General features: G+C 34.7%; 195 protein-coding genes, 11 pseudogenes and 2 other annotated features (1 of these 208 cut by a window edge). Of the genes and pseudogenes, 54 read left to right on the forward strand and 152 right to left on the reverse strand.

What is annotated here, in order from left to right:
- The 4 genes from ACM6HU_RS18950 to ACM6HU_RS18965 form a co-directional block, all read right to left on the reverse strand.
- Nucleotides 1-295 carry the 5' portion of a thiol-disulfide oxidoreductase DCC family protein gene (locus ACM6HU_RS18950; protein ID WP_016114662.1) on the reverse strand. 89 nt of this gene lie to the left of the window's left edge, so 295 of the gene's 384 nt are visible here — the first part of the coding sequence; the start codon lies at nt 293-295; its stop codon lies off the left edge, out of view.
- 4 nt (nt 296-299) lie between these two features.
- Complete coding sequence (locus ACM6HU_RS18955; RefSeq protein ID WP_016114661.1) at nt 300-1,427, reverse strand: conserved virulence factor C family protein; 1,128 nt, start codon at nt 1,425-1,427, stop codon at nt 300-302.
- Between the two features lie 354 nt (nt 1,428-1,781).
- The gene (locus ACM6HU_RS18960; protein ID WP_016114660.1) at nt 1,782-2,432 is read right to left on the reverse strand and encodes a PspA/IM30 family protein; all 651 of its coding nucleotides are present in this window, start codon (nt 2,430-2,432) and stop codon (nt 1,782-1,784) included.
- 44 nt (nt 2,433-2,476) lie between these two features.
- Nucleotides 2,477-2,833 carry a hypothetical protein gene (locus ACM6HU_RS18965; protein ID WP_003197275.1) on the reverse strand — a complete coding sequence of 119 codons (357 nt, stop codon included), beginning with the start codon at nt 2,831-2,833 and terminating at the stop codon, nt 2,477-2,479.
- 423 nt (nt 2,834-3,256) lie between these two features.
- Here ACM6HU_RS18965 and ACM6HU_RS18970 point away from each other — a divergent pair, with 423 nt between their 5' ends.
- Complete coding sequence (locus tag ACM6HU_RS18970) at nt 3,257-3,622, forward strand: TetR/AcrR family transcriptional regulator (protein ID WP_016114659.1); 366 nt, start codon at nt 3,257-3,259, stop codon at nt 3,620-3,622.
- Nucleotides 3,623-3,822: 200 nt separating this feature from the next.
- On the opposite strand, the gene ACM6HU_RS18975 is transcribed toward ACM6HU_RS18970, so the two are convergent.
- The 4 genes from ACM6HU_RS18975 to ACM6HU_RS18990 form a co-directional block, all read right to left on the reverse strand.
- On the reverse strand, nt 3,823-4,161 hold the full coding sequence (locus tag ACM6HU_RS18975) for a single-stranded DNA-binding protein (RefSeq protein ID WP_016114658.1): 339 nt from the start codon (nt 4,159-4,161) through the stop codon (nt 3,823-3,825).
- A 157-nt stretch (nt 4,162-4,318) separates the two neighbouring features.
- Entirely contained in the window at nt 4,319-5,050 is a 732-nt protein-coding gene (locus ACM6HU_RS18980) for a Bax inhibitor-1/YccA family membrane protein (RefSeq protein ID WP_016114657.1), read from the reverse strand.
- Nucleotides 5,051-5,125: 75 nt separating this feature from the next.
- On the reverse strand, nt 5,126-7,018 hold the full coding sequence (locus tag ACM6HU_RS18985; protein ID WP_016114656.1) for an ABC-F family ATP-binding cassette domain-containing protein: 1,893 nt from the start codon (nt 7,016-7,018) through the stop codon (nt 5,126-5,128).
- The gene (locus ACM6HU_RS18990) at nt 7,015-7,662 is read right to left on the reverse strand and encodes an HD domain-containing protein (RefSeq protein ID WP_016114655.1); all 648 of its coding nucleotides are present in this window, start codon (nt 7,660-7,662) and stop codon (nt 7,015-7,017) included. Before ACM6HU_RS18990 ends, ACM6HU_RS18985 begins: the two co-directional genes overlap by 4 nt.
- 109 nt (nt 7,663-7,771) lie before the next feature.
- Between ACM6HU_RS18990 and ACM6HU_RS18995 the strand changes: the two genes are divergently transcribed.
- Both ACM6HU_RS18995 and ACM6HU_RS19000 read left to right on the forward strand, forming a co-directional pair.
- Nucleotides 7,772-8,416 (forward strand): hypothetical protein, encoded by a 645-nt coding sequence (locus ACM6HU_RS18995; protein ID WP_016114654.1) that lies wholly within the window; start codon nt 7,772-7,774, stop codon nt 8,414-8,416.
- A gap of 463 nt (nt 8,417-8,879) precedes the next feature.
- Entirely contained in the window at nt 8,880-9,884 is a 1,005-nt protein-coding gene (locus ACM6HU_RS19000) for a cell envelope integrity/translocation protein TolA (RefSeq protein ID WP_016114653.1), read from the forward strand.
- 100 nt (nt 9,885-9,984) lie between these two features.
- Here ACM6HU_RS19000 and ACM6HU_RS19005 read toward each other — a convergent pair whose 3' ends face one another.
- Nucleotides 9,985-10,461, reverse strand: coding sequence for a glutathione peroxidase (locus ACM6HU_RS19005; RefSeq protein ID WP_016114652.1), 477 nt, complete (start codon nt 10,459-10,461; stop codon nt 9,985-9,987).
- A gap of 224 nt (nt 10,462-10,685) precedes the next feature.
- On the opposite strand from ACM6HU_RS19005, the gene ACM6HU_RS19010 reads away from it, so the two are divergent.
- The 3 genes from ACM6HU_RS19010 (at nt 10,686) to ACM6HU_RS19020 (ending at nt 12,481) form a co-directional block, all read left to right on the forward strand.
- Nucleotides 10,686-10,895, forward strand: a complete 210-nt coding sequence (locus ACM6HU_RS19010) for a DUF3925 family protein (RefSeq protein ID WP_006094670.1) — start codon at nt 10,686-10,688, stop codon at nt 10,893-10,895.
- Between the two features lie 88 nt (nt 10,896-10,983).
- On the forward strand, nt 10,984-11,955 hold the full coding sequence (locus ACM6HU_RS19015) for an MBL fold metallo-hydrolase (RefSeq protein WP_016114651.1): 972 nt from the start codon (nt 10,984-10,986) through the stop codon (nt 11,953-11,955).
- Between the two features lie 103 nt (nt 11,956-12,058).
- Entirely contained in the window at nt 12,059-12,481 is a 423-nt protein-coding gene (locus tag ACM6HU_RS19020; protein WP_016114650.1) for a hypothetical protein, read from the forward strand.
- 423 nt (nt 12,482-12,904) lie between these two features.
- Here the strand turns inward: ACM6HU_RS19020 and ACM6HU_RS19025 are convergent.
- Nucleotides 12,905-13,132 (reverse strand): annotated as a pseudogene (locus tag ACM6HU_RS19025) (DUF3600 domain-containing protein); the annotation flags it as partial.
- A gap of 197 nt (nt 13,133-13,329) precedes the next feature.
- On the opposite strand from ACM6HU_RS19025, the gene ACM6HU_RS19030 reads away from it, so the two are divergent.
- Both ACM6HU_RS19030 and ACM6HU_RS19035 read left to right on the forward strand, forming a co-directional pair.
- Nucleotides 13,330-14,307 (forward strand): quinone oxidoreductase family protein, encoded by a 978-nt coding sequence (locus tag ACM6HU_RS19030; protein WP_016114648.1) that lies wholly within the window; start codon nt 13,330-13,332, stop codon nt 14,305-14,307.
- An 11-nt stretch (nt 14,308-14,318) separates the two neighbouring features.
- Nucleotides 14,319-14,930: a zinc dependent phospholipase C family protein gene (locus ACM6HU_RS19035; RefSeq protein WP_016114647.1), complete on the forward strand. Its 612-nt coding sequence runs from the start codon at nt 14,319-14,321 to the stop codon at nt 14,928-14,930.
- A 102-nt stretch (nt 14,931-15,032) separates the two neighbouring features.
- Here the strand turns inward: ACM6HU_RS19035 and ACM6HU_RS19040 are convergent, their stop codons facing one another.
- The 4 genes from ACM6HU_RS19040 to ACM6HU_RS19055 form a co-directional block, all read right to left on the reverse strand.
- Nucleotides 15,033-16,202: a DEAD/DEAH box helicase gene (locus tag ACM6HU_RS19040; RefSeq protein WP_016114646.1), complete on the reverse strand. Its 1,170-nt coding sequence runs from the start codon at nt 16,200-16,202 to the stop codon at nt 15,033-15,035.
- Between the two features lie 19 nt (nt 16,203-16,221).
- Nucleotides 16,222-16,749: a hypothetical protein gene (locus ACM6HU_RS19045; RefSeq protein ID WP_016114645.1), complete on the reverse strand. Its 528-nt coding sequence runs from the start codon at nt 16,747-16,749 to the stop codon at nt 16,222-16,224.
- A gap of 90 nt (nt 16,750-16,839) precedes the next feature.
- The gene (locus ACM6HU_RS19050; protein WP_033671148.1) at nt 16,840-18,528 is read right to left on the reverse strand and encodes a formate--tetrahydrofolate ligase; all 1,689 of its coding nucleotides are present in this window, start codon (nt 18,526-18,528) and stop codon (nt 16,840-16,842) included.
- 99 nt (nt 18,529-18,627) lie between these two features.
- The gene (locus tag ACM6HU_RS19055) at nt 18,628-19,305 is read right to left on the reverse strand and encodes a class I SAM-dependent methyltransferase (RefSeq protein ID WP_016114643.1); all 678 of its coding nucleotides are present in this window, start codon (nt 19,303-19,305) and stop codon (nt 18,628-18,630) included.
- A 205-nt stretch (nt 19,306-19,510) separates the two neighbouring features.
- On the opposite strand from ACM6HU_RS19055, the gene ACM6HU_RS19060 reads away from it, so the two are divergent.
- Nucleotides 19,511-19,849, forward strand: a complete 339-nt coding sequence (locus ACM6HU_RS19060; protein WP_016114642.1) for a hypothetical protein — start codon at nt 19,511-19,513, stop codon at nt 19,847-19,849.
- A 27-nt stretch (nt 19,850-19,876) separates the two neighbouring features.
- Here the strand turns inward: ACM6HU_RS19060 and ACM6HU_RS19065 are convergent, their stop codons facing one another.
- From ACM6HU_RS19065 to ytfJ, 4 genes are all read right to left on the reverse strand, one after another.
- The gene (locus ACM6HU_RS19065; RefSeq protein ID WP_016114641.1) at nt 19,877-20,089 is read right to left on the reverse strand and encodes a hypothetical protein; all 213 of its coding nucleotides are present in this window, start codon (nt 20,087-20,089) and stop codon (nt 19,877-19,879) included.
- A gap of 69 nt (nt 20,090-20,158) precedes the next feature.
- Complete coding sequence (locus tag ACM6HU_RS19070; protein ID WP_016114640.1) at nt 20,159-20,479, reverse strand: hypothetical protein; 321 nt, start codon at nt 20,477-20,479, stop codon at nt 20,159-20,161.
- 51 nt (nt 20,480-20,530) lie between these two features.
- The gene (locus tag ACM6HU_RS19075) at nt 20,531-21,307 is read right to left on the reverse strand and encodes a hypothetical protein (protein WP_016114639.1); all 777 of its coding nucleotides are present in this window, start codon (nt 21,305-21,307) and stop codon (nt 20,531-20,533) included.
- A 160-nt stretch (nt 21,308-21,467) separates the two neighbouring features.
- Nucleotides 21,468-21,893 (reverse strand): GerW family sporulation protein, encoded by a 426-nt coding sequence (gene ytfJ / locus ACM6HU_RS19080; RefSeq protein WP_000349994.1) that lies wholly within the window; start codon nt 21,891-21,893, stop codon nt 21,468-21,470.
- 132 nt (nt 21,894-22,025) lie between these two features.
- Between ytfJ and ACM6HU_RS19085 the strand changes: the two genes are divergently transcribed.
- The gene (locus tag ACM6HU_RS19085; RefSeq protein WP_016114638.1) at nt 22,026-22,148 is read left to right on the forward strand and encodes a hypothetical protein; all 123 of its coding nucleotides are present in this window, start codon (nt 22,026-22,028) and stop codon (nt 22,146-22,148) included.
- Nucleotides 22,149-22,210: 62 nt separating this feature from the next.
- Nucleotides 22,211-22,723: pseudogene (locus tag ACM6HU_RS19090) on the forward strand (GNAT family N-acetyltransferase); the annotation flags it as partial.
- A 107-nt stretch (nt 22,724-22,830) separates the two neighbouring features.
- On the opposite strand, the gene ACM6HU_RS19095 reads toward ACM6HU_RS19090, so the two are convergent.
- Together ACM6HU_RS19095 and ACM6HU_RS19100 are read right to left on the reverse strand one after the other, a co-directional pair.
- Nucleotides 22,831-23,172: a YolD-like family protein gene (locus ACM6HU_RS19095; protein WP_016114636.1), complete on the reverse strand. Its 342-nt coding sequence runs from the start codon at nt 23,170-23,172 to the stop codon at nt 22,831-22,833.
- 171 nt (nt 23,173-23,343) lie between these two features.
- Nucleotides 23,344-23,520, reverse strand: a pseudogene (locus ACM6HU_RS19100) (DNA repair protein MucB); the annotation flags it as partial.
- 236 nt (nt 23,521-23,756) lie between these two features.
- On the opposite strand from ACM6HU_RS19100, the gene ACM6HU_RS19105 reads away from it, so the two are divergent.
- Complete coding sequence (locus ACM6HU_RS19105; RefSeq protein WP_016114635.1) at nt 23,757-24,395, forward strand: hypothetical protein; 639 nt, start codon at nt 23,757-23,759, stop codon at nt 24,393-24,395.
- A gap of 488 nt (nt 24,396-24,883) precedes the next feature.
- Here the strand turns inward: ACM6HU_RS19105 and ACM6HU_RS19110 are convergent, their stop codons facing one another.
- The 5 genes from ACM6HU_RS19110 to ACM6HU_RS19130 are packed head-to-tail and all read right to left on the reverse strand — an operon-like array spanning nt 24,884 to nt 27,333.
- The gene (locus tag ACM6HU_RS19110; protein WP_016114634.1) at nt 24,884-25,321 is read right to left on the reverse strand and encodes a GNAT family N-acetyltransferase; all 438 of its coding nucleotides are present in this window, start codon (nt 25,319-25,321) and stop codon (nt 24,884-24,886) included.
- Nucleotides 25,322-25,325: 4 nt separating this feature from the next.
- Nucleotides 25,326-25,706: a hypothetical protein gene (locus ACM6HU_RS19115; RefSeq protein WP_016114633.1), complete on the reverse strand. Its 381-nt coding sequence runs from the start codon at nt 25,704-25,706 to the stop codon at nt 25,326-25,328.
- A 23-nt stretch (nt 25,707-25,729) separates the two neighbouring features.
- Nucleotides 25,730-26,215: a GNAT family N-acetyltransferase gene (locus ACM6HU_RS19120; protein ID WP_016114632.1), complete on the reverse strand. Its 486-nt coding sequence runs from the start codon at nt 26,213-26,215 to the stop codon at nt 25,730-25,732.
- Nucleotides 26,212-26,760 carry a 2'-5' RNA ligase family protein gene (locus ACM6HU_RS19125; protein WP_016114631.1) on the reverse strand — a complete coding sequence of 183 codons (549 nt, stop codon included), beginning with the start codon at nt 26,758-26,760 and terminating at the stop codon, nt 26,212-26,214. The genes ACM6HU_RS19120 and ACM6HU_RS19125 overlap by 4 nt, the downstream gene beginning before the upstream one ends.
- Nucleotides 26,761-26,766: 6 nt before the next feature.
- On the reverse strand, nt 26,767-27,333 hold the full coding sequence (locus ACM6HU_RS19130) for a GNAT family N-acetyltransferase (RefSeq protein WP_016114630.1): 567 nt from the start codon (nt 27,331-27,333) through the stop codon (nt 26,767-26,769).
- Nucleotides 27,334-27,472: 139 nt separating this feature from the next.
- On the opposite strand from ACM6HU_RS19130, the gene ACM6HU_RS19135 reads away from it, so the two are divergent.
- Nucleotides 27,473-28,375 carry an ABC transporter permease subunit gene (locus ACM6HU_RS19135; RefSeq protein ID WP_016114629.1) on the forward strand — a complete coding sequence of 301 codons (903 nt, stop codon included), beginning with the start codon at nt 27,473-27,475 and terminating at the stop codon, nt 28,373-28,375.
- The gene (locus ACM6HU_RS19140; RefSeq protein WP_016114628.1) at nt 28,372-29,412 is read left to right on the forward strand and encodes an ABC transporter permease; all 1,041 of its coding nucleotides are present in this window, start codon (nt 28,372-28,374) and stop codon (nt 29,410-29,412) included. The genes ACM6HU_RS19135 and ACM6HU_RS19140 overlap by 4 nt, the downstream gene beginning before the upstream one ends.
- A 657-nt stretch (nt 29,413-30,069) precedes the next feature.
- Here the strand turns inward: ACM6HU_RS19140 and ACM6HU_RS19145 are convergent.
- Nucleotides 30,070-30,495 (reverse strand): GNAT family N-acetyltransferase, encoded by a 426-nt coding sequence (locus ACM6HU_RS19145; protein WP_016114627.1) that lies wholly within the window; start codon nt 30,493-30,495, stop codon nt 30,070-30,072.
- Nucleotides 30,496-30,625: 130 nt separating this feature from the next.
- Between ACM6HU_RS19145 and ACM6HU_RS19150 the strand changes: the two genes are divergently transcribed.
- Nucleotides 30,626-32,047 carry a PLP-dependent aminotransferase family protein gene (locus tag ACM6HU_RS19150; protein WP_016114626.1) on the forward strand — a complete coding sequence of 474 codons (1,422 nt, stop codon included), beginning with the start codon at nt 30,626-30,628 and terminating at the stop codon, nt 32,045-32,047.
- A 26-nt stretch (nt 32,048-32,073) separates the two neighbouring features.
- On the opposite strand, the gene ACM6HU_RS19155 is transcribed toward ACM6HU_RS19150, so the two are convergent.
- Nucleotides 32,074-32,931, reverse strand: coding sequence for a YitT family protein (locus tag ACM6HU_RS19155; protein WP_003197206.1), 858 nt, complete (start codon nt 32,929-32,931; stop codon nt 32,074-32,076).
- Nucleotides 32,932-33,349: 418 nt separating this feature from the next.
- On the opposite strand from ACM6HU_RS19155, the gene ACM6HU_RS19160 reads away from it, so the two are divergent.
- Complete coding sequence (locus ACM6HU_RS19160; RefSeq protein ID WP_016114624.1) at nt 33,350-34,219, forward strand: GNAT family N-acetyltransferase; 870 nt, start codon at nt 33,350-33,352, stop codon at nt 34,217-34,219.
- Between the two features lie 38 nt (nt 34,220-34,257).
- Here the strand turns inward: ACM6HU_RS19160 and alr are convergent, their stop codons facing one another.
- The gene (alr, locus tag ACM6HU_RS19165; RefSeq protein WP_016114623.1) at nt 34,258-35,433 is read right to left on the reverse strand and encodes an alanine racemase; all 1,176 of its coding nucleotides are present in this window, start codon (nt 35,431-35,433) and stop codon (nt 34,258-34,260) included.
- 472 nt (nt 35,434-35,905) lie between these two features.
- On the opposite strand from alr, the gene ACM6HU_RS19170 reads away from it, so the two are divergent.
- Nucleotides 35,906-37,368, forward strand: a protein-coding gene (locus tag ACM6HU_RS19170; RefSeq protein ID WP_229161606.1) for an IS1182 family transposase whose coding sequence is annotated in 2 segments (ribosomal slippage) — nt 35,906-36,473 and nt 36,473-37,368 — 1,464 coding nt in all. Because the reading frame shifts where the segments join, the coding sequence is not laid out codon by codon here.
- Nucleotides 37,369-37,415: 47 nt separating this feature from the next.
- Here ACM6HU_RS19170 and ACM6HU_RS19175 read toward each other — a convergent pair.
- The 15 genes from ACM6HU_RS19175 to ACM6HU_RS19245 all read right to left on the reverse strand — a co-directional run bounded on the left by ACM6HU_RS19175 (nt 37,416) and on the right by ACM6HU_RS19245 (nt 50,926).
- The gene (locus ACM6HU_RS19175; protein ID WP_255255003.1) at nt 37,416-37,616 is read right to left on the reverse strand and encodes a 4-oxalocrotonate tautomerase; all 201 of its coding nucleotides are present in this window, start codon (nt 37,614-37,616) and stop codon (nt 37,416-37,418) included.
- 15 nt (nt 37,617-37,631) lie between these two features.
- On the reverse strand, nt 37,632-38,420 hold the full coding sequence (locus ACM6HU_RS19180; RefSeq protein WP_016114619.1) for a 2-keto-4-pentenoate hydratase: 789 nt from the start codon (nt 38,418-38,420) through the stop codon (nt 37,632-37,634).
- Between the two features lie 3 nt (nt 38,421-38,423).
- The gene (dmpG, locus tag ACM6HU_RS19185; RefSeq protein ID WP_016114618.1) at nt 38,424-39,449 is read right to left on the reverse strand and encodes a 4-hydroxy-2-oxovalerate aldolase; all 1,026 of its coding nucleotides are present in this window, start codon (nt 39,447-39,449) and stop codon (nt 38,424-38,426) included.
- The gene (locus ACM6HU_RS19190; protein WP_016114617.1) at nt 39,436-40,335 is read right to left on the reverse strand and encodes an acetaldehyde dehydrogenase (acetylating); all 900 of its coding nucleotides are present in this window, start codon (nt 40,333-40,335) and stop codon (nt 39,436-39,438) included. The genes dmpG and ACM6HU_RS19190 overlap by 14 nt, the downstream gene beginning before the upstream one ends.
- A 32-nt stretch (nt 40,336-40,367) precedes the next feature.
- The gene (locus ACM6HU_RS19195) at nt 40,368-41,147 is read right to left on the reverse strand and encodes a 2-keto-4-pentenoate hydratase (RefSeq protein ID WP_016114616.1); all 780 of its coding nucleotides are present in this window, start codon (nt 41,145-41,147) and stop codon (nt 40,368-40,370) included.
- Between the two features lie 202 nt (nt 41,148-41,349).
- Nucleotides 41,350-42,819, reverse strand: coding sequence for an aldehyde dehydrogenase (locus ACM6HU_RS19200; RefSeq protein ID WP_414848395.1), 1,470 nt, complete (start codon nt 42,817-42,819; stop codon nt 41,350-41,352).
- Nucleotides 42,820-42,831: 12 nt separating this feature from the next.
- A complete protein-coding gene (locus tag ACM6HU_RS19205; RefSeq protein WP_016114614.1) occupies nt 42,832-43,290 on the reverse strand; it encodes a RidA family protein in 459 nt (152 codons plus the stop codon).
- Nucleotides 43,262-44,305 carry an amidohydrolase family protein gene (locus tag ACM6HU_RS19210; protein WP_016114613.1) on the reverse strand — a complete coding sequence of 348 codons (1,044 nt, stop codon included), beginning with the start codon at nt 44,303-44,305 and terminating at the stop codon, nt 43,262-43,264. Before ACM6HU_RS19210 ends, ACM6HU_RS19205 begins: the two co-directional genes overlap by 29 nt.
- Entirely contained in the window at nt 44,290-44,829 is a 540-nt protein-coding gene (gene nbaC / locus ACM6HU_RS19215) for a 3-hydroxyanthranilate 3,4-dioxygenase (protein ID WP_006094629.1), read from the reverse strand. Before nbaC ends, ACM6HU_RS19210 begins: the two co-directional genes overlap by 16 nt.
- Nucleotides 44,830-44,856: 27 nt before the next feature.
- Complete coding sequence (locus tag ACM6HU_RS19220; protein WP_016114612.1) at nt 44,857-45,405, reverse strand: FAD synthetase family protein; 549 nt, start codon at nt 45,403-45,405, stop codon at nt 44,857-44,859.
- A 19-nt stretch (nt 45,406-45,424) separates the two neighbouring features.
- Nucleotides 45,425-46,171 carry an IclR family transcriptional regulator gene (locus ACM6HU_RS19225; RefSeq protein ID WP_016114611.1) on the reverse strand — a complete coding sequence of 249 codons (747 nt, stop codon included), beginning with the start codon at nt 46,169-46,171 and terminating at the stop codon, nt 45,425-45,427.
- Between the two features lie 153 nt (nt 46,172-46,324).
- Nucleotides 46,325-47,797: a 4-hydroxyphenylacetate 3-hydroxylase family protein gene (locus ACM6HU_RS19230; RefSeq protein ID WP_016114610.1), complete on the reverse strand. Its 1,473-nt coding sequence runs from the start codon at nt 47,795-47,797 to the stop codon at nt 46,325-46,327.
- 200 nt (nt 47,798-47,997) lie between these two features.
- Nucleotides 47,998-49,128: a stage II sporulation protein P gene (gene spoIIP / locus ACM6HU_RS19235; RefSeq protein ID WP_016114609.1), complete on the reverse strand. Its 1,131-nt coding sequence runs from the start codon at nt 49,126-49,128 to the stop codon at nt 47,998-48,000.
- A 398-nt stretch (nt 49,129-49,526) separates the two neighbouring features.
- A complete protein-coding gene (locus ACM6HU_RS19240; RefSeq protein ID WP_006094625.1) occupies nt 49,527-50,495 on the reverse strand; it encodes an SPFH domain-containing protein in 969 nt (322 codons plus the stop codon).
- A gap of 2 nt (nt 50,496-50,497) precedes the next feature.
- Nucleotides 50,498-50,926 carry an NfeD family protein gene (locus ACM6HU_RS19245; protein ID WP_003197168.1) on the reverse strand — a complete coding sequence of 143 codons (429 nt, stop codon included), beginning with the start codon at nt 50,924-50,926 and terminating at the stop codon, nt 50,498-50,500.
- A 318-nt stretch (nt 50,927-51,244) separates the two neighbouring features.
- Here ACM6HU_RS19245 and ACM6HU_RS19250 point away from each other — a divergent pair, with 318 nt between their 5' ends.
- Nucleotides 51,245-52,423 carry an MFS transporter gene (locus ACM6HU_RS19250; RefSeq protein WP_078211714.1) on the forward strand — a complete coding sequence of 393 codons (1,179 nt, stop codon included), beginning with the start codon at nt 51,245-51,247 and terminating at the stop codon, nt 52,421-52,423.
- 50 nt (nt 52,424-52,473) lie between these two features.
- Here ACM6HU_RS19250 and ACM6HU_RS19255 read toward each other — a convergent pair whose 3' ends face one another.
- From ACM6HU_RS19255 to spoIIP (ACM6HU_RS19275), 5 genes are all read right to left on the reverse strand, one after another.
- Nucleotides 52,474-53,949: an amidase family protein gene (locus ACM6HU_RS19255; protein ID WP_006094623.1), complete on the reverse strand. Its 1,476-nt coding sequence runs from the start codon at nt 53,947-53,949 to the stop codon at nt 52,474-52,476.
- 229 nt (nt 53,950-54,178) lie between these two features.
- A complete protein-coding gene (locus ACM6HU_RS19260; protein ID WP_003197163.1) occupies nt 54,179-54,625 on the reverse strand; it encodes an NUDIX hydrolase in 447 nt (148 codons plus the stop codon).
- 23 nt (nt 54,626-54,648) lie between these two features.
- A complete protein-coding gene (locus ACM6HU_RS19265) occupies nt 54,649-55,389 on the reverse strand; it encodes a D-alanyl-D-alanine carboxypeptidase family protein (RefSeq protein WP_006094622.1) in 741 nt (246 codons plus the stop codon).
- Nucleotides 55,390-55,400: 11 nt separating this feature from the next.
- Nucleotides 55,401-55,898 carry a GNAT family N-acetyltransferase gene (locus ACM6HU_RS19270; protein WP_016114607.1) on the reverse strand — a complete coding sequence of 166 codons (498 nt, stop codon included), beginning with the start codon at nt 55,896-55,898 and terminating at the stop codon, nt 55,401-55,403.
- Between the two features lie 312 nt (nt 55,899-56,210).
- Nucleotides 56,211-57,365: a stage II sporulation protein P gene (spoIIP, locus tag ACM6HU_RS19275; protein WP_003206948.1), complete on the reverse strand. Its 1,155-nt coding sequence runs from the start codon at nt 57,363-57,365 to the stop codon at nt 56,211-56,213.
- Between the two features lie 89 nt (nt 57,366-57,454).
- Between spoIIP (ACM6HU_RS19275) and ACM6HU_RS19280 the strand changes: the two genes are divergently transcribed.
- Complete coding sequence (locus ACM6HU_RS19280) at nt 57,455-57,748, forward strand: hypothetical protein (RefSeq protein ID WP_016114606.1); 294 nt, start codon at nt 57,455-57,457, stop codon at nt 57,746-57,748.
- A 101-nt stretch (nt 57,749-57,849) separates the two neighbouring features.
- Here the strand turns inward: ACM6HU_RS19280 and iscB are convergent, their stop codons facing one another.
- Entirely contained in the window at nt 57,850-59,097 is a 1,248-nt protein-coding gene (gene iscB, locus ACM6HU_RS19285) for an RNA-guided endonuclease IscB (protein WP_016114605.1), read from the reverse strand.
- Between the two features lie 271 nt (nt 59,098-59,368).
- On the opposite strand from iscB, the gene ACM6HU_RS19290 reads away from it, so the two are divergent.
- The gene (locus ACM6HU_RS19290) at nt 59,369-59,665 is read left to right on the forward strand and encodes a permease (RefSeq protein WP_229161603.1); all 297 of its coding nucleotides are present in this window, start codon (nt 59,369-59,371) and stop codon (nt 59,663-59,665) included.
- On the opposite strand, the gene ACM6HU_RS19295 is transcribed toward ACM6HU_RS19290, so the two are convergent.
- The 4 genes from ACM6HU_RS19295 to cbpA all read right to left on the reverse strand — a co-directional run bounded on the left by ACM6HU_RS19295 (nt 59,656) and on the right by cbpA (nt 63,035).
- A complete protein-coding gene (locus ACM6HU_RS19295; RefSeq protein ID WP_006094618.1) occupies nt 59,656-60,171 on the reverse strand; it encodes a DUF1572 family protein in 516 nt (171 codons plus the stop codon). The two genes, ACM6HU_RS19290 and ACM6HU_RS19295, sit on opposite strands and share 10 nt — an antisense overlap.
- 18 nt (nt 60,172-60,189) lie before the next feature.
- Complete coding sequence (gene csaA / locus ACM6HU_RS19300) at nt 60,190-60,519, reverse strand: chaperone CsaA (protein WP_003197150.1); 330 nt, start codon at nt 60,517-60,519, stop codon at nt 60,190-60,192.
- 67 nt (nt 60,520-60,586) lie between these two features.
- Nucleotides 60,587-61,924, reverse strand: a complete 1,338-nt coding sequence (gene brnQ4 / locus ACM6HU_RS19305; RefSeq protein WP_033671128.1) for a branched-chain amino acid transport system II carrier protein BrnQ4 — start codon at nt 61,922-61,924, stop codon at nt 60,587-60,589.
- 463 nt (nt 61,925-62,387) lie between these two features.
- The gene (gene cbpA / locus ACM6HU_RS19310) at nt 62,388-63,035 is read right to left on the reverse strand and encodes a cyclic di-AMP binding protein CbpA (protein WP_003197146.1); all 648 of its coding nucleotides are present in this window, start codon (nt 63,033-63,035) and stop codon (nt 62,388-62,390) included.
- Between the two features lie 348 nt (nt 63,036-63,383).
- On the opposite strand from cbpA, the gene ACM6HU_RS19315 reads away from it, so the two are divergent.
- The 3 genes from ACM6HU_RS19315 to ACM6HU_RS19325 all read left to right on the forward strand — a co-directional run bounded on the left by ACM6HU_RS19315 (nt 63,384) and on the right by ACM6HU_RS19325 (nt 66,275).
- Entirely contained in the window at nt 63,384-64,271 is an 888-nt protein-coding gene (locus ACM6HU_RS19315) for a hypothetical protein (protein ID WP_016114603.1), read from the forward strand.
- A gap of 212 nt (nt 64,272-64,483) precedes the next feature.
- Nucleotides 64,484-65,791: a hemolysin family protein gene (locus ACM6HU_RS19320; protein WP_016114602.1), complete on the forward strand. Its 1,308-nt coding sequence runs from the start codon at nt 64,484-64,486 to the stop codon at nt 65,789-65,791.
- A gap of 1 nt (nt 65,792) precedes the next feature.
- On the forward strand, nt 65,793-66,275 hold the full coding sequence (locus ACM6HU_RS19325) for a DUF456 domain-containing protein (protein ID WP_003197140.1): 483 nt from the start codon (nt 65,793-65,795) through the stop codon (nt 66,273-66,275).
- 25 nt (nt 66,276-66,300) lie between these two features.
- On the opposite strand, the gene ACM6HU_RS19330 is transcribed toward ACM6HU_RS19325, so the two are convergent.
- Both ACM6HU_RS19330 and ACM6HU_RS19335 read right to left on the reverse strand, forming a co-directional pair.
- A complete protein-coding gene (locus ACM6HU_RS19330) occupies nt 66,301-66,921 on the reverse strand; it encodes an NAD(P)-dependent oxidoreductase (RefSeq protein ID WP_016114601.1) in 621 nt (206 codons plus the stop codon).
- Between the two features lie 299 nt (nt 66,922-67,220).
- Nucleotides 67,221-67,400: a hypothetical protein gene (locus ACM6HU_RS19335; RefSeq protein ID WP_016114600.1), complete on the reverse strand. Its 180-nt coding sequence runs from the start codon at nt 67,398-67,400 to the stop codon at nt 67,221-67,223.
- A 187-nt stretch (nt 67,401-67,587) separates the two neighbouring features.
- Here ACM6HU_RS19335 and ACM6HU_RS19340 point away from each other — a divergent pair, with 187 nt between their 5' ends.
- Nucleotides 67,588-68,373 (forward strand): SDR family oxidoreductase, encoded by a 786-nt coding sequence (locus ACM6HU_RS19340; RefSeq protein WP_003197135.1) that lies wholly within the window; start codon nt 67,588-67,590, stop codon nt 68,371-68,373.
- A gap of 49 nt (nt 68,374-68,422) precedes the next feature.
- Here the strand turns inward: ACM6HU_RS19340 and ACM6HU_RS19345 are convergent, their stop codons facing one another.
- Nucleotides 68,423-68,881 carry a spore coat protein gene (locus tag ACM6HU_RS19345; protein WP_016114599.1) on the reverse strand — a complete coding sequence of 153 codons (459 nt, stop codon included), beginning with the start codon at nt 68,879-68,881 and terminating at the stop codon, nt 68,423-68,425.
- A gap of 32 nt (nt 68,882-68,913) precedes the next feature.
- Nucleotides 68,914-70,098 carry a cardiolipin synthase gene (gene cls, locus ACM6HU_RS19350; RefSeq protein ID WP_016114598.1) on the reverse strand — a complete coding sequence of 395 codons (1,185 nt, stop codon included), beginning with the start codon at nt 70,096-70,098 and terminating at the stop codon, nt 68,914-68,916.
- Nucleotides 70,099-70,258: 160 nt separating this feature from the next.
- Between cls and ACM6HU_RS19355 the strand changes: the two genes are divergently transcribed.
- Nucleotides 70,259-70,345 carry a YjcZ family sporulation protein gene (locus tag ACM6HU_RS19355; RefSeq protein WP_000505094.1) on the forward strand — a complete coding sequence of 29 codons (87 nt, stop codon included), beginning with the start codon at nt 70,259-70,261 and terminating at the stop codon, nt 70,343-70,345.
- A gap of 85 nt (nt 70,346-70,430) precedes the next feature.
- Here ACM6HU_RS19355 and ACM6HU_RS19360 read toward each other — a convergent pair whose 3' ends face one another.
- From ACM6HU_RS19360 to cotH, 8 genes are all read right to left on the reverse strand, one after another.
- A complete protein-coding gene (locus tag ACM6HU_RS19360) occupies nt 70,431-70,937 on the reverse strand; it encodes an acyl-CoA thioesterase (RefSeq protein ID WP_414848396.1) in 507 nt (168 codons plus the stop codon).
- 233 nt (nt 70,938-71,170) lie between these two features.
- Complete coding sequence (locus ACM6HU_RS19365) at nt 71,171-72,040, reverse strand: TIGR03943 family putative permease subunit (protein ID WP_016114596.1); 870 nt, start codon at nt 72,038-72,040, stop codon at nt 71,171-71,173.
- Nucleotides 72,041-72,043: 3 nt separating this feature from the next.
- The gene (locus tag ACM6HU_RS19370) at nt 72,044-72,940 is read right to left on the reverse strand and encodes a permease (protein ID WP_016114595.1); all 897 of its coding nucleotides are present in this window, start codon (nt 72,938-72,940) and stop codon (nt 72,044-72,046) included.
- Nucleotides 72,941-73,140: 200 nt separating this feature from the next.
- The gene (locus tag ACM6HU_RS19375) at nt 73,141-74,082 is read right to left on the reverse strand and encodes a magnesium transporter CorA family protein (protein WP_016114594.1); all 942 of its coding nucleotides are present in this window, start codon (nt 74,080-74,082) and stop codon (nt 73,141-73,143) included.
- A 184-nt stretch (nt 74,083-74,266) separates the two neighbouring features.
- A complete protein-coding gene (locus tag ACM6HU_RS19380) occupies nt 74,267-75,646 on the reverse strand; it encodes a polysaccharide biosynthesis protein (protein ID WP_016114593.1) in 1,380 nt (459 codons plus the stop codon).
- A gap of 96 nt (nt 75,647-75,742) precedes the next feature.
- A complete protein-coding gene (locus ACM6HU_RS19385; RefSeq protein ID WP_016114592.1) occupies nt 75,743-76,345 on the reverse strand; it encodes a DedA family protein in 603 nt (200 codons plus the stop codon).
- Nucleotides 76,346-76,596: 251 nt separating this feature from the next.
- Complete coding sequence (locus ACM6HU_RS19390; RefSeq protein ID WP_016114591.1) at nt 76,597-77,214, reverse strand: NUDIX hydrolase; 618 nt, start codon at nt 77,212-77,214, stop codon at nt 76,597-76,599.
- A gap of 888 nt (nt 77,215-78,102) precedes the next feature.
- Nucleotides 78,103-79,179: a spore coat protein CotH gene (gene cotH, locus ACM6HU_RS19395; protein ID WP_016114589.1), complete on the reverse strand. Its 1,077-nt coding sequence runs from the start codon at nt 79,177-79,179 to the stop codon at nt 78,103-78,105.
- Nucleotides 79,180-79,369: 190 nt separating this feature from the next.
- Between cotH and ACM6HU_RS19400 the strand changes: the two genes are divergently transcribed.
- A complete protein-coding gene (locus ACM6HU_RS19400) occupies nt 79,370-79,963 on the forward strand; it encodes a CotG/ExsB N-terminal domain-containing protein (protein ID WP_016114588.1) in 594 nt (197 codons plus the stop codon).
- A 57-nt stretch (nt 79,964-80,020) separates the two neighbouring features.
- On the opposite strand, the gene ACM6HU_RS19405 is transcribed toward ACM6HU_RS19400, so the two are convergent.
- The 6 genes from ACM6HU_RS19405 to ACM6HU_RS19430 all read right to left on the reverse strand — a co-directional run bounded on the left by ACM6HU_RS19405 (nt 80,021) and on the right by ACM6HU_RS19430 (nt 85,123).
- Complete coding sequence (locus tag ACM6HU_RS19405) at nt 80,021-80,638, reverse strand: phosphoserine phosphatase 1 (RefSeq protein WP_033671835.1); 618 nt, start codon at nt 80,636-80,638, stop codon at nt 80,021-80,023.
- A 17-nt stretch (nt 80,639-80,655) separates the two neighbouring features.
- Nucleotides 80,656-81,198 carry a short-chain dehydrogenase gene (locus ACM6HU_RS19410; RefSeq protein ID WP_016114586.1) on the reverse strand — a complete coding sequence of 181 codons (543 nt, stop codon included), beginning with the start codon at nt 81,196-81,198 and terminating at the stop codon, nt 80,656-80,658.
- A 25-nt stretch (nt 81,199-81,223) separates the two neighbouring features.
- A complete protein-coding gene (gene fosB, locus ACM6HU_RS19415; RefSeq protein ID WP_033671126.1) occupies nt 81,224-81,640 on the reverse strand; it encodes a metallothiol transferase FosB in 417 nt (138 codons plus the stop codon).
- A gap of 57 nt (nt 81,641-81,697) precedes the next feature.
- Entirely contained in the window at nt 81,698-83,359 is a 1,662-nt protein-coding gene (locus ACM6HU_RS19420; RefSeq protein WP_016114584.1) for a peptide ABC transporter substrate-binding protein, read from the reverse strand.
- A gap of 147 nt (nt 83,360-83,506) precedes the next feature.
- Nucleotides 83,507-84,451, reverse strand: a complete 945-nt coding sequence (locus ACM6HU_RS19425; protein ID WP_016131334.1) for a DUF2628 domain-containing protein — start codon at nt 84,449-84,451, stop codon at nt 83,507-83,509.
- Nucleotides 84,452-84,670: 219 nt separating this feature from the next.
- Nucleotides 84,671-85,123, reverse strand: coding sequence for a methylated-DNA--[protein]-cysteine S-methyltransferase (locus tag ACM6HU_RS19430; RefSeq protein ID WP_016114582.1), 453 nt, complete (start codon nt 85,121-85,123; stop codon nt 84,671-84,673).
- Nucleotides 85,124-85,256: 133 nt separating this feature from the next.
- Between ACM6HU_RS19430 and namA the strand changes: the two genes are divergently transcribed.
- Nucleotides 85,257-86,297 (forward strand): NADPH dehydrogenase NamA, encoded by a 1,041-nt coding sequence (gene namA / locus ACM6HU_RS19435; RefSeq protein ID WP_016114581.1) that lies wholly within the window; start codon nt 85,257-85,259, stop codon nt 86,295-86,297.
- 43 nt (nt 86,298-86,340) lie between these two features.
- Here the strand turns inward: namA and ACM6HU_RS19440 are convergent, their stop codons facing one another.
- Entirely contained in the window at nt 86,341-87,000 is a 660-nt protein-coding gene (locus ACM6HU_RS19440) for an oxidoreductase (RefSeq protein WP_016114580.1), read from the reverse strand.
- A gap of 546 nt (nt 87,001-87,546) precedes the next feature.
- Here ACM6HU_RS19440 and ACM6HU_RS19445 point away from each other — a divergent pair.
- The 3 genes from ACM6HU_RS19445 to ACM6HU_RS19455 all read left to right on the forward strand — a co-directional run bounded on the left by ACM6HU_RS19445 (nt 87,547) and on the right by ACM6HU_RS19455 (nt 90,236).
- Nucleotides 87,547-88,497, forward strand: a complete 951-nt coding sequence (locus ACM6HU_RS19445; protein WP_016114578.1) for a metal ABC transporter substrate-binding protein — start codon at nt 87,547-87,549, stop codon at nt 88,495-88,497.
- A gap of 140 nt (nt 88,498-88,637) precedes the next feature.
- A complete protein-coding gene (locus ACM6HU_RS19450) occupies nt 88,638-89,108 on the forward strand; it encodes a GNAT family N-acetyltransferase (RefSeq protein WP_016114577.1) in 471 nt (156 codons plus the stop codon).
- 273 nt (nt 89,109-89,381) lie between these two features.
- The gene (locus ACM6HU_RS19455; protein WP_016114576.1) at nt 89,382-90,236 is read left to right on the forward strand and encodes an alpha/beta hydrolase; all 855 of its coding nucleotides are present in this window, start codon (nt 89,382-89,384) and stop codon (nt 90,234-90,236) included.
- Nucleotides 90,237-90,267: 31 nt separating this feature from the next.
- Here the strand turns inward: ACM6HU_RS19455 and ACM6HU_RS19460 are convergent, their stop codons facing one another.
- On the reverse strand, nt 90,268-91,218 hold the full coding sequence (locus ACM6HU_RS19460; protein WP_016114575.1) for a CobW family GTP-binding protein: 951 nt from the start codon (nt 91,216-91,218) through the stop codon (nt 90,268-90,270).
- 320 nt (nt 91,219-91,538) lie between these two features.
- Between ACM6HU_RS19460 and ACM6HU_RS19465 the strand changes: the two genes are divergently transcribed.
- The gene (locus tag ACM6HU_RS19465; protein ID WP_016114574.1) at nt 91,539-92,441 is read left to right on the forward strand and encodes an aldo/keto reductase; all 903 of its coding nucleotides are present in this window, start codon (nt 91,539-91,541) and stop codon (nt 92,439-92,441) included.
- Between the two features lie 33 nt (nt 92,442-92,474).
- On the opposite strand, the gene ACM6HU_RS19470 is transcribed toward ACM6HU_RS19465, so the two are convergent.
- Both ACM6HU_RS19470 and ACM6HU_RS19475 read right to left on the reverse strand, forming a co-directional pair.
- The gene (locus ACM6HU_RS19470) at nt 92,475-93,059 is read right to left on the reverse strand and encodes a GNAT family N-acetyltransferase (RefSeq protein ID WP_016114573.1); all 585 of its coding nucleotides are present in this window, start codon (nt 93,057-93,059) and stop codon (nt 92,475-92,477) included.
- Nucleotides 93,060-93,380: 321 nt separating this feature from the next.
- Nucleotides 93,381-94,853: a flavin monoamine oxidase family protein gene (locus ACM6HU_RS19475; RefSeq protein WP_033671834.1), complete on the reverse strand. Its 1,473-nt coding sequence runs from the start codon at nt 94,851-94,853 to the stop codon at nt 93,381-93,383.
- Between the two features lie 183 nt (nt 94,854-95,036).
- On the opposite strand from ACM6HU_RS19475, the gene ACM6HU_RS19480 reads away from it, so the two are divergent.
- Both ACM6HU_RS19480 and ACM6HU_RS19485 read left to right on the forward strand, forming a co-directional pair.
- Nucleotides 95,037-95,240 carry a DUF3896 family protein gene (locus ACM6HU_RS19480; RefSeq protein WP_016114571.1) on the forward strand — a complete coding sequence of 68 codons (204 nt, stop codon included), beginning with the start codon at nt 95,037-95,039 and terminating at the stop codon, nt 95,238-95,240.
- Between the two features lie 92 nt (nt 95,241-95,332).
- Nucleotides 95,333-96,334 (forward strand): LLM class flavin-dependent oxidoreductase, encoded by a 1,002-nt coding sequence (locus tag ACM6HU_RS19485; protein ID WP_016114570.1) that lies wholly within the window; start codon nt 95,333-95,335, stop codon nt 96,332-96,334.
- A gap of 54 nt (nt 96,335-96,388) precedes the next feature.
- Here ACM6HU_RS19485 and ACM6HU_RS19490 read toward each other — a convergent pair whose 3' ends face one another.
- The 3 genes from ACM6HU_RS19490 to ACM6HU_RS19500 all read right to left on the reverse strand — a co-directional run bounded on the left by ACM6HU_RS19490 (nt 96,389) and on the right by ACM6HU_RS19500 (nt 98,637).
- The gene (locus ACM6HU_RS19490) at nt 96,389-97,339 is read right to left on the reverse strand and encodes an alpha/beta hydrolase (protein WP_016114569.1); all 951 of its coding nucleotides are present in this window, start codon (nt 97,337-97,339) and stop codon (nt 96,389-96,391) included.
- A 302-nt stretch (nt 97,340-97,641) separates the two neighbouring features.
- Nucleotides 97,642-98,097 carry a DUF3939 domain-containing protein gene (locus ACM6HU_RS19495; RefSeq protein ID WP_016114568.1) on the reverse strand — a complete coding sequence of 152 codons (456 nt, stop codon included), beginning with the start codon at nt 98,095-98,097 and terminating at the stop codon, nt 97,642-97,644.
- 96 nt (nt 98,098-98,193) lie between these two features.
- A complete protein-coding gene (locus ACM6HU_RS19500; protein WP_016114567.1) occupies nt 98,194-98,637 on the reverse strand; it encodes a Dps family protein in 444 nt (147 codons plus the stop codon).
- 240 nt (nt 98,638-98,877) lie between these two features.
- On the opposite strand from ACM6HU_RS19500, the gene ACM6HU_RS19505 reads away from it, so the two are divergent.
- On the forward strand, nt 98,878-99,918 hold the full coding sequence (locus ACM6HU_RS19505; protein WP_016114566.1) for a hypothetical protein: 1,041 nt from the start codon (nt 98,878-98,880) through the stop codon (nt 99,916-99,918).
- Between the two features lie 32 nt (nt 99,919-99,950).
- Here the strand turns inward: ACM6HU_RS19505 and ACM6HU_RS19510 are convergent, their stop codons facing one another.
- The 4 genes and pseudogenes from ACM6HU_RS19510 to ACM6HU_RS19525 all read right to left on the reverse strand — a co-directional run bounded on the left by ACM6HU_RS19510 (nt 99,951) and on the right by ACM6HU_RS19525 (nt 102,871).
- The gene (locus ACM6HU_RS19510; RefSeq protein ID WP_016114565.1) at nt 99,951-100,319 is read right to left on the reverse strand and encodes a DUF3979 family protein; all 369 of its coding nucleotides are present in this window, start codon (nt 100,317-100,319) and stop codon (nt 99,951-99,953) included.
- A 332-nt stretch (nt 100,320-100,651) separates the two neighbouring features.
- Entirely contained in the window at nt 100,652-100,966 is a 315-nt protein-coding gene (locus tag ACM6HU_RS19515) for a hypothetical protein (RefSeq protein ID WP_016114564.1), read from the reverse strand.
- A gap of 149 nt (nt 100,967-101,115) precedes the next feature.
- Complete coding sequence (gene rsgA, locus ACM6HU_RS19520) at nt 101,116-102,165, reverse strand: ribosome small subunit-dependent GTPase A (protein WP_016114563.1); 1,050 nt, start codon at nt 102,163-102,165, stop codon at nt 101,116-101,118.
- 179 nt (nt 102,166-102,344) lie between these two features.
- Nucleotides 102,345-102,871: pseudogene (locus ACM6HU_RS19525) on the reverse strand (DinB family protein).
- Nucleotides 102,872-103,070: 199 nt separating this feature from the next.
- Between ACM6HU_RS19525 and ACM6HU_RS19530 the strand changes: the two are divergent.
- Both ACM6HU_RS19530 and ACM6HU_RS19535 read left to right on the forward strand, forming a co-directional pair.
- Nucleotides 103,071-103,418, forward strand: coding sequence for a DUF4257 domain-containing protein (locus ACM6HU_RS19530; protein ID WP_016114561.1), 348 nt, complete (start codon nt 103,071-103,073; stop codon nt 103,416-103,418).
- 85 nt (nt 103,419-103,503) lie between these two features.
- Complete coding sequence (locus ACM6HU_RS19535; RefSeq protein ID WP_016114560.1) at nt 103,504-103,728, forward strand: hypothetical protein; 225 nt, start codon at nt 103,504-103,506, stop codon at nt 103,726-103,728.
- Between the two features lie 61 nt (nt 103,729-103,789).
- On the opposite strand, the pseudogene ACM6HU_RS19540 reads toward ACM6HU_RS19535, so the two are convergent.
- A pseudogene (locus tag ACM6HU_RS19540) lies at nt 103,790-104,074 on the reverse strand (MFS transporter); the annotation flags it as partial.
- 577 nt (nt 104,075-104,651) lie between these two features.
- On the opposite strand from ACM6HU_RS19540, the gene ACM6HU_RS19545 reads away from it, so the two are divergent.
- Entirely contained in the window at nt 104,652-106,130 is a 1,479-nt protein-coding gene (locus tag ACM6HU_RS19545; protein ID WP_016114558.1) for an Lsa family ABC-F type ribosomal protection protein, read from the forward strand.
- Nucleotides 106,131-106,694: 564 nt separating this feature from the next.
- On the opposite strand, the gene ACM6HU_RS19550 is transcribed toward ACM6HU_RS19545, so the two are convergent.
- The 3 genes from ACM6HU_RS19550 to ACM6HU_RS19560 all read right to left on the reverse strand — a co-directional run bounded on the left by ACM6HU_RS19550 (nt 106,695) and on the right by ACM6HU_RS19560 (nt 112,098).
- On the reverse strand, nt 106,695-107,645 hold the full coding sequence (locus ACM6HU_RS19550) for a S8 family peptidase (protein ID WP_033671119.1): 951 nt from the start codon (nt 107,643-107,645) through the stop codon (nt 106,695-106,697).
- A gap of 165 nt (nt 107,646-107,810) precedes the next feature.
- Nucleotides 107,811-109,952, reverse strand: a complete 2,142-nt coding sequence (locus ACM6HU_RS19555; RefSeq protein ID WP_414848397.1) for an MMPL family transporter — start codon at nt 109,950-109,952, stop codon at nt 107,811-107,813.
- Between the two features lie 265 nt (nt 109,953-110,217).
- Complete coding sequence (locus ACM6HU_RS19560; RefSeq protein WP_016114555.1) at nt 110,218-112,098, reverse strand: FtsX-like permease family protein; 1,881 nt, start codon at nt 112,096-112,098, stop codon at nt 110,218-110,220.
- A gap of 269 nt (nt 112,099-112,367) precedes the next feature.
- Here ACM6HU_RS19560 and nadE point away from each other — a divergent pair, with 269 nt between their 5' ends.
- A complete protein-coding gene (gene nadE / locus ACM6HU_RS19565; RefSeq protein WP_016114554.1) occupies nt 112,368-113,186 on the forward strand; it encodes an ammonia-dependent NAD(+) synthetase in 819 nt (272 codons plus the stop codon).
- A gap of 70 nt (nt 113,187-113,256) precedes the next feature.
- Here the strand turns inward: nadE and ACM6HU_RS19570 are convergent, their stop codons facing one another.
- From ACM6HU_RS19570 to ACM6HU_RS19585, 4 genes are all read right to left on the reverse strand, one after another.
- Complete coding sequence (locus tag ACM6HU_RS19570) at nt 113,257-113,718, reverse strand: NUDIX hydrolase (RefSeq protein WP_414848398.1); 462 nt, start codon at nt 113,716-113,718, stop codon at nt 113,257-113,259.
- Nucleotides 113,719-113,758: 40 nt separating this feature from the next.
- Entirely contained in the window at nt 113,759-113,956 is a 198-nt protein-coding gene (locus ACM6HU_RS19575) for a DUF4083 domain-containing protein (RefSeq protein WP_077294406.1), read from the reverse strand.
- A 315-nt stretch (nt 113,957-114,271) separates the two neighbouring features.
- Nucleotides 114,272-115,432 (reverse strand): transglutaminase domain-containing protein, encoded by a 1,161-nt coding sequence (locus ACM6HU_RS19580; protein ID WP_016114552.1) that lies wholly within the window; start codon nt 115,430-115,432, stop codon nt 114,272-114,274.
- Between the two features lie 206 nt (nt 115,433-115,638).
- Entirely contained in the window at nt 115,639-116,376 is a 738-nt protein-coding gene (locus tag ACM6HU_RS19585) for a YwqG family protein (RefSeq protein WP_414848399.1), read from the reverse strand.
- A 239-nt stretch (nt 116,377-116,615) separates the two neighbouring features.
- Here ACM6HU_RS19585 and ACM6HU_RS19590 point away from each other — a divergent pair, with 239 nt between their 5' ends.
- Together ACM6HU_RS19590 and ACM6HU_RS19595 are read left to right on the forward strand one after the other, a co-directional pair.
- Nucleotides 116,616-116,798, forward strand: coding sequence for a YjcZ family sporulation protein (locus tag ACM6HU_RS19590; RefSeq protein ID WP_016114550.1), 183 nt, complete (start codon nt 116,616-116,618; stop codon nt 116,796-116,798).
- Nucleotides 116,799-116,886: 88 nt separating this feature from the next.
- Entirely contained in the window at nt 116,887-117,816 is a 930-nt protein-coding gene (locus ACM6HU_RS19595) for a patatin-like phospholipase family protein (protein ID WP_016114549.1), read from the forward strand.
- A gap of 272 nt (nt 117,817-118,088) precedes the next feature.
- Here the strand turns inward: ACM6HU_RS19595 and ACM6HU_RS19600 are convergent, their stop codons facing one another.
- Entirely contained in the window at nt 118,089-118,922 is an 834-nt protein-coding gene (locus ACM6HU_RS19600; protein ID WP_016114548.1) for a VanW family protein, read from the reverse strand.
- 226 nt (nt 118,923-119,148) lie between these two features.
- A complete protein-coding gene (locus ACM6HU_RS19605; protein ID WP_003197025.1) occupies nt 119,149-119,316 on the reverse strand; it encodes a DUF3933 family protein in 168 nt (55 codons plus the stop codon).
- 305 nt (nt 119,317-119,621) lie between these two features.
- Between ACM6HU_RS19605 and ACM6HU_RS19610 the strand changes: the two genes are divergently transcribed.
- A complete protein-coding gene (locus ACM6HU_RS19610; RefSeq protein ID WP_016114547.1) occupies nt 119,622-120,233 on the forward strand; it encodes a LysE/ArgO family amino acid transporter in 612 nt (203 codons plus the stop codon).
- 299 nt (nt 120,234-120,532) lie between these two features.
- On the opposite strand, the gene ACM6HU_RS19615 is transcribed toward ACM6HU_RS19610, so the two are convergent.
- From ACM6HU_RS19615 to ACM6HU_RS19670, 12 genes are all read right to left on the reverse strand, one after another.
- A complete protein-coding gene (locus ACM6HU_RS19615; RefSeq protein WP_016114546.1) occupies nt 120,533-121,762 on the reverse strand; it encodes an MFS transporter in 1,230 nt (409 codons plus the stop codon).
- Between the two features lie 268 nt (nt 121,763-122,030).
- Nucleotides 122,031-122,237: an alpha/beta-type small acid-soluble spore protein gene (locus tag ACM6HU_RS19620; protein ID WP_016114545.1), complete on the reverse strand. Its 207-nt coding sequence runs from the start codon at nt 122,235-122,237 to the stop codon at nt 122,031-122,033.
- Between the two features lie 224 nt (nt 122,238-122,461).
- A complete protein-coding gene (locus tag ACM6HU_RS19625; protein WP_016114544.1) occupies nt 122,462-122,992 on the reverse strand; it encodes a GNAT family N-acetyltransferase in 531 nt (176 codons plus the stop codon).
- Nucleotides 122,993-123,464: 472 nt separating this feature from the next.
- Nucleotides 123,465-124,142, reverse strand: a complete 678-nt coding sequence (locus ACM6HU_RS19630) for an MgtC/SapB family protein (protein ID WP_003197014.1) — start codon at nt 124,140-124,142, stop codon at nt 123,465-123,467.
- Between the two features lie 450 nt (nt 124,143-124,592).
- Nucleotides 124,593-125,249 (reverse strand): YkyA family protein, encoded by a 657-nt coding sequence (locus tag ACM6HU_RS19635; RefSeq protein ID WP_016114543.1) that lies wholly within the window; start codon nt 125,247-125,249, stop codon nt 124,593-124,595.
- A 17-nt stretch (nt 125,250-125,266) separates the two neighbouring features.
- Nucleotides 125,267-126,088: a peptidoglycan-N-acetylglucosamine deacetylase gene (locus ACM6HU_RS19640; RefSeq protein ID WP_016114542.1), complete on the reverse strand. Its 822-nt coding sequence runs from the start codon at nt 126,086-126,088 to the stop codon at nt 125,267-125,269.
- 273 nt (nt 126,089-126,361) lie between these two features.
- On the reverse strand, nt 126,362-127,360 hold the full coding sequence (locus ACM6HU_RS19645) for an LCP family protein (protein WP_016114541.1): 999 nt from the start codon (nt 127,358-127,360) through the stop codon (nt 126,362-126,364).
- Nucleotides 127,361-127,634: 274 nt separating this feature from the next.
- Entirely contained in the window at nt 127,635-129,938 is a 2,304-nt protein-coding gene (locus ACM6HU_RS19650; RefSeq protein WP_016114540.1) for a glycoside hydrolase, read from the reverse strand.
- A gap of 183 nt (nt 129,939-130,121) precedes the next feature.
- On the reverse strand, nt 130,122-131,036 hold the full coding sequence (gene thrB / locus ACM6HU_RS19655; protein ID WP_016114539.1) for a homoserine kinase: 915 nt from the start codon (nt 131,034-131,036) through the stop codon (nt 130,122-130,124).
- The gene (gene thrC / locus ACM6HU_RS19660) at nt 131,033-132,091 is read right to left on the reverse strand and encodes a threonine synthase (RefSeq protein ID WP_016114538.1); all 1,059 of its coding nucleotides are present in this window, start codon (nt 132,089-132,091) and stop codon (nt 131,033-131,035) included. Before thrC ends, thrB begins: the two co-directional genes overlap by 4 nt.
- A complete protein-coding gene (locus ACM6HU_RS19665) occupies nt 132,084-133,379 on the reverse strand; it encodes a homoserine dehydrogenase (RefSeq protein ID WP_016114537.1) in 1,296 nt (431 codons plus the stop codon). The genes thrC and ACM6HU_RS19665 overlap by 8 nt, the downstream gene beginning before the upstream one ends.
- Before the next feature lie 156 nt (nt 133,380-133,535).
- Nucleotides 133,536-133,769: a binding site (T-box leader), on the reverse strand.
- A 115-nt stretch (nt 133,770-133,884) separates the two neighbouring features.
- Nucleotides 133,885-134,118: a binding site (T-box leader), on the reverse strand.
- A 473-nt stretch (nt 134,119-134,591) separates the two neighbouring features.
- The gene (locus tag ACM6HU_RS19670) at nt 134,592-135,230 is read right to left on the reverse strand and encodes a pyridoxamine 5'-phosphate oxidase family protein (RefSeq protein ID WP_003196998.1); all 639 of its coding nucleotides are present in this window, start codon (nt 135,228-135,230) and stop codon (nt 134,592-134,594) included.
- A gap of 89 nt (nt 135,231-135,319) precedes the next feature.
- Between ACM6HU_RS19670 and ACM6HU_RS19675 the strand changes: the two genes are divergently transcribed.
- Nucleotides 135,320-135,934 (forward strand): NUDIX hydrolase, encoded by a 615-nt coding sequence (locus tag ACM6HU_RS19675; RefSeq protein ID WP_003196996.1) that lies wholly within the window; start codon nt 135,320-135,322, stop codon nt 135,932-135,934.
- Between the two features lie 89 nt (nt 135,935-136,023).
- Here the strand turns inward: ACM6HU_RS19675 and ACM6HU_RS19680 are convergent.
- The 15 genes and pseudogenes from ACM6HU_RS19680 to ACM6HU_RS19750 all read right to left on the reverse strand — a co-directional run bounded on the left by ACM6HU_RS19680 (nt 136,024) and on the right by ACM6HU_RS19750 (nt 146,847).
- Nucleotides 136,024-136,340, reverse strand: a pseudogene (locus ACM6HU_RS19680) (SdpI family protein).
- A 181-nt stretch (nt 136,341-136,521) separates the two neighbouring features.
- Nucleotides 136,522-137,367: a peptidoglycan-N-acetylglucosamine deacetylase gene (locus tag ACM6HU_RS19685; protein WP_003196991.1), complete on the reverse strand. Its 846-nt coding sequence runs from the start codon at nt 137,365-137,367 to the stop codon at nt 136,522-136,524.
- 125 nt (nt 137,368-137,492) lie between these two features.
- A complete protein-coding gene (locus ACM6HU_RS19690; RefSeq protein ID WP_016114535.1) occupies nt 137,493-138,365 on the reverse strand; it encodes an aminoglycoside 6-adenylyltransferase in 873 nt (290 codons plus the stop codon).
- Nucleotides 138,366-138,520: 155 nt separating this feature from the next.
- Nucleotides 138,521-138,616 (reverse strand): annotated as a pseudogene (locus tag ACM6HU_RS19695) (methyltransferase); the annotation flags it as partial.
- A complete protein-coding gene (locus tag ACM6HU_RS19700; protein WP_016114534.1) occupies nt 138,606-138,887 on the reverse strand; it encodes a HesB/IscA family protein in 282 nt (93 codons plus the stop codon). The pseudogene ACM6HU_RS19695 and the gene ACM6HU_RS19700, both read right to left, overlap by 11 nt.
- 37 nt (nt 138,888-138,924) lie before the next feature.
- Complete coding sequence (gene arsA, locus ACM6HU_RS19705) at nt 138,925-140,685, reverse strand: arsenical pump-driving ATPase (protein ID WP_016114533.1); 1,761 nt, start codon at nt 140,683-140,685, stop codon at nt 138,925-138,927.
- Nucleotides 140,686-140,703: 18 nt separating this feature from the next.
- Nucleotides 140,704-141,063: an arsenite efflux transporter metallochaperone ArsD gene (arsD, locus tag ACM6HU_RS19710; protein ID WP_016114532.1), complete on the reverse strand. Its 360-nt coding sequence runs from the start codon at nt 141,061-141,063 to the stop codon at nt 140,704-140,706.
- Between the two features lie 65 nt (nt 141,064-141,128).
- Nucleotides 141,129-141,533, reverse strand: coding sequence for an arsenate reductase (thioredoxin) (gene arsC / locus ACM6HU_RS19715; protein WP_016114531.1), 405 nt, complete (start codon nt 141,531-141,533; stop codon nt 141,129-141,131).
- A gap of 25 nt (nt 141,534-141,558) precedes the next feature.
- Nucleotides 141,559-142,614 carry an ACR3 family arsenite efflux transporter gene (gene arsB, locus ACM6HU_RS19720; RefSeq protein ID WP_016114530.1) on the reverse strand — a complete coding sequence of 352 codons (1,056 nt, stop codon included), beginning with the start codon at nt 142,612-142,614 and terminating at the stop codon, nt 141,559-141,561.
- 28 nt (nt 142,615-142,642) lie between these two features.
- On the reverse strand, nt 142,643-142,990 hold the full coding sequence (locus ACM6HU_RS19725) for an ArsR/SmtB family transcription factor (RefSeq protein WP_016114529.1): 348 nt from the start codon (nt 142,988-142,990) through the stop codon (nt 142,643-142,645).
- Nucleotides 142,991-143,479: 489 nt separating this feature from the next.
- Nucleotides 143,480-144,061 (reverse strand): SCO family protein, encoded by a 582-nt coding sequence (locus tag ACM6HU_RS19730; RefSeq protein WP_016114528.1) that lies wholly within the window; start codon nt 144,059-144,061, stop codon nt 143,480-143,482.
- Between the two features lie 259 nt (nt 144,062-144,320).
- Nucleotides 144,321-144,545: a hypothetical protein gene (locus tag ACM6HU_RS19735; protein ID WP_016114527.1), complete on the reverse strand. Its 225-nt coding sequence runs from the start codon at nt 144,543-144,545 to the stop codon at nt 144,321-144,323.
- A 93-nt stretch (nt 144,546-144,638) separates the two neighbouring features.
- Nucleotides 144,639-145,481, reverse strand: a complete 843-nt coding sequence (locus tag ACM6HU_RS19740; RefSeq protein ID WP_016131327.1) for a M56 family metallopeptidase — start codon at nt 145,479-145,481, stop codon at nt 144,639-144,641.
- The gene (locus ACM6HU_RS19745) at nt 145,481-145,882 is read right to left on the reverse strand and encodes a BlaI/MecI/CopY family transcriptional regulator (RefSeq protein ID WP_016114525.1); all 402 of its coding nucleotides are present in this window, start codon (nt 145,880-145,882) and stop codon (nt 145,481-145,483) included. The genes ACM6HU_RS19740 and ACM6HU_RS19745 overlap by 1 nt, the downstream gene beginning before the upstream one ends.
- A 27-nt stretch (nt 145,883-145,909) precedes the next feature.
- A pseudogene (locus ACM6HU_RS19750) lies at nt 145,910-146,847 on the reverse strand (flavin-containing monooxygenase).
- 264 nt (nt 146,848-147,111) lie between these two features.
- Between ACM6HU_RS19750 and ACM6HU_RS19755 the strand changes: the two are divergent.
- The 4 genes from ACM6HU_RS19755 (at nt 147,112) to ACM6HU_RS19770 (ending at nt 151,120) form a co-directional block, all read left to right on the forward strand.
- The gene (locus ACM6HU_RS19755) at nt 147,112-147,468 is read left to right on the forward strand and encodes an ArsR/SmtB family transcription factor (protein ID WP_016114521.1); all 357 of its coding nucleotides are present in this window, start codon (nt 147,112-147,114) and stop codon (nt 147,466-147,468) included.
- Nucleotides 147,461-149,905, forward strand: a complete 2,445-nt coding sequence (locus ACM6HU_RS19760; RefSeq protein WP_033671117.1) for a heavy metal translocating P-type ATPase — start codon at nt 147,461-147,463, stop codon at nt 149,903-149,905. Before ACM6HU_RS19755 ends, ACM6HU_RS19760 begins: the two co-directional genes overlap by 8 nt.
- Nucleotides 149,906-149,966: 61 nt before the next feature.
- Complete coding sequence (locus tag ACM6HU_RS19765) at nt 149,967-150,551, forward strand: SCO family protein (protein WP_016114519.1); 585 nt, start codon at nt 149,967-149,969, stop codon at nt 150,549-150,551.
- Nucleotides 150,552-150,583: 32 nt separating this feature from the next.
- On the forward strand, nt 150,584-151,120 hold the full coding sequence (locus ACM6HU_RS19770) for a PCYCGC motif-containing (lipo)protein (RefSeq protein ID WP_016114518.1): 537 nt from the start codon (nt 150,584-150,586) through the stop codon (nt 151,118-151,120).
- Nucleotides 151,121-151,389: 269 nt separating this feature from the next.
- Here the strand turns inward: ACM6HU_RS19770 and ACM6HU_RS19775 are convergent.
- The 4 genes and pseudogenes from ACM6HU_RS19775 to ACM6HU_RS19790 form a co-directional block, all read right to left on the reverse strand.
- A pseudogene (locus tag ACM6HU_RS19775) lies at nt 151,390-151,710 on the reverse strand (DUF2935 domain-containing protein); the annotation flags it as partial.
- A gap of 148 nt (nt 151,711-151,858) precedes the next feature.
- Nucleotides 151,859-152,032, reverse strand: coding sequence for a hypothetical protein (locus tag ACM6HU_RS19780; RefSeq protein ID WP_018781363.1), 174 nt, complete (start codon nt 152,030-152,032; stop codon nt 151,859-151,861).
- 107 nt (nt 152,033-152,139) lie between these two features.
- On the reverse strand, nt 152,140-152,859 hold the full coding sequence (locus tag ACM6HU_RS19785) for a 3-ketoacyl-ACP reductase (protein ID WP_016114516.1): 720 nt from the start codon (nt 152,857-152,859) through the stop codon (nt 152,140-152,142).
- A gap of 189 nt (nt 152,860-153,048) precedes the next feature.
- Nucleotides 153,049-153,633, reverse strand: a pseudogene (locus ACM6HU_RS19790) (ATP-binding protein); the annotation flags it as partial.
- Between the two features lie 282 nt (nt 153,634-153,915).
- On the opposite strand from ACM6HU_RS19790, the gene ACM6HU_RS19795 reads away from it, so the two are divergent.
- On the forward strand, nt 153,916-154,674 hold the full coding sequence (locus tag ACM6HU_RS19795; RefSeq protein ID WP_016114514.1) for an alpha/beta fold hydrolase: 759 nt from the start codon (nt 153,916-153,918) through the stop codon (nt 154,672-154,674).
- Nucleotides 154,675-154,749: 75 nt separating this feature from the next.
- On the opposite strand, the gene entFM is transcribed toward ACM6HU_RS19795, so the two are convergent.
- On the reverse strand, nt 154,750-156,081 hold the full coding sequence (gene entFM, locus ACM6HU_RS19800) for an enterotoxin EntFM (protein WP_414848400.1): 1,332 nt from the start codon (nt 156,079-156,081) through the stop codon (nt 154,750-154,752).
- A gap of 409 nt (nt 156,082-156,490) precedes the next feature.
- Nucleotides 156,491-157,273 carry a TrmB family transcriptional regulator gene (locus ACM6HU_RS19805; protein ID WP_016114512.1) on the reverse strand — a complete coding sequence of 261 codons (783 nt, stop codon included), beginning with the start codon at nt 157,271-157,273 and terminating at the stop codon, nt 156,491-156,493.
- An 85-nt stretch (nt 157,274-157,358) separates the two neighbouring features.
- Between ACM6HU_RS19805 and ACM6HU_RS19810 the strand changes: the two genes are divergently transcribed.
- A complete protein-coding gene (locus ACM6HU_RS19810; RefSeq protein ID WP_016114511.1) occupies nt 157,359-157,541 on the forward strand; it encodes a hypothetical protein in 183 nt (60 codons plus the stop codon).
- A gap of 243 nt (nt 157,542-157,784) precedes the next feature.
- Here the strand turns inward: ACM6HU_RS19810 and ACM6HU_RS19815 are convergent, their stop codons facing one another.
- On the reverse strand, nt 157,785-158,384 hold the full coding sequence (locus tag ACM6HU_RS19815) for a nitroreductase family protein (RefSeq protein WP_016114510.1): 600 nt from the start codon (nt 158,382-158,384) through the stop codon (nt 157,785-157,787).
- 250 nt (nt 158,385-158,634) lie between these two features.
- Nucleotides 158,635-159,618 (reverse strand): D-alanyl-D-alanine carboxypeptidase family protein, encoded by a 984-nt coding sequence (locus ACM6HU_RS19820; RefSeq protein ID WP_016114509.1) that lies wholly within the window; start codon nt 159,616-159,618, stop codon nt 158,635-158,637.
- Nucleotides 159,619-159,842: 224 nt separating this feature from the next.
- Here ACM6HU_RS19820 and ACM6HU_RS19825 point away from each other — a divergent pair, with 224 nt between their 5' ends.
- Entirely contained in the window at nt 159,843-160,844 is a 1,002-nt protein-coding gene (locus ACM6HU_RS19825) for a S66 family peptidase (protein WP_414848401.1), read from the forward strand.
- 89 nt (nt 160,845-160,933) lie between these two features.
- Here the strand turns inward: ACM6HU_RS19825 and ACM6HU_RS19830 are convergent, their stop codons facing one another.
- The 9 genes from ACM6HU_RS19830 to ACM6HU_RS19870 form a co-directional block, all read right to left on the reverse strand.
- A complete protein-coding gene (locus tag ACM6HU_RS19830) occupies nt 160,934-161,383 on the reverse strand; it encodes a DUF6376 family protein (RefSeq protein WP_016114507.1) in 450 nt (149 codons plus the stop codon).
- A 237-nt stretch (nt 161,384-161,620) separates the two neighbouring features.
- Nucleotides 161,621-161,797, reverse strand: a complete 177-nt coding sequence (locus tag ACM6HU_RS19835; protein ID WP_003196961.1) for a spore germination protein — start codon at nt 161,795-161,797, stop codon at nt 161,621-161,623.
- Nucleotides 161,798-161,895: 98 nt separating this feature from the next.
- Complete coding sequence (locus ACM6HU_RS19840; protein WP_016114505.1) at nt 161,896-162,117, reverse strand: hypothetical protein; 222 nt, start codon at nt 162,115-162,117, stop codon at nt 161,896-161,898.
- Between the two features lie 475 nt (nt 162,118-162,592).
- On the reverse strand, nt 162,593-163,594 hold the full coding sequence (locus ACM6HU_RS19845) for a branched-chain amino acid ABC transporter permease (RefSeq protein ID WP_016114504.1): 1,002 nt from the start codon (nt 163,592-163,594) through the stop codon (nt 162,593-162,595).
- Between the two features lie 4 nt (nt 163,595-163,598).
- Nucleotides 163,599-164,459 (reverse strand): branched-chain amino acid ABC transporter permease, encoded by an 861-nt coding sequence (locus tag ACM6HU_RS19850; RefSeq protein ID WP_016114503.1) that lies wholly within the window; start codon nt 164,457-164,459, stop codon nt 163,599-163,601.
- A gap of 25 nt (nt 164,460-164,484) precedes the next feature.
- Complete coding sequence (locus tag ACM6HU_RS19855) at nt 164,485-165,189, reverse strand: ABC transporter ATP-binding protein (protein WP_016114502.1); 705 nt, start codon at nt 165,187-165,189, stop codon at nt 164,485-164,487.
- Entirely contained in the window at nt 165,167-165,940 is a 774-nt protein-coding gene (locus tag ACM6HU_RS19860; protein ID WP_016114501.1) for an ABC transporter ATP-binding protein, read from the reverse strand. Before ACM6HU_RS19860 ends, ACM6HU_RS19855 begins: the two co-directional genes overlap by 23 nt.
- 106 nt (nt 165,941-166,046) lie before the next feature.
- Nucleotides 166,047-167,264, reverse strand: a complete 1,218-nt coding sequence (locus ACM6HU_RS19865; protein ID WP_016114500.1) for a substrate-binding domain-containing protein — start codon at nt 167,262-167,264, stop codon at nt 166,047-166,049.
- Nucleotides 167,265-167,576: 312 nt separating this feature from the next.
- Nucleotides 167,577-168,800: a serine hydrolase domain-containing protein gene (locus tag ACM6HU_RS19870; RefSeq protein ID WP_016114499.1), complete on the reverse strand. Its 1,224-nt coding sequence runs from the start codon at nt 168,798-168,800 to the stop codon at nt 167,577-167,579.
- Nucleotides 168,801-169,019: 219 nt separating this feature from the next.
- Here ACM6HU_RS19870 and ACM6HU_RS19875 point away from each other — a divergent pair, with 219 nt between their 5' ends.
- Complete coding sequence (locus tag ACM6HU_RS19875; protein ID WP_229161591.1) at nt 169,020-169,262, forward strand: hypothetical protein; 243 nt, start codon at nt 169,020-169,022, stop codon at nt 169,260-169,262.
- An 88-nt stretch (nt 169,263-169,350) separates the two neighbouring features.
- Here ACM6HU_RS19875 and ACM6HU_RS19880 read toward each other — a convergent pair whose 3' ends face one another.
- A complete protein-coding gene (locus ACM6HU_RS19880) occupies nt 169,351-170,277 on the reverse strand; it encodes a CobW family GTP-binding protein (protein ID WP_016114497.1) in 927 nt (308 codons plus the stop codon).
- Between the two features lie 411 nt (nt 170,278-170,688).
- Between ACM6HU_RS19880 and ACM6HU_RS19885 the strand changes: the two genes are divergently transcribed.
- The gene (locus ACM6HU_RS19885) at nt 170,689-171,633 is read left to right on the forward strand and encodes an L-lactate dehydrogenase (RefSeq protein ID WP_016131323.1); all 945 of its coding nucleotides are present in this window, start codon (nt 170,689-170,691) and stop codon (nt 171,631-171,633) included.
- Between the two features lie 74 nt (nt 171,634-171,707).
- On the opposite strand, the gene ACM6HU_RS19890 is transcribed toward ACM6HU_RS19885, so the two are convergent.
- The 6 genes from ACM6HU_RS19890 to ACM6HU_RS19915 form a co-directional block, all read right to left on the reverse strand.
- Nucleotides 171,708-172,742, reverse strand: coding sequence for an AI-2E family transporter (locus tag ACM6HU_RS19890; RefSeq protein ID WP_016114495.1), 1,035 nt, complete (start codon nt 172,740-172,742; stop codon nt 171,708-171,710).
- A 407-nt stretch (nt 172,743-173,149) separates the two neighbouring features.
- Nucleotides 173,150-173,278, reverse strand: coding sequence for a hypothetical protein (locus ACM6HU_RS19895; RefSeq protein ID WP_016114494.1), 129 nt, complete (start codon nt 173,276-173,278; stop codon nt 173,150-173,152).
- Nucleotides 173,279-173,449: 171 nt separating this feature from the next.
- Nucleotides 173,450-174,052 carry a nitroreductase family protein gene (locus tag ACM6HU_RS19900; RefSeq protein WP_016114493.1) on the reverse strand — a complete coding sequence of 201 codons (603 nt, stop codon included), beginning with the start codon at nt 174,050-174,052 and terminating at the stop codon, nt 173,450-173,452.
- Nucleotides 174,053-174,127: 75 nt separating this feature from the next.
- On the reverse strand, nt 174,128-174,778 hold the full coding sequence (locus tag ACM6HU_RS19905; protein WP_016114492.1) for a DsbA family protein: 651 nt from the start codon (nt 174,776-174,778) through the stop codon (nt 174,128-174,130).
- Nucleotides 174,779-174,880: 102 nt separating this feature from the next.
- Nucleotides 174,881-175,312: an Rrf2 family transcriptional regulator gene (locus ACM6HU_RS19910; protein WP_016114491.1), complete on the reverse strand. Its 432-nt coding sequence runs from the start codon at nt 175,310-175,312 to the stop codon at nt 174,881-174,883.
- Between the two features lie 134 nt (nt 175,313-175,446).
- A complete protein-coding gene (locus ACM6HU_RS19915) occupies nt 175,447-176,316 on the reverse strand; it encodes a LysR family transcriptional regulator (protein ID WP_016114490.1) in 870 nt (289 codons plus the stop codon).
- 97 nt (nt 176,317-176,413) lie between these two features.
- Between ACM6HU_RS19915 and ACM6HU_RS19920 the strand changes: the two genes are divergently transcribed.
- Nucleotides 176,414-177,316 (forward strand): DMT family transporter, encoded by a 903-nt coding sequence (locus ACM6HU_RS19920; RefSeq protein WP_016114489.1) that lies wholly within the window; start codon nt 176,414-176,416, stop codon nt 177,314-177,316.
- A gap of 259 nt (nt 177,317-177,575) precedes the next feature.
- On the opposite strand, the gene ACM6HU_RS19925 is transcribed toward ACM6HU_RS19920, so the two are convergent.
- Nucleotides 177,576-177,926 (reverse strand): DUF4064 domain-containing protein, encoded by a 351-nt coding sequence (locus tag ACM6HU_RS19925; RefSeq protein WP_016114488.1) that lies wholly within the window; start codon nt 177,924-177,926, stop codon nt 177,576-177,578.
- Nucleotides 177,927-178,006: 80 nt separating this feature from the next.
- A complete protein-coding gene (locus ACM6HU_RS19930) occupies nt 178,007-178,342 on the reverse strand; it encodes a DUF4064 domain-containing protein (RefSeq protein ID WP_016114487.1) in 336 nt (111 codons plus the stop codon).
- Between the two features lie 318 nt (nt 178,343-178,660).
- On the opposite strand from ACM6HU_RS19930, the gene ACM6HU_RS19935 reads away from it, so the two are divergent.
- Nucleotides 178,661-178,927: a hypothetical protein gene (locus ACM6HU_RS19935; protein ID WP_016114486.1), complete on the forward strand. Its 267-nt coding sequence runs from the start codon at nt 178,661-178,663 to the stop codon at nt 178,925-178,927.
- 135 nt (nt 178,928-179,062) lie between these two features.
- Here the strand turns inward: ACM6HU_RS19935 and ACM6HU_RS19940 are convergent, their stop codons facing one another.
- The 7 genes from ACM6HU_RS19940 to ACM6HU_RS19970 form a co-directional block, all read right to left on the reverse strand.
- The gene (locus ACM6HU_RS19940) at nt 179,063-179,482 is read right to left on the reverse strand and encodes a VOC family protein (RefSeq protein ID WP_016114485.1); all 420 of its coding nucleotides are present in this window, start codon (nt 179,480-179,482) and stop codon (nt 179,063-179,065) included.
- A gap of 186 nt (nt 179,483-179,668) precedes the next feature.
- On the reverse strand, nt 179,669-181,021 hold the full coding sequence (gene brnQ, locus ACM6HU_RS19945; protein ID WP_414848402.1) for a branched-chain amino acid transport system II carrier protein: 1,353 nt from the start codon (nt 181,019-181,021) through the stop codon (nt 179,669-179,671).
- Between the two features lie 348 nt (nt 181,022-181,369).
- The gene (locus ACM6HU_RS19950) at nt 181,370-181,729 is read right to left on the reverse strand and encodes a zinc ribbon domain-containing protein YjdM (protein WP_016114482.1); all 360 of its coding nucleotides are present in this window, start codon (nt 181,727-181,729) and stop codon (nt 181,370-181,372) included.
- Nucleotides 181,730-181,856: 127 nt separating this feature from the next.
- Complete coding sequence (dltC, locus tag ACM6HU_RS19955) at nt 181,857-182,096, reverse strand: D-alanine--poly(phosphoribitol) ligase subunit DltC (RefSeq protein WP_016114481.1); 240 nt, start codon at nt 182,094-182,096, stop codon at nt 181,857-181,859.
- Between the two features lie 43 nt (nt 182,097-182,139).
- Nucleotides 182,140-183,903, reverse strand: coding sequence for a SulP family inorganic anion transporter (locus ACM6HU_RS19960; protein ID WP_016114480.1), 1,764 nt, complete (start codon nt 183,901-183,903; stop codon nt 182,140-182,142).
- Nucleotides 183,904-184,045: 142 nt separating this feature from the next.
- Nucleotides 184,046-184,486: a hypothetical protein gene (locus tag ACM6HU_RS19965; RefSeq protein ID WP_003196901.1), complete on the reverse strand. Its 441-nt coding sequence runs from the start codon at nt 184,484-184,486 to the stop codon at nt 184,046-184,048.
- 1 nt (nt 184,487) lies between these two features.
- Nucleotides 184,488-184,841 carry an ArsR/SmtB family transcription factor gene (locus ACM6HU_RS19970; protein ID WP_003196899.1) on the reverse strand — a complete coding sequence of 118 codons (354 nt, stop codon included), beginning with the start codon at nt 184,839-184,841 and terminating at the stop codon, nt 184,488-184,490.
- A 365-nt stretch (nt 184,842-185,206) separates the two neighbouring features.
- On the opposite strand from ACM6HU_RS19970, the pseudogene ACM6HU_RS19975 reads away from it, so the two are divergent.
- Nucleotides 185,207-185,566 (forward strand): annotated as a pseudogene (locus ACM6HU_RS19975) (helix-turn-helix domain-containing protein); the annotation flags it as partial.
- Nucleotides 185,567-185,927: the final 361 nt, after the last annotated feature.

Genomic DNA, 185,927 nt, shown 5'->3' on the forward strand with positions numbered 1-185,927 from the left:
TATTTCCAAATCCAAGCAAAATAGATAACTTGATAAAAGGAACCACAAACCAGTATGACGGCACAGCTTTTGCTAAAACATATACGCTACCAATCCCGTCATACCATTTGTTATTTTTTAAAATGTAAAGCCTTTGTTCCATCTTCTCTTGTAACTCTGTAGAAAGTTGATACTCCTCTACAACATCTTTATCACGAAAAGAGGCAAACTTCATCGTATCTTTTTTATCAAGCTTCTTTGTACGCTCTGCGACTGCCGTGCACATCGGACACCTACTATCATAGAAAACGATCATATGATTATTCTCCTTTGCGAGACTCCGTCATTTGTTTCCAAACAGATCCTTTCGCTTCTTCTCCGCCTTCAATACGTTCTAATGCTAGACGAGATTGCATTGCTACTTCGAACTCTGGATCATCTTGCGCTACGCGTAGTGCTGGAATTGCACTTTCATCACCAAGTTCAAATAAGAACATCGCCGCACGCCAACGCACCAATTTACTTGGATCTTTAAGTGCTTTAATCATAACAAACATCGCTGCTGGATCTCCTACATCTGATAAGCAATCACCCGCAGTGCGGCGTACACTTACAGAACGATCTAGTAAAGCTTTATACAGTAATGGTAATACTTCATCACCTTTTACCATACCTAAGTACGCTGTTGCTAAACGACGGATAGATACTTTCTCATCTTCTAGCGCTTTCTTCAATACAGGAATATCTTCTTCTGTTGGATCCATTTGCTCAAGCGCTGCATAACGATTTTTCCAATCAGGATCCACCATCATTTCCTCCGTTACTTTATATGGTTCACGCTTTGCAATCGTTACTTCTTTAGCGCCCGCTTGATCTAATAATTCTTTTACAGTTTTTTCAACGCGTTCCTCTGGATAAGCAGCTACAATTTCTTCCACAACTTCTTTTCCGATTTCTTCAAAATTGCCATAACGTGTACTTTGTTCCACCCATTTACGCTCTTTGACAACGTTAGGTGCAGACATTTGTACTTTCATAATCGCTTCTTTAAAATGGTCTGGTAATCCCACTCGTTCTTCCGTTATTCCATCTGTTAATTTCACCTGCATTGGAATTGTAAAGAACATTTGAATGAATACTTTCACTTCACCAAAATGCGAAAGTTGTTCCCTCTCATCTTCTTCAGTAACTTCTTCTCCAAATACAGCGCGAACTTGTTGCAAAAGTACTTTCCAGTCATACTTCGCATTTCGCTCTACCGCTAAAAAGTCCGCAACATGGTATACACCTTTAATACCTTCGATTTTTAAAATGTGTTGCACTTGCTCTGGTGCTTGTTCTGCATTTTCGTTTGTATAATTATTACGTGCTCCTGATGGTAACACTTCATTTAAGATAACTTTCATCGTATTTGGACTTGGCGTCGGTTCAATTGCTTTAATCTTCACGTAAATAAACTCTCCTTTATTGCTTGTTCTTAGCTGTATTGTAACATGTTCTATCGCTATACTCCTACTGAGACGCTTGCTTTTTCTAATCACAATTATAGTCTTAATAGAATTGGTGAATATCATGTAACAACTGCCCCTATTGATATACCCCTTTTTAGTATCATGTTCCTTCTCTCTTCCGCTCAAAAAAGGTAGATTGATAATAACTTTAATCAGCCCCTACCTTTCTTGCTTTCGCTGAATTTTAGGATGAGGGTCTTACTGCCCGTTAATACGGGATAAATAAAAAAAGGTATTGCTTTGCAACACCTTTTTTCTACCACCATAAACTCATTTTATGATGTACTACAATTATTTTGTTAAAGATACTTCATCCTTTTCTTTCATGTCGCGCTCAAGTTTTGCAATTTTCATATCAAATGTATCACGTTCATGATCTTCATTCATGCGAAGCTCTAAATCACGAATGTGATCTTCAATTTCTTCAAATCGTAAGAACGGATTATTCTCATCCATTTTATGAAGAGCCGTATTCATACGACGGTTCACATGGGCCATATTTTCACGTGCCATCAATTCCATACGCTTTGCATTCATTTCTTTTAGCTTATTTTTCATTTCAGAAAGACGGCGTTCTAACTCATCAATTTGCTCCACTACACCTGCATACATCTCTTCTAAACGTGATACTTGCCCTTCATAGTATGCTACTTCTTCTAATGCACGTTCATGCAATTGCATTTCTCCTGCTTCTTGTGCAATGATCGCCTGCTTTGATCGCTTATTTACGAAATAACGAGCCTGCTCAAGTTCACGAGCAAAGTTAGATTTTAATGTTTTATGACGCTCGATTAATTTCTCAATTTTTGTTACTTCACGCTCGCTATCGCGTAAATATTGGTTTAACATAGCGATTGGATTTTTTCTTCCCTTCTCATCTAATACATTATGAAAATCTGCTAAAATTGCATCGCGTACACGTCTGAATAAAGATTGTTTCATTCTAATCTTCCTCTCTTCTACTTTATGATTTCAGTTATTTTATATTAGTTTTTCATTAACTTGTTCCACTCATCTTCAAAGTTGCTATATCGTTTAGAACTTTCTGAAGCAGAATCAACTACTACATCTTTTTCTTTTTTCCACTCACGGTATCCGTAGTATAGTACTACTACTGCTACAATACCGATCAATGCTGGGGAATGAGAAAGGGCGATTGACAAGCCGATTAAACCGAAAATACCCCAAGCTAACTTTCCAAAAAATGATTGTGCTCGCACAAATGATTTATAGCTCCAGTACGCAATCCCTGCTCCAATTGCGAATCCTACAATACCAGCAAGACTACCAAGAGCAATTAAAGCCAAAATACCGGCTGCGATAAACGTTAGAAATTGTTTCATCTTGTGCTTGCCTCCCTTCGATTTGATACTCTTATCTTAACTATTTTTTTAGTTTTCCATAACGAGCTTAAGAACCGTTTTCAAATCAGACTTAAGACCTATTCCAGGTTAGACCCACATTACGATGTATATAAAACGAAGTGAAGAGCTAAAATTTTAATGCAATATTGTTTCTTCTTAGAATGCACTCTTTTTATATTTAAGAAACCGTACCCTTCGACACCATATAAATAACAACAATACGGGCAGATGCCATTCGCCTCCTAACATCCTTTCCCCTTCTTTTAAAGTTTTTCCTAATTAGATTGAATATAAATCTTTAAAATTATTTGTTTAGATATCAAAATAGAATTTCCGCTTACATACATTTATTTAATTCGCTAACATAACTGACGAATGTCCGTAAAATTTGAGGTGATTTTATTGAACAGTAATAAAATTAAGGGTGCAGCTCTAAAATATTTCACAATTCATGGTTATGAAGGAACACCCCTTTCTTTAATAGCTGAAAAAGCCGGCATGAAAAAGCAATCCATTTACACACATTTTAAAGGAAAAGATGACCTTTTTCTTCATGTGTTACGTGATACAAAAGAAACTGAACTAGCTTCAAAACTTCAATACTTAAGTAAAATTGATTCACAAAATCCTGAAAAAGATTTATACAGGCTACTACAATTGAAAGTCGATTTTTTTCAAAAAAATGAACAATTAAAGTTTTGGCTACGTATGTCATTTTTTCCGCCAGTACATCTTGCAAAAGCAATCGAAAAGTTATACTTTCTTTAAACAAAAACCCCCTTGTCCATATTGAACAAGGGGGTTAGATTTTCTCTACTAGGAATCATCTCATATGCCCACTAATCTCAGGTTTTGAAGCATCCCAAAAACGATATTTTTATCTCTCGACAGTTACTTATAGGAAGGGATTAATGAAAAATAATAGTTATCTGGTAATTACACCAAGTTTTTGTTTATACCTCCTTTCTCTACCGTGAAGCTTCCTCTTTCTTCCGCTCCAAAAACGTAATTCTTTCAATCACAACTTCTGTTTTATACACTCTCTTCCCCTGTTCATTATCGTAATTACTCGTGTGAATACGGCCTGTAATCCCAACTAGCGATCCCTTTTGACAATAATCTGATACATTCTCAGCCGATTTTCTCCAGACGACGCAGTAAATGTAATCTGCTTGCTGCTCTCCTAGGCTATTTCGAAACCCTCTATTTACCGCAACGCATATACGTGCATAAGCAATCCCTTGCTTTGTGTAGTATAGTTCTGGATCTTTTGTCAATCTTCCGATTAATACAACTCGATTCATCATATTTATACCACCTCACATTTTTTCTTTATTGTAGAAAAAAATAGAAGATAGGTAAAAAATGCAAAATAATATATTTCTAAAAAGAAATCATCACTTTAAATCTAAAAAAATACAAAAAGAAATCCTGCATGTTTCAATCATGCAGGATTTCTTTCAATTAGTCATTTTTCGCAAAGTAAGAAACGAAACGAAGAATTTCTAAGTACAACCATACTAATGTCATCATTAGACCCATCGCACTGTACCACTCCATATATTTTGGAGCTCCACTACGTGCGCCATTTTCGATTAAATCGAAGTCTAGTAATAGATTTAATGCAGCAACGATAATCACAACTGCACTAATGATGATGCCAATTGTTCCACCTTGGTGAATATACGGAACAGTAACACCAAACATGTTTAATAGAAAAACGATCAAGTACATAACCAAAATCCCAAGCGTTGCGGCCATTATGCCTGTACGGAACTTATCCGTTACCTTTACAACACGAGTTGCGTATAAAACTAACATTGCAAATAAAATTGAAATTGTTAGTAATACAGCATTTAAAATAATAGAGTTGTCAAAACGAATCGCATATACCGCTGAAATGCTTCCCAAGACAATCCCTTCAACAGCTGCATAAATAGGTGCTGTAATAGGTGCCATTTTCGGGAAGAAGATAGCCGCAAATGCGATAATTGCAGCCACAATTAATGCTCCAATTAAAACTGGCATTTGCATTTTCCCCGTATACATCTGTATGTATGAATAGACAGACGTTGCAAGAAGCAAGACAAGCATAATAAATGTTTTGCCTACAGCTCCGCCAATTGTCATCGCAGACGTACTTGCTCCTTGTTTACGAAAGTTTTCTTTTTTCAACATTGGATTAGATGTTCTCATTTTTTCCCTCCTAAAATATGTTCTACCAATAGTGTAAAGTTTTTCTCTTTACATTTCAATATATGCAGCTTGTTTTTATTTTAAACCTTCAACGATGTCAGACAGTTCGCTCCAGCGTTCCATTGCTTTTTCCAGTTCTTCTTCTGTTTGCTGCTGCGCTTCAGAAAGCTCCTGTGCTTTTGTAAAATCAGAACCTACATTCGCAAGTTCTTCTCCAATCGTTTCAAGCTTCTCTTCAAGCCCTGCAATCGTATCTTCAATGGTTTCCCATTCACGTTGTTCGTGATAGGAAAGTTTACGTTTACGTTGTTGCTTTGGAGCTTCTTCCACTTTCTTTTCTTTCTGTACTTCTACTTTTTCTAATAGTTCTTGCGCCTTTTGTATATCTAGGTAATCACTATAGCTTCCTAGGAATTCACGAACTTCTCCGCCACCAGTAAAGATAAATAATTCATCTACTACTTTATCTAAGAAGTAGCGATCATGCGATACCGTAAGAACGACACCTGGGAAATCTTCTAAATAGTCTTCTAGTACTGTTAACGTTTGTGTATCTAAATCGTTGGTCGGCTCATCTAATAGAAGTACATTCGGCTCTCCCATTAAAAGACGTAATAAATACAGACGTCTTCTTTCACCACCAGATAGTTTACCAAGTGGTGTTCCATGTGAATGCGGTTGGAATAAGAAACGCTCAAGCATTTGGGATACTCCAATGACTTTACCATCTGTTGTATGAATGACTTCTGCAATTTCTTTAATATATTCAATCATACGTTGATTTAAATTCATCTCTTCATTTTCTTGCGTATAATAAGCAACTTTCACAGTTTGTCCAACTTCAATTTCACCACTGTCAGGTGATAATTTGCCTGCAAGCATATTTAATAAAGATGATTTCCCGCTACCATTAGCCCCAATAATACCAATTCGATCGCCTGGTTTCACAATATGATTAAAATTATGTAATACCGTTTTTTCACCAAATTTCTTCGTTACATCTTTTAACTCAAGCACTTTCTTTCCTAAGCGACTCCCGCTGAGTGAAATATCAACAGATTGCTTCGCTGCTGGACCTTCTTGTTCTTTCAACTCTTCGAACCGCTGAATACGTGCTTTTTGTTTTGTAGAACGAGCTTTCGCACCGCGGCGAATCCAAGCAAGTTCACGGCGATATAGATTTTGGCGCTTTGATTCTTGTGCTAACTCTTGTTCCTCACGAAGTGCCTTCGCTTCTAAAAATGTACTATAGTTTCCTTCATAGCTATACAAATTACCATTATCTAGCTCAAAAATACGATTTGTAACACGGTCTAAAAAATAACGATCATGTGTTACAAGTAAAACTGCTCCAGTATACCGTGCTAAATATTCTTCTAACCATTCGACTGTTTCATGATCAAGATGGTTTGTTGGCTCATCTAAAATTAATAAATCAGGTGTTTCAATAAAGCACTGTGCCATTGCAATACGTTTTTTTTGTCCACCAGATAAGTTCCCCACAGTTGCAGTGAAATCTGTAATTCCGAGTTTCGTTAAAAGCGACTTCGCATTCGCATTTGCTTCCCATGCATTCATCGCATCCATACGTTGCTGCACTGCAAATAATTGTTCTTGCACTTTTTCATTACTCGGGTCTTTTTCTATGTTTAATAACGCTTGTTCGTATTCACGAAGAAGGCGAATTAGCGGCGTATCACCGTGGAATATTTGCTCAAGCACTGTTAAATTTTCATTAAAATCCGGTTGCTGTGATAAATAGCTAATTGTATACCCACGCGTATGCGTCATATCACCTGTATCAGGAATCTCTATCCCCGCAATAATTTTTAATAATGTAGATTTCCCTGTACCGTTTACACCAATAATCCCTGCACGTTGTCCCTCTGCAATACTAAATGATAATCCATCAAATAATGGTTTATCCCCATATGATTTTGATACGTTTTCTACTGTTAGCATTTTCATATTTGTGCATTCCACTCTTTCATAAATTGTTCGATAAACTCTTCCATATAGCGATGACGAACTTCAGCCTCTTTTTTTGCAGCCTCTGTATTCATCAAATCTTTCAACTTCAAAAGCTTTTCATAGAAATGATTTAACGATGGATCATTATTTTTTCGATACTCTTCTTTCGTCATTACTTCACGGGGTGGAATATTTGGGTCATACATTAAACGACCTTTTGCACCGCCGTAAGCAAACGTACGAGCAATACCAATTGCACCAAGTGCATCTAATCGATCCGCATCTTGAACAACCTTTCCTTCCAAAGTTTCTATATTACCACCATGTCCACCTTTATATGACATATTCGTAATAATATGAAGGATATGTTCATTTTCTTCTTCAGTAACATTCAATCCTTCTAGCCAATCAGAAACTTTTTTCATACCAGCTTCTTCACTTTCATTTAACTTCTCATCCGCTACATCATGAAGTAAAGCTGCCATCTCAATTACAAAACGATCCCCACCTTCTTTTTCAGACAAAGAAATCGCCAATTTATGTACACGTTCAATATGATACCAATCATGTCCACTAGCATCTGTTTCTAAAATATTCCTTACAAAAGCAACTGTTTTTTGTATTTTTTCTTGTTTTTTCATTTATCTTCACCCAATTTCTTATTGTAACACGCTCTCATTTTTTCATCACATATTTTCTTGTCCGCCCATAGACTGTTTTGTACGTACGATCATGAAGGAGGAAATAAAAATGTTCTACAATAATAAATACTCTTATCCAGAGCAACCATACTATCCTCAAAATCAAGAACAACGATATCAAGAGCAGCATTTTGAAGAACAAGAACCACAACAACAAGAATTTCAATATCAACAGAATTCATACTTAGCACAACAAACTCAAGAAGCTCAATACCATCAAAATCCATATACAGCTCAGCAACCTCATGAAACTCAACACCATCAAAATCCATACGTAACACAACCAGGTCAGGAAACTCAGTACCAACAGAATCCTTACGTAGCTCCACAAGCTCCATATCAGCAACCACAAATGTATCAACCATACCAGGATACACGCGTTTCACCACCAACACCAACATTAGATCCAACCCAACCACAAATCTTGCCACCAGCTCCTACTACAGCTATTCCTACTGAGCCAACACAACAACAAATCCAACAAGTTGTCGGTACACAATTTTTATCTTTAAAGAAACCTGTGTTAGACTTCGTAAAACCATGGGTAGAGTATGGAATGAATGAGGCGAAACATACATCAGCAAAACATGCTATGACAGAGGTTGCTGCAATTATGTTCTTAGTTGGAAAAGGATTTAATCCGACAATTGCTCATTATATTGTGGAATCTTGGGAGAAGAATGAACAGTTTTAAAGGTGTTTGATAAAACATACAAAAGTGCCACCCTTTATCAAGTACGAGGTGGCACTTTTTATTTCTCTATATGAAACAATATCCTTATACTAACTTTTCTCTTTTCTACATTTGGTATATCTGCTGGGGCCCACGGAAATTCTTCTAGGTTGTAAAATACTCTAATTTTATCAAATTTATCACTCACCTGCATATTAGTTACATATTTGATTACCGAATATTCTAACTCATTATTATAAATGAGTTAGAAAGACCGATACTAAATCCTTTAGTGTCTATTATTAAATGACTTTATTATCACCTTACAATTGTAATTTCATTTATCCTCCCTTTAGATAATCTACGAATTTACTACACATCCCTGGAAATTAATTTAATTTTCTTATTTTAAATGAAAATCATATAATTTCTACTAAGTTCCTATATAATCAATAAAGAAAATCTTACAAACGGAGGGATAAAAATGACATTTTGGAGTAATATCGGTACAATTTTATTTTTAATAGCTCTTATTCTACTGACCTTATGCATTATTTCATTCTTTAAGAAAGATGGTAAAGCAATGACATATGGTAGACCTGCGGTTATTTGTTTTATTATTTCATTTTTAGTCATGATAACAAGCACTGAAAAAACAGATCATCCTATTATTAACTTTTTCGCTAATGTATGTTTAATCCTATTTATTTTCTTTCTTGTCTTAGCAATCTTATCTATCATTAAGAAAACTGGTATGGCGAAGAAACAGTTTTTAATTACAGCTGTTTTATTTATAGCTTTTGGGGTATTTACAAGTATCGCAACTCCTTCTGCTGAGAAAGTAACAGCAAAAGATAAAAAAATTGCAACTGAAAAAGAAGATAAAAAAGATGCAGAAAAGAAAGAAGCAGACGAGAAGACTCGTAAGCAAGAAGGTGAAAAGCGTCAAGCTGAGGAACAAGCTCAAAAGCAACAGGAAGAACAAAAGCGTCAAGCTGAAGAACAAGCTCTAAAACAACAAGAAGAGCAAAAGCGCCAAGCTGAGGAACAAGCTCAAAAGCAACAAGAAGAGCAAAAGCGCCAAGCTGAGGAACAAGCTCAAAAGCAACAGGAAGAACAAAAGCGTCAAGCTGAGGAACAAGCTCAAAAGCAACAGGAAGAGCAAAAGCGTCAAGCTGAGGAACAAGCTCGTAAACAGCAGGAAGAGCAACAACGTCAAGCTGCTGAGCAAGCTTCACAAAAGAAAAGTACTGTAGCGTCCTCAGCTACTAGCAATCATGGTGGATCTAATGGTCAACCTTTCCAAAACAATCCTAGTGATGATAAAGAAACAAATACTTCTTGTAAAGGTCAAATTAAAGGAAATGCTAATTCTAAAAAATATCATGTTCCTGGAGGTCAATATTATGATTCTACAAAAGATAATATCGTTTGGTTCTGTTCAGAAGCTGATGCTCAAGCAGCTGGTTATGTAAAATCAAAAAAGTAAACGTTTTTCTTTATTTCAAATACTTTTTCTAGGAAGGTGAAAAAACAAAACATGCTATTTTCGAACAAACTCCTTCCCACTCTTTATAGAAAATAGTAACTTATAATACCTTTTCAATCTCCTTCTCTAACTCTTCCGGCTTCGTCTGCGGCGCAAAACGATCAATTACTTTCCCATCACGCCCTATTAAAAATTTCGTAAAGTTCCACTTTACTGCCTTCATACCAAGTATGCCCGGTGCCTGCTCCGTCATATATGTATATAGTGGATGCGTGTTATCACCTTTTACATCAACTTTAGTGAACATCGGAAAGGATACACCGTAATTTAATTCACAAAAACTTGTAATCTCCTCTTCTGTACCTGGTTCTTGTCCTCCAAATTGGTTACATGGGAAACCTAAGATTTCGAATCCTTGCTCTTTATACTTTTCATAAATGGCTTGTAACCCTTTATATTGCGGTGTAAATCCACATTTACTTGCAACATTTACAATGAGAAGAACTTTACCTTCATACTCTCGTAACGATTTTTCTTCCCCTGTAATTGTTTTTGCAGAAAAATCATAAACTTTCATATATATCTGCCCCTCTCTATTATTTCATACTTATTCTCATCATATATGTATTTAACTTCCTCGTCTAATGAGAGCGCTTTATTTTTGTTCAAAAATTCGACACAAACTACTAGACAAATAGCTTGGAAAGTTTTACAATTAAATTGTGAACAAAATGTGACAGTTTATCTTCTAAATTGTGACATTTTCAATTCCATTATAATGAATAAAGGATGGTGTTGATAATGAAAACTGCACAACGTGAAATGATTTCAAATCGCGAGTTTTACTTCGTATTATACATGATGTTACTATTTGTTGCTGGTTGGTTTATGGATGTAAATGGACTATTTTTAAGCAAGTACTTTACACTTGCAGGAATGATTTCTCTTCCACTAGTTGGTGGTCTTGTCGGATTCTTTATTATGTCAATTAGTAAAGAACAAACAAAATAATAACATTACATAAAGGCAGAAAACGATTTTTCGTTTTCTGCCTTTTCTTTTATAATAAAAGAATATAAGACTACAAGGAGTGATTAGTATGAAAAAGGTAGAACAATTATCCTCTCAGTTATATATCATTGATGATTACGATTTACAACATGAAGAGCGAACTGGTACATATGTCTTACTTGGTGATGAAATTACTTTAATTGAAACTTGCGCTGCTCCTTCCCTTCCACATCTTCTAAATGGCTTACAACAATTACGGATTAACTTAGCAGATGTTAAAAATATCATTGTTACACATGTTCATCTTGATCACGCTGGCGGTGCTGGTTTAATGATGGAAAAATGTCCAAATGCAACTTTATTCGTCCATTCGCGTGGTGCTCGTCATATGATTAATCCTACGAAATTAATTCAAGGTGCCAAAGCTGTATATGGTGATTCTTTTGATGAACTCTTCAATCCAATTCTTCCTATTCCAGAGAAACAAGTCCATATCGTACAAGATGGTGAGACATTGCAAATCTCAGAAAAGCGGGTACTAACATTTTACGATACACCAGGGCACGCCAAACATCATATAAGTATCCATGACTCCTTAACAAATGGCATTTTCACGGGTGACACAATTGGTATTTATTATCGAGAACTAGCTGAACTTGGTGTTGAACTATATTTACCGACCACATCTCCTTCACAGTTTCAACCAAATGCGATGATTGCTGCAAAAGACCGCATTCGAAATATGAATGTTGACTCAATCTACTTTGGACATTATGGTGCATCTTCCCATGTTTCTGAAGTATATAAACAGCTTGAATATTGGCTCCCTATCTTTGTTGAAGCTGGAAAACAAGTATTTGAAAAAAATCAAGATTTTGAAACATCAAGTCATGAATTGTATAGTTTATTATTGGAAACAGTATCCTCACATCTTACAAAACAAGGTGTAACACCGACCCATTCTATTTACGATGTTATCAAACTCGATATGGAGATCAGTGCGATGGGAATTATTGATTATCTTACAAAGCAAGAAAAGGCGGAAGCAACTACTAACTAAATAGAAAGACAATTCGAGGATATTATGCTACATTTCAAGCATATATCCTCTTTTTTTGAATATGTTTTTTCAATAATAAACATACAAAAAAAGGAGTGATACAATGAAAAAGGTTAGCAAATACTTATGTTTCACTTTATTCATTGTTATATTGCTATTTACAGGAGGGAAAATTCAATTTTATTTAGATCAACAAGCTGAACTATCCTTTCATATGTATCCTCGAATATTTTCCTTTGTATTTTTCCCCTTTTTCATTGGTGGCGTACTGCGCTTCTGTCAACTTATCAATAACAAGAAAAATCAACATGTATGGAAATTTCAACTAGAGAAATTTATAGGCATTGCGTTACCTTCAGCATTGATTGGCTTTTCACCTATTCTATTATTCTCACCTATCGGACAATTTTTTCCTTACTTAGCTTACTTAGCTATCCTAACTCTTTTAAATACAACATTTCCCGTAATAATAAATATAATAGCTGGTTACTCATTATTAGATAGTTTCATACGAAAAGAAAACTAACATGATACGAACCTCACACCAATAAAAAACCCTATCGGTATACCTCTACTCCTGTGACTTTAAACATATAAAGGAAACTTGACGATTTAAGTTCAAAATTAGAGAACGGTGAACTATCCCTAAAAGTCGGATTTTTCTCAGATCCAACAAATGCTTCTTTTGTCACCACATTTATCTCTCAACTCCTTATCGCTCTTATAGGAACAGCATTTGGCGGTATTTCAATTGATGTCTTATATTTAGCAAACAATGCAAAAGAACCAAACGATCAATTTTTAAGCGTAGTTGGTTACGGTGGCTTATTTATTAGTGCAATTCTCCTTGTGAGAGTGGCTATACATGCGGTAAGAAAATTCAAATAATAACTTGCATACACTACAAAGAAGAGCCTTTTTATAAACATCGGCTCTTCTTTTCATATATTTAATTTATTTGTTGTACTTTTCCATTTACATACTCCATAAACCGATCCGCTTGTACAAATTCTTGTACAAATTCTTCTTTATACGCTTCGGGGACTTCTTCTACCGTTACATGTCCGCTTGATTTAATGTTCACCAGCACTTTCTCATATGTCATTAATGCTTCTATATACTGCTCGTACTCTTTAGATGTTAATACTTCTTTACTAGATTTATCCCCATTCAATTGTCTTACACTATATATTGGCAAGTTAAAAACATTTCGTTCGTTTTTTAAAATTATTTTCGATATAAATTAATATAATGATTTAAAACTTATAACTTTATAACATTAACTTATAATCCGCTATAACAATTATATAATTTTCCATTTTATGATAGGTGTTTAAAATAATATATATAATATATTTTTAGGAGGACATCTAAATGAAAGCAATTGTTGTAACTGCATTTGGCGGACCTGAAACAATGAAGTATACAGAAGTCGATATGCCAACTTTTAATGAGAAACAAGTGTTAATTCGCGTTATCGCGACAAGCGTCAATTTTGCCGATATTAAATCGCGCTATGGCAAAAAAGGGAATGGAAAACTCCCATTTATTCCAGGTATAGATGCGGCAGGAATTGTAGAACAAGTAGGTTCAGATGTGAGAAATATTCGCGCTGGACAGCGTGTAATCGCCTTTCCTCTTACTGGTTCGTATGCTGAATATGTTGTCGCAAATGAAAACCTTACCTTTGTATTACCTGATGAAATTGACTTCACAACTGCAGCCGCTTGTCCTATCGTATCTTTTACGAGTTATAACTTGCTTGCAAATGTCGCAAGATTACAACAAGGTGAAACCGTTCTTATTCATGCTGCGGCTGGTGGTATCGGAACAACATCGATTCAATTAGCAAAAATATTAGGGGCTGGAAAAATTATTGGAACAGTCGGAAATAAAGCGAAAAAGAAAGTTGCTTTAGAAGCTGGGGCTGATCATGTTATTTGTTATCAAGATGAGGATTTTAGTAAAAAGGCAAATGAACTTACGGGTGGTAAAGGTGCCGATGTTATTTTGGATTCCATTTCCGGAGCAGTGTCAGAAAAAAGCTTGGAGTGTTTGGCTTACTATGGTCGCCTTGTCCATTTTGGTAATGCTAGCGGGGAAATTGGAACATTTCGGACAAAGGATTTACATGCAAGCTGTCGTTCTATTCTTGGCTTTAGCTTTGGAACGACTCGTAAGAAACGTCCTTACTTACTTCGTCATACCGCTAACCAAGTTTTTCAGTATTTACGTGATGGAAGCCTACAAATTGCAATTGGTAAACGTTTTACACTTCAAGATGCAGGGAAAGCGCATGAATGGATCGAAAGTAGACAGAGTACAGGAAAAATCATTCTGACTGTTAAATAGAGGTGTCATTCATGGGGTCACGAGTTATGCATTTGATTATCGCAAATGGTATTGCAGAGAAATTATCCATCCCTGATAAAACATCTTTCTTGCTTGGGGGAGTAGCTCCTGATGCAGTTCGTTCAAAAGAGGAAAAAAACGTATCACATTTTTATGCTGGTACAACAAAGAACTATACCAGAAGAATTGATTACGGTACATTTCTTCAAAAATATAAAAAGCACATAGATTCCTCTTTCATTTTAGGGTATTATACACACCTTATTGCTGATGATAATTGGCTCAACGGTTTTTTTCTTCCTTGGCTCAAAAATAGAATCGAGCATGATCAAACAATTTTATCTATGTATCATAACGATTTTAAATTATTGAATGCAAAACTATTACATCATTACGATAAAGAGCAGGAATTCCTTTCTATTCTTAATCAAGAAGCAAACATACCAAATGTTGAGGAAGTAACAGAAGAAAACGTTCTAGCTTTTAAAAAGCTTATTTTTAATGATATGGTATTTCCACAGCAAGATCTGCATGCTGAATTACAAGTGTTTACGTTTAACCAAATTGTCGGTTATGTAGAAACTGCTATTGAGAAAGGTGTTTTCTTTTTAGAAAGGCTCTAACATAGTTATTTAACCTTTTAAACACTAAAAAGGCGTGACTACTTTATACATGTAGACACGCCTTCTCACTTTCATTATTCTCCCATTAAGGGAAGTCTCCTATTATCTAGGCTTCTTCTTCCCAGTAAATGCAGGTTTCGTTTTCTTTGGTGCTTTCGGTTTAGACTCTACAAATGTTCCTTTAAACATCTCGTGTTTCTTGAACTGAATGCCTAACTTTTTCGCAAATTGAAGTAGTTTACGCTCTTCTTGCGGAGTAACAAGGGAAACAACTGTCCCCTCTTTCCCCATACGTCCTGTACGGCCTGAACGGTGAATGTATTGATCTAATGTATCTGGTAACTCTAGGTGAATTACATGTGTTAAATCATCGATATCTAACCCACGCGCAGCGATATCTGTCGCTAATAAGATTTCTAAATTCCCATGACGGAATGCGCGCATCGTTGCTTCACGTTCTTGCTTATTCGCTTCCGCATGAAGAGCTGCTGCTTTCATTTTACGGAATTTCAGTTTCTCAGTAATTTCATCTAAGCGGAAGGGATCATTTAAAAAGGCAACTGCTTTTACATTCCCCATATGCATAATTCTTCTAATATAATCATTTTTTTCACGGCGTTCACAAACGATATACGTATGCTCAACTAAACTCTTTGTTTCTGTACGTGTGATGCGAACTAATTGTGGATCAACTGCAAAATCGCGTGCTACTTCTTCTGCAGCTTTTGTCATTGTTGCCGAGAAGAATACTAATTGACGATCACGCATTGTTGATTTAATTACATCAAACACAGCTTCCATCATCTTTTGTTTTACAATTTGATCAAATTCATCAAATACAATTGTCTTCACTTCATGCATTTTTAACTTTTTCATACGAATTAATTCTAAAATACGTCCTGGTGAACCAACAATGACTCTTGGATGCTTCTTTAACTTTTCGACTTGGCGCTTAATATCCGCACCACCAATTAAAGATGCACCTGAAATGTCAGTTCCGATTGTAAACTTTTGAACTTCTTCATGAATTTGCATAACAAGTTCACGCGTTGGCGCTAGAATTACAACTTGTGGTTGTTTCACTTCAGGATTAATTTTATGTAAAAGTGGTAATAAGTACGCTAATGTTTTCCCTGTCCCAGTTGGTGATTCAGCTATAACGTCTTGTCCTTCTAAAATGGTTGGAATCGCTTGTTTTTGAACTTCAGTAAACTCTTTAAAACCAGCCTTCTCCCAAGCTTGTTGCAAAAATGGTTGCATATCTTTTATCATTTGTTTTTCTCCTTTATCTCTATTTTTGAAGAAAATGTTGTATTGTTCGCACTGTTTCTATCATGTGAGAAATAACAGTTATTAAATCATCAACATGGTCTTCTGTAATCGCTTTTTGAAATAGAACCTCTACCTTATTATGATATGAAATCGCTTGCTTATTATATTCGTATGAAATTTCCTGCGTAATCATTCGCTCTTTTCCCCAAATAGATTGTACTAACGATTCGATCTCTTGACAATCTGTTTCTGGGTGCTGTAACGGAAATGCAAATTGCAGTTTCAGTTCACAACCTGGTATAAACTGCGGCACTTCTAAAATCTCACCTGATAAATTTTTCGCATCTACTGACAGTGAGAATGTCGCTTCTACTAACGGTTTAAACTGTTCAGTTAATTGAAATGAAATATGATATATACGGCTTAGCGATGCAAGGTCCATCATATCTTTTCGATCCGTTACAAGAATATCACCATGTAAATCAAAATCATAGACAGCTCCTTCAACGATTACTTTTAAATTTTCAAAAGCAGTTGGATCAAACATAATTTCCTCCAAAAAACAGGCGCCTTTCGATGGAAAGGCGCCACTTGATGTATATATAGTTTACAGATAAACGTGATGAATTACAACCTTTTAGAATAAACCTACTGCTTTTCCATCTGCATTTACGTCCATTTGAAGTGCCGCAGGCTGTTTTGGAAGACCTGGCATTGTTAACATTGTTCCTGTTAACGCTACAATAAACCCTGCACCAATCGATGGTTTCAATTCACGAATTGTAACAATAAAGTCAGATGGTCGACCTAATTTTGTTGCATCATCAGAAAGAGAATATTGTGTTTTCGCCATACATACTGGCAGGTTGCTCCAACCTTCTCCTGCAAATTGAGCCAATTGCTTACGAGCTTTTGGAGCAAATTCGATATCTTTTGCACCGTATACTTTTTGAGCAATTGTACGGATTTTTTCTTCTAATGGCAATTCTAATTCGTAAAGTGGTGCGTATTTGTTGTCACCTTTTTCAATTACTTTTAATACTTTCTCAGCAAGGTCTACACCACCTTGGCCGCCTTTTTCCCAAACTTCTGTTAAGGATACTTCGTAGCCACGCTCATTGCACCATTCTTGTAAGTATGCAACTTCCGCATCTGTATCTGTAATGAATTTATTAATTGCGATTACGAATGGAACACCGAACGCTTGAATTGTTTCAACATGTTTTTGTAAGTTTTCCATTCCTTTTGCTAGCGCATCTATATTTTCTTCTTTCAGCTGATCTCTCGCCACACCGCCGTGCATTTTAAGCGCACGAATTGTCGCAACGATAACGACTGCTTCTGGTTTAATACCAGCTGCACGCGCTTTAATATCTAAGAATTTTTCAGCACCTAAGTCCGCACCGAAACCAGCTTCCGTGATTACATAATCGCCTAATTTTGCTGCCATTGTTGTAGCGATAACACTGTTACAACCGTGAGCGATATTAGCGAATGGTCCGCCATGAATGATTGCTGGTGTATTTTCTAATGTTTGTACTAAGTTTGGTTTTAACGCATCTTTTAATAGAAGTGTTAACGCTCCTTCTACGCCTAAATCTTTAACTGTTACAGGCTCGTTGTCCATATTATAAGCAACGACAATGCGAGATAAACGTGCTTTTAAATCTTGAATATCTGTCGCAAGGCAGAATACAGCCATAATTTCAGATGCTACTGTAATATCAAAACCGTCTTCACGCGGTACACCTTGAACCGGCCCACCAAGACCAATTACTACATTACGCAGTGCACGGTCATTTAAATCGACACAACGCTTCCATACGATTTTTCGCGTATCAATCTTAAGTGTATTTCCTTGTTGAATATGGTTATCGATAAACGCTGCTAATGCGTTATTTGCAGTTGTAATGGCATGAATATCACCAGTAAAGTGAAGATTGATATCTTCCATTGGTACAACTTGTGAATAACCTCCACCTGCTGCACCACCCTTTAGTCCCATTGTTGGTCCAAGTGATGGTTCACGAAGTGCAATTACTGCTTTTTTACCAATTTTATTAAAAGCTTGACCTAGACCAACTGTTACTGTTGATTTACCTTCTCCTGCTGGAGTCGGGTTAATCGCTGTTACTAAAACAACTTTTCCGTCTTTCTCAGTTTGTAAGCGCTTAAAAATATCAAGAGATAATTTTCCTTTATAATGACCATAAGGCTCTAGTTCTTCTTCTAAAATGTTTAACTCCGCTGCAATCTCTTGAATTTTCTTCATACTTGCTTCTTGTGCAATTTCAATATCGGATTTAACTGTTGTAGTAGTTGTCATATACCCTAGTCCCCCTTTAATTGGTTCTGCCCATATTGTATCAGTTTTTTGTATTTTCTGCACTTATTTACCTCCTAAATTTGCGCATTTCGTTGTACTTTATTTTTTCAACATAAATACCCATAAAAATGTTAGTGCTTGCTGCAGTTCTACCGATAATTGTCCAAGCATCTTTTCATTTACTCCTCGTTTATATACGCCTATACCATTCACTACTTGGAACCCTTGCTCCTCTGCAAGCTTTTCAAATTCCCAAGGCATCATCGTATTACAAACGACATCTTTTCCATATAAACGAGGATAGCTATTTTCACGCGGTTTTGCTGTCGGTCCTAAAATAGCAATACACGCATATCCATCTGGTTTCAAAACACGCTTTATCTCGTTTAACGCCTGTAGTGGCTGTTCTGTCCATTCTAACGAGTTCACTGCTAATATGGCTGGAAATTGCTCATTTTCAAAGGGCAATGAAGAAAGATCTCCCTTTACAAATGACAAATTAGGCCCTTCTCCGCGTTCCTTTCCCTTTTGAATCATTTGTTCGGATAAATCTATACCACACGCCTTATATCCTGCGAGACTTAATTTATATGTACCATATCCATCACCACATCCGACATCTAAAACTGCCACACCATTTTCTACATACTTTTCAAAAAACGGGATGATTGTACTCCGACTCCCATGATCCCACATTTCTTGACTATTTTGATTCCAAGATTCCGCATTGTTGTCCCACTTTTTTTCTGCTGATTTATGCCAATTAAACTTTGTCATGTTTCCCCCTACTTTCACTTGTTTTCATTCATTTCATTCTACATCATTTTCCTATATTCCTGTTTATTCTCATGGAGAGATGGATAAGATAGCAACAGACTCATGCATTCTCCAAATTTTGCTTAACTTGGATATAACTCATACTCATATTCTCTTCTTTATGAAAAATAATAAAGATACACCCAATTGAAAGAGAGGGATGTACATGCCTAAAAAGCGAACACATCATTTTAAGAGTGGTGAAAAAAACGAAGAATATGCAGCTGAAATCTCGCCAGGGCGTCTTCCAATTAGACATAGACGGAAAGAAATTGCACATGAAATAGAAGGTACAAACACTGGTACACTTATCGGTTATGTAGCACTGTTTCTTTCTTTATTCTCGATTGCCTTTTATCCAGTTACCCTTGGTTCCCTTTCCATTTTAATTGGCTTATTGGCTGTTAATTTTGGAGCAAAAACACTCGGATATACAGCCATTGGGTTTGGTAGTTTTTCTGTTTTATTTACATTATTGTATCCACTTGCTTTATCAGCATTATAAAAACACACCAAGTATTACTTGGTGTGTTCACTCATGATACAACATAATATGTCCACATCCGCAGCAATGTTTTGCTGTAATTTCTTGAAACACTGGATAATTCTCTTCATTCCGATGTTCAATAAATACCTTTTCAAAACGATACATGTTAGGTGCATATGCCCAGTCTTGTTTCGTACGTGCATATAATGTAGATGAAAAAAATTCTTCTCCACCACAAACTACACATATTTTTTTCATTCTCATCCCTCCTATGCTTGTCTTACTTCATCTATATGAACATATGCATAAAAAAAAGACCTTCTATAATTAGAAAGTCTTTTCCGTAACAAAAAGAAATGTACCAAATATGCCTATTCCGCTATACTCTTTCTGTTTACCATTTTCCATTTCAAAAGTTTGTTTCACTGTTATAAAAAATACACCGTTTCGTGTATTCGTACTTACAAACTTCATCTTTTGTTCTTTCTCATCTACATTTTGTGTACATTCAAAGCTATCTTGATTACAAATCAATGCATACTTATCCTCTAAGTAAGACCTGAAATCAGATTCTTTCGGACAAGTTAAAAGTAGTACTGCAACAAGGATAATGCTGACAATACCTACCGCTATATAATATTTCTTCATTTTTTCTCCTTTCAAAAAACAAGAAAACTTGACCTAAATCGTCAAGTTCTCTTAGTCCACAACCCATTGCCACTCTTGTTCTTTCTTATCAAAAATAAGCCAGCCAGTTTCGGTTGCACCTTCTTTTAATTCCTCTATGTTATCTAGTACTTCATCCGTACTTTCATACGAACCAACTACATATACAGGAATCTCTAAACCTCTTCTTGACTCAATTTTCCCCGCTAAATCAATATACAGCCCGTCTTCCATTAATGGAACAAGCCCAAGAATAACTTCTTTTGAAATTGCTGGGAATATTTTCGATTTTTGAAAGAAAGAAAATCGTTTTTTTCCAAATGAACCTAGTTTGTACGGAATTACTTTGCTAAGCATTCCTACAAAATCAGCGATTCTACGGTAATACACTTTGTTGTACCAACCGTCATCATGTGAAAAATAGACAAATCTATTTTTCAAAAGTGGGAAAAACGCTCTCCCAAGTGGTTCTTTTTTGTGAGCCAAATATAACAATTCTGCAATTTCCTTTGGCTCCAATTCATCTAAATCGCTTGCGTCATCAAAATCCACCCAACAAAACTCATCAAATTCATCAATCTCTGCTTTAATTAATTTATGTATGTTTTCTTCTTCGACATATTCAAATAAAGTATGATAGTGAAAATCAGTCCACTCAAAATTATGTTTCAAAAGCAACACTTGATGAAGCGGTGATGGGATATTACTTGCAAACTCTTCAAATGTAATTCCAGATGTAATAAAACAATGACCCCGACGATTACCATTAATATATATCATATTTTTTACTTGGTCAGATCCTCCAGACAAAGCACCTAGCCACCTTCGTTTTATATGTTTCAATTCTATAGCATATTTTAACATGAAAAATTTTAGAAACATAGAAAAAACTTCAAAAACTATTTACAATTTCATGAGTTTTATTACATACTGATTACAAGAAAAAAAGCCTGTTGAAAAACAGGCTTTTTTACGCGATTTCGTCTGGATTTTGCGGATGATGATTTTCAGTATGCTTTTCGTTTTTTTGAAAAATGGATTGAATCTTATCAATTGTTTGTGGCGCTAACTCAATCATTTTTTCAGCTAGGTGTGTGGCATTTTGTAAGTGAAGAATATTTACTCCATCTTTATTCACTACAAGAAAGGCTACTGGAGTAATGGAAACACCACCTGCGCTCCCTCCGCCAAATGCCGGATTACCTTGTGCTCTTTGACCATCATTTGTTTGAAAATCCGATCCACCTGCTCCAAATCCAAACGCTACTTTGGAAACAGTTAACACTACACCGCCGTCAGCCGTCTGAACAGGCTCTCCAACAATCGTATTAACATCGACCATTTCCTTTAAATTTTCCATTGCTGCTTTCATTAATCCTTGAATTGGATGATCCACCGTTCATAACCTCCTTTGTCATATCTTTCCTAGTTTTTCCGAAACCTTGTGAACTAAACATAAAATTTTATATTGATTTCAAAAATGATAAGTAATAATATTTAGAAAAAACAAACTAAAGAGGGGATTATAATGATACGGAAGCTAACAAAGAGTGATCATGAACAAGTACTGGCCTTTTTAACGCTTTATCCGAAAGAATTCTCCTTCCTCAAGCGTGTGCAGGGCGATAGCTCAACGGTAGGTGGGAGATGACTTTCGGTTTGGCGTTAGCCAAAAAGTACTTGCTATTATTTTTATTTTCGCTCTGATATAATCAGTCTTATATTGTAGAAAAATTTGAAGACATACAAGACATACAACTTGGCACAAAAAATAAAATGTACTTTTGTGAATGTAAAGATGATACTGCACTACCTAAAACAATGCTTCATACTGCAATCACACTAGCAACCATAGATGATGTTGAGCAAATTATGAAGCTCCGAAGCAACATTGAAGAATTCCCTCAAACAGGACAATCAGAAAAGATTTTGCGGCAATCACTCGAAGCAAATACAGGACGCACTTACTACATTGAAAAGAAAGGAGAAATCATCTCTTCCGCTTCCACATCAGCTGAAAATTCCTTATCTGCAATGGTCGTTGGAGTATGTACTCATTCAAATTATCGTGTCAAGGGATATGCTTCACTCATATTACAAAAAATGATTCAGGATTTTATTAAAGAAGGAAGAACTCTTTGCTTATTTTATAACAACCCAGCTGCTGGATGGATTTATAAGCGGTTAGGTTTTAAGGATATTGGAATGTGGACGATGTATCGGTAAATTTGGATATTTATTAATAAAGTGAAACTTTAATCAGTGGGATCCCCCACTGATTATTAGCTCTCACCAATTGGACTACATAATGAAATTTATCCTGTTATTCCATTCTATTCAACAGCAATTATATCGATAAAATTAAAAGTGCTCTTGTGATAAAATGCATCCGTACATATTACATTCTTTCTTTTAGGATCGATATCAATAACCGTCATATAACTAGTAAGGACATAACCATCTTCATAATATGTAATTAATATTTCCTCTTCGGATAACAACGAGAATAATAACTTATTCTCGTTCATTTCTTTCGCATCTTGAGTCAGTATTGGTCGTGGTACTTTCGTTTTTTCTTCAATAATCTTTCGTATACCAGCAAATTGTTCCGGCATAGATACAAATGGTGTCCACTTTACCATCCCTCTTCCTTTTGACATGTTTGCGTTATTCATGATTTATGTCCCCCTATAATAAAGTATTTCTATATCTTGCTGTCGCGATACTTGTATAAGATACGTCACGCAAAATACTATTTTTACCGAAACGATTGCGTATTTCATCCATCACTTTTGTTAGTTTCATTTCTTTTTCGCGCTATATTACATTATCAAAAAGAGAAATTTCTTAAGTAGTGGCGTCGCTGCCAGAACAATTGAACCATTACGATTTACGTCCTCTACTACCGCTAGCTTCGTACGCAAAGGGTCCAGACCCATTTTGATACATGATACACCTGCATAAAAACTACGAAGATCTACACACAAAATAATTCGATTAGGTAAAAGAGAATAATCATACAAGATAATCGTTCTTTTAGAAGTCTTTTTTAAGAAAATATTGGTTAAAACAAAAAAGCGCTGACTCTCAATTGATGATTTTCATCTGAGTCAAACTTCATTTTATATTCAAAAATTCGAATGTAAAGCTTATCAATCCCCTCTAAACGTATGAAAAAAAATGATTTGGACATGAGCACATAGTAATAGATGTTCTCATACCGTGATATATATGTGTTCAAAAAAGGAGTGTATTCATTATGTACCCTTATTGGCAATCCTATTATTTCACACACGATGCCCCTTATTTAAATTGGAATCCAACAGCTACATTTTCACCCGTACGGAATTACCGTGTCAGTAAAAATGAAGTTGATTTAAAAAGTTATATGCGTTCACTATGGGAACAACATGTTGCTTGGACCAGATTGGCTATCATTAGCATTATTTTCAATTTACCTGATGTTAACTTTACGATTACACGCCTCCTTCAAAACGCTCCAGATATGGGAAATTCTCTTAAACCTTTCTACGGTGACAATGCAGCAAAAAAATACAGTGATTTGATAAAAGATCACTTAGTGATTGCTGCCGATCTTGTCAAAGTAGCAAAAACTGGTAATCAAAACGCCGCATCAATTGCAGAGAAAAAATGGTACGCCAATGCAGACGACATTGTTGAATTTTTAAGTAGTGTAAATCCGCATATACCTAAAGAAGAATTTAGGAAAATGTTTTATGAACACCTAGCATTGACTAAAGCGGAAGCAGTAGCCATTCTAAGTAAAGATTATCAAGCAGGTGTTCAATTGTATGACAAAATTGAGAAAGAAGCTTTAGAAATGGCGGATGCACTTACTGAAGGAATAATAAAGCAATTTCCTCAACTATTTCAATAAAGTGAAACTTTAATCAGCGGGAATTTTCTTCTTTCCCCATCTTACTTCTTTTTTTGCTGAATTTTGAAGTGGGTGTCTTACTACCCTCGAATAGCTAAATAAAAAAGGGACCGATTCTTTCAAAAGAATGGTATTATCCCCTTTAGGTAGACAGTGTAAAAAAGACCATGTGCACACATGGATGTTACACTATTACTTGGAGGGGATTTTTCATGACTAAAAAAGGCTCAACTTTTAATACATATTCAGAAGAATTAAAGTTATCAGCTGTTCAAAGTTATTTAAACGGAGAAGGAAGAGTGTATTGAACTCTCGTATTCTCTCTAACAACTGCGTTTCTATACGGAGCTTTCCAACCTCTTTACCATATTTTCATTTACGATTAATACATCATTATTCTGACCAATTTCATTCAAATAATCGGATTGGAACTGTAATTCAGAATATACTTCTTATAAACAACATATTCCTTTTCTTCCCCCTTCAAGCTACTTTTCTTGCTTCAAGGTCATAACTACTTGCCTCTCAACAAATCCAAATTCTTTATACATCTCTTTGGCGAAATTCCCAGCGAATACATTTAAACGTATTTCTTTATACTTTTCTTGCAATCTATCAATTCCTACTTTCATTAGTTTTCGGGATAATCCTTTTTCTCTATACGTTGGAAAAATATATAATTCATAAATGAATCCCATTTTTTCTCCTGAAAAATAATCTGTATTCTCTCCAATTAAAATCCATCCTGCTAGCACATTCTCTTGTTTTACAACTAAATAATACGCTCCTTTTTCTAATAGAGGCTGTGTAATCTCAATCGCTTTTTCTTGGCTTAACTGGCACGTTTCTTTTGTTCCTTCAAAGAGTGATTGTGCTGCAAAATTTAATATTTGCTGAACTTCCTCTTCATTCGCCTTTTGAATCATCCCTTCATCCTCCTATTCCTTCGTCTTCTCTTTCTACAATCGGCATTCGGATATTACTTTCTAGATTCTCTGACTCAATTACAATTGCCATAAGTCCAGTTTCAGTAGTTGTTTCATGGAATTCCCCTCTACTCCAGAAAACAGCTTGACCAGGTTGCACTTTCTTTTTCTTTTTATCTGCGCCACAAACAAAACCATCCCCTTGCACAATAAGAAGCAACTGAGAAACAACTGCTTCATGATACCCGATTATTCCTTTTGGTTGTAAATGCATACAACCAATATGTATATCTTCTTGATGTTTTACTATTTTTGACATAATAAAGTTAGAATGAACCACTGATATGTGATTCCCTACCTTTTCACTGAAATCGAATATTTTCATCTTTTCTCCTCCTAAAACATTCCCTACACATGTAACACCATTCTTACCGTTTGCATCATGCACCCCTCAAAGTCTTCTTCAAACTGTTCTAAAACGGCAAAACCTTTCGCTTTATAAAACGTTTTTCCTTTTTCGTTTGCCGCTTCTACACAAATATAAATCTTCTTAACACCATCTAAAATTGCGATACCTCTTTGCAATAAAGCTGTCCCAATTCCTTTTCCTTGATGCTCCGGTAATAAATAAATAGCCCCTAATTCTGCTTCGTTTTGATGTTTTACAGGTGAAAAATTAGCAAATCCAACAATTTGGTCTTCTACTTCTGCTACGAGTAAGTATGAATGTTCTAAACGTCGTTTCATCATTTCATTTGAATATGCTTGCTTTAAAAATTTATCTTGAATTTCCTGTGGAATGATTCCTTTATATGTATCATGCCAAGCTATTTTTGCCACTTCTTGTACAGCTGTAATGTCCTCTACATTCATTTCTCTAACTACATACGTCATATCGATGTCTCCACTCCTTTTAAATTGTATTCTGCTACTATGCTACAAGAAGCTGAATTCCGATTTTCATAGTTCACTTTAATTAACTTTAAACTTTCTACAACTGCCGTTTGTGCACGAAAACCTTTATATACAAAATCCATTACACGAACAAATTGCTCCTGCTCTAAACGATTGGTAATTGTACAATGTGGTACCCACTTCTCAGGTACATAATACGACTGTGGCTGATCATGAAAATCCGTAAAATGATTATGAAACGATTGATGCAACTCTAGTAATCTTCTTGTTATTGTTGGTGCCAAAAAGATTGTTCCATTTGTAGGGAAGGTACCAACAGAAGAGAATTCAACTAGAAAACACTCTACACTCTCTGTAAACTTTTTAAATTCATGTCTATATGTTTCCAAATCCAAAGTATGATAATCAGCTAATGTAATATGAAGCTCTAAGCCCTCATTATGTACAATGTCCGTTAGTCCTTCCCGAATCTCTTTCACGTGCTTTGAAAACTTCTTATCAAATGTAGCAATAACGGCATACATCTTTCTTCACTCCTTCGCTTCTCTTAATGTTTCCCACTCTTCACGAATCATTCCCATTCGAATAGAATCATAATATGTCCCATTATAGTAACGACAGTTTCGCATTCTACCTTCTAACTTCATCCCAATTTTTTCTGCAACTTTCATCATTCGTTCATTTCCAGACCAAGTCGTTAATCCAACCCTACCAATCTCCATATTTTCGAATAATAAATCTCTATATAGTTGCAAAGCTTCTGTTCCATAACCGCCATTCCAATATGCTGGGTCATAAATGGTGATCCCTATTTCTAACCAGCGTGACGCCTTATATTCCCAATAGAAACCAACTGTTCCAATTATTTCGCCATCAACCTCAATAATAAGTTGAGACAAGGGTTCCTCTCTTAACTTAGATTGTAAATTCTCCTTGTACACCGGGTATTCCTGAATAGAAAATGGAAAGTATGGTGCATCCCACCTTTTCCACTCAGGATTTTCTTCCTTATATATTTGTGAATATAAAGAATGTATATCTTTCTCTTCTATTTTTCTTCCTATCACTTTTTTACCTTGTAAATATATCTGTTCCATATTGCCTCCTATGCTATCAAGTAGAATATTAGAATTTAATGTATCACTAATAATAAAAATAATATACATTCTTCTGAAAAATCAAACAATAAATCCCACTTTGTTGTATAATATTGTAAAAAGATGACGGAGGGATTTGATGTTACACAAAACATCTCAATTTATGATAAAACTTTCATCAATTGTTTTATCACTTTTACTACTATTAAATCTACCTTATTTATTTATCACTCAAGGTGGATTCACCTTTCAACCAATTCAATTTTTCAAACAGATCTTTACTATGTTAAAACAGGTTTTCTCTCCCGAGTCTCTTGTAGTTCTATCATCAGAAGCGAAGTTCGGTAATTTCAAAAAAACACCATTATTTCCAACCGTATTAGAACCTTACATATATTCATTTACTGTTTTGTTTGTAGCTTTCGTTCTTGCACTCTTTATTTCATCTAGCATGGCGTTTTTCTATTTTTTAGCAAAGGATTCTATCAAAAAGTGGATTAACAGATTTATTTTTGTATTAGAAGCTATCCCTGATATGATGATGATGATTTGTTTACAAATGTTTTTCATTTGGTTCCTTCAGAAATTCGGGGAATCTCCTGTCACAATTATTTCTTTTAATGAAAATCGAGCTTATTTACTCCCTATTTTATCTTTAGCAGTCTTACCTACATTACAAATGTTTCGCATGATGATTTTATATATAAAAGAAGAACATGGAAAACAATATGTAGAGGTTGCTTACGGAAAGGGCCTTTCATCAAGTTATATACTATGTATCCATTTATTCAAAAATATATCCATTCACTTCTTCCACCATTTAAAAACAATTTTTGTTTTCTTACTTTCTAACTTGTTCATTTTAGAATTTATTTTTAATATGCAAGGTATCATTCAATTTTTATTTAAGAAGGCTTTTATTTCACCTCCCTCTACATTTATCATACTTATCATGATTATCTTACCGTTTTATATTATTTTTCAAATCACTTCTTTTATGATAAATAGGTGGCAAAAACAAATGAAAGGAGAAACTCTATGAGGTCTATTTGGAAATCAAAACGCTTTTTAATCGGATTCATTTATCTTTTTGTACTACTTACAGCTAGCTTTATTTATAGTTGGTTCTTTAAAGATAGCATACCAGAAGCACCTCTATTGCTTTACAATGACAAGAATGAATTAATTGGCAAGGCACCCTTTTCACCATCTTTAATGCCACCTTTTGGCTCTGACCGTTTTGGAGAATCTATTTTCTTACAAATTTTAGACGGGGCAAAATTCACAATTTTATTTGCTGTCGGAATTAGCTTATTACGTATTTTATTTGGAACATGTGTAGGTATCCTATTAAGTTTATACGCTGCAAAATGCAAAAGATTTTTCCAAGCATGTTCAGAAGTATTTTATTATATTCCCACTTTATTTATCGCATTTATACTCATCACACCGGCTAATATTGTAATCACATCAAATGCGGATCGGCTAAGTCCAAATATTCCATTTACACTTTATCAAGCTATCATACTCATTTTCATTGCTCTACCTACAATTTCTTTATATATTTCATCAGAAGTTGATGAGTTTATGAAGCAAGATTATATAATGAGCTCACAATTAATGGGGGCAAGCCGTTTTCATATTATAAAGAAACATTTGCGTGTCTTATTATTAGACCGAGCATTTGTTTTATTTATGGAGCATATTGTCCAAACACTTATACTTATGATCCATCTAGCATTACTTAACATTATAATCGGTGGAATACAACTGAAAGAAATGGATCTAGGTGAGTTCAAACCTGTTTCACTCTCAAATGATTGGGCAGGCCTTATTGGATTAAATCGTTATGAAATGAATCTTTCATTATGGATTATCTTTTATACACTCGTCACATTCTTTATTACTATACTTTTCATTAAACTCATGACTATTGGAATTCAAGATGCCCTAAAAACAAGAAGTTCACAAGCAGTAATGGTGCAACCTGTTCAAGACCAAAAAATATATGTAAAAAAGAAGGATTCTTTTTCATTTGCTTCTTTAGAGGAAAGAAAACGTTCTTCGTTACATTTGTAAAAAATGATTGAACTTATACAAGAGAAAAACTATTTGTTAATCTATGCCTTTTATATTAATGCATCAATAGTTCCAAGAAGAAATAGGCTGGAGTCGTAACGATAAGAGAGACGTATTTCAAGCAAGCTAATAATGTCTCTTATACACCCATCTATTATTGACAACAGATGTAGCGAATGTGATCAAGGAATTTCCCACGCTTTTTTCTAAAACTGAACGGCTAAAAAAGACAAGGTTCCTAAATTTGAAGCCTACCTTCAAGCAAAAACAGAAATACGCGAAAATCTCGGTAAAGAGTTTGCAGATTGTTTAGCTTATCTATGCAAACTAGCTAATTTTTTTGAGTTCAACTTAAAAGATGAGCTTCACAAATAATTAACCGAAATACAAATTCGCTCTCAAAGCCTACAACATAAAGTGAAACTTTAATCAGTGGGGGTTTTCTTCATCCCCCACTGATTATTAGTTGAACGAATCGGGCTTTTACGGGCAGTTTATCCCCCACCTAACTTCTTTGCTTTTTCTGAATTTTGAGGTGGGGGTATTACTGCTCGTTAATGCGGGATAAAAAATAGGGGGATAAGTTCCCCCTATTTTCTTTCATTAGCTAAATGTCTTAATCTTCTTATCACATTTAGAATCTACTATTTTTCTTCTCTATTGTAACTCTTTACGAAAAGAATAACTTACCTTATCATATCCTTCTCTTTCATAAAATCTATGTGCATCACTTCTTGGAAACGCTGATGTAAGAACGATAGAACTGCAGCCCTTTTCTATCCCCCATTCCTCTATATACGACAGAAGAACCTTTCCATATCCTTCTGATCGATGAACCTCTGCCGTTACAAGATCATATACAAAAACATGTTTCTTATTATAGAAATTCGTACATACCGCTACCCCTGCAAGGCTTACCACCTCATTCTCTTCATTATACAAAGAAAATAATTGATAACGTTCCTCTTTCATCTGATGAAATAAAGACTGTGCTTCCTCTTTTGTAAGTGCAGTTCGTAATTGGTGTAAAACGGGTAATACCTCATCTAATTGCTCTTCTGTTTTTATTTCCTTAACATTCATCACGAATCTCCCCTAACTATTTATAAAATTTTCTAAATGTTATATTATTAGTATAAATAGAGACTGCCCTTTCCTTAAGTGGCAGTTCATTTCTTTTTTATAAGGTCAGCTTTAAAGGAGAGCGCATGCAATGGATTTAACCATTCCTTTACAATTAGAAAGTAAAACACCCATCTATATACAAATTTACGACTACATAAAACAAGAAATCTTAAAGGGAACGCTCCCTGCCAGAACACGTCTCCCTTCTCACCGAAATTTAGCATTACAACTTGGTGTTAGCCGCATTACAGTCGAATCAGCTTATCAGCAATTATCCGCGGAAGGCTATGTGGACAGTAAACCGAAGCGTGGCATATTTGTTACGGAAGTAGATGTAGATGTTATACCAAATAAACAACATGCTCCATCTTACCAATTTGAAAAAAAACAAACAGAACCGCTCTTTTTTGATTGTAGTCAAGGAAACATCGATCAAACAGCCTTTCCACTCTCAAATTGGAAAAGAGCACTACAAGAATGTTTACTCCAATATGAAAACGAATTATTTACAAAAGAAGATCCACAAGGAGAATATATACTTCGTACTCACATTGCAAAATATTTGTATCATGCTCGCGGGGTTCATTGCACACCTAACCAAATTATTATTGGAGCTGGTACACAGCCGCTTCTTTGGTTACTTGTTCAATTACTTGGGAAGCAAAAATCATACGCAATCGAAAATCCTGGATTTCACCGCGTAAAAGCTATTATTCAAAGCTGCGGCATTCCTTTTCATCCTGTTCCATTAGATGAGCAAGGAATGAACATTTCATCTCTCAATAATTGCAATGCGGACGTTGCTTATGTTACACCTTCTCATCAATTTCCATATGGCATGATTATGCCTTTATCAAGGCGGCTTGAGTTATTAAAATGGGCTAATGATCGCTCTGGTTATATTATTGAAGACGATTATGACGGGGAATTTCGCTACGTTGGAAAACCTATTCCCTCACTGCAAGGGCTTGATACAAATGAACGTGTTATTTACATGGGAACTTTTTCAAAATCATTTTTACCTTCCTTAAGAATGGGTTATATTGTTCTTCCAAATCATCTTTTGGATGCTTATAAAAACTTAGGTGGTATCTTCAAACAAACTGTTTCTAAAATACAACAGCTTGCTCTTGCTAACTTCATCCAAAAAGGAGATTGGGATCGGCACTTAAACCGCGTTCGTACATTATATAAGAAAAAACATCATAAACTAGTCAAATCACTTGTGAATCAAATGGGCACTGGTGTTAATATACTTGGGGATCAATCTGGACTTCACATTGTACTACATGTTCATAACGGCATGAATGAACAAGAACTCATTCAATCAGCTGCTGAAAAACATGTAAAACTTTACCCGTTATCCATATACGATTCAGTAAATAACTTACAAAAAGAAGCTCATGTATTATTAGGTTTCGGAGGGATACCGATTGATGCAATCGAAACTGTTGTAACATTATTAAAAGAAGCTTGGTTTACAAAAAAAAGCTGTTCCCTGCAAAAATAATTGCAAGGAACAGCTTTTTCACATGCCTAATCATTTGATGTTTGCCCTGAACGTGATGAGATACCTGGGCGTTTTACGCCAGTTGTTTCCGTTGAATAAGAAGCTTCAATGATGGCACTTGAATCTACAGAGAGAACGAGATCTTTCATCTTCGGATAAATAAAACGGTTTGTAATACAGTAGATAATTCTCTGGTGCTCTCCTAAAAAACCACCTTCTCCATGTAGATACGTAACTGAAAGTTGTAACTCCTTCATAAGAAGTTCACCAATTTCTTTATTCTTACTCGAAATAATCATGACACTCTTGCCTTGATTAATGCCATCTAATATGAAATCAATCATCTTCGTAACAATATAGAAAATTGCAAGTGAGAACATCGCTTGCTCGATTGAAAACAAAATAGCGACAAATACAAAAATAACAGCATTTACAGCAAGTAAAAATGTACTAATCGGCACTTTAAAATGTTTGTTCATCCAGACCGCTAACATTTCTGACCCGTCAATTGCACCGCCCATCTTCACAACAATTCCAACACCAATTCCAAATAATACTCCACCATACAATACAATTAGTAATTCAGACGTTGTGATAGCCGGAAATGGCTTCAAATAAATTAAACCGAGAGTTGTTACAACATTTGCATAGGACGTACGAATAAAGAACTTTTTCCCCATTACTTTTGCAGTAAATAATAAGATAGGAATGTTAAGTCCTAAAAACACACCATAAAGCGGTAATCCAGCAACTTTATTCGCCATAATAGAAATGGCTGTTACCCCACCATCTACCAGTCCATTTGGTGCCAAAATCAACTCCAATGAGCCAGCTACAATAATCGATCCAATTGTTAATAAAACATATTCAAATATTTTTTTCATTGATTACCCCCAAAACAGATATATTTTCTTAGTATTATCATACCGAAAATTCTCTATTTTTTCAAAGAAATGGCTTTATTTACACAAATTCGACACTAATTTGGAAATTTTTATATATTCTATGTCTAAATAATATATAATGATTTTATTGAATTTTTAGAGAAAAGGAGTTTTCTTATGTTACAAGCCCTATTTACCTCCCCTATCCTATCTATAGACACATTACACCCAGGTTATGAAGATCATGCTTTCCGAAAAGGTTACGAAACAATTATGCCTCTTCCTAATTTAGAACAATGTAGGGCACCGTACCGATATTTAATTTATATCGATTATTATCCGTTCAAGGAAATGTGGATTTAGAGGAATGGCTACAACACCCCGCCTTTTTCTAAAATACTCTTAAGGAGATTACAATATGCAGATTCGAAAAAAGAAACGGTTATCAATGACTGAAATTCAGCACATTATAGATTTAGCTCATATTTGTAAACGAAAAGATGGCGTCGATTATCCATCAGACTTGCACGTCAATATTCTTAAGAATCGAAAAGAAAACCAGCTAAACGATTTTCTTTTTTATAACAATGAACAATTAATCGGTGTGTTAAGTATGTATGAATTTGAAAGACCGACGAAACTTGAATTAACAGGATTTGTCCACCCTCATTTCAGAAAACATAAAGTAGGAACTACTCTTTTGCAAACGGCCATGGAAGAAATACAACAACGAGATGTTGATGAAGTCTTACTCATTATAAACGGGGCATCAACCTCTGGAAAAGATTTTGCCAAACAGGCCCACTTACCATACTTATACAGCGAGTACGGTATGGAGTTTCAGTTAGACACACAACAAACAACTATACAAAAAAATACGATTGAGCTTATCCCAGCATCTACTGAACTATTTCCTACTCTTTTAGAAATCTCTAGCAGAGCTTTTGGTGATTCATTGACAAACACATCCTCCTGGTTACAAAAAATAATGTCTTCACCTACTCACCAAGTATATATTTCTCTCATTCATAAACAGCCAATCGGGACCATTACAGTAAATAAACAAAACGGATTTACTTCCTTATCCGGATTTGCTGTTCATCCTTCTTATCAAGGAAAAGGATATGGAAAAAGCATTTTGCAGTACATCATACATCAGCTATTAACTGAGGGAAGAACGAAGATTGAATTAGAAGTTGAAACTAAAAACGATAGTGCTCTAAAACTTTATAAACAGTGTGGTTTTGAGATTACAACAAGGTATGATTATTATAATTTACTAAAATAGAAAAGGACTGAATCTTAGCGATTCAGTCCTTTTCTATTTCATTTGTTTCTTAATATATTCACAACAGTAGTCGTTTCATCATTTTCTTTATATACACGTGGGATTCTTCGATCTAGCATACAAGTCACTTCATAATTAATGGTACCTAATATATCCGCGATTTCTTCTACAGAAATTTCTTCCTCACCTTGTCTACCGTAGAAAACAACTTCATCTCCTACTTGTACAGGCATTGCTTTTGTAACATCTAACATTAACTGGTCCATACAAACGCGCCCAAGAACTGGTACACGAATTCCATTAATTAACGCATGCCCCTTATTCGACAGCTGACGGTTATACCCATCTGCATAACCAATTGGAACAGTCGCAATCCATTCTTCTCCTGTTGTTACATACGTATTCCCATAACTTACACCACGATTTTTTTTCGCGTGCTTAATATGAGCCACTTTCGACTTCAATGATAGTGCTGGCTGTAAAGAAACAACTGTATGATCTACTTCTTTCGAAGGATACATACCATAAATCCCGATTCCAACACGAACCATATTTTGAAATGTATTGCTTAGCTCCATTGATCCAGCACTGTTTGAACTATGGATATACGGAAGATGAATACCCATTTCCTTCGCTGTATTTACAGCTTTCTCAAATAAACTGGTTTGCATATTTGTGTATGTTTTATTAATTTCATCAGCTGTAGAGTAATGTGTAAACATACCTTCTACTTCTATATATTTCATATTTTTTAGTTCTTCTAAAAATGGCGCAACCTCTTCTTCTTGTAAACCAATGCGACTCATTCCTGTATCTATTTTCACTTGAATATGCGCTTTCTTTTCAAGTTGCTTAGCAATTTCATTGATACCTTTTAGATCCTCTATTCTATATACCGTCATCATAATATCATACCCAATAGCATCTTTAGCAGCTTCCACTGGTGTATAACCTAAAACTAAAATCGGCACCGTAACTCCTGCTTCGCGTAGTTCGATTCCTTCATCTACAAAAGCAACTGCAAGTTGATTCACTCCTGCCTCAATTGCCGCTTTTGCAACTTCAACCGCCCCGTGTCCATACCCATTTGCTTTTACCGCTGCCATCATTGCAATATTTTTATCATTCACACGTTTTTTAAATTCTCTTACATTATGTTTTACAGCATCTAAGTTAATTTCAACAATTGTATCTCTTCCATATCTCGAACTCATGGGTCTAAACTCCTAACTCAATAATTGCTTTCCATTCTATTTCTCGTTTAATTATGACCTTTTACAATATAATACTTTTCATTTTCCTAGTCAAACTACTAGAATTTTCGGAATTTTGAATATGATTTAATACTCCTAAGACACTATTATATACGGAGATGAGGAGAATTACAATGTTTGCTCAAGCTACATTAATCGACTTTAAGCCTCATCAAAAATAGATTCATTGTTAATGAAAAGAGAAGAAATCAGTCCTACAAAGAGTATTAAGCCTATTAAAATAAAAGTTAGATGGAGCGTATCACCATCTAACTCTCTTACTTTCGCTCTACAAACAAAAAAGTAATTCTTATTTTTAATAAGAATTACTTTTACAGGCTGTGGAGAAAGTCTTCTCCACGGCCTTTTTTTGTGTCTGAGCCTCTTTTAATCTGTCAACACTGATAAAAAGAGGAAAAGGAGCGATTTTATTATGATGGGTGCATTGAAAAATCATCGCAATGAGTGCGTATCAGTTTCTGTTGAAGAGTTAGTTCCTCAAGATCATTTTCTTCGTGCAATTGAGGCAACAATTAATTTTGATTTTATTGAGGAAAAGTTACGTCCCTATTATTGTGAAAATAATGGACGTCCTTCTATTCATCCTATCGTTTTATTCAAAATGATGTTTATTGGCTATTTTTACGGTATTCGTTCTGAGCGTCAATTAGAAAAAGAGATTAAGATGAATATTGCATACCGGTGGTTTTTAGGGTTTTCTTTATCAGATCCTGTTCCTGATCATTCAACAATTAGCTGGAATCGTCGTACTCGTTTTCTTCATACAAATATTTTTGAAGAAATCTTCGAGGGAATTGTACGTCAAGCGATGGAACATCGCATGGTAGGAGGACGTGCGTTGATGACAGATTCCACACACGTAAAAGCAAACGCAAATAAAAACAAATTTGTAAAAAAAGTAAAAGAAGAACGCCCGAAAGCTTATATAGAAGAGTTAGAAGCAGCAATAACGGAAGATCGAGAAAAACATGGAAAAAAGGATTAAAACCTAGAAAGGAACGTGATACCCCAATCAAAGAAACACGTGTAAGTACAACGGATCCTGATAGTGGCTTTTTAATGAGAGATGGAAAACCAAATGGTTTTCATTTCTTAGACCATAGAACAACTGACGCAAAATATAATATTATTACAGACACTTTTATTACGGCTGGAAATGTAGTGGATTCCGAGCCGTATTTAGCACGCCTGCAAGTGCAAATTGATAAATTTGGATTTGAAGTAGAAGCGGTAGCGCTTGATGCAGGATATTTTACAAGCTACATTTGTAAAAAATTATCGGAACAGAATATATTTATGGTGATGGGGTATCGCCGATTTGGAAAACGAAATAAAGACGTACCAAAAAGCCAGTTTAAATATGAAAAAGAAACAGATGTATTTGCCTGTCCAATGGGATGTATTTTAGAATATGCGACAACTGATCGAGAAGGATATCGCCAATATAAGTCTAATCCAACAGACTGTGTAGTTTGTCCGTTGCGTGACAAATGTTGTTCAGTGAAACAAAAGCAGAAAGTTCTTACTCATCATATTTGGGAAGAGTATAAAGATATCGCCAGAAAAAATAAGTTAACCCGTACAGGAAAAAAATTATATAAAGTACGGTGTTCTACGATTGGACGAAGCTTTGCGGATGCCAAAGAATTACATGGCTATCGATACGCTCGGTTCAGGGGGCTAAAGTCTGTCCAAATGCAGGCTTATCTCACTGCAGCCTGCCAAAATATGAAAAAAATAGCCCTTCATCTGACCAAAAAGGGTCAGGTGAAGGGCTATTTTTTGTATTTCTATCATTTTTTACTGTTTTCGTTCACTAAAATACTAAAAAACTTCAGAGTGTCGGAAACCCTAAAGGGTTTCCCAACACTCTGAAAAAAGTAATTCTTATTTTTAATAAGAATTACTTTTACTCAACAACACTATTTTTCTTCTACATTACCTTTTACCTTTCCTCCGACACCCCAATGCGAACCCGGAATCTCATTTACTAGTACACGTACACGTTCAGTCTCCACGTCCAAACTTTTTGCAACTGCATCTGTAACATTTGAAATGAGATTTTGAATCTGCTCCTGTTTTCGACCCTCAATAACTTGAATTTGTACAATTGGCATACCCATCTCTCGCTTTACTCTTTATTCACAAAACATCAATACACTACCCAACCCTTCAAACTGCGCAATAATAGCGTCACCAGTTTTGAAAGCAACCGCTTCAGATAATGCCCCACTTAGCACAATATCACCTTTTTTCAACCCTTCATTTTGTAATCCAAGTTTATTTACCGCCCAAGCAATTGCCGTTGCCGGATGTCCAAGTACAGCTGCCCCTGTGCCAGTTGTCGCCGTTTTACCGTTTTTCGACATAACCATTCCAACATTAGCTAAGTCTATTTCCTGAGCGTTAATCCATTTGCTTCCTAATAGAAATTTTGAGGATGAACAATTATCTGCAATTACATCAGGCAATGTAAATTTAAAATTCAAATAACGACTATCAATAATTTCCAAAGCTGGCGTAACATATTTTGTTGCCTTTAATACATCATCCGCTGTAACGCTAGTACCCTGTAAATCATCTCCCATTAAAAAGGCAATCTCTGGTTCTACTTTTGGATGAATCAACGTTTCATACTGCACAGGTTCCCATTCAAACGCTAACATATCATGTAATAAATAACCGTAAATTGCTTCCTCAATCCCCATCATTTGTTGTTTCGCTTTACTCGTTAACCCAAGCTTTACACCAACTCGTTTGGATCCTTCTTTCATCTTTTGTTCAACTAATTGTTTTTGCAATATGTAAGCATCTTCTACTGTTAAATCCGGATGCTGATCTGTTACCTTTACTACTTCTTTTCGTTCCCTCTCCGCCTGAAGTAAATATTCAATAATCTCTGAATCCGCTCCTTTAACTAAAGCCATATTTTACACCCCCGTTTTTATCTTTGCTAATTCAGCTGCTACATCTAAAATCATATCTTCTTGCCCACCAACTACTTTTCTCTTGCCAAGTTCTATTAAAATATCACGAGCATCTACACCAAATCTATGAGCAGCTCTCTCAGCATGTAGTAAAAAGCTTGAATATACACCAGCGTATCCCATGACAAGACTACCTTTTTGAATTTCTTGTGGTCCTGGTAACAGCGGTGCAACAATATCCTCTGCCAAATCCATCATTTTATACAAATCTACATCTAGCGTATATCCCATCCGATCCAATACAGCTAACAATACCTCTGTTTGCGCGTTCCCAGCTCCAGCTCCAAGGCAGCGGACACTTCCATCAATACGGGTTGCTCCTTCTTCAATTGCAGTAATCGTATTCGCTACTGCAACAGAAAGGTTATTGTGGCCATGAAAGCCGATTTCAATATTTAGGGATTGACGTAATGCCTGGATACGTTCACGTACTTCATGAGGCAATAAAGCTCCAGCTGAATCTGTTACATAGACAGCTTGTGCCCCGTAACTTTCCATAAGTTTTGCTTGTTCTACCAATTTCTGTATCGGTGCCGAATGTGCCATCATTAAAAAACCACACACTTCCATACCCAATTCTCGTGCAAAATGAATATGTTGAGCGGAAACATCCGCTTCCGTTACGTGGGTTGCTATACGAACAAGTCTTGCTCCAATGCTTTCTGCTTGTTTTAATTCATGGACAGTGCCAATACCAGGAATAAGTAACACAGCTACCTTTGACTGTCTACATTCTTCCACTGCCGCTTCAATGAGTTTCATTTCATCTACTAACGATTTTCCATATTGCAAAGTGGAACCACCTAATCCATCCCCATGACTAACTTCAACATAATGCATACCAGCCTCATCTAACGACCTAGTTACAGACCGAACTTGTTCCTCTGTAAATTGATGCCTCATTACATGACTTCCATCACGCAAACAAACCTCAGTTATTTTGATTGGCATATCACTATTTCTTTTCACTCATCATACCTCGCTTCTGCTCTCCAATTATTCGAGATGCAAATCCTTCACCAACTTTTAATGCCGCTGCTGTCATAATATCTAAATTCCCAGCGTAAGGAGGAAAGTAATCCCCGGCTCCTTCTACCTCTAAAAATACAGTCACACGGTTTCCATCAAACATTGGCTCTTGTTTTAAAGAATATCCTGGAACGTATGACCTAACTACTTCAACCATCTTACAAATTGCTTGCCCAATAATGAATTCATCCATATGCTTAACTTCGCAATATACTGTATCTCTCATTAAAATAGGAGGATCCGCAGGATTTAATATAATAAGTGCTTTCCCGCAATCTGCTCCACCAAGCTCTTCAATCCCACGTCTTGTCGTAATCGTAAACTCATCAATATTTGCCCGTGTACCTGGACCTGCACTTAAACTAGAAATCGTAGCAACTATCTCCGCATACGTAACGTCCGCTACTTCATTGATTGCATGAACAATTGGAATTGTTGCCTGCCCACCACATGTAATCATATTGACATTTCGCATTTCTACATGAGTACCATCTTGTATAGCTGGACAAACAAATGGGCCACATGCTGCAGGAGTCAAGTCAATCACTAGCTTCCCAAACTCTCTTAAGACTTCCGCGTGACGAATATGAGCTTTGGCTGAAGTTGCATCAAATACAATATCTGCTATGCTAGGATTCTCAATAATTGCTTGTATACCATTATCAAAAATCTCATATCCTTCTTCCTTCGCTCGCTTTAATCCGTCTGATTCAGAATCTATCCCTATCATAGCAGTCATTTCAATTACTTCACTTCTTCTTAATTTATACATTAAATCCGTACCAATATTTCCGGAACCTATAATAGCCGCCTTCACTTTCCCCACATATATCCCCTCCTTTTCACACAACTATAAAACTATACAAATTTAATAGAAACCGAACCAAGAGATCCGAAATCAGCTTGAATTACATCATTACATTGAACTGAAACAGCGCCCGATAATGCACCTGGCAAAATTAATTCCCCTGCCTTCAATGAAATATGAAATCCACTAAGTTTATTCGCTAGCCAAGCAATCGCTTGTGCAGGATGTCCTAATGCCGCTGCTCCTGCTCCAGTAGCAATTAAACTATTATTTTTATAGAGCGCCATTCCAGCCGTACGCAAATCTACTTCAGATACATTGGACATCTTTTCACCAACAACTACTTTTGCAGAAGAGCCATTATCTGCTACTGTATCGACAAGCTTAATCTTCCAGTCTGCAATACGACTATCAATAATTTCAAGTGTAGGTACAATATATTTCGTTGCCATTAGCACATCTACATATGTAATATTAGGTCCATTCAAATCCTCAGCTAAAACAAATCCGATTTCCGCTTCTACTTTTGGAGATACAAACGAATCTATCGAGATTACACTTCCACTTTCTACTTTCATATCATCTAGTAAATGTCCGTAATCTGGTTCATCTACCCCAAGCATTTGTTGCATTGCACTACTCGTAAGTCCAACTTTCTTCCCAATCACTTTGCGGCCTTGTCTTAACTTTCGTCCCACTACTTCGAGCTGAATGTTATACGAATCTAAAACTGATAGATTTGAATACCTTTCCGTGAAAGGCGAAATTGGCCTACACGTTTGTTCTGCCTGTATAAGTTCATCTGCTAATTCCTTTATTAACACTTGCATTTATCTCACCTCATTTTTAAAATCTATATTTAGAACACATCAGTGGAAATACCATTCCACTGATGGAACATTCATTTTCCCCCGCTATTCGCAGGCAGTAAGACCCCCACCTCAGGTTTCAGAGAGAAGCAAAAAAGATAGGCGGGGGATAACTGCTCGTAAAAGCCCGATTGGTGAAGCCCCCACTGATGGAAGTTTCACTTTATAATTTCATCGTAACTGTCTTTGCTTCTGTATAAAATTCAAAACTATGGCGTCCACCTTCTCGGCCAATACCACTTGCCTTAGAACCACCAAATGGAGTACGTAAATCTCGCACATACCAACAATTAATCCATAATAATCCCGAATCAATTTGCGAAACAACTCGTTGTGCTCTTCTAAGATCATTTGTCCAAACAACTCCCGCTAAACCATAAATAGAATCATTTGCGATACGAATTGCATCTTCTTCTGTTTTAAATGGTATAACAACTAAAACTGGACCAAAAATCTCTTCTTGAGCTACACGCATACGATTATCGACATCATATAATATAGTCGGTTCATAAAAGTTCCCTTGTGCTAAACTCTCGATTCTTTTTCCGCCGTGGGCTAATTTTGCTCCTTCTGAAAGACCTATTTCCACGTACTGATCAACTGTTTCTAGATGTGATTTCGAAACAAGCGCTCCCATATCTGTATCTTCATCAAGAGGATCTCCCACTTTTATGTTTTTCACCGCTGTTACAAATTTCTCTAGAAACTGTTCATATACGCTTTCCTGTACAAGTAATCTTGAACCAGCTAAACAAATTTCTCCTTGATTCCGATAAATTGCTTCAATCGATCCTTGTACTGCTTCATCTAAGTCAGCATCTTCAAATACAATGTTTGCTGATTTTCCGCCTAATTCTAATGAAACTGGTATTAAGTTTTCTGAAGCATTCCGCATAATTGTTTTCCCTGTATTACTTTCCCCCACAAATGAAATACGTCTTACAGACGGGTGCGTCGTCATTTTCGTTCCTACCGTACTTCCTGGCCCTGTAATAATATTCAGTACACCTGGAGGTAGCCCGGCCTCATTCGCAATTTCACCAAGCATGACTGCACTTAGCGGCGTGTAAGATGCTGGTTTCACAACTACTGTATTACCAGCGGCTAGTGCAGCTGACGCCTTCCACGTCATCTGCATAAATGGCAAATTCCAAGGAATAATTAAGCTCGTTACTCCTGCTGGTGCGTATTTTGCATATGACATAAAGTTATGCTTATCATAATGTTCATGTACTATATACTTTGCCATCTCGGCAAAGAAACGAAGATTATGTGCAGAACGCGGAATATCAAAACCACGACTTTCTTTTATTGGCTTTCCGACATCAAGTGTCTCTATATACGCTAATTCATCTACTTTTTGCATAATCAAATCGGACATTTTGCATAAAATAGCTGAGCGCTCTTCCACAGGCATTTTACTCCAGATACCACTTGTGAATGTACGCCCCGCTATGTCTATTGCTCGCTTAGTATCCTCTTCATTTGCTTGTGCAACAGAGGCAAGTTTTCTATTTGTCGATGGATTGAACGTATCGAATGTTTCGCCGGACATCGCATCGACATATTGACCATCAATAAATAACTTCGCATCTTTTACTTTCATTTTTTCAGCTAATAGTTCTTTATTCACACTCTTTACCTCCTACTCTACAATTTCTAAAACCATCTCGATTTCAATTGTTGTATTATTCGGTAGTTGAGCCATTCCAACAGCGGAACGAGCATGCTTTCCCTTTTCACCAAAAACATCTACTAATAAATCGGATGCACCGTTCATCACTTTTGGCTGATCAATAAAATCTTCTGTACTATTTACAAATCCAAGTAACTTCACAACTCGTTTCACCTTATTTAAATCACCGAGTTCATTCTTTACAACGCTTAATAAGTTCAACATAGACCGCCTAGCTGCCTTATATCCATCTTCTATTGATACATCTTTACCTAATTTCCCATGGTACTGGTCAACACCTTGTCCAGCAGTAAACAATAAGTTTCCGACCCTTACACAACTTACATAATTACCTACCGCTGGACGAATAGCTGGTAGTGTGAGTCCCATTTCATTTAATTTACTCTCTGGTGTTTGTGCTTTCTGCATATACTACACCTCTTTTTTTCATATCAACATTTAAGAAACTCGCTGCATTTCCGCCAAGCATAGCTTCCTTTTGCTCCTCTGATAAATCAAGTGTCTCGTCAATTACTTTACCTGGCTGAATTTCTCGTAGTAAAAACGGATAATCCGACCCCATAAAAATCTTTTCATGTCCAAATCGCTCTATCATATATTTAAGGTTGATAGGATCATAGTTTAAAGAATCGAAGTAAAATTTCTTTGCGTAATGGCTCGGAGGATATGTAGTTAATCTCAGATGTGGCCATACTTGCCACCCTTGATCTAATCGCGGCAAAATATATGGAAAAGAACCTCCACCATGAGCAAAGCAAATTTTTAACCTAGGAAACTTCTCCATTATCCCGCCCCATATAAGTGTAGCTGCGGCAAGAGCCGTTTCACTTGGCATCCCAACTGTATACATAAAATTATGATGCGGCATTCTATCTCGCCCTAATGTTTCCCACGGATGAATAAAAATTGGAACCTGCCATTTTTCAGCCATCCGGAAAAACTCAATAAATGAAGGATCATCTAAATTTTTCCCATTTACATTCGTTCCAATTTCGATTCCATGTAAGTTTAATTCTGTTATGCATCGCTCCATCTCACGAACTGCCGTTTCTCCATCTTGCATTGGCACTGTTCCTAATCCAACAAAACGATCTGGATATGCCAAGACGGTTTCCGCAATAAAATCATTTTGAATACGCGCCATTGCTTCAGCTTCTTCTGGTTTTGCCCAATAGGAAAATGTAACAGGAATTGGTGATAATACTTGTATATCAACACCTTCACGGTTCATATCTTCAATTCTTTTCTCCGGGCACCATACTTGATCTGTCACATCGCGAAAGTTTTTCCCACCAACCATAATCGCAGCACCACATGTACAAGTGCGATTTAATATCGGCCAACGTCCACCACCAAACTTCTCCTCAAAATCCGGAAATGTTTCAGGAATAATATGTGTATGAAAATCTATTCGCACTTCCATTCCTCCACTTCCTCTGGCATAATATGTCCGCAGTTTTTACACGCACGAATTTCTTTATTTGAATTAAAACTATGAATCGCTTCTTTCACTTGTTTTTCAATATCGGTTAATTGAACCCGTACGCGATGCATTTCATGATTACACTCATCACAGAACCAAACAAAATCTTCAAGTTCTCCTTGGTTACGTTTCCTTTCAATTACTAATCCATATGTGTTTGCAACGCGGTGCGGTGAATGTGGCACCATGGCTGGTAACATAAACACATCTCCTTCTTTCACTGTAACAACTTCACGTTTCCCTTCTTCCGTAATACATTCCACATAACATTCGCCTTTTATTTGATAAAAGAATTCATCTGAAGGATCAACATGAAAATCACGTCTTCTATTTGGCCCTCCTAAAATCATGGCAATAAACTCTGAGTCTTGCCAAATTACCTTGTTATTTACCGGTGGTTTCAATAACTCTTTATTTTCATCAATCCATTTTAGTAAATTAAAAGATTGTAATGTTTTTGACATGTTTTTTCCTCCTTATAATTCATTCGCTTATATTGTTTTAAGAGGCCATCCTAATAAGGATTGAGGCCTTTGTAATTCTCCTTGAAATAAGTGATTCCGTATCCTCGTTGATGAAATTCGTTCACCTTCTTCGCAGCAAACCTCTTCGACGATAGAAACATCAAAGTATTTCATCAGTAGCTCTATATCACCCTCGCGATTTTTTCCAAATCGAAAATCTTCTCCGACATAAATTTCAATTGGGCATAATCTTTGTAATTCTTGAATAAAGTAACTAGCCCTTCTCGTTACATACAACTCATCAAAACGAATAACAATTACATGTTCAACACCGAGCTCCTGAAATCGATTTAACTTCTCATTAATTGGCGTTAGCACTTGTGCTCCCTGAAAATAAGAACGTGGTGATGGATCAAATGTATACACGACATTTGGAATCTGTAACTCTTTCCCTTTCTCCACCGCGTTTCTAATAACGGTCTGATGTCCTTTATGCACACCATCAAAAGCACCAATAGAAACAATCGATTTTTCCAATTCAGGTACACTATAATCATGTATATAAATGATTCTCACCTCTCTTTTACAGTTATGATTAAATGTCTAAATAACCAAATTCCTTTGAAATTAAATTTGCAGTATTCATCACACTTCGAATCATGACTTGACGATTGCTTCCTTGCATATACGTTTTCGGACCAACAATATTAAGAGCAGCAATGGTTCTCCCGGTGTAAGAACGAATAGGAGCCGCAATGCCATATAATCCATGTTCATTTTCGTTATCACTTATGGAATAACCTTGCTTACGAATTGTCTGTAACTCTTCTTGAAATCTCTTCATACAAGTAATTGTATTTGGTGCTCGAGGCAGCAGCCCATTTTCTGAAGTATACTCTAAAGAAGAAGGGTTAAATGAAAGAAGAACTTTTCCTGTACTTGTGCAGTATGCAGGTTTTCTTGATCCGACATGAGTTGATATTTGAACAGAATCCTTTGATGAAATTTTCAAAATAAATACAACATCTCCACGGTCAAACATACCGATATGTACCGTCCCATTAAATTTCCTTACAAGTTCTTCAACGATTGGAATTGCCCCGCTATAAATCTCTTGTTGAAACATCACTTGATTGCCCCACTCCAACAATTTCCATCCCAGTCGATATTTTCTCTGCTCATCTCGAATTAACATTCCTTCTTCACACAATGTACGGACAAGATGGTGAACTGTACTCGGGTTCATATTTAATTTTGCAGCAATTTCAGAATTTCCTAACACCGGCTCACCACTCGTAAAACAATTTAGAATTTTACAAATTTTACTGATAGATGCTATCACAATAACTTACCTCCTCTATTCCAGTTACATATTTTCCGGTTCATATATAGCTAAAACATGTAAGAAGATTTACATCCTAACAGTAAAATTCTTGTTATCTATTTGCCACTCCTTCCTTTTTTATTTCAAAATGTAAGCGTGATCATTTTATTGTCACCTTAATGGATTTCCAGATAATTCCGTTCGCAAGGCACTGTCCACAAGTGACAGCGATTGTTGTTTTTTGTACGCATTATAAAACATGCCCATTTTTCTCACTGGATCACCAGAATAATAACGCTCATATTGTAATAGGCGTTGTCCAAACGCTTCACCGCATAAGTCCCAAGCTAATTTAAATAATCGAACGCGTTCCTCAGAAGATACCCCTTCACGCCCGATATAATATTTATACATATCCTCTTGAATCTCTGGATTCATAAAGTCGGCACCTGTTGGCGACATTAGTAGGCCACCAGCCCCAATGGTTTGAATAATTTCAATAGCACGTGGATACATTTTAGGTAATAAGCTACGTATTGTATCAAGCGGTAGTCTCGCAGGAACAGCTTCACCATATGCATTCGTTTCATACTCATATTCTGCTACTTGCAAGAGTGCACGGATTGTTTCTACATCTTGTATTAATTCTGCTAACTGATTTTGTACATTTAAAAAGCCGTCTACTCCAATTGAATCTGCTAGTTTTATAGCCACTTCTGCTGCAAAAGAAAGTTTCACTAATCCTCTTACTCCTGATTGATGTGCTGGTTGATGACCAATTCCTGTTTTTGGATACAGCTGATTTCCAGCCTCTACACTTTGATAGATAAACACTTTATCCCACGGAATAAACACATTATGAAATACAAGGAGTGCATCCATTTCTTCAAACCTTGATGCAAGTGGATGATCAAACAAGGATCGTTTTCCATCTTGCATTGGCTCGCGACAAAGAATCCTTAAACCCGGTGCATCAATAGGAACTGCAAAAGAAATTGCATGACGTTCATCACCCGGCTTAAAACTTGGATAAGAATAAATGATTACCTCATCTGTAATTGGTGCAAGTGTCGCTAACATCTTAGCTCCGCTTACATACATTCCCTCTTCTGTTTCGTTCACTACACCTAAATGCATCGTTGCATCTTCTTGCTGATGTGAGGCTTTACTTCGATCATTTTGTGGATTGATAATCGCATGTGTTAAAAACAAATCTTGATCACGTATATGTTTATAATAATTTTTTATATTAGTCCCCCATGAGGAATCAAATTTTTCAAAAAACCATGCATTGCTCGCCATTGAAGTAACTGTAACATTTAAAAAATCTGGTGTTCTGCCCATTAAACCAAATGTAGCCTTTGCCCATACTTCAAACAATTCGCGGCGTGCTTTTAAGGCCTCATAATTTTTGGGCACTAAAAATGCATTCGAAACCCGCTCTCCTGTCTCTTCGCATATATGGGTAATCTTGTCCTGATACTCTGGATCGTGCTGCATATCATATAATTTAGCAATTTGTAAAATCGGTTCCCGAAAAACATCTTCATTCACAACATCGGTTATTCTTCTTCCACCAATCCAAATTTCAGGATTTCTTGCCTTTAATCCTTCAATATACTGAGCCCCTGTTCGAATCGCCATTTTTACCCCTCCAATATATACATTTTGAAGTTTACTATACAAATAAGTTTAGAAATTCTGTCACCTTTTTAAATTAACAGAATTTTAAATTATTATAAACCAATCTCAGCTCAAAACTACTGCCTTATTTCACATTATGAAATTCTAGTAAAATTTTTAAGGGACATGTAAAAAAGGAACAGTTCCCTGTTCCTTTCACATCATTCATTCACCTTCTCCGCATCCCAATAATATTTACTAAATGCTTCAGTTAACACATCAATTGTGTTATATAGCTCTTCTAAAGTATTATCAACGCCACCAACTTCGATAAGCATGGCATTTTTCGATAAATCTTGATTATAGACTCCATTTCCATCCTTTTTATACTTTGGAAAAATCCCTCTACTTAACCCATAATAGTTTTCATCTAAATACGAATTTATCGCTCTTGCAATCTTTTCATTATCAGAACGCCCTGCATTTTCCATCCCTATTATAAAATATAACCTCGCATAGGATTTGCCATTAATCACTTTTGTCGTAACATTCTTCCGCTGATCGTCCCTGTGAATATCAATTGGAAACATAATCTTATCATTTTGTGCCAAGGCTTCTTTCACATATCCATGAGATGCGGTATATGCTTGATACCATTTCCATTTCTTATTCGCCAATAAATCACCCATGTTTGTTTTGTCATGAAGAACCGGTATTCCCTGCCCTTCCAACTGTTCTTTTAGACGCTCTCCCAAAAGCGAGACATTTACATCCGGACTTGATGGACTCTTCGCCCCAGGTAACAATGGATAAAAGGACTCCCAACTATGCGTGTGATAAATATATACAGCTTTTTCACCTTTTGCATCGTTTTTATTTTTTTGTACAGGATTCTTTTTGTCTGCTTCTGTGACTTTATCTTTCGCTACTTCCCGTTCTTTCGTTACCTCTTCAATCGGTACACTAGATTCATTCGGAATATTCGTATAGTCCGTTCCTTCTCCAGCTACGATAATATTAGAATAGTACTTTGACATCCCCGGTACTTCTTTGCCAACGAACGTTCGTAAATCATGTATTTTCAGATCTGTTGTGATAGAAAACAATAAATTCCCAACAGACTCTCGTTTATTTGTTTTAAAATAATCCGATGCAAAATAACGATTTTCACTCTCAAACATTTGAATAAATCCTTGCATTGATACTTTTCCAAACCACTGACTCGCATAATAAGATTTCATAGTATGTAAAAGCGAGGTCACAATAGACGCCGCCACTATCACTACAAATACATATGATAAAATTAAAAATAGAAATTTCTTTCCATGTATACGAGTTGCATACTTTTTCAATGTATCACCTTCTTTATCATTTTAGGTGAGAAGCCCCCACCTCAAGGAACGTGAAGGGCACAGACCAATGAGTAAGTGGTGGTAGTTCAAACATGGATATGTACAAGCTTTATGTAATATATATTTACTAGACTTTTAAATTAGACCTTACATACTAGAATTCCATTTTCAATTTGTGTTGCACCCAAGTTTAAGTGTAAGTTAAAAATAATGTCTTTTCTTACCTAGCCCACTTAGAACAAATATAAATGATATACAAATCTTCAAAATATCTACAGCCCGTTTTGTACAATCCTCCCTAATTGAACTACCCCCACCTTCACTTCGTTTAGAGGAGGGGGTCTTCTCGGTTAAAATGATAAAAAAAGAGAAATGGCAGCCCATTTCTCTCTCATTAGTTATTGTTCTTTCGATGTATCCGACGAAGGTGATTTCTTCGCTTGTTTTTCTTTAAAAATTTCACCGATTGCACCAAGTGTGCCAAGTGTTTCAATTGCATTAGATGGGATGAAGATCTTATTTGCTGGTCCTTTTGCTACTTCAGCTAACGATTCAAATGATTTATAAGCAAGAACGCGTTCATCTAAGTCCGCTGCACGTATTAATTCGATTCGGTTTTGTTCTGCTTTCGCAATCGTTTCAATTGCTCTTGCTTCCCCTTGTGCTTCTAATTCTTTCGCTTCTCGTATACCTTCTGCTTCGCGAATACGCGCTTCTTTATCCCCTTCAGCCATCAAGATTTTACTTTGTTTTTCCCCTTCAGCACGAAGAACTTTATCTTGTTTAGCCGCTTCTGCTTCTAGAATAATCGCACGCTTATTACGCTCTGCTTTCATTTGTTTTTCCATGGATACCTGCACATCTTTTGGTGGATTAATATCAACAACTTCCACACGTTCAATACGAACGCCCCACTTCTCTGTTGCTTCGTCAAGAGCTAGACGAATTTCTGTTGAAATCTTTTCACGCCCTGATAATGTTTCATCCAGCTCCATTTTACCAATGATTTGACGCATTGTTGCAGATGTAATATTACGAACACCATATTCATAGTTAGAAATACCATATGTCGCAAGTTCCGGTTCAACGATTTGATAGAAAATTATTGTATCAATTTCTACCTGTACGTTATCTTTCGTAATTACCTTTTGTGGTGGCACATTTGTTTGTTGAATACGTAAATCATGGTATACACGTATACGATCTACAATTGGGATTATTAGATTTAACCCTGGCTGCATGATGCGTTGGAATTTACCAAATCTTTCAACCACACCTACCTTTTGTTGGGGCATGATTTTAATTGTTAACGCGATAAATACAATGACAATTAATGCAAAAATAATCGTTAATGTTAATGCTACCATTTTTATTCACTCTCCCTTTTCACATATAAAACAGTGCTGCTCCTCTTTATAACAATGACTCTTTCCCCAGTAGAAATAGGAACATCCGAAATAGCAGTCCAAGTATCGCCATCCACTTTCACGATCCCATTCCCTTCACTTGTAATCGCTTGCAGGATAATTCCTTTTTTACCAGCTAATTTATCGACAGTATCGATAAATCCTTTTGCCTCTCGAAAATTTTTAGAGATTCGTTTCGTAAAGAAAGTCAATGTTAAACTTACAATTGCTCCTACAACAACTTGTAAAAATAGTGCATCTGGAGCAAACAATGCAATAAGACCTCCGACAACCGCTCCAATTCCAAGCCATAACATGTAAAAGGTAATCGATAACATTTCTGCTATAAATAAAATACCGGCTATAATAAACCAAACTACCCATCCAGCCATATGCAACCCTCACTTTCTTTTTTATTTTCTATATGTATATGAAAAAAAAGAATTGTTTATCACGTCCTCCTAATTAAGGCGAGACGTTTCATCGGAAGCTACTATACATATTCACTGTTATAATGAGTATTATTAAAATAGTATATTAATATATTCTTTATTATACATGAAAATCCCTGTATAAAAGTTACAAAAAATAAAATTCTTTCAAAAATTTATTCCACGAATTATGATTACTATAAAGAAATATGTATTATTCTTTGAGTGGAGGTACCAATATTGCACCAACAATCGCTATCCTTTTATTGGTTTTCTAAAATGTGCATCACTCTTGCTGAAGTTGTTTACATAATGATTCTTACTACTCATATTTATATAACAACCAAATCAGCTACTATCACAGCTCTTTTTCCATTATTACGAGTTATTACAAGTTTTATTGCGAGTACATCCGCACCACTTTTAATGAACCGTTTTCCATCTTATTCATTGCTCTTTACATTGCAAGGCGTTAAGACTTTCTTTTTTATTCTTTTAACTGCATTATTTCCCTTACTATCATCTAACATCATTGCCCTTCTTGCTTTTATTATTCTCATTTCATTATGCGAAGGTTGGAGTTCTCCTTTATTATACGCTGTTATTCCACGTCTAACATCACAAGAAAAGTTAGTAAAAGTAAATAGTGTCTTTTCCTTTTCAACACAAATTGTTCAAGCAGCTGCTTATTCATTCACAAGTGTAGTGGTCTTATTGATTGGTGCCACTTCTACACTTATGATAAACAACGTATTAATGATTTTGGGGTGTATTGCATTATATGTTTCATTGCGCGCTATACAAACTGAACAAACAATAGAGAAATCCTCTTCCAAATCAGCTGTATTAATAGAAGGATGGAAACTTTTATTTCAGCATCCCTCCCTCCGTATAGTTACATATATGGACTTAATTGAAACTTTTGCTGGAACGATATGGATTGGTGGTATTACTATGGCTTACGTAACGACTGTTCTTCATAGAGGAGCAGAATGGTGGGGTTATATCAACACAAGCTATTATTTCGGAACATTAATTGGTGGGCTATTAGCATGGCGAATGAGTACATATATTCAAAATAACTTAATACGCTCAATGGCCTTAGGATCACTTCTATTTAGCGTGCTTACCTTCTTATATGGCATAACAAGCAACGGATTTATTGCACTGTTTCTTTGTGTTCTAATGGGACCTTCCTATCAAATTCGAGATATTTCCCAAACAACCGTTTTACAATCAAGCGTACCACCATCTCTATTATCAAGAATGTATACAGCTCACGGTACACTTACTTCGGCTGTTTCAGGACTTTCTATGCTATGCGTTGGCATTATTACCGATATGTTCGGTGTCCGTACTATATATATCATTGCTGCTTTTCTAATTTTTTGTTCTGCTTGTTTATCTTTTATTTTGTTAAAACATACAAAACAGCAAGAAAAAGACATTTCTCTTTAAGTTCACAGAATGCAAAAAGGATAGGTTACCCTATCCTTTTTGCATTCTATTTACGATAAATTTGGAATGCGTCTATGTTTTGTAGCTTGTTCAAATGCATATGCAAGCTTAATTAAAGTCCCTTCACTAAAAGCAGTACTTGCAAAAGTGATTCCAAACGGTCTTCCGCTTTTCATATATCCAGCCGGTACTGCTATGGAAGGATAACCAGCTTTGGCACATATTGTTGATCCTATATATGAAGGGAAGAGAATTGCATCAAGATCATATTTCTTTAACGCAAAATCAATTCCTTGTTCCTGGGAAAAATATAAATCTTCTAATTTTGCATTTAAGTATTCAGGGTTTCTTAACGTATTAGAAAAATCCTTTCCAAACTCCAACCTACTTTGTCCATATTTTAATGCTTTCTCTTCTATATTTTTATTAAATGCAATTAATTCAGAGATAGAATGGACTGGAATATTGGAAGGTAACTTGGAAAGATAATTATCTAGACTATGTTTTAATTCATACGATGAGACTCTCCAACTCCACTCCCTATGAAAAGATGGAATTTCGATATCTTCTAATACTGTTGCTCCTTCATTACGCAGTACTTGTATAGCATTCTGAAATAGTTCCTCATCATACTCTCCAGATTCGTAATAGCTTTCAGAGGCTTTGTTAAATACTCCAATTTTAGCACTCCTTAAACCATTAGAATCTAAATAAACCATATAATCTTGTTGAGCTCTTCCTTCACTTTTATAAGTTGCAGGATCAAGCTGGTCTATTCCTGTTAGACTCCCCAATAAAATTGCCGCGTCAGTTACTGTTCTAGCAAAAGATCCCGCTGTATCTTGCGAATATGTAAAAGGTATAATCCCCTTGCGACTTACTAAGCCAACAGTAGGCTTAATACCAACTACAGAGTTCTGAACTGCTGGACTTAAAATAGAGGCATCTGTTTCTGTTCCAACAGATAAAACGGTTAAGTTGGCAGCAACCGCTACGGCCGATCCTGTACTTGAACCACCAACAAAAAGGTCATCATCACCTGATCCATATGGATTAATGACTTGTCCACCTCTTGAACTATATCCAGCCCACATTTCAAAAGACATTCCATTCGCTAATTCTGTCATATTCGTCTTACCTAATATGACTGCACCTGCTTCACGAAGCTTTTCAACAAGAAATGCATCATGATTACTCCTATAGTTTTCAAGCGCAATTGTTCCTGCACTTGTATGCATTGAATCATTTGTTTCAATATTATCTTTTAAGAGAATAGGAATACCGTGCAAAGGACCTCTGACACCCTTTATTTTTCTTTCATGATCTAATCCTTCTGCGATAAAAATTGCATCTGGATTTATTTCTAAAATAGAATTTATTTTCGGACCGTCTTGGTCATACTTCGCTATTCTATGAAGGTAATACATAACTAACTCTTTCGAAGTAAGTTCCCCATTTTCCATCGCTGTTTGTATACCATGAATTGTTAATTCTTTTCTTAGTAGTTTATTGAATTGAATCTCCATCTGATTTCTCCCCTTACAAGTTGTTTCCTAGTTTCAGATCTTATCTTATTACTTATTAACTTTAATCATTGCCTTGTCTCCTCATTTCGACAAATTCACATCTGTTTAAACATTTCGTCTACCATACATAAAAACCTTCAAACAAAATAAAAAACGCCTTAGACGAATAAAACTATCTAAAACGTTGTTAACAATCACATATATTCTCTTCCTATTTTCAAACTCTCTTTTATTTCACATACACGTCCTCTAATAAATGTACAAATTCACCTTGATTCCCTGCTAATACAGGACACTTTGCTATATCAACCCATTCATAACAAAATGTTAGGCCCTCATCTTCCTCTCCTGCACTTACTATATGTTCCCACATATCTTTTACATCTGTTAATAATGAAATGTGAAAGAAGTGACGCTTTTGATACTCCTGTTTTTCTTTCATATAGATGATATAATCATCAATGAAACGTTCTATACATAAATGACGAAGTCCAGACTCTTCTATTACTTCACGCAGTACTGCTGCTTCTAATTTTTCTCCTTCGTCAACTGTGCCACCTGGGACCTGTATACCTGCTTCTGGTATATCACGATGAGTAAAAACAAGCAACTGCATAACTCCTGCTTTCTCCCTTGTAATGTATGCATATACTTTTTTCTTATATAACATCGTCATCTAATCCGTCTCCCCTCAATTCATTACTTCATCGCTTCCTCTAAGGTGAGTTGATTTTCATATAGATATGTCGCTTGTGGATTCCCTACATAACGTACGTGCCACGGTTCATACCGATAACCCGTAATGGACTCCTTCTCTTTTGTATACCGAATGACAAAACCAAATCGATGCGCATTTTGAGATAGCCATTTCCCTTCTTTTGTATCTCCAAAAACAGACTCTAATTGGAATTTAGCTGATTGTGATGTAATATCCATTGCGAGTCCCGTTTGATGTTCACTCGTTCCTGGAACAGCACTAGACATTGCTGTTTTTGCTTCTCCATCTTGAATCTTATACATTGTATTTAATGCTTTTTGCCGATCAAAAGACCGGTATCCAGAAACTGCAAAAAGAAAAATCCGCTCCTGATCTCCTTGCTCGAACATTTTTTCAAGTGCCTGCGCTGCTTCTTTCCTCATCTTCTTTTTCTCTTGATCACCTTCACTCGAATAACGCACTTTTGGAATAACTAAATCTTGTGGCTTATAACGATCTGGTAGCCGTCTGCTTTTATTTACAAGTACAAGTACGGAATCAGGATTATTGACAACCGCAAGATCTCCTTCCATTTTGGCAATAGTTTCTTGTGCTTTTGGAAATACAACGCTACTATTCACCTCTTGTGCCTGTTTATCTTTATACATTTTATAATTAATGCTTGCCACTCCAATAATAATTACAACTACTACGACACCCAGTAGTGTCCATCTTTTTTTCATACAACGACCTCTTATTTTAATAATTTGGCCATATAATACTCATCGACACGCTCACCCTCGACAATAAGAGAATCTTTTTTGACACCTTCTTGTTCAAATCCTGCTTTTTTATATAGTGCCTGCGCTCTTGTATTGTGGGCCATTACTGTTAATTCCAAACGCCATATATCATGTAATCTTGCCCACTTTTCTACTTCTTTAAACAATGTCGTCCCAATTCCTTTTCCGCCATATTCTTGTAAGATTCCAATTACAATTGCTGCTGCATGCTTGTTTCTTTGCACATTACCACCATTAGCTAAAATAAATCCAACTAATTGCTCCCCTTCTACTGCTACAAATATAGTAGAATTATAATCTTCTACAAAACGTTGAATCATTTGTGTTTGCTGCTCTACTGTTGTATTCCGTTCACCTGGTTCTAATAGCATAAAAGTAGTTTCTTCATCCAATTGTTTTCCTAATTGCAAAAATGCTGCTGCGTCCTCTACTCGAATTTCTCGAATCATTTCTATCACCCTACCAAGTTTATAATATAAAAATTTTCTTTATAAAGAGATTTTCGCTATTTTTTTATGAAATTCCTTTCTATTTTCCCCAGGAGAAATAGACAATTTTCGATATCAATATAATGAAGAAAAAATTGTGACAATAAAGTGAAACTTTAATCAGTGGGCGTTTTCTTCTTACCTCACTTAAATTTTTTACATTTGCTACATTTTAAAGTTGGGGCTTACTACCCGTGGATAGCGAGATAAAAGCTTAGCTTCCATCTTTTTATTTTTTGAACACACAAAAAAACGTAAGTATCTCACTTACGTTCATCCATTTACCTTTTCTGCTTGCCAAAAATATTCACTAAATGCTTTCGCCAATACATCAATGGAACGATTTAATTCTTCAGATGTATTATCTACACCTCCCACTTCAATTAAAATCGCTTGTCCTGATAAGTCCTGATTATAAACACCGTTCCCTGTTTGAAATCCCTTTTGAATAACACCGCGGCTTACTCCAGGATATTTTTTATTAATCGCTTCATGTAGCGCAGTTGCTAATTGTAAGTTTTTTGCATAATTTTTATTTCCTTTTCCAATGACAAAAGCAAGCTTCGCATATGATTTATCTCCAATCGCTTTTGTTGTGACATTTTTACGAGCGCTATCTCGGTGCAAATCAAAGAAGTATTGCAATTCTCTGTTACTAGCCATTGCTTCCTGTACAACTTCACGAGACATTTTATAAGAACTTGTATCATTTAAACCCTTACTAATCAACCTCTCCCCAACATCTGTTTTATCATTAACTGCCCCTATCCCTTCATTTTCTAATTGCTCACGGAATCTGTCTCCCAAAATAGAAATATTCGTCACAGAGCTTGTCGCTTTATTTGGATTTGGATTATTTGTCAAATTTAATAACGGTAAATAAGACTCCCAGCTATGCGTATGATAAATAAAGGCCACTTGTCTTTTCCCAGTTGTTTGAGATGGTTGTTTCTTGTCTTTATTTGTATCCGTTTTCGGAACTTGTCCTGCTTCTCCAGTCCGCTCTTTCACTACTTCCTCAAGTGGAACACTCGATTCTATTGGTAAGTTAGAATAATCTGTTCCTTCACCAGCAATGACGATTTCCGTATCGTATTTCCCAAAACCCGGAAGCTCCTTTCCAACAAAGCTACGTACATCATCAAATCGAATATTCGTTACTGTTGAAAAAAGAAAAGATGAAATCGAAAAATCTTGATTTAAATTCCGATATTCTTGTGTAAAATAGTGATTTTCCTTTCCAATCACATACATATAACCATTTATTGACAACTCATTCAACCAATTATATAAATATGCTGACTTTGTTTCTTTTAATGAAGTCACCATCATACTAATAAGAAAAAAAGTTGCTAACATCATAATGACAACAAATAAAATGAGCTTTCGTACACTCGTTAATTTTACATAAAAAAAGCCTCGATTCATAACATCACCCTCTCTGTTCCAACTTATGTACAAGCTATAGAGAATAGACCGCCTAAATTTCGGCTATATTGTCATAGAGGTGAAGTGAATTGAAGCTAATTATAGGTATAATTCCTATTGTTTTATCATGTGTTTTTTTATTATTTGCAGCACACCCTAAAATCCGTGCTTTCTTAGATATTTGCGCGTACCTTTCATTATATATACTGGGTATACTAATTGCTTTTAACATATATGATGTTGTACTGCACGGCTTAGTATTTATGACAACCATTCACAGTATTTTATTGAATCCATTATTTCTCCTTACCGGGGCTTATGTAGGAGTATATTCTTTATATCTCCTTATTTATAAACTAGTAACAAATGTAAGAAAAACTTAATACTTACCTTTAACGTATTTCCGAAAGAAGTCCCCATCTTCAAGCCCGTGACGGGCAATAGCCCAGCGATAAGGTTGGGATGAATTTCGTTTAGGCACAGCCTAACTGATTTGTAAGAACAACCAATTGTTATTATGGTGTATGCATTCTATATCCGATATCTTCACTTGCTTGTAAGACTTAGAAGGATTTTGTAGATAATGACCATCTATATCTTGTACATACATCATCTTCCCTGTAAATCCTGTCACAAATCCTACTTGTCCAAACACTTTTACTTTATCACCCAAATAGATTCCATGTACCTTTGGTGTATTTTTATTGTTTCGTTTTGCAGTTGTATTTTTTGTTTTTCTTCCTTTTCTTGCAGTCGATTCATGAAGGGATCGTTTTTTCTTTCTAAATTGTTTGATGCGAAATTCACCACTTTGCTCATATTCTTGTAGTTTTGTTGGGGTTGTAATCGCAATGGCATCATTATAATGTGTTTTCGATAAACGTAATTCTTTTCGTTTCGGTGTGGTGTAGCTGCCATACGTAATCTCACAACCTAAACGATTCATGATTTGCAGACGTAATATATTCATAAAAGCGGTCTCTTTATATTGTTTTGGTTTCTTGAAAATGTGTTTGATAGTTCCTTGGTGAAATTTCTGATGGCACTCTTCATGTACGGTTACAAGGTTATCTGCCATATCTGAACCGCCACTACATCGTTCAATGATATGATGCGTATGCAAAATACCGCCTTTTTTCTTACAAATTTGACAAGTATAATGATCTCTCGTAAACACGTAATACCTTGTATTCCAAAAGCCAAAGGCATCACCTTGTTGATATTCTTTTCCTTGTATGTCGGAGTTTTTTAGTTTTTGCGCATCAAACTTTCCTACTTCAACAATTACTTTTGGGGATGGTAATAACGAGCGGAATATTTCAATCCAATGAATTTGGTTATGCATCCTACTTTGAATCGATGGAGGCAACCAGCCTTCTCTCTTTTTTCGATTGAGAAAACGTGCTTTTCGATATCTTGTTTTTCGTTGTCTTCTACTTCTGCGTAATGTAGCTCTCAGTGTAAGATTCTCTTTAACGTCTTGACGTAACTCGATTGTTCCCTTTGCTAGCACTTTGTCTTCTGTGGTGATCGCAATGCCTACATACTTCGAACCGCTATCAACACCAATTGCAACGGATTGCACCGTTTCACCAGTAGCATACTGCAATTGAATTGTAAACGGAGTATACCCAATAATCTTGGCTTTTCCTTGTTTGAGAAGAAGCCTAGCTTTGCGATTGCTGCAAGGCATGAGCGGTTCTCCTCTTAAATTCTTGACAAATACACGCATGATTTGTCCCTCCTAAGAGTTTGTTTCCCTTCGCCAATGTTTGTAGGTGTTGGCAACTTCTTGTGCAAGAAGACTTGTGGTTGACCGTTCCTTCCCAACCAGAACTTTTACAGAGCCACCATAGAGCCAAGAACTAGGGAATCATTCTTGGGTATGCAACCTACGAACGGAGTCCACAAAGGACCGTGGCTAGACAACCAGAACTTTTACAAGCCCCCACTTCAAAACGCGCTAGCGTTTAAGTGGTGGGTAGTTGACATGGAGTGTAAAGATGAAACCACCTTTTATATGTCATAAATGCCAGAAAAAAATTGTCAGAAAACAAGATCTTATCACCACAATATTTTACATACGTATCTACTTATTTCACAATACTTGTTTTAGCCAACAATTTTTCTTTTCTAGTTTCATTCCTATTAACACGTTATTTGGAGCATATTTCATTTGGTATACTCTCGCTATAGGGAGTGTTTTAACCATAACTGAACCCTCAATTATTTGGATCTTTTTTTTACTACCAGCTCTATATCGCTTCATTTCTTATTATTATATCGAACGTCACTTTTGAAGATAGCGATTAGACTGTCCTTTAGGAATACTTAAACACTCCCAATCTTTTTCTTTCAGCAATTTCCCAACATAAATAATTTGTCCAATATGTGATGCATAATGAGCAATCTGCCTTTCAATTGCTTGCATAACACTATGCGCTTCACCACGAATATGAATTATCTTTAAAAGATCTTGCGGAGTTAATGATTGCAGCGCTTGAAAAACATACCCCCATCCTTCCCCCCATGCTGCTAGCACTTCTTCTTTTGAAGCATAACCGCCTTCAAATTCACCATCACGATTCCGATCTAGCTTTTCACCGTCTGTCGTTAAGAAATCTGTCCATCTTGAGCGCATATTCCCATGCAAATGTTTAATTATAATCGCAACACTGTTTGCTTCTTCATGAGGTGTCCAGCATAGTTGTTCATATGATAACTGTGAAAGCGATTGTTCTCCTTGCTTTTGAATCACCTTAAAGTTTGAAAAAACACATTCTAAATAAGCTTTTCTAACTTCCATTTCCAATCCTCTCCCATATTAACTAATTGGCGTTCCATTTGGAATTTCTATATCAGGTTGCAATAAGATTACATCACCATGTTCTGGGACTCCTCCTAACACAAGCACCTCTGATTTAAAGCCTGCAACACGTTTTGGTGGAAAATTCACTACGGCAACAACTTGTTTTCCAATTAACGCTTCTGGTGTATACCGCTTTGTAATTTGAGCACTGGATTGCTTCATACCAAGTTCACCAAAGTCAATTTCCAGCTTAATTGCAGGTACACGCGCTTCTTTAAACTCTTCTGCTTTTTTTATCGTTCCAATACGTAAATCTAACTGTAAAAAGTCTTCAAAATTAGCCATTTTATTCTCCCTCCCAAATTATCATTTAGACAAAACATGCAAATTCCCTCTAAAAAAAGAAAGATGCCTAAGCACCTTTCTTTTGTAACTCCCTTGATTCATTTGGTCTATATAGGAAGTAACCCATAACTCCACCAACACATGATGGCAATAACCATCCAATTCCTTCCTTATATAAAGGAAGCATTTGCAACACATTTATTATAGCATCAAACTTAATATTTGCACTTTCTAAACCGTTAAATAGACTAATAACTAGTGCCCCTAAAATTGCACCGATATATATTGTATTTCGTTGCCCAATCCATTTATGGAAATAAGACAGAACAATTAGTACAATCGCAACAGGATAAATAATCAGTAACACAGGCAATGTTACAGCAATAAGCTGTGTTAACCCTAAGTTTGATACAAATAAACTAAACGCACATACCAATGTGACAATCATTTTATGCGATAATCTTGGGAATAAGTTTGTAAAGAATCCCGCACACGCCGATGTAAGTCCAACTGAAGTTGTTAAACATGCGAGTGTAATAACAAGGCCTAACAATACTTTTCCACTTGTTCCATATAGCTCATTTACAACTTTCGTTAAAATAAGACCTCCATTATCAGAAACGCCAAGTGATGTACTTGTCGAACCAAGATAAGCAAGTGATAAATAAATTAATGTTAAGCCTACCACAGCAATAATTCCTGATATAATTGTTATTTTTGCAATTTGTCCACTCTCTTTTATCCCTTTTGAACGAATAACTTGTACAACAACGATCCCAAATACAAGTGCACTAATAGCATCCATCGTTAAATATCCTTGAATAAATCCGCCAAAAAATGCATTTTCTTTGTATGCATCTAATGGTGCAGCAGGCGCCCCAATTGGATCAATAATCGCTTTTCCAACAATTACAGCAACAATTAATACTAATAATGGGGTAAGGAACTTTCCAAACCAATCAATTAGTTTTGATGGATTTAATGATAAATACCAAGTAACCCCAAAGAAAACTACTGTGTATAGAAACAGCATATACCACTCTGACACAAACGCTTCTGATAGAAACGGCTTCATTCCCATTTCAAATGAAACTGCCCCTGTACGCGGGATTGCAAAGAATGGTCCAATCGCTAAATAACTAATCAGTGGGAAAATAAACGCAAATATAGGATGTACTCTAGAGGATAACGCTTTCAAGTCTCCCTCTACAAAAGCTACAGCGGTTACAGCTAATAGAGGAAGTCCGACTCCTGTCACAAGGAATCCAATTGTGGCAATCCAAACATTTTCTCCTGCTTGTTGACCTAATACTGGTGGGAAAATTAAATTTCCTGCTCCTAAAAATAATGCAAACAACATCAAACCAATTGCTATCGTATCTCCTGGCCTTAATCGTCCCTTCATCTTTTTCTTGCATAGCATGTTCCCTATTGTTTTTATCTTTTTTCACAATATGCTATGCATCCTCCTCTCTGCTCATGTTGATTAATATATCGCCCCTTAAAAGGCAATGCCTTTCTCCATAATTTCTCCACTTCCCCTTTTTATTACTCTAATTTATAAATTTTGATTTTTTTGAATATTTAAATCATTAGAGTGTTAAACCATGGAGTAAACTTGTCAGACTTCTTTGCTTTTGTCACACATATAGTAACATATTTAGTTGAAAAATAAAAACATATTTTTTATATAGAATTTTTCGAAAAACAAAATAATAAGTTCTCCTTCCTCGTCTATTATTCTTTTAGGAAAATATTTTAGAAACAAATATGCAACGATTCATTTTGTTATCTCAAAATAACATTACTATTTCCTTTTTTATGTATAACGAAAAGCCATCTAAATTATACAGATGGCTTTGTATCTTCTATTCTATTGTCTCCACTTCACGTGGATTATTCATTTCTTCTACATATACAACGCGAAATCCATGGTCTTCTAAATCCTTAAGCAATGAATCTAATTCTTCTGGTTTAAATTCTTCGCCTAGTGTAAACATAATTCTGCGTACTAATAACGCATCATTATCAAATGTCATTAAACTTTGAATGCCACTATATTTTTTCAAAACTGTAGATAGTTTTTGAATCGCTCCATTATAATCTTGGGTTCCCACCATAACAGAATACCTGCTAGAATGAACACCCCATGCATCCTCTAATAACTCAAATACCTTTTTATGAGTTAAGATTCCAAGAAATGTCCCTTTCTCATCGATAACGGACAAATATGGTAGCTTCTTAATTGTAAAGAACACTTTAAAGAAAGAAGAGTCTTCTCTCACATAGCCCTCTTTATCATTTAATAATTCTGATAAATCATCTTCTAATGAACCTTTATATTCTAAAATATCTACTTTATATACATTCCCTAAAAATTTCTCTTTCTTTTCATCTAAAACTGGCACACAACGATAACCCGTTTTATTTAAATGATCCAATGCTTCACCTATTGTAAATGAAATGGAGCAATATAAAACTTCTCTTTTTGGCACATAATTTCCTTTAATCCTCATAAAAAGCCTCCTTATGTTAAAATACTTTCTGTGCCATAACTATATTATATTTTCAGAAAAAAATAAATGATTTATTTTATTTTTCTGAAAGCTTTTCATATTATTGTCATTATTTGTTCATGAATGATTCATTTTTGAGAAATTTAGTAGATTATCATTCTGTACAACAAATAATATAAGCAACTTATCATACTTAAGCTAGTTACTGACTATGGCTGAAAATAAAGACAATCACTTATAATCCTAGCTTATACCCATATGTAAAGAAAAAGATATTGTAACTTTCACAAAAAAGCGCTAAAATAAGAATAAGAATTTTCTGAATTTTCAAAGAGCAGGTGAGCCTTTATGTCTTCTTTATTTCGTTCTTACACATATCGCTTTTTTGTAGGATTCCTTGTTATTCTTATCATAAGCCCTATTCCTTCTTTATTATTAACTCATGAGTCTTCTTATTTGAAAGGTTTACTTGGGATTTTTCATAATCTCGCTCATTTTCCATCCATTTTCATCCCGATGATTGATTGGATGCATGAATCCATTCTTTTTTCATCACAACCTATTATAAATTCAACCACAACTGTACATGCTCCAGGACAATCTACACTTCTATTCCCTTATATGTGGGAAGTATACTTTTTATCAATCGTGCGTTTTACATTCACACTCGCAATTGGTTTTTCAATTAGCTTAACAATGGGACGTTTATTCTTAAAGGTACCAAAACAACTAAAAAAATACACTTCAATATTGCACTGGATTCCATACTCATTCAGTACTGCTTTATTACAATGTTCTATTGTTTTAATTTCTTTATACATCGCAAAGTACATAACAATTCCATTCCTCTCCTCTCTCATCATCATAGGTAGTACATCAATGATTATTGTTATACAGGCAATTAAAAAATGGATTCCGTTTTTAAATAAAACTGCAGAACATGATTTACGTGATTCATCTTTTCTCATTAATACATTATTTATGGCAATTGTTTCAAATCATAAATCTATTTTAAGCTCCATTATTCTGTCATTTTTTTATATGGAATGTATTTTTCATACGAAAGGATTACTACAATTTATTATTCAATTTGGAGGAAGTTCCCCAACCGTTGTCACAATTGGACTGCTACTCATTTATATTCCATACATCATTCTTTCCTTTCTTCAATCCGTGTGGACAACAAACCAGTCTAAACATCAAACTTACACTATCACAAAAACACTGATAAAGTAATTAAGCTTCATGCTATCTCCCTCCTTTTAAAAATGGAGGGTTATTCCCCTTTCATTCAGGGTAAAATACCAACAAATTCATGTATGGTTAGAAAAACATTCCAATATTTACTCATTTCCTTTGACTATTATTTTCATTTCGATTTATTATAAAAGTATAACATACTTGCAGGAGGTGACATCTTTATTCCAACTTCGGAGTAGAGAACACACTTGGACATATTAAATATTTTTCTCATTTTTGTACTTATTCTCATTTCTGGCTTTTTCGTCGCATCTGAATTTGCGGTTGTAAAAGTACGAAAAAGCCGAATTGATCAGCTTGCAAATGAAGGAAATAAGCAAGCACTAGCTGCCAGAAGCGTTGTTTCTAACTTAGATGTATACTTATCAGCCTGTCAGCTTGGTATTACTATCACGTCTTTAGGGCTTGGTTGGCTTGGTGAACCAACTGTTGAACACTTACTACGACCACTATTTGAAAAAATAAATATTACTGGAGCAATGGCTAATACGCTATCGTTTATCATTGCATTTAGTGTCATCACTTTTTTCCATGTTGTATTGGGGGAACTTGTTCCAAAATCTTTTGCAATTCAAAAAGCCGAGGCTATTACATTAAAATTTGCCAAACCACTCATTTGGTTTGATAAAATCATGTATCCTTTCATTTGGTTACTTAATAGTACAGCCGTATTCTTTACAAAACTATTCGGCTTAGAACCAGCAAAAGAAAATGAACTTGCTCACTCAGAAGAAGAATTACGACTTATTTTAGGTGAAAGCTTTAAAAGTGGTGAAATTAATCAGACTGAATACAAATATGTAAACAATATTTTCGAATTTGATGATCGTGTTGCCAAAGAAATTATGGTACCTCGCACAGAAATGGTCTGTTTATCTACCGAAAATACATTAGAAGAAAATATGGATATCGTGGCATCTGAAAAATATACACGTTATCCGATTATTGAAAAAGATAAAGATGATATTATCGGGATGCTAAACACAAAAGAAATTTTTCACGATCAAACGAAGGGGATTCAAAAACCTTTAGAAGCATATATACATCCGGTCTTAACTGTATTTGAAACAGTACCAATCCGTAAAACATTAATTCATCTTCAAAAGAATCATGTGCAAATGGCGATTGTAATGGATGAATACGGTGGGACAGCTGGCCTATTAACAATGGAAGATATTATTGAAGAAATTATTGGTGAAATTCAAGATGAATTTGATGCAGATGAATCGCCAATGATTGAAAAACGCACACCAAAACTCACTGTACTGGATGGAAAAGTACTCATTTCAGAAGTAAATGATATATTTGGTTTACATATCGATGATAGTGATTTAGATACAATTGGGGGCTGGCTTCTATCTCAGGCAATTGATTTAAATATTGAAGTTGGCTATTCAATTGAATATGCTGGTTTCCAATTCAAAGCATTAGAACTTGACGGGCATCAAATTAAGAAAGTTGCTGTACATAAACTAGATAGTAAAAAGGAGATATAAAGTGACCGTTTTATTAACACTTTGTATAATTGCTTGTTTTATCGTATCGTTTATTGCGTTTATCTATCCGATTATCCCTGGCATACTCGCACTGTGGGCTGGATATCTCATTTATCATTTTGGCATAAATGGTGGGGAGCTAACAATAAGTTTTTGGATCCTTCAAATCATTTTTACCATCATTATTTTCGTTGCTGATTTTATCGCAAATGGATACTTCTTAAAGAAATATGGAAGTACCAAATGGGGTGAACGTGTGGGAATGGTTTCTATTATTATCGGCTCCTTTTTCTTCCCACCATTTGGTCTCATTATCATTCCATTTCTGTCTGTTTTCGTGACAGAAATAATGCATAAAAAGACACCACAAGAAGCGTTTATGGTCGGAATTGCTACAGTCGTCGGCTTCTTAAGCAGTACAGTAGCAAAAGCAATTTTACAAATTATTATGATTATCATTTTTGTATGTTACATTCTTTTTTAACCATCCCTTTTCAGGGATGGTTTTTTTAATAAGCAATGCCTACACGGCTATTTTCATATACTTTTTCATTTATTAGCGACCACGTAAAACGAGCTGTATCTCCTACCGTAATTTTTGATCCATCCAGTGGTAACATATCCGTCTCCGTCCGGTATATACCCGTTTCTTCACCATCAATTAAATGTGTAGGGCAAACAATTGTCCAGCATAGCTCACTATTTTTTAAAGCTACATAAGCAGCTAAATGATCTTCTGCAGCCGTTGTGGTTTTTCTTTTTGATTCTTCCGATTGAAATCGATATATCTTCTGATTTGTTCGCGCCTGTAAAATGCCTGCTGTTCCTATCGTAATAATCCTTTTTACTCCCTCTTTCCCCATATGTTTTATAATGCTAGGTATACTATTCGATAATGTTCTATTTCCATCTGTTCCAAGAGCGCTTAAAACGAGCTCAGCGCCCTTTAAAGCTTTCTTCACATCATTTCCCTGTAATACATCCCCTTCTACGATATGTAGCTTATTATGTCTCATCATAAGCTTATTTTGATCACGAACTAATACTGTGATATCATGTGAATCTTGTAATGCTAGTTTCATTAACTGTGACCCAACTCTTCCAGTTGCACCAAATATACATATTTTCATCTTCGTACTCCTTACTTACTATTTCTCTCTATTCTTTCTCAAAAACGATAAATATGCAACTATATAAATACAAATTGAAAAACCGACATAAAATCTATTTTTTAGGCGGAAGAGAGCATCCGACCACGCCATAAAAGCGGTTAGACCCTCTTCCTGTCCCATGCCAAGTGAAAACAAAGAGAAAAAACGAGTGCAGGTCACCTTTTGTTCTTCCTAGCAGCGACTTATATGTTGGAAAAGCAAAATGGATATATATAAAAGCTTCCTCAACACTTGAGGAAGCCCTACCATTCAAAATATTATTTTTTTTCCTTTGAATCTGAAGAATTACTATCCTTGCTCGTTTCTTGATCTTTCTTTTCATCTTGCTGCGATGTTTTGTCCTCATCCTTCTTTTTGTCCTCACCTTTACTACAACCTACCATAAATAAAGAGCTCGCAAGTGCCATAGCAGTTAAAGATTTAACCCATTTATTCATTTGCTTATCCCCCTTTTGATAGAATATGTACAATCTCATATTACTTCTCTTTTTTGAAGGTAATATAAGAAAAGAGTAAAGATACGGTAAATTTCTGTAAATTTTCTGATAAGAGAGCCAGTTGTTTTTTATTTTGAATCGTTTTCACTTATAATAAAAATAATATAACAAAGAAAGGTTGATATATATGGAACTTGGATTAGCTGGAAAAACTGCTCTAGTTGTTGCTTCTAGTCAAGGTTTAGGAAAAGCAATTGCTACGGAACTTGTAAAAGAAGGAACAAATGTTATGCTACTTAGTCGTAATGAAGAAAAGCTAGCATCTTTACAAAAAGAATTGATCGCTCTTAATAAAGGTACTGCCATGTATACAGTTTGTGATGTTACAAACAAAGAAAACATGAAACAAGCGGTAGAATATACTGTACAAACCTTTGGCACAATTGATATTTTAGTAAACAATGCCGGCGGCCCTAAGCCTGGTACATTTGAACAATTAACAGACGAAGATTGGTACAATTCATTTGAGCTCAATTTATTAAGTTACGTTCGTATGATTCGTGAAGTACTTCCATATATGAAAGAGCAAGGCGGCAAAATTATTAACATTGCTTCGTCTTCTATTAAAGAGCCCATTCCCGGATTACTATTATCGAATACATTCCGCGTCGGCATTACAGGCTTAGCAAAAACGTTAGCATCTGAGCTTGCTCCATATAACATTTTGATTAATACGATTGCTCCTGGACGTATTGCTACGGACCGCATCGCTTCTCTCGATGAAACAGCTGCCGAAAAGCGCGGAATTGCAGTAGAAGACGTTCAAAAACAATATGAAGCAATTATCCCACTTGGAAGATATGGTCGTCCTAGTGAATTCGCTAAATTTGCTACATTCCTTGCATCCGATGCAAATACTTATATGACTGGGCAATCATTCCTTGTTGATGGTGGAATGGTAAAAAGCTTATAATTCTTTTCAAAAAAACAAGACAGCTCATATGCCGTCTTGTTTTTTTATTCTATGCAAATCTTTCGTCTTCATATATATTCTCTATTGTATATTCTTTTTTCACAACATATTGCCATACACTATATGCATAACGATTCATTTTAACAAAGCAGTTTTCTAAAAATGATCGGAATTCCGGATTTGCAACTTCTACAGCAACTTGGGCGAATCTGAGTGCTAATCTTTTTAAATTCGAAATATAGGAAATAGCAAGTTCAATGTCACCCTGACTTGTATTCTTCATCGGTATATCATTTTGTATAAGGGGGGACTTCAGTTGTTCACAAATCATATGCTGTACATTTTCACCTTCTTGAAAGTTCACTTGTTCATTGTAAGCTTGTAAAATATAGGGCAAATGTTGTTTTAATATATCCTTTAACTCTTCACCTTCCACCCTATTCATATACTCACCAATCATATGAATCATTTCATAACTACACTTCATTAATTCTTCCATACATCTCATATCATAGCTCCCCCTTCCCTCTAAATATATGCCTATAAATAGGATGCCAGAACATTTGCTACCTTTGCTAGAAACCAATCCCAGCTATTTATTTTGTCAAAATCTTTATCAGTTAAGCGTTTAGAATTATGAAAATCCTCTTGTAGTCGTTTCCATACCTCAGCTACAACTGCTTTATCATATATAAAACAGTCCGACTCTGTATTTATGTAAAAACTACGATTATCAAAATTAGCTGTTCCTACATCCACACTTATATCATCAATTATTGTCACCTTTCCATGAAAAAAACCATTCCGGTATTGATAGACTTCCGCACCGGCATCCAGCATCTTTTTTAAATGCGGATAAGCAGCTTGTTTTAGTAACAGAGCATCACTTTTAAAAGGAACAAGAATCTTTACCGTCACGCCACGCCGCAATGCTTCTTGTAAACCATCCATCATTTCCTTACTTGGTACAAAATACGGCGTTGCAATGATTAATGATTTTTTAGCCCCTTTTAATAATGCACCGTATTCCTGCCATAACCCTTTCCCATCTGAAAATACATATTGATACTTTGCATTTCCTTGCTGAGATGGTCCTTTGTACAAAGAAAGTTTTTCACCAGTATCCGCATGCCAATCTTCTGCAAATTTCTGTTCCATATCAGTCGCTCCATCTCCTGCAATACGCAACTGATAATCACGCCATTTTCCAAATTTAGGATCCTTACCGAGATACTCCTTTCCAATATTAAAACCACCAATGTAAGATATCTTTCCATCTATCACCGCAATACGCCGGTGGTTACGTTGATGCAATGAATAAAACAAATTCTTTAATTTAGGCTTTTTACTAAAAGTAAACTTAACACCCTTTTCTTTTAACTGCTGAATCACTTGTTTCTTCATTTTATAGCCACCTATACGGTCTACTGATAATTTCACATCCACACCGCTCGATGCTTTCTTCTCTAATAGTTGTAAAAAATTACGACTCACTTCATCTTTACCAACAATATAAAAATGAATATAGACATACTTTTCTGAACGATTTATATCATCAAACAAATTTTGATACAAATCTGTTCCATTTGTATATAATTGGAAATTTCCATATCGAATTTGTGATATTTCAAGCCCACTAGTCATTTTCTTCCCCATCTCTAAATCGATGTTCATCCATATGAATATCCCTATGATCCATAACAAAATGGATACACATTTTTTCATGGATAAAATCCTTTCTTCAAAAACAGTTATTCCTATATCTTTCCTTTTTTTCACGTTAACATACAAGAAAAATCTATATTTTCGTGATATATGTCCCTGTCAAACAAGAGTGAATTTGCATATTGTATGTTGTATCTTAAAATAAAAGGAGGAAATAACAATGGGCTTCGCACATGGAAATGGATTTGCGTTACTTGTCGTACTATTTATCCTCTTAATTATCGTCGGTGCTGCTTGCTTTTGCTAGTTAGCTCTCCCAAGGCGATATGCAGATGAAAAAACTATAAAAGCGGACACCTAAATTTAGGTGTCCGCTTTTCATTTCAGGTCACTTATAAAGTTAATAACGTTGCAATTTTCTTACTTTCTGCTTTTCGAATATGACGTTGCTGCGCACGTAAAACAGCAATCTCATGTAATTTTTTCTCTCCTTCTGTTTCCGCAATCACACGTGGAACAGGAACTGGATTATTTTCTTTTCCAAGGGCCACAAATGTAACAAAAGATGTTGCTGCAATTCGTTTTTTACCAGAAATTAAATCTTCCGCTACTACCTTTACAAACACTTCCATCGACGTTCTCCCTGTCCAAATGACAAACGATTCATAGCTCACACAATCAGTTGAACGAACTGGATGTAAAAAATCTACCCAGTCCATCGATGCCGTTACACATTCCATTTGTGAATGTCTCGTTGCTGAGATAGATGCAATCATATCCATTTCAGCTAATATTTTACCTCCAAATAATGTGTTATGATCATTTAAATCTGTTGGAAAGACACGACTTGTTTTAAAAACTCTTGATTCATTAACTGTTTTCCCATTTGTTTCTTCCATTTCCTTCACCTCTTTAATTCATTCATAAACCTTTCATAACATGAAAACGAAATAAATACTCCCTAAATTCTCCTAGTCCCATACATCCTATATATTAATTAATATGAGAACATTGGAACTACCCTATGCTTTTTTGTTCATCTTCTATATAAAAATTACACTAGGTGAACTATATATTATATATTAGCAATTTTCATAAATTTATGTCTATAAAAAAGAACCGATTTTTTCAATCAATCGGCTCCTCTAAATACATATTGTTCTTTCGGCTGTTCAACTTTATTCCATTTTGTTACTTCCAAAACAGGAATATTTGCATGGAATGGTTGATAAAATTCAGTTGAAATTGTTCCTTCTACTTGAATCCAATCATCATTTTTCCACTCTACTCCCTCTGGTTTTTTCACTAACATACCATATACACCTGAATCGGCTACGCAATGAATAATACCAAATCGGAATAAGAAATATTGTTCTTTCTTTGAAGAATCATCGCGGAAAACAAACCCTTTAAACGAAAGTGTCTTACCTGTAAATTCACCAGGATAATTATAAATTGTTTCCATACCTTTTAAGAAGTCTTCATCCTTCAAGGCAATATTATCTTTTGTGACGTATTCTTTTTTCCCTTTTTCCATTACACCACGATAGCCTTCTTTCCCGTAATAAATACTCGTATCGGGTCTTAGAAACTGCCTTGTCATAAATGGATCTGTGCTTTCTGCCTGCGCAACAGGAAAATGAAAACCTTTTGTTTTAACAATATCCGAATCTAATGTTGCAATTGGAAAGAATAGTCCTGAAATAATAGGGAAACAAAATAATGTATACGCAAAAGTTCGTTTCCACCATGTGTTTTCATCTTTTGAATGATCATGTCCACAATGACTATGATCACAACCACAACTGTGCTGATCTTTTTCCTTTTTGTGTTCCTTTTGGAAAACAACAATGATTTGAATAAGTGTTAAAAACCCTAAAATAATTGCAGCTGTTTTTGATAAATATGCGTACTTCATATTTATATACTTTGTTATATTACCTGAAATATGAAGCTGCGCAATTAAGATTGTAAACCCGAGTAAAATATATGCTCGAAACATAACCTACCACCCCATCGCATAAATGAGTAGTGAGCTTGCATAAACCACAAGTGTAACTGCAGCTATCACAACAATTACAAATTTTGTTTTAAATGTCGCAAGCATCATAAACATATTTTTAATATCCACCATCGGTCCATAAACAAGGAACGCGACAAGTGATGCTGTTGAAAATGTACTTTGGAACGAAGATGCAATAAAAGCATCCGCTTCTGAACATAGTGATAAAATATACGCAAGTCCCATCATAACAGCTGATGAAGAGAACGGTCCTTGGCCTATAGAAAGTAGTGTTGAAGTTTGTACAAATGTTTGAACTGCAGCAGCAATTAATGCTCCCATTACTAAGTATTTCCCCATTGAGAAAAACTCTTCAACCGCATGTGTACATACGTCCCACATCTTTTTGCGCAAAGGACGCTTATGATCCACCTCTGGGAAATGTTCATCACGTAGTTGATGATCTTTAAACATAAACGATAATATAAGTCCAACGATAATAGCTACAATAATGGCTACAATGGAACGATACCACACCATATGCATACTACTTCCAAATGCAACATACGTTGCAAATAATACAACCGGGTTAATAATTGGCCCCGTTAACATAAATGCAATTCCAGCATACGGCGGGACACCTTTCCCAATTAAACGTCTTACAATTGGAACGATGCCACATTCACAACCTGGAAACATCATGCCAAGAAAAGTAGCTAATAATACAGACAGAAATCGATTTTTCGGCATCCATTTCGCCACCATATCTTCTGTCACAAACATTTGAATGAATCCTGAAATAAATACACCAATTAGCACAAATGGTAGTGCTTCAATTAAAATTGAGATAAAGATTGTATTCATTTGCAGGAATGCTTTCGGTAACTGAAACAATTCCATGATGTATTTCCTCCATTTTTTCATTAACAATATGTAATTTTAACCTCAATTTATTATTTGAACAAGCCCTTTTCAAATCTGCAAATCATGGAAAAAAGTTTTTCATCAATACACATATCGTATATAAGAAACGTTTTATTACGACAAAAAAGCTGCTCTAGCGCAGTTTGATAACTATGCTAGAACAGCTTTCATATAATTTAAAAATAACGTTTCTTCCAAAAAATAAAGGCCATTACGCAAGATAATATTGCGGATATAATCATAGCCATTAAAAAACCATGCGGATTTTCACTTAAAGGAACTGGAACATTCATTCCAAAAAAACTGGAAACCATTGTTGGCACTGATAATATGATTGTCATAGAAGTTAAAAACTTCATAACACTGTTTAAATTATTAGAAATAACCGAACTAAACGTATTCATCATACCACTTAAAATATGACTATATATTTCAGCCATTTCAATGGCCTGTTTATTTTCAATTAATACATCTTCTAGTAAATCTTGATCATCTTCATACATTTTAATAAACGTATTATTGCGCATTAACTTTTGAATAACAATTTTGTTTGCTTTTAAAGATGTTGTAAAATACACTAAACTCTTTTCAAGACCTAATAATGTAAAGATTTCTTTATTTTTCATCGACTTATTTAACTCGTGCTCTAAGTCGATTGTTTTTCGGTTAATTTGTTTTAAGTATCGTAAATAATAAGTAGAAATCGTATATAAGAGCTGCAATGCAAAACGAGTCTTTTTAAAAGTATAAAATTCTTTAATACGCTGATTAATAAATCGCTCGAAAATCGGATTTTCTTCTAAACAGATTGTAACGAAACATTCCGGCATTACAATCATACCAATTGGAATCGTGTCGTATATTGAATTTCCTTCTTCATCATGCCTTACTGTTGGAATATCAACGATAATTAATGCATTGTCATCTTCTTTTTCAATCCGGGATCGTTCTTCATCATCCAAAGGGTCTTTAATAAAATCCAATTCTACATTCAATGTTTGCACTAGAAATTGAATTTCTTCCTCTGTTGGATGAAGTACATTAATCCAACAACCTTTTTGAATTTCCTCTATTTCTTGTAGTTTTCCGTTTCGGTCTGTTAAATAAATATTTAACATACTATCACCCCGATTCTTTTTACATGTGGGAATCTACCTCACTTAAACAACAGTTTTTGAACCGCTATTTTCAGCATATGAAACAAACGTTTAAATTTCAATAGAAAATTATTTTGAAAACGCTTTTCTTCATAATTTCTTTCAAAATAGAAAAAGACAGAGATTGCTCTGTCTTTTCAAAAGCTCATGTTGCCTTTATAACATATTTAGACAGCATCCACAAGTTAAATGAAACTGAAACTGTGTAGCCTGCATATGTTGAGATAATAAAACTGGTGTAGTCAAAGTACGGCAATAATATAATATTTAGTACGACCTTTATTATAATTCCTAAGGTTAAACCTAAAACTGTTTTTTGTTGCTGATCAATCCCTTGTAACATCGCAGCAGTAACTGTAAACAGTGAAAATAATATACACGCTGGTGCATAGTACCGTAAAATAACACTTCCTAAACTTGGATCATTTCCTACTCCAAATAAAAGAGTGTATATAGGTTGGGCTAATATAATCATTCCAATTGCTGCGGGAATTGTAATCCCTACAACAAGTAAATTGGTTTTCGTGAAATGCCTATATAATAATTGTTCATTTCCAGCTGTATAAGCTTTCGTCATTTCAGGAACGAGAGACATACTAAAAGCTGTTGCAACGGATACAGGAATAAGTACAACCATTTGGACAAGCCCAATTATTGCATTTATTTTTTCTGCTTCACCTTGTACGTAACCTATCTCTATTAAAAGTTTATTGATTGTAAATGTATCAATTGTTTGATACAACGGAATCGCTAACCCAACAGCAACAAATGGAATTGAATACGTAAATAGCTCTTTGTATAAAGCAAAAAAGGGCTTCGTTGTCTGCGGGATACTGGCAATCTCTTTCCGTTTTAAATATTTCCGCCTTCTCATATAAAACCCTATCAAAACAGTCAATCCTGCCGCCGCCCCCATAAATGCACCAAAAGTTGAAACTCCAACCGCTAACGAAACAGACGCTTTCAAAATATGCAAAACAACAAAGCTTCCTATTAAGATTGTTAAGACACGAAAAAACTGTTCCACAACTACACTAGATGCTGACGGTCCCATAGATTGAAATCCTTGAAAAAAACCGCGCAATAAACTCATTACTGGTACAATTAATAATGCAAAACTAACAATTTGAATATTATACGTCACAGCAGTCATACTATTACCAGTTTGATCACTTCCGACGATCACTAGCTTTGCAAGATATGGAGCTAACATATAAAGAACTAGAAATGAAACAATTCCCATAAAAACCATAAAAAACAGTCCACTTTTTAGCACTCGTTTTACTGTATGATAATCATTTAACTCGTCGTATTTTGAAACCATTTTAGAAACAGCAAGTGGCAATCCCATCGTTGCAATGCTCAGCATAATTGTATATGGCCGATATGCATATGTATATAATACGTATCCACTAGTACCAACCATCGCTGTAAATGGGATAACATATATAAATCCAAGCATTTTAGATATCATCGTTGCCATCGTTAAAAATAATGTTCCACGTAAAAACGGTGATCCTTTCATTTCATTCCCCCGCTACGCTTTATTACTACACATTATGGACAACTTCTTTATTTTAGAACTGAAACGTATAAAAAAAAGCCAATGAAATCATTGGCTTTAACGAACTGTTTTTCTTTTTTTCAATACCTTTAAACCGAAATAAAGAGCAATAAAGAGCACTGCCCCAATAATTATGTAATGCGTATAATCAGCTGCATATTCTTTAATATGGCGCCAATTCCCACCTAGTTTTTCTCCTAAATAAATAAAGAGAATTGACCACGGGATAATCGCAACTACTGTATATAGTGTAAAAAGTTTTAAAGGCATTTTCGCTAATCCTGCTGGTATTGAAATTGCATGACGTACAATCGGGATGAAACGGGCAGAGAAGATTACCCCCGCACCATAACGTTTAAACCAACTTTCGGCTACATCTAAATGATGCTTGTTAATCAATAAATATTTACCATATTTTTCAACTACTGGACGCCCTCCGTAATATCCTAACCAGTATAAAAAGATTTGTGCTAATGTACCGCCAATTGTACCGGCGACTACTGCCCCAATAAAACTTATTTTATCTTGCGCAACTAAAAAACCCGCATAAGAAAGGACAATCTCACTCGGAATAATTTCAATCATTAGCCCTAAAGCAACTCCAAAGTATCCTAAACTTGCAAAAAATTGCAATAACTGCTCTATTAAATTCGCTAACATTTGCTTTTCTATCTCCTTTTCTGCTTACATACCTTCTTATTATCCCACAAAGATTTATGCATGCCAATATATTCCTCATTCTTTACCCAAAATATGTACAATTCATTATAAATATACCAGGCACGAATAGAAAGAAAAAGAGATTTATACGCTGTGAATGATCCCTGGACTATGACCTGCATGTGCTTGAGGAAGGGAACTTCTGTTGGAGTACTGTTAAAATATCTTTATTCTTATCTTTACATATTTTCTTAATCAAGTAAGGAGCTTTTATTCCTATCTTTCATACAGGCAAACATCTCTCTAATTTGCCACTCTGTATTTCTAGCAGTCGATAACTCTGGGATTTCCTTTTCACCAAAAAAGGTCACTTCTTCCGTTTCAATACTTGTTTGTTTTTCGCCCCCAACAATTTCACAACCAATAAATATTTTATATACATGCATTGCTGATGGTGATGGATAATGTTTTTCTTTATCAAATACTGCTAATAATCGAAAATGATCAACTTTATAACCCGTTTCCTCCCACACTTCTTTTGCTGCCACTTCTGTTGGCGTATAGCCAACATCTGCCCAACCACCTGGAAGAGCCCATTTCCCGTCACTTTTTTCTTTCACAAATAATAATTTTTCATCCTGATACACGACAGCCCGAATATCTACTTTTGGTGTTTGATAACCCATGTCATTGGCAAATAATCTCTCTACCACTTCCCAATCTGTCTTCGTATAATGAGACATCATCGTAACTGAAAGATCACGTAATTGTTGAAAACGTTCCATATCATACACATCTTTTGAATACGTTAAACCAGCCTGAGCAATGGCTTGTATTTGTTTTACCCAATCGATCCATTTCGCTTCCATATTCTCACCATCCTAGGAAAGATATTCTCTACTCACATTGAACAATACGTAATTTCACTGCAAACGAAAAAATAGACTACTTGTTCACTTAAAACTAAACTATACTTAGCAAAAATAACAGAATATACACCATTCCTTAAAAATCTTACTATAACCTCTGTTAATTCATATTGTTGATTAAGAAATAAAAAATATAAAAAGTTCACCTTCATTTGTATAAACGAATTAAATAGTTATAAATTTTTGGATAGCTGTTACAAAAGATTCCTTCTCTTCAACAAAAGGAAAATGATTACTATTTTCAAAAATTACTAATTTTGAATCTGAAATCAAGCTATGTATTTCCTTTGAATACAAAACTGGGCATTGAACATCATGTTGACCACACAAAATGAGAGTAGGGAAATGAATATATCTTAATTTCTCTCGAATATCATACGTTTTAAGATCTTTATTATAGGCACGCATTCTTTTTCTAATTATTTTATTAAAAGGCCGTTTATTAAAATATTCATTATATTTCTAATGAACCAAATCTCCCTGTCCCATCCGTTTACATTTTACCATATATAACCATTCTTTTGTTGGATCATTACTCTAATTGCACTCTTTTTTGAGCAATGAAAGACTAATCTCCATATACACTTAAAGAATGGTGCGCTTCCTAGAAATTACCAATCCCCTACAATCATTTTACTAATAGACGCATTATTACTTTGATGTTCCACAACGTCGAGCAATTGAAACCTACTCAAATAAGATGAATCTTTAATCTTTCGTTTCTTGCTCCCTCCTTCACCTAATATAAATTTTAATATAGTAATCTTACTACTCGCCAATAGCGGGATAACAAAAAAGAGATTGATAACGAATCAATCCCTTTTCACATTATGTTAATTCATGGAGGTGTTCTTCAATATATTGCCGACGATTATTGATATATTGAAAAATCATTTCTGCTTCTTTATCAAAAATGTCTATTTTATCTTTCATATAAGGATCTTGAATAAGATACGGACGAATCGCTTCGCACATTCCCTCTACTTGTGGCCTTATAAAAGAAACCGTAAATTTTCCCTCCAAAATTTCTTCAAGGATATTGCGGTAACGTTTTCGAAATACTGGTATATCAAGAATTCTGGCACTCAATGTATTATACCCTTGAATTCGAATGTATTCATGATTAAGTGGCCTTCCCTCTACATCACGCCCCCATGTAGCATCATAATCCCATGGTATCACTTCAAACAAATGCGTTTCATCATTATGATACAATGCATAGTTATGAACAAATCCATCAAAGTTTTGAGTCAAAATAACACCTGCTAACCATCGCAAATATTTTTCAACATCAAGATAATTCACTATTTCTTTTTCATATTTTTCTCGTGATAGTGCATTTGCCTGATAAACGAATTCACTAAGCTGTTCTTCACTATGTTCATTCGCACATTTAAACTCATAGCCTGCAGATAGGTTTGTTTTAACATCTTGATCACGCTCACTTATTAAAGAAAAATTCGCATCATCATCAATCGCATAATAAATTGACCCACTCGGTAATTTACGGATTTTCAAAAAATGCTCATCAACAGATTCTAATTGCAAATATACCCCTTGAATTTGACCATTAATTTTAATAAAAACATGCTGGGATTTTGGCGAAAGTACACCAATATCACTAAAGAAGTCAAGCGATAATTTATTTCTTATAATTGACGGATCCTTAAACTCAGAATTCAAATGAAACTCTTTCACCCCTTGAAATTGTTTCGGTTTATAGAACATAACATGATATGATTTTTTATCAAATTCTCGAATATGTGCTCCCCGGTATACAATGTCAATATCATACTTTCTTTTCCCATATGTTAATTTAGCAGGCACTGGACTATCAGACCAAATGTCCTTCTTTAATTCAACAAGATACATCGGATGAATAAAAAAATCATAAGAAGGCAACATGTTCTCCCATCCCTTCTTTTTTTCTCCATTTAATGTATGCTCATTGCTTTGTCCATGTCCATATATCCGCTATATGTCTATTTTTATTGAAATCTAAGCTCTTATCTCATACAGAAGAAATTCTCTCCTCATACCCTGATTAATGTAAAAGGACACTTTTTCATTTTAATTAGCGATAAGGAGGGTTTCTATGAAACGTGATATTCAAAAAGCCGTTGAGGAAATCAAAAGCGCAGGGATGGAAGAATTTTTACATCAAGACCCAAGTAAGTTTGATTGTGACGATAATAAATTTTCTGGTCATAAATGTACAACAAGCTGTAAATGTCCTCGAACAAAATGTACACGTGCGAAAAAATGTACGTTCGTTACAAAATGTACGCGGGTGAAAAAATGTACGTTTGTTACGAAGCGTACTCGTGTACGTGTACAAAAGTGGACATTCGTTACAAAAGTTACACGCGTTAAAAAATGCACATTTGTTACAAAACGGACACGTGTGAAAAAGTGCACTTGTGTTACAAAATGTACGCGGGTGAAGAAATGTACGTTCGTTACAAAACGGACACGGGTGAAAAAATCCTCTTGTGTTACAAAACGGACACGTGTGAAAAAATGTTTCTGTAAAAAATGTGTTTTCATCCGTAATCATGATAAAAAATCTTGCGATCACTCATGGGATGATGACTGTCATTCAAGCTGCCATGATTGCAATCGTCACAAACATTCATCTTGCAAACGGAAAAAATGCGATCACTTCTGGTTTAGAAAACGTAATTGCTAATTCTTTATCCCTTATCGTTAACAGTAAACGTAAAAAGACCGCTCTATTGCGGTCTTTTTATACTTGCTGAAAATAACTTATATTGGCAAACTGTTTAACACTAGCCTCTTTCCCTTCAAATTCAATGATACTTAAGCTCGCACTATGCATAAATGGATCATCCCACACTCTTTCAACAGAAAGACCAGCAAATTGCCCCACAAGCAATTTTGCAGCTGCTGCGTGTGATACAATTAAAATGCTTTCTCCTTTATGTTTTTCTAAGAGAAGGTTTACTCCTTCCATCACCCGGTTATATACATCATAAAAACTTTCGCCTGATGTCGAACAAAAACGGTGCGGCTCATTCCAAAACACATGTACCTCCTCTGGGTACTGCGCTTCCAAATCAACAAGCGTTTGCCCCTCCCAGATCCCCATATTAATCTCATAAAAGTGGTCATCTGCTATAATAGGAATATTTCGCTCCCCTTTTATTAACTCTGCTGTATGCATTGTTCTCCCACTTGGACTACTATATATCGCATGAAGTGGTATATCCTTTATACGTTCACCTAGCAGTTTTGCTTGTAACATTCCTTTATCAGTTAAATTTGAGTTCTTTCTTCCTTGCATACGCTTTGCTATATTCCATTCTGTTTCTCCATGACGCGTTACATATAATGTCGTTTTCATTTGTTTCCTTCCTCCCATTAAATCGGTCGTAATTCCCATGGTTCTAATGTTCCTACAATATAATCACTTTGTTTACTCTGAATTCCTGCTATAACCCCTTCAGCAATCTCTTCATGAGTCAACCAACTTGAATGTTCACCTTGTAAAATAAATCCTAATAAAATTCTATGATAATTACAGAAAGCACTTCCTATTTTTTGACGTTCCAATCGAGATGCACTACTCCCTAATATATGAAACAAACTATAGGATTTAGAATGTAATTCCATTTCTTCACAAATTACTTGAAGCGCCTTTTTAGCGGTTGTATGTACCCAAGCTACGACTAATGTGATAGGTCCATTTTGTTTAATCGTATCTTTAATAGATTGTTTTAAAATGTCGCTATCGTGGTAATCAAGAGAAATACATGTAACATTTTTTGGAGCATTACACGTATTCTTCACACCTTCTAACCTATCTTTATCTCGTCCAATAACAGAAACATAAAGCCCTTGATTACAAAGCCAAACGGACACTTTCTTCAGCATCCCTGTTCCTCCAATAACGAGCGCATGCATGCTCTTCCCATCCTCCTTTATTTCATCAATAAAATTTCATATGTGATTTTGCTTCCTTATAATACTTTAAGCGATCCTGCAGTGTACCTGAATGAAACTCAAACTTATGTCCATCTGGATCAATAAAATAAATAGACTGACAATCTCTTACATCACGTTCTCTTCCTTGTAAAATATGAACTTTATTCTCCTCTAATCGCTTTAATAGTCGACCAAAATCCTCTTGTTTAACAGAAAATGCAAGATGTGTATATGACTGATGAATTTCATTTCGTGCAATACCCGCTTCTTCATTGAGTGCCACCCACACTCCACATATATCAAAATATGCGAGTTTTCTTCCTTTTACTAATAGCTTTCCCTCTAATACTGTTTCATAAAATTGAATAGATCTTTCTAAATCTGAAACCGAAAAACAAAGATGATTAAAGCCATTTATCAACATAAGTCCTCCTTACAAAAAAAGAGATGAGCAAAAATTCGCACATCTCTTATTATACTATTTTTTTGTAATATACGCCCATTTATAACTAAAATCGCCGCCGAATGTATGATTTGCAATTCCTTTTACATATGTTTTTTCTAAATATGCTGTACTTTGCTGATAAGTAGGTGAAATCGCTGCATCTTCTCCAATTAAGATTTTTTCAGCTTCTGCAAGTGCTTTCCAGCGCGCTGCATCATCTTTTAACAACTCACCTTTCGATTTAGCAACTAAGTCATCATATTTCGGATTTGAATACGCCATTTCATTAAATGTACTTCCTGTAATAAACATATCAATATACGTCATTGGATCTGGATAATCTGGGCCCCATGCTGATAGTGAAAACTCATATTGTAATTTCTTCTCTAAATCTAATTTCTGTTTATACGGTTGTTGTTTCAAATTCACTTTAATTCCAGGTAAATTTTTCTCAAGCTCTTCTTTAATAAAGTCGCCAACTTTTTTCCGGCTACCATTATCATCGTTTAGTAATTCTACCGTAATTGTATCTTGACCCAGCTCTTTTTTCGCTTCTTCCCATAACTTTTTCGCTTTTTCCGCATTGTCTTTACTATCACGGAAGTTTTTATTTACAGTACGAAAATCTTTTCCATCCGGACCTGTTGTAAATTTCTCTGGTACTAAGAAATATGCTGGTAATGAGCCATCATTTAAAATGACATTTGCAATACCTTTTTTATCATAAGCTAAATCAATTGCTTCACGTACTTTTTGATTTTTAAATGTTGCATTTTGTTGATTAAAACGTAAGAAATACATACGCGGATCTAGTTTCGTTTTGAATTCATCTGGCTTATTCTTTTTATATTTATCAACAAACTCTGAAGTTAAAATTACACGGTCCGCTTGATCACTATCATATAGGTTTACACCTGTGCTCGTTTCTTTTACGACACCGACATTAATTTCTTCTAGTTTTACAGTATCTTTATCCCAATAATTTGGATTTTTCTTTAATTGATAGCTTTGCTCATGCTTCCATTCACTTAACGTAAACGGTCCATTGTATAAAATTTTATCAGCTTCTAATGCATACTTATCACCTTGTTCTTTTACAAACTTCTCATTTAAAGGGAAGAATGTTGGAAATGATGTAAGGTCAAGAAAATATGGAGTTGGTTGTTCTAGTTCTACCACTAGTGTCTTATCATCCTTTGCTTTTACACCTAGCTGATCAAGTGGTAGCTCCCCCTTATTAACTTTTTGAGCATTTTTTACATCAAATAAAATAAATGCGTATTCAGCTGCTGTTGCTTTATCAAGCGCACGTTGCCAGCCGTATACAAAATCTTGTGCACGAACTGGCTCACCATTCGACCACTTTGCATCTCGTAATTCAAAAGTATATGTTTTCTTATCCTCACTAATCTTCACATCTTTTGCCATACCTGGAGTTCGCTTATTATCTTTATCTAATCGATATAAACCCTCCATTGCATTTACAAATACTCGGAATGATACGGAATCTGTTGATTTTGATGTATCCATCGAAGGAATTTCTGCTGTTTCTAGTAAGTTTAGCACTTGTTTATCGGCCATCCCCTTACCTGTTTCTTTCTTCGTTGTCGATGCTTTCTCCCCATTTCCGCAACCTGCAACGAACATACTTGTTGATAATGCAAGTGCAGCAAGCGTTGAAACTTTTTTCTTCATTATTCCTTCCCCCAATCTGTATGTATACAATAAAGCATGTATGATAGTATTATACAAAAAATTCTGATTATTTTAAATATTTTTCTTTCCTAAAATAAAAAAAGAAATGAATGTAAAAGCTGCTCCATCTGCTTTTACATTCATTTCTTATAACATTTCTTTTTTTTCATCTTTTTGTAATCCGTCATCCAACTCAAAAAGATCTTGCGTACGAAACACATCTTCCATCATTTTTAAAAACTCTTTTTCACCTTGGGGCTCACCGTTAACTGTAAGAGAATATGGTTCAATTTCATGCAACCTGTAATCGACAACAAATTGAATGATAATTTTTTGTCTTGTCATACCATGATTGTATCCATGAAATTCTACTAATTCCAATCCATCTCCCCCGCGGTAATAAACCCAGGTTGGTTGCTTAAAATGCTGTTCAAAAGATTCCCCAATAGAAAAAAAAGGATACTCATAAAGGGAACTTGCTCGTACTTTTTGAATCACATCTTGATCTGTAGGAAAGAAAAAGTGACTCATGAATATACTAGCAGCTGTCAAAATTGTAACAATAGCCGCTCCCATTTTACTTGTTCCTCCACTATCACGGATGAGATAACGCTCAACATCCCCATTCTTTATCCCTCTTGCTTTTATCCGGTATATTTTCCGCTCAGCAAATCGATAATATAACCCATTTGCAAAAATTCCGACCCCTATCATCATTAAAATGAGCAATAAAAAGGTAAGGGGAACCATGTTAATAATGGGGAGTGCTACATTGAATCCCATATAGTATGAAAATGCATCACAAGCTACTAATAAAATTACAAATAAACAAGCAGGTAAGTAATATTTTCGGTAACCAAACCATCCGACATTGAAAATAGTAGCCCACCCATTCCAGCTCCACCTTGCTATTCGTTTCGTTTCTTTGTCCCATTTTCTTTTATAATATGGATAATGTGCTCCCACATATTGTTCCATATCTTTTTCGATTGGTGAGGTCTCCTCTTTTGTTCCATTATGTAAAGTTTGCTGACAATCTTCACAATTAAATTGACCGTCAGGACAAGGATTCCCACAATTTATACAATGCAAAATAATCCCTCTTTCCTTGATTTATCCCCTACTTATACTTCTGTTGTCCAGCATACTAAAAAATTTAGCTATTTAAAAATACGCTTTAACAAGATGGCTCCTCCCCGCAAATAACAGGTTAAACCATTCGTATGAAACTCAGAAATACTTACTTTCTACTAGACTTTGTTATCCTCTAAGCGATGAAAACTACTATCTCCATTTGAAAAGAGTTTTATCTTATTGCAAAATCTCCTCATGTTTCAATAACCATTCTTTTCGCCATAGGCCACCTGCATAGCCAACTAACTTTCCACTTTTTCCAATTACACGATGACACGGAACAATAATAGAAATCGGATTGCGGCTATTTGCACCGCCTATCGCACGCACCGCCTTTGTGTTACCAACCTTTTCTGCAATATCCAGATAGGAAGCACTCACTCCATATGGAATCGTATAAAGTGCATCCCAAACACTCTTTTGAAATGACGTTCCAACTGCTGACAATGGTACTGTAAATTCAGTTCTCTTTCGATTAAAATATTCATCTAATTCAGCGAGGCACTGTTCTACAATTTTATTTTTATTCTCTTCTTTCCGTTCCTCCACAAAAATAACAGAAGTAATTCCTTCATCATTTGCAGTAATTTCAAGCAAACCTATTTCACTTTCATAATAAGCTCGGTACATGCCCCTATCCCCCAATTTAATTTATTTCAATAATTGTAACATATATGTACAAAATTTCGAGAATAAGCGTTTCATTATGGAAACAAAAACGATGATGATACAATAAAGAAAACTGCAATGAGGGGGAATAAATATGGACTATCATCTTTTTTCATCTTATACGATTAAAGATATTACATTAAAAAATCGTATTGTTATGTCACCAATGTGTATGTACTCTTCAGAAAACGAAGATGGAAAAGTTACACATTTCCATCATATCCATTATGCGTCTCGAGCAACTGGTCAAGTAGGCCTTGTTATGCTTGAAGCTACAGCTGTTGTACCTGAGGGACGTATTTCTAATAAAGATTTAGGTATATGGAATAATGATCATATTCAAGGGTTGCAAAAAACTGTGTCCCTCATCCACGAAAATGGGGCAAAAGCAGCAATTCAGTTAGCACATGCTGGACGAAAAGCTGAATTACCCACAGACCCTGTAGCACCCTCAGCTATTGCATTTAATGATACAATGAAAACCCCAATAGAAATGAATAAACAGCTAATCAAAAAAACAATTTCTGCTTTTCAAGATGCCGCATGCCGTTCCAAACAAGCAGGATTCGATATTATTGAACTCCACGCGGCTCACGGCTATCTCATTAATGAATTTCTTTCTCCATTATCAAACAAACGAACTGATGAATATGGCGGATCACCTGAAAACCGTTACCGTTGCTTAAAAGAAATCATTGATGCTGTAAATGAAGTTTGGAGTGGTCCTTTATTCGTTCGTATTTCTGCAAATGACTATCATCCTGAAGGATTAACAGTCCATGACTATGTTCAATTTGCAAAATGGATGAAAGAACAAGGTGTAGATGTAATTGATTGTAGTTCTGGTGCAGTTATACCTGCACAAATCGACGTTTACCCTGGCTATCAAGTAGAGTATGCAAATCATATAAAAGGACAAGCACACATTGCGACAGGCGCAGTAGGATTGATTACAAGTGGGATACAAGCAGAAGAAATTTTAGCAAATAATGAAGCGGACTTAATCTTTATCGGTCGCGAGTTACTTCGCAATCCATATTTCCCAAGAACAGCAGCTAATGAACTTGGATTTGAATTACAAGAGCCCCACCAATATCAACGTGCTCGTGGTAAAATAGCCCCGACTCGCCGCTAATACACAATAATGAAAACGAGAAGGGCTCCCCTTCTCGTTTTCATTATTCCATCATTGTAATCTCTGTAGAATTATAAATATGGACACCAGATTCTTCACGTAGTGCCGCTAAGTACATCCCTTTTGCAACCTGCTCGGCTGTAATCGGCTTATACTTTTTTAAAGTACCATTAAATACAAATGGCAAAATACCAGATATCTTCTCAGCCATTCTTTCTCCAAAACGAAATTCTTCTCGATCTCCTAGCAATAGTGATGGTCTAAATATATGAATCCCGCCAATTACCAACTTTTGAAGCTCTTCCTCCATCTTCCCTTTTACTTGTGAATAAAAGAAAAGTGATTTTGGATTAGCACCCATAGAAGAAATTACAAGAAAATTTTGTACTCCTTGTTTTTCCGCTAAACAAGCTGCTCGTAATGTATATTCATAATCTACTTTTTTAAAATTCGCTTTCGTTTTTGCTTTCTTAATTGTTGTCCCAAGACAGCTAAAAACATCATCAACAGCAAAAAATTCTTTATACTCTTCTAATATAGAAAAGTCGATTTGTTTCTGCTGTAACTTTTCATGTTCCCATTGCAGTGGCTTTCTTACAAAAACCATAACCGAATCATAGTAATCTGAGTCAAGTAATAGCTGCGTCACTTCTTGTCCAACTAAACCACTCGCACCGAGTACTAAGGCTGTTCTTTTATTCATTTATCTTTATACCTCTTTATCTAATTTTATACCGTCCAAACAGGCAGTACAAATCCTATTTCTAGGAGTTTCCTTTTTCTTATTCTATCATAAGTAAAGCACTATGCGTGATGCAAGTGCTTTACTTACTCTTCTCTCCTTTTTTCTCTGTTGGTAACTTGGTTATTATCCTAGAGTCACCTAGATTACTTATTAATGTCTTGAGGAAAATCAAAACACATGTTAATGGCAAAACTACTGCTAGTATCAATAAGATTGCTTCCATTATGTAATCCAATTACTCATCCCCTTTTCATACCCTCTACCTCAATATATGAAAGGAGTGTTGTCACATATGCGACATTCATAAAAATTAATACTGTTCTTTTTGACAACTTTATAACAAAATCAAATCGGAATGATTATTATTTATTGCAACTTTCGTAAAGATGTATTATACTAAGTTCGCAACTTAAAACGTAATTATTCCGTTTTATAACAAAAAGATATTTTTTCTCTTATTTTGGAGAAAATAAAATTGGAAAAGAAAGAAAAGAGGAGAATTACATGAAGAAAAGGTTAATGGTATTTTCTTTTATACTTATTTTCACTTTAATTTTTGCTGGGTGTGCCAGCAAAAAAGACGAAGCTGCAAAAAAAGATGGAAAACTTTCTGTATATACAACTATTTTTCCACTTGCTGACTTCGCTAAAAAAATCGGTGGTGACTATGTAAATGTTGAAACAATTTATCCACCTGGCGCTGACTCTCATACATATGAGCCAAGTCAAAAACAAACGGTACAAGTTGCGAAGGCAGACCTATTCGTATATAACGGTGCGGAATTAGAGCCGTTTGCAGAAAAAATGGAAAAAGCATTAAAAAAAGAGAACGTAAAAGTTGTTAATGCATCTAAAGGTTTCGATCTTATCGCTTCATCAGAAGAAGAACATGAGCACGAGGAAAGTCATAAAGAAGAAGAAAATCACCATCATGACAAAGACCCACACGTATGGCTTGATCCTACACTTGCGATGAAGCAGGCTGAAAAAATTAAAGATGCACTCGTAGAATTGCAACCAGATCATAAAAAAGAATTTGAGAAAAACTTCGCTGCCCTACAAACAAAGTTCACTGACTTAGATGATCACTTTAAATCTGTTGTTTCAGATGCAAAAACGAAAGATATTTTAGTTTCTCACGCTGCATATGGATATTGGGAAAAACGCTATGGCTTAAAACAAATACCAGTTGCTGGCATCTCCGCTTCCGATGAACCATCACAAAAAGAACTTGCTAACATTACAAAAACAGCAAAAGAGCATGGTTTGAAATATATTTTATTTGAAACATTCTCTACTCCAAAAGTAGCAGAAGTTATTCAAAAAGAAACAGGAACGAAAATTTTACGTTTAAACCACCTTGCTACTATTTCTGAAGATGATGCAAAGAAAAATAAAGATTACTTCACATTAATGGAAGAAAACGTGAACACTTTAAAAGAAGCTACAAACTAAATTTATATTTCCTTTCAGACAGTTGAAACATATTCAACTGTCTTTTTTCATATTCAGCAGCTTGACTTCAACAAAATAACAAGTAAAATTATCCATATTAGTTTTAAAGATATACTATGTTATGAAAGCGAGTTGGAACTATGAATCTTCACATTTGTGAAGTAACAGCAAATAATTGGCGTTCAGTCGCTGCTTTAGACGTAGCAACAGAGCAGCAGCAATTTATTGAAAGTAATGCATTTTCTTTAGCGGAATCCCTATATGAAGAAAACGGAACGTCAGTAGGCTTATATGATGGAGAAACACTTGTTGGCTACGCAATGTATGGTTGGTATTCAAAAAAAGATGATCGCATATGGCTAGATCGTTTTATGATTGATTACCATTTTCAAGGAAATGGCTATGCAAAACGTTTTCTCCATCTGCTTATCCAGTATTTACAACAAAAATTTCAATGCAAAAAGATCTATTTAAGTCTTCATCCAGAAAACAAACTAGCAATGAAACTATATGAGTCTTTCGGTTTTCACTTAACTGGTGATATAGACGATGAAGGACCGGTTGTTGGGGTTGTAATGGAATTACTTATAGATGAAAGTATAAGCCTGTGAAAACAGGCTTTTTATTATTTTCTACTAATCTTTGTTTATTAATAGAAGAACAAGATGGTCATGTTTCATATTCTACCTCCGCATCAAAAATATAATTGTTTCACTTTTTTTCATTAACTAAAGATGTAATGCTAATAACGTACAATAATGTCCTTTTTTCTACAAAGTAAACACTACTACTTTTAATAACTATACTCCAAAAGAATAAAAACAATCTTTCAGCGAAAATATATGTACATATATGCAAAATCAGTAGTAAATGGAGGGTTTGTTTTGAAAGTATTCAAGTTCTTATTCGTAAGCCTTTCTGCTATTTTAATCATGCTTAGCAGTAATAGCTTCCATATCCCAGTAGAAGCAAAAATAGAGGCAGATATTGATGTAGTACGTCAAAAACCAATTACGTTTGTACTCGTTCACGGTGCTTGGGGAGATTCTAGCTATTGGGATAAAACAGCTAATGAGTTGAAACAAATGGGACATAAAGTATATACTCCTACCTTACCTGGGCATGGAAAAGATACGAATAAAGCTGTAAAACACACTGATTATGTCAAATCAGTAGTCAACTATGTGAAGGAAAGAAACATAACGGATTTTGTTCTTGTTGGTCATAGTTTTGGTGGTACTGTTATTTCAAAAGTTGCCGAACAAATTCCAGATCGAATCCACAGACTTGTCTTTATGAATGCATTTGTTCTAGCAAATGGAGAAAGTGCAGCTGATGAAATCCCAGCCGAAGGAAAAACGCTTTGGACCGAGCTTGCAAAAAAATCGAAAAATAGTGCTATCCAATTGCCTTTTCCTATTTGGCGAGAAACCTTTATGAATAATGCTAATCTCGACTTAGCGAAAAAAATTCACGAAACTGTTACACCAGAACCAGCTGGACCACTTTTTGAAAAGCTGGACCTTACGAAATTTTATCAATTAAATATTCCAAAAAGTTATTTCTATTTAACTGAAGATATGGCAGTTCCACAAGGTAAAGATTCAGGATGGCACCCTCACATGTCAAATCGCCTTGGATTATTTCGTTTAGTAACTACACAAGGTGATCACATGACTATGTTTCATGCTAAACCAGCAATTGTCGCGAAGAAATTAGTTGAAGCCGGCAGAGATTAATAACAAAAATAAGTCTGCTAAATTAGCAGGCTTATTTTACGCATTCTTTAAAATGTTCTTGGAACCATTCTTTATTAATATCTTTCCCGATAAAGACCACTTCACTCACGCGCTCTTCTCCCTCTTGCCACTCTCTATCGTAAGAAGCAGCAAATAGTGTATGAACACCTTGAAAAACAATACGGCGATCTACTCCATCGATCGATAGAATTCCTTTATATCGATATAAATACTCTCCTAATTCTTGAACTACAGCTGACATCCATTCGTTTAACTTTTGCAAATCTAACGGCCGCTCTTCACGTAATACAAATGATTTTACACCTTCTAAATGATGATGCTCTTTATGTGGATAAATCTCTAATGTATCACGCGTTTTAAACGTTTGAATTTCTAGTAAGGCCTGGATATCTACTTCACAATTTGTCGTTGAGATTAATTTTGCTGTTGGATTAATCCCTTGTAATTCAGTAAGGAGTTCTTTCTCTTCTTCCTCTCCAACTAAATCTAATTTATTTACTAAAACGATATCTGCAAAAGCAATTTGTTCTTTCGCTTCTAGCCCTTTTTCAAAATGTTTATGTATATGATAACTATCTACCACTGTCACAACACCATTAATTTTGTATGCTGATTGAATAACTGGATCTAAAAAGAACGTTTGGATAATCGGCCCTGGGTTTGCAAGACCTGTCGTTTCAATCACTAGACCATCAAAATCCATTTTCCCTTCTGCTTTTACATCCAATAATTGTTTTAGAGCAACAAGTAGGTCTTCACGCACTGTACAGCATAAACAGCCATTTGTCATTTCCATAATTTCTTCTTCTACATTCATAATTAATTGATTATCGATGCCAATTTGCCCTATTTCATTTACAATAACCGCTAATTTCTTTCCATGTTCTTCCGATAAAATACGATTTAATAATGTTGTTTTCCCCGATCCAAGAAAACCAGTTAAAATTGTTACTGGAATCATTTCGTACATCTCCTTATACCTACATCTTCGTACATTATACCATACAGATAAAGTGAAACTTCCATCAGTAGGTTTTTTCTTCATCCCCCACTGATGGTTAGTTGAACGAATCGGGCTTTTAGGGGCAGTTATCCCTCACCTATCTTCCTCGTTTCTCTCTTACTCTTGAGGTGAGGGCTTACTGCCCGTTAATGCGGGGTAAAATCGTTTTTTACAGCAAAGACATATTCATTGTAAGTACAGTCCAATAACTATATAATAGTACCGAACAAGAAAGCCTTTTCAAAAATATCATCATTCATCAAGGGGGTCTACTCAAAATGGAACGAATTCAAATGGCTAATAACCTTGAATTCTCTCGTATCATTCAAGGATTTTGGCGTTTAGCAGAATGGAATATGCCAAAACAAGAATTACTTTCTTTTATCGAAAATTGTATGGAGATGGGGATTACAACTTTTGACCACGCCGATATTTATGGAGGATATACGTGTGAATCATTATTCGGGGAAGCATTACAATTACAGCCTTCTTTACGTGATAACATGCAAATTGTCACAAAATGTGGAATCGCTCCCCCATCTCCAAAGTTTCCAAAGCGATATGTCGCTCACTATAATACAAGTACGAAACATATTGTAAAAAGCGTGGAACAGTCACTACAAAACTTACATACTGATTATATTGATTTGTTACTGATTCATCGACCTGATCCATTTATGGACCCAAGTGAAGCGGCAGAAGCTTTCACACGTTTAAAACAAGAAGGAAAAGTTCGTCATTTCGGTGTATCTAACTTTTTACCGTCTCAATTCAATATGCTTAGCTCATATTTAGATTTTCCGCTCATTACAAATCAAATTGAAGTATCTGCGATGCAGCTTGAGCATTTTGAAAAAGGTACAATTAACTTATGCCAAGAAAAAAGAATCAGTCCTATGATTTGGTCTCCTCTTGCTGGTGGAGAAATCTTTACAAGTCAAAATGAACGTGCTGTACGCTTACGAGAAACTTTACAAAAGATTGCGAATGAACTAAATGTTGATGGCATCGATATTGTCATGTACGCATGGCTACTTGCTCATCCAGCAAAAATGATGCCAATCGTTGGCTCTGGTAAATTAGATCGCGTGAAGTCAGCTATCGCTGCAACAAAACTTACATTAGATCGTCAGCAATGGTTTACCATCTTTGAAAGTTCGAATGGACATCCCGTACCATAATTCGCTAAAAAATCATAAAAAGGAGCTAATACTTTATAGCTCTTTTTTTTCATACCTGTTTCTTGTCATCGCAAACACACATGTATCCCTGAGTCCCTTACCATCTACTGCTACACTACTGCTTTCTAAAATCCCTTCTAATTTAAAACCTAGCTTCTCAGGTATCGCTCTACTTTTTACATTTCGCGAATCACAACGAATCTCTATCCGGTTTGCTTTCAACTCAGAAAAAGCATAATCCATAATACCTTGCGCAGCTTCTGTCATATAGCCTTTTCCGCCAAAACGCGAATCTATCCAATATCCAATTTCAAATCTTGGTATTTCCCAATCAATACGATGCAATCCAGAAGAAGCTACAAATTCACCTGTTTCTTTTAAAAATACTAGTAACCTTAAATCTTCCCTTTGTAAAAATTGAATATGTGACCTTCTTATACTCGCTTCGATTTCTTCTTCTGTTTGCTCTTTTTGAGCGAAAACCATCCACGGCTTCAGTTCTTCTATCGATGCATTGATAGCTTCATATACTACTTTTCCATCTCCTGGTTTCGGCATGCGAATAAGAAGCCTGTCTGTGTAAAATTCAGAAGGAAAATCAAGTAATAATGGATCCATTGCAAACACTCCCTATTATTCTTTTATATATAATAACATTTAACACTATATATAAATACAAATTTTAAAAACGGCATAAAATCTTTCTTTTTCAGATGGAAGAGAGCATCCGACCATGCATAGAAGCGGTCAGATCCTTTTCCTGCCCCATGCCCAGTGAAAACAAAGAGAGAAAACGAGTGCAAGTCACTTTTTTCTCCGTAGCAGCGACTTATGTAATAAATAACTTTTCTGAACTTCACTTATTTTCAAACCAAATTCATACATACCTATCTCTAGTTATATTCGTCACGACACTTTCCTTCCCCTTACTATTAATACTCATACAATCAATTGATTCACCTCTACCGCTGTACGTATTCCAGACTCAATCGCTCCTTGTATCCATCCATGATTAAGTGTTGTATGATCCCCAGCAAAATAAATTTTCCCTTCAGGTTTTACAATTTCCGGTTGCAATTCTGCTTCTTGACCAGCTTGAAAAATAGCAAACCCTCCTAACGCATACGGATCTAATGTCCAACTTTTGGATACTCCTGACACAAATTCATCATACACTTGACCACCTAATATAGTCGCCAAGTTATGTAATGTATAATAAATACGATCACCTTTCGATAATCCATCCCATAATAATGCATCATAAGACCATGTATAACTTCCAAGCATAATAGCAGGTCCCTTTGAACCAATACCATGACTCGGATAATATGCATAACGGATTGGTAAATCCGTTATAATCCTTCCTCCTAATTGACCCTGTTCTTCCCAAAAGCGACTTTTAAACTGAATTCCTATTTTAGTAGCAGCCATATAATGTAATTCGCGAATAGCTCTCCATTTTTCATGTGATACAGAATCGAAAGGATCAATTTCCACAAAGCGCATTGTGGAAAATGGAATTGTAATAATAACTAAATCACCTGTTATGCTGCTATATTCAAAGGTCTCTTCATGTCTGCAATATGCTGTCACACCTTTATCATATTGATGAATCTTCATTAATTTTTGATTATAAATAATATCTCTCTCTAACTGAGGCAAAAAAGATTTTGGTAATTTATCATTGCCCCCACTAATTTCACAAAAACCACTTTCTTGCTGCAAAATATATATAAAACGTAACGTTTCAACAAATGATCTTTCTAAAAATCCTTCTAAATCTAAAAGTACACCAATCATTTCAATTGCTACTGGTGAAAAATACGTATTATATTGATAAGGATGATATTTTAAAAACTGCGCTGTTGAATACTTCCCAAAGTCTTTTTCAACAATCCCCCAATTTTTATCTGGATTTCTTTTAATGAAATCAATAATTGGCTGCACTGCTAACAATAATAATTCTTCAGATGTTTTTCCTTCTTCATTCATCACTACTGGATATCTTAAAATACTTGGATTTTTCTCGTATTGTTGTAATGTCGTTTTTCTACCATTCACATAAATAATATCCGTCTCATTTCGATTAATAAAGGGGGTCACTTGTAGCCCAAACTTTCTTATATAAGCCATCGTTAATGTATGTATATATGGAATGCGCATTGCTCCAACATCTAAATATAATCCTGTGTCTTCCATTCTAATAGTCTCAATTCGGCCTCCTATACGGTTATTCGCTTCTAAAATTTTCACATGATGTCCTGCGCTTTTAAGTAAGGATGCTGATACTAAACCAGCCATTCCAGCACCAATTACAATGATTTGTTTTGGCTCTACTGTTTTCGGTAATCCCTTATCAATAATTCCCACCATTTCATCAGTTGTGACATGGGATTGTGTATGCACTCGCATCATTCCACCCCTTACTTTGAAAATACAAAACAGTGATTCTCTGAATTGTATTCATGAGTATAGTAGAACAACACATTTTTTTCTGAATATTCACTAATAATTCACAGAGATTTGCTCTCATCATCCCTTTCTTATCATATAATGAGGATATAGATAGGAAATGTAAGGAAGGGATTGATAAATATGAAACGTACTTACGACTATCCTGAAACAAAAAAACATTTAGAATTGAAAAAACAACTACTATGCAAAAAATTATTGGATGTAAATTTAGGTGAAGATGATCGTAATCAAATTAAGATGGAAATCGATAACTACGAATATATTTTAACATTAGTGGAAATGAATCATTATGAACGTGGAATTTCTCATAACAAGCGGATGTGAAAGCATTCACTTGTTCATGTGAGCATTTCTTTACGCATTTTTCGTAAGTAAATATATAATAGAATGTACATTAAGATAGAGAGGTATATTCTATGATTAAACTAAGTGTATTAGATCAATCCCCTATTTCCGATGGCAGTACAGCAACTGCAGCTTTTTCCAATACAGTAACACTTGCTCAAGAAGTGGAAAAACTAGGATTTACTCGCTTTTGGGTGTCTGAACATCATAATTCTGTCAGTTTAGCTGGTTCAAGTCCTGAAGTGCTCATATCTCATATTGCAGCGAAAACAAATCGCATCCGTGTGGGGTCCGGTGGCGTTATGCTTCCACACTATAGCTCATATAAAGTCGCTGAAAATTTCCGTGTATTAGAAGCGCTTTATCCAAATCGAATCGATCTTGGAGTTGGTAGAGCACCAGGTGGTATGCCCATCGCAACTCGCGCGCTGCAAGAAGGAAAAATGATTTCACTCGACCAATATCCAGAACAAATTCAGGATGTAGCCATGTACTTACATGACAACGCACCTGAAAATCATCAATATGCAAACCTAAAAGCTTCGCCTGTCATTCCTACTGCACCTGAAATATGGATGCTTGGATCCAGTGGAGAAAGTGCCATGATTGCAGCAAAACAAGGGGCTTCTTTTGTCTTTGCTCAGTTTATCAACGGCTATGGTGGTCCTGAAGTGATGAAAGCTTATCAAGAACAATTCCAGCCATCTTTCTTAGGAGACAAACCAAAATCAATTGTTTCTATTTTTGTTGTTTGTGGAGAAACGACTGAAGGAGCTGAGAAAATTGCGTCTAGTCTAGATTTATCAATTCTATTATTAGAACAAGGAAAACGCACAACTGGTACTCCTTCCATTGAAACAGCACAAAACTATCCTTATAGTGCCTATGATTTGTTCCGCATTAAAGAAAATCGGCAACGTATGATTGTAGGTGATCAACGTTACGTCAAAGAACAAATCTTAAACTTGAGTAAGGCTTACAATACTGAGGAATTTATGATTGTAACCATCACCCATCAATTTGAGGATAAATTAAAATCGTATCGTTTATTAGCAGAAGCTTTTCATTTATAATATACAAAAAAAGTGCGTCACATAAAGTGATGCACTTTTTTTGGCCTAAGTTTTTTATAAATCTGTACCCTCAATATATTTAACTGCTTCTTGTAAGATTTCTTCAAAATTCTCAGGGTAATCGTGATTTAAGTTAGAAATAACCTTATACTCATGATTTATATTTTTTGTTTCCAATCGTTTCACAAACTTCTGTGTACATGCAAAGCAATCTTCATCCTGATCTCCACAAATAATATATCCCTTAATACCTTTATCTTTCAATTTATCCAGCAAGTCTTCCCACTCTTCAATCTCAGGAATCCATGGCGCTACAAAAACAAAGCCTTTTACAATAATATGTTCGTTTAAGATTGCATGTAACGCAACTCTTGCTCCAGCGGAAAACCCTCCAATAATTACATGCTCTACCTCACCATGATTACTAGCTACAATACTTTCATAGTGCTCCTTTAACTCACGAGATCCCTTTTCTATATCATCCCATACGTATCCTTCTGAAAATTGAATTTGAGAAGACTGCGGTAATGCTAATAAATACCCTTGAGACACAACCGATTGCCAATATGGTTCTGCTATCTTTATATTTTCTTGATCACCATGCAATGCAATAAGTAGATTGTTATGAATACCGCTATTTCCTTGTACAACTTTCAAATCAAATTGTTCAGATTTCTTTGCTACTTCTTCTCTTTCTTTACATAACTGAATCATCTGATGAAATTCTTCATATCTATGAAGAGGGTTCAAATCGGCATCTGTAATTAAATACTCATACCCATACCAAAACTCATTTTCTACAATCGCTTCTTTCATTATATGTAAAGCTTCTTTCTCAAGCCCAGATGCGCTTGCTAATGCATATTTAAAATTATATATTTGAGCTTTATTACCAGTTATCTTATCAGCATTTTTGGTAATATAATGGTATGCTTCTAAACTACCATCCTTTGCATAACATTCTAATGTCTCATTTAACAAACCAATATAAGTAATCTTACTCATCCACACTTACCTCCCGTAACCTTTTTAGGAATATATACTTCTCTAACACGGTTTCAGTCATCCTAAGGTTCCGGTAAACATACTGTCAAATTTTGAATATCAGATTAACAGTAACTCCTCCTACTCTTAGGATGACGTTTGCTAACTGACTTACAATTTTTCATAATACATCACTCCTTTCTATCTCTTACATACAATTAAATGCTAAATTGACAGAAAAGTCAATCTATAAATTGAACTATACTATACTTTCACATTTCTTTTCACCAAAAAAACAACAATATATAATTGTTGTTTTCATGTTAAACAATACTTTTTTTACTTTTATCTGGCTGGCTTGAAACTAAATAATGCTTCTCTGAAATATATAATTTTCGCTTTAATATACGATCTAAATACGGCGCTAGTTTCATTCCACATATAAGACGATCCTCATCATCTTCTACAATAGGAAACATTTCTTTTTCTGTAACATATTGGTCTACTGCTCTTTGCACAAGATCAATCTCTTTTACGAGTTTTAGATTTTCTTCTGTATGTTCAAATACCTCGAGCGTTTCCTTCGTTATAATGAACGTATTTGTAGGAAATGCTGGTAAATACGGTTTTAACAAGTCATAATTCACTGTATAATCCTCATTGACTAATACTGTATAAACAATATTTGCATTTGTTTCCAGAAATTTAGCCATTGCTTGCTCTAATTCGTCTTTCGTAATTGACCTCTCCTCTTTTCCACTTTTGAAAAAGCGAAACATTGCATCGCCTCCTTTTTTACTATATTATACCATAGAAAGAAAGCTGAAAAATCATAAAAAAACCTATTGAAAGAATTTTCAATAGGTTTTGATGTCTTATTTTAAGAAGGCACTCAACATCCAAACATGTTGTTCTAATGTTGTATGAATAGCTAATAGCATATCTGCTGATGTTTCATCTTCAGCCTCATCCGCTACTTCCATACCTTCTTTTAATTCTTGAATGATTGCTGAGAAATCATTTACTAATGTTTTCACCATTTCTTCAGCTGATTCTTTACTTGTTCCTTCATGTACAGTAGATGTTTCTAAATACTCTTTCATTGTTGCTAGTGGTTTTCCTTCTAACGCTAAAATACGTTCTGCTAATTCATCAATATATGTTGCTGCTTCATTATAAAATTCTTCAAATTTTTCATGTAATGTAAAGAAGTGTGGGCCTGTCACATACCAGTGATAGTTATGAATTTTTACATATAACACATTCCAGTTTGCTACCTGCTTGTTTAATACTTCAACAACATTTGTTTTCGTACTCATTCAATCCACTCCTCTTTCTTTTTATAATTATTCTCTTTTAATAATACATTCTTATTGTACCATAAATTCCCTACTCGTCCAAATCATCCGCTTATATGTAACAAAGTTTTAACAACTTTAATCATTCCTAAATGTCGAGAAATCCATGTACCCTTTCTTGCACTTCATATGTCTAATTGTCCAAGCTCACACATATACATAATAATAGGTCAAGCTCATCATAGTAGAAAGAGGGATTACATGGATAATCAGCAATGGCAAGTAGCTAAAAAAGTTGCTGCTACTTATATTGGGACTGTCGTCGGAGCTGGATTTGCAACTGGGCGAGAGATTGTTGAGTTTTTTACGATTAACGGATTATACGGAACAATTGGAATATGCGTAAGTGGATTTTTTTTCATTTGGTTAGGAACGAAAATGATGTTGCTTTCTTCACAAATCGGTGCATTTTCCGCTCAGGAATTTAACAGATATTTATTTGGTGATGTATTTGGAAATGTGGTAAACACTTTGTTATTACTCGTACTTTTTGGTGTGACAAGTGTTATGCTATCAGGCGCTGGTGCTGTATTCGAAGAACAACTTCGGCTACCACGACAACTCGGTATTTTCATTACAGTTATCGCATGTATCATTATTGGTAGTCGTGGATTACAAGGTGTATTTGAAGTAAATACACTTGTAGTACCAATTATGATGATTTTCATTATCGGACTTGCTATTACAACTTTTATTCATGGCACAATACCTATCTTTAACACTATTCCTATAGAAAGTTGGAACATGAAATGGATAACAAGTCCACTTACATATGTCGCCTTAAATCTTTCTCTCGCCCAAAGTGTTCTAGTACCGTTAGCAAGTGAAGTAAAAGATCGAAAAGCGATTCTATGGGGCGGAATTTTAGGAGGAGCTGGACTATGCTTTATTCTATTATGTAGTCATTTAGCCATTTTATCTGTTGACCAATTTTATCAATATAATATTCCTATGGCTGAAGTAGTAAGAAGATTTAATGCTACTTTCCATTTCTTCTTTGTCCTGATTATTTTTGGAGAAGTGTTTACAACATTAGTTGGAAATGTATTTGGGATGACAAAACAAATGCAATCTATCACTGGCTGGAAAAACAACAATATTATTTATTTTATTTTACTAATTAGTTATTGTTTTAGCTATATTGGTTACAGTGAACTTCTTCACATCTTGTATCCAATAATCGGATGGGTTAGCATCATCCTTCTTCCAATTATCGCATATAAACAGCTAGAGAAAACATAGTAAAAAAGCATCCGTTATGTACGGATGCTTTTTTACTCACAATCTTCACAAACTTCCCAATACAAAGCCATTTCTACTGCGAGGAATGGCTTTAATTGTAACCGAATCATTCGGCTTGGCATACGCTCTAAAACAAACTGAATACCTTCTCCATCCTCTTCTAACTCGGTTTTTAAGATTACTATTCGTTGTATAGTTGTAATCGGCTGACCCTCTTTATATAAAGTAATTCGCAACTCATCATATTCATTAAAAAACAATTCTACACTCATATGTTCTGTTGATACACTATTAACAATTGAGTACTTACCATCTTCTTCTTGGATTACATATTTCCAGCCATTTTTTCCATCTTCCATTGGAGCAGCTTGAAATAATGACATTAAATCCTCGTATAGCATAAGATAACCCCTCTCTTACTAAAAAACGATGAGTATTTTATATACCCTTTTTCTCTATCACTATCAAGCTTATTGTACCATACATCAATTGACTTGCTATATTCTTCTGCCTATTATACTACACTACTTTTATCCCGCTATTTGCTGGCAGTAACACTCCCACCTCAAAATTCAGCGAAAGCTAAGAAATTAGGTTGAGGATGAACTACCAGTAAAAGCCCGATTGGTGAAGGCTGATAATCAGTGGGGAGAAGAAAAACCTCACTGATTAAAGTTTTACTGTATATAAATCATGAAAAAACAGGAATGACATTTATCATTCCTGTTTTTCATCAAAATACTTTCCCTATAGCAACTAAAGCTAATACCACTATCAAGCTGGCGAATAGTACCGATACAATAAAGCTAAAAATCGGTAATGTTTTCTTTTCATTCTTTTTAAACAATAGTCTTAAACTAATCACGATATTTAATGGTACAAATATGAAATAAAAATATTTAATAATTTGCATTGCACCACTCGAACTATTTAAAAGTGTTTTAAGTACAAACACCTCAATCAAAAAGATAAGAAAAAATGAAATACTTAACCAAAATGAGGCATAGCTAAGCCAAGAATGTCTTTTCGTTCCCCAATACACTCCCATACTCTTCTCCTTTATAAATAGTCTACTTTTCAATAATTATACATACTTATAACAAATTCCTTTATTTTTCGACTATAACTGTCTATTTTTATAGAATAAATGACAAAAAACCAAAAGCATTCTATTAGCTTTTGGCTTCTCATTCTATTCTACTTTCTCCGATTCTGCTTCGCTATTTTTTTCCACTTCTCCCGCTCAGCACGAGCAAGCGCTAGATCTTGTTTTCTCATTGCGTATGCAATTTCCCTTTGCAATTTTTTATAATTCTGCAAACGGTTTGCTTCTAAAACCCCCTCATCAATAGCGGTGCGAACTGCACACCCAGGCTCATTTTCATGCTGGCAATCACGAAAACGGCACTTTTCTGCAAATTTTTCAATATCAGAAAACGTCGCATGAATCGCTTCGCTTCCCTCCCATAGTTGAAGTTCTCGCATTCCTGGCGTATCAATTACTAAACCACCACTTGGTAATTGAAACAACTCACGATGTGTCGTAGTATGTCGTCCTTTACTATCCTCTTCGCGAATACCACCTGTTTTCGCAACTTCACTTCCCATTAATGCATTTAGCAAAGTAGATTTCCCGGCGCCTGAAGAACCAACAAGAGCAATCGTTTTGCCAGAAGCGACAAATTGTTGTAAGGACTCAATTCCCGCTTGCTGTAAACTATCCACTGCAAAGATTGGAACACCAATAGCTATTGCCTCTGTTTCCAATATCTTTTGCTCCACATCTTCACACAAGTCACATTTCGTCAAAACAATAACAGGCATTGATCCACTTTCATAAGCTAATAATAAATAACGTTCAATTCTTCTTACATTAAAATCATGATTAAGCGCATTTACTAAAAATAGATAATCAACATTTGCTGCCACAATCTGTTCAACCGTTCTTTCGCCAGCTGCTTGCCTAGAAAAGGAACTTTTTCTTTGAAAAACACTATGAATAATTGCCTTGCTTTCTTCTTTTATTTTCTTTATATGCACCCAATCACCAACTGCTGGATAATCACCTTTATCTAATGCTTCATGACGAAACTTTCCAGATAACTCTGCCATATATTCGCCATCATCACAAATAATACGGTACATGTGCTTATGTTCAAGTAAAATTCGACCTATTTCATACTTTTCTAAAGATTGATCCTCAAAAAAAGAATCCCATCCGAATGTTTCTAAACAATTTTGCTTCAAATCTATATCCTCCCTATTTTGAGATCAGTGGAAGGATGACGCGATTCTTTACAAAGTCTCGCTCTTTCCGTCCACCTTTGTATTTACTTTAACATCCATATAAATCATCGCCATAATACATCACTCCGTTCTTAGTTTAGTTAATCTCATTATATGTAATATTATTTTGAAAAGCTACTTTATTTAACCGAATTTTCAGATATACACTTTTTTATCGTCCTTATTTGTCCGCGATGGCTGATTTCATCTTCTAGTACATGGAACCACAAATAGTACTGATTATATATGCCCCCGTTATCCCATCGACCTTCTGACATTAACCAAGCATCATCTTTTTCTTTTAAATATCGCAGCGATTCTTCTCGAACTTTATTAAAAAGTTGTACGTAGTATTGCACCTCATGCCCACGAATTCTTCTCCCGCTTCTCCTAAAAAAAGAGCGTCATTCCATCCCTTCAACTCCTCTTTTGTAAAATCTCGGTTCTGGAAAGAAATGAGCTGATGAACTTTTTCTATTGCGGCAATATGTTTTAGCAATGCGCCGATAGAATTTCCACCATCGACCAAGATAAAATCTAAATTTTCTACTGTTAAATCTTTTATCTCATACAATGTAACCGCTCTCGCATGCTCAAGCATACTAACAAGTTGTCCTACATTTGGCGTATAATTCTCCATACTTCGTATTCGGTAATCTATTTTCATTTTTCCGCCCTCCTTTTCTAGATTTTATGATAATGAAAAAGAACGTCACATAATAGACTGAAATATACCAGAATTTTCTGTTATAATAAAAATGAACGAGCATGTAGCCAAACCAAATTTTCTCAATATACTTATATAAAATTTAAAAAGGAATACGGATGTAAAAAACGAATCTTATTCACTAAAAGGAGTGGATTTGATGGAGATGTATCAATGGCTAACTGCTGTTCTCATTGGTGGCATGACTGGTTTCGTTTCCCATCTTATCAATAACCAAGGCAAGTTATTGCTTCCACGCCGTTTAAAAACATTTTTTCATCTTGGGTTTTTCACTGATATTTTGACTGGTAGTCTTGCTGCACTTCTGGGACTCGTCTTATTTGATGTGATTACTATAAAAGAAATTATTAAAGTGTCCATTGTCACTGCCATTTCAGGGCAAACATTCTTACTTCATCAAGCCCTCGGCGGTGAACAGGCCAAAAACACACAGATTAGTAAAGTCGATGAAAAAATTCAAGAAATTGACAAATTATTACGGCGTTAATCTATACTTCATTTAAAAATTACTGTTATAATGAGGAATAAATATTTCTGAATTGCGTCGTCTGTCAGAAGAAAGGGTGTTTCGTATGCCAAAAAAGAAAATAGAAGATTTCTTAACAGACTCTGAAAAAGAGGAACTGATAGAAAACTATAAATGTTTACGAGCAGCCCGCACAAAGCGCGAAGCTAACTATTTTGGTGAGGCAGTCAATCACCTATTGGATAAAGCCCAAAAACGAATTATTGAAGAAGCAGGAATCGAAGATGAAAATGCTGCAACTGTTCAATCTAAACGAAAAGCACTGTTTTAGTAATGTGCCTAAAACAGTGCTTTTCACCCTTTTGTTCACATAATATTTTTATGGTTTCCCTTTAAGAAACAGCCCTCTGTTTTTCTCCTACTTCTTTCTTTATGTATCGATCACTTTTTCTAAACACTAGTAATGAAAAAACATATAAAGCAGCCGTAAAATAGCCAATTGATATAAAATTATGGAACGATGCAAATAGCATTCCCCCTACTGCCGCTCCAATTGTTTGTCCAATATACATAGAAGAGTTTGCTAACGCTGCCCCTGTTCCTCTAGCTGTGCTAGATATCTTTTGCAAATGACTCATCATTAGTACAAATAAAATTCCTGTGATAAAAAATAAAATCTGTTTATCTAAGGGGAGGATTTTTTTATGGAGGGGAAGTATAAAGAAAGAAGGAATATACATTGTTGATTCTAAAGAAGTAGTTAACAGTAATTTGAGGTAAAGATGATTGTGATATTGCATTCCATAAAAAAGAATGTTACTCTAAAAATAGAATTATGAGAGGACTGATGGATGAATAATGATTAACTAATCGATATTTTAATTTGAAATTAATAACTTCAAACTACAAAATATAGGGTTAGTCTATCCATTTTTCACAAATCAGTTCATACTTTATTTGTCATGATTCCAATGATTAATAAGGACTTATTAAGTATAAGTGAACTACTAATCCTTCCGATTACAAATTGGGAGGATTTTTTATTCTCTTATAGGTAAGTTGATATTTATTAATCCGTAACTGTAACCTTACAAATAAAGGAGAGAAAAAAATGAGTAATTCAGACACTATTGTTACACATGTAATGCTCTATATAAGTCGTTAATATCCATCAAACTTATATGGAGGAATTAAAAAATTGATGGATATTCCGACTTTATATGAAAAGTGTTGATATATAAAGGAGGAATTATTATGTCAATGATAAAAGTTCAAGACTTAACTTTTTCATACCCAGGTAGCTTTGATAATATTTTTGAAGGTGTAAACTTTCAAATAGATACGGATTGGAAACTAGGGTTTATTGGTAGAAACGGACGAGGTAAAACGACATTCTTTAATTTATTATTAGGTAATTATGAGTATAGTGGGAAAATCACTTCTTCGGTAGAATTTAATTATTTCCCTTACCCAGTTTCGGATAAGAACAAGTTCACTCATGAAATCCTTGAAGAAATTTGTCCCCAAGCAGAAGATTGGGAATTTCTGCGTGAAATATCCTATTTAAATGTTGATGCCGAGGCCATGTATCGACCATTTAAAACATTATCAAATGGAGAACAAACAAAGGTGTTGCTTGCTGCACTGTTTTTGAATGAGGGTCAATTTCTATTAATTGATGAGCCAACAAATCATCTAGACACTGATGCACGAAAGATGGTCTCTAATTATCTAAGGAAGAAAAAAGGGTTTATTTTGATTTCACATGACAGAATCTTTTTAGATGGATGCGTTGACCATATCTTATCTATAAATAGAGCAAATATTGAAGTTCAAAGTGGTAACTATTCTTCTTGGAAGTTAAATTTTGATAGACAGCAGGAACACGAAGAGGCTACAAATGAGCGTCTTCAAAAAGACATAGGGAGATTAAAACAGTCTTCAAAGCGTTCAGCAGGTTGGTCTCATCAAGTGGAAGCTTCCAAAAATGGAACAAGGAATTCAGGATCTAAGTTAGATAAGGGTTTTGTAGGACATAAAGCGGCCAAGATGATGAAGAGAGCGAAGAGCCTTGAATCAAGGCAACAAAAAGCAATTGAAGAAAAGTCAAAATTACTAAAAAATGTGGAGAAAACTGAGTCGTTAAAATTAGAACAATTGAAATTTCAGTCAAATGAATTGGTTGTTTTGACTGATGTGTCTGTTAAGTATGATGACCAAATAGTAAATGAACCAATTAGCTTCATAGTTGAACAAGGGGACCGATTTGTACTTGATGGAAAGAATGGAAGCGGGAAAAGTAGTATCCTAAAACTACTTCTAGGACATCCAATACAGCATACAGGCTCAGTTAATTTAGGTTCAGGACTCATCATTTCCTATGTCCAACAAGATACTTCTCATTTGAAGGGATCGTTATCGGACTTTATTGAAGAACACGAGATTGATGAGACGTTATTTAAATCCATCCTACGTAAGATGGATTTTGACCGAATTCAATTTGAGAAAGATATATCTTATTATTCTGGTGGACAAAAGAAAAAGCTGCTTATTGCTAAAAGTTTATGTGAAAAAGCTCATTTATATATATGGGATGAACCATTAAATTTTATTGATATTTATTCGCGTATGCAGATTGAAGAGCTTATTCAACAATTTAATTCCACAATGGTTATTGTTGAGCATGATAAGGCATTTCAACAAACAGTTGCAACAAAAACTATATCTATATAGTTCAAAGTGAATGATTGAAGATATAATCAGTAAATCAAGTCATTAAACTATAGGGCGCTTTAATGGAGTGATGAAAAAAGCCTAATTTCTCTACAATAAATTGAGAAATTAGGCTTTTTAATAGGAAAAGTAGGATACATATTAACAGAATGCACTCATAAATGGGAATATGATATAAGACCATAAGGTTTTCCTACTATTAAAGAAGATGTTTAGGTTTGAATGATACAGGATTAGTTGTGTAATATTACCAATTGTGAATATAAAATAAAGTCACTACTTGGTTTATCTAGAGGTTAATCAATTAACAGGTATTGTAGTTGAACAAGCAATACAATAAATGATTAAACTTATTTATAAAAAAATAATTCGTTAGAATATTTTAAGAGCAAGTTTTGATCAATCTTTTTTCAAAACATCGCGACTTTATTTAAAATCAACATTCAAACCAACAAAAAAGACCGTACATATTATACATATCATATATGTGCAGTCCTTTTATTTTGATTTACTAAAACGTTATGACTCTAAGATAAGTCTAAATGAGATGTTTTTTAATAGCAATTATTCTTTTAATAAATCTATTAAACCATTTCCTTCAGATGTTCGCTCATATCCTAATGGTACAGTACGTTTAATGAGTTGTGCATAGATTTCTGGTTCTGATAACTTTCTTCCATATTCTCTTTCACATTGTTTGATCAGAAGGGCTAATGCTCCCGCAATATGCGGCGTTGCCATTGACGTCCCACTTAATACCGCATACTTTCCTTCAGGATAAGTAGAAAGTATTTCTTCTCCTGGAGCGACTAAATCAATTTCCTGATTTGAATTACTAAAACAAGCAAGTTTCCTTTCTAAATTAACAGCACCTACTTCAATTACTTCTGAATAAGCACCTGGAAAGTCTAATTCCTCTGTTTCATCACTGCAATCTCCATTATTTCCTGCTGCACATACAACGAGTACGTCCTGTTTCACCGCATGTTGAATGACTTCATGTAACTCTGGAACATCTTGTGGCCCGCCGAGTGACATAGAAATGATTCGTACCCGTTCTTGATTAGGCCCTCTCCAGCGCACTGCATAATCAATAGCCTCAATAATTTGTTGATAGCTTCCTGAACCATCTCCTGATAATACTTTTAACACTAATAACTTTGCAAGTGGAGCAACGCCCAGTACCCCTACCCCATTTTCTGCTGCTGCAATTGTTCCTGCAACATGCGTACCGTGACCATTATTATCAAGATAGATTTTCGGGTCCCCTTCATAATCTTCAGTAAAATTTCTCCCGCCAATAATTCGATCTTTTAAATCAACATGATTTATATCACAACCTGTATCTAAAACAGCAACGACAATGTCTTTTCCTTTTGCACTCTTTTCCCAAGCACCAGGAGCATGAATCAGTTGTACACCTGGTGGGATTTCGTTCACTTGCTCTATTACTTTATCGACCGTAAACGGAATTAATTGAATACCTTTTTGTTTATTCGCTGTACTACTGTTCACTATAACCCCTCCTAAAAATATATTATCCTCTCCACTGAATGCGCTTACATTTATAAATAACATTCGTTTTCTCACTTCCATTTTCCTGCTTCAAGATTTTTCTCAATACAAAAACGTCTTTCCCCTCAAATATTCTGACGAAAAAGACGTTTTTGAAATCCTATATTACTTCATTTTTTGCGGCCACAAACTCCATTTCTTTAATAAAAGCATAATTGCTGGAACAAGTAATGTCCGTACAAAAAATGTATCGATAATAACCCCTAGTGCAACTACAAATCCAAACATAAACAGCTCTAATAAGGGCTGAGTAGTTAATACAGCAAATGTAGCCGCTAATATGATACCAGCAGAAGAAATGACGCCTCCTGTCGCTGTTAACCCATTTTCAATGGCTGTTCGTAGTGAATGGTGTGTAGCTTCTTCCCTAATGCGTGAAACAAGCATAATATTGTAATCAACCCCAAGTGCAACAAGGAATACAAATGTATATAATGGAATGCGATAACTCATGTCAGTATATCCAAACAAATGCTGGAATAAGAACATACTAAGCCCTAATGCCGCACAATATGATAACAATATCGTTCCAATCATATAAATTGGTGCAATGAGTGATTTTGTTTGAATACCTAATAAAATAAAAATTAAGATAGAGATTAACACAACGATTAATGTTGTATCATGATTATTAATGTCATGCAGATCCGCTTGCTTTGCTGTTTCACCTGCGAAATAAACATGACCATCCTTTACAAATTCACTTTCTTTACTTTGAAGCGATTGAATCGTGTCCATTGCTTGTAATGAGTATGGTTGATCTTTTAAAATTAATTGTACTTTTGCCGCTTTTCCATCCTCAGACAATAATTGACTTGTGTTCTTTTTAATCGTTTCAATAGAAGGATTCAACCCTTCTACACCTTTTTGTTTGTCTAGCTTTTCTACAAACTGTACGATTTCTTCATTTGATAATTTTCCCTCTTTATTTACTACAACTGTAATTGGTGCCAATTGACCAGGAGAGTATTTCTTTTCAATTAATTCATATCCTTGTCTGGATTCTAAATTGTCCGGGAAAGACTTTAATAGATTGAATGAATACTTAATTTGAAAAATATTCATTGAGCATACAATTAGAAATACAGCAACCGCTCCTCCAATAATATATGGTCTACTTACTACGGCATGACTCACCTTTTTCCATATCACGTGTTTTTCTTTTTGCTGCCCAACCTTTGGAATAAACGGCCAGAATGCTTTTCTACCAAACAACGTAAAGAGGGCAGGTAGTAATGTAATTCCACCTAGAATAATGACAACAAGCGCAATAGAAAATAGCGGGGCGAAGTTTCGATAACCATTATATACTGCGAAAAACAGCATTAACATCGAAGCAAGCACAGTACTCCCACTAAAGAAAATCGGTTCGCCTACCCTTCTCATCGCTTGCTTCATACTTTCATATTTATCTTCACGCTTTTGCAACTCTTCCTTGTACCTTGCAAAAATAAATAAAGCATAATCCGTTAACGCCGCAAATAATAAGATTGACATAATCGACAAGGATTGTGATTTTATTTCGAGGCCAAATTCACCAAATAAACCAAGGGTTCGGTCGATTACTTGGTACACAATAATTGCCGCTATGAGTGGAATAACTGCTAATAGTGGCGAACGATAAATCATAATTAATAATACAAAAATCAACCCAATTGTTGATAATAGAAGTACTACATCAGCATTTTTAAAAATTTCTAACGTATCCGCAGCAATCCCTGCTGGACCAGTTATTTTTGCCTCCATATTAGAAGGTAATTCCTGTTTTAATTCCTTTTTCATTTGCTTTACCGTATTATGAATCTCTTCTACTTCTAAATTACTTGTCATTGTTACAGGTAAAATAAAACTTGTTTTATCTTCAGATAAAAAGCCCTTTAACATTTGGACTGGCATTTCACTGATTGGAACAATTTTCTCAACATGTTTGATTTTCTTACCTTCTAGTTTCTCAGCCATTCCTTGAATACTATGTAACTGTTCTTCCTTCATTTCCTCTTTTTGATCAAATACAATAATAGCCGGTAATCCTTCATCATTTGGAAAATACTTTTCTACTTGTTTTTCAGCTTGCAAGGATGCTGCGCTTTCCGGAATGCCATCACCACTTACATTATTTGCGTATTTCTTTGCTGGTTTGGAGACTCCTGTTAGTACAAGCATAATAATAATCCAAGATACAACAATGATTTTCGCACCTTTTTTACTACTCGCAAAGTCTATTGTGCTCTGTAACCATTTCAACATACAAACCCTCCTTACACATTATTAACATTTAATAAAATTAATTAATAACTTTACACTATATGTATATTGCCTTCTTACAAACAAATAAAGTGTAGGACAAATATATGTGAAAAACAAGACTGTTCACAAAAACTACAAATCATTATTTGTATATGCAATTATTAAAAAATTACATGTAAACTCTTAAAAATATCCAAGTTTTTATTTATATAATAAAAATTCCCCTAACCTCATGTGTTAGGGGAATTTTATGAACTACTATATGTTAACTCATCCGCAATCTTTCCTTCAATTGCTTTAAATAACGAGATCGTATCAAAATGAAATATACAATTTGAATTCCTACAAATATACTTAATACAATTGCATTCTCTTTTAACAGCGAATACTCAAACATTTGTCCCAAAGTTGTTAATGCAACTGCACCGTGTAACGTTGCAACACCAATCGGAACAAAGAATAATAACGCTAATCGAATGGTTACTACTTTTGCTAACTCACCACTTGTTAATCCTACTTTTCGAATAGAATCAAATAAACGATAATCATCTTCTAAGTCAGAGAATAGGCGGAAGTATAGAAAGCTACCTGCACAAACAAAGAATACAATTCCGATAAAGAATCCTACAAATAAAACAGGTCCAGCAAATTGTAAAGCCTGATTTTGATCATATTCTGCCGCACTAAACCTTGAATGTTCTTGATAAGGTTTTATTTGGTTTGTGAGTTCTTTTCCAGCTTCAATTTCATTTTTTGTTTCCTTTGTTTTATACATGTAATCTTTTACTTCTTTGAATCCATCTTGTAGTAGATTATATTGAGTTTCTGAAACTACATAGATATTTCCAGTAAGTACTTTACCAAGAGAAGATGTGTTAACTTTTTTTACCTGCAACGATTTGTTATCATTCGGTAATTCAATTGTTGTTCTCTCTTTTTTCGGTGGACCTGGTATTTCTATCGATAGAAATAGTACTGCATTTTCAGTTAATAAATCAACTGGCTCCCCCGTTAACTTTGCATACTTTTTATAATCAGATTCTCTTACAAATGTCGCATCTCTTAGTGGTTTATTTTCAGTTTTCTTTGATACAATATCTATTTTTTCAGCAGATATCTTATGTTTCTTCAATGTTTGCCCAATGGCTTGTACATGCTGTAATTCGTTTCCATTCTCCTGTGCAGAGTGATAATGAAATGCAATCGGTTGATCCATCACTCCTTTTGTCATGGAAGCAAAACCAACTAACGTACCTATAGCTGAAAAAGCAACGGTCGAAATAATCGTTACAATAAAGAACATCCTTGCATTATCCCTCATTCGATACGCTAAATCTGAAAGAGTAATAATATTCGTTCTCGTCCAATACAACCGTTTACTCTTTTTACATGCTCGAATAATAAATACACTGAGCTGCTTATACAGTAAATATGTACCAATAATGACAACTGTCGTTACGGGAATCAACATAATAAAAACCATTACACCATGCGAAGTTAAAGCACCTATATATCCCACTCCAAGCAATACTATAGCTAAGAACGAAGAAATAATTGAAGCTTTTGGTTCAGGCTTTGCTTTTACTGAGCCTCTAAACAATTTCATGATTTGATTTTTACGAATCATCCCTGCACTAAAGAAAGAAATGATAATAAATAATATGAAAAACATAATGCTTGTTACACCGATTGCTGTTGTTGGTACATAGTATGATAAAGATAGATCTAACTTTAATAATAATGGCGCTACCAAAATCAATATACCCGAAAACAGCATGCCACAAATGATACCTGTAATAATTGCAGCGATACCGATCATAACATTTTCAAAAAAGATAAGACGCTTTAATTGAAATTTCGTCATACCTAGCATCATTAAAATCCCTAATTCACGCTTTCTTGTTTTTAAAAACATTCCCATTGAATACAAAATAAAGAAAAACGTAAAAAGATAAATAATGGCCTGTGCAACAGACATACTTACAAATACATATTGACCTAATTGGCCTGCGCTTAATGCAGGATGAAAAGCAAAAAATGAGTAAACAAAAAAGGCCATAATTGCAAATGTACTACTCAAAAAATAAGCTGAATACGTTCGTCTATTTCGCGTTACATTACGAAACGCTAATTCTCTAATATTCATATTGTACCTCCGCTCTTTCAATAACTATATCGCTATCATAATAAAGCGAAGAAATATCTTCCATCGATTCAAATGACAAAAACCTTACATTTTTGAAAGGTTACAGAAAAATTGATTAAACGAAACAGTTTCATTATAATAACTACATTCATATTCATACGTTCAACCTATTGTATATTCGCTAATTTTGCGAAATAATAAGGGTGGAGATATATGAATCAGTACATATAAACGTATTGCTTGTTCTATATGAATAGGAGGAAAACATAATGACATTACAAGAACAAATTATGGAAGCGCTGCATGTTCAACCTATAATTGATCCGAAAGCAGAAATTCGTAAACGAATTGATTTCTTAAAGGACTATTTAAGAAAAACAGGTGCAAAAGGATTTGTGCTTGGAATTAGTGGTGGGCAAGATTCTACACTAGCAGGTCGCTTAGCACAACTTGCAGTTGAAGAAGTTCGCAATGAAGGAGGCAACGTAACATTTATTGCTGTACGTCTTCCATATCACGTACAAAAAGATGAAGATGATGCACAGTTAGCACTACAATTTATTAAACCTGAACAATCTGTTGCTTTCGATATTGCAACAACAGTTGATGCATTTTCAAACCAATATAAAGACTTATTAGGAGAGTCATTAACAGACTTCAATAAAGGAAACGTCAAAGCTCGCATTCGTATGGTCACACAATATGCAATTGGCGGACAACAAGGTTTACTTGTTATCGGAACAGATCACGCTGCTGAGGCTGTAACAGGATTCTTCACAAAATTTGGAGATGGCGGTGCTGACCTTCTACCACTTACAGGCCTAACAAAACGTCAAGGAAGAGCTTTATTACAAGAATTAGGTGCTGAAGAACGTCTTTACTTAAAAATGCCAACAGCTGATTTATTAGACGAAAAGCCAGGTCAAGCTGACGAAACAGAATTAGGCATTACATACGATCAACTAGATGATTACTTAGAAGGAAAAGCAGTTCCTGAAGGCGTTGCCGAAAAAATCGAAAAACGTTATACAGTAAGTGAACATAAAAGACAAACACCGGCATCAATGTTTGATGATTGGTGGAAATAAACATATAAAGAAAAAAGAAGTCAATTTATATTGGCTTCTTTTTTGCAGACTTTGTTAAAATATTATTTTATTAACGATATACAGCTGTTTTCCCTTTCAGAATATCTTGCAAACAATCCTTATGCTGTTCATTAAATAGTACAGGTATTTGATCTAACGGGAAAAACTGTAAATCTAAAGTTTCTTCCCCCTCTATCTTTTTACTTCCACCAATTATAGAGCATTTAAAGCACAATCCAATCGTCTGTACTTGATCCCCATTCGGATATGTATGAAAATATTTTGTATATACGCCTATAAACTCATCTACTTGCACCATATACCCAGTCTCTTCCCTTATTTCTCGAATTGCAGTTTCTTCAGCCGATTCTCCAATCTCCATTGCTCCTCCTGGAAATCCCCATCCTCCGTTATCTCCCCTTTTTTGAAGAAGTACTTCACCTGCTTCGTTAAAAACACAGCCACCAGAAAAATTTAATATCACACATTCATGCCCTACTTTTGTTCGTAGCTTTCTAATGTAATCAGCCATCTTAACTCCCCCAATACACCGTTCGTCTATTTCTATTTAATTATTTTTTATCTTTTTCAAGTAATTCAATAATTTTATCGAGTTTTTTCTCTATCTGGTCGGAATGAACATTTTTTGTAGAAGAATTTATTAGTAATCTCCGAATGAAAAGAGTGAAAGATACGACAAATAACACAATAAGGCCTATCATGACGCACAAGTAAATCATTGCAAATATATCATTTTCAAATAAAGACACATCATTCAACCCATTTCTATTTTTTATAATTTTAACATAACTTAACAATAAATAGAGTTTTAATCATGTGTTATCCATTCTAAAAATAATAGTTTTATCCCGCTATTTGCGGGCAGTAAGATCCCCACCTCAAAATTCAGCAGAAGCAAAGAGGAGCAACTGCCCGTAAAAGCCAGATTGGTGAGGGCTAATAATCAGTGGGGAATGGAGAAAGCCCCACTGATTAAAGTTTCATTTTATATGACTTAGTTATTTTAGCTTCCCTTGCTACTAACAACTAAGAAAAAAGAGTATCTACGGAAGATACTCTTTTCATTAATACTTAAACGTAATCGTCGCCAATGAATAGTCAGCTTGCGCACTATATGGAGCTACTTGATAAGAAACTCGTTTCACTCCGTTTGGCCAAGAAATTTCATTTAATACTTTTTTAACATCTTGCATCGTTCCATCCATAGACTGCTTATAGCGCACTTCTACTTTTTTAGGTTGTCCTGCAAATTGCTTCTGTAATTTTTTCTTTAATTCATTGTAGTTATCCGCTCCATATTTAGCAGATAAATATACAAGATTTGTATCCTTTAACATTTGCTGATATACCAGTGTTTTTGGACTTCCTACTTTGATTTTACTTGTTAATTCATTATAATAATTTGTTGTTGCTGCCGGATATTTACTCCGATCCCAGCTATGATCTTTACTTAATTGTTCATCAGACATATTAAAATATGAATAGGTTACACGTCCCTCTTTATCTGGAACCGGATCATCAAACGTAGTATCGAGATGATACCATTTCCCATCGATATTCACTAGATTCCAGGCATGCGCTTGCCCATCCCCCATCCCAGTTACGATATGGGATTGAATACCTGCTTCTTTTAATAATTGATAGGTTAATAATGTATATCCTTGACAAACCGCTGAACGATTCACCAACGCTTCATACGCCGTATAAGCTTTATAGGAAGTATCGTATGAAACATGTTTCACAACATAATCATGAATTGCTTTCACTTTTTCATGCTCATCCATGCCAACCTTCAAAATAGAACTTATAATTGATTTTGCTTGCGCCTTTACATGTTGCGTTTGTTCTTTTGATTCACGATATGTAATTTTTAATGTAAAAGTATAATTTCCTGGTATACCATGAATTGAATATTTTGTACTTGCTACATTGTATTTTAAGTACTCATCTGCATCTACTATCTTAGTATACTCTTTATAGAGCGTATCCATCACTTCTCTACCATTCTTAGCTTTTGTTTTATATGCGATTGTAATATTTTCTTCACGATTATCAATATGTTTTTTTAATTCTTTTTGGAAACTTTTTAATAATTTGGTATCCGGTTTTATATCGTCTACTTTTTCATTTGTAGCTGCATAAGATACTGCAGGAACTTGTAAACCACCAATCATAATCGTTGAACAAAGTGCGACAGCTGTTAAGTACTTGTTTGATTTCTTCATCTCATCTTGTCACGCCCTTCTACTTAAAATCATAAACAATGTTCATATATTTTTAAAGTATACAATACTTTTTCAAAAAGAAAATATGGGATTGTGCATATTTATTAATCATTATTTTATCATCACTAAATATCGAATTTTTAAAAAATATATCATAAAAGAAAAGCAGTAAACTCCTCAATAAGAATTAACTACTGCTTTTCCTTCTAACAAGACTGCAATACACAGCATGTATTTTCAAAACGACGTTGCTTTAAATCTTCATTTCCAATGCAGAAATACAGCATCCCTAAATCTCCCCACATCATATTACAATTTGTATAGTCAGAGTCAACTTGGAATAACAATGTCATATCCTGATCATTAATACCAGCATATTCTCCAGCCTCCTCAAATACTTCTCTTTGCACTGAGAACGGTTCACCAAATACTTGATGATTATCATAATGATCTGGCATTAATTCCTCTAATAGTTGTAGAAAACGATCCGAATCAGCTTCATCTTCAATAAATAGCTCAGGGAGTTTATATGTTAGCTTAAATGATAATGCACATTGTGTATATTTTGATGGTTGACCACTTATCCTCTGTAATTGTTCTAGCGAAACGTTATAATATAGAACACGCCAAGTACCTTCATATTGATAATTGCCATTATAGAAGAAATACAACATACCTGTTTTAGGTAAGTCATGCTCTATGTTCACGCCTTGTAGGTCAGCTAGATTGAATTGTGCAATAAAATCTAATGCCTTCCCTTCATAAGTTGGGTATTCAAATGTAGATGGAACATCAGGCATTCCCCCCATCTTTGAACAGCCAATTGAAAGTGACTCCTCTTGTCTCGGAATAACTTTTACACATGGAAATATAGTAGCTAATAGTTCTGGTTTCATATGTGTTAAATCATATTTATCAATTAATAAATCAATCTGGTTTCTCATAACTTCTCCTTACGTAAATGTGCTTATCCGTATCATAACACACATACAGTACATCCTTCATCCTAAAAAATCGAAATAAGCTATTCAAAAAAACGGGCTTATCCCTAGGACGCGAATAAGTTTAAAACAGCATAGTATACAGTGTTCCTACAAACACGATCTTTCATAATTCCTTATAGCAGATCCTCTAATTGTTCATTTTTCTTTATTCCAACTCTTATTATAAGGAGGCATTCCATATGGGTTACGGTTACGGCGGTTTTGGTGGCAGTTGCGGTGGCGGCGGTTACGGCGGTTACGGCGGTTTTGGTGGTAGTTGCGGTGGCGGTTGTGGTTACGGCGGTTTCGCTTTATTAATCGTTTTATTCATCCTTTTAATCATCATTGGAGCTAGCTGCTGGGGTGGCTTCATCGGTTGCTAAGTAGCTTTAAAAACTATTGTAAAAAAGCACGTGAATCACGTGCTTTTTTGCTATACGGCAAATCCAATCTTTGAAAGGAATTATTTCTATGAACATCGATGGTGTCTTTGAAGGTGGCGGCGTTCGAGGAATTGCACATGTTGGTGCAATTTGTGCATTAGCAAAGCAAGGCTATGAATGTGAACGTGTAGCGGGAACATCAGCTGGAGCTATTATTGCAGCCCTTCTGGCAGCAGGTTACTCTTGTGAAGAATTAAAAATAATTATTAGTAACGTTAATTATCATCAATTTATAAAAAAAACTTTACTTGAGAAAATTCCTTTTGTAGGAAAGGGATTAAATGCATGGGCTAAATTAGGGATTTATTCAAATGATTTTTTAGAAACATGGTTAGAAGACTTACTACACAAAAAAGGGATTCATAATTTTAGCGACTTATCTAATCCACAAAACTTAAAAATCATTGCCTCAGATATTAGTAATGGAAAGATGGTTATTTTCCCTGATGATTTACCAAACTATGGATTTACAAATCAAGATTTCTCTATCGCAAAAGCTGTTAGAATGAGCAGTACTATCCCTTTCTATTTCGAACCAGTAAAATGGAAAACACCTAAATGGAAACAACCTTGTTATATGGTTGATGGAGGTCTTCTTAGTAATTATCCAATTTGGATTTTTGACTCACCTAATATACCCCGTTGGCCAACTTTTGGCTTTCATTTTGTAAAAAATGAAATACAAGCTGAACCTGTCCCTTATGAAGATCCCATCTCGATGTTTAAAGGCTTATTCAAAACGATGATGCAAGCACATGACTTACGCCATCTAGATAAAGAATCGAAAGCAAGAACCATTGCAATTCCAACTGGAACAATTACAAGTACAAAATTCCAATTAACTACTGAGGAAAAAGAATGGCTTTATCAGTCTGGTTTTAACGCTACCGAAAAATTTTTACAGTCTTGGAATTTCAAAACATATATTAATCGATTTAGAAACGGGAATCGAATTTGAAAAAGAAATTAGCATCGCTATCCATAGAATCCTTAGAAAAATACCTCTTACTGTATTCATTTACTTTTTTCATTATTTTCACATGGATATTGTAAGACCACTAAATCATAAAAAAGAAATAAGCCTAATAAACTAAATGTTTTATCCTACTACTTACGAACAATAATACCTCCAACTCAAAGTCCGACGAAAGTAAAGATGTTAGATGTTAGAGGTAAGATTAACTACCCGTAAAATTAAAGTTTCATTTTATTAGGCTTCTTCATAAAGTACTACTCCTCACTTTTACCACTACTATAAGCCAGAAGTGGCTCATACATCATTATTGCGTGATTTCCCGTTACATATTGATCCTCAACAAACTGTTTTTGTTGATTAAACGCTCTACGATGTATGACATTACATCGGATATAGCCACCCCAATACGCTGGCTTAATTGCATGTTCTTTTTCATATACTTCATATTGGTAAAGCTGAGGATAGGCTGTTCTCCATTCCCCTACTAAGTGTTCATCTGTCACGTAAAGATGAAGTTGATAAGCTTGATCTGTTTCATTTTTTATTTGTAAATCAAGATAGTTATAGGAGCAAGTCGCACCACTTCCAAACGGCTGTGTACGCTTTGAATCAGGAAATACATCATAGCTATGACGATATCGCTCTGTTACGGTTAGTGTTGTATGTAATGTCATCCAGTATATTAAATTTGAAAGTTGACAAAGCCCACCTCCAACTCCTGGTTTAAAAATACCATAATGCAATACCATTCCTTCTACATATCCTTTTCTCTTTGTAGTCTTACCTATCAAACGCCAATAAGAAAATGTTTCTCCCGGCTTAATTACAACACCATTTAACTGTTTAATAGCGATTTTCAAATTAATAATTTTATTCTCTTGATACCACATATCTACATCTTTAAGTTTACGAAGCAGTATCGTTCGATGCTGTATAACAGTACAAGGTAACTTTTCTTGTTGAAAAGTTTTAGCATACTTTTTCCCATCCGTTAACCATTGAATATTCCTTTTTACAGAGTAATACCACGTTCCTAACATAATACGATACTTAGACCTTTTTTTAGGCCGTATGTTTACTTCATTCATTTTATTCTCTCCTCTATCATCTATGTATTTTCTATGGTTAAAATAATACTTATAAGCTCATACAGCATTCTTATTACTGTTTTCAAATAAAATATTATAATATACAGAAATAAGTATAGTATTATCTTAGAAACAAAGAAATGATATTTGAAGTTAATTTTATACAAATATGAAAAAAGAGCGAATCTTAGATTCACTCTTTCTCTCTATTTTAGTAGCTTAACAATTAGGGATACTGTAATCCCTCCGCTTCTTCAGCAGTAACAACAACGTAGCGGCTTCCCGTCCTTAACCCTAATAATTCTGCTTTTTCAATCGCTTCTTGTTTTGTTTCTGCATAGGCAGCTAAATACTTTGTTCCATCGATAACCTGACAAATGACATATTGTTTCATATTTCTTCTCCTTTTTCAATTACTGGTATTTATGATATCATTTTTCACTTCTAAAAATTGTGATTATTATACTGAGAGATTCTTTATCAATCTCGCAACCATTTCAATCCCGTTCTCTATATCATGCATTGAGGCATATGAATAAGAAAGACGTAAATATTGGCTTCCAGTCAAATCGTTCCATATTATCACTCCACTGATTTTTGGTTGGTTTGTTATCCAACCATATGGATGGATACAATTTCGATTTTCTTTTATACAATATACACTATCATATTTCAGTAATTTATATGGGAGGAAATAAAATGATTGAAGCAATTCTTCACGGAATGGTTCTTGCGTTTGGACTCATTATTCCATTAGGTGTACAAAACGTCTTTGTCTTTAACCAAGGTGCTAGTCAGCCAAATATTTTACGGGCTACACCAGTTGTCCTAACCGCATCAATCTGCGATACAATTTTAATTTTGATTGCAGTACAAGGGGTATCACTTATGCTTCTGACCTTTTCATGGCTAACAACAACACTTTATGTAATTGGATTTTTCTTTCTGATTTATATGGGATGGATGATTTGGAAAAGTGATTCTACAAAAGAGACGATTGAAGCAAAAACGATGACTATCAAAAAGCAAATTATCTTTGCCGCTTCTGTTTCCTTATTGAATCCACATGCAATTTTAGATACAATTGGCGTCATTGGCACAAACTCTATTCAATATGTAGGCAGCGAAAAATGGGCCTTTACTTTTACAACAATTATAGTTTCTTGGCTTTGGTTTATTGGCTTAGCATTTGCAGGGCGCGTGCTTGGAAAATTACATTCATCAGGAAACACAATTGCAATTCTAAATAAAATTTCAGGGGTTATTATTTGGGGAGTTGCTCTTTACATGCTAAAACAACTCATTTTTTAGAAAAGAAAGTATAACGGTTCAGTATATTTATAGGTAATTGTTAAACAATAATTAAAGTTGTATTTCTTGTATAATGTTCATAAAAGGAGCAGTTACTTATATGGAATTCCGATATCCGATAAGTCATTAACAGCGGGCCTGAATAAACTTATTGAAAATTCCGATTAACTAACAATACCCGATTATGGTCGCTATGTTGATCATACGAAAGAGAACTAACAAGTTGAAATGAGATATTAAAAAATCCATTTGCAATCATTTGCGGATGGATTTTTTAATATCTCTTATAAAATTTCGAATTAAGATTTAGGTTCCGGAACTGAATTTAAAGGTTTATTATTCTTTTTAGGCTTAATCCACACAATTGTAATAATTGCTCCAACAACTGCAAATATACAGGTTACGTAAAATACTTCATGATCTGTACCCTTCATAAAGTAAGAATACAGAGGTGGTCCCGCTGCTACACCAATAAAACGCATTGAACTATAAAAAGAGGTAACAGTTCCTCTTTGTTCTTTTTCAATTCCTTGTGTAATAAGAGCATCTAAACACGGTAAAGCAATCCCGATTCCGCTTCCCATAACAACAAGACAAAGAATTAACAAGTAAATGCCTTTTAAAAATAATGGAAGTATAACAGACGCGGCTGCTAATATAAACCCGATATATATACATTTTTTCATAACATCTTGGTCATCACCAATTTTCTTTCCTGCCATGTATGAACTTATTGATAATACAAGCAACGGAATCGCAAGTATACATCCTTTCCAAATTCCATGAATGTTATATTTCTCTTCCAATATCGTAGACAAATAAAAAAGAATTCCAAATAATATGAGCATAATGATAGCACCTAATGCAAAAATTGCGACTAACCATCTTCCCTTTTCTTGGAAAGTCGAACCAATTGATTGAATGAATTCTTTGAGAGGTGGTGCTTGATTTTCTTGTTTCTTTGCTTTTACTAACAGTAATAATAAGATGATAGCAACTGCACATAAAACTGGAATGGACCAAAATGGTAAAAACCATACTACTGCTGCGAGAGCAGAACCTAATATTGGACTTAGAACTTTCCCAAATGTATTTGACGTTTCAATAATCCCTAATCCCGTACTTACTTGTTTTTCATCTTTATATAAATCGCCAACACATGGGATTACAACTGGCATCGCTCCAGCAGCACCTATCCCTTGAATCGCTCTTCCAATTAGAATCCAAACATATGGATTTTCCACTTTCCATGATACCCAACCCGTTATTGCACCACCGATAGCTGCAATTAACAAACTTGGAACCATTACCATTTTACGTCCCCAGCGATCCGATAAATACCCAGCAATCGGAATCAATACAATAGCAACGATAGAATATAATGTAATAATCATGGATACTTGAAAAGAAGAGATATGGAGTTTTTTTTCAAGTGTCGGAAGGATTGGAATTAGCATCGAATTTCCTAATGTCATAACAAGTGGAACAGATGCAAGTGCAATTAAACAACAGTTTTCTTTTTTTAGCATGTTGATTTCGAGACCCTTCCTCACGTATTTCTTTCCATATAGTAACCCTGATGAAATTCATTTTTAAATTTCATCAGGGTTATCACATTTTGTCTGCTTTTCAACTTATATAACAAAAGAAATTGGAGTATATCATAGCATTACTTCTATTTTCCCAATCCTTACAACAGTATATTCGTGCTATTAAATGGAAAACTCACTTTTGTTTTAGTAAAAGCTATACAAAAAAGAAAGGAAGAATTCTTCCTTTCTTTCATACTGCTTTAAATTAACGAGTATACCCGCCACCAAGCTGTTGTTCTGCCATAGCTACAAGGCGTTTTGTGATTTCACCACCTACAGAACCATTCGCACGTGAAGAAGTATCGGCTCCGAGTTGTACACCAAATTCCTGTGCAATTTCATACTTCATTTGATCAAGAGCTGCTTGTGCTCCGTTTGATGCTAACTGATTTGAATTACGATTTCTAGCCATTACCGTTCACCTCCTTTATATATTAAAATGTTTAAAAATCACACGTTTTATACTTGGTATTTATTGGTAAAAAGTATACATTTTTTAATTCTGTAATAAAAGTCCTAGTATGAATACACCTTCCCATGGGCTAAATACATTCGTAAGCTGAAAACTTCATATTTTATTTTTATTCAATCCTACAATACAATAACAACAACTGTTAACATAATATAATTATTTTATTATGTTAAGCTCTTATACAGACTTTTAATATTTCTCCAACAATATGCTGTTTCTTCTACATCTAACCTTTTCAAAAATTTTGTATCAATGAGTTCTGGTCTAAATTTTTCATAAAAAAGCTTAGAAGGATTACTAGAAACAACCCATACTAATACAGAAGACATATCATTTTTTATAAATTCTGACACAAGTTCTTGAAATAATCTCTTTCCTAATTTATTTCCTTGATATTCTTTCAATAAGTAAATCGCATACAGTTCTCCGTCACAATTATACTTTCCTGTTCTTTCATGACCACCATCAATAAATCCTATAATTTTCTGATCAAACGTTTCTGCCACATACCTATATTCATTTCCTACTGCTTGTTTAAAGATATTTTCCCATTGCTTTTCCCGACTTTCATACGTTGCATTGTCTATGATTTCATCAGATATTATTCCTTTATATGTTATTTTCCAACTATCAACATGCACTTTTGCGATCCCTTTTATATCCTTTTCTGTTGCCTTTCTAATTGTTATATCCATTTCCTCTCCCCCTCTTGTCCCTCATTATACCAAAGGGGAACATAGGATCTATATCAATTAAGCAAATCATTTAATATTTCCCTTTCTTCCCTATATAATTAATTTCCTATGGCAATTCATATCAAAAACATTTTAAAGTTGGAATAGTTGGAACAAATACAATCACAACTAGATCTATCGAAGATTCACGTATATTATAAGACTTTTCTCTTACAGCGGTTTATTCAAGGTTAAAGCAAAAAAATTATGGGAGGCTAGACAACAAATCGGTCTTGTTTTCCCTGCTGATAAAGTGGAATTTTAATCATGGGAGGTTCTTCATCTTTCGCTTAACTTCTTTATTTTTTCTAAAACTAAAGGATGGTTATTCCTACTCATAATAGTGTAAAAAAACAATACTTTTCAAATAAAAAAGGGTGAATTTCATCACCCTTTTTTGATTTAATCTTGTTTCACTCATTAAACTTTATAATTATCTACTTTCAACCTCAACCGAAACAATATGATCAATTTCCTTTAAGGAACTGTATAATTCGGTTGTATATAAATCTTCAGGTGCTAATATAACCATTTCTAATTGCTGAGATTCACTATCAATATCTTTAATTTTCACGCGTTTCACTTGCATGTTTAAGTTTTTAATTTGTTTAAAAATGCCATCTAATTCTCGGTGCTCTTTTACGATAATTTTAATCGCTAAATCCCTTTGTCTTAAAGAATAAGGACCTGCTATTTTAACAAGGTGTGGCAATACATTTATAGCTAATATAATTAAAATCATCGCAACTATTGCTTGTATATAAAAGCCTGCCCCAATTGCAATCCCTAAAGCAGATGCTGCCCAAACCATTGATGCTGTTGTTAATCCTGAAATCACATCATTATTTCTTCTTAAAATTACACCTGCCCCAAGGAAACCAACACCACTTACAATTTGTGCTGCTAAACGCATTGGGTCCATATTTGTATGTCCTGGTGAAGAGTAAACATTCACAGATTCAATCGAAACCATCGTAATTAAACAACTTGCTACAGAAATGACCATACTTGTTTTCACACCGAGTGGTTTATTCTTTAGTTGCCTGTCAATCCCTATAAATAAACCTAAAAAGAGTGCCAAACCTAATTTGAGTAAAAATTCATATGTCATTTTTCATTCTCCTTACTTATATGATGTTCATCATTTCTTTTCTGAAACATCTTTTTTCTCCTTAAACATTAAACTATAACTCTTTTAGAATTTCATTTCCAGTCTTTTCTGTCCTACAAGTTAAAAAAACCGAAAAACATTATATTTTAAATGTCTTTCGGCTTTTTTGTCTATATTATTTGATTAAGGTATTTCATTACCTTTTCGCATTTGAGCCTTACACCTTAAATTTACGTATTACCTAACATCATACTATATAAATCCACTTTGATTTTTCGACATATAAATCGCTGCTACAAAGAAAATAGGTGACTTGCACTCGTTTTCTCTCTCTGTTTTCACTTAGCATGGGGCAAGAAGAGGATCTGACCACTTCTATGCATGGCCGGATGCTCTCTCCCCCTAAAAAGAAAGGATTTATGGCAGTTTTTTAATTTGGATTTATGTACTTTATTTTTGTTCCTTAACCTTAATTTTCGCTTCCTTATAGAATGCTAGTTTTCCTTCATTATACTCTTTTGTATATCCATTGAACTTCTCTTTTTCTTTTTGCATTTCTTCCGTTAATTGATTTACAGCTTTCACTTTCTCGCCGATTTCTTTTAACTTTGTTTCTTTTACTTTTAACTCCGCATAAAGTTCTTTTTCAATCGCCATTGATTTCATATAGCTTTCGTTCATTTTTTGAAAAGCATCATAACGATTCTTATAAGCTTCTTCTACTTTTTTCGCTTGTTTTTGTATTTTTTTATCTTCAATTTTCTCTACATTACTTTGAACTGAGTTCGTCTCTTTCTGTGCTTTCTCTAATGCATCTTTTTCATTTTTTAATATTTTTTCACGCTCGCCCACATTTGAAACTGCTTGGTCTAATTTTTGGGCAACAGCCTCATTATGCTCTTTTCCTTCTTTTATAATTTGAGCATATAATTCCTGTCCTTGTTTTTCCAGCGTCTCTAATTTTTTCGCATCTTCAAACAATGACTTTTCTTGTTTAGCTGCGTTTTCAAATGCAACAAATAGATTTTCTTCTGGCTTTTCGCCAAAACAACCTGATAATAATCCTACTGATAATGCTCCAACTAGTGCTAATTTTCTATAACCCAACTTCTTTTCCTCCTATGTTACATACGTTTGTCATGCCAAAAATTCAACGGGAAGTGATCACCTTCATGATACGCTTCAAATTCATAACCTTTTTCTTTTAATCCTTTTATAATTGCCGGTACTGCTGCAACAGATTGCGGATGAATATCATGCATTAAGATAACTTCTTTAGGATTCGTTGCACCTGTAATTACATTTTCAACAATTTTTGCTGAAGCAGCATCAACAGGCATTTTATTATATCTCCAATCTAAAGAGTCAATCGTCCAATCCCAAACTTTTAAGCCATCTTCTACTACTTTATTACGAAGCGCTTCATTTAAACCAGGCATAGAACCGTACGGAGGACGTGTTAATTTCGGAAATTCTCCAATAATATTTGCTATTAAGCCTTGATCTTCTTTCATTTCATTCACATACTCGCCATTTGTATACAATTTTTTGAAATCATGTGTCATACTATGCATACCCACATAATGACCTTCTGCTTTCTCACGCTTTACTAAATCTGCAAATTGTTTTACATTTGCACCGATTAAGAAAAATGTTGCTTTCGCATCATTTTGTTTTAATATATTTAGTAGTTCAGCCGTATATTTTCCTGGCCCATCATCAAATGTAAGGTAGGCAACTTTTCTGACTTGACCATTAAATTGACTTGGTGCTGTTTTATTCATCTCCACTTTTGACTGCTCACTTGCAAGCTGTAAAGAATTCGCTTGATTTGCTACTGCCCTAGCTGGTGATGTGATTGATTGAAACATAAAATACCCCACTGCGATCGCAACAACAGCCACTATTGTGACTATAATGCTTTTTACATTAAATACATTTCCCATTCTATGAAATTCCTTTCTATTAATCTTATATAATTCTTCCATTCATATTAATCTATTCAATTTCTTTTCAATCTTCTAAAATGAACATTAATAAACTATATACAAAGGAAGTTTTACCCTAATTCGTGTACTTCGTAATTTCTCACTAACTATATATATGCATTTTATTATATATGTAAACATTTTTAAATAACTCCAATAATATTTTGATTTATTTAATACCCATATATATTATAAATCAAAAAAGGTTGGCCAGGCGCCAACCTTTTACAATTAGTTTCGTGCTGCTTTTGGCGTAACACCTAGATGTTCATTCAACTTTTTAGAAATGTCTTGCACATTTTTTTCGTTTGGAATGTAGTAATAAATACCACCGATACGTTTATCCGTACCTTCTATTTGCATTTTCTCCATCTGTAAATCAGTTCCGGCCATATTTCTTGTAATGGAAAGCATATCATCAAATGTTAAGTTTGTTTTCATATTGCTATCAACTGCATCTAAAAGGGAACCTAATTTACTAATTGATTGAACAGACATTGCTTTTTTCGCAATTGCTTCAATAACGAGCTGTTGTCTTTGACCACGCATTGCATCACTATCAATTTTACGAGTTCGTGCTAACGCAAGAGCTTGCTCTCCGTTTAAATGTTGGTAGCCTTTCTCTAAATGAATCATACCTGCTTGATCTTTACTATCTTGTTCTGTAAATGCAACTGGTACATCCACATCAATACCACCAAGTGAATCTACAATTTTCACAAAGGAATCAAAGTTGAATTTCACATAATAGTCAACTGGAACATTTAAAAATCTCTCTACTGTATCCCGTGTACTTTCAACTCCACCGAATACATGGGCATGCGTAATTTTATCCAATTTCTTTTTTGATGGAATATACACGCGAGAATCACGTGGAATACTTACTAATTTTACTGATTTATCACCTTTATTAATTGTTGCCAATAATAGCGCATCCGTACGAACAGCTTCTCCATATTGTCCTTTTCGAATATCACTTCCATCAACACCCATGATTAAAACAGAAATATTATCTTTTAACGGTTCAACCTCTTTATCGCGTTTAGTTGATTTCTCAATTTTTGCATACGCATCACTTACAACCGCATTTGCTTTATTATATAAAAACGAACCATATCCTACTCCACCAAAAATGAGTAGTAAAAATGGAATCAAAATGAACCACTTCACAGATTTTCTTTTAGAACGTTTCTTTTTACTTCTTGTGTTTTGTTCTAATTCAGAGCTCATGTCTATTCTCCTCTCTTTCTCTTTTCCTAGTATACTCCATGTCTATTAATCTTCATATTGAATTTCATTTCATTCACCTTACATTTTTGTAAGGTTTCGTTGTAAAGAAGTAAAATCAATATGTATTTCATTTCACATTATACTCTCGTGTTGGATTTTAACAAGACATCAAATGATAATTTCAAAAAATTTACAATCCTGTTGTATACTAGTAAAAAAATCCCCACCAGTTTAGCACTTTCGTTACCATACCAGTGGGAACCTGCTACATTTATCACTGTTTATTTATTTCAGGTTTGTAAATCATTTTCTTACCTTCGTCAAAAATAACAGCCGATTTTGCTGGTATTTCTGTATCTTCTGTTTTTACATCTTGATCAGAGAAGTTTACAATTATTTTTATGTCCTTTCCATAGGAAGCTGTTTGCACAAGTTTGTCTTTTGAAAGATATGCAAAATTCGTCATCTCTTCTGTTACTGCTTTTTTATGAAATGCTTCCCATGTTTTTAAATGATGTGTAATTTCATTTTTATGCTTCTTCCATTCAACTTCATCTAAGTGATATAAAGGAGGAACGTTATACAATAGTTCATATAACATACGATTTCCGACTTCATCTTTTACCTTCAAGCTACCCCATTCCCAATGATGAGTTGTAATGACAGAGTCATTGTACACTAATTTATATAAAGGTATTGAATACACTGGGTTTAAGTACACTTGTTTATATTCTTCCTTCACTGGTACTTGTTTTGCATACTTTTCTGGAACATTTTGATTTGGCGACCAGTAACCCCCAACATAATATGGACTTGTCTTATTCTTTCTCATATCTTCATCGGCCCATTTAATAACGGGTGTTTCAATACCATGTGCAAAAGCAATCACTTGACTTGCAAAATCATTTCCACCCTCAGAACCAACAACCATACCTTTTTCTTTCGCTATATAATCCATTCGTGCTAAACGTGCTTTTAAATCTTGCTCTTGTGTTGTAATATGCTTTGGAGAATAATCATCATAAATTTCCCCTGTGGCGTCACAATCAATAAACCATGAATTAAATGGGGTACCATTATTTAATATGCCACTAACTCGTTCTTTCACACTAGGTAAAGATAATGTCGGATTTAATTTACGACCTTTTCCTAGAAATCCTTGTATTTTCTCACCATTTTTTTTGGCAACCGTTGCATCTTCAAATAGTGAAGGATCTTTAAAGGAAGCTGTATTCCAATTTTTATCGCCTTTTTCATGAATGGAATGATAAGAATCATATGGACCAACTAAATATCCCATTTTCTCAGCTAGCTTCACAAATTCCGGTTGAATGAATCCTTGTTCCCAGTTCGGCAGTCCAATCCATGCATGTTCAATACCAGCTTCATCCATCTCTTTTAATACATTCGTTCCATCTGCACTACCCCATTTGTCAACATCCTCAACTGCATCACCAAGTGTTGATTTTAACAAATGTTTATTTAAACTATACAATTCCGTTTCAGTTAAGTGATCTACGCCTTTTTTCAATAATTGATTTGCCTCATCATCAACTTTCGGAAACATATCTTCTTTATAAAACTCCTTCATTCCTAACACTTCATTTATATAACGTAAAACAACATTTTCCTGATACTTATCAATAAAATCTTGCTTATTAATTTGATCAAATACATTTAATTCGCCAGGCTCTTTACTATATTTTTGAATCAGTTCTTTCATCCACCCAAATATAGGACTATTGATTTGTTGTCTTAGTTTTGGCCAATCTATATTACTTTGCGATAAAGCATTTTGATTCCAAAAATAAAAGTGAGCTGCTCCGTATAACTTTTCAACTTCTTTATTTTGTTTTGCTTTCTCTTGTAATGTTTTAAATTCACCTTTCTCTACAATATTGTTCTTATACAATTTTGCAATATTCACCGCATCATTATCAGTCACATACAGTTGAAAACCGTATGATTTATTTTTGTTAATACTCGGAAATTCATGGGTAAAATCAAATCCAATTTTCGGATCAGAATGAAATTCAACTTCATTATTAAACATATTGTTTGCAACAAATACCATGGAATATTTCGAACCATTTAATGCAAAAAATTTCATTGAAAATGATTCCGCAAATGAATACGTTTCATCCTTTAAGAATTTCTTCCAATTTTCATCATTGCTCGGAATATACTTACCTTCCCATAAAGGAAGTGTATAATTTTCAGCTTGTACTTTTGGCCAAGTAAAGCTTTCTGCACCTGTAGATTCAATCGCAATATCTACATGATCTTTTTTCTTTTCTAAATTCACTTTTATTTTCTGATCAGGATATTCCCATGATGTATGTGTATCATCTTTTTTCAACTTTGATACTTTCATTTTCGGTAAAGGCTGTGATGCTTGCTCCTTCACTCCATCATGGTCTATCGTTAAAGCAAACGTTTCTGGATTAACCTCATACGTAAAATCTTTATATGTTACTTTTTTTGCTTTGAATTCCTGTGAAACATTTTTTTGTGTCCAATTGCATCCAGCCGTAATTGTCATTGTTGTAAGAAGACATATTGTCATCATTTTTTTCATCTTCTGCACCTCCACCACTGAATATATAGGTGGTTTGTTACAGGAATATGGCAAAGAGCATAAAAAAGAAGCCTGTCTCAAAATTCTTGTATTACGGTTGTTACTACACCAACCTAAAACAAGAAAAGAGTTCGACTCCTTTATGTCTATTATATAAGAGACTTCGCTTCTTTAATCCCTTATCTATATACTATACTTCTCTTCTGTTCTACCAGCACTTTGTTCCCTTTTCACAACTGTTCCTTCATGATCAATTTCCAGCTCACAAACTTGCATCGCCGGAAACACTTTTGCTAATTGTTCAGCAACTTCCTCGCGTTTTTCATATGGAGTCAATATAAAAAGAGATGGACCAGCCCCACTAAGTGCTGTCCCATATGCTCCAAACTTTTTCGCATACATCCGAACTGCGGGTAAAAATGGAACAAGCTGTGAACGATATGGTTCATGAAATTGATCTCTTTCCATCATTTCACCAACAATTTCCCACTTCTTTTGGCATAACGCTGCTACTAAAACATTGCTGACTGCACTTGCACGAACAGCATCATGAAACTGAAATGTTTCTGGCAATACAGAACGACTTTTATTTGTATTTAATTCTTCATCAGGAATAAGAGAGATTACACCTAATTCTTTACTCTCTATTCTAACAACAGATACATGATTCCCATCCATCGCGCCAATAACAGTACCTCCTAAAATAGAAGCAGCTACATTATCAGGGTGTCCCTCAAAACTTGTAGCAAGATGAACTTTCTCATCTGTTGTTAAATGTAATTCTCCAAGTTCATTGGCAAGTTCTATTCCTGCTACAATGGCTGATGCGCTGCTCCCCAATCCTCGCGTAAGTGGAATATTACTAGTAACTTCTATTATATAGGAAGATAACGAAGGACATACTTTAAGTGCTGTACTTACAATTAAGTTTCTCTCATCATTTGGGATAGAAGAATCGAATGAATGTATAACATGCCAATGAGCTGATTGTTCCTTCACAGCCACTTCCAAATATAATGATAATGCTATTCCAACAGAATCAAAACCCGGACCTACATTTGCCGTACTAGCTGGAACACGAACTTTAAATGGAATCACGAAACAATCACTCCTTTAATATGTTCTTTTATTTGTTCCATATCGTTTGAAACACTTGCAATCTCTAAGTGATTAGAGGCAATAGCAATATCAGGATCTTTTAAACCATTCCCTGTTAATACAGCAACAACTGTCTCTCCCTTTTTGATTTTCCCTGCTTGAACATGTTTAATTACACCTGCTAGAGAAGCACTTGACCCTGGTTCTGCAAAAACTCCTTCTGTTTTTGCTAGCAACTGATAGGCACTTAAGATTTCTTCGTCTGATACCATATCAATTTCACCGTTTGATTGCTCTGCTGCTTCTACAGCATAGGACCAGCTTGCTGGATTACCAATACGAATTGCAGTTGCGATTGTTTCTGGTGAATCAATGACATGACCTTTTACAATTGCAGCTGCTCCTTCGGCTTCAAAACCGTGAATTCTAGGTTTCTTGAATCCCTTTTCTTTCTCATATTCACAAAAACCTTTCCAGTATGCCGTAATATTCCCTGCATTTCCAACCGGAATAGCAAGGACATCTGGTGCTTTTTGCAACTGATCACAAATTTCAAACGCAGCTGTTTTTTGTCCTTCAATTCGATATGGATTAACAGAGTTTACTAATGTAATTGGTTCTTCATCTGCAATCTGACGTACAGCTCGAAGTGCGTCATCAAAGTTTCCTTCAATTGAAATAATCTCTGCTCCATACGCAATAGCTTGTGCTAATTTCCCATGAGCAATTTTCCCTTCTGGTATAACGATAATACACTTCAGCCCAAGACGAGCAGCGTATGCCGCTGCCGCTGCTGATGTATTACCTGTTGATGCACAAATAATTGCCTGTGATCCTTCTTCTTTTGCTTTCGCAACTGCCATCACCATCCCTCTATCTTTAAAAGATCCTGTAGGGTTAGCACCTTCATATTTTCCATACAAATGAATCCCTAATTCTTTAGAAATATTCAGAAGTGGAATGAGTGGTGTATTCCCTTCCATCAAGCTTACATCTGGTGTATTGTCATTCACTGGTAAATATGAAGCATATTGTTTTAATAATCCTTTATACATATTGTTTTTCCTCCTCAATAGCGTAATAACTTTTTATTTCATTTGCTACATTCTCTAGTAATGTTAAAACTTTTTCGAATTGGTACTTTGAAGTTTGATGCGTCACAATCACAATTTCCGCAAGCTCTTGATTTAATGGAAGTTGCACAATTTCTTCTAAGCTAATCGATTCATTGACGAAACATTCTGTGATTTTGCGAAACATCCCTGGTTCATCACGTAATAAAATGCGTAAAAAATATTTCGAGACAACTTCTTCATCCCCTTTTAGTGTATAAGGCACTGACTCTTTTAACACACCTTGACTTTTCACTATTTGATTCATATTTTTAACGATTGAAATAATATCACTTACTACAGCAGATCCTGTTGGCAATTTTCCAGCCCCTGGCCCATAAAACATAACTTCACCAACCGCATGACCGTGTACATATACAGCGTTAAATTCGTTATTCACACTGGATAGTGGATGCTGACTCAGTAATAAAGTAGGTGCTACGCTTAAATTAATAGCTGAACCTTGCTTCTCCGCTTTCCCGACTAGCTTCATAGTAAAACCTAGCTTCCCAGCCATTTCTAAATCTTTTTTTTCTACATTTCGAATACCTCGAACATGTACATCATCTAAAGAAACATTCATCGAAAATCCTAAGTTTGCAAGAATAGCTACCTTTCGTGCAGCATCCAGTCCATCTACATCTGCTGACGGATCTGATTCTGCAAAGCCTAGCTTTTGAGCTTCTTGAAGCGCCTGTTCATACGACCAACCATTTTGACTCATTTTTGTTAGTATATAATTCGTTGTGCCATTTACAATTCCCATAATCTTTTCAATATGATCAGAAGCTAAGCCGTCTACTAGTCCTCTTAAAATTGGAATTCCTCCAGCTACACTTGCTTCATAATACAACTGACAACCATTTGCATTCGCTAATTTTAACAATTCATTACCGTATACAGCCATTAAATCTTTGTTTGCAGTTACGACATGTTTCTTATTACATAACGCCCTTATAATAGCCTGTTTTGCTTCTTGAATTCCACCCATCACCTCTACTACGATATCAATATTGGGATCTTCTAAAATTTCATCTGCATCATTTGTTATCATGATTCCATCAATTGAAACATCTCGTTCTTTTTCCACATCACGTACTGCCACTGCCTTTACCTTTACTTCATATCCTGTATCAAGACTTATTTTCTCCTTGTGATCTTCCAAAATATGAACGACACCGCTCCCTACTGTTCCAAGTCCTAATACTCCAACATGTACTACATTGCTCATTTTTTAATCTCCTCCTATTTTTTAAACTACTTGACCATTATCTTCTTCCTATTTGCGCAGTTAATGGTGATTCTCGTTCGGATCACTCGTTTCACTCCACTGCACCTCCTTTCAATTCAGTAATACATTTTATAAAAAAAACACACTCATCCCTATAAAAGGGACGAATGTGTTTTCGTGGTTCCACCCTTGTTCCAATCCAAATATACATTCGCTTCGGATTGCTCAAGATCAGATAACGGCTGAAACCGTCAATAATTACTAGATTACTCGTTCACTATTGAAGTTCAAAGGTGGTAAGATTATTTCTCGTGTTAGGAAGCTCACAGCCTTTGGCCTCCCTCTCTGCAAACCGTAAAAATTATCTCATGTCCTTATCACTACTTTTCGTTCATATCTATTTGTTAAATTATTATACGTACATATCATACAAAAGCAAGGAATATTTTTTATATTTTTAATTTTCGAATATTAACTTTGTATAAAAAAACACACTCATCCCTATAAAAGGGACGAATGTGTTTTCGTGGTTCCACCCTTGTTCCAATCCAAATATACATTCACCTCGGATTGCTCAAGATCAGATAACGGCTGAGACCGTCAATAATTACTAGATTACTCGTTCACTATTGAAGTTCAAAGGTGGTAAGAGAATTCCCCGTGTTAGGAAGCTCACAGCCTTTGGCTTCCCTCTCTGTAAACCGTAAAAATTATCTCATGTCCTTATCGTTACTTTTCGTTCATGTCTATTTGTTAAATTATTATAATTACGAAAATTCGAAAAATCAAGCCCGTTTTTGAGAAAAAAATTATACCTTTTATTTTCCACAAGATAATTACACTTTTATAACTTATTTCAAGATAATAATTTAAACTACTAAAAAAATGATTAAACCTACATAATTACCTTTTTAAAATTGGAATTCACATAAAGTGAAACTTTAATCAGTGGGGGTTTTCTTCATCCCCCACTGATTATTAGCCCTCACCAATCGGGCTTTTACGGGCAGCTCATCCCCCTTCTAACTTCTTTGCTTTTCCAAATTTTGAGGTGGGGGTCTTACTGCCCGTTAATGCGGGATAAAAATATCAAGTAAAACAATTATGCTTTTGATTTTAAATACTGATTACCAATAGAATGAATGCTCTTTAGATTCCTAAATCATTAATTATATTTATATATTTTATCAATCAATGTACTATGCAATATTTTCAATATAATCTTTTTGTATAACTTTCTTCTAAAGAACGTGCGACTTCTTCTTCATTTGCATTTACTTTGGCATGATCAGCAAGCATTTTTGCTGCTGATGGTAATGCTTCTTTTTCTAACCAAGAATCTGGATTCCATAATTCAGAACGTATAAATGCTTTTGCACAATGGATGAAACACTCCTCTATTTTTACAACGATTCCGAGAAGTGGATTGCGACCCCTTACTTGCATTTTCTCTAAAATCTCTTCGTCTTTTGTGATAGTTGCACGCCCATTTATCCGTAATGATTCTCCAAGCCCTGGAATAAAAAAGATAAGTCCCACCCGTGAGTTAGATAAAATATTAAGGATAGAATCCACTCTCCGATTCCCCGGTCTTTCTGGAATTACAATTTGATTTTCATTTAAAACATATACAAATCCAGGTGCATCCCCTCTTGGTGATGCATCACAATGACCAAATTCATCTGAAGTAGATATTACTAGAAAAGGAGACTTAGATAGAAATTCACGACAATGATAATCGAGTGATGGGATCACTTTTTTCACCGCGCGTTCACTTGGATATCCTAAAATAAGACGTAATTCTTCTTCTGTTGAAATGAGCGAATTTATTTTTTTCTCGCCTAGTCCCATTCCATATACACTCCCTACTTAATTATCGTTATTTTCCCAAAATTACATACATTCATTGTATAATAAACTGTGCAGAAAGGGGAATATCAATGGCAGAATGGTTAACGATATTTGATACAGAAGGAAACAAAATTGGAAAAAAACTACGTGATGATGTACATCGTGACGGTGATTGGCACGAAACATTCCATTGTTGGTTTGTAGAAAAAGATAATGAAGACATCTTTCTACACTTCCAATTACGTGCTAAAAACAAGAAAGATTTCCCAGGAAAATGGGATATTACATCAGCGGGACATATTATGCATGATGAAGATGTACGAATAGGGGGTCTTCGTGAAGTAAAAGAGGAATTAGGACTTTCCTTTCAAGCTACTGATTTAGAGTACAAAGGCATTTTTAAAATCAACCATGAAATCCCGCATTTCATTGACCGTGAAATGTGTCATATGTATTTTCATGCTGTTACAAAACCACTTCCATTTGCTCCAGGTGATGAAGTTGAAGATGTAATGAAAGTAAATGCGACTTCTTTTTTACAGCTTTTAAAAGGAGAAATCTCATCTACAACAGGCATTCCAGTTTTAAACAAAAGCGCTAAATCTATTACAATAACATTTGAAGATATTTATCCATATGAGCTTGAATATTATGAATTTGTCGTAGAAAAAGGACGAGATATGCTAAAAATCAATAACTTCTAAAATTTAATTGACCCCCACTTAAATAGTGCAGGGGTCAAAACTATTTGTACTTCCTTAATAGAAAAGCTTGAAAATTTCACAAGTAAAGTTTATTGTTTCTCCAGTACCTTTAATTTCTTCTCCACCCGTATAAACAAACGAATGATTAATACTATCATAAGGATTAAAATAGCAATCCGATTAAACTTCCTATTAAAATCATTAAAAGTCCATTTTGTTTCATAACTTCAGCGCTATATTGATTTCCAACATCCCACAAATCTTTATTTTTCATTGATCGCTTTGTTCGATATCCGTATACTGCGTTAATATCTGTTGGTGGATTTTTTTGCAATATGAGTGCGGATAGTATAAATATAATACCGATTAACAAGCTCACTCCTATATTTGCAAGCGCATATGTCATCTTATTCCCTCCATATCCACACACATATTTTCAAACTTATTTGTCAGTTTATAGTTTTATTATACAACAAAAACCAACCGAAAACCTATATTTTCCAAAAACAAAAATACACCACTCTTGTTTAAATGATGTACAAGCTGAATACAGTATTTTATATTTATAGGTCCACCTTATCGGTCATTTACTTTCTCTGTTTCGACGTATGAAACATGTTAGGAAGCGTCACGAAACGTGACCCTTTCACTTTCAGTTCAGGAATGATTCGATCTAGCGCATCCACAGATCCTTGCAAATGTCCTCCCGGTGTAGAATGCTGGAGTATAACACTTCCTGGAAACGCATTCCCTAACACAGTATTTGTAACCTGCTCTGCACTTACTCCTTTCCAATCAACTGTATCTACACTCCATTGTACGATCATAAAATTCTGTTCTGTCGCCCACTCTAATTGTTTTTCACGTATTTCACCATAAGGCGGACGTATAAACTTTGGTGCATACCCTATCAACTTCCGCAATATCTCTTCCGTTCTTACAATTTGATTACGATATTCTTCATCACTTACTTTAACTAAATTTGGGTGGTTATACGTATGATTCCCAACAGTATGACCCTCATTTGCAATTCGTTTTACTACATCAGGATATCTTTCTGCATTTTCACCAAGAAGAAAAAAAGTAGCTTTCACACCATAATTTTTTAACTTATCTAGTATTTGCGGAGTAAATACAAAGTCTGGTCCATCATCAAATGTAAGGGCAACTTCCGCTTTATTATATGGACCAGAAAATGCATAAGCATATTTTTCAACCCAAGAAAAAGGTGTCCACGAGCCTCTATCTTCTTCTGCACCTTGAACCTCATTCTTCAAACCAGCATTTAGCAAATCAGGCGTTACACTCAAATAGTTTTGATAATAAAATACATTCGAGTATGGCAAATAAGAATACATATTATATAAAGGCGTATTACGTTCTGAAACCCCTTGAAAAGGAGTTAGTATCTCTGATGGATAAAAATAATACATAATTAATAAAACCTCCCTAAAATTTTATATGCAGTTCATTCTTATTTTGTCAGGATGATTCATGTTCCTGAACAGAAATAAGACCGTCCCATTTTGGAACGGTCTTATTTCTATCTATCATACACTTAATAAATTGTTTGACTATCTTTTGGTAAAGATCTCACATGTTTTAGATAGCTTGTTACTCTAGCATCGTCACCTTGTGGATATTCAAAACTAAAATAGCTAGCAATTCCGATTGCAGTTTCCCTAAATAAATCCCCCATTACAAAGAACGACTTCCAAATATTGTCATAATCTGCATTTGAAAATGTCTCTATATATTGTTTCCACAAATCATCCTCAAGATATTGTTCAAAATACTTCCCAAACTTTCCGGCGTTTACTGTAAAATTTGTTTTTATCCCAATATGCCATTCTAGCATTTGCATCAGCATATTTCGAACAGGACCTTCAAGCGTTCCTTTTACATAAGGAAGTTCTTCTCTCCACAACCCTTTTGCTACATTTGTACTACACCACCAAAACTCATTACAGCAATCTGCAAATTCTTTTGCTGTTGGCCTTTTTATACAGTAATCCGAATCATTTGCTGGTGGAAATGGCTCAATAGCACCATCTTTATCAAAAAGAAGTACACTCAAACTATCTCCACCAAGAATTTCATCTATTAATTCTACTGAAACTAAAGTCAAATCGATTCGATTCCCGTCTATAAACTGCATCAAATAAGGAAAGCTTCCATCCTCTTCGGGTGGAACTAAAGTGCTTTCTTCTGGCATTTGTACAATCATTATTTTTCCAAATCTATTTATCCAACTGTGATCAGATGTGAATGACTGTATATCTTTCACAACATATACAATATCGTAATCTTGAAAACAATCTCTCTTCACATTCGGATTCACACGAGAACCATTCATAATCACTGCGCGAATACGCTCATCTTCTCTTGCTGCATTTAATATTAAACCCATCATTTCTTTTTCACTTCTCATATTTTTACAACCTCCAAATTTTATTAGTGTATTGTACTGCATTCATTTTGGAGGAGCACGAGAAGAGTTCCCTGTTTTCCATCCATGTTATAACATATCAAACATTTTTTGTTTCCCCCTCCTAGTCTAGTAGATCTATAATTGGCATCTAGACCTCATTCTTCTGTTACAAGCGCAATTACAAATCCATCATACCCCTTACTCCCTACAGTTTGGATCACAGTAGCAGTAACACGCGGTTCAGCAGCAATTCGATCCGCCACTTATCACAAGACCTGCACCTTGTTGATCTTCTACATAGTCTAGTGTCAATGTATTTACAATTTCAACGACCTTTGGATCCATGGCAACTTCAATACCATTTACTGTTTCTGTTACATCATTTTCTTGCGCTTCTCCTAAATTAATACCGTAGCTTGGTCCACAGCATCCAGCACCCTCAAATGTAAAACGTAGTGTTGAAACACCGTTTTCTTTCATAGCACTTTCAATAAACTCTTTTGCTTTATCTGTAATATTCATTTTCATTTCTCCCCTTCACAATAACTATTCAAATTTTTTATTTTACTAAAGATTTAAGCTTCTCATATCCCACAATATCTTCCGATTGCCACGGGATGATAACACAGTTATTTTGTGATTCCTTTTGTACCGCTTGAATCCACTGTATTTCAGACTGTGCTCTTCCTCTTAACACTAAATCGCTTGTATGTGTTGCGTAAAAACTTTGATTGATAACCCACCACTTTGGAGTAATATCCGCACGTTTTAAGTCTTCTTGTAGACGGCTCGCTTCATGAACTGGTGTAGCTTCTGCAAGCGTTACAATTACAACACTTGTTTCTTCTGGATTACGAAGGCGTGGTAATAAGTTCTTCACAGACTGTGGTACTTCACCGGAAGAACGTGCAATTTCCTTATGATACGTTTGTGCCGCATCCAACAACAATAACGTATGCCCCGTTGGCGCTGTATCAATAACTACAATTTCATCATTCGCTCTTTCAACAATATCCGCTAAAGCACGGAAGACTGCGATTTCTTCTGTACAAGGAGAACGTAAATCTTCTTCTAAATACGCTAAACCTTCTTCGTCAACCGTATTTTTTGCTTGCTCTATGACTTCCTTACGATAGTTTTCAACTTCTACTTTTGGATCAATTCGACTTATCGTAATATTCCCTTGTTCTCCATGCATGACATAATCAATATGTGCTGCGGGATCAGTTGTAGTTAAATGTACATGATGTCCTTTTTCAGCCAGACCAACTGCAATTGCTGAAGCTACAGTAGTCTTTCCGACACCACCTTTTCCCATTGTAAAAATTACTCGTTTTCCTGTCTCTGAAAGATTCGTAATCAATGTCTGAAGTGAAGGAATAGAGACAGTATGTGCTTCTTCATGTGAAATCGAAAGATTTTCCATTGGTTGAACCAGCTTTCTCATATTCTCTATTCCAGTAACATTAAACGGCACTAATGGAATTTCATAAGCAGAAAGACTTTTTAATTCTTCTGCCATATTTTCTAACGCACGTGATTGTCTCTTAAACAGCGCATTTGAGACATCATCATTTTGCACATAGTCTTTCAAGATGCCATTTACAAGTAGATATTGGTTGCTTACACCAATTTCTTTTAATTCTTTAGCTGCTCGTTGCGCTTCTTGTAACGGAGAACTATCAGGACGTGTAACAAGCAATAATGTTGTTTGTTTCGGATTAGATAATGCTTGAACTGTTTGACTATATAACTCTTTTTTATCTCCAAGACCTGCTAATGGTCCTAAACAAGAAGCTCCATGTGTACTTTCTTCTAGGAAACCACTCCATGCCGTTGGGAGCTGAAGAAGACGTAACGTATGACCTGTTGGTGCTGTATCGAAGATAATGTGATCGAATTTCGATGTTAACTCTTTATTTGTAAGTAACGTAGAGAACTCATCAAATGCTGCAATTTCTACAGTACAAGCCCCAGATAATTGTTCTTCCATCGTCGCAATTACTGTGTCAGGTAATTTCCCGCGATATGGGCCAACAACACGTTCCTTATATTCATAAGCCGCTGTTTCTGGATCCAGGTTAGCTACTTGTAAGTTCGGAACATTAAGAATTACTTTCGGCTTGTTGGTTAGTTCGATTTCAAACACATCTTGTAAATTAGAAGCTGGGTCAGTACTAATTAACAAAACGCGTTTCCCCATATCAGCTAAAGTAATTGCTGTTGCACATGCAGTAGATGTTTTTCCTACTCCGCCTTTACCAGTAAAGAATAAAAATGGTGTGAATGTTATTGTGTTTGGATTGTATAAGTTTGTCATTGCCTTTCACTTCTTTCTCTATTTTTTCACGTTTAGCTTTAAACGTACGACTGGCTTTTGACTCAACTCTTCTTCCGTTATATCCGTTAACTGTACAAGTTCTTCATTTGTAAGATGACCTTTTTCTTTTACTACTTTTCCATCTACCAAAGTTACAGGCAACACATCTGGTCCTTTATCCATTAATAATTGACTAATAACATTGTTATTTGCAAAAGCATCCGGCTCACTCGCAAGATTATAGCGTGTCACATCAATTCCTTTATTCTTCAAATTATTAACAGCTACTGAAATACGAATTAATTCTGGATCAACACTTGGTCCACAAACCCCCGTAGAACAACACATAGCAGGATCAAAAATTTCAATTTTTTTCATCTCTGATTTCTCCCCTTCTTTACAAAATAAGCCGAAAAAGAATTCTCGGCTTATTTTGTTTTCAATTATTCTCCTGTTTCAGCGAATTTTTTAATACGTTCGCCAATCTCATCACGAACTTTTTGGAATACAGACCAATCTTGACCAGCTGGATCATCAAATCCCCAGTGAACTCGTTTTACATGGGGTGGTGTTGTTGGACATACATCATTTGCATGACCACAAAGTGTTACAACAAGATCTGCTTTATCTAAAATGTCACGGTCAATGATATCAGATGTTTGGTCCGTAATATCAATGTCTACTTCTTTCATTGCTTTAATTGCATTCGGATTTACTCCGTGCGCCTCAATACCAGCAGAAAGTACATTCCATTTGTCACCTAAATATTTTTCACCCCAAGCTTCTGCCATTTGGCTACGACAAGAGTTTCCTGTGCATAAGAAGTAAATTGTTTTCTTGTTTTCCATGTTAATTCCACCTTTATAACAATAATTATTTTGGTTGTGTTTGAAAGTATTTACGTTGGAACCACAGTGCTACATTTACAAGAGCTATCATAACTGGAACCTCTACTAAAGGACCGATAACTGCTGCAAACGCTGCACCAGACTGGATTCCAAATACCCCTACAGCTACAGCGATTGCTAATTCAAAGTTGTTACTTCCAGCTGTAAATGCTAATGTTGTTGATACCCCATAACTTGCACCGATTTTTTTGCCCATAAAGAAAGAAACAAAGAACATCACTACAAAATAAATAAGTAATGGAATCGCAATACGTACAACATCAAATGGTACGCTAACAATCACTTCTCCTTTTAATGAGAACATCACAATGATTGTAAATAATAATGCGACTAATGTAATGGGGCTAATCTTTGGTATGAATACTTTTTCATACCATTCTCGCCCTTTTGTTTTTACAAAGATAAAACGTGTTAACATTCCTGCGATGAAAGGAATTCCTAAATAAATAAAGACTGATTTTGCAACCTCTGCCATTGTAATATCTACAACAGCTCCTTCAATTCCTAACCATTCTGGAATGACTGTTACAAACACATACGCGTATACTGAGAAAAATAACATTTGGAATACAGAGTTAAAAGCAACTAACCCTGCTGCATATTCTGTATCACCTTTCGCAAGGTCATTCCATACAATCACCATCGCGATACAACGTGCTAGACCAATCATGATTAATCCAACCATATATTCTGGTTTATCTTGTAAAAATATAATTGCTAAAGTAAACATTAAAACCGGACCAATAATCCAGTTTTGCACGAGTGATAATACTAATACTTTTACATCTTTAAAAACGCGCCCCATCTCTTCGTAGCGTACTTTAGCAAGCGGCGGGTACATCATTAAAATTAAGCCAATCGCAAGTGGGATAGAAGTTGTTCCTACCTGTAGACTATTCATTCCATCAACGAACCCAGGGAATAGATATCCAACTCCAATCCCTACTGCCATCGCAAGAAAAATCCAAAGGGTTAGATATCGATCTAGGAAAGATAGACGTTTTTTCCCCGTGTTGCTCATCCTTCTCACTTCCCTTTCTAACTATTTATTAACAACCACACCGGAGTGTAGGATTGCTCTTCTCAATTTGTTTGATTTTCTCTATTTGATCTGGTACATGGCCTAAAATATCTTCTAAAAGCGTATATAAATCACTTGCCTGATTTAAAGAATAATAAATCCATTGACCTCTACGCTCTTCTTGCACTAAGCCTAAATCCTTTAACTTTCGAAGATGCTGACTGATAGAAGGTTGACTCATATCAAATACTTCAAGAAGTTCACAGACACAACACTCACGTTGTTTGAGAATAGATACAATTGTTAGTCTTGTTTTGTCTCCTAATAGTTTTAATAACTGCGATGCTCTTGTTAATTCTATAACTGTTTTTTCCATACCACACCTACCCTTTTATAGTTAAATAAGCATATACTTATATATTGAGCGGAAATTAAACGTAATATTCGTTAAAAGGATTTATTTTAATTTCCTCTACTTCGAAATAAGTATATAACTAACTGCTTATATAATCAACTGAAAACAATTCATCTTTACAGTTGATTAAAAAGATTGTTGAAAAACCCATGTACTCAGAAGATGGCTCTTGTATCGAATTATGGTTCATCTTTATTAGTTCCTTACACAAAGGCATAACTATACTACGGTAAACATACCTTAATTAATGACTATCTAAATAACGGGGTATATGGATGGAATATAGAGTAGATACCGTACAAATGCATGTAAAACTATGAAATCTCTTCAAGACTGTGCCATGATGTGTGAACAAATGTGTGCGACATTACTTAAAAAGAAAGAGCTGGCATACCACCAGCTCTTTTTCGCTTTATATGTTTTTTATTATCAATAATTACTAAAGTACTTTTATTGAATTCTCTTTATATCTCTGACTATGTCTTTATAAGGAGGGTTTGAGAGACCTGAATACTTTTTTACAACAGTTCCAGTCTGATCTACAAGATAAAAGCTTGTTCCATGAGTGACTTGATCAGAATCTTGTGGTTTATCTACAAGTGTTTGAAAGTTTTTCTTAGCAAACTCGGTAACCTCTTCTTGCGAATAACCAGTAAGAAAATGCCACTTGGATTCATCCATATCATAACGGCTCATAAATTCTTTGAGTTTTGAAGGAGTATCTACAGTTGGATCTACGCTAAATGATACAAACTCAACATTTTGAACTCCTTCATCTTTTAACATTCTTTGAAGCCTTTCCATGTTAGCTATTAAAGGTGGGCATACTGTTTTACAACTTGTAAAAATAAAATCTGCTACCCAAACCTTCCCCTTTAAATCATCCCGTCCAAATGTTTTTCCGTTCTGATCAGTATATGAAAAATTATCTAATTTCCAGTTTAACTGGTCTCTTAGTTTAGATCCACATGCTGTTAATAGAAGAATTACGCTAATAAGAACAAAAAAACTAATAATACGAAAGCTTTTCATACGAATTTTTCCCTTCTTTATGTGTTTATAGTGTCATACTATTGTTATAACCATTTGTAATAGGAAATAATTCACACGATGGCACTGTTTGTCTCTACATGCATAATTGTATCTAACTATTCCCGTTCTATAGGAACAAGCATAAATAAGAGCTGGTTATTCCTTTACCAGCTCTTATTTATGCTTTACTTTTATCTAGTATGCGTCTTACTCACAGTCTATATCATGGATGGTATCGATACAGTCCGTATATAGACATTTATTTTTGCATATTCTTCATCATTTCCATGCAGTCTTCCATGCCCATTGTATTACAGTCATCTTTAGACATACAATCTTTCATCATTGTCATACAGTCCTTCATACTCATTGTCATACAATCTTCTTGATTCGTTGTTTTGTGTGGCGTTGGACTAGCAGCCAAAGCCGTTCCGCCAAATGCCATTAATGAAATAAATGAAGCGCCTAAAATAAGCTTTTTCATTATTTTCCTCTCCCAACATCTTATAATCCAGATGATAAAACCACCATCTACTACGATTTCGTAGTAGATAATTGTTATAGAAAAGAGAATTTGTCACAAAAATGACACACATGCTATAAGTAAAACAATTAAGAGAATGTGAATACTAGATTCCATCCAATCTACTAATGCAATAGATGGCCGCTTATATTTCCCTGTCAGAAGAACCTCAATTCTAGTATTAGTATCCTGAAAAGAATGATTTTGAAAATGAGCCATTGCAAATGAAGAAGGAGGTACATTTGTCATTAACTTATATAGTGCTGATGCAACAGGCTTCATTCCTACCTCTCGGATAGCAAAAGTATCTGCGTTGATTTCTTTTTCCATCAGATAGCGTGTATAAAACTTTTGAGAGATTGGTAAAAATGAAAAAACACGTGCCAAACTGTACCCTATTGATAATTTAAATGGATCTCTGTTTTGATAATGATAATACTCATGTTCTAATACAGCTTCTAATTCATAGGTTTGCAATAAGTCAATTAAACCAGTACTAACCAAAATATGAGGGCGAATAAATCCATGTGTAAATGCTAATGGATATGCAACTTCTACTATTTGAACTTTTACAGAATGTTTTCGTTGAAAAGCTTCGATTACAATTGATTCATAACAATCTATTTGATATAAAGCTAACTCAGCAATAAATTTTTTCGTCTTTTTAAACAAAAACAAAAAGGTCCCAGCTAAACATATAAAAAGAACTCCTACAATAATCGGTATAAAGGTAAGCCAATGATTCAATTGAATGTTGCAACAGTCCAATATACTGCCCATCCCCATACAACCTGGCATTGTTTGATAATGTAAAACAAAACAAGAACTTATAAACACAGTCGTAACATCAACTAACCATAAAACGTATATATTTAAAGTTGGAAATAATCGATACATTATTTTTCAACCTGCTCTAATTTTTGAATAAGTTCCTTTAACTTATGAAGTTGATCAGGGTTATGTCCAACAGCATCCACAAATTGCGTAATAGCTATATCTCCGTAATGATGGAGAAGATGTTCCACTTGTTCAGAAGAATTTTGTTGGATGAGTTCATTAGGGGTGTACTGTGGTTTATATACATATCCCTTTCCCAACTTACTACGCGTAAGAACCCCTTTTTTATCCAATCGATTCATTACTGTCATAATAGTTGTATAAGCATAATCATTTTGCTTATTTAATTCTGTTAACACATTTTGAACTGTTGCTTCTTTTCTAATCCAAATAACTTTCATTACTTCAAGCTCCAAAGGCCCTAGAATTTTTAACAATGCTTTATTTTCATAGTCACTCATTTTTACTCATCCTATTTTCGATATATCTTATATGATTCGATTTAAGTATAAAAGAAATAAAGAAGTATGTGAATGCACAGCAGGAAAACCAACCCATTCTCCATTCTTTTCTTTTATAACTAAATGTAAGAACTTAGCACCTTTCCCTACTCCGCAAATAAGTGCTAAGCCCCTTTGATGTTGCCACGGCAATCCAATATAATATAATCCTTGGTTTGACCTCAATATTTCCTCCGCGAATTAATTTTTTAAGTCAAAACCAAAAATAGATCACTTTGTTTTCGAAACCATAATCCGCGCTTTGTATTAGTTCCTGCATATAAGAGACCAATCTTTTCTAACCAATGAAAGATGCTTTTGTTCATGATTTTGAGTGGTAAAAATTTAAATGGATAGCTAATAGCAATCGTTACATCTTGACTTTCTGCAAGTTCAGTCGCAATTAGCGTACCAAAGTTTCCTCCTCCTATTACAAGGACAGGGCCATCTGGAATTTTCTTTGGTAATTGATATTGAGAAGAATAAATCTGAAACACCCCTTGTGAGAGGTTTTGAGAAATTGAAGGAATATATGGTTTCTGAAAGGAACCATATGCGATAATGACATGTTTAGAAAGAAATACTCCCCTATCGGTAGATACTTCAAATGTACTTTCTATTTTTTGTACTTTATGTACAGTCGTTTCCAACTATACTGGTAACGAAAAACGAACAGCATACATTTCAAGATAATCTGCAATTTCATCTTTTGTAGGAAACGCATTTTTATCTCCCTCTAACTTCATCCCTGGCAGTGAACTATATGACTTAGGTGTAAATAGAACCAAAGAGTCATACCTGTTTCTCCACGAATCTCCAATTCTTTTTTCTCCCTCAAATATTACAAAATAATAGCCTTCTTTCTTCAAGTAGTAACCCATGCTTAAACCAGCTTGCCCAGCACCAATTATAATAACATCTAACATGAGTCCACCTCTATTACTTACTTTTCAAGTTTTTTATATGAACAATCGTTCATATGTTCATATATTTTCATTCATTATAGTATTCCCTTTTTGCACGTCAAGGGATTTTTATCCAGTTTATCCTTAAATCTTCATAGTTAAAAATAGAGCAAATATATATTTTTCAGACTTTTTAAAAATATTTTGACACACATATTAGTCAATGCTAATATGAATGAAGAATAAACATATTAGTAATGACTAATACGATTGGAGTGAATACAATTGTGCAATATAAATGATTTAGATATAAAAGCCAAGTTTATTCGTGGCTTTGCTGATAAAACAAGACTTCAGATTCTTCAATGTATGATGGATGGGGAAAAAACGGTTTCTGAAATTGTAGAGATTATCAAAGGAAATCAGTCGAATATATCTCAACACCTAAACTGTTTAAAAGGATGCGGTATTATCCTGGGAAGACAAGAAGGAAAGTATGTCTACTATTCTTTACGAAATACACAAATCAAACAATTACTTACAATGTTTGATGTTGTATTTCATGAAGTGCAGAACGAGGTAGCATCATGTGATAAAAACGATGCATGCTTATCTCAAAAGGGCGCGAGTTGTCATGACTGATAAGAAAGAGAAACAAACGAGTTGTTGTCAAACTTCTTCGTATAGTGATTCTTCACTAACTCCCATCAAAAAAGAAGTAACAAAGGAAATATCATCATGTTGCTCTTCTCAAAATCAGAGTCCAATTGTACTCACTGTTAAAAAGGCTTCCTGTTGTAGTAATAGCACCGATACTGCGAAAACAGAAAATGACTCTTCTGATTCTTGTTGTGGGCCCAAACCAGAAAAGGTATCTTTATGCTGCTCTTCATTTGCCACACCAAAAGAAGAAGTGACACCAAAAGCTTCTTCTTGTTGTAGTGATAGTTCATGTGAAGACACACTACCTCGTGATACACCGAAAGTAACAGGTGATGGCGTACAAACATATCTGGTCGGAGGGATGGATTGTGGTGCGTGTGCTTTAACAATCGAAAAACATCTACAAAATGTTTCAGGCGTTCAAGAAGTCCACGTAAACTTTGCTACTGGAAAAATGCATATTCGTCATGACCGAAGTGCAGATGACATTATAAAAGAAATTTCTAACGCAGGGTTTGAGGCATCCTTAGCAGGAAGTCGTAGGGGAGCGACACCAAATTCAAAATCTAAAGATACAACTTTGATTCTCTCAGGACTATTTTTAGCTTTAGGATTTTTCAGTGGTTTTGCAAATACATCCCCCCTTCTCATTACACTTCTTTATGCAGCTAGTACCCTAATTGGAGGATATAAACCTGCAAAAAGTGCTTTTTATGCCTTAAGAAGTAAGGCACTAGATATGAATGTTCTCATGATATCTGCTGCTATTGGTGCTGCTCTAATTGGACAATGGTTAGAAGGTGCAACGGTTGTTTGGCTATTCGCATTAGGAGCAACACTACAAAATAAATCTATTGAACGTACGCGCGAATCAATTCGTGGATTGATTGATTTAGCTCCCTCTGAAGCATGGGTAAAAGTTGAAACGGAACTTGTCAAAACATCCGTAGAAGATATTACAGTAGGCACAACAATTGTAGTGAAACCAGGTGAAAAAATCCCATTGGATGGGACCGTTATAGGAGGAAATTCTACTGTAAACCAAGCACCTATTACTGGTGAATCCATCCCTATTGATAAACAAATTGGTGATTCCGTGTATGCAGGAACGATTAATGAAGAAGGCTCTCTTGAGATTACGGTAACAAAACTCGTTGAGGATACTACACTTTCACGAATTATTCACCTTGTCGAGGAAGCACAAGAAAAGAAAGCACCTACAGAAGCATTTGTTGATCGTTTCGCAAAAATCTATACACCAATCGTCTTTCTATTAGCGATTAGCGTAATGATACTCCCTCCTCTCCTTGGCATGGGTACATGGATGGATTGGATTTATAGAGGACTAGAACTTCTTGTTGTTGCATGCCCTTGTGCTTTAGTCATCTCTACCCCTGTCGCAATTGTATCTGCTATTGGAAATGCTGCGAGAAACGGTGTCCTCATCAAAGGTGGTACAGCTTTAGAAATAGCAGGCTCATTAAATGCTATCGCATTTGATAAAACAGGAACATTGACTGAAGGGAAACCACAGGTAATGCATGTAAGAAGCCTAGATTGCCCTGAAAATGAATTATTATCAATTGCGACAACGATTGAGGAATATTCTAATCACCCAATCGCAAGAGCAATCACAACATACGCAAAGGAACAACAAATTTCCGTTCAAGAAGGAAAGGAATTCCGTGCAATTGTAGGAAAAGGTGCGCAAGTAAATATCAATGGAGAAACCTATTATGCTGGAAATGCTGCTCTATTTGATGATTTAGGTACCTCTCTTCAAGTTTGGAAAGAACCGATTCAAGAAATGCAACGAATTGGTCAAACGGTAGTACTTATCGGAACAAATCATACGATTCTTGGAATGATTTCTGTAGCTGATTCCATCCGCTCGACAACTTATCAAACAATCCAAGAATTAAAACGAACAGGCATTCGAGAAACTGTTATGTTAACGGGAGACAATGAAGGAACAGCTAATCACATTGCCCAGAAAGCAAAAGTGGATCGTTACTTTGCTAATTTACTTCCAGAAGATAAAGTTCGCTCTGTAAAACATCTCCAATCTGAAGGGAAAACTGTGGCTATGATTGGAGATGGCATCAATGATGCTCCTGCTCTTGCTACAGCGAACCTTGGGATTGCCATGGGTGGTGCTGGAACTGATACAGCAATGGAAACAGCAGATATTGTACTTATGGCAGATAACCTTGAAAAGCTTCCTTATACAATGAAACTAAGCCGTAAAGCACTACACATAATCAAACAGAACATCTGGTTCTCATTGATTATTAAATTTATTGCACTTGCTTTTATCTTCCCAGGTTGGCTCACACTTTGGATTGCTGTACTTAGCGATACAGGGGCCGCACTTCTTGTTATCTTAAATAGTATGCGCTTATTACAAAACAAGTAATCTGTTAGGAGGCTATCACATAGCCTCCTTATACATAATAAAGAAATGAAAGGGGATACATATGAAAAAAGTTCGTACTATAAGATTACTGATGATTGTCAGCATGATTGTATTTTTAAGTGCATGTGGTGAACCAAAATTGAAGGACTCATTGGACTGGAAAGTAGAGAAGTTTTCGTATACCGATCAAAACGGAAAACCTTTTGGGCTATCGGACCTAAAAGGGAAAGTATGGGTCGCAGACTTTATTTTCACAAGTTGTGAAACCGTTTGTCCACCTATGACAGCCAATATGACAAAACTTAAAAACATGTTGAAAGAAGAAGGAATCAATGATGTAGAATTTGTTTCATTCAGTGTAGACCCTACTGTGGACAAACCAGAAAAACTAAAAGAATTTATGGAACGCTATGATACCGATGTTTCCAAATGGCACTTTCTAACCAATTATACACAAGAAGAAATCACCTCTTTTGCTAAAAATAGCTTCCAAGCATTTGTAGATAAACCAGCAAGCACAACACAAGTCATTCATGGGACAAAACTTTATCTTGTAGATAAGAATGGAATTGTCGTAAAGAGCTACTCAGCTCTTACAAACACACCATATAAAGAAATTATTCAGGATATTAAAACCATTCGTTAATTTACAAAATAAAAATTAAGGAGCGAACAAATATGAAAAGACCACTTTTTTCTATCCTACTATTAATCTGCTTGTCTATTCTAATTGCTTTAGCAGGATGCAGTTCAAATGAAGAGAAAAAATCTTCCTCAGAACCAAAAGAAACACAAAAAAGTACTCAGGAACATACCATGGGAGATGACCATACCGTAACTGATATTACAGAAACAACAAAGGGAGCTGATACTCTCCCTTCATTCCTATCTACGAAGCCTGAACAGATGCAAAAAATTTATCAAATGGCAGGAGAAGATCATGAATTATTAGAATGGATTCCTTGTTATTGTGGATGTGGAGAAAGCGTTGGTCATAAGAGCAACAAAAATTGCTTTGTTCGTGAAGTGAAAGAAAGTGGTGAAATCGTCTGGGACTCTCATGCGACAACATGTGCCAATTGTTTAGACATTGCTCTGCAATCTGTCTCACTAAAGAAAAATGGAATGTCTACACTTGAAATTCGTCAATACATTGACAACCAATATAAAGAAGGATATGCAAAACCAACTCCAACTCCTATGCCAAGTGCATAATGTCTACACTATAACAATATCTATTACTAAACTAAACAGCTATCGATATACCGATAGCTGTTTAGTTTAGTAATCAAATGTTTTTTTCTTTAAGTAATAATTTTCCCACATATAGTCTAATAAAAAGGATATTAGTAAGTCTGGTTTGGTGTTGCATTACAAGAAAATGGTACATTAGCTTTAAAATAAAATTTTTAAAATTCATATCCTATGTTTATACAGATTTTTATTATGGACACTCCTTCTTTACAACTATGTAGACTCAAAAATCTTTCGATTTGTTTTTGTTTTAATCGTTGTTCCAAAACATGAATCATAAAGAGAAAGTGCTCCGCTTCCCTTGTCACATGATCAGCTAATAGCGGATTAATTACATTTTTAATTTGATATGTTTGAATAAGTTCCAGTCCTGTCTTTTTAAATTTTCTTAACTCAATAGTAGCATTTTCACTATCTTTATTCATTTTCGAAATAATTGGGTATGTTGGTTGTTTCTGATACAACATTGATTCAACATCCCTAGCTTGACTGAGAAGAACTTCAAAATCATCACCAAATTATAAAGCAGTACGAACCAAATCTCTTTCTGATTAATTACAGGTAGTATACATTGCAAGTAACTCATTAACAAGATAAAAGCATGACTTAAAAATAGCCATGCTTTTTATCTATATAATTTATCAATTGTATTCTTCAATTTACAACTTTGTTGTAAAGTCCATAACTTTGTTGTATATTCTACAACCTTCTTGTATAATCCACGACTTTGTTGTAATTATACAGAAGTACCTCTTCAAGAATAGAATCAGTTGGTATAAGTAAATCCGTAATAAAATGATCAACAGCTTTCCATTTATCAATATTATTCACGTAAATACCATTCCCTTCGAATTGTATAGGATAATCCTTCATTCAATAACTTGCATCCCTCATTATAGTTCATAAAATTCAGAATTAAAAAGAAATAAATAAAAAAGATTTGGCTTTAAATCAAATCTTTTTTATTCATATACAACTTCTTACGGATTAGTAGACCAAAGTCCTGCAGATTTAATAAATGTACGTTTATTTAATTTCAGCTGCGCTACGATAAACTCAGCGATATCTTCTGCTTGCATGACTTTCTCAGGGTTACCATCTGTTAATCCTAATTCTACCGCCATATCAGTTGCAACAGTACTTGGTGTTAAAGCTGTTACACGAATGTTGTGTTTACGTACTTCCATTGCTAACGATTCTGTTAAACCAAGAACACCAAATTTAGAAGCACTGTATGCACTTGTTACTGGTGCACCTTTTTGTCCTGCTGTTGATGAAATATTAATAATGTCACCAGACTGTTGTTCAATCATGCTTGGTAGCGCTGCGCGAGTTGCGTAATATACACCCATTAAGTTTACTTGGATGATTTTTTCCCAATCAGCAACATCTAATTCTAAGAATTTGCCAAACTTAGAAATACCCGCATTATTAATTAAAATATCAATAGAGCCTAATCCTTTTTTTAATGTTTCAATAGCAGTAGTAACTTCTTCATATGAAGATACATCAGCAGTAGCAATAACAGCTTTTACACCTTCTGCTTCTACTTCCTTCGCAACTGCTTTTAAGTTTTCTTCTGAGCGTGCTAAAAGACCAACGTTCACACCTTCTTTTGCTAAAGCAATTGCCACAGCACGGCCAATTCCTCTTCCTGCTCCTGTAATTAATGCATTTTTTCCTTGTAATAATTCTGCCAAATATAACACTCCTCAATCATTCTAAGTTGCTTTTTCATACCATGAATTCTATATGTATATCATCCTAAATGCAATTATGCACTTTGATGTGCGTAGGTTACTTCTAGGTAACCTATAAATTTTTTTTTATTTCTTACTAAACAAATAGAGAAGTAAAAGACAGTTTCCTCTGCCCCCACTTCTCTATTTTCAAGTGCTATGTTTACTCCCAGGAATCAAAACGATAAATTCCGTTCCCTTTCCAACTACACTCTCTATCCGGGTCTCTCCCTTATGAAGATCAATCACTTTCTTCACAATTGCCAATCCTAAACCACTACCTCCATGTGCACAATTTCGTGATGAATCAGCTTTATAAAAACGTTCTAATAAAGAAAACAATGTCGTTTTCCCACTACCACTTGGACCTACAATTGCAGTCACTTTTCCTGATTCAATCGTAAATTGAATATTTTGTAGTACTTTCTCTTCCTCGTTATATTCAAAATCCACATTTTTACCTTCTATATGATTTTCCACTTCATATTCTAAAATTGTATTAATGCGTTCCGTTGCGCCAATTGCCTTTTGGAATTGTGTAAAGAACATAGAAAGTTGACTCATTGGCATAACAATTTGCATTAAATATAAAATAAATGCCACAAGTTCTCCAATTGTTAATGCTCCACTAGAAACTCGCATTCCACCATATCCTACAATAATGACAAGTAACGCCATTAAAACAAATGACATAACTGGTGTAATTAAAGCTTGAACCTTGCCTTCTTTCAAACCAAACGGTTATTTCTAAAATTAGAATACGATATGAATGTAAACTGAATATAAACAGTCAAACGATTAATCTACTGATTTGGTAATAAAACACATCTAATCTTATCTTTACAACAGATATAATCATCTGATATTATTACCTGGTACTTAATAAAAAATAAAAAATTACCATTCTATAGTCTACGCAAAAAGAATTTAGAATGATTACCCATATATAACTATAAAAATATATATTTTCATAGCATACGCATCTCACTAATCTTCATTCACCGAAAGGGGTATACCGTGCAAGCAAAAAAGAATTCTGAAAAGAAGACCATTATATTCATTCATGGATTAGTCGGAAATCGTCGTGCCTTCAAAAAAGAATATAAACGATTTTCTCCTTCTTACAATATTATAACGTATGATTTACTAGGTCATGGTGAAGACAAAGGGCAAGCAATAGACTTTTCTTTAGATCGATTAGTACAGCAATTATCAGACCTGTATGAGAAAGAAGGTATTCAGCAAGCTCATATTTGTGCCCTAAGCTATGGCTGTTACATTGCCACTATATTCGCTCACAAATATCCAGAGAAAGTATTAAGTCTTTGTCATATTGGAGGTCATTACAATAATCCCTCCCTTTTATATAACGTCTTTCGAAAGTTTTGGGACAACCGTGAAAATGAATATTCCACTTGGCTTTATCAATATGCGAGTACAATTTTCCCAAGTGGTATACTAAAAGCAAGTCCTTTTGCGGTTATTTCAAAAAACATTTATTATCGGTTTGGATTACAATTGCATTCATCGATTATTGTCGAATCGCTCAAACACCGTCTAGAATTCGATTTAAAATCTCGACTACGAGAACTATCACAACCTATTCTATGGGTAATGGGTGAACACGATCATCTCTATAAATCCTGTTTATTTGATTTAAAATCCATTCTTCCAAACGTTTTATATAAAGAAATCCCACTAGCCGGCCATGCCGCAAACTTATTCCGTCCTAGCTACTTCCATGATTTATATTCCAATTTTTTACTGGACGCATAAAGACATCTAAAACAAAAAAAGCTTTCTAGTTTCCTAGAAAGCTTTTTCTTATAATATGTAAGAATACAGTTCTTATTATGCTTTTGTGTAACCTGCTAGATGTTTACTCCAGTAAGAGTTATTTACTGAGCTAATTCTTACACCAGTTTTTTCAGTTTCTGCACTGATGAACTGACCATTTCCTAAGTAAATACCCATATGAGTCATACCTGCACCAGCACCAGTAGTATCTTTAAAGTATACTAAATCACCTGGTTGTGGATTACTAGTATGTGTCTTGCTGCCCCAGTAGCCAGCAACAGTTTGACGTCCACCAGAATGACCTGCTTTATTTAATACGTAGTAAACGTAGCCACTGCAGTCAAAACCAGATGGTGTTGTACCACCATATACATATGGTGAACCATTTAGCGATTGTGCAATAGACACAATTGATGAACCATTAGCAGATGGTGTTGTCGGTTTTTCTGTTTGTGGTTTTTCTGTTTGTGGTTTTTCTGTTTGTGTATTTCCTTGCTCACCGCCAGTAGTTGGACGAGAAGGCGTAGTTACATTTGCTGTACCACCTTTTACAAACTTAACATGGTCTGCACTTACATAGCCAGTTCTTCCTTGGTGGTTAATTTTATACCAACCGTTTTCCCCACCAATAACTTGTAATGTTTGGCCTTGTAATACGCCACCAATTACAGCATTATATGCAGCCGGGCCTGTACGTACACGTAAAGCTCCTGTATCAACAACATATGAGCCGTCTTTTCGGATTGTCATTTCATTGTTGTTTGGCTTTTCTGTTTCCGTACTTACATTTGTAGTTGTACCGCCTTTTGTTACAAAGTCTTTACTTACATAGCCAGTTCCGCCGTTGTGGTTAATTTTAAACCAGTCTTGTACTTCACCGACAACTTGTACAGTTTGTCCTTTGTCTACAGTACCTACAACTGTATGAGAAGCACTAGGACCTGTACGTACATTAAGTGAAGAAACATTTACCGTATAGTTACCTGTTCCTTGTTGAACAGCAGTTCCTGTTTTCTCACCAGTTGTTACAAAATCACTGCTTACATAGCCAGTTTTACCGTTTACATTTACTTTAAACCAACCATTTTCTTCACCAGTTACTTGTAGAACTTGTCCTTCTTGTACTTTAGAAATAATATCATTTCCTGTACCAGGACCTGTACGTACATTCAATACATCAGCTGTTACTGTGTATTTAAGGTCAGATTTTTTCTCTACTGTTTGTGTTTCAGTTACTTTCGGATCAACTGTTTGTGTTTGTTTTTGTGTTTGTCCATCGATTTCTTTTAGCGCGTCTGTTGAAACTTGTGCGTGAGCAGCATCCATTCCAGGAACTACTGCGCCGGCTACAGAAGCTGCCGCTAAACCTGCTAGTACTTTTTTCATAAGTTGTATTAACTCCCTTTCCCTACTACCCTCTTAAAAAAATGATTTTAATATCCTACCAAAATATTGGAAATGAATTCATATTAAATTCCATTTTTATACAAGGGCTTTCTTTTTCACACGTCAACTATTTTAAATTACCGATGTGAACTTCATGTGAACTTCATGTGAATTCCAACTTCATACACAGCGTTTTCGTAATAAAACATTTAATTTTTTCTATTACAAAACGAATCAAAGCTTCTAGTAGTATCCATTCTTTACTTACTCCACTAATAAAATCATGATATCTAAGTAAACAATTGGTTTTTCTACTGGTCTTACAAAATAGTTCTTTTCATGAGTCACCTTCTTATCATTACAAAAATCCCGCCATTTATCAACTATATAGTATCCTAAAAAATTATATTTATATGAAAAAGAACTTTTCTCGTTCTGGAGCAATCCAAGAATCCATGTTTTGATCGCTATCCCTTACTAAACGATTTACTAATATATCATGCCATATATAATTTTCTAGTAAATATATATGAACAGGATCATCTGTATAAAAAGCATTTCCTTTTTGTTCTATCGAGTGACCATATACCATTTCTTTTCCATCAATTGATAAGATAAACCATTTATGACCTCCAATATTATTAACGTAACTTGTTTTTCTATGAATTTCTAATCCTTGCAACGGATCGTCAACTTCAAAGACAATCCCCTTTAAACTACATTCTCTTTCTTTTTCTTGTAAGTCTACTAATAATTTTTCATACATAGTATCCCGAATTGACAAAATAATCTTTTTTTTCGCTCTTCGAATTAATATTCTGCAGAAAGCTAGTATATTTTCTTCACCTTTCAAAGTGGTTACTCTCGGATCCACCTCAGGTTCTTTTTTTTCAAATACTTTTAATTCTTTTTCTACATACGTGTATGTCTCTTCCCATTTCTCTCTTACTGCCTCTAAAAACACATCTACAGGTAAAGGAGAATATTGTACTGCTTCATTTATTTCTTCCTTCATTACAATGCCTTTTTGTTCAAGGGTATTCAATATTTCATATATTCGTGCACGAGGGACTCCAGAATTTTTGCTAACTTGATAAGCACTAGAAGCTCCCTGTTGAACTAATGAAACATAGGCTTTTGTTTCATATTGATTTAAGCCAAGCATTTGAATTTTTTGTAGTAAATCTTCCATTGAAGATCTGATTATTTGGAATCTTTATGCTTATATTGTTAAAATAACCAATATAGTTCAAATATTAGGAGGTTCATTATTATCTATGGAGCAAATTATTGATAATAGTTCGAAGCATTATATCGATTTTCACTATGCATTGGTTCGTACGCTATCCTTGGTAACGTTCAGAAAAATCCCAACCATTGAAACAAAAAAATCCGAATTAAAAGTTACTATTGAAAATCAAAGTAATAATTTAAATCATAAGAATCCTTATAAATTATAATTATTTTTTAATAATTTATCGCACAAACAGGGAATTGCTAATAACCGCATTCCCTGTTTGTCTGTTTCATTTATTTTGAAACCACTGCGTCACATGATGGATTTCGCTATCTGTCATTCCATACCCATAATGATACCTTAAATTGAACTTCTAATGACTAGAATTCACGAGATTTTAAAAATCTTTTATTGGTCCTGTACAAAACAAAAAAGGATTACCTATATAGGCAATCCTTTTCCCATTTTATTTATGAAATTTCACACGAGTTTCTAACGACTGAAATTCTTTTTCTCCTGCTGGTGCAACTGGTTTACCAAATGGCATTTGAGCGATTAACTTCCAAGTTTCTGGAATATCCCACTCTTTTCTCACTTCGTCATCAATTAATGGGTTATAATGCTGCAGCGTTGCACCAAACCCTTCAATTTCTAATGCTGTCCAAATCGCAAACTGCAGCATTCCCGATGATTGCTGGGACCAAGTCGGGAAATTGTCTTTATATAACGCAAACTTTTCTTGAAGATCTTCTATTACTTTACTATCTTCAAAGTATAAAACTGTTCCATAGCCACTTTTAAATGCATTCATTTTTTCTTCTGTTGGTGCAAAATTATTTTCTGGTACAATTTTTCGTAATGTTTCTTTCGTAATATTCCATAGTTTGTCATGTTGCTCATCTAATAAAACAACAACCCTTGCACTCTGAGAATTAAAAGATGAAGGTGTATACTTTACGGCATGATTCACTATTTCTTGAATTTTCTCATCAGAAACAACTTGCTCTTTACTAATTGCATAAATTGATCTTCTGTCTTCAATTGCTGAATAAAAATCTTTTGCCATACTAATTCCCTCCAATTTTTATTTTGAGGCTTACTAATATGTATTATGGTATATCCCGCCTCTTACTTATTAATAATAAGTTTATAACTTTATTATATCTACACAGAAAAACATTTTCAAACAATAACACTCATACTTTTTTAGTTTTTGTTTTTAATACTTTTTATATTCCCTTAAAATAAAAAACAGCTTATTTTCTACTCAATTCGAGTTTCAAACAAGCTGTCTTCCTTCAAATTAGATTCCTCACTTACTTAACAATCTGGAAGCCATAAGACATTAGTTTATGCGTTTCTGTAAAACGTTTCATTTTACTTTCCGTACCCATAACAACTGTTACGAGTCGTTTATCACCTTGTTTTGCAGTCCCTGTAAAACAATAACCTGCACTATCAGTGAAGCCTGTTTTCAGTCCATCCATTCCTTCTAAGTAAAGTCCTTGGTTGGCCGGATTCAACATTTCATTTGTACTCGTAACCGTCGTACTTTTAAATGCTAATTGACTTTGACGTAAATGGGTAACATCTAATATCTCCGGGTAATCTGTTACAAGGTGATACGCTAACTTTGCTACATCAGCTACAGTCATCTTTGTTTCACTTCCATCAGCTTCTTGCAATCCAGAAGCATTTGCAAACTTGGTTGCTTCTGATAACTCCAGTTGTTTTGCTGTTTGATTCATAAGTTGAGCAAACTCTTGCTCGGTCTTTGCTATATGTTCCGCTAAAGCAACTGCAGAATTGTTGGCAGATTGTATCATTAACGCATGATATAAATCTTTAATCGTTAATACATCTCCCGCTTGCACTGGAATTCTAGCGCCTTCTGCTTGTGCTGATTTAGCACTTATTTTCACTTGATCCTCCCAATGGACCTTCCCTTTATGTATGCTTTCTAAAAGAATATATGCTGTCATCATCTTTGACATACTCGCCGGGGCAAGTAGCTCTTCTTCATTATTTTTATACATTACTTGTCCATCACTTGCATCAATGATCATTGCTGCTTTCGCTTCAACTACTGGTACATATTTTTGTGGGATTATCTTTTCAGTTAATCCTGTTTTGGGTAACTCTGCTACTTGTAGGGGCGGACCATCTATTGTCATTTTTTCTTTTGCTTTGGAAACATTAGTACCATTCTTCTCTAGAATACTCCCTTGGAAAAAGAACCAACATGAACCCAAAATAATAGCACAGAGTATTGTTACGCTTCCCCATCCTAACCTTTTCATCAATAAAACTCCTTTTACTCTACCTATTATCATTTCAAATTTAACCATAACAACAATGTCTTTAAACCGTCAAGGTCAAACAGTAAATAATCTACGATAACTATTTTTTCAAGATTATTTGTTAAGAATATGTTATACTACCAAAAATTTAATAATATAAATTTTCAAATATTAAATCCTGAAACTACTTAAATTCCTAATCGAAACAAGAAAGGTTTGATACAATGATACTACTTAATCCCTTAAAAAAAGGAGATACTATCGGCATTTACTCTCCTTCTTCACCTGTAACATATACATCTCCCAAAAGATTTAATCGAGCTAAAAAATATTTACAAGATAAAGGGTTCTATATATTGGAAGGTCGCCTTACAGGTAAGCAGGATTTTTATCGTTCTGGAAGCATTCAAGAACGTGCTGAAGAACTAAATGCATTAATTAGAAATCCGAATGTTACATGCATCATGTCAACAATTGGCGGGATGAATTCAAATTCTCTTTTACCTTATATTGATTACAAAGCATTGAAAGAAAATCCAAAAATTATGATTGGGTATTCAGACACTACAGCTTTACTACTTGGAATCTATGCAAAAACAGGCATTACTACATTTTATGGACCAGCACTTGTTCCTTCTTTTGGTGAATTCGAACCTTTTGTAAACTCTACTTATACATACTTTGCAGAAGCTTTAATGGAAGAACAAGAAATTTCTTACAAGGTAAAGAAACCTTTATTTTGGACAGATGACTTTATAAACTGGGAAGAAAAAACAAAGGACAAAGAACTAAGAAAAAACGAGTGGATTTGTGTAAATGGCGGAAAAACAACTGGAAGACTAATTGGCGGCAACTTAAATACAATACAAGGTATATGGGGTAGCCCATTTATGCCTTGTATTAAAGAAGGAGATATTCTCTTTATTGAAGATAGCTCCAAAGATGCAGCTACCATTGAAAGAAGTTTTTCATTACTTAAAATTAACGGTGTATTTGATAAAGTTTCAGGAATCATTCTTGGAAAACATGAGCAATTCGATGATTGTGGTACAAATCGTAAACCATATGAAATATTACTAGAAGTCCTAGAGAATCGTAAATTGCCATTTCTTGCAGACTTTGATTGTTGCCATACCCATCCGATGATGACGATGCCAATTGGTGTTCAAGTAGAGCTGGATGCAACAAATAAGGAACTACGTATTCTTGAACAATGGAAAAATTAATATTTACATTCAATGATTCTATGAACATCTTTATTTTCATTATGAAAGTAAGAAACGAGTGGCTTTCAGTATAAAAGCCACTCATTTCTTTACTGTCCTAAATTTTGAACCTTATCTTTTAAATCCTGAAATTGTTGAACTGTCTGCATAAGCTCTGAGTTTTTAAATTGTTCTACATCCATTTTCCCTTCTTCTATCTTTTTCATGGTTGTATCAATTAATGCATTTAATTTTTCGTTATATCCAACAATTTGCTGATGGATGTCCTTCGCTACATCCGGGGGTGTCAATTCATTAAAAGCTGGGATATCCTTTTGAATGTCTCCGAGCTTAGTCTCTAATTCTTTTCGAGCAGCACTATCATTGATTGCTTTTTCTACTAATCCCGGCGCTTCATTTGCAAACGCACTCACTTTATTAACATAGTCTGTCGCCTTTTGAGCATAATCAATTGAATTCTTACCCTCTTCAATCATAGAGCAGCCCATTAAACCGATTGTAATTAAAAACACAAGTAATATCGTCTTTTTCAACTTCATTTTTTACCTCCTAGCTGAATACTAACCTATTGTTTCTTCTATTATATTTATAAACACTTATCCCTTTCGTTATACTGTCATTCTAAAATACTAGCTACTTCATTTTCATTTTCATTACCTCAACTTATATATTCTAGCAGGACTTTTCAATTTCCTTTTCATAATCAATTTTGAAAAACATATGGGGTTTTCATGGAACGAATTTCATATACAACAAGCTCTTTTGTTGATTTTTCTCTAGCTGTTAACACTCCTTGATTTCCATAATTGTGTTTCTAATAGTAGTATTTCTCCCATTCCATCTATTAGTAATACGGTATAACCTGTTAACGATTCAGAAATCGTACCTTCTACTACATCACACTCTTTCATGCTACCTACTGTTAGTACATAGTTTTTCAGAAACTCCTTCATTTCTTTACTTGTCGCAGTGCCCATTTCAAATTTGTATACATCCGAAAAAAGACATACTTAAGATACAATTAAGTATGTCGATTCCTTTATAATAACGTTTACTTCCCTACATATCCTATAACTGTTACAAGTTCTGATTCTATATGTACACCGATAATTTCCTCAATAATATTTGTGTATCCTTCCCCTATAGGCGCTCCATATTGTAAGGAAATTTCTTTTTTCTTATAAACTGACTGAGGTATAGTCAAAATGAATTTCCTAAGATCTCTTTCATCCACAGGTTCCATAATTAAAACTATGCCTTCTTCCTCAAACATACAATCATCCTTTCACATACATTCCTAATATGGCTCAGTATTGCCTTTACCTGCTGAGTTCTAAACCCCTTTACAAATAGTACGATACTCTTCATTCGATAAAGTGAAACTTTAATCAGTGGGGGTTTTCTTCATCCCCCACTGATTATTAGCCCTCATCAATCGGGCTTTTACGGGCAGTAATACTCCCACCTAGCTTCTTTGTATTCACTGAATCTTGAGGTGGGAGTATTACTGCCCGTTAATGCGGGATAAAACGCCCATTTCCCATAGTCATACTAATCACTCATCTAAAAATCTCCAAAATAAAAAGCACAAACCTTGAAACATCAAGAATTTGTACTTTTATTACATACGATTTCACATTCCTTTATCCATCTCATAAGGTGATATCTTCATCAACGGAAGGTTCCACCGCTGATGGCTAACTTTCACCTATCTTCCACATTTCTCTCTAAATCTCAAGGGCGGAGTTTCATGTACTATGCTCAACTTCCTTACTTTTCTCTGCCCCCTTCTTTTTTGTTATACTTCTTATTTTTTTAACCGTACCAGTTAACCCTGTTGGAAATCCTAATAACACAATAATATATAGTAACCCAAGAAAGATCGTCCATCGTTCAAAGATTGGATACTGCGTCGCAAGTTCTGATAAATAATACTTTAGAGATTCAATCATCCCGGCACCAGCGATTGCTCCAACTAATGTCCCAACTCCCCCAATCATTGTCATTAACAGAGCATTTAAAGTCATTTCAATTGAAAAAACAGTTGTATTCACAAAGCGTAATGTGATAACAAATAAACCACCGCTAAGCGCTGCTACTACTCCCGCAACTACGCTCGCAATAATTTTATAGTGGAGAATTTTATATCCAAGTGCTTCTACACGTTGCTCATTTTGCGAAATTGCCTTTAACACTTTTCCAATAGAAGATTGTGTAAATACGTGAAGCAATAGAAAGATGACGACTAAACATATGAGTGTAATATAGTAAAATGTGAAACGGTCACGAAACATATCAGGTACACGGAATGTAAAGCCATCTCCTCCATGTGTGAAAGACCGCCATTTTTCAGCAAGTACGAAGAATAGTTGGGAAATCGCAAGTGTTAACATTGCATAAAAATGACTTTTTAATCGTAAAGAAAGCATACCGATTATATAACTGATTATCGCTGATAGTACAACAGCTATCCCAATACCGATTAAAAAGCTTGCTATAGAAACCTCTTGTCGATCTAGTAAGAGTGCAACACAATAAGCACCTATTCCAAAAAACATACAATGACCGAATGAAACAATTCCTGTATATCCAAGAAGAATATCAAAACTCATTGCAAATATAGCAAAGATGAAAATTTGTGTAAACAAAATGAGTAAGCTCCGTGAATCATTTACGAAAGGGAATACACTTAAACAAATCAATACAACTAGTCCAAAATATATCCCGGCCCGATTAAATGTATTATTCACCTTTTCACCCCTTTTCACCAACGAGCCCCGTTGGCTTGACTACCAAGAAAAACAACAACATTAACATATTTATTGCGAGTGATAAATCAGGTAAATAATAAGCCGTAAACGCTCCAGCCAATCCAACAATTAAAGACGCAATCGCTGAACCTTGCACGCTTCCCAATCCTCCGATAATGACAACAATAAAAGCTAAAATTGCATACTGCATACCCATTTCAGCGAAAATAACTCCTGAATATGGGGCAAGGAGAAATCCCCCTAACGCGGCCATTCCAGCCCCTAATAAAAAGACAAATGAAAATATCGCCTTTATGTTAATACCAAGAGCTTGAACCATCTCCTTATCTATTACACCCGCACGAATCATAAGACCAATTTTTGTTTTACGTAGTAACAACATCAGGCCAATATAAATAAGTACCCCAACAATAATAACAAACAATCGATACTTTATTAATATAATTCCATCGAATGTCAAGCTTCCTTGTAACCATGTTGGTAATTTAGCACTAATTGGATTCGGTCCCCAAAATACTTTTATACATTCACTAAGTACAAGCATTCCACCAAGTGTAACGAGAAGCTGACGAACATGATTTCCATAAACAGGACGAATAAGGAATCTTTCTAAAACGAAACCAAGAAACATTCCTATCAAAATCGCACCTATTAATGCAAGTACATAGCTACCCGTCATATTGAATAACCAAACCCCTGTAAAAGCTCCCCATGCAAACAATCCACCATGGGCAAAATTGAGCACACTCATTAAACCAAAAATAAGTGAAAGTCCCGATGCTAATAAGAAAATAAGCATACCTGTTGAGACGCCATTTACAAATAAGTTAACTAACACATCCACGTTCCATACCTCCTCCGTATCAATGTTAAGAAATCCCTAGATACTTATGACATGTTTCCTTATCTTCTTTCAGTTCATTCATTGGACCGTTATGCACGATTTTTCCATTGTCCATAATGTAAAAATAATTACCTATCTGGCTTGCCATCATAAAGTTTTGTTCTACAAGCAAAACAGTCGTTTTCTCTTTCATTTTCAAAATAGCCGACATTAACTTTTCAATCATAATCGGCGCTAATCCTTTACTTGGCTCATCAATTAATAGCAATCCATCACTATTAATGAACGCTCTTGAAATCGCCAGCATTTGCTTTTGTCCTCCGCTCAACAGCCCACTTTTTTTATTCCAATATTGTTTTAAATCTGGAAATAAATCGAGCATCCATTCTACCTTTTCTGCATATTCTATCCCTTTCTTTACTCCAGCGAGAGCAAATGTTTCTTCTACCGTTAAATTATGAAAGATCCCTTGATTTTCTGGCACATAGCCCATTCCTTTTCGCGAAATCAGATGAGTAGATAGACCATTTACTTTCTCATCACAATAATAAATTTCTCCATTAGAAATCCGATTAAACCCCATAATTGAACGTAAAGTCGTTGTTTTTCCAGCCCCATTTCTTCCGAACAATACGGTGATTGTTCCTTTCTCAACCATAAAAGAAACACCTTGCAAAATATGAAACTGATCCAAATACGTTTCTATATTATCCACTTTTAATAGTGTCACCGTATAATCCCCCTAAGTATGCCGTTTGTACACGTTCATCCTTCATAATCTCTTCTGGTAACCCTTCGGCCAATAACTCGCCATGAAATAGTACAATTAAATGATCTGATAAATGTAGAACCATATCCATTTTGTGTTCAATAAGTACAATTGTATTCTCACGATTTTTCTTTATATTCTCTATCACTTGAAGAATAGCTGGGACTTCCTCAACAGAGATACCCGCTGTTGGTTCATCAAGTAGCAATACATCTGTTCTGAGCGCTAGCAGCATGGCCAGTTCTAATTTTCTCTTTTCCCCATGTGCTAAATCTTTCGCTAGCACTTCTTCTTTTTCGTGAAGCAATACTGTCTTCAAAAGACGTCTCGCCTCCCCCATCTGCTGCTTGAATCGTGAGAAGTTTGGAAAAAAACTATAATAATCTTGAACAAACGACTGTACACTTAAGCGTACATTTTCAATCACTGTTAATTCCGGAAAAATATTTGTAAGCTGGAAAGAGCGCCCCATACCAAGGCGGGTTCGCACTGGAATCGATAACTTTGTAATGTCACGTTCTTTAAAATAAATCTCACCTTTTGTTGGAGAAATCTGTCCACTTAACAAGTTAAATAGAGTTGTCTTCCCTGCTCCGTTGGGTCCAATAATAGAAATAAGTTTTCCTTTTGGTATCATCAAATTTACGTCTTTAATGACATGATGTTCTCCAAATGAGACACAAAGATTTCTAGTCTCTAACAAGTTCCTCACTCTATACCCTCCTCAAAAAATTCATATTTTCAGGGTGAAAAAGAGAAGTTGATGTAAAGAGAGATAACCTCCTCTCTTTACATCTTTTAATTCCGGGATATTCAATCTATTTATTTTGAATTGGTGGCTCTGTTTCTTTCATTGTTAATTCTCGCTCTAGAACAGGTACTGGATAATCAACACCCTCTTGTTTTTGTAACATTATAGAATAAAGCGCTTGCAAAGCTTGATGGTCTTTCTCTCTAAATTTCATTTTTCCTTTTGGTGTCTCAAATTCCATTCCTTCCATTTTCTTAATAAGCACATCAACATCTGTATCGCCTTTTGTTTTCTTTAACCCTTCAACGATGGAAATTGCCGCTGACATTCCTCCAGCTGTAAACAAATCTGGAACTGTTCCATTGAAACGTTTCTTATGTTCTCCCACTAGCCAATCGTTCACTTTATTTTTCGGAAGTGTATGATAATACACTGAAAATCCTTGCATGCCTACTAATGCATCCATCGTCTTTAATGCTGGTATATCCGGTGCCCCCGTTGAAATCTTAATCCCTTGCGCTTCTACATTCATATCTTTTAATTGCTTCCATGGTGAATTCGCACCAGCCCAAACAACAAATAAATAATCTGGTTTTGAACTAATGATGTTTTGAATATTTGCAGTAAAATCAGTAGAATTCGTATCAGCATATTGTTCATTTACAATATTTGCCCCTAGCTTCTTCGCTCCCGCTTTAAATGCAGCAATTCCTTCACGACCAAAGGCGTTATCTGGAGCAAATGTTGCAATCTTTACATCTTTCTTAGCGATGGATGCAGCACCAGCAATTGCATCTTGAGATGAATTTCTGCCTGTTCTAAAAATATATTTATTCCAGTTCTTCCCCGTAATACTATCTGCAACCGCAGGTTCAACAATCATTATTTTTTCATATTCTTCCGCTAGTGGTAACACTGCTAATGTATCACTTGAACTCGAAGATCCAACAAGAAAATCAACCTTGTCTTCCTCTAATAGTTTCGTAGCTTTTTTAACTGCTACATCCGCTTTTGTTTCCGTATCTTCTACAACAAACTTAATCTTCTTCCCTTCTACTTTCCCTGTTCCGCCTGTTGCGTAATCTAGCCCTAGTTCAAATCCGTTTACCGTTTGTTTCCCATATGATTCAAGCGGTCCTGTTAACGAAGCAAGAACACCTACCTTAATGGTCTTCTCATCATCTGTACTTGCTTTCTCCCCTGAACATCCTGCTGTTACTAACAATGAACCAAGAATACATCCCGTAAACACCATTTTTAGCCACTTACGTTTTTTTGCTGACATTGTGATCCTCCCCATACTTTACTTTCTGATAGAATCAAATACACCAAAGTAACCATCCGTAATCATGACTTTTTGTTTTTAACAATGTGAACTATGTTGTCAATAGAAATTTCTCGAAGTACCTCTACATTCGCCAGACATTTCCAAATCCCTTCCAATACATTTGTAAATATTCATACGATTATATGAATTATACATATCATTCCTTGAGCAAATACATTTAAATAACTGTGCTCTTCCTCTAATATATTAGCCCACAAAAAAAGACTAACTTCCAAAATGAATTAGTCTTTTCCACCAAGCACACTACTCTTAAGACTCTTTACGTAAAAAGTCTACTATTGCACGATAAACAGCATACATTTCGTAGTGATGTTTTTCAAAACTAGGATCAGCACTTGTTCTCACAATAACAAGGTTTTCTGGTTGGTTTATATAAATATTCTGACCCCAAATTCCTATAGCAAGAAATTCTCCGACTATATAATCTGGTCCAGGAGTCCACCATTGATACTGATAATTATCAGTGAAATGAGATTGATTATCTTTCAGTAGATTATACCTTTCAGGTATTGTTGATTCTCGAATCCACTCTTGAGAAATAATCTGTTTCCCCTTCCAATTTCCATTCTGTAAGTAGAGTAATCCAAATCTAGCAAAATCTCTCAACGTAGCATTCAAGAAAGAATAAGGTATCATGCTCCCATCACTACCTATATTCCAAAATGCATGGGACTCCATTCCAAGCGGTCCCCATATTTTCTCTTGTAAATATTGTGCTAAATTCCGTCCAGTTGCTTTTGCAATCAGCATGCCTAACACTTGCGCATCTATACTTTTATAAGAAAATTCCCTAGAAAATTCTTTATACTTAAATTGATTTATATACTCATTCACACTCTTACTTGCAGTCAATGACGCTTGCATCAGCATATAAAAATCTGATGACAAATTATGATAATCTTCATTAAAATAAATACCAGAACACATCTGTAGACATTCCTTAATAGAAACATTCTTATATCCCGAGTTCTTTAACTCTGGCAAATAAGCAATGATTGGATCCTTTACTGATTTAATATCCCCTTCATCAATTGCTATACCTACTAAAGCAGATAAAAAAGATTTTGCTACAGACCATGAAGTATTAAGAGATTTACACGTATTTCCATGAAAGTATCGCTCATTTACAACTTTATGATCTTTCATAATGAAAAGGCCTGTCGCCATCGTGTTTTTAAGAAACTCATCAAGAGTTGATTGTTTTCCATTATAGCTGTACGTAACATTCATATCCTTCAAATCATAATCAAATCGAGAAATATGTCCTTTACGTTTCACCTTTTGGGCTGGGTATACTTTAGAAAGATTACGGAAGTTTTCAATTGTTTTTTTCTTATCAAATAGTATATGAAAATCCACAAAACGCTTCTTATTTGTAGTATTCTTATTCCTTAAATTTAGTAAATCGTTTAAACCAACGGCTATTGAAGCTGGAATCATAATAGTTCTTTTAAAACTATACTTCTTATTCATCTTATTCTCCTTGGATCAAAACATATTACTTTCAACCTTCTTAACCTATACTTAAAAAAACTCATATTCACCCTAATAATGTCAATTATGAACAACACAGAAAGATTACTCCCTAGCTAATTCTAATATAATTATAATCCACTTCAAAAACCCAAAGTATGCAGTGCGATTTATAGTTCATGTATGAATCTATTCATAAAGCTCTTAGCTGCTTTAGAATTGGCTCGGTACGGTATTGGCGTGGTTGCAGTAGCACTTCGAGCGTCATTATCGATACACCCATTATTCAATGGCTATAACGATTCATGGTTAATTGATATAATAAAAGCAACAGTAATAGGAAATAAATTAACTCAACCTGAGCAGATCGTAGATACTGTTTATCTTATTTCATGGGAAGTAGTAAATGTAATTAATGATAGAGTTGTTATGGTGGATGAAGGTTACGCTTCCTTTAAATAATATTAACTTTCCAATCACTATCATTTTTATACATGCAAAAGCAGCGTAGAATCTATAATTCTACGCTGTTTTTCTACATCAACACAAATTATGAAATCGAGTTACTCTCTAAACCACCTAATCCTTCTGCCAATTGTTTCTTATCTAAATTCTCACCAATCATCACAAGATTTGTGGGAAATCCGAAGTCCTGCTCCAGTAAAGTTGGTACACCAAATGAATATTGTAATAAGTGTGGATATTTATCCCCATGAAATTTCACAAATCCTTTTACACGATAAATCTCCTGTGGTAAATTTGAAAGCCATTCGTATAATTGATCTTGATCGATTGATTTTGTAAATTGATATGTCATCGTTTGTATATGTAAATGCTGCTTCATATGTAATGTTTCATGTTCTTCATTTTCTGTAAGTTCCACATCTTCTATATCCTCTAAAGATATATTACAATACTGTGTTTCATACAATTTCGCATGTTTATTAATTGCTGCTACTTCTTCTAAAACTTTTTTCTTCTCCTCATCTTTTAATAAATCTGATTTATTAATGAGGATATGACTTCCGTATTTGATTTGTTCATTTAAAAGTTGTTGAATATTTTTACTTAGTGTATCACGATTTAACCATCTCATCGCATCTAATACAACAACGATGGATTTCACGTCAAGATAAGGAGCTAAAATAGGTGACAGGCATGCATCTAATACTTCAATTGGGTGAGCAACTCCTGTTGTTTCTATATAAATTACATCTGGTCTCTCTTGTTGATATAAAGAATGTAACTGAATCTCAAGTTCATCTTTTAACGTGCAACAAATACAACCTTTTAAAAGTTCTCTTAAAATATTCTCTTTCCCTATAATATCTGTATCTACCGAGTATTCTCCTATTTCATTCATTAAAACAGCAACTTTTCGAGTTTTCTTCTTTTCTGCTAGTAGTAAATTTTGTAGCAATGTGGATTTCCCACTTCCTAAAAAACCACCTAGTATATGAATTTCTACTTTACTCATATGACCGACCATCCATTTCTATGCTTTTAATATACTTTAAAGCGTAATTATTACGATTTATATTTATTATTTTATTAAAATAAATGCAATTTGTAAACAAAACACTCCGATTGTTTTGTATTCCTATATATATTTCGGATCTTCTGTCTTCATAAGCCCATTATGAATAATATAAATTATCTGTTCCATTGTTAATGGATTCGGCATCCGAAGTTTCTTCTTTTAATAAGGATTACATTCAAGAAAAGATGCCCCTGTTTCATTCCCTATGATTCACAACTATATAAACGGATTTATTTTCAAATACTTGAATATCTTTTGTGAAATGGAATAAACTAGGTTAGAATCTGTAGAAGTAAGACCTGTTTTTTCTTACATATCAAAATTACTGAAATAGTGAGGAATTGTCATATGAAAAAAGGTATTAACCGTGTTGTATTAGTAGGAACCGGCGCAGTAGGATGCAGCTATGCCTACTGCATGATTAACCAAGGTGTTGCAGAAGAATTTGTTCTCGTTGATGTAAACGAAGCAAAAGCAGAAGGAGAAGCTATGGACTTGAGTCATGCAGTTCCCTTTGCTCCAGCACCAACAAGAGTTTGGAAAGGTAGCTATGAAGATTGTAAAGATGCGGATCTTGTTGTAATTACTGCTGGTTTACCACAAAAACCAGGTGAAACACGCTTAGACTTAGTTGAAAAAAACACTAAAATCTTTAAACAAATTGTTCGTAGCATTATGGATAGCGGATTTGATGGCATCTTCTTAATCGCTACAAACCCTGTAGATATTTTAACTTACGTAACTTGGAAAGAATCTGGATTACCAAAAGAACGTGTAATTGGCTCTGGTACAACTCTAGATTCTGCTCGTTTCCGCTATATGCTAGGAGAATATTTCAATATTGACTCTCACAATATTCATGCTTACATCATCGGTGAACATGGTGATACAGAACTTCCAGTTTGGAGCCACGTATCAATCGGAATTCAAAAACTACAAACGATTCTTGAAAAAGATAATGACCTTAATCAAAAAGGTTTAGATGAAATCTTTATAAATGTTCGCGATGCTGCTTATCACATCATTGAACGAAAAGGTGCAACATACTACGGAATCGGTATGTCCCTTTTACGTGTAACAAAAGCAATCCTAAATGATGAAAATAGCGTATTAACTGTATCTGCATATCTTGAAGGTCAATATGGACAAAAAGATGTTTATATCGGTGTTCCCGCAGTCTTGAATCGTCAAGGTGTTCGTGAAATTTTAGAAGTTGAATTAAGTGAAGATGAAGAATTAAAGTTCGATCACTCTGTTCAAGTACTAAAAGAAACAATGGCTCCTATACTGTAAAATACATGCTACTTATGCCCTTACAAAAAAAGCAATCCAAAATACTTGGATTGCTTTTTGCATAGCTTAAAAATTCATTCCGTATTTAGATCCGATTTCTCTCCATCGTGCACTTCAAGCACATCAAGTAAAAAGATAAAGATTGGAATTCCAATAATGAGTCCCCATATTCCTAAAAAATGCTCTGAAAAGATAAGAACCATAAACGTATAAAAAATGGGTAAATTCGTTTTTGCGGACATAAGTTTCGGATTTAAGAAGTAACTTTCAATTGCATGAATAACTGCAATAAAAATTAATATGTATACGACATATGCAATTCCACCAATATTATACGCAATGATACAAAGTGGAAATAGTGAAATAATAACACCTGCAACAGGAATTAAACCAAGCAAGAATATCATAACCGCTAATACAAGTAGCTGCGGGAAACCTAAAAATACTAGTGCAATGACAGAAAGAATACAGTTTACAACGGCAATTAAAAACTGTGCCTCAATGACTTTTCCAAATGAACGCGCAAATTTCTGACCAAAATATGCAATTTCCTTATAAAAAATACTAAGTTTACTATCCTCAAATTTTGAAGTAAAAACAATGATACGCTCTTTTTCTAATAAGAAAAATAAACTTAAAATAAGGGAAAGTAAAATTTGCAAACTTAACTTTCCAATATTCGCCAAAGATTGATAAATAACATCCACACCTTGTTCAATATATTTTGATACTTCCATCTGATTAATTACAGAAAACACATATCTTATCATTTCGTTATCAGGGGGATTTTTAAAAAACAATTTGAACTGGTAAATCAATTGTGAAATTTGTATCGTTAATACAGGTAAATATTTATATAACGTAGTAACAATAAACGTAACTACAACAATGTATAAAAAGGCGATAATCACTTTCCTATTTATCCGTACAAAACGACTAAGTTTTTCAGAAATAAATCTTTGAAAGCGATCCATTAGAAACGTAAGGATAAAGGTAATCAATATTAAATTAATCATACTTTTTAGCCCGTATAATATAAGGGCTAAAATGACTAATATAAGAAGCCTCTGAACCCCTCTACTTTGAAAGAAATTTTTCATTTGAATCATTAAGTCTCACTCTCCCCCTTCGACGGATGGAAATTCCATATATTCATGAAAGTACTAACCGTTTATTCGTTACTATATTAAGACATTTTATGAACTTCTAAAGACAATCTTTCTCACTAATTTGAAAGTATCCTCTTTTTCTTTTTAATTGTCTTATTTTCTTAATCCATTTCGAGGGGGATAACTATATCAATATGAACAGTACGTCACAAAATCCAGTCGTTTTTCATTTGTTCGTGTTACTACTCATATACACATCCTATTCAAAATACAGGACTAACTAGGCTATAAAATATAGCTTTCATGGACAATCATCTCCCTCGCTTTTCTCTAAAGTTTGAAGTGACGAGACTTACTGCTTACGAATAGCCGATTAACGTATTTATTTGTAGCTACTATGTCTTTCCTTATTTCTGCTTCATCCGCTTCGCTAATAATTCCTTTACTTGATTATACGTTAGCCCGGAATTTTTATTTAAGCGTTTTACTTCATCAATATCAGTGCCTACAACTGTATATTTCTTCTTTTTATTCATCACGACACATCCTTTTATAAAATTCTACTAAGTCGAGCACATATTATTTGTTATATTTCTTCCCTAAACTAAGAATTCATACTCGTGAAATCCTAACTGCTAAAATCATTGCATGAAAAAAAGAAGCTATTTGGCTAATAGCTTCTTTTTCTACTATATATATTTTCCATCTTAATAAAATTTCACTACATCTTCAGTAGGTAAGAACGTTCTTTCACCCGGTTGTTCATTCGGTTCACCAAATGGCATTTGTGCTACTAAGCTCCATTCTGCTGGAATATCCCATGTTTCTTTCACTTCAGCATCCACAATTGGATTGTAATGTTGTAATGACGCTCCGATTCCTTCTGCAGACAATGACATCCAAACCGCATATTGTAACATCGCACTTCCTTGGTGAGACCAATATGGGAACTGCTCTTTATATAAAGGTGCATTTTCTTGCATTTGTTTTACAGTTGCTTGATTTTCAAAGAATAATACTGTTCCTATCCCGTCACGGAAACCTTTTAGTCTTTCTACAGTTGCTTCAAAATTTTCTGCTGGCACGCGTGTTTTAAGTGTTTCTTTTACGATATCCCAGAACTTTTCATGCTCTGCATCCATTAATACAACCATACGACCACTTTGCATATTGAAAGATGATGGTGCATGTAAAGCTGTCTTTAAAACATCTTGGATTCTTTCTTTTGTGATCATAGCATTTTTTGTTACTTTACGGATTGAACGACGGTTTACGATTGCTTCTTTTAAATTTGTTGTAGTTACTGACATGTTAATTCCTCCAAGTATATAAGTTGTATAATTTATATAAACAAATAGATTTGATTCTTCAATTGAAGATAAGTATTAGCAATATCCATCAGTTGTACATTGCATTCCATCAAATGAATTTGTTTTTTCCTTTTGTATTTCTTTATCAATTACTCTTTCTAACATTTCCTTACTAGCAAGTCCTTGAATCACTTCTTCCCCAATCATTACAGTTGGAACAGCCATAATATTTGCTTCATCGTATGCATGTTGGATTGCTTGTTGGTGCTTCTCTTTATATTTACGAGTTACTAAAGCTTCTTTAAATTCAGCTTCAGTAAGACCCACTTCACCTGCTAATTTTGTTAGTACATCTATCTCTTCAATATTTTGTTCCTCCTGAAAAAATGCTGTGAACACTCGATGATGAAAAGCATTTTCCAAGCCATGTTCCTTTGCAAATTGATATCCCTCAAACGCTAAATGCGTATATGGATGAGGAGAAACACGTGGTAAACGCATCTCAACTCCTAATTTTTTCGCAGTAGGAAGAATAAAAGAATCCCAAGAACTTAATTTATCCGGCTCTTGCCACGGATCAATTTTTAAATATGGACTTGGACGTAATTCAAATGGCATCCATTCAATTTCTACATCTTTTTCCTTAGCTACTTCATCCAATGGGCCCTTTGCTAAAAAACAAAATGGACAAATAAAATCAGAGTATACTTTCATTTTTACAGTCATGTTATTACACCTTACTTTCTTTTAATTTTATAAGATGTAACAAATTAAGTTACATCAATGAGAAAAAAATATGCATTCTCTTTTTATCGAGCTTTGCATTTTTCAAGCATTCATTTTCTCTTGTAGCGATTCAAACAAATGCCCCATCGTGATATTTTTTAAAACTTCTTCCATTGCAGATTGCGCTTGAACTAAAATTACTTCTAATACGGCTTGAATATTTGCTCCAATAGGACAATCTGGATTGGGTTGTTCATGAATATGGAATAACTTATCTTCCTCAACTACATTTACTGCATGATACACATCTAATAATGTAATTTCATTGAAATCCTTTAATAATCCAGCCCCACCTGGCCCTCGATTTACATAAACAAACTTAGCCTGTTTTAAGTAAGACATTATTTTTCGAATTACAACCGGATTTGTATTTACACTCTCAGCCATAAATTCCGAAGTACAAATAGAAGATGGATTATTTTTCAAAATTGATAACATATGAATAGCTATAGAAAAGCGGCTACTAATTTTCATCGTGATCACCACCTTGATGTAATCATCATAGTTACAACTCGAAAATAAGTCAATCCTTTTTATAGATTTTATTTGAACATTATTATAGTTAAAAACAAATAAGCATCTCATTATCATATATGAGACGCTCTTTATCATTCTGCGAATAGCCCTTGGAACTCTTCAATAAATAGTTGAACAGCTAGTGAAGATTCCTTGAATGAAGGAACAGCTAAAGCAATTTCTCTCCATACTTGAGGTGCTAATTCTCTCGTTTTCACATTTGGAGGTAAATTCGTTAAAGATAATTCAGCTAATATCGCTAAACCTAACCCCTCTTGGATCATATTTAAAGACGTTGTAACAGTAGACACCGCATACTCAACCCGAAGTGGTACGCCCGCTTGTTTAAACATATCAATAATTGGCGGTTCGTATCCTCCCTTAAATAAAATAATTGGTTCATTTTCTAAATCACTTATTGTAATAGCTTCTTTTTCACAAAGAGGGTGATCATCACGCAGGACAACAACCATTTCTCCCTTCGTTAACGGCACAATCTCCATTTCTTTATTGGGCAAAATAACAATTCCAACATCAATTACACGTGATAATAGCAACTCTTCCACTTCTTTAAGAGTTCCTTCATAGAGAACCAGCTCTAAATTCGGATATTTTTCACGAAAGATATTAATCATTTTAGGCAAAAAATATGCTGATGCACTTGGAAAACTTCCGATTCGAATTGTACCAACTTCATGCCCTTTCTCCATCGCTACTTCTTGTTCTACTTTCTCAACACCATTTAAAATTTCTCGAAAATGAACTAAAATACGATTTCCTACATCAGTGAGAATCAAACCTTTTCGTTTATCACGTATGATAAGTGTCACACCTAATTCCGATTCTACACTAGAAATAGCATGGCTGACAGCTGGTTGTGTCATGTTCAAAACTCCAGCCGCCTTCGTAAAACTTCCCAGTTCAACTACTTTTATAAAAACTTGAAGTTGTGTAATGGTCATAACAAATTACTTATACTCCTTATAAAAAAGATTCATTTTATTTATCATGTTCAATATCATATCATAGTGAAATGAAATACAACAAGGAGGTACTATTGTGACGCAGCTTTCGCGAACAAAAACGGCCATAATCCTCTCATTTCTCGTTCTTATGTGGGGAATTAATTGGCCTTTATCTAAATTCGCTCTGCATTATACGCCACCCGTATTATTTGCAGGAGTTAGAACATTAATAGGTGGATTGATTCTACTTATTTTCGCATTACCAAAATACAAACAACTAAATCTAAAAGAAACTTGGCATTTATACTTTATTTCAGCTCTACTCAACATTATTTTATTTTACGGACTACAAACCGTAGGGCTTCAGTATATGCCCGCTGGACTCTTTTCCGCTATTGTATTTCTTCAGCCTGTCTTACTTGGAATTTTCTCTTGGATTTGGCTGGAAGAAGCAATGTATGGCTTGAAAATTTTTGGTCTTATTCTTGGATTTACGGGTGTTGCCGTTATTAGCTCTAGTAGCTTAACTGGACATATTTCTGTCATCGGCATCTTACTTGCTTTAGGATGTGCAATTGGATGGGCGCTTGGTACAGTGTTTATCAAAAAAACTGGAAACCGTGTAAACGCAATTTGGATGGTGACACTTCAACTTATTATCGGAGGATTTTGCTTAATTGGCTTTGGTTCAAAATTTGAAAGCTGGTCCAGCATCGCTTGGAGCATACCATTTGTAATCGTACTACTATTCATCTCAATCTTTGTTATCGCAATGGGCTGGCTTGCTTATTTTACACTTGTCGGAGCTGGAGAAGCAAGTAAAGTTGGTGCCTATACATTTCTTATTCCACTTATCGCAATTATTATAAGTTCTATTTTCCTACATGAGGCGATTACAATTAGCTTATTTGTTGGCCTTCTATTTATTGTCGTAAGCATTTGTTTTGTAAATATAAAACCGAAATCGCTCATCATGAAACTGGATAGGCTACACTGAACTAGACAAAAAAACTAAGGCCAAGTAGATTACAACTAATATATTTGAGCCCTGTTCAGTACAGGCAGGAACACCTAAAAAAAATTGTCTAGTTTCGTGTTGACATACCACACGTATTTTATAGCAAAAGAAGAGGATTCATTTTGAGTAAAGTTTAATCAAAATGAATCCTCTTGTTGTACCTTCATACAACAAAAAAACACCCTATTATTTGTGTGATAAGGAAGTTTTTTATTAGATTTAGTAGCCGGTTGTAATTTTAATTATATTCCTGTTTTAATGTTCTAAATGCAAATGCACCTGAAATGATTTGTAAAACCACTGGAAGAAATAATATAAATAATCCTAAAAACAATGAAATTATACTTAATACAATCATACAAATACCATAAGTTTTATTATTTATTTTATTAACACAACAAGCTAATACTAATAGGCCTATTTGAATAATTAAGGCGATGCTAGAAGTAATGATAATATATTCTTCAATACCTCCAGAACTAGTGTGAGAACTAGTGTAGGAAATACTACCAATTACAATAAATAAAGAAAGTAAGAGTCCTAAGATTCCTCCGATTAAGCCGATTACAAATTCTACAGTGCGTTTCAAATTACAATACCATCCTTCAAAAATATTATTTAAATTAATCCTTATATATATTTACCATTATTTCGTAATAACTAAATGTCTTAATGAGATTCTTGCTTTAAAGATCGAAATGCAAATCCACCAGAAATAATTTGAAGAATTATTGGAATAAGTAAAAGGAGTAATGACATAACCAATGTTACTAATGGGAGTAATATCATACAAAGTCCATAGGCTATATTGTTAACCTTATTTACTGAACATGCTAAAACTAACAGCCCTATTTGAATAATTAATAAAATAGAATAATAAGTTAAAAGTTTATAATCAATATAACCATCCATAGCAGTTATAGCTATCATCAATATAATAAAAGAACCTATAACTCCAAAAATACCACCAATTAAACCTAGTATAAATTCAGGTGTTCTTTTCAATTCTAATACCTCCCTAACTATTAATATATTATGTATTTAATGTCCATTTATCTATATTATCAAATATAATTTGGAAAAACTATGCATAAATGTATTTGGTTTAATAAATAATTGTGCACTGAGGAGACAAAGAACGAGTTAAAAGATATGTTAGAGGACTCTCTAAACAGAAAACTTTAACAAAATATAGATTTGATATGTAAGGGAACTTCGGCTCTATTTTTATTTCCCTCCGACAGGATATGACAAAATAGCGTTATTACATTTGCTATGATGAGGTGTGAAATCTTACGTTTTATATATTCGGAGGGAACAAATATGTTTAAGAAAATGAGTACAATCGCTTTAGGAAGCGCTTTAGCATTTAGTTTAGCTGCTTGTGACGATTCCACAAATAAAGCTACTACAAACACAAATGACAAACCAAAACAAGAAGAACCGAAAAAAGGAGAGAAAAAGAAAATTACTGCTGCTGATGTAGATGCAATCAAAACTGGAGATTCTTCAACTGGTGAAGGCGGAGATACATACGAAGATTTAGTTACGAAATTCGGTGAACCTAATACAAAAGGGTACAGTTCATAACACCTTTTTGTTTTTTAATCAATATTATTCAACCTACTCTATCTAATCGACGCGTTACTACAGTATGTGTTGTCGCGATTGTCCAGGCTTCTAAACTTGCTGCCGTGACACCTTTTATCACACTTCATATACAAATTATTGTTCCTCTGGGTAATCACAATATTCGATAATTGTCCCCTCTGTATCTGCTGGATTGAGGTAAATTAATCTTCTACCATGCTTGTTTATACGGAGTGTATGCTCCAACGTTCGAATTCCTTGTTGTTTTAATTCTTCTAAAGCTTGATCCAAATTATCTACACGATAAGCAATGTGATGTACACCTTTTCCTTTTTGCTTTATAAACCTTGCAATTGGCGAAGTTGTATTATTCGTCGGCGCAAGTAACTCAATTCTATCTCCGTTCACTTCAAGAATAGCCACTTCACTCTCAACACCTATCGCTTCACTTATGTAACGATCTATTAATGTTCCTGATAAGACTTTTTCATAAAAACGTATACTACTATCTATATCACGAACAGCAATACCAATATGATCAATTCTTTTATTCATTTCGTTTCTCCTAGTTTCATTTTACTTCTTTTATAAAAGATATCTAATCAAATTGCCATCTATGAATGATCCAGATCTCTATATTTATTATACATCTAAATTATTATAAAAACTCTCGCTATTCATCTCCTATAATAATAAAAAAGTTATAGAAACGAATTCTATAACTTTTTTTGGTACATATAACTACTTATTTACTCTCGCTACGTTAGAATGCATTTCACTTTTCATTCGTAAATAACTAATCCCATATCCAATAAGTCCACCAATAATAGCTGGGAAAATCCATCCGAGCCCTACTTCATGCATCGGAAGAATTTGAGCGAACAGCTGATTAACTACTTGAATATTTACTCCAGCTGCACCAAGTCCATCAAATAAACTTATAATAAATGTTACAAGTAAGCTTGCTTGATAAACTTCTGATCTCCCTTTAAATAATGGATGTAAAAACGTTAAGAAGATTAATACAATTGCTAATGGATATATAGCTGTTAATACAGGAACAGAAATAGCAATTAATTGTGTTAATCCTACATTCGCAACAATTGCACTAAACACAGATAACATAATCGCGATTTTTTTGTAAGACACTTTTGGAAATAGTTTATGGAAAAATGAAGAGCATGCTGAGACAAGCCCTACACTAGTCGTTAAACAAGCTACTGTAATCATTAGTCCTAACAGTATTCCGCCATATGAACCAAAGTAGTAATTTGAAACCTTCGCTAACACTGTTCCTCCATTATCTAAATGTCCAAACTTCGCTACACTTGAAGCTCCCATATAAGAAAGCGCTGTATAAATAATCGCTAATGTCGTTGCTGCAATAATTGTTGCTTTTGCACAAACGACCATAATTTGTTTTTTCGTCTTTGCACCTTTTTCTTTAATAGCATTAATGATAATAATGCCAAATACGAAAGATGCAAGCGTGTCCATTGTTAAGTATCCTTCTTGAAAACCTTTAAAGAATGCGTGAGATGTATAATTTTCAACAGGTGCTTGCATATCCCCTATTGGGTGAATAAAAGCAACGATTACTAAAATTCCAATGAACGTTAATTTGATTGGCGTCAAGATTTTTCCGACAATATCGACAATTTTCGCAGGATTGAGCGAAAAAAAACATGTAATACTAAAGAATATAATTGTAAAAATGATTAAAGGCATTGAACCAAAATTCTCTGTTAGAAAAGGTTTAACACCAATTTCAAAAGAAACATTACCCGTTCTCGGTATAGCAAACAAAGGACCAATTGCTAAATACAAAACTGTTGTAAACACAACTCCGAAAACAGGATGAACACGACTTGCCAGCGATTGTAAATCCTCTTTACCTGAAATTCCAAATGCTAATACACCAAGTAACGGTAGTCCAACTCCAGTCACTAAAAATCCTGCATTCGCTGACCAAACATTTGTTCCCGCTGATTGTCCAAGCATCGCAGGGAAAATTAAATTTCCTGCCCCAAAAAAGAGAGCAAACAACATTAATCCAATAACTACTATGAACGAAAATGGTACTTTGTTCGTCATCATAAAACCTCCATTAAAAATAACGTATCTCATTTCCAAATTTAACTAATTGAAGATTCTGAATATTTAACTTAAAAGTTAGATATTCTTTTCATTTATTATAGCCCCAAGGATAATATATTGCAATACTACTTTCGAACTTTTCTTTCATTTTTAGATATACAAATATTAATAGAGACTCAATTTTCCTATTATTATATAATTCCACATCAATATTTAAGAAGGTGTTGCGTATCATCACAACACCTTCCCTCTATCGTTATATAAACAGTTCTTTACTAATAAATAGCAAAATCAACATGTTTTCCAAGTAGTAAAGATTTTTTATCTTTTATTACAAAGCAACACTTATATCTTTTTAACAAATTCAGATTTTAATTTCATTGCTCCAAAACCATCAATTTTACAATCAATATCATGATCTCCATCAACTAAGCGGATACTCTTTACTTTTGTACCGATTTTTATAACTGATGAAGTTCCTTTTACTTTAAGATCTTTGATGACTGTTACAGAATCACCATCGTTTAGTACATTTCCATTTGCATCTTTGATTACCTTTGTATCTTTGATTACCTTTGTATCTTCACTATTTTCAGTTTCTGATTCTAAAGTCCACTCATGAGCACATTCTGGGCAAACGAAAAGATTCCCATCTTCATAAGTGTATTCTGAATTACATTTGGGACAATTTGGTAAATTAGACATATTTTATTTCCTCCACTTGTTATCATTCTAATATATATGAATTATTTTCAATTTCCTTTTTACGACTTCATAAGAAAAACACTTACGAAGTTAAACTGTTTCTTATCCATTTCTCAAACTTCTATTTTTATCGAATTTCTTTCAATTTCTTAATAATCATGTTTGGTGTCGCCCATTCATCGCGATCAAAATCAGAGATAGACACTTCAATGTTTAAACGTTCATGAAATTCTACTAATAAAGATACCGTACCAAAAGAATCTAAAATCCCTTCTTCAAATAATTGCACATCTGGGTTATCTTTTACGATATCATTTTCACATACTTCTTCTAAAATGTTTAATACTTGATCTTGAAATTCAGACATTATTTATTCTCCTTTATATCCATGATTTATAATACATTTCTTCTTAAAAATCTAGTGCATTAGCTTTATTATTTATTGTATTCCCTTCCTGGGATTGCTGAGAAAGCCCGGTACATTCACGAAAAGCGAAATGCTTACACCCTATACATTTTTTCGTATTTAAATGCTCTAGAGCGTAGTTAATCGCTTCTCCTGTATGATCAAAAAAGTTTTCTTCTCCAATCTCAGCGTATAATCCATTCTTGTCTAGAGTTGTTTTTAATTCTGATTGAACTCCCGAAATGAGAAGTACGCCACCTTGTTTTTTAAAATGCTGGACAATATTCCTAAAGTATGATTCTCCTGTTGTATCAATAAAAGGAACTTTTCCCATACGTAAAATTAAAACTTTAGGTTTATAATGAATGGTTGCTAAAATGTTTTGTTCAAACGTCTGAGCAGCGCCAAAAAATAATGGGCCTTCTATTGTATAAATACTAATTTGCGGACAATCATGAGCTTTACTTACCACATGTGGTAGCAATTTTTCGTTCTTTTTTGTGTGATCAGGAAGCACTTTAGATATAACGAGCATATTGCTCATACGTTTTGTAAACAAAATAATAGCTAAAATAAGACCGATTTCTACAGCAGTTGTCAAACTAGTAAATACAGTGAGTAAAAAAGTTACAAGTAATACAAGGGAATCCCCTGTCTTCATTTTCAGTATGTGAACAAAGTGTTTTTGCTCACTCATATTCCAAGCTACTACCATTAAAATGGGAGCCATACTAGCAAGAGGAATATGCGAAGCATATGGAGCTAACAATAGAAGCGTAAATAACACAAATCCCCCATGAATCACACCTGACATCGGAGATACGGCTCCACTTTTGATATTGGTTGCTGTGCGGGCAATCGCTCCAGTTGCAGGAATTCCTCCAAATAACGGTGTAACAATATTAGCAATACCCTGACCAAACAGTTCTTTATTACTGTTGTGTTTACTATTTGTCATACCATCTGCTACGACAGCAGATAAAAGGGATTCAATACCACCCAGCATTGCAATAACAAATGCTGGACCAATTAACTGTTGTATCCGCTCTAATGTAACTTCTGGTATACCAAAATGAGGAAGTGTATTTGGAATCGTACCATATGCTGTGCCAATAGTAGGTATATGCCCTGAGAAAAATACAGCAGCAATTATAGTTGAAATAACAACACCTACTAATGAACCAGGTACTTTTGGAAAAATCTTTGGTGTTATCAATATAACAAAAAGGCAAATCAAAGCAGTTATAATACTATAAAAATTGATGGTATCAATATGGATAAAGATTTCATTTAGATTTGCTATAAATGCCTCATGCTTTTTTATACCTGTTAGACCTAAAAAACTAGCAATTTGTCCCGTAAAGATACTAACAGCAATACCTGATGTAAAACCAATTGTTACAGGGCGCGGGATAAATTTAATTAAAGATCCTAGTTTAAAAATTCCCATAAGGCATAAGATAATTCCGGCTAATAAACCGGCCAGTAGTAAATTTTCATACCCATAGGTAATTACAATCCCTAAAAGAATTGGAACAAAAGCACCTGTAGGCCCTCCAATTTGATACTTTGAACCACCAAATAACGAAACGAGTATCCCGGCAATACATGTTGTATAAATTCCATACTCCGGCTTAACACCAGAAGCTATAGCAAAAGACATAGCAAGTGGAATCGCGACAACTCCGACAATCATTCCAGAAAGAAGATCCTTTTGAAAATGTCCTAATGAATATCCTTCAAACCTTCCTGTAAATAACCCTTTCATTACAAAACCTTCTTTTCTATTTTTAATAAATCTTGCTTCTTTTCTTCTGAAAGAATATTTTCTTGTGATAAATTTGAATCCTAAATGTATGTTTCATACTTTTGTACAAGAGTTCTTTATCTCGTTACAAGAAAATATCAGTCTAGTATTGGCTATACGTTTTGCTTAAATGTCGTTCTAATTTCCCTATGTCTCCACCTTCTTGCATGTAGGATTTTAACCTTTCTGCTAAAAGTAATCCATCTCGATTATTTAATTTTTTCATATCTATAAACGATGTAACCTTTACTATATCTGGGGTAATATCTCTACGAAACATTTGCCCTGGAACTTCATTCCAGAAACGATTCCACTCGTCCAATATTCCGATTTGATCAAATAAAAAACATTGCATCCCACATAGCCAAGCTGTGCAAGCCGTATTTCTCTTTTGACATCCTACTCCTTCTTGCAAATGTTGGCATAAAAAACAACAAGAATTCCCACTTTCAATACAAACTTTACAAACGTGATGAGCTCCTATTGAGCGAAATAGTTCCATTCCGTATTGAATAATATCCTCTTTCTTAACTTCAATACTCAATCTAATCCTCCTTACTCATCACTTCACGTTCTGTTTCATCCAACTCTTCTAACATTGAAATTGTATCGATTAAATGGTTGTTAAAAATTTTCTTAGCAACTACCAGTAAATCCACAATCATAGGATCTCGCAAGGAATATAAAACTCGTTTTCCATCTTTCGTACCAACAACAATGTTCTTTGAGCGTAGTACACTAAGTTGTTGAGAAACAGCTGAACCTTCTTTATTAAGAATCGTTTGCATTTCATTTACGCTTTTTTCGCCCTCTGATAATAATTCAAGAATACCTATTCGCAAAGGATGTGATAAGGCTTTAAAAAAATCAGCTTTAAATTGTTGCATTTCATTTCCCATTCAAACGCCTCCGTTATTTATCCTTAATTTGAAAAACCATCATATACATCTTCAAATGTTTGAATATGTATATGATACTTCTAAAACTTACAAGTTTCAATATAAATTTCGAAACTTTAAAAACCTAACTGTTTTTTGTACCAGAACAAAGTTCCTTATTTTAACAGTACTCCAACAGAAGTCCCCTTCCTCAAGCACGTGTAGGGCATAGCCCAGGTGATAGGGAGGAGATGAACGTTGGTCGTGCATAGCACGAAGTTTCTATTTCCTTTTTATGTAACTTTGTGTATACTAGCAGAAAAAGGAACGTATATTCTGTTTTGTGTTAGGAATCTGAAAAACTATATCGAAAAAAGGGGGAGGGGATGACAATGTTGCTAAGCCAAAAATACGAGATTTTCGCAACCAAAGAACAAAAAGAAACGTTAGATCGTTGGCTACAATATTGTCGTCAAACTTATAACTCTGCTCTTTTAGATAAACAAAGAAAATATAAGGAAAACAAACAATTGTATACACGTTCTGATATGCAAAAGCGACAAGTAATCGATAAGAAGAGGTATCCTTTTCTCAAAGAAGTGCCCTCACAGCCCTTACAAGAAGTATTTTTACGATTGGAAAAGGCATATGATGGCTTTTTTCGTGGGGATGTGGGCTATCCAAAATTGAAAAAGTATAAAGATTATAATAGTCTCACTTTCCCTCAATTTGGATTCAAACCGAATGTAACTTAATTTTAAATACACGGTTATTTATTAAGCTAAAGGATTTCTTATAAAAAATCCTCCCGCTTTTTTATAATCAAAGTTTGAATTAGCAACCTTTGATGAAACATATCTTTGTACAACAAAAAGAAAGCATAAATCTGCATTTTATGCAAAGTTATACTTCATATCACACGTTGTTTTATATTAGAATCAACGTGCAATGCTATTTTATTATCTTTTAAATGGCTTTATTATTTGTTAAACACCTTTTTAATTCGTGAACATTAATTCCCAAAATAAAACCTTTGTATAGTTATTCTTATTCTGAATGGCTTATATTGTCTTGACGCAAGATATACGAAAAAAGCACTCCATCTTG

The sequence above is a fragment of the Bacillus sp. IT-79MI2 genome (assembly GCF_949768135.1).
GTDB lineage: Bacteria > Bacillota > Bacilli > Bacillales > Bacillaceae_G > Bacillus_A > Bacillus_A pseudomycoides.

Coding starts and splice junctions, on each gene's coding strand:
- ACM6HU_RS19740 (WP_016131327.1), bottom strand. CDS start 145,481: ATGTATCGATTATTTCCAACTTTAAATATATACGTTTTATGGTTAGTT.
- ACM6HU_RS18975 (WP_016114658.1), bottom strand. CDS start 4,161: ATGATGAATCGAGTTGTATTAATCGGAAGATTGACAAAAGATCCAGAA.
- ACM6HU_RS19145 (WP_016114627.1), bottom strand. CDS start 30,495: ATGAATGTTAAGGAAATAAAAACAGAAGAGCAATTAGATGAGGTATTA.
- ACM6HU_RS19870 (WP_016114499.1), bottom strand. CDS start 168,800: ATGAATAAGAAGTATAGTTTTAAAAGAACTATTATGATTCCAGCTTCA.
- ACM6HU_RS19130 (WP_016114630.1), bottom strand. CDS start 27,333: ATGGAACAGATATATTTACAAGGTAAAAAAGTGATAGGAAGAAAAATA.
- ACM6HU_RS19910 (WP_016114491.1), bottom strand. CDS start 175,312: ATGAAAATTAGTAGCCGCTTTTCTATAGCTATTCATATGTTATCAATT.
- ACM6HU_RS19295 (WP_006094618.1), bottom strand. CDS start 60,171: ATGGAAGTTAGAAAAGCTTATTTAGAATGTGTTTTTTCAAACTTTAAG.
- ACM6HU_RS19440 (WP_016114580.1), bottom strand. CDS start 87,000: ATGAATAAAAGAACAGCCTTAGTACTCGGTGCGAGTGGTTTAGTTGGA.
- ACM6HU_RS19015 (WP_016114651.1), top strand. CDS start 10,984: ATGAAAAAGGTAGAACAATTATCCTCTCAGTTATATATCATTGATGAT.
- ACM6HU_RS19340 (WP_003197135.1), top strand. CDS start 67,588: ATGGAACTTGGATTAGCTGGAAAAACTGCTCTAGTTGTTGCTTCTAGT.
- ACM6HU_RS19040 (WP_016114646.1), bottom strand. CDS start 16,202: ATGATAAAAGATATGCAACCATTTTTGCAACAAGCTTGGGAGAAGGCT.
- ACM6HU_RS19045 (WP_016114645.1), bottom strand. CDS start 16,749: ATGTTTGATCCAACTGCTTTTGAAAATTTAAAAGTAATCGTTGAAGGA.
- ACM6HU_RS19480 (WP_016114571.1), top strand. CDS start 95,037: ATGAAACGTACTTACGACTATCCTGAAACAAAAAAACATTTAGAATTG.
- ACM6HU_RS19065 (WP_016114641.1), bottom strand. CDS start 20,089: ATGAAAAAAATATGTGTAGTTTGTGGTGGAGAAGAATTTTTTTCATCT.
- ACM6HU_RS19770 (WP_016114518.1), top strand. CDS start 150,584: ATGAAAAGACCACTTTTTTCTATCCTACTATTAATCTGCTTGTCTATT.
- nbaC (WP_006094629.1), bottom strand. CDS start 44,829: ATGTCAAAAACATTACAATCTTTTAATTTACTAAAATGGATTGATGAA.
- ACM6HU_RS19020 (WP_016114650.1), top strand. CDS start 12,059: ATGAAAAAGGTTAGCAAATACTTATGTTTCACTTTATTCATTGTTATA.
- ACM6HU_RS19905 (WP_016114492.1), bottom strand. CDS start 174,778: ATGACTGTAAAAATGAAAGTATACTCTGATTTTATTTGTCCATTTTGT.
- ACM6HU_RS19140 (WP_016114628.1), top strand. CDS start 28,372: ATGAGGTCTATTTGGAAATCAAAACGCTTTTTAATCGGATTCATTTAT.
- ACM6HU_RS19895 (WP_016114494.1), bottom strand. CDS start 173,278: ATGAATAAAAAGAAGAAATATACAGTTGTAGGCACTGATATTGATGAA.
- ACM6HU_RS19365 (WP_016114596.1), bottom strand. CDS start 72,040: ATGTTTCGAGCATATATTTTACTCGGGTTTACAATCTTAATTGCGCAG.
- ACM6HU_RS19950 (WP_016114482.1), bottom strand. CDS start 181,729: ATGTCTAATTTACCAAATTGTCCCAAATGTAATTCAGAATACACTTAT.
- ACM6HU_RS19250 (WP_078211714.1), top strand. CDS start 51,245: ATGTGCATCACTCTTGCTGAAGTTGTTTACATAATGATTCTTACTACT.
- ACM6HU_RS19290 (WP_229161603.1), top strand. CDS start 59,369: ATGAAACCACCTTTTATATGTCATAAATGCCAGAAAAAAATTGTCAGA.
- ACM6HU_RS19730 (WP_016114528.1), bottom strand. CDS start 144,061: ATGAAAAGCTTTCGTATTATTAGTTTTTTTGTTCTTATTAGCGTAATT.
- ACM6HU_RS19690 (WP_016114535.1), bottom strand. CDS start 138,365: ATGAGAAGTGAAAAAGAAATGATGGGTTTAATATTAAATGCAGCAAGA.
- alr (WP_016114623.1), bottom strand. CDS start 35,433: ATGAGTTCGAGATATGGAAGAGATACAATTGTTGAAATTAACTTAGAT.
- ACM6HU_RS19420 (WP_016114584.1), bottom strand. CDS start 83,359: ATGAAGAAAAAAGTTTCAACGCTTGCTGCACTTGCATTATCAACAAGT.
- brnQ (WP_414848402.1), bottom strand. CDS start 181,021: ATGACGAACAAAGTACCATTTTCGTTCATAGTAGTTATTGGATTAATG.
- ACM6HU_RS19645 (WP_016114541.1), bottom strand. CDS start 127,360: ATGAGCTCTGAATTAGAACAAAACACAAGAAGTAAAAAGAAACGTTCT.
- ACM6HU_RS19620 (WP_016114545.1), bottom strand. CDS start 122,237: ATGGCTAGAAATCGTAATTCAAATCAGTTAGCATCAAACGGAGCACAA.
- ACM6HU_RS18965 (WP_003197275.1), bottom strand. CDS start 2,833: ATGAAACAATTTCTAACGTTTATCGCAGCCGGTATTTTGGCTTTAATT.
- ACM6HU_RS19900 (WP_016114493.1), bottom strand. CDS start 174,052: ATGTCAGTAACTACAACAAATTTAAAAGAAGCAATCGTAAACCGTCGT.
- ACM6HU_RS19095 (WP_016114636.1), bottom strand. CDS start 23,172: ATGAATAACGCAAACATGTCAAAAGGAAGAGGGATGGTAAAGTGGACA.
- ACM6HU_RS19725 (WP_016114529.1), bottom strand. CDS start 142,990: ATGGAAAAAACAGTTATAGAATTAACAAGAGCATCGCAGTTATTAAAA.
- ACM6HU_RS19760 (WP_033671117.1), top strand. CDS start 147,461: ATGACTGATAAGAAAGAGAAACAAACGAGTTGTTGTCAAACTTCTTCG.
- ACM6HU_RS19355 (WP_000505094.1), top strand. CDS start 70,259: ATGGGCTTCGCACATGGAAATGGATTTGCGTTACTTGTCGTACTATTT.
- ACM6HU_RS19935 (WP_016114486.1), top strand. CDS start 178,661: ATGTTTAAGAAAATGAGTACAATCGCTTTAGGAAGCGCTTTAGCATTT.
- ACM6HU_RS19810 (WP_016114511.1), top strand. CDS start 157,359: ATGGAGCAAATTATTGATAATAGTTCGAAGCATTATATCGATTTTCAC.
- ACM6HU_RS19380 (WP_016114593.1), bottom strand. CDS start 75,646: ATGAAAGGATCACCGTTTTTACGTGGAACATTATTTTTAACGATGGCA.
- ACM6HU_RS19885 (WP_016131323.1), top strand. CDS start 170,689: ATGAAAAAAGGTATTAACCGTGTTGTATTAGTAGGAACCGGCGCAGTA.
- ACM6HU_RS19600 (WP_016114548.1), bottom strand. CDS start 118,922: ATGAATGAAGTAAACATACGGCCTAAAAAAAGGTCTAAGTATCGTATT.
- ACM6HU_RS19865 (WP_016114500.1), bottom strand. CDS start 167,264: ATGTCAGCAAAAAAACGTAAGTGGCTAAAAATGGTGTTTACGGGATGT.
- ACM6HU_RS19815 (WP_016114510.1), bottom strand. CDS start 158,384: ATGGCAAAAGATTTTTATTCAGCAATTGAAGACAGAAGATCAATTTAT.
- ACM6HU_RS19835 (WP_003196961.1), bottom strand. CDS start 161,797: ATGAAGGAGTTTCTGAAAAACTATGTACTAACAGTAGGTAGCATGAAA.
- ACM6HU_RS19120 (WP_016114632.1), bottom strand. CDS start 26,215: ATGACGTATGTAGTTAGAGAAATGAATGTAGAGGACATTACAGCTGTA.
- ACM6HU_RS19880 (WP_016114497.1), bottom strand. CDS start 170,277: ATGAGTAAAGTAGAAATTCATATACTAGGTGGTTTTTTAGGAAGTGGG.
- ACM6HU_RS19665 (WP_016114537.1), bottom strand. CDS start 133,379: ATGAGCAATGTAGTACATGTTGGAGTATTAGGACTTGGAACAGTAGGG.
- ACM6HU_RS19005 (WP_016114652.1), bottom strand. CDS start 10,461: ATGAAAGTTTATGATTTTTCTGCAAAAACAATTACAGGGGAAGAAAAA.
- ACM6HU_RS19345 (WP_016114599.1), bottom strand. CDS start 68,881: ATGAGATGTATGGAAGAATTAATGAAGTGTAGTTATGAAATGATTCAT.
- ACM6HU_RS19085 (WP_016114638.1), top strand. CDS start 22,026: ATGATACGGAAGCTAACAAAGAGTGATCATGAACAAGTACTGGCCTTT.
- ACM6HU_RS19255 (WP_006094623.1), bottom strand. CDS start 53,949: ATGGAGATTCAATTCAATAAACTACTAAGAAAAGAATTAACAATTCAT.
- ACM6HU_RS19125 (WP_016114631.1), bottom strand. CDS start 26,760: ATGTATGCCGTTATTGCTACATTTGATAAGAAGTTTTCAAAGCACGTG.
- nadE (WP_016114554.1), top strand. CDS start 112,368: ATGACATTACAAGAACAAATTATGGAAGCGCTGCATGTTCAACCTATA.
- ACM6HU_RS19315 (WP_016114603.1), top strand. CDS start 63,384: ATGTCTTCTTTATTTCGTTCTTACACATATCGCTTTTTTGTAGGATTC.
- ACM6HU_RS19105 (WP_016114635.1), top strand. CDS start 23,757: ATGTACCCTTATTGGCAATCCTATTATTTCACACACGATGCCCCTTAT.
- ACM6HU_RS19940 (WP_016114485.1), bottom strand. CDS start 179,482: ATGAATAAAAGAATTGATCATATTGGTATTGCTGTTCGTGATATAGAT.
- ACM6HU_RS19270 (WP_016114607.1), bottom strand. CDS start 55,898: ATGATTCGAGAAATTCGAGTAGAGGACGCAGCAGCATTTTTGCAATTA.
- ACM6HU_RS18980 (WP_016114657.1), bottom strand. CDS start 5,050: ATGAGAACATCTAATCCAATGTTGAAAAAAGAAAACTTTCGTAAACAA.
- ACM6HU_RS19510 (WP_016114565.1), bottom strand. CDS start 100,319: ATGCTATACGAGGATTTAATGTCATTATTTCAAGCTGCTCCAATGGAA.
- ACM6HU_RS19670 (WP_003196998.1), bottom strand. CDS start 135,230: ATGGGACTAGGCGAGAAAAAAATAAATTCGCTCATTTCAACAGAAGAA.
- ACM6HU_RS19050 (WP_033671148.1), bottom strand. CDS start 18,528: ATGACAACTACTACAACAGTTAAATCCGATATTGAAATTGCACAAGAA.
- ACM6HU_RS19390 (WP_016114591.1), bottom strand. CDS start 77,214: ATGGAAGCGAAATGGATCGATTGGGTAAAACAAATACAAGCCATTGCT.
- ACM6HU_RS19830 (WP_016114507.1), bottom strand. CDS start 161,383: ATGAAGTTGAAAAAGACGATATTACTTGTGTTTTTAATTACAATCGGT.
- ACM6HU_RS19010 (WP_006094670.1), top strand. CDS start 10,686: ATGAAAACTGCACAACGTGAAATGATTTCAAATCGCGAGTTTTACTTC.
- arsD (WP_016114532.1), bottom strand. CDS start 141,063: ATGAAAAAAATTGAAATTTTTGATCCTGCTATGTGTTGTTCTACGGGG.
- ACM6HU_RS19385 (WP_016114592.1), bottom strand. CDS start 76,345: ATGTTAGCGAATTTAATAGAGCAGTTATTGCAATTTTTTGCAAGTTTA.
- ACM6HU_RS19685 (WP_003196991.1), bottom strand. CDS start 137,367: ATGTATTATTTTTATCCATCAGAGATACTAACTCCTTTTCAAGGGGTT.
- ACM6HU_RS19615 (WP_016114546.1), bottom strand. CDS start 121,762: ATGCTAAAAAAAGAAAACTGTTGTTTAATTGCACTTGCATCTGTTCCA.
- ACM6HU_RS19070 (WP_016114640.1), bottom strand. CDS start 20,479: ATGAAGAAATATTATATAGCGGTAGGTATTGTCAGCATTATCCTTGTT.
- ACM6HU_RS19585 (WP_414848399.1), bottom strand. CDS start 116,376: ATGAGAAACCAGATTGATTTATTAATTGATAAATATGATTTAACACAT.
- ACM6HU_RS19445 (WP_016114578.1), top strand. CDS start 87,547: ATGAAGAAAAGGTTAATGGTATTTTCTTTTATACTTATTTTCACTTTA.
- ACM6HU_RS18995 (WP_016114654.1), top strand. CDS start 7,772: ATGTTCTACAATAATAAATACTCTTATCCAGAGCAACCATACTATCCT.
- ACM6HU_RS19825 (WP_414848401.1), top strand. CDS start 159,843: ATGATACTACTTAATCCCTTAAAAAAAGGAGATACTATCGGCATTTAC.
- cbpA (WP_003197146.1), bottom strand. CDS start 63,035: ATGAGGATTAAAGGAAATTATGTGCCAAAAAGAGAAGTTTTATATTGC.
- ACM6HU_RS19890 (WP_016114495.1), bottom strand. CDS start 172,742: ATGATTCAAATGAAAAATTTCTTTCAAAGTAGAGGGGTTCAGAGGCTT.
- ACM6HU_RS18985 (WP_016114656.1), bottom strand. CDS start 7,018: ATGAAAATGCTAACAGTAGAAAACGTATCAAAATCATATGGGGATAAA.
- ACM6HU_RS18990 (WP_016114655.1), bottom strand. CDS start 7,662: ATGAAAAAACAAGAAAAAATACAAAAAACAGTTGCTTTTGTAAGGAAT.
- ACM6HU_RS19410 (WP_016114586.1), bottom strand. CDS start 81,198: ATGCATGCGCTCGTTATTGGAGGAACAGGGATGCTGAAGAAAGTGTCC.
- cotH (WP_016114589.1), bottom strand. CDS start 79,179: ATGTTGCCTTCTTATGATTTTTTTATTCATCCGATGTATCTTGTTGAA.
- ACM6HU_RS19240 (WP_006094625.1), bottom strand. CDS start 50,495: ATGGTAGCATTAACATTAACGATTATTTTTGCATTAATTGTCATTGTA.
- ACM6HU_RS19805 (WP_016114512.1), bottom strand. CDS start 157,273: ATGGAAGATTTACTACAAAAAATTCAAATGCTTGGCTTAAATCAATAT.
- ACM6HU_RS19430 (WP_016114582.1), bottom strand. CDS start 85,123: ATGTACCGAGCTTATTATGAAAGTGAAATAGGTTTGCTTGAAATTACT.
- ACM6HU_RS19605 (WP_003197025.1), bottom strand. CDS start 119,316: ATGAAACAATATGTCATTTGTCAGGTTATCGATGGAACAAAGTATTTA.
- ACM6HU_RS19260 (WP_003197163.1), bottom strand. CDS start 54,625: ATGACGATGTTATATAAGAAAAAAGTATATGCATACATTACAAGGGAG.
- ACM6HU_RS19570 (WP_414848398.1), bottom strand. CDS start 113,718: ATGGCTGATTACATTAGAAAGCTACGAACAAAAGTAGGGCATGAATGT.
- ACM6HU_RS19610 (WP_016114547.1), top strand. CDS start 119,622: ATGATTGAAGCAATTCTTCACGGAATGGTTCTTGCGTTTGGACTCATT.
- ACM6HU_RS19780 (WP_018781363.1), bottom strand. CDS start 152,032: ATGAAGGATTATCCTATACAATTCGAAGGGAATGGTATTTACGTGAAT.
- ACM6HU_RS19405 (WP_033671835.1), bottom strand. CDS start 80,638: ATGAAAACGACATTATATGTAACGCGTCATGGAGAAACAGAATGGAAT.
- ACM6HU_RS19155 (WP_003197206.1), bottom strand. CDS start 32,931: ATGAAAAAAATATTTGAATATGTTTTATTAACAATTGGATCGATTATT.
- ACM6HU_RS19150 (WP_016114626.1), top strand. CDS start 30,626: ATGGATTTAACCATTCCTTTACAATTAGAAAGTAAAACACCCATCTAT.
- arsB (WP_016114530.1), bottom strand. CDS start 142,614: ATGAGCAACACGGGGAAAAAACGTCTATCTTTCCTAGATCGATATCTA.
- ACM6HU_RS18960 (WP_016114660.1), bottom strand. CDS start 2,432: ATGAAACAATCTTTATTCAGACGTGTACGCGATGCAATTTTAGCAGAT.
- ACM6HU_RS19470 (WP_016114573.1), bottom strand. CDS start 93,059: ATGGATCCATTATTACTTGATTTTCCTTCTGAATTTTACACAGACAGG.
- namA (WP_016114581.1), top strand. CDS start 85,257: ATGGACTATCATCTTTTTTCATCTTATACGATTAAAGATATTACATTA.
- ACM6HU_RS19820 (WP_016114509.1), bottom strand. CDS start 159,618: ATGAAAAGGTTAGGATGGGGAAGCGTAACAATACTCTGTGCTATTATT.
- dltC (WP_016114481.1), bottom strand. CDS start 182,096: ATGTCTGAATTTCAAGATCAAGTATTAAACATTTTAGAAGAAGTATGT.
- ACM6HU_RS19960 (WP_016114480.1), bottom strand. CDS start 183,903: ATGAAAGGGTTATTTACAGGAAGGTTTGAAGGATATTCATTAGGACAT.
- cls (WP_016114598.1), bottom strand. CDS start 70,098: ATGAAAAAATGTGTATCCATTTTGTTATGGATCATAGGGATATTCATA.
- ACM6HU_RS19970 (WP_003196899.1), bottom strand. CDS start 184,841: ATGGGAAATGAAATGCAACAATTTAAAGCTGATTTTTTTAAAGCCTTA.
- ACM6HU_RS19335 (WP_016114600.1), bottom strand. CDS start 67,400: ATGAATAAATGGGTTAAATCTTTAACTGCTATGGCACTTGCGAGCTCT.
- ACM6HU_RS19055 (WP_016114643.1), bottom strand. CDS start 19,305: ATGACAAAGTTTAATTGGCATAAATCAGCAGAAAAAAAGTGGGACAAC.
- ACM6HU_RS19535 (WP_016114560.1), top strand. CDS start 103,504: ATGCCAAAAAAGAAAATAGAAGATTTCTTAACAGACTCTGAAAAAGAG.
- thrC (WP_016114538.1), bottom strand. CDS start 132,091: ATGTATAAAGGATTATTAAAACAATATGCTTCATATTTACCAGTGAAT.
- entFM (WP_414848400.1), bottom strand. CDS start 156,081: ATGAAAAAAGTACTAGCAGGTTTAGCGGCAGCTTCTGTAGCCGGCGCA.
- ACM6HU_RS19465 (WP_016114574.1), top strand. CDS start 91,539: ATGGAACGAATTCAAATGGCTAATAACCTTGAATTCTCTCGTATCATT.
- ACM6HU_RS19840 (WP_016114505.1), bottom strand. CDS start 162,117: ATGTTTGAGGAAGAAGGCATAGTTTTAATTATGGAACCTGTGGATGAA.
- ACM6HU_RS19530 (WP_016114561.1), top strand. CDS start 103,071: ATGGAGATGTATCAATGGCTAACTGCTGTTCTCATTGGTGGCATGACT.
- ACM6HU_RS19370 (WP_016114595.1), bottom strand. CDS start 72,940: ATGGAATTGTTTCAGTTACCGAAAGCATTCCTGCAAATGAATACAATC.
- ACM6HU_RS19475 (WP_033671834.1), bottom strand. CDS start 94,853: ATGCGAGTGCATACACAATCCCATGTCACAACTGATGAAATGGTGGGA.
- arsA (WP_016114533.1), bottom strand. CDS start 140,685: ATGACAAACTTATACAATCCAAACACAATAACATTCACACCATTTTTA.
- ACM6HU_RS19560 (WP_016114555.1), bottom strand. CDS start 112,098: ATGAATATTAGAGAATTAGCGTTTCGTAATGTAACGCGAAATAGACGA.
- ACM6HU_RS19135 (WP_016114629.1), top strand. CDS start 27,473: ATGTTACACAAAACATCTCAATTTATGATAAAACTTTCATCAATTGTT.
- ACM6HU_RS19630 (WP_003197014.1), bottom strand. CDS start 124,142: ATGACATATGAATTTTTACTCAAATTAGGTTTGGCACTCTTTTTAGGT.
- ACM6HU_RS19230 (WP_016114610.1), bottom strand. CDS start 47,797: ATGGCGATTCGAACAGGGGCTCAGTATATTGAAGGATTAAAGGCAAGA.
- ACM6HU_RS19060 (WP_016114642.1), top strand. CDS start 19,511: ATGCCTAAAAAGCGAACACATCATTTTAAGAGTGGTGAAAAAAACGAA.
- ACM6HU_RS19485 (WP_016114570.1), top strand. CDS start 95,333: ATGATTAAACTAAGTGTATTAGATCAATCCCCTATTTCCGATGGCAGT.
- iscB (WP_016114605.1), bottom strand. CDS start 59,097: ATGCGTGTATTTGTCAAGAATTTAAGAGGAGAACCGCTCATGCCTTGC.
- ACM6HU_RS19175 (WP_255255003.1), bottom strand. CDS start 37,616: ATGGGTATGCCAATTGTACAAATTCAAGTTATTGAGGGTCGAAAACAG.
- ACM6HU_RS19245 (WP_003197168.1), bottom strand. CDS start 50,926: ATGGCTGGATGGGTAGTTTGGTTTATTATAGCCGGTATTTTATTTATA.
- spoIIP (WP_003206948.1), bottom strand. CDS start 57,365: ATGAATCGAGGCTTTTTTTATGTAAAATTAACGAGTGTACGAAAGCTC.
- ACM6HU_RS19265 (WP_006094622.1), bottom strand. CDS start 55,389: ATGAAAAAAAGATGGACACTACTGGGTGTCGTAGTAGTTGTAATTATT.
- ACM6HU_RS19495 (WP_016114568.1), bottom strand. CDS start 98,097: ATGTTTCGCTTTTTCAAAAGTGGAAAAGAGGAGAGGTCAATTACGAAA.
- csaA (WP_003197150.1), bottom strand. CDS start 60,519: ATGGCTAATTTTGAAGACTTTTTACAGTTAGATTTACGTATTGGAACG.
- ACM6HU_RS19640 (WP_016114542.1), bottom strand. CDS start 126,088: ATGGGAAATGTATTTAATGTAAAAAGCATTATAGTCACAATAGTGGCT.
- ACM6HU_RS19115 (WP_016114633.1), bottom strand. CDS start 25,706: ATGAAAATATTCGATTTCAGTGAAAAGGTAGGGAATCACATATCAGTG.
- ACM6HU_RS19700 (WP_016114534.1), bottom strand. CDS start 138,887: ATGAATATTACAGATAAAGCAAAAGAGTTTATTGAAAGTGCTATGAAA.
- ACM6HU_RS19590 (WP_016114550.1), top strand. CDS start 116,616: ATGGGTTACGGTTACGGCGGTTTTGGTGGCAGTTGCGGTGGCGGCGGT.
- ACM6HU_RS19400 (WP_016114588.1), top strand. CDS start 79,370: ATGAAACGTGATATTCAAAAAGCCGTTGAGGAAATCAAAAGCGCAGGG.
- ACM6HU_RS19180 (WP_016114619.1), bottom strand. CDS start 38,420: ATGGCTTTAGTTAAAGGAGCGGATTCAGAGATTATTGAATATTTACTT.
- ACM6HU_RS19490 (WP_016114569.1), bottom strand. CDS start 97,339: ATGAGTAAGATTACTTATATTGGTTTGTTAAATGAGACATTAGAATGT.
- ACM6HU_RS19745 (WP_016114525.1), bottom strand. CDS start 145,882: ATGAGTGACTATGAAAATAAAGCATTGTTAAAAATTCTAGGGCCTTTG.
- ACM6HU_RS19500 (WP_016114567.1), bottom strand. CDS start 98,637: ATGAGTACGAAAACAAATGTTGTTGAAGTATTAAACAAGCAGGTAGCA.
- ACM6HU_RS19765 (WP_016114519.1), top strand. CDS start 149,967: ATGAAAAAAGTTCGTACTATAAGATTACTGATGATTGTCAGCATGATT.
- ACM6HU_RS19735 (WP_016114527.1), bottom strand. CDS start 144,545: ATGAAAAAGCTTATTTTAGGCGCTTCATTTATTTCATTAATGGCATTT.
- ACM6HU_RS19450 (WP_016114577.1), top strand. CDS start 88,638: ATGAATCTTCACATTTGTGAAGTAACAGCAAATAATTGGCGTTCAGTC.
- ACM6HU_RS19110 (WP_016114634.1), bottom strand. CDS start 25,321: ATGATTCAAAAGGCGAATGAAGAGGAAGTTCAGCAAATATTAAATTTT.
- ACM6HU_RS19675 (WP_003196996.1), top strand. CDS start 135,320: ATGGCAGAATGGTTAACGATATTTGATACAGAAGGAAACAAAATTGGA.
- ACM6HU_RS19195 (WP_016114616.1), bottom strand. CDS start 41,147: ATGCAAGTGTTAATAAAGGAATTAGCAGATGAACTTATACAGGCAGAA.
- ACM6HU_RS19650 (WP_016114540.1), bottom strand. CDS start 129,938: ATGAAAAAAATGATGACAATATGTCTTCTTACAACAATGACAATTACG.
- ACM6HU_RS19580 (WP_016114552.1), bottom strand. CDS start 115,432: ATGAAGAAATCAAACAAGTACTTAACAGCTGTCGCACTTTGTTCAACG.
- ACM6HU_RS19000 (WP_016114653.1), top strand. CDS start 8,880: ATGACATTTTGGAGTAATATCGGTACAATTTTATTTTTAATAGCTCTT.
- ACM6HU_RS19330 (WP_016114601.1), bottom strand. CDS start 66,921: ATGAAAATATGTATATTTGGTGCAACTGGAAGAGTTGGGTCACAGTTA.
- ACM6HU_RS19375 (WP_016114594.1), bottom strand. CDS start 74,082: ATGTTAAATATTTATTTAACAGACCGAAACGGAAAACTACAAGAAATA.
- ACM6HU_RS19160 (WP_016114624.1), top strand. CDS start 33,350: ATGCAGATTCGAAAAAAGAAACGGTTATCAATGACTGAAATTCAGCAC.
- brnQ4 (WP_033671128.1), bottom strand. CDS start 61,924: ATGAAGGGACGATTAAGGCCAGGAGATACGATAGCAATTGGTTTGATG.
- ACM6HU_RS19625 (WP_016114544.1), bottom strand. CDS start 122,992: ATGGATATAACAATTAGAAAGGCAACAGAAAAGGATATAAAAGGGATC.
- ACM6HU_RS19545 (WP_016114558.1), top strand. CDS start 104,652: ATGTCAATGATAAAAGTTCAAGACTTAACTTTTTCATACCCAGGTAGC.
- ACM6HU_RS19595 (WP_016114549.1), top strand. CDS start 116,887: ATGAACATCGATGGTGTCTTTGAAGGTGGCGGCGTTCGAGGAATTGCA.
- ACM6HU_RS19035 (WP_016114647.1), top strand. CDS start 14,319: ATGGGGTCACGAGTTATGCATTTGATTATCGCAAATGGTATTGCAGAG.
- ACM6HU_RS19205 (WP_016114614.1), bottom strand. CDS start 43,290: ATGCAGAAAGCACAAACACCAGAGAGTAAATTAAATGAAATGGGACTC.
- arsC (WP_016114531.1), bottom strand. CDS start 141,533: ATGGAAAACAAGAAAACAATTTACTTCTTATGCACAGGAAACTCTTGT.
- ACM6HU_RS19515 (WP_016114564.1), bottom strand. CDS start 100,966: ATGGGAGTGTATTGGGGAACGAAAAGACATTCTTGGCTTAGCTATGCC.
- ACM6HU_RS19555 (WP_414848397.1), bottom strand. CDS start 109,952: ATGTTGAAATGGTTACAGAGCACAATAGACTTTGCGAGTAGTAAAAAA.
- ACM6HU_RS19505 (WP_016114566.1), top strand. CDS start 98,878: ATGGATAATCAGCAATGGCAAGTAGCTAAAAAAGTTGCTGCTACTTAT.
- ACM6HU_RS19210 (WP_016114613.1), bottom strand. CDS start 44,305: ATGGAAGTGCGAATAGATTTTCATACACATATTATTCCTGAAACATTT.
- ACM6HU_RS19030 (WP_016114648.1), top strand. CDS start 13,330: ATGAAAGCAATTGTTGTAACTGCATTTGGCGGACCTGAAACAATGAAG.
- ACM6HU_RS19915 (WP_016114490.1), bottom strand. CDS start 176,316: ATGACCATTACACAACTTCAAGTTTTTATAAAAGTAGTTGAACTGGGA.
- ACM6HU_RS19360 (WP_414848396.1), bottom strand. CDS start 70,937: ATGGAAGAAACAAATGGGAAAACAGTTAATGAATCAAGAGTTTTTAAA.
- ACM6HU_RS19460 (WP_016114575.1), bottom strand. CDS start 91,218: ATGATTCCAGTAACAATTTTAACTGGTTTTCTTGGATCGGGGAAAACA.